Here is a 224,869-nt window from a genome sequence, read left to right as displayed (position 1 = left end):
GCCGGGGAGCGACAGCCACAGCCTGGTCGTCCAGGTAGTCGTTCACCTCGAGGAAGTGCGTGAGTGTTCGCCGCATATCGTCCATGGTCGATCCGTTGGTCGCCCGGGCCGCGAGCTCGAGCCGACCCGCGACGTTCGCGCCACCAGTGAGCTGAGCCACGGTGTGACCGGTCGCCTCAGCGATCGCCACGACCTCCGGCAGCTTCGCCTCGCGAGCGCCCGCGATAATCCGTGAGAGCGTCGACTGCGAGATGCCGGAAGCGTCGGCCAGGCCCCGCTGACTCAGTCCGGCAGCGAGGCGGGCCCCTTCGATGAGATCTCCGACCTCGGTCACCGTTATCACTCCTGAATCATAGCCTCAGCGAGTGATTCACTGTAGTCGAGGTAGCCCATCGAGGCAAGGAGATCCGGGGTCCCAGCGTCACTCGCGCCCCTTACGGAACACGCAGACAGCGCGGGATGTTGTCATGCTGGACGCCCCCGCGCCCTCCACCGATGCCCCCTCGAAAAGGAGCCGCATGACCGACGGCCCGCTCATCGTGCAGAGCGACAAGTCCATCCTGCTGGAGGTGGACCACCCGCGCGCCGACGACGCGCGCCGCGCCATCGCGCCGTTCGCGGAGCTGGAGCGCGCGCCGGAGCACGTGCACACGTACCGCCTGACCAGCCTGGGGCTGTGGAACGCGCGCGCCGCGGGGCACGACGCGGAGCAGGTCGTGAACACGCTCATCGAGTACTCGCGCTACCCGGTGCCGCACGCGCTGCTCATCGACGTGGCCGAGACGATGGGCCGGTACGGCCGCCTGACGCTCGCCACGCACCCCACGCACGGGCTGGTCCTGGAGGCCAGCGACAAGGCCGTGCTCGCCGAGGTGCTCAAGTCCAAGCGCACCGCCGGCCTGGTGGGCGACCGCATCGACGACCAGACCGTCGTCGTGCACCCGTCCGAGCGCGGCCACCTCAAGCAGGTCCTGGTGAAGCTCGGCTGGCCCGCGGAGGACCTCGCCGGGTACGTCGACGGCGAGAAGCACGAGATCGCGCTCTCGCCGACCACGCACCCGCGCACCCCGCACGAGGAGCCGAAGGCCTGGGAGATGCGCCCCTACCAGGCGCAGGCGGTGGACGGGTTCTGGCACGGCGGCTCCGGCGTCGTCGTGCTGCCCTGCGGCGCCGGCAAGACGATCGTCGGCGCGGGCGCGATGGCGAAGTCCGGCACCACCACGCTCATCCTCGTGACCAACACGGTCAGCGCCCGCCAGTGGCGCGACGAGCTGGTGCGCCGCACGACCCTCACCGAGGACGAGATCGGCGAGTACTCCGGCTCCCGCAAGGAGATCAAGCCGGTCACCATCGCCACGTACCAGGTGCTCACCACCAAGCGGAAGGGCGTGTACAGCCACCTCGAGCTGCTCGACGCCCGCGACTGGGGCCTCGTCCTGTACGACGAGGTGCACCTGCTGCCCGCGCCGATCTTCCGCATGACGGCGGACCTGCAGGCCCGCCGCCGCCTCGGCCTCACCGCCACGCTCGTGCGCGAGGACGGCCGCGAGGACGAGGTGTTCAGCCTCATCGGCCCCAAGCGCTACGACGCCCCGTGGAAGGACATCGAGGCGCAGGGCTACATCGCGCCCGCCGACTGTGTCGAGGTGCGCCTCACGCTGCCCGAGCACGAGCGGATGCTGTACGCGACGGCCGAGCCGGAGGACAAGTACCGTCTCGCGGCGTGCGCGCCGGGCAAGAACCGCGTGGTCGAGCGGATCGTGGCGCAGCACCCGGACGACCAGGTGCTCGTCATCGGCCAGTACCTGGACCAGCTCGAGGAGCTCAGCGCGCACCTCGACGCGCCGCTCATCACGGGCGCGACGACGGTCCGCGAGCGCCAGCGCCTGTTCGAGGCGTTCCGCGAGGGCGAGATCACCCGGCTGGTGGTGTCGAAGGTCGCGAACTTCTCCATCGACCTGCCGGAGGCGTCCGTCGCGATCCAGGTGTCCGGGTCGTTCGGGTCGCGGCAGGAGGAGGCGCAGAGGCTGGGGCGCGTCATGCGGCCCAAGGCGGACGGCCGGACGGCGCACTTCTACGCCGTCGTCGCCCGCGACACCGTGGACCAGGACTTCGCCGCCCACCGGCAGCGGTTCCTCGCCGAGCAGGGATACGCGTACCGCATCGTCGACGCGGAGGACCTGGACGCCACGGCGGCGGGCTGAGTCCCGTCCGCGCGGTCCCGCCGTGCGGGCAGGCGCGTGCCGTCGCACCGTGGCCGCATGACCCGATTCGGCTACACCCTGATGACCGAGCAGGCCGGCCCGAAGAGCCTCGTGGAGTACGCGACCGGGGCGGAGCGGGCCGGCTTCGACTTCGAGGTCATGAGCGACCACTACTTCCCGTGGCTGGACGCGCAGGGCCACTCCCCGTACGCGTGGAGCGTGCTGGGGGCGGTGGCGCACGCGACCGAGCGGGTGGGCCTCATGACGTACGTGACCTGCCCGACCCTGCGCTACCACCCGGCCGTCGTGGCGCAGAAGGCGGCGACGGTCGGGCTGCTGTCCGACGGCCGGTTCACCCTCGGCCTCGGGGCCGGCGAGAACCTCAACGAGCACGTCGTCGGGGCCGGCTGGCCCGCCGTCGACGAGCGGCACGAGCTGCTGGCGGAGGCCGTCGAGATCATCTCCGTGCTGTTCAGCGGCGACCTGATCAGCTACCGGGGCGACCACTTCCAGGTCGACTCGGCGCGGCTGTGGGACCTGCCCGACGACCCGGTGGAGATCGGCGTGGCCGTCTCCGGGCGACAGGCGGTGGAGCATCTCGCCCCGCTGGCCGACCATCTCGTGGCGACCGAGCCGAAGGCCGGGCTGATCGAGCGCTGGGACGCCGTGCGCGCCGACGCCGCGCTGCCGCCGTCGCGCAAGATCGGCCAGATGCCGATCTCGTGGGACCCGGACCGCGACGCGGCGGTCGCCCGCGCGCACGAGCAGTTCCGCTGGTTCGGCCTGGGCTGGCCCGTGAACGCCAACCTCCCCACCACGGAGGCGTTCGAGCGGGCGACGGCGTTCGTGCGCCCGGAGGACGTCGCGGCGTCGATCCCCTGCGGGCCGGACCTGGACGCGGTCGTCGAGGCCGCCTCCGCCTACTGGGAGGCGGGGTTCACCGACCTCGCCCTGGTGCAGATCGGCGACGAGCGGCAGGCGCAGTTCCTCGACGAGGCGGCCGGCCCGCTGCTCGAGCGGCTCCGGGACGCCGCGCCGGGCGACACCGGCGCGCGCTGACGGCGGTCGGCGGTCCTCGCGCAGGTGGGCCGCGATTGCGTCGCCTGCCCCGGCGCGACACGATCGGGTCGTGAATCCCCGTCTCGTCCCCGCTGCGGCGCGCCGCGCCGCAGCGGCCGTCGGCACGTGCGTGCTGGCCCTGCTCCTCGCCCTCGCCGGCACCGCCGTCCTCGCGCCCGCCGCCTCCGCCGTCCCGCCCCTGACCGGGCTCGACAGCGAGATCACCGACCCCTCGGGGGTGCTCGACGGCGACGAGGCGCAGGTCCAGGCGTCGCTCGACGCGCTCGCGGACGAGACGCCGTACCAGCTGTTCGTCGTCTACGTCGACTCGTTCGACGGCAGGGACGGCCCCAGCTGGGCGAACGACACCGCCACGAGCGCCGGCCTGGGCGTGAACGACCTGCTGCTCGCCGTCGCCACGCAGGACCGCGCGTACGGGCTGTCGGTGGACAACAACGCCGGGGTCACGGACGCGCAGCTCGACCAGATCGAGGAGGTCGTCGAGGACCACCTGCGCGACGACGACTGGGCCGGCGCGGCGATCGCCGCCGCGGACACGATCCGCACCGGCGGCACGACGTCGTCCGGCGGTTCCGCCTGGGGCGCGGCGGCCGCGGTGGGCGGCGTCGTCGTGGTGGGCGGGGTCGGCGGCTGGCTCTGGGTCCGGTCGCGGCGCCGGAAGCAGCAGGGCGCCGCGCCGGCCGGTCCGGGCGACCTGACCGCCGTGCCGACCGAGGAGCTCGAGCGCCGGGTCGGCACCGCGCTCGTCGAGATCGACGACGCGCTGCGCACGTCGGAGCAGGAGCTCGGCTTCGCGCAGGCGGAGTTCGGGCTGGAGGCCACGCAGGACTTCTCCGCGGCGCTCGAGAGCGCCAAGGCCGACGTCGCCCAGGCCTTCCGGCTGCGCCAGGAGCTCGACGACGACGTGCCCGAGGACGAGGCGCGCCGCCGCCAGCTGCTCGCGGGCGTGCTCGAGCTGACCGAGCACGCCGGGGCGTCGCTGGACGCGCAGACGGACGCGTTCGACGAGCTGCGCGCCCTGCAGCAGCGGGCGCCCGAGCTGCTGGACCAGACCGAGCAGCGCGCCGGCGAGATCGAGGCGCGCGTGGCGGTGGCGCGCGAGACGCTCGCGGGGCTCGCGGCGTCGTATCCCGCGGCGGCGCTGGCGTCGGTCCGCGACAACCCCGACCAAGCCACCGCGCTCGTGGGGCACGCCCGGGACGCCGTGACCGCGGGGCACGCCGCGCTCACCGGCCGCACCCGCGCGGCCGCCGTCGCGCACCTGCGGGCGGCGCAGAACGCGCTCGGCCAGGCCGTCACCCTGCTGGACGCCGTCGACCAGGCGGGCGGTCAGCTGGCCACCGCCGGGGCCGACCTGGACAAGGGGCTCGCGTCGATCGGCCAGGACGTGACGGACGCGGCCCGCCTCGTGCCGGCCGGCGCGCCCGCCGACGGCCCGACCGACCGGGCCGCCGTCGCCGCCGCGCTCGCCGAGGCCGAGGCCGCGATGACCCAGGCCCGCGACGCCCGCTCCGGGGGCGACCCGCTCGCCGCGCTGCACCGACTCACCGCGGCCGAGGCGGCCCTGGACGCCGCCCTCGCCCCGGCGCGCGAGAAGGCGGAGGCGGACGCCCGCGCGCGGGCCCTGCTGCGCGACACGCTCGGCCGGGTGGACTCCCAGGTGCGCGCCACGCAGGACTACGTCGCGACGCGCCGCGGCGCGGTCGGCCCCGAGGCCCGGACGCGGCTGGCCGAGGCCGCGCGGCTCGTCGCGGAGGCCCAGGCCCTCCAGCCGCAGGACCCGGCGGCCGCGCTCGAGCGCGCCCAGCAGGCCGAGCGGTACGCGCAGCAGGCGACGCAGCTCGCGGAGCAGGACACGGCGTCGTGGGGCGCGAACCAGGGCGGGCAGGGCGGCTCGAACGTCGGCGGCATGGTGCTGGGCGGGATCCTGCTCGACTCCGTGCTGCGCGGTTCCGGCGGCGGCATCGGGGGCTTCGGCGGCGGGTACGGCGGCGGGTACGGCGGCAGCCGCCGGCGGGGCTCCGGCGGCGGGTTCGGGGGCGGCTTCGGCGGAGGCCGGGGCGGCGGCGGCTTCGGCGGGGGCGGCCGCAGCGGCGGCGGGCGCGGCGGGAGGTCCCGCGGCGGCCGATTCTGATCCCCGACGGGCGGAACCCGACCCGGGCGGCGCACGTTCTGGCAGGCACGACGACGGCACATCACCTCAGCAGGGGCGACGGAAGGAAGCACGACCATGACGCAGAAGCAGAGCATCCTCGGGCGCATCAGCCAGCTCGCGAAGGCGAACATCAACGCGCTGATCGACCGCGCCGAGGACCCGCAGAAGATGCTGGACCAGCTGGTGCGCGACTACACCAACAACATCGCCGAGGCCGAGCAGGCCATCGCCCAGACCATCGGCAACCTGCGCCTGGCCGAGCAGGACTACAACGAGGACGTCCAGGCCGCCGGCGAGTGGGGCACGAAGGCCCTGGCCGCGTCGCGCAAGGCCGACGAGTACCGCGCCGCCGGCAACACGGCCGACGCGGACAAGTTCGACAACCTCGCCAAGGTGGCGCTGCGCAAGCAGCTCGACGCCGAGTCCGAGGTCAGTACGGCGCAGCCGATGATCGAGCAGCAGCGCGTCACGGTGGAGAAGCTCAAGACCGGGCTCGCCGCCATGAAGGACAAGCTGGGCGAGCTGAAGTCCCGGCGCGACCAGCTCGTCGCCCGGCAGAAGGCGGCGCAGGCGCAGCAGACCGTGCAGGGCGCGATCAGCTCGATCAACGTGCTCGACCCGACCAGCGAGCTGGCCCGCTACGAGGAGACCGTGCGCCGCGAGGAGGCCATGGCGATGGGCCAGGCGGAGGTCGCGGCGGCGTCGCTCGACTCCCAGTTCGCCGAGCTGGAGGCGTCCGACAAGGACATCGAGCTCGAGGCCCGGCTCGCCGCGCTCAAGGCGGGCAACGCGCCGTCGCCGCAGATCTCGCCGGCCACGGAGCAGTGACGGCGCCGGCCCCGTCGACGCTCGCGTCGACGGGGCCGGGCCTGCTCCTGCCGGGACGCGGACGGGTCAGCCCGCCGCGTCGTCTCCCCCGATGACGACGTCGGAGCACAGGTAGTACGACTGGTCGAGGTGGCTCGCCTGCCAGATCGTGTACAGCACGGCGCGACCCTCGCGGCCGGTGAGGTCGACGTCGGTGCGGTACTCCGGGGCGGGCGCGTAGGCGCCGGTCTCGGTGACCAGCTCCAGGTCGTCCCAGCCGAGCTCGTCGGTGGTCGGGTCGAAGCCTTCCTTCGTCACGTAGACGCGTAGGTAGTCCGCGCCGTGCTGGGCGCCGTCGGTCAGGGTGAGCTCGAACTGCTGGGCCACGTCCGTGGTGTGCCAGTCGCCCGGCGTGTCGAGGGCGTCGTACCGGCCGGCCGACGTCCGGCCGCCGGAGCAGAGCTGCCCGTCGGGGATGGCGGCCTCGTGCTCGCCGCCCACGTTCTCGCGGTACAGGCCGTTCCAGTTCCACATGGCGCTCGGGTCCGCCTGCCAGGCGGCCCAGCACATGGGGTCGAGGTCGGCCATCTCGGGGTTCTGGAAGTCGTCTCCCCATCGCTCCCAGCACCCGTAGTTGCGGCTGGGCGGGTCGGTGACGGAGCCGTGCGCCGCGGCCGTGCCGGCCCCGGCGGTGGCGACGGCGGCGACTGCGAGGGGCGCGACGAGCGCGGTGGCGGCGGCCGTCGCGACGCGGCGCCGACGGCCGGTGGTGTGGCTGGTGGTGGTGGTGCGGGACATCGGTGTCCTCCTGTCTCGTGGCTCTTCTTCTCGTCGTTCTTCTCGTCGTTCTTCTCCTGGCTCTCGGTGCCATTCGGTCATCGCCCGGGTGCGCGGTCCACGCCCCGAATCGTTTTGGGGACCGTGCCGATACCCTGAGTGGCATGTCTCCGGCCTTCACCGCCCCGGCCCCCGCGGGCGCGCCCGCCCCCGCCGAGCCCGCGGCCCGCCGCACCTACCTCCTGGTGGACGGCGAGAACATCGACGCCACGCTCGGCATGAACGTGCTGAACCGGCGCCCCAACCCCGAGGAGCGCCCCCGCTGGGACCGCATCTCGACGTTCGCGCAGAAGCTGTGGGACCAGGACGTCGTCCCGCTGTTCTTCCTCAACGCCAGCAGCGGGCAGATGCCGATGGCGTTCGTGCAGGCGCTGCTCGCGATGGGCTACAAGCCGATCCCGCTGGCGTCGTCGGGCACGGAGAAGGTCGTCGACGTCGGTATCCAGCGCACGCTGGAGGCCCTGGCCGACCGCGACGGCGACGTGCTGCTCGCGAGCCACGACGGCGACTTCCTGCCGCAGATCGAGGCGCTGCTCGACGACGATCGGCGCGTGGGGCTGCTGGCCTTCCGCGAGTTCGTCAACGGGCAGTTCGCCCAGCTCTCCGAGCGCGGGCTGCAGATGTTCGACCTGGAGGGCGACGCCGACGCGTTCACCGCCCCGCTGCCGCGCGTCCGGATCATCCCGCTCGACGAGTTCGACCCGCTGCGCTACCTCTGACCTCGTCGCCGGCCGAGCCTGTCGAAACCCGGTGCCTCGGTTTCGACAGGCTCAACCGCCGGAGGCGAGCAGCTCGCGGTACAGCGGGGTCGTGTAGCCGGGCGTGAAGGTGCTGCCGCCCAGCACCGCGCTCAGCCGTGCGGCCTCGGCGGCGACGGCGGCCTCGCCGTCGGCCCCCACGTCCTCGAGCAGCCGCCAGGCGATCTCCCCGTCCGGCCGCACGACCCACAGCCCGACGACCCGCCCCTGCCACCAGACGGTCGCGCCCGCGTTGCCGGCGCTGTCGAAGAGCTGCGACCGGTGCGGGCCCAGGTACCAGTCGCGCGCGGTCCAGCCCATCGTGGTGGGGTCCAGCGTGGGCAGCAGGGCGGCGTGGCCGGCGACGACGTCGTCCAGCGCGGGGTCGAGGTCCGCGTCGAGGTCGGTGGCGCGCAGCATGACGCCGTCGGCGACGACGGTCTCCCCGCCCGGCGGGCCGACCTCCACCTCGACGTCGCGCACGTCGAGGGCGGCGACGGCGCGGCGCGCCTGGCCGAGGTTCCACCCGGTCCACCACCTGAGGTCCGCCACGGTCGCCGGGCCGAAGGCCGCCAGCCACGCGCGGGCGAGCTCGACGCGCGCCGTCTCCTCGTCCATCGCGGGGATCCCGTCGGGGAACCAGTCGCTCATCGGCGACCACACGTGCCGCGGCGACGACCACGCCCCGCGCGGCTCGCCCCGCACGACGGAGCCCTCCGCGGAGAGCAGCGACAGCAGCGGCGACGTCATGGTGCGGCGCACGTCCCACGCCTTGTCGGTGGTGGGCAGGAACGCGGTGCGCAGCAGCGGCGCCGCCCGGGACAGCTCGGCGCCGTCGAGCGGCGCGGCGGCCAGGGCCGCGTGCACCTGCACCTCGGCCGCCGCGAGCAGCGCCTCGGGATCCTCGACGACGGGGTCGGTGGGCAGCGTCGCGAGCTCCTTGAGCAGCCGCGCCCGCAGCCGCGCCGCGACGGGGGCCGACGCCGCCGCGTGCACCACCGGCACCAGGTCGCGCGGCACGACGAACATCGTGCGGCGCATCCCCAGCACCTTGACGAGGCTGCGCCGCGCGAAGAGCGCGTCGCGCACGTCGTCGAGCCCGAGGCCGGGGACCCGCGCGAGGACCGCGAGGTGCACGCTCGGCGCGTCCGTCGCGTGCAGCGCGACCAGCCTCCGGGTGACGTCCTCCGGCGTCGCCGCGGCGGGCTCCCCCGGCCGGTCGACGCCGAGCGCGAGCTGTCGCACGACCAGGCGCCGGCGGCGCTGCTCCCCCGTGATCCGCACCCCGCCATCATGGGCGGGGCCACCCACACGGGCGCGCGTCCGGGGCACCAGTCCCGTCCGAGGGCCTTCCCAGGCAACGCTCAGACCCCGGTCGCACACTGAATCCATGAGCGCACCCGAGGCACGTCTCGTCGTCGTGGACGACGAGCCCAACATCCGCGAGCTGCTGTCCACGTCCCTGCGCTTCGCGGGGTTCGAGGTGCACGCCGCCGGTGACGGGAACGGGGCGCTGCAGCTCGTCCGCGACGTCGAGCCCGACCTCGTCGTGCTCGACGTGATGCTGCCCGACATGGACGGCTTCACCGTGACCCGCCGCATGCGCTCCACCGGCCGGCACACCCCCGTGCTGTTCCTCACCGCCCGCGACGACACGCAGGACAAGGTGCAGGGGCTCACCGTCGGCGGGGACGACTACGTCACCAAGCCGTTCAGCCTAGAGGAGGTCGTGGCCCGCATCCGCGCGGTGCTGCGCCGCACCCACGCGGGCGAGCCCGAGGACGACGCCGTCCTGCGCGTCGGCGACCTCGAGCTCGACGAGGACTCGCACGAGGTGCGCCGCGCCGGGATCGAGATCGACCTCTCCCCCACCGAGTTCAAGCTGCTGCGCTACCTCATGCTCAACGCCGGGCGGGTGCTGTCCAAGGCGCAGATCCTCGACCACGTGTGGCAGTACGACTGGGGCGGCGACGCCAACATCGTCGAGTCGTACATCTCGTACCTGCGCCGCAAGATCGACAACCTCACCGTGACCGGGCCCGACGGCGACGACGTCACGCTGCCCGCGCTCATCCACACGAAGCGCGGCGTCGGCTACCTGCTGCGGGCGCCCCAGGCGCCGCGATGACCGCGCCCACGCCCGGCGGCCCGGGGACGGCGGCGGACGCCGCGCGCCCGGCCGGCACGACGGCGGACGGGCGGGCGCTGCCGGCGGACCCGCGCACCGCCGCGGTGCCGCCGGCGCCGGCCGCGCCGGACGCCGCGGGCCGTCCCCGGCGCTGGGCGTGGCCGGAGCGGCTGCCGCTGCGCACGCGGCTCGTCGCCATCACGGTGCTCGTGCTCGCGGCGGGGCTCATCCTGGCCGCGGTCGTGACGCGCACCGTCGTCTCGGGCTACCTCGTGGCGCAGACGGACCAGCAGCTCACGCAGTCCGCCAAGAGCGTCGGGAACATGGTGCTCAACTCGGCCGGCGACCTGGCGCAGCGCGCCCCGAGCGAGTACGTCGTCGTGCTGCGCGACGTCGACGGCGCCACCTCGCAGCCCACCGTGTGGCCGGCGACCAAGGAGAAGTACGGCATCCCCGACATCCCCGACGAGCCCGTCTCGGCGGTCGTCGACCGCGGGCCCGAGCCGTTCACCGTCGGCTCGATCGGCGGCGAGGAACCCGGGGACTGGCGCGTCGTCGCGCTCCCCTACAGCTCGTCCGGCACCATCCAGGGCGCCGTCTACGTGGGGCTCCCCCTCGCGGAGGTCCAGCACACGGTCGCCTACCTCACGCGGTCGCTGCTGTTCTCGGCGCTCGGCATCGTGATCCTCGGCGGGGCGATCTCGTTCCTGCTGGTGCACCGGTCGCTGCGGCCGCTGCGGCAGATCGAGGCGACGGCGGCGGAGATCGCCGCGGGAGACCTGTCGCAGCGCGTGCCCGAGCGCCCGACGTCGACCGAGGTGGGCTCGCTGTCCGCGTCGCTGAACACGATGCTGGCGCAGATCGAGCGCGCGTTCTCCGCGCAGGAGGAGTCGGAGCGCCGCATGCGGCGTTTCGTCTCGGACGCGAGCCACGAGCTGCGCACCCCGCTGGCCACCGTCAAGGGCTACGGCGAGCTGTACCGGCTGGGGGCGCTCGACACGCCCGCCAAGGTGGACGACACCATGGGGCGCATCGAGGACTCCGCCCGCCGCATGAGCACGCTGGTCAACGACCTGCTGGTGCTCGCCCGGCTCGACGAGGGCCGGCCGATGCGGCGCGAGCCGGTGGACCTGGGCGCGATGGCGCGCGACGCGGCCCAGGACCTGCACGCCCTCGACCCGACGCGCGAGGTCACGGTCACCGGGCTCGCCCCGGGCACGCCCGCGCCGTCCGGCGTCGTCGTGACCGGCGACGCCGACCGCCTGCGCCAGGTGCTCACCAACCTCGTGGGCAACGTGGCCCGGCACACGCCCGCGGGCTCGCCGGCCGAGCTGGCGGTGGGCCGGGCGCCCGACGGCGGCGTGGTCGTCGAGGTGCGCGACCACGGCCCGGGCATCACGCCGGAGCAGGCGGAGCGCGTGTTCGAGCGGTTCTACCGCGCCGACTCGTCGCGGAACCGCGAGTCCGGCGGCTCGGGCCTGGGCATGGCGATCGTCGCGGCGATCGTGGGCTCGCACCAGGGGCACGTGTCGGTCCGCGAGACGCCCGGCGGCGGGATGACGGTGCGAGTTCTTCTCCCGGCGGCGGGCGGCTACGATGGCGCGTCGTCCTCCTCCTGACCGGAGCCTGATCCGGAGACGTGCCAGCACCCCGACCGCGGTGCGATGTCGCCCCACGGTCGTAGTCTGACGAGGAGGGCAGTCCTAGTCCGGCGACCGAAGGTCTGATAGCGATGGGCGTCATGAGCGCCGACGCGCCCCAGTGGTTCCTCTCCGCGTTCGTCCGCACCTGCCACGGTGCGGGTGCCACGGCCGGCGACGCGGAGATCCGGTCCGTCGGGGAGGACCTCATCGACCGGTGGTCCGCCCCGGAGCGGCACTTCCACAACCTGCGCCACCTGGCCGACGTCCTGCACCGCGTGGACGAGCTGTCCCAGGAGACGCACGAGCCCGACCTGGTGCGCCTCGCGGCCTGGTACCACGGCGCCGTGTTCGACGCGACGCGCAAGGTCGCCCAGGCGAACCAGGGCGGGGAGCAGACGACGGTGAGCGCGGACCTGGCGCGCACCCAGCTCACCGATCTCGGCCTGCCCGACGCCGCGGTGCAGCGCGCGGCGCGGCTGGTCGACTCGATCGACCGCCACAAGCCGCTGCCGGACGACGTGGACTCCGCGGTGCTCAACGACGCGGACCTGGCCATGCTGGCCGCCGAGCCGCAGCGCTACAAGCAGTACATGGCGAACGTCCGGGCCGAGTACTCGCACATCCCGCTGCCCGACTACCTCGACGCCCGCATCCGGGTGCTGACGAAGCTCCTGCAGCGCCCGTCGCTGTACTTCAGCCCCATGGGGGCCGCCTGGGAGGAGGCGGCGCGGCAGAACCTCGACGGCGAGCTGCACCGGCTGCTCAAGGAGCGACGCCTCCTCCAGGAGAAGTCCGCCTCCTGACCGGCCACGGGTTCTCCACAGCCTGTGGACGACGGCGCCCACGGGTCCCGCCCGCTCCGTAACGTCGTCGTCGGCAACCCCGCAGGGGGCACGGCGACGAAGGAGGACACGTGCGGTACGAGGTCGACAGCGAGCGGGTCGCGCAGGCGAGCGCAGCGGTGAACGGTTCCGTGGCGGCGATCCGCTCCGAGGTGGGGGCGATGATGCGGCACCTGCAGGACCTGCAGGCCAGCTGGCACGGCGGCGCGGCGACGCAGTTCGCGGGCGTCATGGGCCAGTGGCAGTCCACGCAGACGCAGGTCGAGGCGGCGCTCGACGCCGTGACGGCGGCCCTGTCGTCGGCGTCGCGCACCTACGCGGACGCCGAGGCGCAGGCCACGCGGCTCTTCGCGACCCGCTGAACCCCGCGAGGGGCGTCCCGCGTCGTGCGGGGCGCCCCTCGTCACCGCTCGGGCGTCACCTCCCGGTCTCGGCGCGCTGGGCCGCGAGCGACCACACCTGCTCCAGCGGCGCGAACCCGTCCTGGCCGTCGGCGGTGCGGAACACCTCGACCCAGCGGCCGATCGACGCCTGCCACGCCAGGTTGGCCGGGTCGTCGTCGAGCGCGGCGATCGCCGCGTCGAAGTCGTCGCAGTCGACGACGTGGAAGAGCCGCTCGCCGGAGCGCCAGATCGTCCACCCTCGGATACCCACCCGCGAGAACGCGGCGTCCAGGTCGTCGGGGATGGCGGCGTGCTCGACACGGTAGGCGTCGGCGGCGCCCGGCCGGAGGACCGAGTGCAGGGCGACGATCACGGGGCGTCCACGGGTTCACGGTGCACGACCCGGATCCTCCGGCGACCGACGACGTGTGTCAACCGTCGACGGTCGTGCCCGCACGCACGACGGGCCCCCACCCCGCAGGGTGAGGGCCCGTCGTCGAACCGTCAGGCTCTGGCCGGACTCCGGATCAGAAGTCCATGCCGCCCATGCCACCGTCGCCGGCGGGCGCGGCCGAGGCCGGCTCCGGCTTGTCGGCCACGACGGCCTCGGTGGTGAGGAACAGCGCGGCGATCGACGCGGCGTTCTGCAGCGCGGAGCGCGTGACCTTGACCGGGTCGTTGACGCCCGCGGCCAGCAGGTCCTCGTACACGCCGGTCGCGGCGTTGAGGCCCTCGCCGGCGGGGAGGTTCTTGACCTTCTCCGCCACGACGCCGCCCTCGAGGCCGGCGTTGACCGCGATCTGCTTGAGCGGGGCCGAGACCGATGCGGCGACGATCTGCGCGCCGATCGCCTCGTCGCCCTCGAGCTCCAGCTTCGGGAACGCGACGGCACCGGCCTGGATGAGGGCCACGCCACCACCGGCGACGATGCCCTCCTCGACCGCGGCCTTGGCGTTGCGGACGGCGTCCTCGATGCGGTGCTTGCGCTCCTTGAGCTCCACCTCGGTGGCCGCGCCGGCCTTGATGACGGCGACGCCGCCGGCCAGCTTGGCGAGGCGCTCCTGCAGCTTCTCGCGGTCGTAGTCGGAATCCGACTTCTCGATCTCGCTGCGGATCTGGTTGACGCGGCCCGAGATCAGCTCGGCGTCGCCGGAGCCCTCGACGATGGTGGTCTCGTCCTTGGTCACGACGACCTTGCGGGCCTGGCCGAGCAGGTCGAGCGTCGCGTTCTCCAGCTTGAGGCCGACGGTCTCGGTGATGACCTGGCCGCCGGTGAGGATCGCGATGTCCTGCAGCATGGCCTTGCGGCGGTCGCCGAAGCCCGGGGCCTTGACGGCGACCGACTTGAAGGTGCCGCGGATCTTGTTCAGCACCAGGGTCGCCAGGGCCTCGCCCTCGACGTCCTCGGCGATGATCAGCAGCGAGCGGCCCGACTTCATGACCTGGTCGAGGACCGGGAGCATGTCCTTCACGTTCGAGATCTTCGACTCGACGATGAGGACGTACGGGTCCTCGAGGACGGCCTCCTGGCGCTCCGGGTCCGTCTCGAAGTAGCGGGCGAGGAAGCCCTTGTCGAAGCGCATGCCCTCGGTGAGCTCGAGCTCGAGGCCGAAGGTGTTCGACTCCTCGACGGTGATGACGCCTTCCTTGCCCACCTTGTCGAGGGCCTCGGCGATGAGCTCGCCGATCGCGGGGTCACCGGCGGAGATCGCGGCGGTGGCGGCGATCTGCTCCTTGGTCTCGATGTCGACGGCAGCGTTCAGGAGCTGCTCGGTGACGGCCTCGACAGCCTTCTCGATGCCGCGCTTGACGGCGATCGGGTTGGCGCCGGCGGCGACGACACGCAGGCCCTCCTTGACGAGCGCCTGGGCGAGCACGGTGGCGGTGGTGGTGCCGTCACCCGCGACGTCGTCCGTCTTCTTGGCGACCTCCTTGACGAGCTCCGCGCCGATCTTCTCGTACGGGTCGTCGAGCTCGATCTCCTTGGCGATGGAGACACCGTCGTTGGTGATCGTGGGGGCGCCCCACTTCTTGTCCAGGACGACGTTGCGGCCCTTGGGGCCGAGCGTGACCTTCACGGTGTCGGCGAGCTGGTTGAGCCCGCGCTCCATGCTCCGACGAGCTTCCTCGTCGAACGCGATGATCTTGGCCATGGGGACTGATCCTCCGCTGGTGGCTGAGATGGCCGGCCGATGCCCGCGACGGACGACCCACCCCGCGGCGTTCAGGTCACGCGCACGCGGAGGGTCTCACCGAACGACCCGAATGCTTCACCCGCGGCCCAGGAGAACGCCGTCCCGAGGGGCGGCTGTCACTCGCAGGCCGAGAGTGCTAAGCCATTATTGGCACTCTCGGGTGGCGAGTGCAAGACGTTCGCCGAGGGCGTGCAACGCTCGCCGCGCGGCCCGGGGACGACGAAGGCCGGCACCCGCACGCGTCCCTGCGCGCTGGGTGCCGGCCTTCGCGGCGCGACCTGTGGTGCGACCGAGGTCAGAGGGGGCGGACCTGCTCGGCCTGCGGACCCTTCTGCCCCTGCCCGACCTCGAACTCGACGCCCTGGCCCTCGTCCAGGGTGCGGTACCCGTCGGTCTGGATGGCGCTGTAGTGGACGAACAGGTCCTGCCCGCCCGCGGTCGGGGTGATGAACCCGTACCCCTTCTCCGCGTTGAACCACTTGACGGTGCCCTGGGCCATGTACCTCTCCTTGTGCTACTCGGCCGCAGGGCAGGCACCCCACGGTGAACGGGAGCCTAGTAGCGGCGGTCGCGCCAAGGGAAGCACCGATGTCCGGAATGTCGGCATCCGAGATGCCGGCGTACCGGCGGCGGGTCGACGGTCAGCCCACGGGCGTCTTGAGGACCACCCAGACGGCCTGCTCGCTGGCGGTGACGTCGTCGGACTGCTGCACGTTCGCCGGGTCGACGCCGAGCGCCTCGGCGACGGCGCTGGCGGTGTCCGCGCGGTCCGCGCCGTACAGGACCGTGGTGGCCTCGTACGAGCCCTTCATCTCCTCGGAGGCGTCCTCGGCGGCCACGTCGGTGAATCCCTCGGCCGCCAGCGCACTCTGCCCCGCGGCGGCCTGACCGGTCGCGCTGCCGTCCGTGATGGCGTTGTAGACCGCGACGGCCGCCTCGAGGTTCGCCGCCCCCGGGTCGCCGGGCAGCTCGGTCGCCTCGCCGGAGGCGTCGTCGCTGGGCTCGTCGGAGGGCTCGTCGCTCGCCTCGTCGTCGGCCGGGGCCTCGTCGCCGCCGGCGTCGGCGGAGGCGGAGGCGTCCGGCTCGTCGGCGCCCGCGCCCGCGGACTGCTCGGCCGCGGGGGGCGCGGAGGGCTTGCCGTCGTCGGAGAGGAAGGAGACGATGCCGACGGCGAGGCCGCCGCACACGACGACGATCAGCAGGAACGGCCACACCGAGCTCCACCCGCTGCGCGGCTCGCGATGCACACCGACCGGCGTGCCCTCGGGCCCGCGGACGTCGAACTCGTCGGGCGGGTAGGAGTAATGGCTCTTGCTCACGGCGGACAGGTTAGCCGTTTCGGGCGCCCGCCCGTCCAGGCCGCTCTCAGCAAGCCGCTGGCCTGCCGGTCCACCCAGGTCGCGGGGGCGTCGTCGGGCCCGGTCGTCAGCCCTGCCCGTCGGAGAGGCGCCGCGCCGACCGAGCGCGCTGGCGTGTGGAGCGCATCCGCCGCAGCCGCTTCACGAGCATCGGGTCGTGGGCGAGCGCCGCGGGCGAGTCGATGAGGGCGTTCAGCACCTGGTAGTAGCGCGTGGCGGACAGGCCGAACAGCTCGCGCACCGCCTGCTCCTTCGCCCCGGCGTACTTCCACCACTGCCGCTCGAAGGCGAGGATCTCGCGGTCGCGGTCGGAGAGGTCGCCGTCCGCCGGCGCCGCGGTCGGTGCCGCGGACGACCCGGTCGCCGTCGTGCCCGACGCCTCCGGGTCCGGTTGGACCTGCTGGACCAGGATCTCGCTCATGGCGTCCCAGTATGGCGCGTCCCCGCACCCGTCCCGACGACGTCGCCCCGCGCGCCGCGATCCCGCGACCTGTCAGGACCACGCGAAGGTTCCTGCGCTCGTGGCCCTGACAACTCTGGGGGTGCTGGACTTGTCCGGGCCAGGACCATCGGAACGCGCTCGTGGCCCTGACAGGTCGCCGGGTGGGTGCGCTAGCGTCGCCGCGTGGACACCCCGACGACGACCACCCCCGGCACGACGACGCAGCCACGGCCGCCGCTCGACCAGGTCATGGCGCCCGACTGGGCCGCCGCCCTGGCCCACGTCGAGCCGCAGATCCACGCGATGGGCGACTTCCTGCGCGCCGAGGTCGCCGCGGGCCGCACCTACCTGCCCGACGGTCAGCACATCTTCGCGGCGTTCTCCCGCCCGCTCGCCGACGTGCGCGTGCTCGTCGTCGGGCAGGACCCCTACCCCACGCCCGGGCACCCGATGGGGCTGTCGTTCTCCGTGCAGCCGGACGTCCGTCCGGTCCCCAAGTCGCTCGTGAACATCTACACCGAGCTCGCGGAGGACGTCGGCGTGCCGACGCCGTCGAACGGCGACCTGCGCCCCTGGGCCGACCAGGGCGTCATGCTGCTCAACCGGGTGCTCACCGTGCGGCCCGGCACCCCGGCGTCGCACCGCGGCAAGGGGTGGGAGCAGGTCACCGAGGCCGCGATCAAGGCGCTCGTGGCCCGCGGCGGCCCGCTCGTCGCGATCCTGTGGGGCCGCGACGCCGCGTCGCTGAAGCCGTGGCTCGGCGACGTCCCGACCGTCGAGAGCGCCCATCCCAGCCCGCTGTCCGCGTACCGCGGCTTCTTCGGGTCGCGCCCGTTCTCCCGCGTCAACGCGCTGCTCGAGGCGCAGGGCGGCGCCCCGGTGGACTGGCGCCTCGCCTGACGACGACGCACGACGACGCACGGTCCGACGTCGTCGCCCCGAGCGCCCACCGCGGTGCGAGGAGCACAATGGCGGACGTGACCACGCAGGACTCCACCCCGACCCCTGACGGCACGACCCCCGGCGCCGCCCCCGACTCCGCTCCCCCGTGGGCGCGCTACGTCGCGATCGGCGACTCGTTCACCGAGGGCCTGTGGGACCCGTACCCGTTCGACGACGGCAGCCCGGCCCCCGCCGGTACGGAGTCGGAGGCGAAGCAGCGCGGCTGGGCGGACCGCCTCGCCGACGCGCTCTCCGCCCGCCGCACGGCGACCGGCCTCGCGCCGCTGGAGTATGCGAACCTCGCCATCCGCGGCCGGCTGCTGCGCCACATCCTGGCCGAGCAGGTGGACGTGGCTCTGGCGATGCAGCCGGACCTCGTCTCGTTCGTCGGCGGCGGCAACGACATCCTGCGCCCGCAGGCCGACGTCGACGTGCTGTCGGCGCAGCTCGAGGAAGGCGTCGCGAAGCTGCGGGGCGCGGGCGTGGACGTGCTGCTCGGCACCGGGTTCAAGGCCGGCGGCGGCCTGAGCTGGACCCGCGGCCGCGTGGGCCAGTACAACTCGAACATCTGGTCCATCGCGCACAAGCACGGGGCGCACGTGCTGGACCTGTGGGGCCTCGACCCGCTGTTCGACCTGCGCATGTGGGCCGACGACCGCATCCACCTCACCCCGGAGGGCCACCGCCGCATCGCCGACGCCGCGCTGGTCGGCCTCGGCCTCGAGCCCGACGACGCCGACTATGCCGTCGCGCTCGACCCGCTGCCCCCGCAGGCGTTCGTCGAGCGGGCCCGCGCCAACACGCAGTGGGCGCGCACGCACGTCGTCCCGTGGGTGCAGCGCCGCATCAAGCACACCTCCAGCGGCGACGGCCGCGCACCGAAGTGGGCGGAGCCCGCGAACTGGCCGCCGACCGCCGAGTGAGCCTGTCGAAACCCGACCACCGCTGGTCGAGCCTGTCGAGCCCCCACCGCCGGTTGAGCCTGTCGAAACCCGACCACCGCTGGTTGAGCCTGTCGAAACCCGGCCACCGCTGGTTGAGCCTGTCGAAACCCGGTACCTGGGTCTCGACATGCTCGACCAGCGGTTCGGTGATGGAGCCGCCTGTCGGATTCGAACCGACGACCTTCCGTTTACAAGACGGGAGCTCTACCAGCTGAGCTAAGGCGGCGGGAGCGCGGCACAGCCTACCGGGAGGCCGGAAGGCCGTGCCGCGCCGCGGTGACGAGCGTCAGCTGCCCGCGGCGGCCGTGACGGCCTGCTGCAGCGCGGTCGGGTCGTTCCAGTTCTGCACGACCTTGTCGCCCACCAGGACGTACGGCGTGCCGGTGAAGCCGTCGTCCTTCTGGATCTCCAGCGTGGCCGAGTGGACGAACTGCCCGAAGGTCGTGCGGGCGGTGCCGTCCTCGATCGCCTTCGCCACGTCGGCGGGCGCGCCGGCGTCCTCGGCGTACGACGCGAGCTGCTCGTCCGTGAGGCCCGGCGTGTTCTCCTTCGGCTGGTTGGTGAACAGCGCCGCGTGGAAGGCGGGGAACGCCTCCGGGGCCTTGTCCGCGACGTACGCGGCCGCCGCGCCGGAGCGCGTCGAGTACTCGGTGCCCTGCGAGGCGTTGTCGAGGATCGAGATCGGGTGGTAGACGACCGTCGCGTCGCCGCCCGCGACCATCTGGTCGATGCTGTCGGCGTTGACCTGCTCGAACTGGCCGCACACCGGGCACATGTAGTCGAGGTAGACGTCGATGACGGGGGCGTCGGCGTTCTCGGTGCCGGCCGCGCCGTCCTTGCCGACGGGGATGCCGCCGTCGTCCTGCGCCGTCGACGGCATCGTCACGTCCGCCAGGGGGACGTCGTCGACGTTCTTCTTCGCGCCCTGCTGCAGGATCACCCAGACCACGACGCCGAGGGCGACGAGCGCGACGGCGAGCACCGACAGGGTGATGATCCGGTTGCGCCGGTCGCGCGCCTGTTCCTTCTCGCGCAGCGCCAGCGCCTCGGCACGCGCGGCCTCGCGACGCTGCGCCTTGGTCATGTTCGGGTTGTTCGTCGGCATCGTGTCCTCGAGGATCGCGGGAGGGCGGGGCGGCGCGACAGCGCCGGACGGGGCGTAAGCCTACCCAAGCCGCCTGGGAGGACGCCGGGAGAGCGTCAGAGAATCTGTGGCGGTCCGCTGATCGGCCACCACTCGATCGTGGGGTCGGACAGCACGGGCGCGACGAGGAGCACGGTCAGCACCAGGCAGACGCCGACGACGACGGCGGCGCCGATGCGGCCCGGGGCGATCTTGCCCAGGATGATGCGGCCGCCCTCGCGCGCGGTGCCGCCTGCCGGGCCGAACCACGTGGCCAGGAGCGCGATGATCATCACCCCCGCCAGGACGCCGTTGAACACGATGTCCTCGTTCATCCCGCCCTGGGACCGCGCCTCCAGGTCATCGCGGGGCAGCACGATGAGGTGCCCCGCGCCGAACAGCCACCAGCCGGCCAGCAGCGTCAGCAGCCCGGCGCACGCGCCGACCAGCACGGCGGGGATCGACCCGAGGACCCCGAGGAACGCGTGCCACGGGAACAGCAGCGTGCCGACGAACCCGTCGGAGCGGCGGACGCCCTTGTGCTCGCGGCGGGTGTGCAGCCGGTCGCCGGACGTCGCGACCGCGCGGCACACCAGGACGAGCACGACGAGCGCGCCGAAGCCGATGAGCGGGCGCGTGGCGGCGAGGGCGACCAGCGGCAGCGCGACGGCGACGGCGGTGCCCGTCCGCCGCCGGTGCACCGGGCGCTCGTACGGGCCCGGGGGCTCGGGCGGCAGCTCCTCGACCAGCTGGTCGTAGCCCTTGTAGCGAACGTCGCCGACGGGGATGGCGCGGGTGCCGCCGTCCTGCGCCTGCAGCCGGTCGCGCTCCAGCGCGGTCATCGTCTGCGTGGGGTCGTCGGCGTCGGCCGGCGTGGCGGGCACCGGCGCGGTGGGCCGGTCCGGCGCGACGGGCGGCGGGGGCGGCGGTGTGCCCGGTCCGGTGCCCGGGGCGATGGGGACGGCGCCCGTCGGGGGGTACGACGCCGGGGCCGCGGCGGCGGCGACGACCTGCGTGGGCAGCGCCACGTGCTGCGTCTCGGCGGACTGCGCGATGCGCTGCGTGGCGTCCGGCGAGGCCCAGGGGTCGGGCGCGCCGCCCAGCGCGTCGTCGAGGTCCCGGCGCAGGGCGGTCGCCACCTCGGTGGGCCCCCACCGCCGCGCGGGGTCGGCCTGGAGCGCGCCCGCGAGCGCCCGGGCGGTGCGCGGCGGCAGGCCGACGAGGTCGGGACGCCCCTCCCGGGAGCGGCGCAGCACGAGCTCGGTGGGCCGCACGCCGAACGGGGAGCGGCCGGTGGCGGCGAACGACAGCAGCGCGGCCCAGCTCCACCAGTCGGTCTCCGCGACGGGCGCGCCGCCGTCGAGCAGCTCGGGGGCGATGTAGCCGGGCGTGCCCATGACGAACCCCGCGGACGTGGTCCGGGTGTCGCCCGGGCCCTGCGCGATGCCGAAGTCGATGAGCACCGGCCCCTGCGCGGTGATCATCACGTTGGAGGGCTTGAGGTCGCGGTGCACCACGCCCGCGTCGTGCACGGCCTCGAGGGCGGCGGCGAGCTGGTCGGCGAGGGAGAAGACGTCGGCGGCGTCCAGCGGGCCGCGCTCGTCCACCTCCTCCTCGAGGGTGACGCCGTCCACCAGCTCGGTGACGACGAACGCGTACGGGCCCTCCAGCTCGGCGTCGAGCACCTGCGCGACCGCGGGGTGCCGCAGCCGCTGCAGCGCCGCGGCCTCGCGCCGCAGCCGCTCGCGGCCCGCCGGGTCGGCGTCGACGTGCGCGTGCAGCACCTTGAGCGCCACCCGTCCGCCGCCGCCGTCGACCGCCTCGTAGACGGCGCCCATCGCGCCGCTCCCGAGCGGCCGGACCACGGTGTACCCGCCGACCTCCGCGCCCTCGGCGAGGCCGCCGTCGCGCACGGTCCGGCCCGCGCGCGCCGCGCGACCCTCCTGCGCGGCGCCGTCGTCGTGGCCCGCGCTCTCGTGTCCTGCGCTCTCGCGCGCGGCCGACGGCGGGCCCGGCACCGGGGTCCGCCCCGGGACCTGCATCGCGTCGACCTCGCCCATGGCCCACACCGTAGTCGTCCGGGCCCCCCGCGGCGCGCCGTGCCGCGCGGGTCCGGGGCAGGTCACGGGCAGGTCGCGCGCAGGTTCGCGTCAGGTGCGGGGCAGGTCCGGAGCAGGTCCGGGCCAGGTGGCGGGCAGGTGCGGGACGAGGCCGCCGAGGGTGACGTCCGTCGCCTTCCGGGGCGAGGCCGATGCCGCGTCGGTACCCTGTCCGGGGAGGACGATGTCCTCCGGAGTCCTTGGCGGAGTCCTCACAGCACTCGTGGAGAGAGGTCCCTTGACAGGCAAAGGTTCGTCAAGCAGCCATCGTCGGAAGGGCGACGGGTACGACCTCGTCGTCGTCGCCAACCGGCTCCCCGTCGACTTCACGGTCGACGCCGACGGCGGGGTGGACTGGCACCGCTCCCCCGGCGGCCTCGTGACCGCCCTCGAGCCGGTGATGCGCGAGGCGGACGGCGCGTGGGTCGGCTGGTCCGGCGCGCCCGACCTCGAGCACGAGCCCTTCGAGGCCGACGGCATGCTGCTGGTGCCGGTCGCCCTCAGCCAGGGCGACATCGAGCGGTACTACGAGGGGTTCTCCAACGACACCCTGTGGCCGCTGTACCACGACGTCATCTCGCCTCCGACGTACCACCGGCAGTGGTGGGACGCGTACCGCCGGGTCAACCGCCGCTTCGCCGAGGCCGCGGCCGCGCAGGCGGCCCAGAACGCCGTCGTGTGGGTGCACGACTACCAGCTCCAGCTGGTGCCGAAGATGCTCCGCGAGCTGCGCCCCGACCTGCGGATCGGCTTCTTCGACCACATCCCGTTCCCCGCGGTCGAGCTGTTCCAGCAGCTGCCCTGGCGCACGCAGATCGTGGAAGGCCTGCTCGGCGCCGACCTCATCGGCTTCCAGCGCGGCGGCGACGCCTCCAACTTCGTGCGCTCCGTGCGGCGGCTCACCAAGCACACCACCCGCGGGCCGATCATCACGGTCGCGGAGGAGGACGGCCGCCCCGCGCGGCACGTGCGCGCCGCGGCGTTCCCGATCTCGATCGACTCCCACCACTTCGACGCGCTGGCCCGCGAGCCCGAGGTGCAGGCCCGTGCCAAGGAGATCCGCGCCGACCTCGGCGACCCGAAGATCATGATGCTCGGCGTCGACCGCCTCGACTACACCAAGGGCATCCGGCACCGCATCAAGGCGTACGGCGAGCTGCTGCAGGACGGCCGCCTCGACGTCGAGCACTGCACGCTGGTGCAGGTCGCGAGCCCGAGCCGCGAGAACGTGGGCGCCTACCAGGAGCTGCGCGAGCACGTCGAGGGGCTCGTGGGCCGCATCAACGGCGAGTTCGGCGAGCTCGGTCACTCGGCCATCCACTACCTGCACCACTCCTACCCGCCCGACGAGATGGCCGCGCTCTACCTCGCGGCCGACGTCATGCTCGTGACCTCGCTGCGCGACGGCATGAACCTGGTGGCGAAGGAGTACGTCGCGGCGCGCTCGGACGAGCAGGGGGTGCTCGTGCTCAGCGAGTTCACCGGCGCCGCCGACGAGCTCGCGCCCGGGCCGCTGCTGGTCAACCCGCACGACATCGACGGGATGAAGGACACCATCGTCGCCGCGGCGAACATGCCCCTGCGCGAGCAGCGGCGCCGCATGCGCCGGCTGCGCCGCAAGGTGATGGCCGACGACGTCGCGAAGTGGTCCGAGACGTTCCTCGGCGTGCTGACCGCCATGCCGCCCCGGACGAGCCACGGGTGAACGGGCAGCAGGTGACCGGGCCCGTGCCCGGCGGGGACGAGGCGGCCGCGGCCGCGGTGCTCGCGTTCGCCGGCCCGCCGGACCGGTCGACGCCGCGGGTCGTGCGGCTCGTGGCGCTCGACTTCGACGGGACGCTCGCGCCGCTGGTCGACGACCCGTCCGCCTCGACGATGACGCCGGCCGCGCGCGCGGCCGTGGACCGCCTCGCCGCGCTCGCCGCCCGCCCCTCGCACGACGGCGACGAGCTGCGGCTCGCGCTCGTGTCCGGCCGCAACCTCACCGACCTGGCCGCCCGGTCCGCCGCCCCGGCCGGCACGTACCTGGTCGGGAGCCACGGCGCGGAGACCGGTCGGGTCACCCCGCACGGGGTCGACGCGGTGCCCCTGCGCCTCACGGACGCCCAGGCCGACGCCCTGGAGCGGCTCCGCGAGGGGCTGCAGGACGCCGTCGACGGGCGCCGCGGCGCGTGGGTGCAGGACAAGCCGAGCGCCGCCGTCCTGCACACCCGGCGGTGCGACGCCGACGACGCGCGCGCCGCCGCGGCCGACGCCGACGCGGTGGCGGCCCGCCTCGGCCTGCACGCCATGCACGGCAAGGACGTGGTCGAGATCGCCGTCGTCGCCACGTCCAAGGGCATCGCCGTCGAGCGGCTGCGCGCGGGGCTCGAGGAGGGCGACGAGCGCGCCCGGGCGCTCGTGCTGTACGCCGGCGACGACACCACCGACGAGGCCGCGTTCGAGGTGCTCGGCCCGGACGACCTGGGCGTCAAGGTCGGCCCCGGGCCCACCAGGGCGACCGAGCGCGTGGCGGACGCCGACGCGCTGGCCGCCCTCCTGGAACGCCTCGCGGACGCGCTCGAGCGCTGACGGACAGCCCTTTCCGAGCCTCGGCGAGGCCCTGACCTGGGCTGTGTCAGAACTCACGCCCGGGGCATGTACGATCATCCCGGCGCACCGATCCGAGGCCGTCCGGCCGCGGGTCCCGGAGCACCGGACAACAGAATGTGTCACCGCCGACACGCCAGCGTGAAAGCAACGGCACCCACCCACAACGGATCGTCCGGCACGTACCTGCCGGTGGAGGGACTGCAACCATGGCAACGGTCACTTTCGACCACGCGACGCGCGTCTACCCGGGCACGGAGCGCCCGGCCGTCGACCAGCTCAACCTGCACGTCGAGGACGGCGAGTTCCTCGTCCTCGTCGGCCCCTCGGGCTGCGGAAAGTCCACCTCGCTGCGCATGCTCGCCGGCCTGGAGGACGTGAACGGCGGCAGCATCCTCATCGGCGACCGCGACGTCACGGACGTCCAGCCGAAGGACCGCGACATCGCGATGGTGTTCCAGAACTACGCGCTGTACCCCCACATGTCGGTGGCGGACAACATGGGCTTCGCGCTGAAGATCGCCGGCACCCCCAAGGCCGAGATCCGCCAGCGTGTCGAGGAGGCCGCCAAGATCCTCGACCTCACCGAGTACCTCGACCGCAAGCCGAAGGCGCTCTCCGGTGGTCAGCGCCAGCGCGTCGCCATGGGCCGCGCGATCGTGCGCCAGCCGCAGGTGTTCCTCATGGACGAGCCGCTGTCGAACCTCGACGCCAAGCTCCGCGTCCAGACCCGTACGCAGATCGCGTCGCTGCAGCGCCGCCTCGGCGTCACGACCGTCTACGTGACGCACGACCAGACCGAGGCCCTCACCATGGGCGACCGCATCGCGGTGCTCAAGGGCGGCCTGCTGCAGCAGGTCGGCACGCCGCGCGAGATGTACGACACCCCGGCCAACGTCTTCGTCGCGGGCTTCATCGGCTCGCCGGCCATGAACATCGCCACGTTCAAGGTCGACAACGGCGTGGCCCACGTGGGCGCCGCCCGCGTGCCGCTCGAGCGGTCGACCGTGGAGCAGCTCACGGACGCCGACGGCGGCAAGATCACCATCGGCTTCCGTCCCGAGGCGCTCGACGTGGTCCCGGAGGGCACCGAGAACGCGATGCCCGTGGCCGTCAACCTCGTCGAGGAGCTCGGCTCGGACGCCTTCGTCTACGGCACGCTCGTCGGCCCCGCCGCCGAGGAGGCCGAGGTCCGCTCGGGCGCCGGCGACAACCAGGTGATCGTGCGCATCGACCCGCGCAACGTCCCCATGAAGGGCGACACGATCCACGTGACGATCAAGCCGGGCCAGTCGCACCTCTTCTCGGCCGCGACGGGCAACCGCCTCAACTGAGTCACCGCACCACCGAGGGGCGGGTCCGGCTGCTGCCGGGCCCGCCCCTCGTCGCGTACCCTGACGGGTCGGAGAGCGTTGTGGGTGGGCTCGTGGCCCTCCCACGGCTCGCACGGGGGCCACGAGCCCACCCACAACGTATGGAGCGACGTGGAACAGCTGCAGATCACCTCGGCGACGCCGGACTCCGCGCTGCTCGACCTGCCGTGGCGCACCCCGCTGGCCGACTGGCCGGCGGACGTGCTCGCCGCGCTCCCCCGCGGCATCTCGCGGCACGTGGTGCGCTTCGTCCGCCTCGGCGGGCGGGTGCTCGCGATCAAGGAGATCAGCGAGGCGGTCGCGTTCCGCGAGTACGACCTGCTGCGCCAGCTGCGCAAGCTCGAGATCCCGGCGGTGCGCCCGGTGGGCGTCGTCACGGGCCGCCGGGACGACGACGGCGAGCCGCTCGAGGCGGCGCTCGTCACCGAGCACCTCGCCTTCTCGCTGCCCTACCGGGCCGTGTTCAGCCAGGCCCTGCGCCCCGACACCGCAGCGCGGCTCATCGACGCGCTCGCCGTCCTGCTCGTCCGGGTGCACCTGGTCGGGTTCTACTGGGGCGACGTCTCGCTGTCGAACACGCTGTTCCGGCGCGACGCCCACCAGTTCGCCGCGTACCTCGTGGACGCCGAGACCGGCGACCTGCACCGCGAGCTGTCCCGGGGGCAGCGGGAGTACGACGTCGACCTGGCCCGGACCAACATCATCGGCGAGCTCATGGACCTCGCCGCGGGCGAGCTGCTCGACGAGGAGGTGGACGAGCTCGCCATCGGCGACGCCCTCGTCTCCCGGTACGCGGAGCTGTGGGAGGCGCTCACCGGGGTCGAGTCGTTCGGCTCCGACGAGCGCTGGCGGGTCGCGGCGCGCATCGACCGGCTCAACGACCTGGGCTTCGACGTCGGCGAGCTGTCGATCACCACGGACATCGACGGCACCACGGTGCGCATCCAGCCGCAGGTGGTCGACGCCGGCCACCACTCCCGGCGCCTGTTCCGCCTCACGGGGCTCGACGTCCAGGACAACCAGGCCCGCCGGCTGCTCAACGACCTCGACTCCTACGTGGCCGCCACGGACCGCCAGGAGGACGACCCGCAGATGGTCGCGCACGACTGGTCGCAGAACGTCTTCCAGCCGACCATCCGCGCCGTCCCGCGCGACCTGCGCCGCAAGCTGGAGCCCGCGCAGCTGTTCCACGAGATCCTCGACCACCGCTGGTTCATCTCCGAGCAGGCGGGGCGCGACATCCCCATGCCCGAGGCCACGGTGTCCTACGTGGAGCACGTGCTGCGCCACCGCCGGGACGAGAAGGCGATCCTCGGTCTGCCCCCGGGCGAGCCGGACCGCGAGGGCGACGTCGACATCGTCGACATGGACTCCGGCCCCGACGCCGCCCCGGAGGACGACCACTTCCACCTCTCCACCTGAGCCGAGGTAGTTCGAAGCCCCGCCAGGTAGTTCGAAGCCCCGCGAGGTAGTGGTCTGGACCACTACCTCGCGGGGCTTCGAACTACCTCGGCGTGCGGGCTACTGCTCGGCGGCGGAACGGGCCTGGGCGACCTCGTAGAGCGTGATCCCCGCGGCGACGCCGGCGTTGAGCGACTCGACGTCGGAGGAGATGGGGATGGACGCGACGGCGTCGCACGTCTCGCGCACGAGGCGGGAGAGCCCGTGGCCCTCGGAGCCGACGACGAGCACCAGCGGGTCGGTGGCGAACGCAAGGTCGCGGACGCTGGTGTCGCCGCCGGCGTCCAGCCCGACGACGAACACGCCCGACTTCTTGAGGTCGGCGAGGGTGCGCGACAGGTTGGTCACCTTGGCGACGGGCACGCGGGCCGCCGCGCCGGCGGACACCTTCCACGCGGACGCCGTGACGCCGGCCGAGCGGCGCGACGGGACGACGACGCCGTGCGCGCCGAACGCCCCGGCGGACCGGAGCACGGCGCCCAGGTTGCGGGGGTCCGTCACGCCGTCGAGCGCGACGATCAGCGGGGGCTGCCCCGCCGCCGCGGCGGCGTCGAGCAGGTCCTCGATGTCGGCGTAGTCGTACGGCGGCACCTGCGCGGCGACGCCCTGGTGCACCGAGCCCTCGGTGAGGTGGTCCAGCTCGGTGCGGCTCACCTCGAGCAGCTGCACGGACCGGGTCGAGGCCAGCTCGAGGATCTCGCGCGTGCGGTCGTCGTGGTCGATGCGCGCGGCAAGGTGCACGGCTGTGACCGGCACGTCCGTGCGCAGGGCCTCGAGCACGGCGTTGCGGCCCGCGACCACCTCGGCGCCGCCCGTGGGCCGGCGGGTGCCGCGCACGACACCCTTGCTCGCGCCCTTCTGGGACTGCGCGGCCTGCCGCTTCTCGGCCGCCACCTTGCGCTTGTGCGCCGGGTGGTACGTGCGGTCCTCGGCCTTCGGCGTCGGGCCCTTGCCCTCGAGCGCCTTGCGGCTGTGCCCGCCGGTACCGACCTGCGCGCCCTTCTTGCTGCCGGCCTTGCGGACGGCGCCGGGGCGCCGGGTGTTGCCTGCCATGGTGTCTCTTCTCTCAGCGTCGGTCGAGCCTGTCGAGATCTGGTGTCGACAGCCTCAACCAGCGAATGTCAGTCGGTCAGCGTCCAGCGGGCGCCGTCGGCGGAGTCCTGCACGACGACGCCGGCGGCCGCGAGGCGGTCGCGGATGGCGTCGCTGGTGGCCCAGTCCTTGGCCGCCCGGGCGGCGACGCGTGCGTCGAGCTCCGCGGCGACGAGCGACTCCAGCGCGGTGCGCGCGGTCGAGTCGTCGGCGCCGGAGGCCCACTGCGGGTCGAGGGGGTCGAGGCCCAGGACGTCGAGCATGCCGCGCAGGGCGACGAGCTCGGCGCGCGCCGCGGCGTCGTCGCGCGACGCCAGGGCGCTGTTGCCGGCCCGCAGGTGCTCGTGCACGACGGCGAGCGCGGCGGGCACGTTGAGGTCGTCGTCCATCGCCTCGACGAACCCGGCCGGGAGCTCGGCCTTCGCCACCTCCTCGGCGGGCACCCCGCCGACGCGCTCCGTGGCGCGCTCCACGAAGCCGGACAGGCGCTCCCAGGTGGTCCGCGCCTCGTCGAGGGTGTCGGGCGACCACTCGAGCATCGACCGGTACTGCACGGCCGCGAGCGCGTAGCGGATCACGGGCGCGGGCGCCTGCGCGAGCAGCTCGGTCACGAGGAGCCCGTTGCCGAGCGACTTGCTCATCTTGACGCCCTGCTGCGTCACCCAGGCGCAGTGCATCCACCGCTGCGCGAAGCCGTACCCGGCGGCGCGCGACTGCGCCTGCTCGTTCTCGTGGTGCGGGAACCGCAGGTCGAGGCCGCCGCCGTGGATGTCGAACGTGTCGCCCAGGTAGCGGCGCGCCATGGCGGAGCACTCCAGGTGCCAGCCCGGCCGACCGCGGCCGAACGCCGTTTCCCAGGACGCCGTCTCGGGCTCGCCCGGCTTGGGCGCCTTCCACAGCGCGAAGTCGTGCGGGTCCCGCTTGGCGGACGCGGCGGTGTCGTCCCCGGTCGGCTCGGGGTTGAGGTCCTCGAGCCGCTGCTTCGTCAGCTCGCCGTAGGCGGGCCAGGACCGCACGTCGAACCAGACGTCGCCGGCGCCCGTCGTGTACGCGTGCCCGCGGTCGACGAGGCGCTGCATCAGCTCCGCCATGTCGGGCACGTGGCCGGTGGCGCGCGGCTCGTACGTGGGCGGCAGGACGCCGAGCGCGTCGTAGGCGCGCGTGAACATCCGCTCGTGCGTGGCGGCGTGCGCCCACCACTCGACTCCGGCCGCCGAGGCCTTGGCGAGGATCTTGTCGTCGATGTCGGTGACGTTGCGGATCAGCGTGACCCGCAGCCCCGAACGCTCCAGCCAGCGGCGCAGCACGTCGAACGCGATGACGGGGCGGAGGTGGCCGATGTGGGGCGGGGCCTGCACGGTGGCGCCACACAGGTAGATACCGACCTCACCCGGGTTCAGGGGGACGAAGTCGCGCAGGTCGCGCGTCGCGGTGTCGTACAGGCGCAGGCTCACCGGTCCAGGGTACCGGCCGGCCCCTCAGCCCGAGCCGCACGTCGTCCGAGGCTGCGCCTCAGCCGAAGGTGCGTCCCTCGCCGCGGTAGGTGGGGACCGTCTCGACGACCTCGTCGCCGCGCACCAGGTGGACGGCGTCGAAGCGCTCCATGAGCTCGCCCGCCTTGGCGTGCCGCAGCCAGACGCGGTCCCCGACGGCGAGCGGCGGCGCGCCGCGGCGCCGGCGCAGCGGCGTCATCACCTCGCCGGCACCCTCGGTGCCGGTGAGCGACCAGCCGGGCGTCGCGACCCGCGGCAGCCGCGAGCGCCCCGCGGGGCCGGACGCCACGTACCCGCCGCCGAACGCCGTCGCCCACCCCGCGGCGGGCACCCGCACGACGTCCAGCCCGAAGAAGGCGGAGGGCCGCGGGTCGAAGGCGCGGTAGCCGTCGAACAGCCCGGGCACGAACAGCCCGGAGCCCGCGGTCACCTCGGTGACGGTCGGCCCCGCCGACGACGTCTCGAGCGAGCCCGTGCCGCCGGAGTTCACCAGCTCCACGCCCCGCCCGACGGCGGCGCGCACGGCCTCGACGACGGCCGTTCGGCGGCCGTACAGCTCCGCCACGGACAGCCGCTTGACGACCCGCACGGCGGGGTTGGTGTCCGGCAGGCCGGCCACCTGCGCCTCGTAGAACATGAGCCCGCGCAGGCGGGCGCCGGGCAGCGCCTCGACACGACGCGCGAGGGCGGCGGCGTCCTCCGGGGTGCGCACCGGCGAGCGGCGCGTGCCCAGGTGCAGGTGCAGCGGCCCGGCGTCGAGCCGCAGCGACGCGTCGACGTCCAGGCAGACCGCGACGTCGGGCAGGTCCCCCGTCCCGGCGGGCATGGCCGCGGACCGCAGGGCGGCGTCCAGCAGCGCGAGCTGGGCGGCGTCGTCGACCATGAGCGTGACCTCGCGCCGCGCGCGGACGTCGGCCGCGAGCCGCGCGAGCGCGTCCCGGTCCACGGTGGGGTAGCCGACGAGGACGTCGCGCACCCCCTCCTGCACGAGCCACAGGGCCTCGGCCAGGGAGAACGCCATGACGCCCTGGAACCCGGCGTCGAGCGCGCGGCCGACGAGCGAGCGCACGCGCACCGACTTGCTGGCGACGCGGACGGGCACGCCCCGGGCCCGGCGTCGCAGGTCCGCGGCGTTGGCGTCGAAGGCGTCGAGGTCGACCACGGCCACGGGAGCCGGCAGGTGCGCGGTGGCGCGGGCCAGCCGCTCCGTCTGGGTCATGACCGCACGCTACACCGGCCGCGGGCGTCGTCGGACGGCCCCACCGGGGCGATCTCGCGGGTCGTCCGACGTGCCGCACGATCCACCCGGAGGGGGATCCGCGGCACGCGCCCGCCGTGGCAGAGTGTGCCGCGTGACCTCGAGCACCGTCGCCCGCACACCGGCCTCCACCTCCCCCGACGCCCCGCTGCGCACCTGGGGCGGCACGCACTCGTGGCAGCCCGCGCGCCGCGTCGCGCCGCGCGACGAGGGCGAGTTGGGCGCGGTCGTCGCGGGGGCCGCCACGGACGGGCTGCGGGTGCGCGCGATGGGCGCCGGCCACTCCTTCACCGCCGCGGCGGTGACCGACGGGGTCCACCTGAGCCTGGACCACCTAAGCGGGATCGAGGCGGTGGCGCCGCAGCCCGACGGCACCTCGCTCGTCACGGTGCGGGCCGGCACCCGGCTGCACGACCTCAACCGCCTGCTGGCCGCGCTCGGGCTGGCGATGCGCAACCTCGGCGACATCGACCGGCAGTCGGTCGCGGGGGCGATCTCGACGGGCACGCACGGCACCGGGGCGCGGCTGGGCGGGCTGGCGACTCAGGTGCGCGGCGTCCGCCTGGTCGGGGCCGACGGCGCGGTCCGGTCGGCGTCGGACGCCGCGGCCGACGGCAGCCCCGAGCGGGAGCTGTTCGAGCTGGCCCGGCTCGGCCTCGGCACCGCGGGCGTGCTGTCCGCCGTCACCCTCGAGGTCGTGCCCGCGTTCTGGCTGCGCGCCCAGGAGGAGCCGTGGCCGCTCGACCGCGTGCTGGAGGGCCTCGACGAGTACGTGGACGGCAACGACCACGCGGAGTTCTACTGGTTCCCCGGCACGCGCCGGGCGCTGACGAAGCGCAACAACCGGGCGACGGCGGACGAGGTCGAGGAGTGGGCCGCCGCCCGCGCGGGCACCCGCGGGGCGCTGCGCACGGCCGGCGCCCGAGCGCGCACGCTGCTCGACGAGGAGGTGCTGTCCAACGGCGCCTTCGAGGTGGTGAACCGCGTCGCGTTCGCCGCCCCCGGCCTCGTCCCCCGCCTCAACGCGGTGAGCGCGCGGGCGCTGGGCGCCAAGACGTACCTGGCGCCGTCGGCCGACGTCTTCGTCACCCGCCGCCGCGTGCGGTTCGTCGAGATGGAGTACGCCCTGCCGCGCGCCGCGCTGCGCGGCGTGCTCGACGAGCTCGACGCCTGGCTGCGCGCGTCCGGGGAGCCGGTCCCCTTCCCGGTCGAGGTGCGCTTCGCCGCAGCCGACGACGTCTGGCTCTCGACGGCGCACGGCCGCGAGACCGCGTACGTCGCGGTGCACCAGTACGCGCCCATGCCGTACCAGCGGTACTTCAGCGCGGCCGAGCAGATCTTCGCCGCCGCGGGCGGGCGGCCGCACTGGGGCAAGATGCACACGCGGACGGCAGAGCACCTGGCCGACCACTACCCGCTGGCCGACGTCGCCCGCGTGCGCGCCGCCGTCGACCCCGACGGCGTCTTCCGCAACGACTACACCGACACCGTCCTCGCCGGTTGAGCCTGTCGAAACCCGGTCCCCCGCTGGTTGAGCTTGTCGAAACCTCACCGGGTTTCGACGAGCTCAACCAGCGAGAGGGGTATCGACAGGCTCAACCAGCGGCGGCGGGCAGCCGCACCGTCACGCGCAGGCCGCCGTCGCCCAGCGCGGCGAGCGCCACCGTGCCGTGGTGCGCCTCGGCGATGCTCCGCACGATGGCCAGGCCGAGCCCGACGCCCGCGTGCTCGCCGCGGGTGCGCCCGCCGCCGCGCTGGAAGGGCTCGACGAGGGTCGGCACGACGCGCGGGTCGAGCGGCTCCCCCGTGTTCTCGACCGTGAGCACGACGTCGTCACCGCGGACGCCGGTGTCCACCCGCACCGTGCCGCCCGCCGGCAGGTTGTGCACGATCGCGTTGTGCACGAGGTTCGTGGCGAGCTGCAGCAGCAGCGCGTGCGACCCGAGCGCGGGGGCGGCGCTGCCCCCGACCCGCACGTCGACGGCCCGCGCGTCCGCGAGCGGCAGCAGCGTCTCGGCGGCCTCCTCCGCGAGCAGGGACAGGTCGACGCGCTCCAGGGTGAACGCCCCGCGGTCGGCCCGGCTGAGCAGCAGCAGCGCCTCGGTGAGGTCGATGGCGCGCGCGTTCACGGCGTGCAGGCGGTCGAGCACCTCGGCGGTGTCGCGGTCCGGGTCCTGCCGGGCCACCTCGAGCATCGCCTGCGTGATCGCGAGCGGCGTGCGCAGCTCGTGGGAGGCGTTGGCCGCGAACCGTTGCTGCTCCGCGACCTGCGCCTCCAGCCGCGCCAGCATGGTGTCGAAGGCGTCGGCGAGCTCGCGGAACTCGTCCTGACGCCCCGGCATCCGGACCCGGTGCGAGAGCGACCCGGCCGCCGCCCGGCGGGTGGCGGCGGTGATCCGGTCCAGCGGCGCGAGCATCCGCCCGGCGAGGAACCACCCGCCCACCAGGCCGAACACGAGGAGGAAGGCGAGCGCCCACGCCACCCGGGGCGCGAACGCCCGCTCGAGGTCGGACCGGTTGGGGACGAACTGCCCGGGCCCTGGACGGGACGGCGCGACGTCGACGACCACGGACTCGGGCACGTACCGCAGCAGGAACACCCACACCACCGCGAGCAGCAGGGCGCCGGCCACCATGAGGAAGGCGGCGTAGCTGAGCGTGAGCTTGAGACGGACGCTCGGCCCGGGCGACCTAGCCACGCCGCCCGCCGTCGCGCTCGGGCCCGCCGCCCGCCGGGCCCGTGTCGATCCGGTAGCCCACGCCGGGCACGGTGGCGATCGCCCAGGGCTCGCCGAGCCGCTTGCGCAGGGCCGAGACGGTGATCCGCACGGCGTTGGTGAAGGGGTCGGCGTTCTCGTCCCACGCCCGCTCCAGCAGCTCCTCGGCGCTGACGACGCCGCCCTCGGCGGCGACCAGCACCTCCAGCACCGCGAACTGCTTGCGGGTGAGCGCCACGTAGCGCCCGTCCCGGTAGACCTCGCGGCGGAACGGGTCCACGCGCAGCCCGGCGACCTCGCGCACCGGCGGCCGGCTGTGCGCGCGCCGCCGGTCGAGCGCGCGCAGGCGCAGCACGAGCTCGCGCATCGCGAACGGCTTGGTGAGGTAGTCGTCGGCCCCGAGCTCGAAGCCGGTGGCCTTGTCGTCCAGGCGGTCCGCGGCCGTGAGCATGAGGATCGGCGTGCCGACCCCGGAGGCGACGATGCTCGCGGCCACCTCGTCGCCCGACGGGCCGGGGATGTCGCGGTCGAGCACCGCGATGTCGTACGAGTTCACGCCCAGCAGCTCGAGCGCGGCGTCGCCGTCCCCGGCCACGTCGGCCGCGATCGCCTCGAGGCGCAGCCCGTCGCGGACGGCCTGGGCCAGGTACGGCTCGTCCTCGACGATCAGCACGCGCATGCCCTCGATGCTACGGAGCGGCACCTATCGTCCGCGTATCGAGGACCGCATACGCCCGGGCAACACCGCCCCCGCTCGACTGGAGCCATGCTCCACCACCGACACGACCTCGCCCGGGTGCCGTCGACCGTCCGCCGGTCCAGGGCCCTCACCGCCCTCGTCGCGTTCGTCGCCCTGGCGGCCTGCCTCTCCGCCTGCCAGGCGTCGTCGCCCCCGCCCGCGACGACGACGGTGGCGCCCGCGACGTCTCCCGGGGACCGTCCCGGCGCCGAGGGACGGGGCGCGCGTGAGGGCGAGGCCGCCGGCCACGTCCCCGACGGCACCACCGTGCTCGACGACGACCTCCCCGCGCTGGCGAACCTCGATCCCGCGCTCCTCGCCGCCCTGCAGGCGGCCGCGGCCGACGCCGCGCGGGACGGGGTGACGTTCTTCGTCAACAGCGCCTGGCGCTCGGCCGAGTACCAGGACCAGCTGCTGCGCGAGGCGGTCGCCCAGTACGGCTCGGCCGCCGAGGCGGCCCGCTGGGTGGCCACCGCCGACACGTCGTCGCACGTGTCCGGCGATGCCGTCGACCTGCAGCAGACGGGCGGCAGCCAGTGGGTGGCGGAGCACGGCGCCGCGTACGGGCTGTGCCGGGTCTACGCGAACGAGCCGTGGCACGTCGAGCTGCGCCCGGACGCCGCCGACCGGGGCTGCCCGGAGCCGTACGACGACCCGTCGCAGGACCCGCGGCTGCAGCAGTGAGGGACCGGGTCTCGACAGGCGCGACCAGCGGCGACGCACCGGGCTTCGGCAGGCTCAACCAGCGGCGACGGCGACCACGAGGGCCGTGGCGATCGCCGCCACGCCCTCGCCGCGGCCGGTGAGTCCCAGTCCGTCGGTCGTGGTGGCGCTCAGCGAGACGGGCGCGCCGGCCGCGGCGGTGAGCGCCGCCTCGGCCTCCGCCCGCCGCGGGCCGACCTTGGGCCGGTTGCCGATCACCTGCACCGCGACGTTCCCGATCTCGAAGCCCGCCGCCCGCACGCGCCGGGCGGCCTCCGCGAGCAGGACCGTGCCGGCCGCGCCGGCCCACTCGGGCTCGCTGGTGCCGAAGTGGGTGCCCAGGTCGCCGATGCCCGCGGCGGAGAACAGGGCGTCGGCCGCGGCGTGCGCCGCCACGTCGGCGTCGGAGTGCCCCGCGAGCGGCCGCTCCCCCGGCCAGCGCAGGCCGCCCAGCCACAGCTCGCGGTCGGAGCCCTCGGGGGCGTAGGCGTGCACGTCGACCCCGAGGCCGGTGCGGGGCAGCCCCGGGGGCAGCGCGGTCACGACTCCTCCTCCAGCAGCAGCGAGGCCACCTGCAGGTCGCGCTCCGTGGTGATCTTCATGGCCGCCTCCTCGCCCGTCACGACCCAGGCGGTCTCGCCGAGCGCCTCGACGAGCCCGGCGTCGTCCGTCGCCGCCAGCCCCTCGGCCGCCGCACGGGCCGCGCCCTGGGCGTGCGCGCGCTCCAGGAGCGCGCGGTCGAAGCCCTGCGGCGTCTGCACGGCGCGCAGCAGCGCACGGTCCGGGGTCTCGACGACGCGCTCGACGGTGGGGCCTGTCGACACGCGGTGCGAGGTCTCGACAGGCTCGACCGCCAAGGGCGGCGCGACCCGCTTCACCGTGTCCGTGACGGGCAGCCCGGGGACGACGGCGCCGTGGCCCGCCCGGACGGCGTCGACGACGCGGCGCACGAGGCGCGGCGGCGCGAGCGGGCGCGCGGCGTCGTGCACGAGCACCACGTCGTCGTCCGGACCGGCGAGCGCGAGCCCCGCGGCGACGGACGCCTGCCGGGTGGCGCCGCCCACGACGACGCGGACCGGCACGTCCACGTGCGGGTCCTGCGCGACGACGTCGCGCACCGCCGCGTCGAGCCCGGCGGGGCACGTGACGACCAGCGTGTCGACGACGCCCGAGGCGGCGAGGCGGCGGGCGGCGTGGACCACCAGGGGGAAGCCCGCCAGGGCGACCAGGGCCTTCGGGAGGTCCCGACCGAGGCGGGTGCCCGACCCCGCGGCGGTGAGGATCGCGAGCGTCGTCACGGCGTCACGGTACCGGAACGACGACGGCGACCCGCGGCCTGGGCCGCGGGTCGCCGTCGTGCAGCGCTGGTGACAGGGTGCCTCAGGACGCGAGGACCTCGTCGATGATGGCGCCGGCCTTCTCCTCGTCGACGCCCTCGGCGAGCGCGACCTCCGACTCGAGGATCTGGCGAGCCTTGGCGAGCATGCGCTTCTCGCCGGCCGAGAGGCCACGGTCCGCGTCACGGCGCGACAGGTCGCGCACGACCTCGCCGACCTTGATCACGTCGCCGGACGCGAGCTTCTCGAGGTTCGCCTTGTACCGGCGCGACCAGTTGGTCGGTTCCTCCGTATAGGGCGCGCGCAGCACCTCGAAGACGCGGTCCAGCCCCTGCTGGTCCACCACGTCGCGCACGCCGACGAGGTCGACGTTCTCCGCCGGGACCTCGATCGTCAGGTCGCCCTGGGCAACCTTGAGCTTGAGGTACATCTTCTCCTCGCCACGGATCTTGCGCGTCTTGATCTCCTCGATCAGCGCGGCGCCGTGATGCGGGTAGACAACCGTCTCGCCTACTGTGAACGTCATCTGCAGATGTCCCCTTTCCCAGTCGACGATCTTATCACGGGGACACCGACGCCCTGGGGGCCCTCGCCTCCTCCGCGCCCGTGTGACGCACCCGTTTCCGCAGGTCAGAGGCCTGGAAGCGCGCTCACGACGCCAGCACACGTCGGGCATCGTTAGGATGTCGGCGGGCCCTCTGCAGGCCCGCTCCTCCCGCGCTCGCCGCGGGTGGATCCTGATGTCCCGCGCCCGCGCGGCCTCCCGCGCCCGCGAGCCGACGCCTTCGAAGGAGAGCTCGTGTCCCGCTCCGCCCGCCCCGCACGCCTCGTCGCCGCCGCCAGCGTCATGGCGGGCGCCCTGCTGCTGGCCGCCTGCTCCCCCACGATCACCACCAAGCCCTACGCCCCGTCCGACGGCGCGCGGGTGAACCTCACCGACCAGGTGCGCGGCATCAACCTCATGGTCGTCTCCGAGGGCGAGGGCGAGCCCGGCGCGGTGCTCGGCGCGCTCGCGAACCGCTCGGCCGAGGACGTCGACTTCGTGCTCACCGCCGACGGCGCCGAGCCGATCTCGCTCACCGTGCCCGCCGGCCAGACCGTCTACCTGAGCGCCGACCAGGAGGGCGACCAGGCCGTCGACGCGCAGATCGGCTCGGTGACCACCCACCCGGGCGGCGACCTCGACGCCACGCTCTCCGGCGCCGGCGCGGAGGAGGACTTCTTCCTGCCCGTCATGGACGGCACGCTGCCCGAGTACCAGGCCTGGGTGCCGAGCACCACGGGCGCCTGACCGGCACGACGAAGGGGCGGGCTGCAGCAGCTGCTGCAGCCCGCCCCTTCGTCGTCCGCGCCCGTGGGCGCCGTCAGCGCGGGCCCGCGCCGCGCAGGAACTGGTCGACCGCGGCCTCGACGAGCCCGTCCCGGCGTTCCGCCTCGACGACGCCGCCGTTGATGAACGAGGCGATGCCCTGCAGGGTCGCGAGCAGTACGAGCGCGGTCCGGTCGAGGTCGTCCGTGACCAGGAGACCCTCGTCCCGCCCCTGGACGACCAGCTCCTGCAGCAGGCCGAACGGCTCGGCCGCCGCCGCGAGGATCCGGTCCGCGCCGGGGCGGTGCTTGCCGGCGTACATCACCTCGAGCAGCGAGGCGCTCTCGGTGGCGAACCGCGCGTACGCGTTCGCGGCGGCGTGCAGCCGCGGTTCGAACTCGTCGGCGACCCCGTCAAGGGCGGCGCGCAGCTCCCGGTCGAGGCGGGCGAAGCCGGACTCCGCGAGGGCGTCGAGCAGGGCCTGCCGGTCCACGAAGTGCCGCCGGGGCGCCCCGTGGCTGACGCCGACCTCCCGCGCCAGGTCGCGCAGGGAGAGGCGATCGGGGCCGACCTCCCGCAGCCGCCGCTCGGCGGCGTCCAGCAGCGCCGCCCGCAGGCTGCCGTGGTGGTAGGGGCGCTCGGCGACGGACTCTGGCACCCCGCGAGCCTAGCCCGACGATGTAGCCGTTGACCACTTGGTAGACAGTGGCTACTTTGTAGTCCATGACCACTTTCTCGCTCGCCCAGATCCCCGACCAGACCGGCCGGACGGCCGTCGTCACCGGCGCGACCAGCGGCATCGGCCGGGTCACCGCCCAGGCCCTCGCCACCCGCGGCGCGCGCGTGGTGCTCGCCGTCCGCGACGTCGACAAGGGCCGCGCCGCGGCCGCCGCGATGCCCGGCGACGTCGTCGTCCGCCGCCTCGACCTCGCGGACCTCGCCTCCGTCCGCGCGTTCGCCGCGGACCTCGCCGAGCCGGTCGACCTGCTCGTCAACAACGCCGGCGTGATGGTGCCGCCGCTCACCCGCACCGCGGACGGCTTCGAGCTGCAGCTCGGCACGAACCACCTGGGCCACTTCGCGCTCACCAACCTGCTGCTGCCCCGCGTCCGCGGCCGCGTCGTCACCGTCTCCTCGAGCGCGCACCGGTTCGGCGCGATCGACGTCGACGACCTGAACTGGGAGCGCCGCCGCTACCGCCCGATGGCGGCGTACGGGCAGTCGAAGCTCGCCAACCTGCTGTTCACGGCGGAGCTCCAGCGCCGCCTCGCGGCGGCGGGCTCACCCGTGATCGCCGTCGCCGCCCATCCCGGCATGGCTGCGACCCACCTGCTGAGCGAGCGCCGCGGCGCGGGGCACCTCATGCACCGCGTGTCCGTCCCCTTCGCCCAGCCCGCGGAGGACGGCGCCCTGCCCACCCTGTACGCGGCCGTCGGCGACGTCCCGGGCGACAGCTACGCCGGGCCGAGCGGGTTCCTCGAGGGCCGCGGCGCGCCGACCCTCGTCGGGCGGTCCGCACGGGCCCGGGACGCCGCCGTCGCCCGACGCCTGTGGGACGTCTCCACCTCGCTCACCGGCGTGACGTTCCCGGCGGACCTCGCCGGGGCGGCGCATTGAGCGGGGCGACTCACCCGAAGCGGCCGGACACGTAGTCCTCGGTGGCCTGCTCGGCGGGCGTGGAGAAGATCGTCGAAGTCTCGTTCATCTCGATCAGCCGGCCCGGCTTGCCCGTGCCGGCGATGTTGAAGAACGCCGTGCGGTCGCTGACTCGCGCCGCCTGCTGCATGTTGTGGGTCACGATGACGATCGTGTAGTCCTGCTTCAGCTCGCCGATGAGGTCCTCGATCGCGAGGGTCGAGATCGGGTCGAGCGCGGAGCACGGCTCGTCCATGAGCAGCACCTGCGGCTTCACCGCGATGGCCCGTGCGATGCACAGGCGCTGCTGCTGCCCGCCGGACAGGCCGGAGCCGGGCCGGTCGAGGCGGTCCTTGACCTCGTTCCACAGGTTCGCCCCGCGCAGCGAGGCCTCGACGAGCTCCTCGGCGGCGGACTTGCTGATCCGGCGGTTGTTGAGCTTCACGCCCGCGAGCACGTTGTCGCGGATCGACATCGTGGGGAACGGGTTGGGCCGCTGGAAGACCATCCCCACGTTGCGCCGGACGGCGACCGGGTCGATGTCGTCGCCGTACAGGTCGACGCCCTCCATCGCCACGGTGCCCTCCACGCGGGCGCCGGGGATCACCTCGTGCATCCGGTTGAGCGTGCGCAGGAAGGTCGACTTGCCGCACCCGGACGGGCCGATGAACGCGGTCACCGACTTCGGGTCGATCGTCATCGACACGTCCTGCACGGCGAGGAAGTCGCCGTAGTAGATGTTGAGGTCCTTCACGTCGATGCGCTGTGCCATCGTCTCGTCTCTTTCTCTGTGCTGCGCGGGGGGCTGGCGGGCGGCTGCGGTCAGCGCAGCTTCGGGGAGAACCAGCGGTTCACCAGCCGGCCGATGAGGTTGAGGGCGAGCACCAGGACGATGAGCACGAGCGCCGCGCCCCACGCGTTCTGGATCGCGATGTCGGCCACGCAGGAGGCCGACTCGCCGCCCGGGCAGGTCGCCAGGCCCTGGCTGTACTGGCGGTAGGCGAAGACCGGCAGCGTCATCATCCGGCCCTCGAAGGGGTCGAAGTTGATCGAGTCGGTGACGCCCACGGTGACGAGCAGCGGCGCCGTCTCGCCGATGACGCGGGCGACGGCCAGCAGGATGCCCGTGGTGAGCCCCGCCACGGAGGTGCGCAGCACGACCTTGACGATCGTCAGCCACTTGGGCACGCCCAGCGCGTACGACGCCTCGCGCAGCTCGTGCGGCACCAGCTTGAGCATCTCCTCGCAGGAGCGAACCACGACCGGGATCATCAGCACCGAGAGCGCGACGGCGCCGATGACGCCCATCCGCACGCCCGGGCCGAGGACCAGCGTGAACAGCGAGACCGCGAACAGGCCGGCCACGATCGACGGGATGCCCGTCATGACGTCGACGAAGAACGTGACCGAGCGGGCGAGCGCGCCCTTGCCGTACTCCACGAGGTAGATCGCGGTGAGCAGGCCGATCGGCACCGAGATCACCGTGGCCAGGGCTGTGATGATCAGCGTGCCGGCGATGGCGTGGTAGATGCCACCGCTGGGGTCGCCGCCGAAGATGTTGCGCATCGACAGCGTCAGGAAGTCCATGCTGATGCGGCCGGCGCCGTTGCTCAGCACCGTCCAGATCAGGGAGACGAGCGGCGCCATGGCCACGACGAACGCGGCCCAGACCAGCACCGTCATCGTGCGGTCCTTGCGGCGGCGGGCGCCGTCAGCGCCCGTCAGCGCGGCGCGCGTGCGGGCGGTGGCGTCCTCCGTGGGGCCGGCGGGGTCCGAGAGGGTGGTGGTGCTCATCAGTTGGCCCCCGAGAATTCCTTGCGGCGCGCCACGATCGCGCGCGCGGCCATGTTCACGGCCAGGGTGATGACGAACAGGACGAGGCCGGTCGCGATCAGCGTGTTCACCGCGAGGCCGCTCGCCTCCGGGAAGTCGAGCGCGATGTACGCGGCGATCGTCTGCTGCTGGGCGCTGTCCAGGATCTTGAACGAGTAGAGGAACCCGGGCGACAGGATCATCAGCACGGCCATCGTCTCGCCGAGCGCGCGGCCCAGGCCGAGCATCGCCGCGGAGATCACGCCGGACCGGCCGAACGGCAGGACGGCGGTGCGGACCATCTCCCAGCGGGTGGCGCCGAGCGCCAGTGCCGCCTCCTCGTGGAGCTTCGGCGTCTGCAGGAAGACCTCGCGGGCGACGGCGGTGATGATCGGCAGGATCATCACCGCGAGGACCACGGAGACCGTCGCGAGCACGCGGGACGTGGGCGAGACCGGCCCGGCGAAGAGCGGGAACCACCCGAACCAGGAGCTCAGCCACTCCCAGACCGGCAGCGCTGCCGGCCCGAGCACGTAGATGCCCCACAGGCCGTAGATGACGGACGGGACGGCCGCCAGCAGGTCCACCAGGTAGCCGAGCACCTGGGACAGCCGCGGCGGCGCGTAGTGCGAGATGAACAGCGCGATCCCCATCGCGACCGGCGTCGCGATCGCGAGGGCCAGGGCCGCCGCGAGCAGCGTGCCGAACACCAGCGGCCCGACGTACTCGAGCAGCGACGTGTCCTCGGGGTAGCGCGGCACGGACGCGGCCAGCTCGTCCGAGCCGGCCGTCAGGGCCGGCCAGGCCTGCTGCAGCAGGAACACCGCGACGGCGGCCAGCACCGCCAGGATCAGGACGCCGGCGCCGACGGCGATCCAGCGGAAGGCGCGGTTGAAGCCGCGGTCGGTGGTCCGACGGCGGCGGCGCGGCCTGCCCGGCACCCGCTGCGGGGGCGGGCTGACGGTGGTGGTCACTCGTACTCCTCGTTGTGACGCTGGTTGAGCCTGTCGAAACCGCTGGTTGAGCCTGTCGACACCGGTCACCGGGTCTCGACAGGCTCAACCATCGGGCGGGGTCAGCCGGCCGTGATCGCCTCGATCGACGGCAGCACCGCGTCGCGGATGTCGGCCGACAGCGGGGCGGAGCCCGCGGCGTCGGCGGCCACCTGCTGGCCGTCCTCGCTCACGAGGTAGGACATGTAGCCCTTGACCAGGTCCGCCTGGGCCTGGTCGGCGTAGGTGCCGCAGGCCAGGAGGTAGGAGACCAGGACCACCGGGTAGGTACCGGCGACGTCGCGCTTGAGCTCGATCGAGTACACGCCGTCGGCGGTGCCCTCGGCCCGCGGCGACTGGGCGACGACCTCGGCGGCCGCCTCGGCGCTGTACGGGACGAACTCGTCGCCCACGCCGACCGCCACGGTGCCCAGGTCGGAGATCTGGGAGGCGTCGGCGTAGGTGATGGTGCCCTCGCCGGACTGCGCGGCCGAGACCACGCCGGAGGTGCCCTGCGCCGACTCCTGGCCCTCGATGGGCCAGACGCCCTCGGGCTCGTGGTCCCAGGCGTCCGGGGCGGCCTCGTGCAGGTAGGCCTGGAAGTTCTCGGTGGTGCCCGAGTCGTCCGAGCGGTGCACCACGGTGATCGCGGTGGCGGGCAGCTCGGCGTCGGGGTTGTCGGCGGCGATCGCGTCGTCGTCCCAGGTCTTGATCTTGCCGGAGAAGATGTTCGCGATGACCTCGGGCTTGAGGTTCAGCGACTCGACGCCCTCGAGGTTGAAGGCCACGGCGATCGGGCTGACGTAGCCCGGGAACTCGATGACGCCGCCGTCGCCGCACTGGGCCTCGGCAGCCTTCATCTCGTCCTCGTCGAGGGCGGCGTCGGAGCCGGCGAAGGCGTAGGAGCCGTCCGTGAAGCCGGTGCGGCCGCCGCCGGAGCCGACCGGGTCGTAGTTGACGGTGACGTCGGGGTTGGCCGTCTGGAAGCCGGCCCGCCACGCCTCCTGGGCGGACTCCTGCGAGGAGGCACCGCCGCCGCTGAGCTCGCCCGAGAGGGACGAGCCGCCCTCCTGCGAGCCGCCGGTGGACGCCGCGCCCGGCGCGGCCGGGTCCGAGCCGCACGCGGCGAGGGTCAGGGCCAGCGCGCCGACCGCCACGGCGGATCCAGCACGGGAGAATCGGCTGAGCTTCACGTCTCGTTCCATCCTGTTCACACGGGTGGCGCCGGCGAAGTACCGGCGTTCGTCGGGAACGCTAGGCACGCAAGGTGGCTCGGGACCCAGGAGCAGGTGAACGAGGGGTGAACAGTGCAGGGCGGCTGGACACCACCCGCCGAGGTAGTTCGAGATTCGCCGAGGTAGTTCGAGGGGGCGGCCCGCAATTCTGCGGTCCGCCCCCTCGAACTACCTCGGCGAATCTCGAACTACCTCGGCGATCTAGGCGGGCTCGTCGGCGAGCTTGTAGCCCAGCCCCCGGACGGTGAGCAGGAGCTGCGGGGAGCCTGGGTCCGTCTCGATCTTGGACCGGATGCGCTTCACGTGGACGTCGAGCGTCTTGGTGTCGCCGACGTAGTCCGCGCCCCACACCCGGTCGATGAGCTGCCCGCGGGTGAGCACGCGGCCGGCGTTGCGCAGCAGCAGCTCCAGCAGGTCGAACTCCTTGAGCGGGAGGGACACCGCGTCGCCGCCCACCGTCACCGTGTGCCGCTCCACGTCCATGCGCACCGGGCCGACCTCGAGCACCGGCTCGCCGTCGTCGTCGTGCCCGTTCGACGCCGCCTCCGGCGCCGCCGGCCCGCGCCGGCGCATCACCGCGCGCATGCGCGCCAGCAGCTCGCGGAAGGAGTACGGCTTGGTGACGTAGTCGTCGGCGCCGAGCTCCAGGCCCACGACCTTGTCGATCTCCGAGTCCTTGGCCGTGAGCATGATGACGGGCACGTCGCCGCGCTGCCGCAGCTCCCGGCACACCTCCGTGCCGGACAGGCCGGGCAGCATGAGGTCGAGCAGCACCAGGTCCGCGCCGCCGTCGTCGTAGGCGGCCAGCGCGTCGACCCCGTTCGAGGCCTCCACGACCTCGAAACCCTCGCGGGTGAGCTGATATGTCAGGGGGTCCCGGTAGGACTCCTCGTCCTCGACCACCAGGATGCGCGTCACGCACCTACCTCCTCGTCCGTCGTGCCATGGGTGTGCTGGGTCAGTTCGGGGGCGTGCTCGTCGGCCCGGTCCCGGTCGCCCGGGCCCGGCCGCGGGTCGTCCTGCGGGAGCTCCTGGGGGACGTCGGCGGCGGGGATGCGCAGGGTGAACGTGGACCCCTTGCCGGGCTCCGACCAGATCTGCACGTCGCCGCCGTGGTCGGCCGCGACGTGCTTGACGATGCTCAGGCCGAGCCCGGTGCCGCCCGTGTCGCGCGAGCGCGCGGGGTCCACCCGGTAGAAGCGCTCGAAGACGCGGTCCTGCTCGTCCGCGGCGATGCCCACGCCCTGGTCGACGACGTCGATCTCCACCAGCCCGCGGCGCACGCGCACGCCCACCCCGACGCGGGTGTTCTCCGGCGAGTAGGCGACGGCGTTGTCGAGCAGGTTGCGCACCGCGGTGACCAGCAGGTTGTGGTCGCCGTACACGAGGACGTCGGCCGACCCGCCCACCGTGATCGCGATGTTCTTCGCCTGCGCGGTGGTGCGGGCCCGGTCCACGGCCTCGGCGACGACGTCGCGCACCGGGATGGTCGTGACCTCCTGCAGGGCGCCCGCGACCTGCAGGCGGGAGAGCTCGATGATCTCGTGCACCAGGGCGGACAGGCGCTGCGCCTCCGCCTGCATCCGCTCGGTGAAGCGGCGCACGGCGACCGGGTCGTCGGCGGCGTCCTGCACCGTCTCGGCCAGCAGGGCGAGCGCGCCGACCGGCGTCTTCAGCTCGTGCGAGACGTTGACGACGAAGTCGCGGCGGATCGCCTCCACGCGGCGGGCCTCCGTGCGGTCCTCGGCGAGGACGAGCAGCTTGTCCGGGCCGACGGGCGCCACCCGGACCTGCAGCAGCACCGTGCCCGACCCGATGGGGCCGCGCGGCAGCTCCAGCTCCTTCTCCCGGATCACGCCGTCGCGACGCACCAGCCGCACCAGGTCGACGATCGCCGGGTGCTGCAGCGCGTCGTTGCGCACCACCCCCAGCGCGTACGCCGGCGGGGACGCGCGCACGACGTCGTCGTCCTCGTCCAGGACGACCGCGGCCGACCGCAGCACCGCGAGCACGCGGACGAGCCCCTCGTCCAGCTCGGCGGGGGCCGCCTCGGGCGCCCGGCGCTGGACACGCTCGGAGAAGCGGAAGGCGAGGGTCGCGACCACGCCCACCACGACGCCGAAGATGCCCGCGACGACCGCGGTCACTCCCGAGATGATTCCGTCCACGGCAGCAGCCTAGGTGGCGCGGCCGCGGGAATCCGTCGCGGAGCGGAACTGCTCAGCGAGCCGTCGTCCACTGTTCACCTTCGGCCCGCCGGGAGTTCACCTGGGCGCCCCCGGCGCGTCCACGGGTCGTGTCAGGCTGGCCGCAGACACTTCACCCCGAGAGGACTGCGATGCGAGAGATCTTCGAGGCCGAGCTGCGCCAGGTCGGCGACGACCTCATCGAGATGAGCCGGCTCGTCGAGTCGGCCATCCGGCGCGCGGGCGACGCCCTGCTGGCGGCCGACCACCAGCTCGCGCAGGAGGTCATCGCCTCCGACCACGCGATCGACCGGCTCGAGAGCGAGCTCGACGAGCGCTGCGTGCACCTGCTGGCGCAGCAGCAGCCCGTCGCCACCGACCTGCGGGTCGTCATCTCGGCGCTGCGCATCAGCGCCTCGCTCGAGCGCATGGGCGACCTCGCCCGGCACGTCGCCGAGATCGCCCGCGGCCGCTACCCGGCCCAGGCGGTGCCGGCGCCGGCGCGCGAGACGTTCGTCAAGATGCACGGCGCGGCGGTGCACGTCGCCCAGCGCACGACGGCGCTGCTCGCCACGCGCGACGTCGCGCTCGCCGCCGAGGTGCAGCAGGACGACGACCTGCTCGACGCCCTGCACCAGGACACCTTCGCCGCCACCCTCGACCCCGAGTGGCCCGGCAGCACGCAGGAGACCGTCGACGTCACGCTGCTCGGCCGCTACTACGAGCGGTTCGGCGACCACGGCGTCTCCGTCGCCCGCCGGATCACGTTCCTCGTCACCGGCAACTTCGACGACGAGCACGCGCGCGCCGACGCCTGACGGCTCGTCGGTCGAGCCCGTCGAGACCACGAGCCGGGTCTCGACAGGCTCGACCGGCGGCGCTCAGCCGCCAGCGCGCGTGAGGGCGACCCGCCGCGGCCCGTCCATGAGGACGTCGACGGCGTCCACCCACTGCTCGACGGCGGCGGGCAGGCCGCGCACGTCCGGCCCGGCGGCGTCCCGCAGCAGCTCGGGGACGCCGCGCAGCCCGCGGGACGGGCGGGCGAAGAACGGCTCCGTCGCGAGACCGTCCAGGGCCGGCAGCCCGGCCTCGCGCTGCCGCTCGTGCAGGGCGTCGCACGCGTCGCCGAGGGCGGCGTCGCGCTCCTGCCACGACGGCGCCGCGAGCGCCCGGTCGAGGTGCGGTCCCGCCGTCGTCGACGCGGGCGTGCCGGCGAACGCCGTGCCGAGCCACTTGGGGTAGGGCGGCCAGCGTCGCTCGAGCAGCAGGCCGAGCCGCATCAGCGAGCCGGCCAGGCGCCCGGCGAGCACGCGCGACCCGAGGTCGTCGCCGCGCGCGCCCGTGCGGCCCACGAACGGCAGCTCCTGCCCGACGCGCGCCCACTCGGCAGCGAGCACGTGCAGCCAGAGGTCGTCCGGGTACCAGGCCAGCCGCTGCCGCAGCGCGGTGAGCTCTCCGGGGCCGTCGTGGAAGACGGCGCCGGCGGTCACCTCCAGCACGCTCTGCCCGGTGAGCGACAGCCAGCCCGCGGCGTCGAGGTCGGAAATCGGGTCGAGGCCGAGCCGCGAGCGGGCGAGGCCGCGCGGCGTCGCGACCTCCACGCGGTGCCGCACCACCGGGTCCCACGTGGTGGCGAACCGCACGGGCAGCCCCGCGTGCTCGGCCGGCAGCGCGGCCTCCAGGTGCGCGTCGACGGCCTCGACGTCCGCCTCGTCGACCAGCAACGTGAGCCGCAGCCCCCAGTCGTGGTCGCGCGACGTCTCGTCGTCGAGACCCAGCACGTCGGAGCCGCTGCCCAGGCGCGCCGCGGCATACCGGAGGCCGGGCCGCCACGCCGCCAGCAGGGGGCGGACGACGTCGTCGTGGTAGGCGCGGGCGAGGTCGATGCCGGTGATCACCCGGCCATGCTGCCAGCGGGGACGACGAACCCCCGGCCTCTTGTCGGGACCGGGGGTTCGTCGTCGTCAGCGGGCGGGCGTCACTTGCCCTGGTTCGCGACCGCCGCGATGGCGTCCTTCGCGGCCTCGGGGTCGAGGTACGTGCCGCCCGGGTTGGTGGGCTTCAGCGTCTCCTCGTCCAGCTCGTACACCAGCGGGATGCCGGTGGGGATGTTGAGCCCGGCGATGGTCTGGTCGTCGACGCCGTCGAGGTGCTTGACGATGGCGCGCAGCGAGTTGCCGTGCGCGGCGACGAGGACCGTCTTGCCCGCCTGGAGGTCCGGCACGATCTCGCCGTCCCAGTACGGCAGGGCCCGGGCGAGCACCTGCTTGAGCGCCTCCGCGCGCGGGATGGGCTCGCCGGCGTAGCGCACGTCGGCGTCCTGCGAGAACTCCGAGCCCAGCTCGATCTCGGGCGGCGGCACGTCGTAGGAGCGGCGCCAGAGCATGAACTGCTCCTCGCCGTACTGGTCGCGCACCTGCTTCTTGTCCTTGCCCTGCAGGTCGCCGTAGTGGCGCTCGTTGAGGCGCCAGTTGCGCTTCACCGGGATCCAGTGGCGGTCGGCGGCGTCGAGCGCCAGGTTCGCCGTGTTGATGGCGCGGCGCAGCAGCGACGTGTGCACGACGTCGGGGGCGACGCCCGACTCCTTGAGCAGCTCGCCGCCGCGCTTCGCCTCCGCGGTGCCCTTCTCCGACAGGGGCACGTCGACCCAGCCGGTGAAGAGGTTCTTCGCGTTCCACTCGCTCTCGCCGTGGCGGAGCAGCACGAGGGTGTAGGTCATGGGGACCATCCTGCCTTCTCCCCCGCGCCCGCTGCACCGCGGGCCGGATCCCGGACCGCGGGCGTCCGGATCACCGACCCCACGGCGTCACGCGTCCGCGCGCTCCAGCACGAAGACGGGGATCTCGCGGTCCGTCCGGGTCTGGTAGTCGGCGTAGTCGGGGTAGGCGGCGACGGACCGCTCCCACCACAGCGCCTTCTCGTCGCCCGTGACCTCGCGCGCCACGTACTCGTGCTTCTCCGGGCCGTCCTGCAGCGCCACGCGCGGGTTCGCGACGACGTTGTAGTACCAGACCGGGTGCTTCGGCGCGCCGCCCAGCGAGGCGACGACCGCGTAGTCGCCGTCGTGCTCGACCCGCATCAGCGGCGTCTTGCGGAGCTTGCCTGTCTTGGCGCCGACGGTCGTGAGGATCACGACCGGCATCCCGCGCAGCGTCGTGCCCTTGGTCCCGCCCGAGCTCTCGTACTGCTCGACCTGCCGGGCGGCCTGGGCGGACGGGCTGGGTGCGTACTCTCCGGTGATCGACATGTCTGGTGAAATCCCTCGCCCGGGCGATCCATTCCCGAACTACCTCGCCGAAGCTCGAACTACCTCGCCGGATCCCCGGACTACCTCGCGGGAGCTCGGACTACCTCGGCACGGTGCTTGACTACCTCGGCGAGCGGGAGCGGTGCACCTTCGCCGCCTGAGCGTAGACGTCGAGCATGGCCGCGGCGGCGCGGTCCCAGCTGAACCGCTCGCTGGCGCGGCGGGCGCCGGCGGCGAGGCGGGCGCGCCGCTCGTCGTCGGCGAGCAGGTCGCCGAGCTCGCGCGCCCAGGTCCACGGGCTGTGGTCGGGCACGAGGACGCCGGACGACCCGTCCACCACGACCGTCTGCAGCCCGCCCACCGCGGCGGCGACCACGGGTGTGCCCGCGGCCTGCGCCTCCGCGGCGACCAGGCCGAACGACTCGTTGTGCGACGGCACCGCGACGACGTCCGCCGCGCGCAGGTAGTCGACCAGCTCCTCGCGCGGCACCGGCGGCCGCACGTCGAGGTGGTCGGTGACGCCCACCTGGTGGGCCAGCGCCTCGAGCTCGCGCACCGCCGTCGCGCGGCCGCTGGCCCCGCCCAGCACGACCAGCGTCGGCACGCGCGACCCGCCGCCGTCGCACCACGCGTCGGCCTCCGTGGCGTCGTCGGAGCTGGCGTGGTCGGCCATGACGCCCAGCGCGCGCACCAGCACGTCCGGGCCCTTGAGGAGCTGCACCCGCCCGGCGAACAGCACGATCTTGCGGTCGACCGGCAGGCCGAGGCGCTCGCGCAGGGCGCGTCGCACGTCGCAGGCGTCCTGCCCGGGGCCGGGCTCCAGCGGGCGGAAGACGTCGAGGTCCACGCCCGGCGACACGACGTGCACCCGGTCGGGGTCGGCGCGGTACTCCTGCTCGAGGTCGCGCGCCTCCTCGCGGGTGGAGGCGACGAGGCCGTCGGCGGCCTCGACCACCTGCTCCTCGCCCACGACGCGCCCCACCGGCTCGGGGGTGTCCCCGGGTGCGAGCGCCGCGTTCTTCACGCGCGCCATCGTGTGCATGGTGTGCACGAGCGGGACGTCCCACCGCTCGGCGGCCAGCCAGCCCACCTGCCCCGACAGCCAGTAGTGGCTGTGCACGACGTCGTACCAGTGCGGCGGGCGGTGCGCCTCGGCCCGCAGCACGCCCGCCGTGAACGCGCAGAGCTGGCCGGGCAGGTCGTTCTTGTCCAGCCCCTCGTACGGGCCGGCGGCGACGTGCACCACCCGGATGCCGGGCTCCACGTCGACGCAGCGCGGCTGCGCGGACGTCGTCGCGCGCGTGAAGATCTCGACCTCCGCCCCCCGGCGGGCCAGCGCGCGGGCGAGCTCCATGACGTAGACGTTCATCCCGCCCGCGTCACCGGTGCCGGGCTGGTCGAGGGGCGACGTGTGCACCGACAGCATCGCCACCCGGGGCCCGGGGCGCGTGCCCTCGCCGGGGGTGTCCATCAGGACTCCAGCACGCACGCGGGAGGCGTCGGCAGCGCGTGGCGCGCCACCACCTCGCCCGTGCCCGTCGCGGGGTCGAGGCGCACGGTCGCGAGCTCGCTGCTGTCCTGCAGCGCCACGACGACGGTCTCCGCCTGGTCACCCTCGTCGTCCGACGCCGACAGGACGGCGTGGTGGCGCGGCCACGTGCCCGCGCCCAGCGGGACGTCCGCGAGGTGCTCGAGGACGGGCGCGCCGCCGTCGACCAGCGTCACGCGCAGCACCGCGAGCACGTCCACGCCGCGCAGCCCGACGTGCAGCCGCGCGCCGTCGGCGCTGAGCGTGACGTGCGCGGGGTAGTCCCGGCCGGCCTCGGCCGCCGGGGAGATCGGGACCGCCGCCGCGGGCGTCCAGCCGTCCCCGTCGCGCACCAGCACGTGCGCGCGGGCGTCGAGCTCGCCGACCACCACGAGCGACCCGTCCGGCAGCGCGACCAGGTGCCGCGGCCCGGTGCCGGGGGGCAGGACGGCGGCGACGTCCGCCGGGGCGCCCGCGTCCGCGCCGGCGGCCGGGTAGCGCCGCACGACGTCGGCGCCCAGGTCGCACACCAGCACGTCGTCGCCGGCCGCGGCCACGAAGTGCGCGTGGGGGCCGGCCTGGCGCTCGACGACCGGGCCGCTGCCCACGCCGGGGTGCGCGACGACGCCCTCGGCGGCCAGGTCGCCCGTCGCCGGGTCGACGTCGACGGAGGCGGCGACGCCGTCGCCGTAGTTCGCGACCCACACGGCGTCGCCCAGGGCGAGCACGTGGCACGGGTCGTCGCCCCCGGACGCGAGCGAGCCCGCCGGGGCGAGGTGCACGCCGTCGTCGGACCCCTCGTCGTCCTCGAGGCGGAACGCCGTGAGCGTGCCCGCGGGCGTCTCCCCCACCGCGTACAGCGTGCGCCCCGACGGGTGCAGCGCCAGGAACGAGGGCGACGTGGCGGCCGCCGCCGGCGTCGCCGACTCCACCGCGCCGTCGGGGCCCAGCGCGACCCGCCAGATGCTCTCCCCGCTGCCCGGGGCGGTGCCCGGCTGCGGGTAGGTGCCGACCCAGAGCTGTGCCCGCGCGTCCCGTTCCGTCATGGTCTCAGCCTATGACCGCCCCAGACATGGCAAGAGCCTGTCGAACCCGCACCGTTGGTCGAGCTCGTCGAAACCCTGTGACGGGTTTCGACAAGCTCGACCAGCGATGCCGTGGTTTCGACAGGCTCGACCGACGGATGTGTCAGTGCGCGTCCTCGTAGGCGGTGAGGACCGAGCTGGGGATGCGGCCGCGGTCGCTCACCTTGTGGCCGTTCTCGCGGGCCCACTCGCGGATCTTGGCGAGCTGCGCCCGGTCGGTGCCGGTGCGGCGGGCGGCGCTGCGCGTGCCGCCGAGCCGGGTCGTGGTCTTGCGACCGTGACCGATCCAGGTGGCGAACGCGTCCCGGAGCTCGGCCGCGTGCTTGGACGTCAGGTCGATCTCGTACGAGACACCGTCGAGGGCGAAGGTGACGGTCTCGTCGGCGTCGCCCCCGTCGATGTCGTCGATCAGGACGATCTGCTGCTTCTGAACCACGTGAATACCTTCCGGTCACGAAAACTCGGTCATCGCCGAGAATGCCTCCGACCGGACAAGATTGTCAATCCGATTCCCGCGCGATTCCGAATCCGCGAGAAATAGATCAGCGAGATTCCGTTTCGGCGGCGGCAGCGGCCGCCGCCTCTTCGGTGTCCATCCTCTCGAGCGCGAGCCGCTCGTTCCGGTCCGCGTGCAGGATCTTGCGCATCGCGAGCCAGAACAGCAGGCCCACGCCGACCGACGGGGCGAGCCCGCTCATGATCGCGAGAAAAGTGTCCATGGGATGACTTTCGTTCAGGCCGTCGGCTTGACGAGCGGGAAAAGGATGGTCTCGCGGATCCCGAGACCCGTGAGCGCCATGAGGAGCCGGTCGAGGCCCATGCCCATGCCGCCCGACGGCGGCATGGCGTGCTCCATCGCGGTGAGGAAGTCCTCGTCGAGCGCCATCGCCTCGTCGTCGCCCGCGGCGGCCAGGAGGGCCTGCGCCTCGAAGCGCTGGCGCTGCACGACCGGGTCGACGAGCTCGGAGTAGCCCGTGGCCAGCTCGAAGCCGCGCACGTAGAGGTCCCACTTCTCGACGACGCCGGGCACCGTGCGGTGAGCCCGCACCAGCGGCGACGTCTCGACGGGGAAGTCGCGCACGAACGTCGGCGCGTACAGGCCGTCGCCCACGTGGTGCTCCCACAGCTCCTCGACGAGCTTGCCGTGGTTCAGCTTCTTCGGGTCGATCGAGATCTCGGCCTTCTCGGCGAGCGCGGAAAGGTGCTCCACGGTCGAATCGGGGGTGATCTCCTCGCCGATCGCCTCGGAGAGCGACCCGTACATCGTGATCTGCGCCCATTCGCCGCCGAGGTCGTACTCCTCGCCGTCCGGAAGCGTCACGACGGTGGTGCCGAGAACGTCGAGAGCCGCTTGCTGCACCAGGTCCTGGGTGAGGGCGCCGATCGTGTTGTAGTCGCCGTACGCCTCGTACGACTCGAGCATCGCGAACTCGGGCGAGTGCGTGGAGTCCGCGCCCTCGTTGCGGAAGTTGCGATTGATCTCGAAGACCTTCTCCACGCCGCCCACGACGGCGCGCTTGAGGAAGAGCTCGGGGGCGATACGCAGGAACAGGTCGATGTCGTAGGCGTTCATGTGCGTCTCGAAAGGCCGCGCCGACGCGCCGGACGCGATCGTCTGCAGCATCGGCGTCTCGATCTCGAGGAACCCACGGCGGTGGAAGTTGTCGCGCAGCGAACGGGTGACGCCGGCGCGCGTGCGCACCATCTCCCGGGCCGCGGGACGCGCGATGAGGTCGACGTACCGCTGGCGGACGCGCGCCTCCTCCGACAGGTCCTTGTGCAGCACCGGCAGCGGGCGCAGCGCCTTGGCCGCGAGCTGCCACGAGTCGGCGAACACGCTCAGCTCGCCGCGGCGGGACGCGCCCACCCGGCCGTGCACGAAGAGGTGGTCGCCCAGGTCGACGTCGGTCTTGAAGGCGGCCAGCCGCTCCTCGCCGACCTCCTTGAGGCTGAGCATCGCCTGCAGGCGCCGCCCCTCGCCGTCCTGCAGCGTGACGAAGCACAGCTTGCCCGTGTTGCGCAGGAAGACCACGCGGCCGGCGACGCCGACGACGTCGTCCGTCTCCTGGCCCGCCTCGAGGTGCTCGTACCCGGCCCGCACCTCGGCGATCGAGTGCGTGACCGGCAGGCTCACGGGGTAGGGCTCCACGCCCTGCTCCAGGAGCCGGTCGCGCTTCTCCCGGCGCACGCGCATCTGCTCCGGGAGGTCGTCCGCAGCCTGGGCGGGGTCGACGGCGGGCACGGCGGAGGCGGGGTTCTGCGGGGTGGTCACCCGTCGATTCTACGGGCGACGCACCTCACACCCGCGCGCCGGGGTCGGACGGCGTCGGACCGGTCGGGATGCCGCGGGGGTCACGCGCGCAGGTCGAGCGCGAGGTCGAGGATCGGCGCCGAGTGCGTCAGCGCGCCGACCGACAGGTAGTCGACGCCCGTGCCCGCGACCTCGCGCGCCCGGTCGAGGGTGAGGTTGCCGGTCGCCTCCAGCTCGACGTGCGCGGGCACGCCGTCCCGGCCCTGCCGCCCGCGCACCGCGGCGACGGTCGCGGCGAGGACGGGCGTGGGCATGTTGTCGAGCAGCAGGAAGTCCGCGCCGGCGTCGAGCGCCTCCATCGCCTGGTCGGTGGTGTCGGCCTCGACCTGCACCAGCACGTCGGGGAAGGTGCGGCGGACCGCGTCGATCGCGCCGCGCACCGATCCCGCGGCCACGACGTGGTTGTCCTTCACCATCGCGACGTCGTGCAAGCCCATGCGCTTGTTGGTGCCGCCGCCCGCGCGGACGGCGTACTTCTCCAGGGCGCGCAGGCCCGGCGTCGTCTTGCGGGTGTCGAGCACCTGGGCGCCCGTGCCCGCGAGCTCGCGCGACCAGGCCGCCGTCGCCGTCGCGACGCCCGACGCCCGGGACGCCAGGTTGAGCAGCGTGCGCTCCGCGACGAGCAGCACCTGCACCGACCCGGCGAGGGACGCCAGCACCTGCCCCGCGGCGACCGCGTCGCCGTCCTGCGCGTGGAACGTCACGCTCGGGGCGGGCAGCCCGAGGCGCGCCGCCACCTGGCGCAGCACCTCCGCCACCACGACCAGCCCGGCGACCGTCCCCGCGGACCGGGCCACGAGGTCCGCGGTGCCCGTGGCCGACGCCGGCACCGTGGCCTGCGTCGTGACGTCGCGGCCCGGCGCGGCGCCGAGGTCCTCGTCCAGCGCCGTCTCGACGACGCGGGCCACCCATGCGCCGTCCAGCCCGGGCTCGACGGCGGAGGGGAGGTCGTGCACCGGAAGGTCCGAACCCGAGGTCTGAGGAAGGTCGGTCGCGCTCACGGGGCGCAACGCTACCGCCCGCGAGGTAGTCCGGAACCTGCCGAGGTAGTCCGGAACCTGCCGAGGTAGTCCGTGACACGGAGTCACGAACTACCTCGTGGAGATTCGAACTACCTCGGCAGATCTCGAACTACCTCGCGAGACCCGGAACTACCTCGGCACGGTTGGAACTACCTCGCGAGACCCGGGACTACCTCGCGGGGACGGGGACCACCTCGCGGAGGGCGCCGTCGTCGTCGAGGGCGAGGGTGACGCGGCGCCGCCAGGCCGGGTCGGGCGCGGGGAAGTCGGTGCGGAAGTGGCCGCCGCGCGACTCCTCGCGCAGGGCGGCGGCGTGCACCAGCGCGCTGGCGACCTGGTGCACGGCGGTCGTCTCCCACTCCGCGGCCTGCGGGTCCGCGACGACGTCGGCGGCGCGGTGGGCGTCGGTCCGCACGCCGGCGAGCACACCGGCGGCGCGCTCGAGCGACGCGGCGGACCGCACGGGGCCGGCGCCCTCCGACGTCGCGCGCTGCACGCGCGACCGGGCCGCGGCCGCGACGAGCGCCGTCGGTCCGGGTCGCTCCTCGGGCTCCGGGGCGCGGCGCGGTCCGCCGTCGGCGACCTGCCGCGCGACGTCGCGCGCGGCGCGGTGCGCGAAGACCAGGCCCTCGAGCAGCGAGTTGGACGCGAGCCGGTTGGCGCCGTGCACGCCCGTGCACGCCACCTCCCCGACCGCGTACAGCCCCGGCACCGAGGTGCGGCCGCTCGGGTCGGTCACGACGCCGCCCGAGTGGTAGTGCTGGGCTGGCGCCACCGGCACCGGCTCCTCGGTCCAGTCGATACCCTGCGCCAGCAGGCGGGCCGTGATGGTCGGGAACCGGCGGCGCAGGAAGTCGCCGCCCAGGTGGCGGGCGTCCAGCAGCACGTGGTCGGCGCTCGTGGCGGCCAGCTGCCGCACGATGGCGTGCGCGACGACGTCCCGCGGCGCCAGCTCGGCCAGCTCGTGCTGGCCCGGCATGAAGCGGTAGCCGTCGACGTCGAGCAGCAGCGCGCCCTCGCCGCGCACGGCCTCGCTGATGAGCGGCAGCTGCCCCTTGGCCCCCATGCCCTGCCACAGGACGGTGGGGTGGAACTGGACGAACTCCAGGTCGCCCACGGCGGCCCCCGCACGCAGCGCGGCGGCGATGCCGTCGCCGGTCGCGCCGGGCGGGTTGGTCGACGAGCGGAAGACCTGCCCGATGCCGCCGGTCGCCAGCACCACGGCGGGCGCCAGCGCGGCGCCCACGCCGTCGCGGCTGCCCGCGCCGCGCACGTGCAGGGTGACGCCGGCGACGGGCCTCGACGGGCTCGCCGAGCGATCGGGGTCACCGGGTCGCGACAGGCTCGACCAGCGGGAGTCGGGGTCGGGGGCGCCCGTGAGGACGTCGAGGACCAGCGCGTTCTCGATCACCTCGATGCCCGGGTCGTCGCGCACCGCCTCGATCTGCGCCACCAGCGCGCGGGAGATCTCGGCGCCCGTCGCGTCGCCGCCGGCGTGCACGATCCGGTCGGCGCGGTGCCCGCCCTCCCGGGTGAGCGCGATGCCGCCGTCCGGGCCGACGTCGAACGCCGTGCCGCGGGCCACGAGCTCGCGCACCCGGTCCGGCCCCTCGGTGACGAGGACCCGCACGGCCTCCGGGTCGCTCAGCCCGCCGCCCGCCGCGAGCGTGTCGGTGAGGTGCGCGTCCGGGGTGTCGTCGGGGTGCAGCGCCGCCGCGACGCCGCCCTGCGCCCACACCGTGGAGCCCGACGACAGCGCGCCCTTGGTCACCAGCAGCACCCGCGGCACCCGCGAGCGCAGCTCCAGGGCGGCGGTCAGCCCGGCGATGCCGGAGCCGACGACGATCGCGTCGGCGGACGTCGTCCAGCCGGGGGCGGGGGCGGCGAGCGCGCGGGCCAGCCGCGGCCCGTTCACGAACGAGTCACCGGACGGCCGCGAAGGGCACGCCGCTGGAGGACAGCCCGAAGCCGTCGGGCACCTGGCCCGGGTCGTCGTCGAGCTGGACGATGCGGTTCTCCGGGTCGACGAACACGACGGCGGGCGAGTACGTGCGCGCGTCCGCGTCCGACATCGTGCCGTAGGCGATGACGATGACCGTGTCGCCGGGGTGCACCAGGTGCGCGGCCGCGCCGTTGATGCTCACCTGGCGGCCGCCGCGCTCGCCCGGGATGACGTAGGTCGTGAGGCGGGCGCCGTTGGTGACGTCCACCACGTCGACCTGCTGGCCGGGGTAGAGGTCGGCCGCGTCGAGGAGGTCGGCGTCGATGGTGATCGAGCCGACGTAGTGCAGGTCCGCCTGCGTCACCGTGGCGCGGTGGATCTTGCCGATCATCATCGGCCGCTGCAGGGAGGCGGGGCGGTTCGCGTGCTCAGTCACTGGCGTTCTCCTGTGGGTTCCGCGCCGTCGGCGGGGCTGCCGGCGAGGTCCACGGCCTGGTTGTCGATCAGTCGGGTGGCGCCCGTACGCGCCGCCACGAGGAGGAGGGCGGGGCCGCGGAAGTCCGCGGGCACCGGGTCCACGGTAGTCGGGTCGACGAGTGCGAGGTAATCCACCTCAACGCCCGCCGCCCCGTCCAGGATTCCCGTGGCCGCCTCCAGCACCGCCGTCGCGCCCTCGCCGGCGGCGTCGGCGCCCGCCCGCAGCGCGCGCGACAGGGCCAGGGCGGAGGCGCGCTCGTCGTCCGAGAGGTACGCGTTGCGCGACGACAGCGCGAGCCCGTCCTCGTCCCGCACGATCGGCACGCCGAGCACCTCGACGTCCACGTCCAGGTCGCGCACCATCCGGCGCACCGCGAGCAGCTGCTGGGCGTCCTTCTCCCCGAACAGGGCGACGTCGGGGCGCGTCAGGTGCATGAGCTTGAGCACCACGGTGAGCACGCCGTCGAGGTGCCCGGGGCGCGTCTCGCCCTCCAGCACCTCCCCGATCCGGCCCGCCGAGACCCGCACGATCGGGTCGCCGTCGGGGTAGACGACGTCGGGTGTGGGCGCGAAGACCACGTCCGCGCCGACGCTCGCCAGCTTCGCGACGTCGCCGTCCAGGTCGCGCGGGTAGCGGTCCAGGTCCTCCCCCGCCCCGAACTGCAGCGGGTTCACGAAGATCGTCACGATCACCTGACCGGTGGGGCCGGCGGCCTCGCGGGCCTCCCGCACCAGCTGGAGGTGCCCCTCGTGCAGGGCGCCCATCGTCATGACGACGGCGCGCCGGTCCGTGGGCTCCGGGCCGGACAGCGTCCACGCCGCGAGCGCGTCGTGCAGGTCCGCCCGGGTGCTCACGACGGCGGGCACGTGCGGGGTGGTGGTCATCGGGGCTCCTGCGGGTCGTCGGGGTGGGACGCGGCCGGCGGCGCGAGGGCGTCGAGCAGCTCGCGGGCCGCGCGGTCGTCGATGCGGTGGGCCGCCAGGGCGCGGCTCGTCGCGCCGCGCGCGAGCTCGGTGTACGACGCCGGGACGTCGGTGGCGCCGGTCTCGGCGGCCAGGGCCCGCAGGGCGTCGAGGTGCGTGCGCACCGTGCCGACGTCGCCGCGCGACACCGGGCCGGTGAGGGCCGTGACCGCCCCGGGGCCGTCGGCCACGTCCGCGGCGCGCGTCGCGCCGTCGAGCGCGGCGGACAGGAGCGGCGCCAGCGCCCGGCCCGGCTGCTCGACGCCGGCCGCCGCGAGCGCCTGCGCGGCCTGCGCCACGAGCACCACCAGGTGGTTCGCGCCGTGCGCGAGGGCCGCGTGGTAGAGCCCGCGGGCCTCCTCCGCGACGATCACCGGCTCCCCGCCGACCTCGACGACGAGCGCCTGCCCGATCGGCTGCACGGCCGCCGGCGCGGTGACCGCGAACGTGCACCCCTCCAGCCGGTGCAGGTCCAGGGAGGTGCCCGAGAACGTCATCGCCGGGTGCAGCGCCACCGGGATGGCGCCGGCCTTCCGCGCCGGGTCGAGCACGCCCACGCCGTACCGCCCCGACGTGTGGACCACGAGCTGCCCGGGCTGCCACGCGCCGAGCGCCGCCAGGCCGATCACGACCTCCGCCAGCGCGTCGTCGGGCACCGCGAGCAGCACCATCTCGGCGCGCTCGACGACGTCGGGCACCTCGAGGTGCGGGACGCCGGGCAGCAGCGTCGCGATCCGCTCGCGCGACTCCTCGCTGACCCCGCTCGCGCCCACCACCGTGTGACCCGCCGCGCGCAGCGCGCTGCCCAGCACGGCGCCCACGCGGCCCGCGCCGACGACGCCGACGCCGAGCCGGCCCGGGCGCGCGGACGGCGGGCCGGACGCCGCCGGGCGGCCGTCGTCGGGCGCGCTCATCCTCGTCCCTCCGTCTGCCCCTCCATCTGCCCCTCCATCCAGCGCTCCGGCCCGGCGTGCGCGCGGGCCGCGCGGGCGCGGGTGGACTGCTCGCCGAGCAGGCGCGCGGCCTCGTCCTCGGCGAGGTGGTGGACGGCCGGGCTGATCGGGCCCGGCGTCGAGTGCAGCACGAACGACGCGAGACCGCGCCGGCGCTGCCACGGCCCCTGCTCGATCCCGAGGGACTGGGTGCGCTCGTGCGGCACCACCTCGAGGTGGCGCACGAACCGGCCGCCGCGCGCCAGCAGGGCGCGCCCCGTGACGGCGTACCCGTTGCGGCGCCAGCTCCACGGGTCGAGCAGGCGGGCCCGCCGCGGGCTGGTGACGAACCAGCGGTCGGTGCGGGCGTCGCCGGTGAGGGCCTCGTCGAGCAGCGCCAGCGTGTCGTCGGGGTCGGAGACCTCGAGGTCGGGCAGCACCAGCCACAGGGCGGTGAGCGCCTCCTCGCGGGGCCCGACCGGGAGCAGCACGTGCTGCTGCTCCCCCTCCTGGCCGTCGCCGCCGCCGTACCCGGCCACGTTGACCTTGACGCGCCACCAGTCCGGCCCGCGCCACAGCGGGCCCTGGGTGAGCGACACCGCCTGCACGCGGCCGGGCGGGATGGTCTGCGCGCGCGTCTCCAGCAGGCCGTGCCGCAGCCGGATGCCGTCCGGGGACAGCGCCGCGCGGAACCCGAACTCGCCCGCGAAGCGCTGGAAGATGTACCCGCCGACGCCGAGGATCGCGGGCAGCGACGAGAACAGGATGCTCAGCTCGCGGGTGATGGCGACCGCCACCCCCACGCCGATCAGCACCAGGACCCCGAGCCACACGCCCGGCATCCGCAGCAGCGACAGCAGCAGGCGCGTCGGCGGCACCTCGTACACCTGGCGCTCCGGGGCCTCCGGGACGACGTCGTCGGTGGATCCGCTGGTCGAGCCCGTCGAGACCCGTTCCCCGACGGCCGGGGTCTCGACAGGCTCGACCGGCGCATCGGCCTCGACGGGCTCGACCGACGGGGCAGGCCGGTCGCCGCGGCGGGCGGCCTTGACCCCCGCCGCGCGCGCGAGCAGGTCGGCGCGCAGGCGCTGCGCGTCCGCCTCCTTGAGGAACCCGATGGCCACGCCCGAGTCAGAGCCGCCGGCCACCTCCAGCCGGAGCTCCGCGAGCCCGAACAGCCGCGCGAGCAGCGGCTGGCGCACGTCGATCGCCTGCAGGCGGTCGAGGCGGGCGTGCCGCTGCTGCCGGAACAGGATGCCCTTGCGCAGGTGCACGGCGTCGTCGTCCACGGCGTACGCCGTCATGCGCCACGCCAGCGCCGCGTACCCGAAGATGATGCCGACGAGCACCACCAGCGCGAGCAGCACCACCCACCACAGGCTGCGGATCGAGTCGGCGGCCTTGATCGCGTTCGACACGTCGTCGAGCACCTGCTGGCCGCCGATGACGAGGATCGCCACGACCGCCGCCCAGCCCCGCACGAACGGGGTGACCGGGTGGACGCGGCGCCACTCCTGCTCGCGCCGGGCCGCGACCTGCGGTTCGCCCGTGCCCGCGTCGGCGGCCGCCGTCGGGTCGGGGGTCGGCTCGCTCACAGGCCCGCCAGCCTCGCCTCGCCCCGCGCGGTGAGGCGGTCGCGCAGGCGCTCCGCCTCGTCCGGCACCAGGCCGGGGATGTCGGCGTCGGTGCCCGCCGACGCGGTGTGCAGCTGCACCTTCGCGATCCCGAGCTTGCGGTCCAGCGGGCCGGCCTCGACGTCGACGTACTGCATGCGCCCGTACGGCACGACGACGAGCGTGCGGAACATGATGCCCTTGCGGATCAGGAGGTCGTCGTCGCGCTCCGCGTAGCCGATCGCGCGGACCTGGCGCGGCACGAGCAGCAGCGCCCACACCAGCAGCGCCGCCGGGACCCCGGCCAGCAGCCAGAACCACGGTGAGACGAGGACGGCGAGCACGACGCCGGCGACGATCGGCACGGCCAGGGTCACGGCGGTCGAGATCAGCCGCGCCGGGACGAGCCGCGGCGAGACGCGCTGCCACGCGACGTCCGGCGGGTCGAAGGGACCGGTCGGCCGCGTGGTCGACGGGTCGGCGCCCGCGGGGATGCTGGTCATGGAGCCCATCCTTCCATCCGGGGCCTCACCGGCCACATCGTCCGACCGGCTCTCGCGCGCCGTCCCGCCTCCGCCTTCCGGACGATGTCGCTCACGTGCCGGTCAGATGCCGGTCAGATGCCGGGCGGACGCCGGTCGTCGGTCACGAGGGCAGCGGGTCCGCGTGCTCCTCGGTGTCCCCGCCGTCGGCGTCGTCCGAGGGCGGCAGCTGGCAGAACTTCTCCACCACCAGCCCCACCACGCAGAGGACCACCGCGCACGCCGCGGCGATGCCGGCGGCGACCGCCTGGTCGCGGCGCGCCTCGATCTGCAGCTGCCCCAGGACCACGAGCACGCTCGCGACGTACCGCCCGGCGAGCAGCGCGCCGGTCAGCGCGCCGGCCTTGGCCAGCACGAACGTGCGGGCCGCGCGCAGCGGGTCGAGGTCCGGGCGGTCGCCCTTCTGGTAGGCGCGCACCGCCCAGCCCATCCAGAAGATGACGCCGGCCAGCGCGAGCATCGCGACGTCCTCGACCCACGCGACGCCCGGCAGGTAGACACCGCGCGACTCGAGCAGCCGGAGCAGCCCGGCGCCGCCGACCGCCACCACGGCGGCGACGGCGACGAGCAGGCGGACCGAGGTGCGGCGCATCTCAGCGGCCGTCCTCCCCGAACCGCTCCTGCGGCGCGGTGCGACCGGGCAGCTGGCCCGGGTACGCCTCGGGCTGCGGGGCGAACGGGTCGGGGAAGGCCGGCAGGTCGGCGGCGGGCTCGGGTGCGGGCGGCACCGGCGCGTGCGGCGCCGGGGCCGGGGCCGGCGGGGCGAACGACGACACGGTGGGCGGCGCCGCCGGACCGTCCGGCTCGTCCGACGGGTCGGCGGGCGCGGGGAACGGGCTCGCGGGCGCCGGCGCGTGCGGGTGCTCGGGCGCGTCGCCCACGGGCTCCGCAGGAGCCGGCGCGGGAGACCCCACGGGGGCGAACGGCCGGGGCAGCACCGGCTGGTCCGGGTCCGGCCCGAACGGGTCCGGCACGACGGCACGCGGCTCCGCGGGCGGGTCCTCGCGGCGCGGCTCCGGGACGGTCGGCGGCTCCACCGTCGGCGGCTCGACCACCGGCGGTTCGACCACCGAGGGCTCGGCGACCGGCGGCTCCGCGGCCGGCGGTACCGGCGTGTACGGCTCGACGGCCGGGCTGCCGCCCGACGTCGGCTCGACGGGCTGCGCCGCCGGGTCGTAGGACTCCGGGGCGTAGGGCTCGGACGCGTACACCTCCGGGGCGTACGGCTCCGGGGCGTACGGCTCCGGCGCCGAGGGCTCGGGCGCGTACGCCTCAGGGGCGTAGGCCTCCGGGGCGTAGGCCTCGGGCGCCGCCGACTCCTGCGCGTCGCTGCCGGGCTCGTGGACGGGCTCGTGGACGGGCTCGGCCGGCGCGGACTGCGGCACCGGCGTGGACGGCGCCGGGTCGGCCGCCGCGGCGGAGACCTGGCCGGTGCTCTGCGTGGGCCCGGTCAGCCAGTCGAGCGCGAGCCAGCGGATGCCGCCGCGGTCGGGGGCTGTCACGGCGAGCTGCCCGACCAGGCCGCCGCCGGGGCCGCCGAGCAGCGCGTCCGGCGCGACCTCCGCCCACGGCACCAGCACGAAGGCCCGCTCCTGCGCGCGCGGGTGCGGCAGCTCGAGGTCGGGCGCCGCCGCGACGAGCGACCCGTACTGGACGATGTCGACGTCGAGCGTGCGCGGCCCCCAGCGCTCCTCGCGGACGCGGCCGTGCTGGGCCTCCACCTGCTGCGTGCTGCGCAGCAGGTCGCGCGGCGACAGCGTGGTCCGCACGACCAGGACAGCGTTGAGGTAGTCCGGCTGCTCCGGCCCGCCGACCGCGGCCGTGCGGGCGAGCGGCGAGACCTCCATGACCTGCACGCCCGGCAGGCGGTCGACGTCCGTCACGGCCTGCCGCAGCGTCACCTGTGCGTCGCCGAGGTTCGCGCCCAGCGCCAGCACCGCCTCGACCGGCTCGGCGGGCGTCGTGTCGAGCGGGTCCACCGGGGGCTGCGGCGCGGGGGCCTCGACGGCCTCGACCGCGGCGGCGACCGGCTCGACCGGTGCGGCCGCGGCGACGGGAGCCGGCGGGACCGGTGCGTGGGCCTCGGCGGGCTCGACCGCCGAGACGGGCGGGACCGGTGCGTGGGCCTCGACAGGCTCGACCGCCGAGAGCGCGGCGTCGTCGGGCGCGAAGGCCTCGACCACCGGGGGCCGCGCACGGTCACGACGCACCACGATCGCGACGTCGTCGAACGGGACCGGGATGGGCGCCTGCGGCTTGTGCACCCGCACGTCGACCGCCTGCACGGCCTCGCGGCTGAGCACCGCGGCGGCGATCCGCTCGGCGACGGTCTCCACGAGGTCGGCCGGAGAGCCCGCGAGGACGTCGTGCACGTCCTGCGCCACGTCCGCGTAGCTCACGGTGCGATCGAGGTCGTCCGACGACGCGGCGGCGCGCGTGTCCAGGTGCAGCACGACGTCGGCGCTGAACACCTGGCCGTCGGCGCGCTCGTGGGCGAGCACGCCGTGGTGCCCCGTCGCCGTGACGCCGGCGAGGCGGATCTGGTCGAGCGGCTGTCCGTCCGGTCCCGGTACGGCTGCGGCGAACGTCACGAGAGGCCCTCCTTGGTGGCGGCGGTTCCTGCCCCGCCCACGGCTTCGGTGCGGTGCGCCGGTGCGGTCATCCCGGCATCCTCCACGTCGACGGCCGCCGACGTCCAGGCGTCCGCGACCCGGACGGCGTCCGCGCTGGCGCGGACGGCGTGCACCCGCACGGCCCACGCGCCGGCGGCGGCGGACAGCGCGGAGATCGCGGCGGTGGCGTCGTCGCGCTCGAGCGGCGGCGCGGGCTCGTCGGCGGGCAGGCCGCGCGTGCCCTCGAGCAGGTGCCCCAGGAAGCGTTTGCGCGACGCGCCGACGAGCACCGGCCGGCCGAGGGAGTGCAGGGCGTCGAGGTGCGCGAGGATCGGCCAGTTGAGCACCCCGGCCTTCGAGAAGCCCAGGCCCGGGTCGAGCACGAGCTGCTCCGGGTCCACGCCGACCGCGACCAGCGAGTCCATGCGGGCCGCGAGCTCGTCGCGCACCTCCGCGACGACGTCCTCGTAGACCTCGAGGCTGTCCATGACGTCCGCGTGGCCGCGCCAGTGCATCGCGACGTACGCCACGCCGGTCTCCGCCACGACGTGCCCCATCCGCGGGTCGGCGTAGCTGCCCGAGACGTCGTTGACGATCCGCGCGCCCGCCGCGACGGCGGCCTCGGCGACGGAGGCCCGGGTCGTGTCGACCGACACCACCGCGCCGTGCGCCGCGAGCCGCTCGATGACGGGCACGACGCGGCGCAGCTCCTCCGCCTCGTCGACGCGCGCGGCGCCCGGCCGTGTCGACTCGCCGCCGACGTCCAGGATCTCCGCGCCCTCGGCCAGCAGGTCGAGGCCGTGCCGCACGCCCGCGTCGGCGTCGAACCAGCGGCCCCCGTCGGAGAACGAGTCGGGCGTGATGTTCACGACGCCCATGACGAGGCACCGGCCCACGCCCGACAGCTCCGGGAGCCCGGCGACCACCGCGTCGCGCGGGTGCGCGGTCATGCGCAGGTCACCGCCCCATGACGAGGCTCATAGCCTCGGCGCGGGTGGTGGCCGAGCTCTGCATGATGCCGCGCACCGCCGACGTGACGGTCCGCGACCCGGGCTTGCGCACCCCGCGCATCGACATGCACAGGTGCTCGCACTCCACCACGACGAGGACGCCGCGCGGCTCGAGGATGCGCACCATCGCGTCGGCGACCTGCGTCGTCAGGCGCTCCTGCACCTGCGGGCGCCGGGCGTACACCTCCACGAGCCGCGCGATCTTGGACAGGCCCGTGATCCGCCCGTCCTCGCTGGGGATGTAGCCCACGTGCGCGACGCCGTGGAACGGCACCAGGTGGTGCTCGCACGTCGAGTACACCTCGATGTCCCGCACGAGCACCATCTCCTCGTGCCCGATGTCGAACGTGGTGGTGAGCACGTCCTCGGGCTCCTGGCGCAGCCCGGCGAAGATCTCCTGGTAGGCACGCGCCACCCGGGCGGGCGTGTCCCGCAGGCCCTCGCGGTCCGGGTCCTCCCCCACCGCGAGCAGCAGCTCGCGCACCGCCGCCTCCGCCCGGGCCGCGTCGTACTCAGGCACGTCGGCGGCACGACGCTCCGGCTCGGAGACGGCACGGGTGATCGGAGACTCGCTCATCGGGATCCTTGGGGAGGGGTGACGGTGCTCGGCGACGAGCCTATCCCGCGCGCCGTGCCCGACGTCGGCGCGCGTCGGGGCTCGGCGCTCCCGCCGGTGGTCGGCCGGGGGCGGGTGGCCAGCCACAGCCGTCGCGGCAGCGACACCACGGCTCCGAGGCTGCGCGTCTCGGCGACCGCCCGGCCGAACCGGAAGGACCTCGACCCCCGGACGTCGCGGAGCTCGCCCCTGGTCCGGGCGAGCGCCTCCTGCGTCCTCGCCAGCTGCTGCCGCAGGGCCCGGTCCTGCTTCCGCTCGCGCGCGAGCGCGGCCTCGACGGCGCGGTGGCGCCGCAGCGCCCGGCGTGCGACGGCGTCGAGGATCTCGTGCACGGGCAGGACGGGCAGCCCTTCCAGGGCGGCGAGCCCCACGTGCGGGAAGTGCTCGTGCAGCAGCTCGGCCGTCCGGTCGCCGGCGCGCCGGTGGTCGAGCAGCTTCTTGAGCCGGCCGAGCTCCGTGCCGTTGACCTGGCTGTCGTTGAGACCGTGGCGGAACGCGATCCAGGCCGGGGTCTCCACCTCGTGGAACACCGGCCCGGACGGGGCGTCGTGCCGGCCGAGGTCGAAGACGTTCCGGACGCGCGCGCCGCCGGTCACGACGCCCAGGCCGTACGCGTTCAGCGGGTCCTCCTGCTCGTGCGCCCCGAAGGAGTCGTCGCCCAGGCGGGCCACGACGAACCCCTTGTTCATCGACACGACGGTGCCGTCCGGGACCGTCTCGCAGATCTGCTCGACGCGCTGCAGGAAGTCGACCGACAGCACGTCGTCGTCGTCATAGCGATACGAGAAGAGGCGTCCCCCCGCGGCGACGTCCGCGAGGACCGGGTCGACCCGACCGCCGATGGTGTCGTCGTCCTGGAGCTCCACCACCCGCAGCCGCGGGACGCCGGCGCACAGCTCGGCGAGCCTGCCCCGGTACGGCTGCGGCAGGTCGTGGCTCACGAGCACCAGCCCGTGCGACCGGTCGTCCCGCTCGGCGAGCACCCGGTAGGTGGGCAGGCAGAACGTCTCGAAGGTGGCCAGCTTGGCCCCGAGCCTGCCGGGATCGAAGACGACCCGCTTGGCCTCCTCGAGGGTCAGGTGCGCCGTGGCGTTGAAGTGCCGCAGCGTCGTGGAGGTCACCAGGTTGAACCGCGTGATCCCGACGAACTGCATGCGTGCGCCTCCTCGTGGACGCCTCAGGGACGCGTCGTCACCGGTGGTCGCCCGCCGCCGGGGGCTCGCTGTCCGTCCCGACGCCGGGGCCGGCCTCCTGCAGGTCGCTCTCGTTGCCCACGATGGCGGCCTCGTCCTGCGGCACGACGGGCTGCCCGTTGCCGTTGGAGGCGGCGCGCTCGGCGTCGGTCATGATGGGGCCGCGCGTGTGCACGGTGCGCTGCTCGCTCGACAGCCACACGTCACGCGGGTCGCGCTTCACCACCGGGGCGAACACCTCGGCCAGCTCGTTCTGGTTGAGCGTCTCCTTCTCCAGCAGGCGCAGCACCAGGTCGTCGAGCACGTCGCGGTACTGGGTGAGCACCTGCCACGCCTCGTCGTGCGCCGCCTCGATGAGCTTGCGCACCTCGTGGTCAACCGTGCCGGCGACGGCCTCGGAGTAGTCGCGTGTGTGTCCCATGTCGCGCCCCATGAAGGGCTCGCCCGAGCCGGTGCCGAGCTTGATGGCGCCGACCTTCTCGCTCATGCCGTACTCGGTGACCATCTTGCGGGCGATCGAGCTGGCCTTCTCGATGTCGTTGCTCGCGCCGGTGGTCGGGTCGTGGAAGACGATCTCCTCGGCCACGCGGCCGCCCATCGCGTAGGCGAGCTGGTCGAGCAGCTCGTTGCGGGTGGTGGAGTACTTGTCCTCCATCGGCATCACCATCGTGTAGCCGAGGGCCCGGCCGCGCGGCAGGATCGTCACCTTGGTGACGGGGTCCGTGTACCGCATGGCCGCCGCGACCAGGGCGTGCCCGCCCTCGTGGTACGCGGTGATCTTCTGCTCCTTGACCTGCATCACGCGGGTGCGCTTCTGCGGCCCGGCGATGACGCGGTCGATCGCCTCGTCCAGCGCGCGGTCGTCGATGAGCTGGGCGCCGCTGCGCGCGGTGAGCAGCGCGGCCTCGTTGAGGACGTTCGCCAGGTCGGCGCCGGTGAAGCCCGGGGTCCGCCGCGCGACGACGGCCAGGTCGATGCTCTCGACCATCGGCTTGCCCTGCGCGTGCACCTTGAGGATGTGCTCGCGGCCCTTGAGGTCCGGGGCCTCGACGGCGACCTGCCGGTCGAAGCGGCCCGGGCGCAGCAGCGCCGGGTCGAGGATGTCGGGGCGGTTGGTCGCGGCGATGAGGATGACGTTGGTCTTGACGTCGAAGCCGTCCATCTCGACGAGCATCTGGTTCAGCGTCTGCTCGCGCTCGTCGTGCCCGCCGCCCATGCCGGCGCCGCGGTGGCGGCCGACGGCGTCGATCTCGTCGACGAAGATGATCGCCGGCGAGTTGTTCTTCGCCTGCTCGAACAGGTCGCGCACGCGGGAGGCGCCGACGCCGACGAACATCTCGACGAAGTCCGAGCCGGAGATCGAGTAGAACGGCACCCCGGCCTCGCCGGCGACGGCGCGCGCGAGGAGGGTCTTGCCGGTGCCGGGCGGGCCGTACAGCAGCACGCCCTTGGGGATCTTGGCGCCCACGGCCTGGAACTTCGCCGGGTCCGCGAGGAACTCCTTGATCTCCTGGAGCTCCTCGACCGCCTCGTCCACGCCGGCGACGTCGGCGAACGTCACCTGCGGCATGTCCTTGCTGATGAGCTTGGCCTTGGACTTGCCGAAGCCCATGACGCCGTTGCGCCCGCCGCCCTGCGCCCTCGACAGGATGAACCAGAAGACCACGCCGATGATGAGGAACGGGATGAGGAACCCGAGGATCGAGCTCCAGAAGCTGGGCTGCGGGTTCTCGGAGTCGAAGCCCTTCGGGGGGTCCGCCTTCTCGACGGCCGTCACGACGGCGTCGCCCTGCGGCTGGACGTAGAAGAACTCGACCTTCGTGCCGTGGTCCTGCTCGCTCTCGGTGCCCGCGCCCGTGACGTACTTCTCGCTCAGCTCCAGCTCGACGCGCTGCTCCCCGTCCACGACGAGGGCATGGTCGACCGTGTCGCCGGCGAGCAGCTCGAGCCCCTGGGAGGTCTCGATCCGCGACACCCGCTCGGTGTTGAACGCGCTGAAGGCCAGCGAGACGAGCAGCAGGCCGACCACGATCCAGATGATCGGGCCGCTCAGGATCTTCTTGATGTTCATCGGCGACGGGGACGGCGCCCCGCTTCCCTTCCGTCGGGCAACGTGTGGTTCACGACGCTACACGCCGAGTGTGGACGAACCGTGGGTGTTCGCCCAGGGCGCGACGAGCGTGGTCGGCGGTCCGTCAGCTGTAGACGTGCGGCGCGAGCGTGCCGACGAACGGCAGGTTGCGGTACTTCTCGGCGTAGTCGAGGCCGTAGCCGACGACGAACTCGTTCGGGATGTCGAAGCCGACGTAGCGCACGTCGACGTCCACCTTCGCGGCGTCGGGCTTGCGGAGCATGGTCGCGATCTCCACGGACTCCGGGCCGCGGGAGCGCAGGTTCGCGACGAGCCACGAGAGCGTGAGGCCGGAGTCGATGACGTCCTCGACGATCAGCACGTTGCGGCCGGTGAGGTCGGCGTCGAGGTCCTTGAGGATGCGCACGACGCCGGACGACTTGGTGCCCGAGCCGTACGACGACACCGCCATCCAGTCCATCTGCACGGGGTGGTGCAGGCGTCGCGCGAGGTCGGCCATCACCATGACGGCGCCCTTGAGCACGCCGACCAGCAGCAGGTCCTTGCCCGCGTAGTCGGCGTCGATCTGCGTGGCGATCTCGTCGAGCCTGGTGCCGATCTGCTCCTCGGTGAGCAGGATGTTGGCGAGGTCGCCTGAGACGTCCGACTGGTCCACGGTCACTCCTCGAGGGAACGGGGTTGGGGCTGGGGGGTCGCGGGCCGGGCCGCGCGGGGCACGGTGGGTCGCAGGTAGAGCCTGCCACACGCGCGCGCCCCCCGAGCGTCGCCCGGCAGGTGGACAGGACCCTGCCCACGCCACGAGACGACGAGCGCGTCGAGGGCGTCGACGTGGCGCGCCGTCGTCGCCCCCGCCGCGCAGCCGACGGCCAGCGCCGCCGACCGCAGGGCACGACGGCGCACCGCCGGGGGTGCCACCGCCAGGGTCTCGATCTCGAGCACGAGCTCGTCGCCGCCGGGCGCGGCGGTGGCGGCGGCGAGCAGGTCGTCGGCCAGGGCGTCGAGCGCGTCGGCGTCGTCGCGCAGCTGGTCGGCGGTGCGGGCCAGCGCCTCGACGACGCCCGGACCGAGCGCGTCCTCCAGCGCGGGGACGACGGCGCCGCGCACCCGCGTACGGGCGGGCGCGGCTCCCCCGCCGTCAGCGGGCAGCAGGTTGGTCGGGTCGGTCCAGTAGTCCACGCCGACGGCGGCGCACACGGCCTCGGTCTGCGCGCGGCGCAGGCCGAGGAACGGCCGCCGGTAGGGGCCGCGACGGCGCGGCATCCCCGCCAGCGAGCGCGCCCCGCTCCCCCGTGCCAGACCCAGCAGCACGGACTCCGCCTGGTCGTCGAGGGTGTGGCCGAGCAGGACGGCGGCGGCGCCGGTCTCCTCCGCGGCGGCGTCGAGCGCCGCGTACCGCGCGTCCCGGGCGCCGCCCTCCGGCCCGCCGGCCCCCGGCCCGACGTCCACGCGCACGCTCCGCACCAGCACGGGGTCGAGGCCGAGCTCGCGGCACCGCGCGGCCGCCGTCGCCGCCACGGCGTCGGACCCCGCCTGCATCCCGTGGTCCACGACGACCGCCCCGACCCGCACCGCGAACCCCACCGAGCGCACCGACCGGCCCACGCGCGGCGCCTCGCGGGCCGTCGCGGCGGCGAGCGCCAGGCTGTCCGCGCCGCCCGAGCAGGCGACGAGCACCAGGCCGCCGGGCGAGAGCTCCCCGCTCCACGCGAGGTCGCCGAGCTCCGCGCGCACGGCGGCGCGGGCCGCCGCGAGCGCCGGGTCGACGCGTGCCATCCCGTCCTCGCCCCGTCCCTCAGCCGTGCACGCGGCGCACCCAGGCGCGCGGGTCGGCGATCTCGCGGGCGGACGGCAGGTGACCGGGCTCGGACCAGACGGCGTTGAGCCCGTCACGGCCCACCCGCTCCTCGACGGCGCGCACGAACGCGGCGCCGTCGCGGTACTGCGCGAGCTTGGCGTCCATACCCAGGAGGCGCCGCAGCACGACGTCGAGCGCGGGCGCCCCCTCGCCGTCGCGCCGCTTCTCGAAGCGCGCGCGGATGGTGCGCACGGACCGCACGACGCGCGGCCCGACGGCGTCCATCATCACGTCGGCGTGCCCCTCGAGGAGTGCCATGACGGCGGTGATCTCCTCGAGCTCGCGGCGCTGCTCGGGGCCGAGGATGCCGTCGAGCGGGGTGACGAGCTCGCCGCGCACCGCCCGCAGCACGGTGCGCCCCACCACGGCGGCCTTCTCGCGCAGCGGGGCGCGCGCCATCGCGACCGAGCTGCGGGTGACGCCGCTCATCAGGTCGCCGACGCGCCCCACCAGGTGGCCGGCGAGCCAGGGCGCGGCGGCGAACTGCAGGGCGTGCGTCTGCTCGTGCAGGCACACCCACAGGCGGAAGTCGCGGGGGCGCAGGCCCAGCGCGCGCTCGACCTGCAGCACGTTGGGCGCCACGAGCAGCAGCCGGCCGCCGCCGGGCGCGTGGCCCGCCCCGTACGGGTCGAACTGGCCGAGCACCCGGCCCGACAGCAGCGCGAGCAGCCCCCCGACCTCCGCCGCGCCGGCCAGGCGGGCGGCCGCCGACGTGGGCGGGGCGTCCGCGGCGAGCGCGGCCATCACCGGGTCGGTCATCGCCCGCATCGACTGCGCGTTGGCGCGGGTCCAGCCCGCCCGGTCCACGACGTGCACGTCCCCGAGCACGCCGGCCTCCCGGGCCGTCGCCGGCGTCATGCCCGTGACCTCCAGCACGTGCCCGACGGCGTCGCCGGCCGCGGCGCGCAGCCCGGCGACGAGCGCGTCCAGCTCGTCGCGGGGGGCCGTGCCGCCGGGGCGGGCGAGCCGCGCGGCGATCTGAGCCGCGGCCGTCCAGTCCAGCAGGGGCTCGGCGGCGGGGGCGGGCGTGGTCACGGGACCACCGTAGTCACGAGCACCGTCGGTCGAGGACCTCGTTGGTTGAGCTCGTCGAAACCAGGTCCCAGGTTTCGACAGGCTCAACCAGCGGGGGCCCGGCTCAACCGGCCGGGCGGCAGCCGCAGGCGGCGAGGCTCCCGGCGAAGTCGTCGAAGATCACCCGCGCGCCGTAGGCGCCACCCTCGGGCACCTTGTCCGCGAGCGTGACGAACACGAGGAGCCGGTCGTCGGCCGTGACCACGGTGCCGGCCAGCCCGGTGACCTTCGGCAGGCTCCCCGTCTTGCCGTCGACGTACCCGCGGCCCGGGTTCGACTTGGGGTAGCGGTCGTGCAGGGTGCCGTTCAGGCCCGCGACCGCCAGGCCGTCCGCGACGTCGCGCAGCTCGGGGTGGTCGGGGTCGACGGCGAGGGTCAGCAGCGCGCCGAGCTGGCGCGGCGTGGCCCTCGAGCCGCGGCCGAGCCCGGACAGGTCCACGAGCTTCGCGCCGTCCATGTCGACGCCGAGCTCGGCGACCTGCGCCGTGACGGCGTCGATCGCGGCCGCGGCGGTGCCGGGCTCGCCCGCGTCCAGGGCGACGATCCGCCCCACGACCTCCGTGATGGTGTTGTCCGACCGGCGCAGCATGTCGCCGACGATGTCGCGCAGCGGCGCGGACTCCACCCGGGCGATTTCGTCCGCCGACGACGGCGCCTCCTCTCGGGAGATCTCGCCCCGCACCGTGACGCCGCGCTGCTCCAGCGCCTTCGCGAACGTGCGGGCGGCCGCCAGCGCCGGGTCCTTCTGCCGCGGCGCGTACTCCTCGTCGGTGGTGCGGGCGACGTCGACGGCGAGCGCGGCGACCGGCGCCGTGTAGCCGTCCTTGACGTCCGCGGCGGGCACGGCGGCGGGCACCGCCGGGCCGGAGAACAGGCTGTCGTCGAGGCCGAGCGTCACCGTGTCCTGCCCCGCGTCGACGACCTGCGCGACCACCTGGTCCGCGAGGTCGCCGAGGCCCGCCCGCCCGTTCACCGCGTCGGGGTGCCCGTCCCCCGCCGAGAGCATCATGTCGCCGCCGCCCACGAGCACCAGGTGCGCGTCGCCGTCGAGCACCACGGTGGTCGGCAGCGTCGTGTCGCCGCCCGGGCCGGCGAGCCCCGCCACCGCCGTGAAGAGCTTCTGCGTCGAGGCGGGGATCATCGGCCGGTCGGGGGCGCGGGAGCCGAGCGTCTCGCCCGACGCCGCGTCGACCACGAGCGCACCGACCCGCTTGCCCAGCCGGTCGTCCTTCGCCAGCCCGGTCACGAGCTTGCCGACGGCGGCTTCGGTGGGCAGGGGTGCGTCCGACGGCAGGTCGGGCAGGGAGCGCTCGGGCGTCGGCCCGGTGGTGGCGCCGGGCGCCGAGGGGAAGGGAGCCGCCGGGGCGGGCGGCGGGGCGGTGGTGAGCATGCCCGGGACGACGTCGAGGGCGTCCGCCACGAGATAGCCGCCGAACAGCACGACGACGGTCGTGACGGTGGCGCCGACGCTGGCCCGCCACCCCATGTCGTCCTCCCGCGCCCGTGAGCCGTCGTGAGCCGTCCGTGAGTCGTCGAGTGAGCATCGTCACAGCCCGGACCCCGTGGCGCGCTCCGTGCGTATCCTCCCACGTCCGACCGCCGTCCGGCGCCGCCGCACCGCACCTGGCGGGCCCGGGAGCGCATGGCACACTTTGACAGGGCGTCCGCACCGAGCATGCCCGCACCGAGCATGTCCGAAGCATCTCCCCGAGCACGTCCCGAGCATGGAGGAACAGTGGAGTTCGACGTCACGATCGAGATCCCGAAGGGCCAGCGGAACAAGTACGAGGTCGACCACGAGACCGGTCGCATCCGCCTCGACCGCATGCTCTTCACCTCGACCCGCTACCCGGACGACTACGGGTTCATCGAGGGCACCCTCGGCGAGGACGGCGACCCGCTGGACGCGCTCGTGCTGCTCGAGGAGCCGACGTTCCCCGGCTGCCTGATCCGCTGCCGCGCCCTCGGCATGTTCCGCATGCGCGACGAGGCCGGCGGCGACGACAAGGTGCTCTGCGTGCCCCTGGGCGACCAGCGCGCGGCCTGGCGCCAGGACATCGACGACGTCTCCGACTTCCACCGCCTGGAGATCCAGCACTTCTTCGAGGTCTACAAGGACCTCGAGCCCGGCAAGTCCGTCGAGGGCGCCCACTGGGTGGGCCGCGCCGACGCCGAGGCCGAGATCGAGCGCTCGTTCCAGCGCGCCAAGGACACCGGCTACTACGACGGCCACTGAGCCGAGGCCCCGCACGACGACGGCGCCGCACCCCACCGGGTGCGGCGCCGTCGTCGTCCCGCGACCGGCTCCGCCGCGTCGTCAGCGTGGCGTCCCGGATCGCGCGAAGGGCGTCATGACCTCCTCCAGCCGGGCGGCCTCCGCGACGTCGGCGAACGACGCGACGTCGACCGGGCGACCGCGGTCGATCGCGGTGAGCGGCGCGGCCGGCGGGTCCTCGATCACGCGCAGGACCGGCGGGATCGCGCGGGCCACCGGCTGCGCGGCCAGACCCGCGACGTGCGCGAGGGCGCGGGCGGGCCACGGGAGCCCGGTGGCCGCGGTCCGCGTGAACCCCGGGTGCACGAGCACGTAGCGCGCCCGGCGCGGCGGGGTGGCGTGGGCGTGCGCGACGGCGAGCAGCTCGGCGGCACGGCCGCCCTGCGCGGTGGCCTCGACGACCCGGTAGCCCCGCTCCAGCATGAGGTCGTCCCAGCGCATCCGGCCGTGGACGACACCCACGCCGTTGAGGCTCACGATCACGGGGCGCGCGGCCCGGTCCAGCTGGGCCTCCAGGCCCTCGCCGAGCACCCGGCGCGCCAGGTAGTAGAGGGACAGCGACGCCTCGACACCCTCGGCGGTCACGCGGCGCCGCAGCTGCGGGGCATAGGCCGTGAGGACGAGGGCGTCGACGACATCGTGCCGCTCCTGCAGCCGCGCGACGACCTCCCGGGCACCGGCGGCCGTGGTGAGGTCGCCCGCGACGAAGGTCGCGCGCTCGCGGGCCCCGGCGGCCGCGGCCCGCTCGAGGAAGGCCGCACCCCGGCCCGGGTCCCGCCCGACGACCGTCACGGCGTCCCCCGCGGTCAGTCGCGCCAGCGCGACCCCCAGCCCGAGCCCCGCGGTCCCGCCTGCCACCACCGTCGTCCTGCCCATGCCCGCTCCCTCGGTCCGGCCCGGCACCGTCTGCCCGGCTCGTCGCGGACGACGCTAGGAACCGCCCTCTCGACAAGTCAACGAGTGATGACTTAGCGTCGGTGGCATGGTCGTGCGACGGGACAAGGAGGCCACGCGGGCCCGGCTGCTCGACGCGGCCCGCCGCCGGTTCGCGGAGCACGGGTACGCGGGCACGAGCGTGCGCGCCGTCGCGGGGGACGCCGGCGTCGACGCCGCGCTCGTGTTCCGCTACTTCGGGTCCAAGGACGGGCTCTTCGTCGCGGCCACGGCGGACGAGGACCCCGAACGCCTGCGCGGCCTCCCCCCGGAAGAGTTCGCCGAGCGCCTGCTGTCGATGTTCGCGTACCCGCCCGAGGGCGCCCGGCCCGTCGCGGCGCTGCTGCGCTCCGGGGGCAGGGCCGCGGGCGAGGCCCGCCTGCAGGCCGCGGTCTGCGGCCCGTACCTCGACGACGTGGCCGGCACGCTCGACGGCGAGGACCCCGAGCTGCGCGCCGAGCTGCTCGTCGCGTGGGTGCTCGGTGTCGCGGTGATGCGCGGCCTCGTGCCCGGCACGCTGCTGGGCCGCACCGACCCGGACGCGCTCGCCCGGTACTCCCGCGCCGTCGTCCGCGCCCTCGTCGACGAGCCGGAGGGGGATGCTCGGCGCGGCAGCCCGTGACCGGCGCGGCAGCTCGAGCCGCCGACCCGAGCGGGAGGCGCCGCCGCCACGACGAGCCGTCTACGGTGGGCCCATGCTTGCTGCCGTCATCCACGACGCCCGTGACGTCCGCGCCGAAGAGCGACCGGACCCCCAGATCCTCACCCCCGGCGACGCGGTGGTCCGCGTCGTCGCCGCCTGCGTCTGCGGCTCCGACCTGTGGCCCTACCGCGGCGTCTCCGCCGTGAAGAAGCCGCGCCCCATCGGGCACGAGCTGGTGGGCGTCGTCGAGGAGCTGGGCTCCGACGTCACGTCCGCGCAGGTGGGCGACTTCGTGATCCTGCCGTTCACCATGAGCTGCGGCGAGTGCCAGGCGTGCCGCGCCGGGTACCCCGCGGCGTGCGACCTCGTCACCGGGTTCGGCTCGACCGACCGCTGGGGCAACCCCGTCGACGGCGCCCAGGGCGAGCGCGTGCGCATCCCCCTCGCGCAGCACTCCCTGTTCCCCGTGGGGCGGCGGGAGGCCGAGCTCGAGGCCGCCGGGCTGGTGCCCCACCTGCTCACCCTCGCCGACGTCATGTCCACCGGGTATCACGCCGCGTTCTCCGCCGGCGTCTCCGCGGGCGACACCGTCGTCGTGGTCGGCGACGGCGCCGTGGGGCTGTCCGGCGTCATCGGCGCCCGCCTGCTCGGCGCGGAGCGCGTCATCGCCATGAGCCGCCACGACGACCGGGCTGCGCTGGCCCGCGAGTTCGGCGCCACCGACGTCGTCGCCGAGCGCGGCGAGGAGGGCCTCGCGGCGGTGCGCGACCTGCTCGACGGCGACCTCCCCGACGCCGCGCTGGAGTGCGTCGGCACCGAGCAGTCGATGGACACCGCCCTGAGCGTGGTGCGCGGCGGCGGGCGTGTCGGGTTCGTCGGCGTGCCGCACGGCCCCGACCTGAGCGTGCGGCGCCTGTTCGACCGCAACATCACCATCGGCGGCGGCATGGCGTCCGCCCGGCGCTACATGGAGACGCTGCTGCCGGAGGTCCTGTCCGGAGCGATCGTGCCCGGCAAGGTCTTCGACCTGGAGCTGCCGCTCGCCGACGCCGCCGAGGCCTACGCGGCGATGGACGAGCGCCGCGCCACGAAGGTGCTGCTGCGCCCCTGACGGGAGGCACTCAGGCCTCCGCGAGGCCGGTGCGGTACGCCCAGACGACCACCTGGACGCGGTCGCGCAGGTCGAGCTTGGCGAGGATCCGGCCGACGTACGTCTTGACGGTCGCCTCGGAGACGAAGATCCGCGCGGCGATCTCCGCGTTCGACAGCCCCTCCGCGAGCAGCCGCACGACGGCGAGCTCCCGCTCCGACAGCACGGCGGCCGCGGCCTCGCGGGCGGCGACGTCGGGCAGGCGCGGCACGACCTGCGCCAGCAGCCGCCGCGTGGCGGACGGCGCGACGACGGCGTCGCCCCGGTGGGCGGTGCGGACGGCGGCCAGCAGGTCGTGCGTCGGGGCGTCCTTGAGCAGGAAGCCGCTGGCCCCGGCGCGCAGGGCGCCGTAGACGTACTCGTCGAGGTCGAACGTCGTGAGGACGACGACGCGGCACGGCGGGAGCGAGCCGTCCGCGGCGCCCGCGACGAGCCGCCGGGTGGCCTCGATGCCGTCGAGCACGGGCATCCGCACGTCCATGAGCACGACGTCGGCGCGGTGGCGGCGCTGGGCCTCGACGGCCGCGGCGCCGTTGGCGGCCTCGGCCACGACCTCCAGGTCGGGGGCGGCGTCCACCACCGCCACGGCGCCCGCGCGCACGAGGTCCTGGTCGTCGGCCACCAGCACCCGGATCACGGGGCGTCCCCCTCGGGCGCCGGCGCGGCAGGCAGCGTCGCCACGACCGCCCAGCCGTCGCCGCGGCGCACCTCGAGGCGGCCGCCGACGGCCTCCACGCGCTCGCGCATCCCGCGCAGGCCCATCCCCGCTCCCCCGCGCTCGGTGCCCGGGTGCTCCCCGTTCCCGTGCTCGCTGGCCGCCGGGCCCGTGCCGCCGTCGTCCGCGACCACGACCTCCAGCCCGGCGCCGGCCCAGGTCAGCGCCACCCGCGAGGCGGCGCCCGGCCCGGCGTGCCGCGCGGTGTTGGTCAGCGACTCCTGCACCGCGCGGTACACGGCGAGCTCGGCGGCGGGCCCGAGCGGCAGCGGCTCCCCCGCGACGTGGAGGTCGACCGCGCGACCGGCGGCGCGCACGCGCGCCACGAGGGCGGGCAGGTCGTCCAGGCCCGGGGCGGGCGCTGTCCCTCCGGCGGCGCCGTGCCCCGCGCCGTCGCCCGGTGGGGCTCCGTCCCCCGCGCGCAGCACGTGCAGCAGCCCGCGGAGCTCGCCGGACGCCGACCGGCCCGCCTCCTCGACGGCCGCGAGCGCCTCCTGGGCCCGGTCCGGAGCCGCCTGCCCGAGGCGCGCCTGCGCGACGACCACCGCCAGGGAGTGCGCGACGACGTCGTGCATCTCGCGGGCGATGCGCGCCCGCTCGGCGAGGGCGGCGCGCTCGGCCCGCACGTCCTGCGCCGCGACCGCCGCAGCGCGCCCCTCCTCCGCCGCCCGCCGCGCGGCGTCCTGCGCCCGCCGCAGCAGGCCCGCCGTCCACGACGCCGCGAGCAGCGCGAGCAGCAGCACCCCCAGGAGCCACGGGGCGGGCCCGAAGCCGGACTCCCGGACGGCCGGGTCGCCGGCGTACCGCAGCACCGTGGCGGCCACCCCGACGACGCCGGTCGCCAGCGACAGCCGGGGCCGTGCCGACCACGCCGCGCAGGCGAACACGGAGAGCCAGACCGTCAGCGCCGACGGCAGCAGCAGGAACAGACCGGTCAGGGCGAGCTGCCCCGCGAGCGCCGCGAGCACCAGGAGGTGCGACGCCACCGGTGCCGCGCGACGCCAGGCCAGGGCCCCATGGGCCACGGCCGCGAGCAGGACCAGCGCGGTCGCGGTCGCCGCCGGCAGCGACCGGGACGCGATCATCGCCGTGGCGGGCAGGAGCGCGACGGCGGCGACCGCGGCGAGGACGACGTCGCCGCGGGCGGGCACGGGCATCATGCCGCGCCCACCGCCGCACGCCGGGCGCGACGGCGCGTGCGGGGCGCGTCCTGCGCCTGCAGCGTCGCGGCGAGCAGCGCCACCCCGACGGCGAGCCAGCTGCCGTAGGTCATGGCCACGAGCGCCGTGATGGCGCCGGCGCGGAGGTCGACGGGGCCGTCGCTCAGGCCGAGCAGCTGCCCCAGGGTGCCGAACACCATGAGTGCGCCCATCGTGAGCGCGGCGGTGGAGCCGAGCCAGCCCGCCGCGAGCAGCAGCGGGCGCAGGCGGCCGGAGGCGCGCGGGCCGGTCAGGCCGAGCACGACCAGGGCCCCCGCGGCGAACAGCGCGACCTCCATCCAGGGCACTCCCTCCGTGCTCCCCTCGGGCCGACCGACCGTGCCGCCGAGCCACCAGTAGAGCTTGAGCGACGGGTACGGGACGCACATCGCCAGGGCAAGGTACCGCGGCCACCGGGGCGCGGGCGCGGCGAGCGACCGGGCGGCCCGCGCCGTGTCCGCGGTGGTCAGGACGGTCGTGACCGCCGCGAGCGCCGAGCAGGCGCGGGTGACCATGCCGGGCACGTCGACGTCCGCGAACTCCCCCGCCGGGATGCCCGTGACGGCGAAGAAGGCGCGGAAGCCCTCGAGCGCCAGCCCGCCCGAGCCCCAGAACAGCAGCACCACCCCCGCCCAGCCGAGCAGGACCCCGGCGCGCGGGTGTCGCGCGCCCAGCACCAGCCCGACGAGCGCCACCGCCGCGGCGGCCGGCGTCGCCCAGGGCGGAGCGAAGATGGCCGAGTACCCGGAGGGCGGCGGCGCGAGCAGGTGCAGCAGGCCGGCGAGCAGGGCCGCGGCGCAGGAGACGAGGGCCAGGAGGAGGCGGGTGCGTGAGGTCATGCCCGTCAGCGTCGCGGGCGCCCTGGCCGGCCCGCGTCGCCCGCAGGTCGTGGATCGTCGCGACCCAGGTCCCTCTGTTCGCTGGTCGAGCCTGTCGAGATCCGGTGCCGGGTTTCGACGAGCTCAACCAGCGGGAGAGATCCGGGATCGGGTTTCGACAGGCTCAACCAGCGGGGTGCTCAGGGACGGCCGGCGTACGGCATGACCTCGTCCCAGCGGACGGGGGTCTCGCGCACGGTGAGGCCCGGCCGCGGGGCCTCGACCATCCTCCCGCCGCCGGCGTAGATCGCGACGTGCCGGATGGTCGACGGGTCGGACGTGTCGTTGGCGTAGAAGATCAGGTCGCCGGGGCGCATCGCGTCGTAGGAGACCTTGCCCACGGTGAGGTACTGGGACCGCGACGTGCGCGTGATCCACACGCCCGCCGCCTTCCACGCCCCCGCGGTCAGCCCCGAGCAGTCGTAGCCCGGGTTGCCGTCGCCGCCCCACTGGTAGGCGATGCCGATCTTGGACCGCGCCCACGCGAGCGCCTCGCGCCCCTGGGCCGCGCCGCCCTGGCCGACGCCGCTGACCGGCGGCGGGTCCGGCTTCGGGTCCGGCTTCGGGTCCGGCTTCGGGTCGGGCCTCGGCGCCGGGTCCGGGGCGGGCTCGCGCGTGCGCGTCGGCTGCGGGTCGGGCTCGGCGGCCTGCGCGTCGTCCGCCCGCGCGCCGTCACCCGTGCCGCGCGGCCGCTGCCGCTCGGGCTCGGCGTCGGTCTGAGGGCCCGCGGCGTCCGCGACGTCAGCACGGCCCGTCGTGCCGTCGGTCGTCCCGTCGGACGTGCCCGACGAGCTCCCCGACGTCGTGCCCGACGACGCCGCGTCCTCGGCCCGCTCGCGGGCCGCCGCCTCCCGCGCCGCGGCGGCCTTCTCCTGGCGGTCGGCCTCGCGCTGCCGCTCGAGCTCGACGCTGGTGCTGCGCAGGTCCGCGAGCCGCGTGAAGAGGCGGTCGCGCTCGTCCTCGGCGGCGGCGGTGCGGGCGGTGAGGTCGTCGGCGGCGCGCTGCGCGGCGGCGAAGGCGGCCTCGGCCGCCTCGCTGGCCTCCTGCTGCGCGGCGCGGGCGGCCTGCCAGCGGGCGTCGGCGTTGCGGGCCGCGGAGCGCACGTCCGCCTGCCGGGCGAGCGCGCCTGCCACCTTCCGGTCCACGGCGCGCTGCGCGGAGTCGGTGGACACCACGTCGCCGACGTCGCGCGCGCCGGTCACGACGTCGAGCGGCCCGAGGGCGTTCTCGTGCGCGCGCGCCGTGGTGCGGTACGCCTCGGCGAGCGTCCCGCGGGCGGCCTCCTCGGCCCGCTGGGCGTGGTCGGCCCGCTCACGCGCCTCGGCCGTCTCGCGCTTGGCGGCAGCCAGGGCCTCGCGGGCCTCCGCGTAGTCCTCTGCGGCGGTCTGGACGGCGCCCTCGGCGCGGGAGAGCTCGGCGCGGATCGCGTCCAGCCGCGCCTGCGCCCCGGCGACGTCGAGGGCGGCGGCGTCCGCCGCGGCGTGCGCGGCCGCGACGTCGTCGTCCGACGGCGGGTCCGCCCACGCGGCGCCCCCGGCGACGACGGGCGCACCGGCGAGCAGCGCGACGGCGAGCCACGACGTGGCCCTGGCGGCACGACAGGTGCGAGGCATGTTCTGCTCCTCCCTGGGCAGACGCTCTCCGGGCAACCTCGCCCAGACTCACCCCGGCCGACGGGGAGCGCCACCCGAGAGTGCGATCTCGACGCGCCAGGCAAGGCGACACGCCGTCCATATTCTGGTCCCGAATGACGAGACAGAGGTGTCGCCCGTCGCGCCGCGGGGCTACGGTCGTGCGCATGACCCGTCGAATGTGCCGCTGACCTCCGCGCACGTTCGCCTGCCTGCGGCCGCTCGTCGACCCAGCCATCCGCTCCGCGTGCGCAGCCGACCGCCGCGGCCCGTCCCAGACGCGCAGGCCTCCTGGTTCCCGCCGCGGCCCGATCACCGCCGACCGAGCCCGACCGGCCCCCACACCGAGCACCCAGGAGCACGCCATGACCTCCAGCTGGACCTTCGAGACCCGCCAGATCCACGCCGGCCAGAGCCCCGACCCCACCACCGGGGCCCGCGCGCTGCCGATCTACCAGACCACGTCGTTCGAGTTCCCCAGCGCCGACGTCGCGGCCGACCGCTTCGCGCTCGCCGACCTCGGCCCGATCTACACGCGCATCGGCAACCCCACCCAGGAGGCGGTCGAGACGCGCATCGCCGACCTCGAGGGCGGCGTCGGCGCGCTGCTCGTCGCGTCCGGGCAGGCCGCCGAGACCCTCGCGATCCTCAACGTCGCGCAGGCCGGCGACCACGTCGTCGCCAGCCCCAGCCTCTACGGCGGCACCTACAACCTGCTGCGGCACACGCTGCCGCGGCTGGGCATCGAGACGACGTTCGTCGACGACCCGCACGACCCGGAGTCGTGGCGCGCGGCGGCCCGGCCGACCACCAAGGCCTTCTTCGCCGAGACCATCCCGAACCCGCGCGCCGACGTGCTGGACATCGCCGGCGTGGCGTCGGTCGCCCACGAGGTGGGCGTGCCGCTCATCGTGGACAACACGATCGCCACCCCGTACCTGGTGCGCCCGATCGAGCACGGCGCGGACGTCGTCGTGCACTCGGCCACGAAGTACCTCGGCGGCCACGGCGCGGCCATCGGCGGCGTCATCGTCGACGGCGGCACCTTCGACTACGCCGCCCAGCCCGAGCGCTTCCCCGGCTTCAACCAGCCGGACGAGAGCTACCACGGCCTCGTCTACGCGCGTGACCTCGGCGTGGGCTCCGCACTCGGCGCCAACCTCGCGTTCGTGCTCAAGGCGCGCGTCCAGCTGCTGCGCGACCTGGGCCCCGCCGTCGCGCCGTTCAACGCGTTCCTGCTCGCGCAGGGCCTCGAGACCCTGTCGCTGCGGGTCGAGCGGCACGTGTCCAACGCGCAGCACGTGGCCGAGTGGCTCGAGCAGCGGGACGACGTGCGCCTCGTGCACTACGCCGGCCTGCCGTCGTCGCCGTGGCACGAGAACGCGCGGAAGTACGCGCCGAAGGGCGCCGGCGCCGTGGTCGCCTTCGAGCTCGACGTCGCCGACCCGGAGCTGGCGAACGCCGCCGGCCGCGCGTTCGTCTCGGCGCTGCAGCTGCACTCGCACGTCGCGAACATCGGCGACGTGCGGTCCCTGGTCATCCACCCCGCGTCGACCACGCACTCGCAGCTCACCCCGGAGGCGCAGGCCCAGTCCGGCGTGACGCCGGCGCTGGTCCGGCTCGCGGTCGGGCTCGAGGGGATCCAGGACATCCTCGCGGACCTCGAGCTCGGCTTCGCGGCCGCGGCGGACGTCGTCGCGGGCGCGGCACCGGGCTCGACGGCGGACGACGAGGCCGCCGCGTGACCGCGGTGCCCGGCCCGTCGGCGCGGTGCGGCGGCGGGGTCGCCGCCACCGTGCCGTCGGTCGGCGGTCGCAGCTCGGGCACCGCGCCGCGGGTCCGCCCCACGCCGGTCTCGCGGGCCCAGGCCAAGCCGCCGGTGCCCGCCACCGGGGCGTGGCGCGAGGGCGACCCGGTGGCCAGCAGGAAGTTCGCCGACGTCGGCGCGGTCGAGCTCGAGGCGGGCGGCGTGCTGCCCGACGTGCGCGTGGCCTACGAGACGTGGGGCGAGCTCGCCCCCGACGGCTCCAACGCCGTCCTCGTGCTGCACGCGCTCACCGGCGACGCACACGTCGCGGGCCCCGCGGGGCCGGGCCAGCCGACCGCCGGCTGGTGGGCCGACATGATCGGCCCGGGCGCGCCCATCGACACCGACCGGTACTTCGTCGTCGCGCCCAACGTGCTGGGCGGCTGCCAGGGCACCACCGGCCCGGCGTCCACGGCCCCCGACGGCCGGCCCTGGGGCGGCCGCTTCCCCCGCATCACGACCCGCGACCAGGTGGCCGCGGAGATCGAGCTCGCGCGGCAGCTCGGCGTCGAGCGCTGGTCGCTCGTCGTCGGGGCGTCGATGGGCGGGCTGCGCGTGCTGGAGTGGGCGCTGCTCGGCCCCGAGGCCGGGATCGCGGTGGACGGCATCGCCGCCATCGCGACGACGGCGCAGACGTCGGGCGACCAGATCGCCTGGGCGCACCCGCAGCTCGGCGCGATCCGCGCCGACCCCCGCTGGCGCGGCGGCGACTACTACGACGCCGCCGACGGGGACGGCCCGGACGCCGGGCTCGCCATCGCGCGGCAGATCGCGCACACCACCTACCGGACGGCGGCGGAGCTCGACGTCCGGTTCGGGCGGCTGCCGCAGGGCGGCGAGGACCCGCTCGAGGACGGCCGGTACGCCGTGCAGTCGTACCTCGACCACCACGGCGACAAGCTCGCGCGCCGGTTCGACGCCAACTCCTACCTGGTGCTCACCGAGTCGATGCTGAGCCACGACCTCGGCCGCGACCGCGGCGGGGTCGAGTCGGCGCTGTCACAGATCACGGCGCGCGCGCTGGTCGTGGCGGTGGACTCCGACCGCCTGTTCCCGCCGGAGCAGGCCGGCCGCATCGCGGCGTGGGTGCCCGGCGCGGAGCCGCTGCGGATCGTCACGTCCGACTTCGGCCACGACGGCTTCCTCATCGAGTTCGACCAGCTCGGCCCGATCGTGGCCGACTTCCTCGCCGACGCCCCGCGGGAGGCCGACCGCCGCCGGGACTGAGGCGCGTCAGGCTCCGCGGGCGCCCTTGCCGCCGTCGACGGTGAGGACGGCGCCCGTCGTGTACGAGGACGCCGGGGAGGCCAGCCACACGACGGCGGCGGCGACCTCCTCGGCGCCGCCCAGCCGCCCGAGCGGGGCGGTGGCGCCGACCCGGTCCCGCACGTCGTCGGGCTGCGTGGCGAGCCCGCCGGACTCGATCGAGCCCGGCGCCACCGCGTTGACCCTGATGCCGCGGTCGGCGTGGTCGAGGGCCGCCGTGCGCGTCAGGCCGACGACGCCGTGCTTGGCCGCGACGTAGGCGGCCATCCCCGGCGCGCCGGCCAGCCCGGCCGTGGAGGCGACGTTCACCAGTCGTCCGCCCGCCGGGAGGTGGGCCAGCTCGTGGTGCATCGCGACGAGGGTGCCCCGCAGCGTCACGCCGAGCACCCGGTCCGCGTCCTCGACCGGCAGCGCGCCGAGCGGGGCCGGCCGGTGGGTGGTGCCCGCGTTGTTGACGGCGACCTCCATCCCCTCGCCGGCCGCCAACTCCACGAGCGCGCGCACCGCGTCGTCGTCCGTGACGTCGGTCGGGACCGCCCGGGCCGGCACCCCGGCCGCGTCGAGCTCCGCCTGCAACGCGGCGAGCCGCTCCCCGTCGCGCGCGGCCAGGACGAGGCGGGCGCCCGCCGCCCCGAGGGCGACGGCGACCGCGTGACCGATGCGTCCGTTCGCGCCGACGAGGAGAGCCGTGGCCCCCTCGAGACCGGTCGTGGGACGGCGGCCCTCCGGGTCGGCGCCGCTGTCCGTGCTGAAGGTAGGCATCGCGATCTCCCGTCCGTCAGCACGACGATAGGCCGGGGCGCCGTGCCGTCGTCACCGGGGTCGGCCGCCCGCGGGTGAAGTTGCCGCGGCGGCCGGCACCGCGCTGCGGGTGCGGGCGGCGCTGCCTAGCGTGGTCCTCGGCCGCGGAACCCTGCGGCCCGCCCGCTCCGACGCGACGCTGCTGGAGGCGCCCCATGGTCCGGCTCAACCCGTATCTCAGCTTCAAGAACCAGGCGCGCGAGGCGCTCGAGTTCTACCGGTCGGTGCTCGGCGGCGAGCTCGACATCAGCACGTTCGGCGGGATGCCGGCCGACGCGGGCATGCCGATCGACGAGGCCGACAAGGACCTCGTGATGCACGGCCAGCTCGACACGCCTCACGGGCTCACCCTCATGGCCGCCGACAGCGGCTCGATGATGCCGTACGTCGCCCCCACCCGCGGCGTGACCGTCGCGCTCACCGGCGGGCCGGAGGACTACGACTACGTCGCGGGTGCGTACGCCAAGCTCGCCGAGGGCGGCACCGACGCGATGCCGTTCGACAAGGCACCGTGGGGCGACTTCTACGGCCAGGTGACCGACCGGTACGGCGTCACCTGGATGTTCGACGTCGGCGCGGCCTGACTCTCGCACCACCCCGAGTCAGCCCACCAGGAGGGACTCCCGGCGGGCGGCGAGCGCCGCGAGCTCCGCGTCGGCGGCCGCCGACCGCTCGGCGAGCCGCTGCCGGACGCCGTCGACGGCGCGGACCGCCGCCCCGACGCGGTCGCGCGCCTCGGCGATCCCGTTCCGCACCGACCAGTCCGTGAAGATGTTGTCGAACCAGACGTCGAGCGTGCGGGTGAACCCGTCGACGCCGACCCCGCCGACCCCCTGCTCGCCGAGGTCGCCCAGCTCGACGGCGAGGTGGCGCAGCGCCCCGTCCGCCTCCCGCAACAGCCCGGCGGCACGGTCCATCCGGTCGTGCTTCGCCATGCTCGCGATCATGCCACCGTCGAAGAACGTGTCGTAGGTGGACCAGCCGTCGGCGCTGCGCAGCTCGCCGGCGGCCGCGGCCAGCGCCTGGGCGGCCCGGCCGGCCGCCTCCTGCGCCTGGGCGATCTCGACCTGCTGGGCACGCCAGCCGCCCACCTGCTCGGCCACCGCGGCCAGCTCGGCCGCGGCCGGGCCGCCGGCGCCCCGCACCCACTCCTCCTTGGCGGCGAGCGCCGCCCGCCACCGGGCGTGCACGTCGCCGAGCGCGGCCAGCCCGGCGTCGGCGGCCCGCAGCTCGCGCTCCGCGGCGTCGCGACGGGCCTGCGCCGTCGCGGCCACGTACTCGGCCGCCTGCTGCTCGGCGCGCTCGTCGTCGAGCCGTCGCGTGCGGTCGCCCCGCAGGCCCGCCCACACCCGCGCGAGGCTCAGCGACTCCAGCCGCGCGACGTCCGCCGTCTCGTCCGCGAGCGACGCGCGCGCCGTCGCCAGCGCCTCGTCGGCCGCGGCCAGGTCCTGGCGCGCGCGCTCCCGCCGTGCGGACCGCTGCGCGTGCTCGACGACGGCCGCACGCGCCGCGGCCAGCTCCTCCTCGACCCCACCCACAGTCATGCCGCACAACCTAGCGGGACGGCCAGTAGGTTGGGTCGCATGCTCGCCGCCACCGTCGCCCGCTTCTCGCCCGACTCCCCCCTCGACGGCCTGGAGGTGGGTGAGCGGCCCGAACCGGAGCAGCGGGAGCACTGGACCACCGTCCAGGTGCACGCCGCGTCGCTCAACCACCACGACCTGTGGTCGCTGCGCGGCGTGGGCCTGCGCCCCGAGCAGCTCCCGATGATCCTCGGCACCGACGCCGCCGGCACCACCCCGGACGGCACGCAGGTGCTGGTGCACGGCGTGATCGGCGCCGACGGGCACGGCGTCGGGCCGAACGAGCGGCGCACGCTGCTGTCGGAGCACTACCCCGGCACGCTCGCGGAGCGTGTGTCCGTGCCGATCCACAACCTGGTGCCGATCCCCGACGACCTCCCGTTCGAGGAGGCCGCCTGCCTGCCCACGGCGTGGCTCACCGCCTACCGGATGCTGTTCGGTGCCGCCGGCCTGGCTCCCGGCGACCGGGTGCTCGTGCAGGGCGCGGGCGGCGGCGTCGCCTCGGCGGCGATCGTGCTCGGCGCCGCGGCCGGCCTCGAGGTGACGGCGACGTCCCGCTCCGCCGAGCGCCGGGAGCGCGCCCGGGAGCTGGGCGCCGCGCACGCCGTCGAGACGGGCGCCCGCGTGCCCGACCGCGTGGACGCGGTGATCGAGTCCGTCGGCCAGGCCACCTGGGCGCACTCCGTGCGCTCGGTGCGGCCCGGCGGCACGATCGTCGTCTGCGGCGCGACGTCGGGCGACGCCCCGCCCGCGGAGCTGACCCGCGTCTTCTTCAACGAGATCCGCGTGCAGGGCGTCACGATGGGCTCGCGGGACGACCTGGCCGCCCTCGCCCGGTTCGTCGCCCGCACCGGCGTGCGCCCGGTCATCGACTCCGTGGTGCCGCTCGCGCGCGTGCGCGACGGCCTGGCGCGGCTGGCCGCCGGCGAGCAGACCGGCAAGATCGTCGTCCTGCCCTGACCCGCTGGTCGAGCCTGTCGACACCCCACGACCGCCGGTTGAGCCTGTCGAAACCCGGTCACTGGATTTCGACAGGCTCAATCACCGAGTCCGGGTATCAGGCGAAGCGGTGCCGGTAGGCGTCCAGCAGCGTGGGGCCCTCGGCGCCGAGGCGCCACACGCTCCACCCGTCGGCGGTGGGCGAGCCGGAGGCCGCGGACGCCGCGTGGTCGGGGTGCCAGTACCGGGAGCCGTCGGCGAGCTGGATCGCGCCGTCCTGGTGCAGCACCGCCTCGAAGTGCTGGCGGCGGCGCGGACGGGACCACACGATCGTCGTCGGGTGCACCAGCGTGCGGGCCAGGGCGACGAGGTCCGGGTCCACCTCGTCGTCGCCCGCGGTGACCGGCGGCGCCCACGGACCGGGCTCCGGCTCCGGCGGCACGGGCGACGTCAGCGGGTCGTAGGCGTGCTGGTGCGGCGCGGGCGACCAGCCCGGCTCCAGCGGGTCCGCCGGCGGGGTGCGCAGGCGCGGGGGCTCGAGCGGCGGCACCTGCAGGCGGGGCAGGTCGTCCTCCACGCCGGACCAGCGCGGCTCCGGCACGGGCAGCTCGAACGCCGGGGCCGCGACCTCGGCGAACGCCTGGCCGAGGTCCGGGCTGCCGAGGCCCGGCGCCGGCTCGTCGAGCTCCGGTCGCGACGAGAAGCGGTCCGAGCGCGAGCGGCGGCGCGGGGCGGCGCCCGGGAACGGCGGCCGCTCGCGGGTGATGTCGAGGTCCTCGTCGAGCCCGGCGCCCGCGGCCGGCGCGGGGCTCGGCACGGGCGCCGGGGCCGGCGGGGGCGGCGGGACGGGCGCCGCGGGGACGGGCAGCGGCCCGCCCGGGAGGGCCGCCGCCGACGGGCCCGCCTCATCGGACCGGGGGCGCGCGGCCCGACGTCGGGTCCGCGAGGGCGGTGCAGCGTCCGCCTTGTCGCGGGGTGCCTGCACGGTGGCCGGCATCTTGCCGCCCAGCGCGAGGCCGACGGCGACGCCCTCCGCGAAGGTCTCCGGGTCGACGTCCGCCGGCCGGTCCGCGGCGCGCGGGGGCGCGGCGTCGTCCGTGGCGGCGGCGACGGAGTCACGCGACGGGGCCGGCGCGGCGGGCGCGGACAGGCTCGGCGCCGACGGCGCGGACGCGGGATGGATCACGAGCGGCGAGACGTCCACGAACCGCCGCCCGTCGGCGCTGTGCACGACGCCCATCTTGAGCACCTCGACGGGCATCGTGGGCTGGCGCAGGAAGTCGACGGCGTTGAGGATCTCCTCGCTCGCCTCCTGGCAGATGACGATGAGCCGCGCGCTGCTGCGCCCCGGCTGCGATCGGGTGATGGGCACGCTGTCGTAGAACGCCGCGACGTCGCGGTGGAACGCCGACGGCCCGCCGTGGTACCGCTCGGCCAGGGCGCCGCGCGTCAGCCGGCCGGCGGCGCCGGCGTGGTCGAGCGCGCGGGTGAGGGCGGCGCGGTCGAGGTCGGCGACGAGCTCGACGACGACGGGCGAGCCGGTCGCGTCGAGAGCGAGCAGGTGCGGCTCGTCCGGGCCGGCGCCGGGGCTCACCGGGAAGATCTGCTCGCCGAGCAGACCGTCGATGTGGCTGTCCACCACCCGGTGGGCGGTGGTCCCGACGCCCTGGGCGCTTGCCGCAGGCGACCGGTCGGACTGGACGAGGAGGGGCCTCTGGGCATCGACCTCGAACAGGGGCATGGCACACCACTCCTGGATCGGACCCGACCCGGGCGGCCGGATCCCGGGGCAAGCCTAAGGCCCCCGCCGCGTGGCGTGTACCACAGCGGGCTCCCAGGCGCGCGTCGGCGCGCCAGGCCGCCCGCGGCGGTCTCGCGCGGGGCGCGTCGGGCTACGCGTGCCCGGCGCCGCCGTCGTCGGCGAGCCGCTCCTCGACGCGCGCGACCTTCGCGTCGAGCTGACCCGTGTATCCGGGGCGGATGTCCGCCTTGAGCACCAGCGACACCCGGTGCCCGCCCGCGCCGACCGCTTCCGTGGCGCGCTGGATCACCGGCATCACCTCGTCCCAGTCCCCCTCGATCTCGGTGAACATCGCGGTGGTGCGGGTGGGGAGCCCGGACTCGCGGACGATGCGGACGGCGGCGGCGACGGAGTCCGCCACGGACTCGCCCGCGCCGAGCGGGGCGACGGAGAAAGCGAAGACGGCCATAGCCCCCATCCTCGCCGCTGGTTGAGCCTGTCGAAACCCAGTCGCTGGATTTCGACAAGCTCAATCACCGGGGCCGGAGGACCGTAGGCTCGTCGGGTGAGCACACGCGTCACCCTTCTCGCCGGCGGGGTCGGCGGCGCCCGCCTGGCGCACGGCCTCGCCCTGGCGCTGCCCGACGACGGCGCGCCGACCCCGGACGGCGGCCTGACCGTCGTCGTCAACGTCGGCGACGACACCGAGCGGCACGGGCTGCTGGTCTCCCCCGACCTCGACACGGTCATGTACACGCTCGCCGGGCTGAACGACGAGGCCCGCGGCTGGGGGCTGACCGACGAGACGTACACGACCCTCGACCAGCTGGCCCGGCTCGGCGAGGACACGTGGTTCACGCTGGGCGACCGGGACCTCGCCACCCACGTCGTGCGCACGGCTGCCCTCCGCGAGGGGCGGCCCCTGCACGCGGTGACGGACCGGCTGGCGACGTCGCTGGGCGTGCGGGCGCGGCTCCTGCCGGTGACGGACGACCGGCTGCGCACGCTCGTCGACACGCCGTCCGGCCGGGTCGCGTTCCAGGAGTACTTCGTGCACCGGCAGCACGCCGACGCCGTGCTCGGCATCGCGCTCGACGGCGCCGACGCCGCCCGCCCCGCGCCCGGCGTGCTCGAAGCCGTCGCGGCCGCGGACCTGCTGGTCGTCGCGCCGTCCAACCCGTTCCTGTCGGTGGAACCCGTGCTGGCGGTGCCCGGGGTGCGCGACGCCGTCCTGGCCTCGCCCGCGCGGCGCGTGGCCGTGAGCCCGATCGTGGGCGGGCAGGCGATCAAGGGCCCGGCGGCGCAGATCCTCGAGACGCTCGGGCACGAGGTGTCGGCCCTGGGCATCGCCCGGCTGTACGCGGACCTGGTGGACGTCATGGTGGTGGACGACGCCGACGCCGCCCTCGCCGGGCCGATCCGCGACCTCGGCCTCGACGTCGTCGTCACCGACACGATCATGGGCGGTCCCGCCGGCCGCGAGCGCCTGGCCCGCGACCTGCTCGCCCTCGGATGACGACGCACGCCGGCGGCGCCGTCGCGCTGGTGCCGCTGCGCGACGGCGTCTCGGGCAAGTCGCGGCTGGCGTCGTCGCTCGACCCGGACGCGCGACGCCGGCTGGTCGCGGCGCTGGCGCGGCACGTCGTGGCGGTCCTGCTGGCCTCGGACGGCGTCGAGCGCGTGCTGGTCGTCACCGCCGACGCGCCGTTCGTCGACGAGACCCTCGACCCGCTCCGTCACGGCGGCAGCTCGGGCTCGGCCCGGCAGTTCGAGCTGCCGCGCCGCACACAGACTGCCGCGCCGAGCGTGGGGGTGGTTCCCCAGCCTGCGGACCGGCCGGGCCTGAACGCGGCGCTCGACGTCGGGCGGGAGGCCGCGCTCGAGCGCGGCGCGACGCGGCTGCTCGTCGCGCACGCCGACCTGCCGCTGCTGGCCCCCGACGACGTCGCGGCCCTCCTCGCCGCGGGCGCGCCGGCGCCCGACGACGCGCAGCACCGGCCGCCCGTCGTCGTCGCCACCGACCGGCACCTGGCGGGGACGAACCTGCTGGTGCTGCCCGCGACCGCCGCATTCCGGTTCCGCTTCGGCGAGGCATCGCGGACGGCGCACGTCGCCGAGGCCGAGCGCGCGGGTCTGCGGCCCGTCGTCGTGCGCCGCCCCGGCACCGCCGTCGACCTGGACACCATCGACGACTGGGGCGAGCTGCCGCGTGCCGTCCGCGACCGGCTGCGGCGCGGGCTCGACCTCCCCCTGCCCTGACACCGCTCAGTTCGCCGCGGAGGCTCGGTCCATCCCGGCATGAGCATCGAGCTGATCGAACAGTCCACGCTGCCGGGCGCTGACTTCGAGGGTTACCTGCACGGATCGACCGTGTCGGTGATGTTCGAGCGGTTCGACCGCGACGGCGTCGGTCCCCGCCTGCACCGCCACCCGTACACGGAGACGTTCATCCTCCGCTCGGGGCGCGCGCTGTTCCGGGTGGGCGACGACGAGGTGGTCGCCGTCGGCGGCCAGATCCTCGTCGCCCCCGCCGAGACGCCGCACAAGTTCACCGTGATCGGTCCCGAGGTGTACGAGGCCATGCACGTGCACGCCCACGACCGGTTCGTCACCGAGTGGCTGGAGTGATCCCTGGACCTGGCCGGCACGCCGGTGGCTGACCTGAGCCCGCTGGGCGGTCTGTCCGGCCTGCGCGTGCTTCCCGCCGAGCTCCAGGAGCAGCTCGAGGCACCGCGCCGGGAAGGTCGCCCCTAGGGCCGGTCACCACCGCCGGCCGTGTCCCGCGTCCAGCTCCCGCGGTGCACGACCTCCTCCAGCGGCTTGCGGCGGCGCCGCGTGGGCGACCCCTTCGCCCCGCCGTCCGCGGGGTGCCCGACGGCGACGACGCCGGTCTGGACCCACTCGTCGGGCACGCCGAACGCGTCCCGGAAGGCCGGCATCTCGCCCGCGCAGATGCCGAAGAAGCACGCCCCGAGGCCCTCGTCGACCGCGGTCTGCAGCATGAGCAGCGACGCCATCCCGGCGTCGACGTGCCAGTACGGCACCGGCCAGCGCGCCTCGTCGCGGTCGGTCCAGCCCTTGTCCGGCTCGGCGTACCGCCCCAGGTAGGCGTCGCGCGAGCACAGCGCCACGACCAGCACGGGGGCGGTGCGCATGCCCGCCAGCCAGGCGGACATGTCCCGCTCGGACGACGCCGGGGTGGCCGCCGTCCAGAACCGCTCGCGGTCCTCCGGCTCGGTCAGCACGAGGAACGACCACCCCTGCGAGAACCCCGCGCTCGGCGCCCGGACGGCGTTGCGCACCAGCCTTTCCACCGTCTCGGGGGCCACGGGCTCGTCCGTGAACCGCCGCACCATCCGCCGTCTGCGCACCACGTCCTGGAACTCCACGCGCCCATCCTGCCCCGAACCGGGCGACATCCACTGTTTCCCCGGACAACAGACGGTCGACACCCTCACGACACCCGCGCGCGCTTGCCTTCACCCGGCGGCTCCCGCCGCCCCGAACCGAAGGAGGCCCCCGTGCGCACCACCGCACGCCGCACCACTCTCGCCGCCGCGCTCGTCGGCACGCTCGTCCTGGGCGGCGCCACCAGCTACGCCCTCACCACGGACCTCACCGGCCACGGCGACGCCCGGCGGGTCGACGGCGACCAGACGTCGCAGGTGCGCAAGCAGCTGAAGTCCGGCAAGGCGCAGAACGTCATCCTGCTGATCGGCGACGGCATGGGCGACTCGGAGATCACCGTCGCCCGCAACTACCAGTACGGCGCCGCCGGCGAGCTGCCGGGCATCGACGCCCTGCCGCTCACCGGCCAGTACACGACCTACTCGCTCGACAAGGAGAGCGGCAAGCCCGACTACGTCACCGACTCGGCGGCCTCCGGCTCCGGCTGGGCCACCGGCACCAAGACGTACAACGGCGCCATCTCGGTCGACGTCGACGGCGCCCCGCAGGAGTCGCTGCTCGAGCTGGCCAAGGCGAAGGGCCTGCGCACCGGCAACGTCACGACGGCGGAGATCCAGGACGCGACCCCGGCCGTGCAGATGTCGCACGTCGCCGACCGCGGCTGCGCGTCGCCGAAGCTCATGGCGGACTGCCCCGACGAGGCGGTAGAGAACGGCGGCCCCGGCTCCATCACCGAGCAGGAGATCGCCACCCGGCCCGACGTCGTCCTCGGCGGCGGCGCGAAGCACTTCGCGGACACCGTGACCGCGGGCGAGAACACGGGCAAGACCCTGTTCGACGTCGCGGAGGGCGAGGGCTTCCAGCTGGTCGACGACGCCGCCTCGCTCGACGCCGTGCAGGCGGCCGACCAGGACGCACCGCTGCTCGGCCTGTTCTCCGACAGCACCATGCCCACCGTGTGGACCGGCCCGGCGGCCACCCACGCCGGCGGCGCCGAGGCCCCCGTGACCTGCGAGGACAACCCCGACCACGCCGACAGCGTGCCCACGCTCGAGACCATGACCACCAAGGCCATCGACCTGCTCGACCAGCGCTCCGGTCACGGCAAGGGCAAGGGCCACGGGCACGGGCACGGGAAGGACCAGGGCTTCTTCCTGCAGGTCGAGGGCGCCAGCATCGACAAGCAGGACCACGCCGCGAACCCGTGCGCGCAGATCGGCGAGACGGTCGACTTCGACGCCGCCGTGAAGACCGCGCTCGACTTCGCGAAGAAGGACGGCAACACCCTCGTGCTCGTCTCCGCGGACCACGCGCACTCGAGCCAGATCGTCTCGGCCGGCTCGACCACCCCCGGCCTCACGCGCACCCTCACCACCACCGAGGGCCAGCCGATGACCGTCGCCTACGGCACCGCCGAGGAGGGCGGCTCGCAGGAGCACACCGGCACCCAGGTCCGCGTGGCGGGCTACGGCCCCGGCGCCGCCAACGTCGTCGGGCTCACCGACCAGACGGACCTGTTCTTCACCATCAGCCGCGCGCTGCGCCTCGCTGGTTGAGCCTGTCGAAACCAGTCCTGCCGAGGTAGTTCGCATCTCGCGGGCTCTCGCTGGTTGAGCCTGTCGAAACCCGGTCCAGGGATTTCGACAGGCTCAATCACCGGAGCTTCACAGCACGAGCTCGGGTTGGAGCTTCGTGACCGTCCACACGCGCTGCTTGCGGGCGGCGAGCGTCGTGAGCCCCAGCGCGACGACGAGCACGCCCAGCAGCACGGTGACGTCGCGCGTGACGGTCGCGAGGTTGCCGCCGTACAGCAGCTGCCGCAGGCCCTCCACGGCGTAGGTCATCGGCATGAACTGGTGCATCGCCTTGAGCGGCTGCGGGATGGTCTGCCACGGGAACGTGCCGCCCGCGGTGACGAGCTGCACCAGCATGAGCACCAGCCCCAGGAACTGGCCCGCCGCGCCCAGCCACACGTTGAGCGCCTGCAGCACCGCGACGAACGTGCCCGACACGAGCACCAGGAACAGCGCCGTGAACAGCCCGTAGGACGGCTGGATGTCCAGCGCGAACTTCGTCACCGCGAACATCGCCGCCACCTGCACGACGCCGATCGCCGCCGGCGTGGCCCAGCCGCCCAGCGCCGTCGCGAGCCCCGACCGGCCCGCCGCGAGCGCCCGCGTCGAGAGCGGCCGCACCAGCAGGAACAGCACGTACGCGCCGATCCACGTGGCCAGCGACAGGAAGAACGGCGCGAGGCCGGCGCCGTACGTGCCCGCCGACGACAGGGCGTCGTTGCGCACCTCGAGCGGGTTGCCGATGGTGGACGCGGTGTCCTTGCGCGTCTGGTCGTCGAGGTCCGGGACCTGGCCGAGGCCCTCGGCGAGGCCGTCGCGCAGCTCCTTCGTGCCGCTCTTGAGCTCCCCGGAGCCGTCCGCGAGCTTCGTCGTGCCGGCGGCGAGGTCCGCGGCGCCGTCCGAGACCTGCGCCGTGCCGTCGGCGAGCCGGTGCACGCCGTCGACCAGCGCCGGCGTGGCGTCAGCGAGCTGCCCGGTGCCGTCGGCGAGCCGGTCCGCGCCGTCGGCCGCCGACGCGATGCCAGCGGTGAGCTGCGGCGTCGCGCCCGCCAGGGTGGCGGCGCCGTCGGCCACCTGCTGCGAGCCGTCGGCGAGCGTGTCGAGCTGCTGCGACGCGCCCTCCACCTTCGTCACGGCGGACTGCACGTCCTTGCGCTGGGCATCGAGCGCGCCGTCCACGTCCTGCTGCACCGCGCCGAGCTGCTCGTCGACGCCCGCGCGCACCTCGGCGGTGATCTTCCCCGCGATCTGCTCGCACTGCTCCTGCTGGTCGTCAGGCACGTCGCCGCACACCGCGGCGACCTGCGCGTCGATGCGGTCCCGGAGGTCGCCCTGCGCCCCGGCGAACGCGTCCTTCGCGTCGGAGCGCGCGGTGTCGAGGGTCGGCAGCACCTGCCCGGCCGCGTCGGCGGCCTCGCGGCCGTACTGCGCCACCTGCGCGTTGCCGTCGGCCACCTGCGCCGCGCCGTCGGCGAGCTTCTTCGTCTGCGCGGGCAGGTCCGCGGTCTTGTCCTGCAGCGTCCCGAGGCCCGACGCGAGCTGCCCCGCGCCGTCGTCGAGCTGCCCGACGGCGTCGGCCAGCGTGCCGACCTTGCCGTCCAGGGTGGCCGCGCCGTCCGCGGCCTGCTTCGCCCCGTCGGCCAGCGTGTGCGCGCCGTCGTCCGCGTCGGCGAGGCCGTCGTCGAGCTGCGTGGCGCCGTCGAGCAGCTGCTCCGCGCCGTCCACCGCGTCCGCGAGGTTGGTGTGGATGGACGCGAACCCGCGCAGGAACGTGTCGGCCGCCTCCGTACCGACCTCCTCCGCGATGGAGTCGCGCACCTTCCCCACGATCGTGTCGGAGATCGTGCCTGCCAGGTAGTTGTTCGCGTCGTTCGTGATGAGCGTCAGGCTGGCCTGCTCCGGCTCGAACTCCCCCGCCGACGCCAGGTCGGCGGAGAACGTCGGGCCGATGATGAGCGCGGCGTCGTAGCGGCCGGAGCGCACCCCCGCCTCAGCGTCCGCCTGGGACGTCTCGACCCAGCCGAACCCGCCGTCGTCGAGCAGCTGGTCGGCGACGTCGCGGCCGAAGTCGCGCTCCGTCTTCTCGCCCGTCTCGGCGTCGGTGGTCGTGGTGCCCTCGTCCTGCACGACGACGGCGGCCGGCACCTGCTCGAGGTTGCCGTACGGGTCGTGGTTGGCGAACAGGTACAGCCCCGCGTACAGCGTGGGGATCAGCGCCATCGCGAGGATGGCCAGCTTCGGGAGGCGCCCGGCGGCGAGCCGCTTGAGCTCCGAGAGGGCGAGCCGCACCGCGGTCATCGGGCCTCCTCCTGCGTGTCGTCGGCCGGCGCTGCGACCAGGGTGTCGTGGATCGGGGTGTCTTCGGACTGGTCGACGTCGGGCCGCTCGGCGGGCTGCTCGTCGGGCGGGGTGTCGTCGAGCGGCTCCTCCACCTCCTCCTCGGCGCGGGCCTCCGGCTCCGGGGACGGCTCCAGCTCGTCGGACGGCTCGTCGGCTTCCTGGGTCTCGACATCGCTGGTTGAGCTTGTCGAAACCCCCGTCGCCGAATCGGGGTCCTGGGTCTCGACGGGCTCGACCACCGGAGCAGGCTCGCCCGGCGTCTCGCGCCGCACGACCTGCGGCGGCTCGTGCAGCGTCGCGCCGCGCGCGGGGGGCAGGTCGACGCCCAGGTCACGGGCGGACGACCGCGTGCACTGCACCAGCACGCCGAGCCCCGACGCGGCGAGCGTGCGCGCCGTCTCCCACCAGCCGGAGGCGTCGCCGCCGTGCCGGTCGGGCAGCGTGAGCACGACGAACCGCACGTCCGGGTTCTCGGTGGCCAGCGCCGCGAGCACGGCGGTCCGCACGACGCCGGGCAGCTGGTCCACCCGGAGCCCGCGGTCCTCGGTGAGGCCGCGCGCCTCGAGCCAGCGGGTCACGTCGCCCGGCAGCGACCGGCGGCCGGCGAGGGCGAGGCCCTCAGCGACGACGTCGGCCAGCGTCAGGGCGTCGTCGGGCTCGCTGATGCCCGGCACGTCGACGACGGCGGTGCGGGCGCGCAGCGCGGACGGGCGCACGGTGGCGCCGTCGAGCCGCACCGTGCCGGACGACGGGACGAACCGCCCCGTCGCGACGAGCGCGAGGGCGGTGTGGCCGTGCCCCGGCTCGCCGGCGACGAGCAGGCACTCCCCCGTCGACCAGGCGAGGTCGGTGGCCTCCAGCATCGGGTCCCGACGCCCCTCGACCCGCACCCCGCTCAGCGTGATCTGCACCCTGCTCCCCGTCCCCCGACGCACTGTTGACTTGCGATCAACAACTCTACGGCCGGTGTTGACTGCTGGTCAATAACGCCGTACAACTGTGGCCATGACCTCCGCCACCCCGCGCCCCCGCACGCGCCACGAGCCGTCGGACCGGCGTCGCCAGCTGCTGGCCGCGGCAGTCGCGGAGGCCGAGGCCGCTGGGCTCGACACCCTGACCCCGGCGACGGCGGCCGCCCGCGCCGGAGCGTCCAAGGCGCTCGTCTTCCACTACTTCGGGTCCACGACGGCGCTGCGTCGCACGGTCGCGCTCGAAGCGGTGTCCGACCTGGAGCAGACGCTGCTGGCACCCGACGATCGTCCCCTCGCCGACCGCCCGGCGCACGCGATGTCGCTGTTCCTCGGCTCGGTCACGGCGCACCGGCGCGTCTGGGAGGACATCTGGCGCGGCGCGCTGGCGGGCGACGACGTCACCGAGGACGCGCTCCAGCGTGTGCGGACGGCGCTCGTCGCGCGCATGACGACGACGGCCGGCACCATCGGCTTCACGCCCAGCAGTCGGCTGCAGCTCCTGGCCCGCGGATGGGTCGCGCTCGTCGAGAACGTCACCGCTGCCTGGCTCGGCGGCAGCGCCATCTCGCGCGAAGAGCTCGAGCACCTGCTGCTGGAGTCCCTCGTCGTCCTCGTCCCGGAGCTCCCCGAGCCCGCCCGCTCCGGCGTCCTCGCCCTCGTCCGCCGCCCCGGCCCCGCGAGGTAGTTCTCATCTCCGCGAGGTAGTCCGAACCCTCGCGAGGTAGTTCTCATCCCCGCGAGGTAGTCCGAACCCTGGCGAGGTAGTTCAACTCGGGCCGAGGTAGTTCAGTTCTCCGCGAGGTAGTTCAGTTCATGCCGAGGTAGTGATCCTCTCGCAGGGTCTCGAACTACCTCGCCGAAACTGGAACTACCTCGCGGGAATGTGAACTACCTCGGCAGCTCTCGGACTACCTCGCGGGATTGCGAACTACCTCGCGCAGGATCACAGCCGCTCGGCGATGACCTCCACGAGCGCCTTGCCCTGGGTGCCCTCGAGCTGCACGGCCTGGGTGCGGCAGGAGAAGCCGTCGGCGACGTACTCGGTGCCGGGCGCGGCCTCGCGCAGGGCGGGCAGCAGCGCGTTCTCGGCCACGGCGACGGAGACGTCGTAGTGACCCTTCTGCATGCCGAAGTTGCCGGCCAGGCCGCAGCAGCCCGCGAGGACCTTGATGTCGGCACCCGCGGCGCGCAGCAGCGCCTCGTCGGCGTCGAAGCCCATCACGGAGTGCTGGTGGCAGTGCGGCTGCACGACGGCGGTGAGGTCGGACAGGTCGGGCATCTCCCAGCCGGACCCGACGGCCGGCGCCGTGTCCGGCGACGTGAGCAGCTCCGCCAGGGTGCGCGTGGCGTCCGCGACGGCCTGGGCGCGCGGGTCGTCGGGGAACAGGTCCAGCAGGTCGGAGCGCAGCACCGCGGTGCACGACGGCTCCAGCCCCAGGATCGGGATGCCGTTCACGGCGTACGGGCCGAGCACGGACAGCAGCGACGACAGCCGCCGGCGGGCGCCGTCGAGCTGGCCGGTCGAGATCCAGGTGAGGCCGCAGCACGCCTGCTGGTCGGGCACGACGACGTCGTACCCCGCCTCGGTGAGCACCTTCACGGCGGCCTGCGGCACGGACGGCGCGAGCGCGTCGCTGAACGAGTCCGCCCAGAGCACGACCTTCGGCCGCTCCTCGGCGGGGCGGTCGTGCGGCGTCTTGCCGGCGCCCAGGCCCGGCACGCCGTGCGACGCCCAGCCCCGCTTCCACCAGGTGCGGAACGGGATCTCCGCGAAAGGCGGCACCTGGCGGCGGGTGTCCATGCCGCCCGCCCACAGCACCGCCTTGGCGATCCATGGCACGCCCAGCACCTTGTTGACGAACCGCGGCATGCCGCCCGCGAGCCGCGCCCAGCGAGGCAGCCAGCCCAGCGCGTAGTGGTCCACGGGGCGCAGCTTCCCCTTGTACGTCCGGTGCAGCACCTCGGACTTGTACTGGGCCATGTCGACGCCCGCCGGGCAGTCCGACGAACAGGCCTTGCAGCTCAGGCACAGGTCCAGCGACTCGCGCACCTCCGGCGCGGTGAGCCCGCCCACCAGGGTGCCGTTGACCGCCTCCTGCAGCACGCGCGCCCGCCCGCGGGTGACGTCCTTCTCGTCCTTCGTCGCCTGGTAGCTGGGGCACATGAACCCGCCCGAGGCGTGGTTGTCGGCCCGGCACTTGCCCACGCCGACGCAGCGGTGCACGGCGGTGGTGAGGTCGTGGTGGTCGTGCGCGAACGAGAAGCCGGTGTGCCCGGCCTTCTTCGCGATGCCATGCAGCGGGCCCGAGCCGCCCATGCCCCGCTCCCCCACCGGGACCGTGGAGAGCACGGGCCTGGCGGCGGGACGGCGCAGGTCCGCGTCGACCGCCGCGGGCCGCACCACGACGCCCGGGTTGAGCAGGTCGTCGGGGTCGAACAGCGCCTTGAACCGCTCCATGAGCCGGATCGCCTCCGGCGTGTACATGAGCGGCAGCAGCTCGGACCGGGCACGACCGTCGCCGTGCTCCCCCGACAGCGAGCCGCCGTGGTACGCCACCAGCCGCGCGGCGTCGGTCATGAACGTGCGCAGCACCGAGCCCGACGTCTCCATCGGGATGTCGATGCGCAGGTGCACGCACCCGTCGCCGAAGTGCCCGTACGGCAGCCCGTCGACGCCGTAGCGCTCCATGAGGGCCTCGAGGTCGCGCAGGTAGGCGCCCAGGCGCTCGGGCGGGACGGCGGAGTCCTCCCAGCCCGGCCACGCCTGCTCGCCCGCGGGCGTGCGGCCCGCGAGCCCCGCACCGTCGGCCCGGATCTGCCACATCTTGGTGGCGTCCGGCCCGGCGGGCAGCACCAGCGACGACAGGGCGGACGACGACGTCACGATGGCCTCGGCCCGCGCGCTCGCCTCGTCCTGGCTGGCGCCACCGACCTCGATCATCAGCCAGCCGGCGCCCTCGGGCAGGGCGGGCACGGACGCCTCGCCCTTGGCCTTGCGCACGACGTCGACCAGGCGCGCGTCGAGCCCCTCGATCGCGAGCGGCTTGTGGCCCAGGAGGTGCGGCACGTCGTCGGCCGCCGACGGCATGTCCGGGTAGCCGAGCACGACGAGCGTCGGCGCCGTGGGCACCGGCACCATCCGCAGCGTGGCGCCGAGCACCGTGACCAGCGTGCCCTCGGTGCCCACCAGCGCCTTGGCGAGGTCGGAGCCGTTCTCCGGCAGCAGGTGCTCCAGCGAGTACCCCGACACCTGCCGGCCGAACCGGCCGAACTGCGTGCGGATCAGCGCGAGGTTCTCGCGCACCAGCTCCGCCAGGCCCGGCACGGCCGCGAACGTCGCGTCGCCCCGGCCCGCGGTGAAGCGCCGGCCGCGCCCGTCGACGACGTCGAGCTCCACCACGTTGTCGGCGGTGCGGCCGTAGGCCACGGCGTGCGGGCCGCACGCGTTGTTGCCGATCATCCCGCCGAGCGTCGCGCGGTTCTGGGTGGACGGGTCCGGGCCGAAGCGCAGGCCGTGCGCCGCGCCCGCGCGCTGCAGCGTCGACATCACCGTGCCGGGCTCGACGACCGCCGTCCCCGCCTCCGGGTCGATCGACACCACCTGGTTCAGGTGCCGGGAGAAGTCGAGCACCGCGCCCGTGCCCACCGCGTTGCCGGCCACCGACGTGCCCGCGCCCCGCGCGGTCACCGGGATGGACAGCTCGCGCAGCACCTCGAGGCCGCGCTCCACGTCGCGCGAGCTGCGCGGGAAGGCGACGACGTCGGGCACCACGCGGTAGTTCGACGCGTCGGTGGAGTACTCCGCGCGGCGCCGGGAGGAGGAGTCGACGTCGCCCGCGATGACCGTCCGCAGGGCGGAGACGACGGCCGCGCGGGCCTCGTCCGCCGCCCGCCTGGCCGCGCTCTCCGCCTCGTCACGGGTGGGCGCGACGTCCGCGCCGCCGTCCGGGGTCGGGGCTGTCGGGGTCTGGGCTGGCACGCGCCGATTCTGCCATTCGTCCCCGCGGGCCGCCGACGCGTCCACGCCGACCGCCGCTGGTTGAGCCTGTCGTCACCCCGCCCCGCTGGTTGAGCCTGTCGAAACCCGGCCCCCGCTGGTTGAGCCTGTCGAAACCCGGCCCCCCGCTGGTTGAGCCTGTCGAACCCGGCAACTGGATTTCGACAAGCTCAATCACCAGGCTCGATCACCGGGGGGTCAGCCGCGCTCGGCCCGCTCGCGCGCCGCGCGGACCGCCTCGGCCTCGGCCTTGCGCGCCTCGCGCAGCGCCTTCTCCCGCTCGCGCACCTTCTTCTGCTCCTCGCGCAGCCGGCGCTCGACGTCCTTGCGCTTGCCGGCGGCCTTCTTGACCTTGGGGTCGGAGGCGTACGCGGCCGCGGTCGCGAGGGCGGCGGCCACCTCCGGATCGTCGCCGGTCGAGGGAGCCGGCGTGCGGCCGTCGGGGTGGGCGCCCGCGGCCTCGCGCGACGCGACGTAGGCGCCCACGCCGTCGAGCATGCGCTCCAGGCCCCACGCGACGTCGTCGAGCTCGTCGAGCCCGCCGCCGCTGGGGGGCACGTACGTGCCGCGCTCGACCAGCGGCCGCAGGTACGGGAAGCGCACCTCGTCGACCAGCTGGCGCAGCACGTCCCGGTACACCGAGCCCAGGGCGTCGTCGTCGCCGCCCGCCTCGGCGACGGCGCGTTCCAGGTCGCGCCCGAGGATCGCGGCGTTCCGGACGTACCCCGTCGTGAGCAGGATGGTCGCGATCATCTCGTCGTCGTCCAGCGGGGTGGAGCGCAGGGCGCGCAGCCCGGCGTCGAGGACGCGCAGGTTGGCGGGCGTCACGGGGGCGCCGGTCACGGGGATGTCGAGCACCCAGGTGTGGGCCCGGTAGATGGCGAGCGTGAACAGCACCCACTCGCGCAGCTCGGCCCGCCAGTCCGGCGGCTCGTGGGCGGGCGGGTACTCGACGTCGATGGCGACCTCCTGCATGAGCAGCAGCAGGTCGTCCTTGCTGGTGACGTACCGGTACAGCGACATCGTGGTGAAGCCGAGGCTCTTGGCCACGCGCGCCATCGACACGCCGGCGAGGCCCTCGGCGTCCGCGATCTCGACGGCGGCCTCGACGATGCGCTCGATGCTCAGCTCGCGGCGGGGCACGCGCTCCGGCCGCTCGGCCACGCCCCAGGCCAGCGCGAGGCGCGGCGGCAGCTCCGGCACGTCGGGCCCGGGCGGGTCGGTCTCCGGCAGGTCCGTCTCCGGCGTGTCCGTCATGGGTTCATCATCCCCGACCTCGTCGGTGGTCGAGCCTGTCGAGACCCGGACGCGGGTCTCGACAGGCTCGACCAGCGGCGGCGTGTGCTCAGCGGGCGGTCCGACGGCGGTACAGGACGCCGCCGACGACGACGCTCGCCGCGAGGAAGCCCACCAGCCACACGCACGCCGTGAGGATCGTGCCGCCGTCGGGAGCGCCCGCCAGCAGCCCGCGGACCGACTCGATGATCGGCGTGAACGGCTGGTGCTCCGCGAAGCCGTGCAGCCACTCGGGCATCGTCTCCACCGGCACGAAACCGGAGCTCAGGTAGGGCACGAACAGGAAGATCATGCTCACCGACATCGACGCCTCGACGCTGAGCACGAGCCCGAGCACCACGCTGATCCAGGTGAACGTCACCACCGCGAGCACCGCGAAGGCCACGAACCCCAGCCAGTCTCCGAGGCCGGCGTCCGGGCGGAACCCGTAGGCGAGCGCGACGAGGACCACCACGACCACGGAGGCGAGGTTGCGCACGACGCTCGCGATGACGTGCCCCCACAGGGCCGACGACGAGAAGATGGGCAGCGTCTTGAACCGGTCGATCGTGCCCGTGGTCATGTCCTGGGCGACGCCGGTGGCGGCCGTGGCCGAGTTCATGCCCAGGCACATGATGAGCACGCCGGGCACGACGTAGTCGATGTACTCGCCGCCGGTGCCGCCGGAGATCGCCCCGCCGAAGACGACGACGAACGCCGACATGATGAGCACGGGCAGCGCGAACGCGGTGATGAGGCCGTCGACCGAGCGCAGCGAGCGGCGCGCCTCGCGCCGGGACATCGCGGCGACGTCGCGCAGCGGCGCGCGCGTGGCGCGGACGGGGGCGGGCGCCGTGCGCGGCGCCGGGGCCAGGGTCGTGGTCATCGCAGGGCCTCCTCGGGGGCGGGCTGGTCGGTGGTGTCGGTCGCGCGCTCAGCCGGGGTGCTCCCGGTGAGCGCGAGGAAGACGTCGTCGAGCGTCGGCTTGACCACGCTGACGCCGGCGACGGCCAGGCCACGGGACTCGGACTGGTCCAGGACGTCGCGGATGGCCCGGACGGGCTCGGCGCTCGGGAACGTCAGGGCCAGCGCCTTGAGGTCCTCCTCCGCGGCGTCGAGGCCGGCGACGCCGAGCCCGCGAGCGCCGGCGAGGCTGGCCACGTCGTCGAACGTCACGCGGACGTGGTCGCCGGCGACGAGGGCCTTGAGCTCCTCGGCGGTGCCGCGCGCGGCGATCGCGCCCTCGGCGAGGACGGCGATCGTGTCCGCGAGGCGGTCGGCCTCCTCGAGGTACTGGGTGGTGAGCAGGATGGTGGTCCCGTCGGCCGCCAGCCCGCGCACGACCTCCCAGAGCTGGGAGCGCGACGCCGGGTCGAGGCCGGTGGTGGGCTCGTCGAGCACCAGCACGGTCGGATCGGCGACGAGGCTGATCGCGAGGTCGAGGCGGCGGCGCATGCCGCCGGAGTAGGTGCTCACCTTCCGGCCCGCGGCGTGCGTGAGGTCGAAGCGCTCCAGGAGCTCGCGGGCCCGGCGGCGCACGGCCCGCTTCGGCAGGTGCGCGAGGTCGGCCATCATGACGAGGTTCTCCTCGCCCGTCTGGAACTCGTCGACGCTCGCGTACTGGCCGGTCAGCGCGATGCTGCGCCGCACGGCGGCGGGATCCTTGACGACGTCGGCGCCGGCGATGGTCGCCGTGCCGCCGTCCGGGCGGATCAGGGTGGTGAGGATGTTGACGGTGGTGGTCTTGCCCGCGCCGTTCGGCCCGAGCAGCGCGAAGATCTCGCCGCGTCGGACGGTGAGGTCGACGCCGCGCAGCACGGCGGTGCGCCCGTAGGACTTGCGCAGTCCCCGTACCGCGATCATCGGGTCGTTCATGGCCGTTCCCCTCTGGTCGGTGTGTGTATGACGTACACGAGCGTACGGCATACACACCGTGTTGGCTATACACATCGTGTCTCCCGTACACGGCGGCGCTGCACGCGCGCCGCGGCGCGGGCCCGGCTACGGTCGGAGCGTGCGCGTCGTCGTCGTGGGAGCCAGCGGGAACGTCGGGACGGCCGTGCTGGGAGCACTGGCCCGCGAACCGGCCGTGACCTCGGTCGTCGGCGTCGCCCGCCGGGTGCCGCGCGCCGACGGCAGCAGCACCGTGTCGTTCCCCCACTCCGCCGCCGAGTGGGTCCGCGTCGATCTCACCGACACTGCGGACGCCGTCGTCCGCGGCCTGGACCGGGCCTTCCTCGGGGCCGACGCCGTCATCCATCTCGCCTGGGCGCCGCCTTCGGCGCGCGACTCCGGGCGGGCCCGCCGCCTCAACCTCGACGGCTCGCGCGCCGTCGCCGACGCCGTGGTGCGCGGCGGTGTGCCGCACCTGGTGTTCGGCTCGACCTCCGGCGTCTACTCCCCCGGCCCCGCGGGCGGCCTCGTGCATGAGGACTGGCCGCGGCGCGGCGTGCGCACGTCGTCGTACTCCGTGCAGAAGGCCGTCGTCGAGCGGATGCTCGACGACGTCGCCGCGCGGCACCCGCGGCTGGTCGTGACGCGGGTGCGCCCCGCGCTCATGCTGCACCGCGAGGCGGGCGCCGAGCTCGGTCGCTACTTCCTCGGGCCGCTCGGCACCCGCGCCCTCCGGGTCGCCGCCAAGCGCGCCCCCGAGGGCGCGCTGCTGCCCGCCGTGCCCGCGCTCGACGGGCTCCGCCTGCAGGTCATGCACACCGACGACGCCGCCGACGCGTACCGCGCCGTCGTCGTCGGCCGCCACCCCGGACCGTTCAACCTGGCCCCCGAGGGCTGGCTGACCTCGGCCGACCTGGCCTCGACCCTCTCCGGCGGGCACAGCGTCGCCGTCTCTTCCGACCTGGCCCGGACCGGGCTGTCGGTCGCGTCCCGGCTGCGCCTCGCCCCGATCGACGTGGGCTGGTTCGACATGGCGCGGGCCGACGTCGTCCTGGACGCGACGCGCGCCCGCGAGCTGCTGCACTGGGCGCCCGCGCACGACCCGCGCGACGTGTTGCGCGAGACCGTCGAGGGCGTCATCGCCGGCACCGGCGCCGGCTCACCGCCCCTGCTCGGCTGACCCCTCCGCGCCCGCCGCGGGCGGCGGCCCGCAGCTGCGGACGCGCTCGCCGCACGCCAGCGCCGGGTCGATCGCCCGCACGACGGCGTCGGCGGCCACGCCGAGCGCCTCGAGCTGGCCGTCGTCCAGCGCGTCCACCACCAGCCGGCGCACCTCGGCGACGTGCCCCGGGGCGGCCGCGACGAGCTTGTCCCAGCCCGCGTCGGTGAGCCGGGCCTCCATGCGCCGCCTGCCGTGCGAGCACGCGCTGCGCTCCACCAACCCGGAGCGCTCGAGCCGCCCGACGGCGTGCGACAGGCGCGACAGCGAGCCGCGAGACAGCGCGGCCAGGTCGGACATGCCGAGCGTACGGTCGGGGGCGTCGCCGAGGGCGACCAGCACGTGGTACTCGAACAGGTTGAGCCCGGCGTCGGTGCGCAGCTGCGCGTCGAGCGTGGCGGGCAGGGTCATGAGGAGCGCGACCACCGACGACCAGCTCCGCTGCTGGTCCTCGCTGAGCCAGGCCGGGGCGTCGGTCGGTGCGGACGGCATGCCTCATCGTAGGCCGACTTGAACGATCAAGGCGGGCGCGGCTACGGTCACGTTGAACGTTCAAGACGTCGGCCGTCCCGCCTCGGCAGGGCGACGGACCCGTACGGAGGATTCCCACCGCATGACGCTTCTTCGCCTCGACGCCAGCATCCAGGGCGACCGCTCGGCCAGCTCCGCCCTCGCGGACACCGTGGTCGCCGAGCTCACCACCGCCCGCCCCGACACCACGGTCGTCACGCGGCACCTGGGCCAGGACCCGCTGCCGGCCGACGCCTGGGCGCTGGCGACCTCGGCCGGGTTCGTCGCCGAGGCGGAGCGCTCCGCCGAGCAGCGCGCCGCCCTCGACCTGGCCGCCGCCCTGGCCGACGAGATCCGCGCCGCCGACGCGCTCGTGCTCGCCCTCCCCCTGTACAACTACGGGGTCTCGCAGCACGCGAAGGCGTGGATCGACCTCGTGACCGTCGGCTTCGGCACCGGCGTGCCCGCGCTCGAGGGCAAGCCCACCGTGCTCGTCACCACGCGGGGCGGCGCCTTCGGCGAGGGCACCCCGCGCGAGGGCTGGGACCACAACACCGACTACCTGCGCCGCATCCTCGCCGACCTGTGGCTGGCGGACCTCACCGTCGTCGAGCGCGAGTTCACCCTCGTGGGCGTCAACCCCGCCCTGGACCAGTTCGCCGACCTCGCCGCCGTCATGGCCAAGCAGGCCGAGGAGGACGCCGTCGCGGCCGGTCGGGCCCTCGCCGAGGTAGTCCAGACCCCCGCGAGGTAGTCCGCACAGCCGCGAGGTAGTCCAAGGCCCCGCGAGGTAGTCCGCGTGCGGACTACCTCGCGGGGCCTTGAACTACCTCGCGGTCGTGCTATCTCACCGTCAGCCGGTGAAGGTGACGTCCAGCGTGATCTCGCCGACGCCGGTGAGCGCCTTCGAGACCGGGCAGCCGGCCTTCGCGGCCTCGGCGGCCGCCTTGTAGGCCGCCTCGTCGATGCCGGCCGCGGAGCCGACGACGGTCAGCGCGATCTTCGAGATCTCGAACCCGCCGCCGGCGGCCGGGCTCAGGGTGACGTCGGCGGACACGTCCGTCTTGCCGGGCGTCCCGCCCGCGTTCGCGACCTCCAGCGAGAACGCCATCGCGTAGCAGGACGAGTGCGCCGCCGCGATGAGCTCCTCCGGGCTGGTGACGCCCTCGGCGTCGTCGGCGGCGCGGCGCGGGAACGAGACGTCGAACGCCCCGGCGCCCGAGCTGGCCAGCTCGACCCGGCCGGAGCCCTGCTGGATGTCGCCGTTCCAGGCGGTGCGTGCGGTACGGGTGGACATAGGAGATCTCCTTCGTGCTCCGGGACAGGTCACGACGACCGTAACCCGCACCCGCCCCGGGCGACAGTGACCTCTCAGGTGGTGGCGGTCACGTGCCGTCGGTCGCGCGCCGACATCACCCGCAGATTCATCCCTCCGCCTGCCCCGCGCGGACCTACGGTGCGGACATGACCGTCGACACGGGCGCGGCGCCCGCCGGCACGGACCCCGCGGCGCCGGCGCCCCGACGACGGCGCGCCGCACGCTGGGTGCTGCTCGGCACGCTCGCGGCGGTGCTGGTGGCGGGGGTCTGCGGGGCGCTGCTGGTGCGCGACGCGCTCACCGCCCGCACCGCCCTCACCCGCGCCGCCGAGCAGGTGCCCGTGGTCTCGGAGGAGCTGCGCGCGGGCGCCCGGTCCGAGGCCGACGGCGCCACCCCGGCCACCCTCGCCTCCTCCCCCGCGCTCGCGGAGCTGCGCGCGCAGACCACGGCCGCGCGCGAGGCGACCGACGGCCCCCTGTGGTGGCTCGCCGCCCGCACGCCCGTGATCGGGCCGTCGGCGGGGGCGGCGGCCGACGTCGCCGTCGTGCTCGACGACGTGACCGACGACGTGCTGCCCGCCCTGGCCGGCCTCGCCGACGCCGTGGCCGCCACGGGCCGCACGCCGGACGGCGGGATCGACCTCGCCCCGCTGCGGGCGGCGGCGCCCGGGATGGCGACGGCGCGCGCGTCGGTGGACGCGTCGCTCGCCCGGCTCGACGCCGTCGACCCGGACGACCTGCCGACCCGGCTCGCCGACCCCGTGGCGACGCTGCGCGACCGCGTCGACGAGCTCGCCGGCGCCGTCGCGACGGGCGACCGCGCGGCAGCGCTCGCCCCGGCCATGCTCGGCGCGGACGGGCCGCGCACGTACCTCGTGCTGAGCATGAGCTCCGCCGAGCTGCGGCAGGGCGGCGGCATCCCGGGTGCGCTCATCCTGCTCCGCGTCGACGCCGGCCGCGTCGAGGTGGTGCGCCAGGTCGCGGCGTCGGCCGTCGGGCCGTTCCGCTCGCCCGTGCTCCCCCTGTCCGCCGACGACGAGGCCGCCTCCACCGCACGGCTCGGCAGGTTCGTGCAGGACGTCACCGCCACCCCCGACTTCCCGACGACCGGCGCCCTGGCCGCCGAGATGTGGGCTCGCGCCCAGGGCGAGCAGGTCGACGGCGTCCTGGCCACCGACCCCGTCGCGCTCGCCCGGCTGCTCGCGGAGACCGGCCCCGTGCGCGTGCCCGTGTCACGACCGGTGGCCGCCGCGCTCGGCCGGGACGCCGTGGAGCTGACGGCCGAGAACGCCGTCGACGTGCTGCTGCGGCGTGTCTACGACGTCCTGGACCCCGAGACCGCCGACCTGTTCTACGCCGACGCCGCCGCCGCGGTGCTCGCCCGGGCCACGTCGGACGACGTCTCCCCAGCCGCGCTGCTCGCCGGCCTGCAGCACGCGGCCGGGGAGCACCGGGTACGGGTCTGGTCGGCCGACCCGGCCGAGGAGGCGCGGCTGGAGGGCACGCTGGTCGCCGGGTCGTACGCCGCCGCGCCGCGCGCCGCCGACGCCGTCGGCGTGTTCCTCACCGACCACGTGGCCGGCAAGATGTCCGCCTACCTGGACTCGTCGCTGCGCGTCGTCGCCTCGGAGTGCACCGCCGCCGGCCGGGTGGACACGCTCGAGCTCACGCTGGCGTCGTCGGCCCCCGGCGACGCGGCCACGTCGCTGCCCTGGTACGTCGCCGGGCTCCCGGGGGGAGCCCACCCGCCGGGCACGCTGAGCCTCGGCGTCACGGTGGCGGGGCCGCGCGGCGGTGAGACGCCGCGCGTCGCGCGGGACGGGTCGCCCGTGGGCGGCGCGGCCCGCACCACGCACGGCCGGGCGACGCAGTCGGTCACCGTGGCCCTCGCCCCCGGCGAGAGCACGACGCTCCGCCTCGCGGTGCCGGCGGCGCCGGCGGCGCCGGCGGCGGGCCGGGAGGGCGGCACGCCGCCCGGCCGGCTGGAGGTCTGGTCCACGCCGACGACGACCGCGGGCGGGCTGCTCGACGTCGAGGCCCCGACCTGCGGGTGAAGACCCGCTCCGGCCTGCGGATTCACCCGGGTGAGACGGGGTCCCGCGGGCCCCGGCGCCGCTAGCGTGAGCGCCGAGTCAGCCCCGCGAGCACCGCCCCGAGGAGTCCAGATGGCCCACGCACGCACCGCCGCCCGCGCCGCCGTCGGCCTCCTGGTCACCGGCGCCGCCGCGCTCGCGGCTGCTGCGCCCGCCGTCGCCGACACCGAGCCGAGCCCGAGCAGCAGCCCGAGGAGCACCGAGTACCCGCCGCCCGAGGAGCCGACGCTCACCGCCAAGATCTTCCAGCCCGAGTGCGACGGCGACGTGCCCTACCTGCGCTACGCCGTCACCGCCACGGGGACGCCGAACGACACGGTGACCATCACGTGGCTCAACCCGTCGGGCGCCGACGTCGTGCAGGCGGGCCTGCCGCTGAGCGGCCGGGTGCTGTGGCCTGGCGCGGTGGTGGACGCGTCGGGCGCCCCGCTCGACTGGCCCGGCTGGCGCCTCGAGGACGGCGCCTGGGTGGAGGGCGACGAGTTCGACTGGGTGCGCCCGACCGTGGACGTGAAGCTCCAGGTGAACCCCGAGCTCACCCTCACGGCCGCCTACCCGCCGTCGTCCCCGGGCTGCGCGACCGACCCGCCCGGCACGGTCCCGCCCGACGAGTCCGGCGAGCCCGGTGACCCGACCCCCGGCACGACCGTCCCCGCAGCCGTGCCCATGGACGGCGCGCCGCCCGCGGCCGCGGCGTCGCCGTCGGGCTTCCTGCCGCAGACGGGCGCCGGCGTCGCCGGGCTGGTCGCCGCGGCCGCCGCGCTGGTCGGGGCCGGCGGCGTCGCGGTCGTCGTCGCGCGACGGCGGCGCACCGAGCACTGATCGAGCCGCCTACCGGTGGTCGAGCCTGTCGAGGCCCGGGCCTCGACAGGCTCGACCACCGGTAGTCAGGACGCCGGCCGCAGCGCGACGACGGTCAGCTCGGCGCGCGAGCTGACGCCCACCTTGCGGAACACGCGCCCCAGGTGGACCTCGACGGTGCGCACGGAGACGCAGAGCCGGTCGGCGACCTGCTTGTTCGCCAGCCCGTCGGCCACGAGGCGGGCGACGTCGAGCTCCCGCGCCGTGAGGACGTCCGCCCAGCGCGCCCACACGTCCGCGAGCCCGCCCGGCCCGCCGCGGCACGTCCGCACCGCGCTCACCACGAGCGACGGTGCGGCCGCGGGGCGCGGACGGCGCAGGTCGCTGCAGGCGGCGACGGCCGCGGCCGTCGGGGTCGGGCCGACCGCGCGCAGTCCCGCGGCGAGGGTGTCCGATCCCCCGGCACGGCGCGCCACCTCTCCCGCGAGCCCGCCGACGACGTGCGAGACCGGCAGGCGCCCCGCGGCGTCGTCGAGCACCCTGGCGGCCTGCTCGGCGTCGCCGCCGCGCAGCAGCACCAGCGCCTGCGCCACCCGCAGGTGGGCCTCCGCGAGCGGCGTGAGCCCCTCCGCCCCCGTCCAGGCCGCCGACTCCCGGTGCGGCACCGCCGTGACGACGGCCCGCGCCAGCACCTCGTCGGCGTCGCGGGGGTACCGGTCCAGGCGGGCCAGGGCCTCGACGACGGCGACCAGCACGGCGCGGTCGGCCGCGGTCGCGGCCGCGCGCGCGACCGGCACGACCAGGCGCGCGAGCCGGACGCCGGGCGGGTCCTCGTCGTCGCCGACGTCGCCGTCCCGGTCTCCCACGGCGCCGCCGGTCAGCGCGAGCACCGCGTCGCGGGCCCGCTCGGCGTCCTGCTGCACCGCCGGGACGCCGGTGCTCGCGACGAGCTCGAGCCACCCCGCGGCGTCGTGCAGGTACCCGGCGAGCAGCGCGGCGCGCCCCGCGACGAGGAACGCCCGGGCACGGACGTCGCCCGTGCCGTGGCTGGCCGCCTCGCGCGCGACGGCGTGCGCGGTGTCAGCGCACCCCTGCGCCAGGCGCTGCCGCGCGAGCCGCACCAGTCCGTCGGCCAGCTCCGGGTCGCCGGCGAGGGTGGCGAGCGCCGCGTGCCAGCGCGCCGCGCCGGGCTCGCCGGCCCGCTCCAGCTCCGCCGCCAGGGCGGCGTGCACGGCCGTGCGCTCGGCGAGGTCGGAGTCCTCGTGCACGACGGCGCGCAGCCGCGGGTCCGCGACGCGGAACCGGCCGTCCGCGAGCCGCAGGTGCTCCGCGAGCGGCGGCGCGAGCAGGCGCTCGACAGGCGCGCCGGTGGCGCCGAGCAGGACGTCGACGCGGTCCAGCACGAGCACCCCCGCCGCCAGGAGCACGCGCCGGTCCTCGGCGTCGAGCGCGCCGCCCGACCCGGCCAGCGCCGCGGCTCGCACCGCGGCGGTCACCGGGAGCGGGTCGGGCAGCGCGGCCAACCCGGCGAGCTGGTGCGGGCTGAGCAGGCCCAGGGTCTGGGCGAGGGCCTCGGGGTCGGCGCCGACGAGCTCCGCGACCCGTCGCACGACCTGGGGTGCGACCGGCCTCGCACGGACTCCCGGCGGGTTCTGCCACGGCGCAGCGGCGTCCGGGGTCGAGGTCATCGTCGGCCTCCCGTCTCCGCGCCGGGCCTCGGTGCTCGGCGGTCCGACCCGCCGCCCGTGACCAGCGCGAACACGCAGGTCAGCGATTTGTCAGGTCTCCACCAATATAGTCACCGGGCCGTCGTTGACCAGTGCGACGGCCATGTCCGCCCCGAACCGCCCCGTCGCGACCTCCAGCCCGCGGGCCCGCAGGTCGGCCACGACCGCGTCCACCAGCGGCTCCGCCACCGGGCCGGGCGCGGCCGCGTTCCACGTGGGTCGGCGGCCCTTGCGGGCGTCCCCGTAGAGCGTGAACTGGCTGACCACCAGCACCGGGGCACCCGCGTCGGTCGCCGAGCGCTCGTCGCGCAGGATGCGCAGCTCCGCGATCTTGCGGGCGACGGTCGCCACCTCGGCCGGGCCGTCGTCGTGCGTCACGCCGACGAGCGCGAGCAGGCCCGGACGGTCGATCGACCCCACCACCTCGCCGTCCACCGTGACGGACGCGCTCGACACGCGCTGCAGCACGGCCCTCATGCGACGTCCGCCGCGAACGCGGGCCGCACCGCGCCGACCGGGGCGCCGCCACCCAGCACGGGCGTGACGCCGACGGCGTCGAGCGCCGCGGGGTCCGCCCCGGCGACGCCCGCCGCCCCCGCCGCACGCAGGGCGGCCGCGAGGATGGCCGGCCGGGCCCGGTCGCCGCCGTCGAGGATCTTGAACGCCACGGCCGAGCCGTCGGGCAGGCCCGCCGCGCACACGCCGTCGGCCCCGATCTTGGCGATCGCGCCGGGCACCGCGGTCATGACGAGCGTGTCCTCGCGGCCGCGGCCCGCCACCATCTCCGGGTGCCGCGACATCGCGCGCGCGATCCGCCCGCCGTCGTCGGCCGCGGCACTTCCCGCCGCGGCGAGCCGGCCGAACGACCGTGCCAGGCCGAGCACGGACGTGGAGAACAGCGGCGCGCCGCAGCCGTCGGTGGTGACGTGCGGGTCCGCGTCGCCCGTGAGCTCGACGACGGCGTCGCGCACCGCGCGCTGCAGCGGGTGGTCGACGTCGAGGTAGGTCGCCGTGTCCCACCCGGCGGCGACGCAGGTGGCGAGCATCCCGGCGTGCTTGCCGGAGCAGTTCTGCGCGATCCGCTCAGGACCGCGACCGGCGGCCTGCCAGGCGAGCGCCTCCGTGCGGCCCAGGGGCAGGTCCGGGGTGTTGCGCAGCGCCGACTCGTCGAGGCCCGCGCCGGCGAGGATCTCGCGCACCCCGGCCAGGTGCTCGGGGGCGCCGCTGTGGCTGGCGGCCGCGAGCGCCAGGAGCCGGTCCGGCAGGTCGAGCCCGGAGCGCAGCATCGCCAGCGCCTGCAGCGGCTTGACCGACGAGCGTGGCCAGATCGTCGTCGTCGGGTCGCCGAGCGCGAGCCGCACCCCGCCGTCGGGGCCGAGCACCACGAGGTGCCCCAGGTGCACCGACTCGACGAGGTCGCCACGCACCACCTCGGCCAGGGGCACCGCGCCCCGCGCGACGGGGGCGGGCGCGCTCGTGTCCGGCGCCGTCATGTCACCACCCGCCCGTCGGGCCCTGCGGGCGACGTCCACCGCCCGTGCCGTACGGCTGGATCCGCGGGCGCACGTCCACCCAGTAGATGATCGCGGGAGCCACGGCGATGACGTTGAAGAACGACCCGGCCGTCATGAGCATCGGCGGCAGGCCGAACAGCCCGATGAGGGCGGCGACGCCGAGGATGATCAGCCAGATGTTCTTCTTCAGCTTCCCCTCGGAGACGTAGGCGTTGGCCGGGCGGCGGGCGGCGTCGAGGAACGCGACGAGCTGCACCACGAACACCACGACCGCGAGCACCACGAGCACGATGTACTGGAAGGACCCGAAGGCGGCGGAGATCACCCGCCCGAGCCTACGGGAGGACGCGGAGCCGGCGGGAGCGCGCGGCGCCCGCGACGTGCTCGTCCCACGCCGCGACCACGGTGTCCTCGTGCGCGACGGCGAGCGCGCTCGCCACGTGCAGGGCGTCGGCGCCGCGCAGCGGCACGGGGCAGGACGCCAGGAGCTCGGCCGCGCGCGCGGAGACCTCGGGCGTCACCTCGAGGGTGTGCAGGCCCGCGCTGAGGTCGTCCCAGAGCGCGGCGCCGCGGCGGCGTGCCAGCGGGTCGAGCACGCCGGCCCGCTCCCCGGCGGCGAGCGCGGCCCGCACCTCGGCGTCGGCGATGCGCGACGTGACGGCGACGTCGGCGCGGTTCCACAGCGCGCTCGCCAGCCCGGACCCGGGCTCGTGCACGCACAGCTTCACCAGCGCACTGGCGTCGAAGTAGACGAGGGCCATCCTGCTCCGTTCGTGTCGCCGGTCGCGTCAGCGCCGGATGCGCCGCACCAGGTCGGACATGCGCGATGCCGGTCGCGCCGCCGGCCGAGGTGCGGGCCGCGCGGCGGACCCGGCCTCGCCGTCGTCGGGCACGGCGTGCACCGGCCGCTCGGTGGCGGCGGGCGTGAGCAGGCCGTCGCGCACCAGCCCGGCGACGAGGTCCGCCGTCTGCACCCCCGACAGGCGGGCGACGGGGACCCCGCGATCGGTGATGACGACCTCCTCGCCCGCCCGCGCCTTCTCGATCCACGACTTGAGCTCGGCGCGCAGCGCGCTGACGGAGACCTCCATGACCGACGACCGTACCGTCCCCGCCCGGCGCCGAACAGACGCCGCCCAGGTGGTCCGCATCCTGCCGAGGTAGTCCGAGACGTGCCGAGGTAGTTCGTGCCCCCCGTGTCACGAACTACCTCGGCAGGATCCGGACTACCTCGCGGGCACTCTGACTACCTCGGCATTCAGATGGCGCGGCGGTAGGCGCGGAACGCGAGCGACGCGAGCGCGCCCATCGCCGCGACGGCGGCGGCGAGCAGCCCGAGGTGCAGCCACACGGTGCCGGGGTCGGCGAAGCCCTGCAGCGCCTCGCGCGCGGTGACGACCGCCCAGTCGAACGGGTTGTACCGCGCGACGTCGGCGATCCAGTCCGGCGCGAGCGCCGGGTCCATCACGGCCGACGACAGGAACATCAGCGGGATGGTGAGCAGCTGCGAGACGCCGATGAGCGCCTCCTGCTGCCGGGTGAGCAGCGCGACCGCGCCGGACAGCGCGGCGAACAGGCAGCTCAGCAGCGCCACGGCGACCAGCATGACGAGCACGCCGGCCCCGCCGCCCGGGAACCGCGCCCCGCCCAGCCACGCGACCCCCACGACGACCAGCGCCTGGGCGCACCCGAGCAGCGCGTACCAGGCCATCGTCGCGGACAGCAGCGCGCCCCGGCTGGTCGGCGAGGCGAGGAAGCGGTCCATGACGCCGCGGTCCATGTCCTGCACGAAGGTGGTGCCGGCCCAGGCCGCCCCACCCATCGCCGTCATCATCACGACGCCCGGCGTGAGGTACTCGAGGTAGCTCACGTCGGCGCCGCCGGCGAAGCCGGGAATCTCGATGACGGACCGGAACAGCTGCCCGAACAGCAGCAGCCAGATCATCGGCTGCAGCAGGTTCATCACCATGAACACGGGGATGCGCACGCCCTGCCGGGCCTGCCGGCCCGTGAGGAGGGCGGCCTGCGTCACGGCGCTCATGCCGCCACCCCCTCGGCCTCGGCGCGGCCGGCACCCGACGAGGCCCGGTGGGCCGCCGCCAGGCTGCGGCCGGTGTGCCGCAGGTAGACGTCGTCGAGCGTGGGCCGCGACAGCCCGGCCGCCCGCACGCCGACCCCCGCGGCGTCGAGCGCCGCGAGGAGCGCCGGGAGCGCGGTGGCCCCGGCGTCGGCGCGCGCCCGCAGCGTGCGCCCGTCTGCGGTGACGTCGACGACGCCGGTCACGCGCTCGGCCGCGGCGACCGCGGCCGCCGCGGCGGCGTCGTCGTCGAGCTCGACCGTGACGCCGTCGCCGCGCAGCTCGTCCTTCAGCGCGTCGGGCGTGCCCGCCGTGACGACGCGGCCCCCGTCCACGATGACCACCTGGTCGGCGAGCCGGTCGGCCTCCTCCAGGTAGTGCGTGGTGAGCAGGATGGTCATGCCGTCGCCGGCCGCCATCCGCTCGATCTCGGCCCACATCGCGGCGCGCGCCTCGGGGTCGAGGCCGGTGGTGGGCTCGTCGAGGAACAGCACCTGCGGCCGGTGCACCAGGCCGACGGCGACGTCCAGCTTGCGCGCCATGCCGCCGGACCAGGTCTTCACCAGGCGGTCGGCGGCGTGCGCGACGCCGAAGCGCTCGAGCAGCTCGTCGGCGCGCGCCCGGGCGTCGCGGGCGCCGAGGCCCTGCAGCCTCCCGGCCAGCACGAGGTTCTCCCGGCCCGTGCCCATGGGGTCCGTCACCGGCCGCTGGGCCACGTAGCCGATGGCGCGCCGGACGGCGGCCGGGTCCGCCACGACGTCGTGCCCGGCCACGCGTGCGGTGCCGGAGTCGGGGCGCGACAACGTCGCGAGGATCTTCACCGTGGTGGACTTCCCGGCGCCGTTCGGGCCGAGCAGGCCGAGCACGCTGCCCTGCGCGGCGGACAGGTCCAGGCCGTCGAGCGCGCGCACCGCGCGGGTGCCTCGGGCGACCGCTCGGCCGGAGCCGTACGTCTTGGTCAGGCCGGCGACGTCGATCGCGACGTCCGGCGTGGTGGGGTGTGCGGACATGTCTCCTCCATGCTGGATGGTCCAGCGGTCGAGGGGTCCGGCGCACGCCCTAGGGTGGGAGTGCGTCTCGTGGTGCGGTCGTGCACCGGACCCGAGCCACCGGTCCCGGGCGATGGCAGTCGCCCGGGACCGTTCTCGTGCTACTTCTGCTGCTCGCCCGTCGACGCGAAGAGCATCCGCGCGAGGACGAGCATCATCACCGCGAGGGCGACGACGAAGGTCAGCCAGGACCAGGCCCAGCCGACGGTGAGGCCGAGGACGACGAACACGACGAACGCCGTCAGCCAGATGACCATCGTGTAGACGCCGAACCGCGCGGCGACGGCCGGGTCCTGCTCGAAGCGGTCGTAGTGGTGCCCGGTGGCCTGCGCCCGCGCGACGTCGCGCACCCACGCCTTCTTCCGGTTGGTCTGCGTGACGCCGAGCATCGTGAACAGGACGCCGCCCACGACGAGCGACGCCGCCGCGACGACGTAGATCCACGAGGCGAACACGCCGAGCGGCACGAACACCGCGAGGAGCAGCGCGAGCACCACGAGGCCGGTGGCCAGGTAGTAGAGGCCCGCACGGTTCGCCGGCATCGGGTGGTTCGTCGTCGTCTCCTGCGACAGCGACAGCCCGACGACGAACCCGGCGGCGCTGGACGCCGTCACCAGGAGCACGGCGACCACGTGGCCCGGCAGCGGGACGACGTCGAGCGCCGCGAGCACGCAGAGCGCGACCAGGGCCGCGAACACCAGCGATGCCAGCACGACGCCGAGCACGAAGCGCGGCTTCGGGCGCACACGCTGCTGCTGGGCGACGGCGAACGCCTCCTGCAGCGGGGTGCGCGGCGCGCCGCCGGTCTCGGCCGCGACGTCCGCCTGCGCGTCGGCGACGAGCGCGCGGACGTCGCCGAGCTCGTCGAACGCGCGGCGGGCGGCGACGTCGGACGTCACCCCCTGCGCCTCGAGCTCGGCGGCCCGCGCGGAGAGGTTCGCCCGGATCTCCTCCTTGAGGTCCTGGACCTCGGGGCTCGGCTCGACGCCGGCGAACGCCTCGTCCAGGAGGCGGTGGACGGTGGTCATCGGGGGGTGTCCTTGTCTGTGCTTGTTCCTGTGCCGGTTGCTGTGCCGGTTGCTGTGCCGGTGCTCAGGAGGGAGTCGATGACGTCGCGGGTGGCCACCCACGCGGCGACGTTGCTGCGGAACACGGCCCGCCCGGCGTCCGTGATCCGGTAGTACTTGCGGCGCCCGCCCTGGGACTCGTCGCCCCAGTAGGCCTCGACCAGGCCGTCCTTGGTCAGGCGGCGGTACGTCGCGTAGAGCGTGGCCTCCTTGATCTCGTGCGCGCCGCCCGTGGCGTCGCGGATCGCCTTGTAGATCTCGAAGCCGTAGCGGTCCCCGCGACGCAGCGTCGCGAGCACGATCGTGTCGGTGTGACCACGCAGCAGGTCGGCGGAGAACGCGTCGTCCGCCGGCAAGGGGTCAGCTCGCTGCATCACGACAAGTACTGTATCTCATCAACTACTCGACGACAACGGGTGGTTCCGGGTGCCGACCTCGACCGTCCGTGGCAACGTGCGATCCGGACGGGTTTCGACAGGCTGGTTTCGACAGGCCCCACCACCGGGGCCGGGAGGCACCCATGACCGCACCGAGCGCACCTCCCGCCGAGCCGGAGGCGCTGCCGCAGCGCCGGGTGCTGGCCATCTTCGGCGGGCTCATGCTCGCGATGCTGCTCGCCGCGCTCGACCAGACGATCGTCGCGACGGCGCTGCCCACGATCGTCTCCGACCTCGGCGGCGCGGAGCACCTGTCGTGGGTCGTGACGGCCTACATGCTCGCGAGCACGGCCACCACGGTGCTGTGGGGCAAGCTCGGCGACCTCTACGGACGCAAGGCGCTGTTCATCGCCTGCATCCTCATCTTCCTGGTCGGCTCGATCCTGTCCGGCACGTCCCAGACGATGGGCCAGCTCATCGCGTGGCGCGCCGTGCAGGGTGTGGGCGGCGGTGGCCTCATGGTGCTGTCGCAGGCGATCATCGGCGACGTCGTCCCGCCGCGGGAGCGCGGCAAGTACCAGGGGTTCTTCGGCGCCGTCTTCGGCGTCTCGTCCGTCGCCGGCCCGCTGCTGGGCGGCTTCTTCGTGGACAACCTCGACTGGCGCTGGGTGTTCTACATCAACATCCCCATCGGGATCGTGGCGCTGCTCGTCGTCGCCTCCGTGCTGCCGCACATCGAGGCCGGCAAGAAGCCGCGCATCGACTACGCCGGCATCATCCTGCTCGGCCTCATCTCGACGTCCGTCGTGCTCGTCACCAGCCTCGGCGGCACCACGTGGGAGTGGGCCTCCTGGCCCGTCTACGGGATGGTCGCGGTCGCCGTCGTGTCGCTGATCGCCTTCGTGGTGGTCGAGCAGCGCGCCCCCGAGCCGGTGCTCCCCCTGCACCTGTTCCGCAGCAAGGTGTTCTCCGTGGCCGCCGTCGTCGGGTTCGTCGTCGGGTTCGCCATGTTCGGCGCGATCACCTACCTGCCGCTGTACCTGCAGACGGTCAAGGGCTCCACGCCCACCGAGTCCGGGCTCGAGATGACGCCGATGATGCTCGGCATGCTGCTGACGTCCATCGGGTCCGGGCAGCTCATCTCCCGCACCGGCCGGTACAAGATCTACCCGATCCTCGGGACGGCGATCACGGCCTGCGGGCTCTTCCTGCTGTCCCTCATGGGCCGCGACACGACGACGCTCCAGGCGGGGCTGAGCATGTTCGTGCTCGGCGCGGGGCTGGGCATGGTCACCCAGGTGCTCGTGATCGCGGTGCAGAACGCCGTGAGCTACAAGGACCTCGGCACCGCGACGTCGGGCGCCACGTACTTCCGCACCATCGGGTCCTCGGTGGGGGTCGCCGTCTTCGGCACGATCTTCGCGAACCGGCTCGCCGACGAGCTCGTCGACGGCGTCCCGGCGACGGCGCAGGGCCCGTGCGGGCCCGGGGCGCTGGCCGCGTCGACCCAGCCCCTCGTGCAGTGCCCGCCCGAGGTGCAGGACTGGTTCCTCGACGCCTACGCCGGCGCCCTGCACGTCGTCTTCCTGTGGGCGGTGCCGATCGCCGTGCTCGCCTTCGCGCTCACGTGGCTGCTGCCGGAGGTCGAGCTGCGCACCGCGACGCGCGGCGACGCGGCGTCCACCGCCGGGCAGGCGGCGGGCGAGTCGTTCGCGCTCGGCTCCGCCCGGACGTCCCTCGACGAGCTGCGCCTCATCCTGTGGCGCCGGGTCGGCAAGCTGGACCCGCTCAAGGTCTACGGCACGATCGCGCGCGACGACGACCTCACCGCCGAGGAGGCCTGGATGGTCACGCGCGTCTCCCTCAAGCGCAAGCGTTCCGTGCAGCTCATGGCCGAGCGCACGGAGGTCTCCCCCGAGACCGTCCGGGGGGTCGCGCGGGCGCTGGAGGCCCGCGGCCTCGTCGAGGTGGACGGCGACGCCGTCCTCGCCACGCCCGACGGCGACGCCGCGGCCGAGCGGATCCGCGAGGCGGAGCGGCAGCGGCTGCGGCGGTACGTCGCCGAGTGGCCCGGCGGGGACGAGCCCGAGGTCGACGAGCTGGTGGAGCAGCTCGCGCACCAGCTCCTGGCCGACGACACCGACGTCGTCGAGCACCGGTGACGCCGGCCGCTGAACTACCTCACCGCAGGTTGAACTACCTCGGCACGGGTTGAACTACCTCGGCACGACCTGAACTACCTCGGCACGTCCCGAACTACCTCGGCGCGGGCTGGACTACCTCGCGGGTACCTCTCTGCCGGGTCACATCTCGGGGAGGGAGTCGCGGGCCTCGTCCGGCGACAGGCCGGCGGCCTCGAGCGTGTCGACGACCGGGGAGCGCAGCAGGAGCACCAACGACTGCACCTGCCAGTGCCCCTCCCCGAGCGAGCGCGGGTCGACGTCGTGGGCGACCTCGGCGAGCGCGTCGCGCGCCTGCGCCAGCCCGGTCCCCGACCCCAGCGCCGACGCGAGCAGGCGCACCCCGTGCGCGTACCGGACGACGAGATCGGCCACCGGGTCGACCTCCGGGTCGACCGTCGGGGGCGCGGGCATCCCGCCCGAGAGCGGCACGGCGGCCACCCGGTGGTCCGTGTCGTCCTCCTCGAGCATGCCGAGGGAGCGGAGGGTCGCCGGGACGCGCCGGGCGAGCACGCGCACGCTGCGCATGGCCCGGTCGACGAGGACCGCCTGGGCGGCGAGCCGCGTGATCTCGGCGCGGTGCACCCGGTTGACGCTGACCCGCGCGATCTCGTCCGACTTGGTCGCCACGTCGTGCCAGTCCTCGAGCACCTTCTCGGCGGCGCGCCCGCGCACCAGGGCCGCGGCCAGCTCGTCCGCGTCCCCGTCTCGCAGGCCGCGCGCGACCGACTCCAGGGTGAGCGCCAGCTCGCGCGTCGCCTCCTGGGCGAGGGAACGGATGCGCCGCCGCGGGTCGCCAGGGGTGATCAGCGCGACGAGCAGCGCCACGCCGCCGCCCACCAGCGCGTCCGTCCAGCGGCCCACGGCACCGTTCGTCGCGACGGAGGCCGGCAGGCCCACGACGACGCCGGCCTGCACGCCGGCCTGGATGGTCACGAGCGGGCCCCGGTCGAGGAACCGGGCGAGCGTGGCCGAGATCGCCATCACCAGGGCGATCTGCCACCACCCCGAGCCGATGACGTGCACCATGAGGTCGCCCAGCGCCACGCCGAGGGCCACGCCGACGGCCACCTCGGCCACCTTGCGCAGCTCGCGGTCGAAGCTGAAGCCGAGGCAGACCCAGGCGGCCACGGCGGCGAAGAACGGCTGGGAGTGCCCGAGGACGAAGGTCGCGATGCCGTAGGCGACGCCGGCGGCGAGCGACGCCTGCACCACGGGCCAGAAGGAGACCCGCACCCGCGAGATCCCCTGCCGCACCCGGATGCGGCCGGGCAGGGTGCGCAGGGCGGCGCGGGCCGCCGCGCCGGCGCGGCGGGACACCGCCGCGTCGCCGCGCCCCGCGCCCCCGCCGCTCACGCCGTCTCCGTCGCCCGTCGCCGCACCGCGCGCCTCAGAGCAGGCTCTGCGGGGCGTCCGGTCCGCGCGGCGTGAGGCCGCGGGCCAGCGGCCCGTGCGCCTCGGGCCGGTCGGCCGAGACGCCGTCGCCCGGCACCACGACCTCCTGCGCCGCCGCGACCTGCAGCTCCTGCCCGCCGACGTCGCCGACGACGGTCAGCTCGGCGTCCTCGGGCGCGGAGCGCTTGATCACCGCGAGGGCGACCGGCCCGAGCTCGTGGTGCCGCGCCACCGTGGTCACGGTGCCGACCGCGCGCCCGTCGGCCCCGCCGACGAACACCTGGGCGCCGGCCTCGGGGACCACGTGCTGGGACCCGTCGAGGTGCAGCAGCACCAGGCGCCGGGGCGGGCGGCCCAGGTTGTGCACCCGCGCGACGGTCTCCTGGCCGCGGTAGCAGCCCTTGTGCAGGTGCACGGAGGTGCGCAGCCAGTCGAGCTCGTGCGGCACGCTGCGGTGGTCGACCTCGTGCGCCAGCCGCGGGCGCCACGCCTCGACGCGCAGCGCCTCCGTGGCCCACGTGCCGGCGAGCCGCCACCCGGCGGCCTCGCGCTCGGCGACCGCGGACTCCAGGTCGGCGCGCGGCACCAGGACCAGCCGCCAGGGGCGGTCGAGGCCGGGGTGCTCCGTCTCGGGCGGCCCGTACCGGGTGCCGCCGGCCGCGACGCGCGGCCACGTGTCCCACCAGGTCACCGGCTCGCCCTCGGCACCCTCGGCCGCGACGGGCTCCCCGATCGCGGCGTACTCGGCGGAGAGGTCGTCGATCTCGACCCGCATCATGAACTTCATGCGCTCGAGCCAGGCGGCGAGCGGCGCGGCGTGATCACCCTCGGTCACCAGCCAGGTGGCCTCTCCGTCGTCGACGACGCCGGCGGCGTGCTCGACATGGCCCTGCGGGGACAGCACCAGCAGCTCGGTGGAGGTGCGCGGCGGCAGCGCCTGCACGTCCTGCGAGGTGATCGAGTGCAGCCAGGACAGCCGGTCGGGGCCGGCGACGCGCACGATGCCCAGGTGCGACTGGTCGACGACGGCGCCGCCGCGCACCAGCGCGCGCTGCTCGGCCACCGGGTCGCCGTAGTGCCAGGCCACGCCGGCGTCGGCGCCCGTGGCGGCCACGGCGCCCTGTCGGGCCAGGAGCGGGGAGTCGGCCATCAGGCGACCTCGACCCGGTCCAGCTGCGCGGAGGCGTACGAGCCGAGCGGGTGCCCGAACGCGGCGAGCTCCTCGACCCACATCAGGCGACCCTCCACCAGGCCGTACAGGCGCTTCGCGGCCGTGACCTCGGCGGCGGTCGAGGTGCGGGCCACGAAGTCGGTGGCCAGGTCGATGCGCCCGTTGCCCGCGACGCCGAGGAACAGGGAGAGCCGGCCCGACGCGTCGGTGACGAGCACCTCGAGCGCGTGCCGGTCGTCCTCCAGTCCCTCGGGGCGGTCGCTCGACACGCGCCAGTAGCCGGTCTCCGTCGACCACACGGTGTCGGGCTCGTCGTCGCCCGTGTCGGCGCCCTCGCCGTCGGCGGCGGCCGCGGAGCGCACGCGCAGCGTGGACTCGAAGCGCAGGTACGGCCCGCCGTCGTGGTCGAAGACGAGGTCGTGCACGAACGGCGTCTCGTCGATGCCGGTGTACTCGATCACGCCCTCGCCCCGCCAGCGGCCCACGAGCCACGCGAGCGGGTAGACCTCGGGCGCGAGGCCCTCGGGGAAGGCGAAGGGCATCAGCGCTGGCCCTGGAACAGCTTGTAGACGACGTACCCGGCGAACCAGAGGATCGTGACCGTCACGACGACGAGCAGACCGGTGAACACTGCCTCGAGAGCGTTGATCGACATGCCGCGATCCTACCCAGCCGCACCGGGCCGGTCAGTGTGAGCGGTCGCACGCCGCGCGCGAGGGCGTGCGTGAGTAGTGTCGCCGCCCATGAGCACCTCCACCGCTGCGGCGCCCGCGCGCTCGCTCGTGATCAAGACCACGTCCGGGACGGACCGGGCGGAGGCCGCCAACCAGGCCCTCACCGTCGCGGCGGCCGCCGTCGCCGCCGGCGCCGAGGTGAGCCTGTGGCTCACCGGGGAGGGGGCGTGGTTCGCCGTCCCCGGCCGCGTCGCGGAGCTGGACCTCGAGCACGCGGCGCCGGCCACCGACCTGCTCGACGCCGTCCTCGCGGCCGGCACGGTCACGCTCTGCACGCAGTGCGCCGCCCGTCGCGGCCTCGGGCCCGACGACGTCCTGCCGGGCGTGCGGATCGCCGGGGCCGCCGTCTTCGCCGAGGAGGTGCTGCGGCCGGGCGCCCAGGCGCTCGTCTACTGACGCCACCACCGCCGCCGCGCCCCCTCCTGTGAGGCACACCACCCGGCGCGCGGACGCACTCCCGCCGGGCGCCTCCCGTGCCGTAGATTGAACGTTGAAGCATCCGTCGTCCCGCCACGGAGCATCTCCCCGCAGCCCGCGCCACCGGCGCGCGACCACACACCGACGTCCTGATCCCGGAGAACGCCCCATGACCTCGCCCACCCGGACCTGGAACGACCTCGTCATCCCGGCGGCGGGGACGTACCTCCTCGACGAGGCGCACAAGCGTCTGGGCTTCCTCGCGATGCACATGATGGTCAGCCCGGTGCGCGGGGAGTTCCCGGTCGGCACCGCGACGCTGCACGTCGCCGAGGACCCGCTGCAGTCATCCGTGTCGGCCACGCTGGAGACCGCGACCATCACGACGCACAACCCGGACCGCGACACCCACCTGCGCAGCCCCGACTTCCTCGACGTCGAGAACTACCCGACGATCGAGTTCCGCAGCACCGGGATCGAGTGGCGCACCACCCAGGAGGACCCGATGTTCTCCTGGGCGCGGCTGAAGGGCCGCACGCCCGGCCGCGCGCCCGCCCCGCAGCAGGCCATGCGCACGTCCGCGAAGTTCGTGCTGCACGGCAACCTCACGATCCGCGGCGTCACGCACCCGATCGCGCTGAACGCCGAGTTCGGCGGCGCGCGGCGCGACCCCTTCGGCAACGACATCTTCGGCTTCAACGCCACGGCGGACTTCGAGCGGGAGAAGTACGGGCTCACCTGGAACGTCGCGCTCGAGGCGGGCGGCGTGCTCGTCGCCAAGACGGTGCGCATCGAGCTCGCGGGCGAGGCCATCCGCCAGGCCCCGCCGGAGCCGGCGCCCGCGATCTGAGCCGGGCCCTCAGGTCTGCTACCGGCTCGGCTACGCCAGCACCAGGCGGCCGACGACGAACACCAGGATGCCGCCGACGGCGACCGGTGCCGTGACGGCGGCGAGCACCGCCCGGCGGCCGGTCAGCGCGGGCTGACGCTCGAACAGCAGCCGCAGCACCGCCACCACCAGGCCCGTCACGGCGCCCGCGACCAGCCCGCTCACCGGGTCGATCGACGGCAGCAGCGTCGCCGCGCCGCCCGCGGCCGCGGCGCCCAGCACCACCCCCACGAGCGAGCCCGCCCAGCCACGCGCGACCGGCGTCGCCGACACCGCCGCGGCGACCGCGAGGCCCAGCGCGCTGACGACCACGAGCGACGCGCCCGCCTCGGACCGCCCGGCGGCCACCCAGCCGGAGGCGCACACCGCGACGACGGCCCCGGTCACCGTGCCGCTCACGGACTCCACGAGCCGGGGCCGCCCGCCGCGGCGCAACATCTCCGCGACGAACGCGAGCACCAGCGCCATCGCGAGCACCAGGGGCACGTTGCGCAGCACCGGCTCGCCCTGGGTGGCCCACGCGACGGCGACCGCGCCCAGCCCGGCGAGCGCCACGACGACCGTCGTCCCGCCCTGCGCCGGGAGCCGCAGCAGCGGCGCCCACCCGATCGCGAGGAGCACCACGAGTGCGCCCGCGACCGCGGTCAGGGGCAGGATCCCGTAGTCGTCGAGGGCCGCGGCGGCCGCCACGACGGCGGAGAGGACGGCCGTCCAGACGGCACGGGTGGTCACGGTCACGACGACGAGTGTCGCAGACCGCGCGGCCCCGCCCGCGGTCGCCGACCACCTCACGGACACCTCCGGGCGGTCCCCGTCACAGTCCGGTCGTCGATCGGAAACGCGCCCGCAACACGGTTCGGGGCAGACTGCGGGAACCGGTCGCACGGCCGGGACGGGTGCGGTGTGATCGACACCGCACCGCGGTACGTTGGCGGACGCACCTGTCGGACGCTGTCGAACGGACCGTCCGACGACCGGGAGGAGGTGCCGGTGGCCGAGCTGTTGATCCTCACGCCCGCCTCCGGCGGGTCGGTCGAGGTGCTGCCCGCGCTGGGCCTGCTGAACCACCGGATCCGGGTGCTGCCCATGGAGCCGTCGGCCCTGGTGGACGCCCCCGACTCCGACGTGGTGCTGCTCGACGCGCGCCGGGACCTCGTCGCCGCCCGCACCACGTGCCGGCTCCTGCACGCCACGGGCCTCACCGTGCCGCTCGTGCTCGTGCTCACCGAGGGCGGGCTCACCGTCGTCACGCACGAGTGGGGCGCCGACGACCTGCTGCTCGAGAACGCGTCGCCCGCCGAGGTGGAGGCGCGGCTGCGGCTCGTCGTGGAGCGGTCCGCGCGCGGCCCCGTCGACGACGGTCCGCAGGAGATCGCCGCGGGGGACCTCGCCATCGACGCCGGCGGGTACACCGCCCGCCTGCGCGGACGGCCCATCGACCTCACCTACAAGGAGTTCGAGCTCCTCAAGTACCTGGTGCAGCACCCCGGCCGCGTCTTCACCCGCGCGCAGCTGCTGCAGGAGGTCTGGGGCTACGACTACTACGGCGGCACCCGCACGGTGGACGTCCACGTGCGGCGCCTGCGCGCGAAGCTCGGCCCCGAGCACGAGCAGCTCATCGGCACGGTGCGCAACGTCGGCTACCGGTTCGACCCGCCCAAGGAGCCGCGGCCGACCGAGGGCGAGGACGCCGAAGGCACAGGCGGCGCTGCGGCGTCGGACGGCTCGGGCACGGCCGGGCGGGCCGCTTCCGCCCGCTGAACCACCCGCTGACGCCGCGCCCCGCACGGGCCACGGCCGGCCGCAACGGGTAGGTTCGACCGGTGACCGCGATGTCGGACTCCAGCGACTTCTCCAGCGCCCTGGTCGACGGACCCTGGCGGCACGAGCTCGTGCCCGCGAACGGCGCCCGCTTCCACGTGGCGCTCGCCGGGCCCGACCGGGCCAACGGCGGGCGCAGCCCGCTCGTCGTGCTGCTGCACGGCTTCCCGCAGTTCTGGTGGGCGTGGCGGCACCAGATGGCGCAGCTCGCGGACGCCGGGTACCGGGTGGCCGCGATGGACCTGCGCGGCGTCGGCGCCTCGGACAAGCCGCCGTCCGGCTACGACGTGCCGACCGGCACCCAGGACGTGGCCGGCGTGATCCGTTCGCTCGGCCACGACCGGGCGGTCGTCGTCGGGCACGGCACCGGCGGCGTGACCGCGTGGGCGATGGCCCGGCTCCAGCCCGCCGTGACCACCGCCGTGGCCGCCGTCTCGGCCCCGCACCCCGGCCGCCTGCACGTGTCGGGCCGCCGGCTGCTGACCCCGCTGGCCCGCCGCCTGCTCGCGGCCTACCAGCTGCCCACGCTGCCCGAGCGGCGCCTCGTCGACGGCGACCAGGTGGCGCGCGTGCTGCGCGACGGCGCCGCACGCCCCCTGGGCACGGACGCGTTCGAGCTGTACCGCACCGTGATGCGGATCCCGTTCGCGGCGCACACCGTCATGGAGTCGCTGCGTTGGATGGTCCGCTCGACGCCGCGGCCCGACGGGCGCCGCTACCTCGCCGCGCTGCGCCAGCCGGTCGACGTCCCGGTGCTCCAGGTGCACGGCGAGCTCGACGGCTTCCTGGACCCCCGGGCCGCCCCCGTCGACGGCGCGGCGCTCGCCCGCGACTTCCGCTACGAGACCGTCGACGGCGCCGGGCACTTCCTGCCCGAGGAGGCCCCCGACGAGGTCGGCAAGCTGCTCGTCGACTGGCTGGAGCACGCCGTCGCGCGCCCGGTCGTCGGTTGAGCTTGTCGAAACCCAGTTCGTGGATCTCGACAGGCTCAATCACCGAGGTCGCTGGTTGAGCCTGTCGAACCCCACCACCGCTGGTTGAGCCTGTCGAAACCCGGCTCGCGGATGTCGACAGGCTCGATCACCGAACGGGGCCGGGCTTGACCAGCTTCGCCGCCGCCACCGGGTCCGTCTCCCCGATCCCGAACGACGGGCACCAGCGCGCCACCGGGCACGCCCCGCACGCCGGCCGCCGCGCGTGGCACCGGCGCCGCCCGTGCCACACCAGGTGGTGGCTGAGCATCGTCCAGTCCTTCTTCGGGAACAGGGCGCCGACCTCGTGCTCGACCTTGACCGGGTCCTCCTGGTCGGTCCAGCCGAAGCGCCGCGCCAACCGGCCGAAGTGCGTGTCCACCGTGATGCCGGGAACGCCGAACGCGTTGCCCAGCACGACGTTCGCCGTCTTGCGCCCGACGCCCGGCAGCGTCACCAGGTCCTCGAGGCGGTGCGGGACCTCGCCGTCGAACCGCTCGACGAGCGCCTGCCCCAGCCCGATGATCGAGCGCGTCTTGGCGCGGAAGAAGCCCAGCGGCTTGAACAGCTCCTCCATCTCGGCCGGGTCCGCACCCGCGTACGCGGCGGCGTCCGGGTACCGGGCGAAGATCGCCGGCGTCGTGGCGTTGACCCGCACGTCCGTGGTCTGCGCCGACAGCACCGTCGCCACCAGCAGCTCCAGCGGCGTCGTGAAGTCCAGCTCCGCGCGGGCGTCCGGGTACGTCACCGCCAGCTCGCGGTCGATGCGGCGCGCGCGACGCACCAGCGCGACGCGCGACTCCCCGGTGGGCGTCGCGTCGGCAGTGGTCACGGAGGCTGGCGTCGTCGGCACGTGGCGAGCCTAGCGACGCCCGCCGACACCGCCCCTCGGCGCTTCGTCGCGCCGCGATTTGGTGCGGTGAGGCAGACTGAGAACCGGAACACACCCTCTTGACAACCACTGGACGACCCGACCCACCCGGGAAGGCCGCCCCTGAACCACGTGAGGAATCCTGTGGACGACACCGTCGTGCTCTCCGCCCCTCTCTTCGCGGACATGGAATCCGAGGAGACGAAGGCGCTCTTCGAGTCCATGGTCCCGGTCGAGCTGACCCGCGGGGACGTCCTCTTCCGCGAGGGCGAGCCCGGCGACCGGCTCTACGTCATCGCGCAGGGCAAGATCAAGCTCGGCCGCCGGTCGAGCGACGGCCGCGAGAACCTGCTGTCGATCCTCGGCCCCGGCGAGATGTTCGGCGAGCTGTCCCTGTTCGACCCGGGCCCCCGCACCGCGACGGCCTCGTCCGTGTCCGACGCGCTCGTCTACGAGCTGCGCCACCAGGCCCTCGTGCAGTGGATCGCCGCGCACCCCAGCGTCGCCACGACCCTGCTCGGCGCCCTGGCCCGCCGCCTGCGCCGCACCAACGAGACCCTCGCCGACCTCGTCTTCTCCGACGTCCCCGGCCGTGTCGCCAAGGCCCTCCTGGACCTCTCCGCCCGCTTCGGCGAGCCGAACGACGACGGCATCCGCGTGGCCCACGACCTCACCCAGGAGGAGCTCGCCCAGCTCGTCGGCGCCTCCCGCGAGACGGTCAACAAGGCCCTGGCGGACTTCGCGACCCGCGGTTGGGTGCGTCGCGAGGGGCGCGCGGTCGTCCTCCTCGACATCGACCGGCTGGAGCGCCGGGCTCGCTGACCCCTCGCTGGTTGAGCCTGTCGAAACCTCTCAGGCCGGCCACGGCCGGGCCGAAACCCTCTCGCTGTCGCAGGCGGCAGAGGCGTTCTTCGCGCGGTCGCGTTCACGGGCGCCAGGGCGCCCTCCACTTCGGGACTTCTACGACCGCGCGAAGAACGCCCCTCCCGCCTGCCCTGCTGTCTGCTCGCGGTCCTGACGCTCGACGACGGCGCGACCACCGCTTCCTCGCCGGCCGACGCGCGCCTCGGGGCCCGCTCGTGCCGTCGTGCGGTCACGGAGAGGGCGCGCTCCCTCGTGGTGGGGGATCTGCCGGCGCCGTACCCCGACCGGGGAGCCGCACCCGTCCCCACCTGAAACCGGGGCGGCTGGGGCCGCACATCGCGCGACGCTCCGTGCCCAGCGCCATCGCGCGCGAACGAGGAGACGGCGCGCAAGACGATGCAGGAGCGGGTGGGGACGAGGTCCTTCGCCAGGTCGTAGAAGTCCCGAAGTGGAGGGCCCCCTGGGGCCCGTGAACGCGACCTGGCGAAGGACCTCGTCCCCGCCCGCGTCCGCAACCAAGAGCAGCGGACAGAACCTCAGGAGAGTTCGACGACCAGCTCCACCTCGACGGGCGAGTCCAGCGGAAGCACCGAGACCCCGACAGCAGAACGCGCGTGCACGCCCGCGTCGCCGAAGATGTCGCCGAGCACGGTCGACGCGCCGTTGATCACGCCGGGCTGGCCGGTGAACGACGGGTCGGAGGCGACAAAGCCCGTCACCTTGACGATCCGCGCGCCGTCGAGCGTGCCCACGAGGGAACGGACGGCGGCGAGGGCGTTGAGCGCGCAGGTGCGTGCCAGGTCGGCGGCGGTGTCGGGGGCGACGAGGCCGTCCCCCTCCCCCACCTTGCCGGTCACCGGCAGCGCGCCGTCGACGAAGGGCAGCTGGCCGGCCGTGTAGACGTACTGACCGGAGCGGACGGCGGGGACGTAGGCCGCGACGGGCGCGGCGACGTCTGGCAGGGCGATGCCGAGCTCGGCGAGCCGCGACTCCGGCGTCGCGCCGTTGTCCGTGCCGCCCATCACTGCCCGCCGGAGGGGCGCTTGAGGTAGGCGACCAGGTTGGTGCTGTCGGGGCCGGGGACGACCTGGACGAGCTCCCACCCGTCGGCCCCCCATTGGTCGAGGATCGCCTTGGTGTTGTGGATCAGCAGGGGGATGGTCGCGTACTCCCACGTGGTAGCCATGCCGCGATCGTAACCAGCGACCGCCCCGACCGCCGTCGTCCCGTCGCTCCCACGACCGGTCCACACGATCTGCACAGCGCCGGGCCCGGCTTGGCCGTGCCGCGACAGGGCCAACCCTTACCCTGGTGGGCATGGCCAAATCCGACCCTCGCCGCATCACGCGCACGATGCCGGCGACGCAGCTCGTCGCGCTGCTGCTCGCGTTCGTCCTCGCGGCCGGTGTCGGCGGCGTCCTCGCCGCCGGACTGGTCATCCCGATGGTGGCGGGCGCCAACGCCGCGGCGGACAGCACGGTCGCGATCTACGACGAGGTGCCGGCGGAGCTGGAGCCGCGGCCGATGTCGCAGCAGTCGCGCATCTACGCCTCGGACGGCAAGCTGCTCGCCACGTTCTACGCGCAGAACCGCATCGTGGTGCCGCTGGACGAGATCTCGGAGACCATGCAGCACGCGGTGATCTCCATCGAGGACGAGCGCTTCTACGAGCACGGCGGCATCGACGTGCAGGGCATGACGCGCGCGCTGGCGAACAACGTGGCCGGGCACGCCACGCAGGGTGCGTCGACGCTCACGCAGCAGTACGTGAAGAACATGCTGATCGACCAGGCCCTGCAGGACGGCGACCAGTTCGCCGTCATCCAGGCGAGCGAGGACTCGATCTCCCGCAAGCTCACCGAGGCGAAGATGGCCATCTCCCTCGAGAAGACGATGAGCAAGGACGAGGTGCTGCAGGGCTACCTCAACGCCGCCCAGTTCGGCTCGCGCAGCATCTACGGCGTCGAGGCCGCGGCCCGCTACTACTTCGACAAGCACGCCTCCGACCTGAGCGTCGTCGAGGCCGCCACGATCGCCGGCATCACGAAGTCGCCGAGCCGCTTCGACCCCACGGTGAACCCGAAGGAGGCGAAGGAGCGTCGCGACCTGGTGCTGCAGAACATGTGGAAGCTCGGGTACATCTCCACCGAGGAGCGCGACGAGGCCAAGGCGAAGACGATCAAGGAGACGCTGGACGTCAACCCGACCGAGATCGGGTGCGCCGCCGCCGGCAGCTCCGCGTTCTTCTGCGACTACGTCACCAAGGAGATCGTCAACAACCCGGTGTTCGGCGAGACGAAGTCCGAGCGTCAGCAGCTGCTGTACCGCGGCGGCCTCGAGATCCACACCACGCTGGACCCGAAGAAGCAGAAGGCCGCCGCGCAGGCTGCCAAGGACGCCGTCAACCCGGGTGACTCCAGCGGGCTGCAGTCGGCGATCGCGTCCGTCGAGCCCGGCACCGGCAAGATCCTCGCGATGGCGCAGAACATCCCCTACACCCCGTCCGAGGGCGGCAAGGGGACCACGCGCGTGAACTACGCGGCGGACCCGACGCACGGCGCCTCCGGCGGGTTCCAGGTGGGGTCGAACTTCAAGCCGTTCGTGCTGGCGGAGTGGCTCAAGGAGGGCCACACGCTGAGCGAGCGCGTGAACGCGACCAAGACCGCCCGCTGGCCGCAGGACTTCCAGACCCCCTGCGTCGGCAACCTCGCGGCCGCGAAGCCCTGGGCGCCCGCCAACTCCGAGGGCGTCGAGGTCGGCTACATCTCCGCCCTCGAGGCGACGTACGAGTCCGTCAACACCGCGTACGCGGCGATGGGCTTCCAGCTCAACCTGTGCGACCTGCGCAGCACCGCCTGGGACATGGGCTTCCGCCCGACCCGGTCCGTCCAGGACGGCGGCAAGGTCGTGACCGCCCCGAAGGAGAAGGACATCGACATCCAGGCCCCGATGATCATCGGTACCCAGGAGTCGACGCCGCTCTACCAGGCCGCGGCCTACGCGACCCTCGCCTCGGGCGGCACCTACTGCTCGCCGATCGCCATCACGAGCGTCACCGGCCCGGGCGGCAAGGACTACGACGTCCCGGACGCCAAGTGCAACAAGGACGCGCTCCCGGAGAACGTGGCCAACACCGTGGTGTACGCCATGGAGAAGGTCTTCTCGGGCACGGGTACCGCCCGTGAGCTGGGCGGCCTCTCGGACGGCCGTCCGGTGGCCGGCAAGACCGGTACCTCCCAGCTGTCCGCGCAGACGTGGTTCACCGGGTTCACGCCCAACCTGTCCACCTCCGTGTGGGTGGGCAACGCGGACAAGCCGAACGAGGACCACACCAGCGGCAACGTGGTGAACGGCCAGTACTACCGCATCCTGTACGGCTCGACGATCGCCGCACCCACGTGGAAGCAGTACATGGACCAGGCCGTCAGCGACCTGCCGGTCAAGGACTTCGGCAACGCGGACCCGAAGCTGGTCGGCGTCGGGGCCATCCAGTCCACGCCCGACGACAGCGGCGACGACTCCTCGGCCGACGAGGGCTCCTCCGGCGATTCCTCGGACGACGGCGACAGCGGCAAGAGCGACGAGGGCAACGACCGCGGCGGCAACGGCAAGGGGAACGACAAGGGCAAGGGCCGCGCCGACGCGGAGGCTGCCTGGGACGCCGTCAAGAACGGCGACTGGGACTCGCTCGGCGACGCGTGGGGCGACAACTGACCCCCGGCTGGCAGGTGGCCGGCGGCGTCCTCGCCGCCGGCGTGGCGGGCCTCGGCTACGCCCACCTGGAGACCAAGCTCTTCACGGTGCGCCGGGTCACGGTGCCGGTGCTGCCCGCGGGGCAGCCCGACCTGCGGGTGCTGCACGTGTCCGACCTGCACCTCACGCCGTCGCAGCACCGCAAGATCGCCTGGGTGCAGTCACTGTCCGAGTACGAGCCACACCTCGTGGTGAACACGGGCGACAACCTGGCCCACCGCGACGCGCTCGGGCCGCTGCTGGAGGCGCTCACGCCGCTGCTCACGACGGCGCCCGGCGCGTTCGTCATGGGGTCGAACGACTACTACGCGCCCGTGCCGAAGAACCCGGCGCGGTACCTGAAGCGCGACACCCGGGTGGTGCACACGCGCCCGGCCGAGCTCCCGTCCGAGGAGCTGGCCGGCGCGATGGTCGCCGCCGGCTGGCGGGACCTGAGCAACCGTCGCGACACGGTCGAGGCCGGCGGCCGCCTCCTGTCGCTGGTGGGCGTCGACGACCCGCACCTCGATCGCGACGACTTCCCTGCCCCTCCGCCGCTGGTCGAGCCTGTCGAGACCCGCGACGCCGTGCTGCACCTCGGCGTCACGCACGCCCCGTACCGGCGCGTGCTGGACCGGATGCACGCGGACGGCGCGGACGTGGTCCTGGCCGGTCACACCCACGGCGGGCAGCTGCGCCTGCCCGGGATCGGCGCGCTCGTGACCAACTGCGACATCGACCGCCGGCGCGCCAGCGGCCTGCACGGCTGGCCCGGTCCGCGGCCCGACGAGACGGGCGGCGCGGGCTCCGCGTGGCTGCACGTGTCGGCCGGAGCGGGCACGTCGCCGTACGCCCCGGTGCGGTTCGCGTGCCGCCCCGAGGCGACGTTGCTCACGTTCACCGCCCGGTAGCCGGACCTCGTTTTCGTCCAGGCCCGATCGTCGGCTATTCTGGGCAGGCTTCCGCAGGAGAACGACGTTCTCCGTACGTGGGGCAAGTCCTTCGGGGTGTGGCGCAGCTTGGTAGCGCGCTTCGTTCGGGACGAAGAGGTCGCAGGTTCAAATCCTGTCACCCCGACCACCAGAAAGGCCCCCTGGCCAGCCGAAACGCTGAGACCAGGGGGCCTTTCGCCTTGCCCGGATGGGCTGCCCGCAGTCGCTGAGTGCCAAGGTGAGTGCCTACGTCGCGCCACGTCCACCGCGTCGTCGTCGTTGGCCGGCCGCTGGTGACCTTCGGGCAGAATCCCCACCCCGGCCCCACCCATGGATGGTGGTAGCACCGGCGGATCGTGCCGACGCTGATGAATGTGAACCTTCATAGCTTCCTTGTTCCGTTGATCGGCGTCGTCGCAATCGTGTGGATCATGTACCGGCAGTCGTCCTGGCAGCCGGTCGACCCCGCTCAGATGTGGCGGATGGTGCTCGTCCTGGCGGCGGTCGGCGTCTACCTGCTCGTGAGATCAGATCTGACCGTCACTGGTGCCGACATCGGCGTGGTCGTGATCGAGTTCGTGGTCTCGATCGCTGCAGGCGTGGGGATGGGTGCGATCGCCATGTTCCGTCCCGTCACCGCGGAGACGCAGCAGCAGGTGGCCGCACGAGGCCGTGCACCGCGGGCGCCGATCACCGCGGAGACCCGCACGGGAGCGTGGGGCCTGGTCATATGGCTGGTCCTGATCGTCGTCCGCGTGGGGATCGAGGTGGCCAGCCATCGTGCCGGTCTCGGGCTGGCGTCCGCGACCGGAGTGTTCTTCGTGGTCCTGGCTGCGAACCGAGCGGCACGTCTGGCCGTGCTGACCGCAAGGTACGAACGCATACAGCGGGAGCGTGTGCCTGTGACAATCACTTCATGACCCGACCTCGCGCCACCGCACCGCCGGGCCGCGGAGTGCGGCTGGGTGTGGCAGGTGTCGGCGCGGTACTGGTCGGCGGCGGGCTGATCGGGCGGCTCGCCTCGGATCGCATGCCGGCCGCGGCCGCCGTCGCGCTGATCGGGCTGGTGGCGTGGGTCGTGCGGGCGGCACTCCCCGTCCGCCGGTCGGCTGCCGCGGACGTCCTGCTCGGGATCATGATCGTCTGCGGTTCGGCCGCGGCTGCCGGGACCGACCTCGTGGGCTACGCACCCGCGCTCGTCGGCGTGTCCGTCGTCGTGAGCGACGGCGACCGTCCGCGCGCTCCTTCCGTCGGCGCGGTCCTCGGATCCGCGGTCCTGCTCGCCCTCGGGACGGTACTGAGCCGCCCTCCCCTGGTCACCGCCGTCGCGGCCGTCGCGGCACTGGCGCTGGTGAGCCTGGCCAGCCTCAATCGCCGACGGACGGTCCAGGCCGAGACGGCGCGTCGCGCAGCGCTCGAACAGCTCGTCGTGGCCGAGCAGGAACGTGGCCGCGTCGCCGCGCTCGAGGAGCGGGCACGCCTCGCCCGCGACCTGCACGACGTCCTGGCGCACAGCCTCGGCGGCCTCGTGGTCCAGCTCGGCGCGCTGGAGGCAGAGCTCGACGCGGGCCGCCACGACGCAGCCGCCGAGCGTGCACGTGGAGCACGCGAGCTCGCGACCACCGGGCTCGGTGACGCGCGCCGGGCCGTCGCAGCACTCCGCGTTCAGGGCTCTGACGCCGCTGTCGTCGTCCGCGATCTCGTGGCCCGGCATCGCGACCTCGGTGGAGACGCGATCCTCGACCTCCAGGGGACGAGCACGGCCGAGCCCGACGTGGTCGAGGTGGTGCGCATGGCGTGTCTCGAACTCCTGACGAACGCACGCCGGCACGCCCCCGGCGTCACCACGACCGTCACGCTGGACCAGGACGACGGGATCCGGCTGATCGTCACGACGCCCCGTACCGCGGCCTCGCCGACCTCCCGGGGTGGCGGCCACGGCTTGCGCGGGCTGCGTGAACGGGTCGAGTCCGTGGGAGGCACGGTGCGGGTCACCGAGGGCGACCCCTTCACGGTGACCGTCGAGGTCCTCCAGTGATCCGCATCCTGGTCGCGGACGACCAGGCGATCATCCGCGACGGCCTCGTGACGATGCTCGACCTGCTGCCAGACATCGAGGTCGTGGGCGAGGCCGCCGACGGTGCTGCAGCCGTCGAGTCGGCCACCCGCCATCGTCCCGACGTGGTCCTGATGGACCTGCGGATGCCAGGTGTCGGCGGGACCCGCGCCACCGCCATGATCACCGCCGCGCTCCCGTCCTGCGCAGTGCTCGTGCTGACCACCTATGCCGACGACAGCTCGATCAGCGGTGCGCTGGCCGCCGGCGCACGCGGCTACCTGACCAAGGATGCGACGCGGGACGAGCTCGCCGCGGCGATCCGCTCCGCCGCCGCCGGTCAGGTCACGTTCGCCCGCGAGGTCGGTGAACGACTTGCTCGGCAGTTCGCCCCCACACGGACGACTCGCGAGCGCTTCCCGGACCTGACGCCACGCGAGGCCGAAGTGCTCGAGCACGTCGCGGCCGGGCGCAACAACACGCAGATCGCCTCGACCCTCTACCTGTCGGTCGCCACGGTGAAGTCCTACACCAACGACATCTACGCCAAGCTCGGGGCGCGCGACCGTGCCCACGCCATCGCGATCTACCACGGAGACGCCTGAACGTCGCCCCGTCGCCGAACGAGCCCACAGAACTGCACACCTCGACCGTGACCCCATGCTCGGACGTCGTCACGAGGATCGCGAAGGCGTCGGGCGTGGCCTGGACCGGATGCCCGCGGATCGTGCGGCGCGTGGTCGTGGACGTGACCTTGACCCATGACGGCGCCCACGACGCTTCCGAAGTCGCTCACCACTCCGTCGATGTAGGCCGACACCCAGCCACGATCCAGTGCGGGGATTCGCAGCTCAGCGACCGCCCCCTGGCCCCGGCAGCCGTTCGGGGCGCAGAGGTCGCAGGTTCAGATCCTGTCACCCTGGCCAACAGAAGGGCGCTCTGACCAGCGAAGGCGCTGGCCGGAAACCTTTCGTCATGCACGGCCCCGTACGCGACGGCGGCGGTTCACGCCGGAGGTGCCGCCTGCGGACGACGCAGCACGGCGCCGACCACCGCGCACAGCGCGCCGGGCACGAAGAACAGGCCGACGGACAACCCGCCGAGCATGACGTAGACGACGAGACAGGTCGCCGAGAGCACCGACAGCACGGTCCATGCCCGGCCGCGGGCCGCCAGGGGCAGCACGGCGAGCAGGACCGGGGCGACGACCCCGGCGATGTACGGCATGTCCCCGGCGGCGAGCAGCGACGTCGCCGGCTCGCAGGTGTCCCACTCCGAGACGAGCTCGCCCGTCGACGAGTACGTCGCTCCCCCGGAGCACTCGGACTGCGGCTGGTAGATCGGCGCCGTGAGCAGGTAGCCGGCGGCCGCCACGACCAGGCCGAGCGCGACAACCTGCCACGCCCGCTTCGTGCCCCACCACCCGGTGCGGCTCATGGTGACCTCGCGGTTCCGTCGTCGGCGACCGTCCCTCCTGACCATACACACGTATGACTGGCGAGGTACTCTGGCGCCGTGACCCAGGACCGCGCCGAGGGCACCCGCCGGCGCCTGCTCGACGCCACCGTCGCCGCCCTGCGCGCCCACGGGACGGCCGGGCTGACCTCCCGGGAGATCACCCGCGCCGCCGGGGTGAACCTGCAGGCCATCACCTACCACTTCGGGTCCAAGGACGAGCTGGTCGCGCAGGCCCTGACGGGGCTGGTGACCGAGCGGATCGCGCCCGTCCGCGCGGCCCTCGACACCGACGGCGACCCGGCGGAGCGGCTGTTCGCCGCGCTCCGCACCATCGGCGGGGCGTTCGCCGTCGCCCGCGACGACCTGGCCGCCTACGCGAGCGCGGTGGCCGCGTCGTCGTCCAACCCGACCCTGGCCGCCGCGCTGCGCGACCTGCACGCCGAGCTCGTGGACTACCTCGCCACGCTCATGGCCCAGATGCAGGCGGACGGCTACATCCAGGCCTGGGTGCGACCGCGCGCGATGGCCGAGGTGCTCGTCTCGATCGGCGACGGCGTCGCGATGCAGGCCCACTACGGCGAGCCCGACGTCGACGGCGTGCTCGACCAGGTCGCGCTCCTCCTCCTGGCCGCGCGCGACCAGAGGTCGCGGGTCTGGCCGGCGGCCGCGCGGGCGCTCCTCAAGCAGGCACGGAAGGGATGACGATGCGCACACGTGCGGTGGTCGCCGGCTGGAACGGGTTCATCGGGCACCGGCTGGTGGCCGACCTGGCCGAGCGGGGGTACGACGTCGCCCGCGTGGGGCGCTCGGGGCCCGACGCGCGCTGGGGCGACCCCGCCGCCCTGGCCGGCGCCGTCGACGGCGCCGAGCTGGTGGTGAACCTCGCGGGCAAGAGCGTCGGCTGCCGGTACACCGAGGCGAACCGCGACGAGATCCTGCGCTCGCGCGTCGAGACCACGCGCGCGCTGCGCGAGGCGATCGGCGCGGCCTCGGCGCCGCCACGGCTGTGGCTCAACGCCAGCACCGCCACCATCTACCGGTACGCGACCGACCGCCCGCAGACCGAGTCCGACGGCGAGCTCGGCACCGGCTTCTCGGTGGACGTCGCCCGCAGCTGGGAGCGCGAGCTGTTCGCCGGCGACCTGCCGGGCACCCGCCGGGTCGCGCTGCGCATGGCGATCGTGCTCGGCGGGCCGGCGTCCGACCTGCTGGCCCGGATCGCGCGGCTCGGGGTGGGCGGGCCGCAGCTCGACGGCTGGTGGTTCCCGCACCGCCGCTACCGGGGCATCGGCGACGAGCCGACGGGTGGCCCGGTGCCGGTCCACCGCTCGGGCGGTCGGCAGAAGTTCTCCTGGATCCACGTCGACGACGTGCTCGCCGCGATCCGGTTCGTCGAGGCGCACGACGAGCTCGCCGGGCCGGTCAACCTGTCCTCGCCGTATCCCAGCGACAACCGCACCCTCATGGCCGAGCTGCGCCGCGCCGTCGGCATGCCGGTGGGCGTGCCCACCCCGCGCTGGCTGCTCGAGCCCGCGCTCTGGGCGCTCCGCAACGAGTCCGAGCTGGTGCTCAAGAGCCGCTGGGTGCTCCCGGAGCGGCTGACCGCCGCCGGCTTCGACTTCGCGTGGCCGCAGATGGGGCCCGCGATCGACGACGCCGTCACCCGGCGCTGACACGGCACCGATGCGTCCGGGCGGAGGGTCGCCAGCATCCCGGAACTGTGGCACCGTCGGCCACGGCAGCCCTCGTCACCGCCGGTCAGGAGTCACCATGCCCGCGTCGTCCACCGCACCCGTCCTCGTCGTCGGCGGAGGCCTGGCCGCCGCCCGGGCCGTCGAGGCCGTGCGCGAGCAGGACCCCGACGTCGACGTCGTCGTCGTCACCAACGAGGGGCACCGGCCCTACGAGCGCCCGCCGCTGTCGAAGGACTACCTGCGCGGGCAGGCGGAGCCCGACGTCATCTACCCGCTGCGGGCCGGGTGGTGGGACGACCACGCCATCGACCTGCGCACCCTGACCACCGTCGTCGACCTGGCGCCGGCCGACCACGAGGTGACGTTCGCCGACGGTTCCACGCTCGGCTACTCGACGCTGCTGCTCGCGACCGGCTCCACGCCGCGTGCGCTCCAGGTGCCGGGGCGCAGCCTCATCGGCGTGCACACGCTGCGGACGGTCGACGACGCCGACCTGCTCGCGGGCTGGCTGCTGCCCGCGTCGCTCGAGGGCGAGGGCAAGATCGTCGTCGTCGGCGACGGCTGGATCGGCACCGAGGTGGCGGCGTCCGCGCGGATGCTCGGCCTGGACGTCTGCCTCGTCGGCCAGACCGAGCACCCCCTGCAGGCCCCGCTCGGCCCGGAGCTCGGCGCCCTGTACGGAAAGGTGCACGACGAGCGCGGCGTCGTCCGCCACCGCGGCGACGTCGTCGCGTTCACCGGGGAGTCGGGCCGGGTGAACGGCGTCGAGCTGGCCGACGGCACGCACCTCGAGGCCGACCTCGTGGTGATGGGCGTGGGCGTGACGCCCAACGTCGGCATCGCGTCGGCCGCGGGGATCGAGCTGCGCTCGCGCGACCTCGGCGGCGGGATCGCCGTGGACGGCACGCTGCGCACCTCCGCCCCCGACGTCTTCGCCGCCGGCGACATCGCCTCCGTCCCTTCCCCGCACTACGGCCGCCCGCTGCGCGTGGAGCACTGGGCGGTGGCGCAGGACACGGGTTCCCACGCCGGCCGTGCGATGCTCGGCGACGAGGCCACCTACGACGTCCTCCCCTACTTCTTCAGCGACCAGTACGACGTCGGCATGGAGTACAAGGGGTTCGTCGACCCGCGTGCCGGCGACACCGAGGTGGTGATCAGCGGCTCGGTCGACGACCGCGAGCTCATCGCCTTCTGGGTGCGCGACGGCGAGGTGCAGGCCGGCATGGCCGTCAACGTGTGGGACCGCATGGACGACGTCGAGGAGCTCATCCGCTCGGGCCGGCAGGTCCCCCGCGCCGAGCTGGAGGCGTTCACGGGCTGACCGTCGCCGGCCCGACGGCGGGGCGGCCCAGGGCGCGCACCCGCCAGCCGGCGGCGGCCCAGCGGTCGGCATCGAGCGCGTTGCGGCCGTCGACGACGACGCGGCGTGCAGGCTCGAGGGCCGCCGGGTCGAGGGCGCGGAACTCCTCCCACTCGGTGAGGTGCAGCACCAGGTCGGCGCCCGTGACGGCGTCCTCGACGGTGTCCGCGTAGCCCAGGGTGGGGAAGGTGCGGGCCGCCGTGGCGTTGGCGCGCGGGTCGTGCACGCGCACGTGCGCGCCCTGCAGCTGCAGCTGGGCGGCGACGTTGAGCGCGGGCGAGTCGCGCACGTCGTCGGTCCCGGGCTTGAACGCCGCGCCCAGGACGGCGATGCGCCGCCCGAGCACGCTGCCGCCGCACTCGTCGACGGCCAGCGCGACGGTGCGCGACCGGCGCCGCATGTTGATGGTGTCGACCTCGCGCAGGAACGTCAGGGCCTCGTCGACCCCGAGCTCGCCCGCCCGCGCCATCAGCGCGCGGATGTCCTTGGGCAGGCAGCCGCCGCCGAAGCCGAGCCCCGCGGACAGGAACTGGTGCCCGATGCGGGCGTCGTGCCCGATCGCGTCGGTCAGCGCGACGACGTCGCCGCCCGCCGCGTCGCACAGCTCGGCGATCGCGTTGGCGAACGAGATCTTCGTGGCGAGGAACGCGTTCGCGGCCACCTTGACCAGCTCGGACGTGGCCAGGTCGGTGACGAGGAAGGGCACCCCGGCGTCGACCACCGGCGCGTACAGCTCGCGCAGCGCCTTCTCGTGCCGCGGGTCGGTGACGCCGACGACGATCCGGTCGGGGCGCAGCGTGTCCTCGACGGCACGTCCCTCGCGCAGGAACTCCGGGTTCCACGCGACGCCGACCTCGACGCCGGCGGGCGCGAGACGGTCCGTGAGGGCCTGCAGGCCGGCGGCCGTGCCGACCGGCACGGTGGACTTGCCGACGAGCAGCGCGTCGCCGCGCAGGTGCGGCACGAGCGTGGCCACGGCGGCCTCGACGTGGCTCGTGTCCGCCGCCATCGAGTCGCGGCGCTGCGGCGTCCCGACGCACACGAAGTGCAGGTCGGCGAACGCCGCCGCGTCCGCGGGGTCGGTCGTGAACCGCAGCCGCCCGGTGGCGGTGTGCCGCTCGACGAGCTCCGCCAGCCCGGGCTCGTAGAACGGCAGCCGCCCCGCGGCCAGGTCGGCGATCTTGGCCGGGTCGGTGTCCAGGCCGAGCACGTCGTAGCCCAGCTCGGCCAGGCACGCGGCGTGCGTGGCGCCCAGGTAGCCCGTGCCGATCACGGTGACGCGGGTGGGCTCCGGCGAGACGTCGGTGGGGACGGTGGCTGCGGCGGTGGTCGTGGTGGCGTGCGTCATCGGTCCTCCAGGGTGAGCAGGGCGGGCTCGGACGGCAGGGGCCGCTCGAGGTCGGTCAGGAGCGCGCCGGGCACGTCGCCGGGCGCGGGTCGGAAGGCGTACACCGCGGCGAGGCGCGCCCGGGCGGCGACGGCCCACGCGCGCAGCGCGGCCGGGTCGGCCGCGGTGTCGGCCGCGGTGCCGTCAGCGTCGTATCCGCGAAGGACGGCACGGGCGGTGCGGGCAGCGCTCTCGGGCGGGCAGACGCCCTGGTGGGCGCGCAGCTCGAGGTGCACGAGCAGGTTCGCCAGGTCGAGCGCCGGGTGCGCGAGGGCGGCGAGGTCCAGGTCGAGCAGGCCCACCTGGACGCGGTCGCCGACGGAGTCGACCAGCAGCTGCTTGTCGTGCAGGTCGCGGTGCGTGAGCACCGGATCCGCCGCCGGCGCGGCGTCGAGCGCGACACGCACCCGCCGGACGACGGCGTCCGCGTCCGCCGCCGTCGTCGCGCCGTGGGCGGCGGCCAGCCGCCACCAGCGGGCGACGACCGCGACCTCGGCGTCGGCGTCGTGCTCGGCGACGTCGGGCGACGGCGCGCCCTGCACCCTCCGCAGCCCGCGGCCGACCGCCCGTGCCGCGGCGTCGAGCACGGCGTCCGGCGTGGTGGGGTCGCGCAGCAGCTCGTGCAGCGTGCGCCCGGGCAGCGGAGCGGTGGTCACGAACCCGTCGCCGCGGTCCACGACCTCCGGGGTGGCGAACGCCGCCGGGGGCACGGCGACGTCTGCGGGCTCGTGGCCCGGGCGCGTCACCTTCGTGTACGTCCCGGACGGGTCGCGCACCACGCCGCGCCGGCCCGAACGGTGGGCGACGAGGGACGCGCCGCCGCGAACGCGGGCGCCCAGGCCGGGCAGGCACGGGTCCGCGCCGTCGGGCTGCAGCACGAGGGCGCCGCCGGCGACCGGCACGGGTCCGCGCGCGTGCGCGGGGTCCCCGTCCGTGCGCGCCCCTGCCCCGCGGGCGGGCGGGGCGGCCGGCCCGGCGTCCCAACGCCCGGCGAGCACGGCGCCGCCACGGTCCGTGCCGACGACGAGCAGGCGGTCGGCCGACCGCGGCAGCACCGCGCGCAGGGTGTGGCCCTCCGCCGCGAGCGCGTCGGCCAGCGCCTCGGCGACCGGCGCCGTGCGGATCCAGGGCGCGCGCCCGGCGGCCTCCGCCGCCGCACGTTCCGGCCGGGCGAGCCACCCCTGCCACCGTCCGGACCGGTCCCCTGCGCGCGCCCCGCCGCGTCGGCCGGCCGTGATCACGGCGCCCAGCGCGCCGCCGCGGCCGCCCTCGAGGTCGTCGGCGAGCGCGCGGAGCGCGGCGGAGGTTGCCGCCCAGCCGTCCTCCAGCCGCCGGAACGGCTCGGTGGCGCGACGCCGCAGGTGCTCGGCGACGGCGGCGAGCAGCTCCGGCTCCCCGACCGTGCCACCGCCCGCCGCGTAGCCGTCGAGGACGGCGGCGAGCCGCTCCGCCGCGACGTCGGCGTCGGCGTGCGCCCGCACGAGCGCGGCGGCGAACGATCCGAGGTCCTCGGCCGGCCGGCCCCAGCGGGCGGCATCCGCGTCGACGAGGCACAGCTCGCCGGCCGGCGTGCGCACCAGCTGGTCGAGGGACAGGTCGCCGTGCAGCGGGACGGCGCCGTCCGGGCGCGGGGGCAGGTCTGTCCCGGCCGGCCGGGCGCCGTGCAGCGCGGCGGCGAGGGCGCCGACCTCGCGGAGCGCGGCGTCGTCGAGCGAGCCGGCGTCGTCGAGCGAGCCGGCGTCGTCGAGCGAGCCGGCGTCGTCGAGCCGGTCGAGCGGCTCGCCGGGCACCCAGTCCGTGACGAGCACGCCGCGGTCGGCGTCGACGGCGCGCAGCCTCGGCGCCCGCAGCGCGGCGGCGGCTGCCGCCGCGCCCAGCAGCGCGTACCCCCGGGCGGCGCGCGCGACGGCGTCGGGCCGCACCAGCCGCACCACCGCCTCGCCGCCCGGGCCGGCGGCGTGCAGCACCGCGCGACGCTCGGGGTTGTGGCGCAGCAGCCGCCACCCCGCCGGCCGCCCGACGGCGTCCGCCGCGAGCGCCGCGACGTCGCGCGTCCCGGGGAGCTGCCGGTCGGCGCACCAGTCGGTGACGACCAGCGCGGCGTCCGGGTCAAGCAGCAGCACCTCGTCGGGGCGGCGCGGGTCGAGGCCCTTGGCCAGCTTGGTGCGGGCATGGCCGGCGTAGGCACGCACGAGGACGTCGCGCGGGCCGGCGTCCCCGGCGGCCCACCGGCATGCCAGCACGACGCTCGTGCCCGGCTTGTACCGCAGGTACGGCCGCGTGACCCGTCCCGGCACGCCCATGGCGGCTGCGAGGCGCGCGGCCAGGCGATCGAGGTCGAGGACGTCGCCCAGGGCGGGAATCGCGGGGTCGGCGGCGGCGACGTCCCGCAGGGTCAGGGGGCGGGCGCGGTCGAGCATCAGGTCAGGCGCCACGGGACGCCACCTCCTCCGGGGTCAGCGGCGACGCGGGTGTCGCCGGCAGGTCGGGGCCGTCGCCGAGGACGGCGGCGGGCGGGCCGGATGCGACGACGCGGCCGCCGTCGAGCCGCACCACGCGCTCGCAGTCGCGGGCCGCGTCCAGGTCGTGCGTGATGACGAACGTGGTGCGCCCCCGGGTGAGCCGTCCGAGGGCGTCGACGACCTCGTGCTCGGTCTGCTCGTCCAGGCCGGTGAGAGCCTCGTCGAGCACGACGACCGGCGCGTCGAGCATCGCGGCGCGCGCGATGGCGATCCGCTGCCGCTGGCCGCCGGAGAGGGTGCCGCCCCGCTCCCCCACGACCGTGTCGTAGCCGTCCGGCAGCGCGAGGACGAAGTCGTGCGCCCCGGCCACGCGGGCGGCGCGCTCGACCTGCTCGTCGGTGGCGCCGGGCACCGCGGCGGTGATGTTCTCGCGGACGGTGCCGTGGAACAGCACGCTCTCCTGCAGCACGACGGCGACGGACCGCCGCACGCTGTCCAGCGTGAGGTTCCGCAGGTCGTGCCCGTCGATCCGGACCACGCCCGCGTCGGGGTCGCGCAGGCGCGAGATCAGGGAGACCAGGCTCGACTTCCCGGCCCCGGACGCGCCCACGACCGCGACCCGCTCCCCCGGCCGCACCGCCAGGTCGAGCCCGCGCAGGACGGGGTGCCCGGGCACGTAGGAGAACCAGACGCCCTCGAACCGCACGTCGCCCAGGGCCCGGCCGATCGGCCGCGCCCAGCTCGCGTCGGTCACCTCGGGGCGGGACTCGAGCACCTCGACGACGCGCTCCCCCGACGCCCCGGCCTGCGCGATGCGGCCGGTGTACTTCGCGATGTCGCGCATCGGCTTGAAGGCCGCCTTGAGGTAGGTGAGGAACACGGTGAGCTCGCCGGGCGTCAGCGCGCCGTCGAGCACCCGCTGCGCGCCGACGAACAGCACGACGGCGGTCGCGACGCCCACGAGCACGTCGGTGGAGCGCTCCAGCCCGGCCGACAGCCGCTTGGCCCGGACGCCCTCGCGCAGCGACGACGAGTTCGACCGCGCGAAGCGGCCGCCCATCCGGTCCTCGAGCGCGTACGCCTGCACGACCTGCACCGCGCCCAGCGTCTCCGTCGCGAGCGACGCGAGCTGGCCCTCGGCCTTGCGCTGGTCGCGCGAGACCTTCCGGATGGTGCGGGACAGGCGGGCGCTGGTGAGCAGGAAGACCGGCAGCACCACCACCATGACCAGCGCCAGCAGCGGGTCGAGCACCGCGACGACGACCACCATGCCGACGAGCGTCACGACGTTGCCGATCATCGGCAGCATCGCCGTCACCGACACCTCCTTGAGGCGGGTGACGTCGCTGGTGAGGCGGGTGACCAGGTCGCCCGTCGTCGACCCGTCGTGGAAGCGCAGCGACAGCCGCTGCAGGTGCGCGAACACGTCGGCGCGCACCCCCGTGAGCACCCGGTTGCCCGCCAGGGAGAAGCAGACCGTGGACGCGTACGCCGCACCCGCCCGCAGCAGCACGATCACGAGCAGCGACCCCGCCGCGAGCAGGATGAGCGCGGGCAGGTTCGCGGGTTCCGGCCCGGCCGCCGTCGAGCCCGTGGCGGCGACGATGCCGTCCACCACGTACTTCAGCGGCCACGGCTCCAGCAGCCGCATCCCCACCTCGGCGAGCATCGCCAGGCTGCCCAGCACGAACAACCGGCGCTCCGGGCGCACGTGGTGGCGCAGGTGCGGCCAGAACCGCCGGAACGAGCGGCCCGCCTCCCGCATCGTGCGCGGCTTGTACCGGTTCGCGGTGCCGACGCCGGCGGCGGCGGTGTCAGCCATGACGACCACCGCCGGTGGTTGAACTTGTCGAAACCCGGTCCTCGCTGGTTGAGCCCGTCGAAACCCGGGTCTCGTTGGTTGAGCCTGTCGAAACCCGGTTCGTAGGTTCGGCCACCGGGGTGTCGACAGGCTCCGCCCACGGGACGCCCGCGAACCCGAGGGCCCGGCGCACGACGACGGACCAGTCGTGCCGCTCCACGGCGACCTCCCGGGCCCGCGCGCCGAGCGTGGCGCGACGGTCGGCGTCGTGCGCGAGGGCGACGAGAGCGTCGGCGAGCGCGTCGGCGTCGCCAGGCGGCACGAGCACCCCGGCGTCGCCGTGCTCCAACGTGTCGGGCAGCTCCCCGACCGCGCTCGCGACGACCGGCAGCCCGGCGGCGAGGTACTCGTACACCTTGAGCGGCGAGAAGTAGAAGTCGTCGAGCGGCGGATAGGGCGCGACGGCGACGTCCGCGTCGTGCAGATGCCGGACGACGTCGGCGGGCCGCACCGCTCCGGTGGCGCGCACCGCGCCCTCGACGCCGCGCTCGTGCGCGAGGGCGAGGACGTCGCCGCGGCCGGGCCCGTCGCCGACCAGCAACAGCCGGGCCCCGGGGACGCGCGCACGCAGCCCTGCGAAGGCGTCGACCAGCACGTCGAGCCCGTGCCAAGGCTTCAGAGTTCCGACGAACAGCACGGTGAACGCCGGCGCGACCTGACGGACTCTTCGCGCGGACGTATCCCTCCCGAAGTGGAGGGCGCCCTGGCGCCCGTGAACGCGTCCGCGCGAAGAGTCCGTCAGGTCGCGCCGGCCCCCGCACCGGTCCGCCGCCGGAACGATCCGCCCCGTGTCCACGCCGTTCGACAGCACGTGCACCTTCTCCGGGTGCCCGCCCGCGCGGTCGGCCGCCCAGGCCGCGACGGGCCCGCTGACGGCCACGACGGCGGTGGCGGCGCCGATGGCCGCGCGGGCGCAGCGCTCGGCGCCGGCTTCGTCGACCAGCTCGCGGTGGGTGCGCTGCTCGACCACGAGCGGTGCGTTCACCTCGAGCACGCTGGGCACCCCGGCGTCGCTCGCCCAGGCCGTCGCGGCAGTGCCCCAGAGGGAGTAGCGCTCGTACAGGAGGTCGAGGCCCCCGCCGGCGGCGATCCCCGCAAGGACGCCGTCCACCTGGGCGTCGGCCTCTCGCAGCGCGACCTCGCGCTCCGCCGTCGACCCGGTGGGCGCTACCGCGACCTCGTGCACGACGACGTCCGCCAGGTCGGCGGGCGTGTCCCCGCCGGGGCGCGTCGTGACGACGTGCACCTCCGCGCCGCCGCGCACCAGCTCGCGCAGCACGGCCTGCACGTGCACGGACGAGCCCTTGCGGCCGAACACCGGGACACCCGGGTCGGAGCTCACGTACGCGACCCTCATGCCGCCCTCCCCTCAGCGGCGGGGGCCGCCGCGGTCTCCAGCACGTCCAGCAGGCGCCGGGACGTGCCCACGACGTCGAACTCCGCCTCGATCAGGGCGCGCGCGCCGTCGGCGAGGCGGGCGGCCTCCCGCTCGTCGTCGAGCAGCCCGGCGATCGCGGCGGCGAGGGCGGTGACGTCGCCGGGCGGCACGAGCCGGCCCGTCCCGCCGTCGCGCACCGCCTCGGGGATGCCGGTGACCGGCGTCGACACGACGGGCGTGCCGAGGGCCATCGCCTCCAGCAGCACGGTGGGCAGGCCGTCGCGGTTGCCGTCGGCGCCGAGCACGCACGGCGCGGCGAAGACGGCGGCGCGCGCGACGACGTCGCGCACCCGGTCCTGCGGGAGCGGGCCGTGGAAGGTGACGTGCCCGTCCAGTCCCAGCACCGTCGTGCGGTCGCGCAGCTCGGCCTCCTGCGGTCCGGACCCGACGAGGTCGAGGTGCACGTCGCGGCCGTCCGCGACGAGGAGCGCCAGCGCGTCGAGGAGGTCGCCGAAGCCCTTCTTCTCCACGAGGCGCCCGACGGCGCACACGCGCCCGGGCCGCCGCGACGCCGTCGCGCGGGCGTACTCGTCGAGGTCGAGCCCGTTGTACACACGCACGACGGCGTCCGCGGCGGCCCCGTAGGTGTCGCGCAGGTGGCGCAGGTTGTGGTCGCTCACCGTGACGACCGCGCGGGCGTCGGCGAGCTTGACCCGCAGGTCGGCGGGGTCCACCGACTCGTGGAAGATGTCCTTGGCGTGCGCGGTGAACGTGTACCCGATGCCGAGCACGGCGGCCGCGAGCCGCGCGACCGTCGTCGCGACCGAGCCGAAGTGCGCGTGCAGGTGGGTCAGGCCGGCGTCGTGCGCGGCCGTCGCCACCCACAGCGCCTGCACGGCGTCCTCCGGATCGGCGGCGAGCAGGTCCGCGAGCACGGCGGCGGGCAGGGCGCGCAGGTCGAGGCGGTCGTGGGCCCGCGCGAGCGCCGACCAGGCGTCCGCCGCGCGGGCGGCGCGGGGCACGAACCGCACCGGCGCGGCGACGTCGGCCAGCGCGGCGTGGAACCGGGTGTCGACGGGGGCGCGCAGCGAGAAGATCTCGATCTCCACGCCGCGGCGCTCCAGGCCGCGCACCTCGTTGACGATGAACGTCTCCGAGAAGCGCGGGTACATCTTGGTCACGTAGCCGACCCGCGGGGCTGGCCCGGTGGTCCCGAGGGTCGGGCCGGTCGTCAGGGCGGTGATGTCATGCCGTGGCACGGTGCTCCTCCTCCTGCTGGTCCTGCGGGTGCGGGGTGGCGGTCGCGGACCGGGCGACGAGCCCGTCCATGAGCCGGTCGACGAGCTCTGGCACGCGCGACAGCCCGTCGAGGTCGGCGTCGACCTCAGGGCGGCGAGGCGCGTCGCCCGCGGCGGTGCGGGCGAGCCAGGCGCCGACGCGCTCGGGGGTGATCGCGCCGACGAGGACGTCGAGCAGCCCGAGGTCGGCGAGCCGGCAGGCCCGCACGAGCTGCTCGGCGCGGGGGTGCGTGCGCGGCACGACGAGGCCGGGCCGGCCGGACGCCAGCAGCTCGCACACGGAGTTGTAGCCGCCCATGGTCACGACGGCGGCCGCACCCTCGACGAGCGGGACGACGTCGCGCACGAACGCGTGCACCTCGAGGTCGTCGCGTCCGGCGGCGACGGCGTGCAGCCGGTCGCGCGTCGCCCCCGGCAGGTAGGGCCCGGTGACGAGCACCCCCCGGTGGCCCGCGGGCAGCGTCGCGGCGGCGAACGCCTCGGCGAGCTCCGCGCCGTCCTGCCCGCCGCCCACCAGGCAGAGGGCGTAGGGCACGCCGGCCTCGGCGGGGGCCGGCGCCGTGGCGCGACCGCGACCGAGGTATCCGGTGGAGGTCGTGGACGCGCGACCGCGACCGAGGTATCCGGTAAACACCGTCCTCGCGGCGACGTGCTCCGGCAGGGCGTACTCGGTCAGCGGGTCGTAGACCCGCGCGTCGCCGTACACCCACACCTCGTCGAAGAACTGCTCGATGACGGAGGTGCTGCGCTGCTCGCGCCACTCGCGGACGGCGACCTCGGGCGTGTCGAGCACGTCGCGCAGGCCGAGCACGCACGCCGTGCCGCCCTCGGCCCGCAGCCGCCGCAGCGCGGGCAGCAGCTCGCCGCCGACGCCGAGCGGCACCTTGTCCACCACCAGCACGTCGGGCCGGAACGCGGCGAGCGCGCCGTCGAGCACGCCCGCGCGGACGTGGACGACGTCGTCGAGCGTGCCGCCCCAGGTGCGCGGGCCGTAACCGCGGTCCGGGTCCTTGCCGACGCGCGGCAGCGTCACGACCTCCGTGCGCTCCGGCAGCGGCAGGCTGGTCGCCTCCCGCGCGCCGGAGAGGAGCAGGACGTCGGTGTCCGGGTCGGCGTCCACCACGGCGCGCGCCAGCAGCGACGTGCGCCGCACGTGGCCGAGGCCCTGCGTGTCGTGGGAGTAGAACGCGACCCGGCGCCGGGGCGGGAGCTCGGGGTCGACCGCTGATATCTGTCGCACCCTGGCAACCCTGCGGAGGTTGCCTGAGTCACGGATGAGGCGACCATGAGGGGGTTCTCATCCGGAACCGCGCAGCATCTGCACAGAGCACGCCCAGGTCCGCCGCTCACCCGCCCCCGGGGTCTGGCACGCTCCCGTCGTGACCCGACGACGCACGTCCGTGCTGGTGAGCGCCCTGATCGTGGCCGCCGCGCTCGCGACCCTCGTCGTCGCCTGGCGCCCCTGGGACCCGGTGCCCGACGCGCTGCGCGCGGCCGCCCGCCAGGCCGCCGCCGTCCCCGGCGTCGTCTCCGCGGAGGTCTCCGGCTACGAGGTGACCCTGCGCGACGCGAAGGACGGCGACGTCGCGCGGGCCACGTTCGACGTCGTGCTCGACGACGGGCTCTCCCCCGAGTCGGCGAGCGCCGCGGCGTCACGGGCGGACCGCGCCGTCGCGGCGGCGCGGGTCGACAGCGTGCGCACGCTGTCCCGCACCACGACGGTCCGGGCCGGCGAGCCACGGACCGTGCACGGCGTCGAGGTGTACCCGCTGACCGCGTCGGTAGGCGAGGACGGCGACGCGACCGCGGTCGCGGACGCCTTCGTGCTGTGGCGGGCGGGCGCCGAGCGGGTCAGCGGTCCCAGCGCCGACGCGCCGGACGGTGCCGCGCTCGTCCGGCTCGCGCGGACCGCGGCCGACCACGAGATCGCGGCCTCCCTGCGCACGGCCGACGGCGCCCTGCAGTACGACACGTCCGGCCGGGTGCCCGACCCGGCAGTCGCGCGGCTCGCCGCCGAGACGGCCGCGCGTCCGGGCGTCGCGTCGGTCTCCGTCAGCGCGCAGGTCCCGGACGGCGTGGTCGTGGCCGACGGCGTCGTCCTGGGCCTCGACGTCCATCTGACCGGGCCGGCGACGTCGACCGAGGCGGACGCGCTGACCCGCTGGCTGGACGACCCGCGGCGCACCGCCGCCGGCGCGCCCCTCGCGTACACCCTGTGGGAGCCCGGCTACGGGTCGAGCGTCGCCGGCTGGGTCGCGGGGACGGCGCCGCCCGCGCCAGAGGAGCACACGGTGCCGCTGCCCGTCGGCGCCGACCCGTGGCCGGAGGACGACGACGCCCCCGCGTGCGGCGGCAAGGACCTGCGTCTGACGCTCGGCGCGCCGGACGCCGCGGCCGGCAGCCGGTACCTGGCCGTGCGGGCCGAGAACGTGTCGGGGCGGCCGTGCGCCCTGGACGGCGTGCCCGAGCTCGCGTTCCGGAACGCCGACGGCGAGCCGCAGCACGACGTCACGGTGGAGCCGTCGGCACCCGGCGTCGTGCCGGGCCGCGTCGTGGTGCCCGCCGGCGACACGGCGCTGGCCACGGTGCAGTGGCAGGCCATGTCGACGGCCAACGACCCCGACGTCACCACGACCGTCGACGTCGTCCCCGTTCCCGGCGCTGGCACCGTCTCCCTGACACCGGAGTACCCCGGGCTGGACGTGCTCGACGGCGCCGAGGTGCGCGTCGGCCCGTGGGTCCAGGCGGCGGAGGGATGGTCGTGAGCACCGCCGGCCAGGTCACCTCGCGCAGAGCCCCTCGACCTGGCTGCGGAACTCGGCGGAGTCGCCGTCGGCCCCGCTGATCCAGAGGCTCCTGCGGAAGTCGATCGCCGTGTCCCGCGCGATCCCGAGCGACCGGACCTGCACCGGCGCCTGGCTCACGCCGACGCGGGCGCCCGGCCCGACGGGGACCCCGTCGTCCACAGGGGAGAGGATCCACAACGCGGCCTCGCTCCCCGGAGGGATGACGACCCGCGCCGCGGTCTCCGCCTCGGGCGGCGGCCCGTCGGAGGGATCGTGGAACGTGAACCCGTCCTCGGGCCCGACGACGCGGCGGTCGAACCGGAAGGCCTCCGGCCGCAGGCTCGTCACCTCGACCGGCCACCGGGAGTCGCTGCGGACCGTCAGCATGGCGACGACCTCCTCGTCCCGGGCGAAGAGCGCCCAGAGGTCGTCGTCGGGGAAGGCGCACTCGTCCGGGTGGCCGGTGCTCCCCGACTCGAACGACCCCGGCTGCACCTCGGCGGTCGCCGACAGCGCCCACCACCCGGCGCCGGCTGCGACCAGCAGGGTCAGCGCGCCGGCGACGAGCCGGGTCGAACGGTGCCTCACCGCGCTCCCGTGCACCACCGACGGAGCTTGGACACGTCCTGGACCGAGTCGAGGACCCGGACCCCGTCCACGGCACCGCGCCAGGTGCCTCCCCCGACGGTGAGGTGCCCCGCGGGGGCGCTGGTCAGGGGCGGCGCTGCCGCGAGGCCCGTCCAGGCGATGTCGCCCCAGCCCTCGAGCGGGCACGTCCACAGCTCCACGGTGCCGCTCCCCGCGCTGCGCATCCCGACCAGGAAGGTCCAGCTCCCGGGCACGGGAGCGACGTCGGAGACCGCGGTCGCGGCGGTCGTGCCGTCGCCCGATCCCACGGAGAACGCCCAGCACGTGCCCGTCTGCGAGGCGCAGGAGTCGTCCGCCACCGTGCCCAGCGCGAAGCCCGTGCGCCCCTCCCCGCCCTGCGCGACCACGGTCGCGGCGGCGCCGTCGGCGTCCGGCCGGACGAACGCCGCCACCGTGACGTTGCCCGTCGGGTCGACGACGGTCCCGTCCGTGGCTGCGACGTCGGTCTCCGCATCGAAGACCAGGGCGCCGTCGTCCGGCATCCCCCACGGGCCGGGCGTCCACAGGTCGTCGCCCGACAGGGTGAGCGCATGGTCGCTCGTGAGGGTGTTGGCCGCCGTCGTCCCCGAGAGCTCGTCGAACCACCACGTGCCACCGCGGGCCACGGGGTACGCGACGACGAACCGGTACGTGCGGACCGGGCCCACGTTCCCGGCGCCGTCCACGGCCTGGGCGTGCAGGACGGTCGACCCGGCCGACTGCGGCGTGAGCTCCACGACCTCCCCGGGCCGTGCCTGATCCGTCAGGGCGCCACCCAGGAACGAGTAGCGCACGTACGCCACGTCGTCCGAGCCGGTCACGGTGAACCGGAACCCGCCCGTCACCCCGACACCGCCTGCGGCCTGGTCCTCGAGATAGACGGCCGGGTAGCCCTCGACGGGGCTGACGACGACCTCGCCGGGCGCTGTCACGTCGACGGTCAGCTCGCAGCCGACCGGCGCGGTGAGCCCGCCGCCCGGGCGCACCGCCTGCGCGGACCAGGCGTACGTGCCGCCCTCTGCGAGCACCCCCGCCGGCACGCGCACGGTGTGCGTCGACCCCGACGCCAGTCTGGACGTGGGGGCGGAGCGCCACAGCTCGTCCCCGGTCGAGAGGTCCCGGACGGCGAACACCGCGCTCATCGACGTCGGGAACGGCGTCCGCTCGTTGGAGAGTTCGGCGGCCAGGGTCGGGGTCGTCGTACGGACCGCCGGGCGGTCGTCGCCCACGATGCAGCGCGTCTCCGGGTTCCTGGTCCCGAGGGCGACGACGACGTCCGTCGCCCGCAGCTCGACGGTGAGGGTGGCGTCGGGGCCGAAGGCCGCGCGTCCGCACCTCCGGCAGTCCTCGTCCGCCGCGGCGAGACCGAAGGCGAGCGGGCGCCCGGCCTGCACGGCCTGGCCGACGGCCCGGGTGACGTCGACCGCGACGCGGCGGTCACCGCCGCACCCGGCGTCGGCAAGGCCCGCGCCCGTGTCGCGCCATGCCGACGCGGAACCGGCCCAGGTCGTCCGCCGGGTGACCTCCGGGACGGCATGCACCCGTACGTCGCGGACCCCGCACCGCTGGTCCCGGCCCACGGGCACCGAGAGGGTCGCGGACACCAGCACCCCGTCGGCGAGAGCCGCCGGGTCACCGACGTCGCCGAAGTCGTAGGCCACCCGCTGCACGCCGCGGGCGGGGCAGCCCCTGCCGCCCTCGCCCGTGCACCGGCCGACGAACCGGTCCCCGTCGAAGGAGAAGCCCGCCGTGCTCGCCGGGGCGCCGCTGCGCAGCGCCGTCCGTGCGCGGGGCCCGGACTCGAGCACCACCGCATCGCCCTGCGCGACCGTCGAGCCGGCGACCGGCACGTCGCCGGCGGGCGGCGACGCTGCTGCCGTCGAGAGCCCCCCGGTCACCAGCAGGCCCGCCAGGGCCAGCGCGGCAAGCAGCCGACGTCGAACCACGTTGTCCACCGTTCGTCGTACCAGGCGCCCCGGGCCGGACCGCCACGACCCGCCCATCCCGGACAAGTCCGACGAGAACCTAGCGGGTCCGGTCGCCCGGGCGAACACCCCGGCCGAGATTTCACCCACCCGGCAGGGCTCGGCCGGCTCGCTTCGGCGGCCGGCCGGCTGGCACCACGGACCAGGCCCGCCACGAGCGTCCCTGTCGGTAGGAGTCCGCGGGTGATTCCTGACCGACAGGGACGGTCGCGGTGACGGTAGCGGCCGTCAGGCGTCGCGCCGCGCGCGGACGGCGGCGGCCAGCGTGCCGAGCAGGTCGGCCGTGGTGTCCCAGTCCAGGCACGAGTCGGTGACGGACTGGCCGTAGACGAGCCCGTCAAGCGGGCCGGGCTTCTGGGCGCCCGCGACGAGGAAGCTCTCCATCATCAGCCCGGTGACGTCGCGGTCGCCGTCGGCCAGGCGCGCGGCGAGCTCGCGCACCACCTCGGCCTGGCGCACGTGGTCCTTGCCGGAGTTGCCGTGCGACGCGTCCACGACGACGCCCGCCTCCACGGCCCCGCCGAGGCCGGACGTGCGCGCCACCGCCAGGGCTTCCGTCACGTCCTTCGCGGAGTAGTTCGGGCCGCCCCGCCCGCCGCGCAGGATGACGTGGCAGTCCGGGTTGCCGGTCGTCTCGACGGCGGCCGCCCGCCCCTGCGCGTCCGCCCCGAAGAAGGTGTGCTCGCTCGCCGCCGTGATGCAGCCGTCGACGGCGATCTGCACGTCGCCGTCGGTCGCGTTCTTGAAGCCGACCGGCATCGACAGGCCCGACGCGAGCTGCCGGTGCACCTGCGACTCCGCGTTGCGCGCCCCGATCGCGCCCCACGTCACCGCGTCGGCGATGTACTGCGGGCTGGTGGGCTCCAGGAACTCGCACGCGGCGGGCACACCCGCGTCGAGCACGCCCAGCAGCACCTCGCGCGCCAGGCGGAGACCGTGGTGCACGTCGTGCGAGCCGTCCAGGTGCGGGTCGTTGATGAGGCCCTTCCAGCCCACCGTGGTGCGCGGCTTCTCGAAGTACACGCGCATCACGACGACCAGGTCGTCGGACAGCTCCCGCGCCACCGGCGCCAGCCGGCGGGCGTAGTCGAGCGCGGCCGCCGGGTCGTGCACCGAGCAGGGGCCGACGATGACGAGCAGCCGGTCGTCCTCGCCGCGCAGGACGTCGCGCACCTCGCGGCGGGACGTCGTGACGAGGTCGCTGCGCGGGGTGCCGAGCGGCAGCTCCGCCCGCATGACGCCGGGCGCGGGCAGCGGGTCGAGCGCGCGGACCCGCAGGTCGGAGGTCTCTGCCATCAGGTCAGTATGCGGCCGGCCGGGTTCGGACGGCGCAGGGCGGGCGGTGCGGTCGGTGGTGGCGCTGGTGGCGGTGCTCATCGCGGGCTCCTGGAGTGTCGGCGGCGGGGCGGTCGGGCGGAGGCTCGGCGTCGTCGTCGAACCGTGGTCAAGTGCCCGACCGGAGCGGCCCGTCTGACGACGAAGGGCCCGGACGCACGATGCGTCCCAGGCCCTGTGCTGGCTCCGGTGGAGGTGGTGTCGGTCAGGCGTCAGCCCGCCGAGCCCCTACCGGAGCCGGCGTAAAGCGCCAATACCAACGGATGTCCACGGCGACGACGGTACGTCGGCTTCCCGCTCACGTCCACCCCGTCCAGCATCCGGTCCGCTGGCGCGACATCCGGCGCGCGAGCATCCGGCGCCGTCCCTAGCGTCGAGGCGTCGAGCCGGTCGAGCACGGAGGAGGACGACGATGCAGAGCCTGGAGGGCAAGGTCGCGCTGGTCACGGGCGCGGGGTCGGGTATCGGGCGCGCCACGGCGGCGCTGCTCGCCCGCGAGGGGGCCACCGTGGTCCCGCTCGGGCACAGCCAGGAGAGCGCCGACGACGTCGCCGACGAGATCCGCCGCGGCGGCGGCGCCGCGCTCCCCGTCTCGGCGGACGTCGCGGACGCCGGTGCCGTGCGCGAGGCGGTCGGCCGGGTCGAGCGGGAGCTCGGGCGGCTCGACGTCGTCGTCGCCAACGCCGGCGTCAACGGCGTCTGGGCCCCGCTCGACGAGCTGGCGCCGCAGGAGTGGTCCGACACGATCGCCACGAACCTCACCGGCACGTTCCACACGGTGCGGTTCGCGGTGCCGCTGCTCGTGCGGCAGGGCGGCGCGGTGGTCGTGGTCTCGTCGATCAACGGCACCCGCACGTTCAGCAACTCCGGAGCCTCGGCCTATGCGACCAGCAAAGCCGGCCAGGTCGCCTTCGCGCGGATGGCCGCCGTCGAGCTCGGACCGCGCGGCGTGCGGGTCAACTCCGTGTGCCCGGGCGCCATCGACACCGAGATCGACGACAACACCGAGCAGCGCCGCACCGACGACCTCGGCGTGCCCGCGGAGTTCCCCGAGGGGCAGATCCCGCTCACGGGCGAGCAGCCGGGGGTGGCGGCACAGGTGGCGGCGACCATCGCCTACCTCGTGTCCGACGCGGCCGACCACGTCACGGGCACCGAGGTGTTCGTCGACGGGGGCCAGTCGCTCGTCGCCTGACGGCCGGCTCCGGACCGCCGTAGTCTCGACGGCATGCCCGTGCCCGACTTCGTCGCCGCCCTGCGCTCCCACCTCGGCCACGACCTGCTGTGGCTGCCGGGCGTGTCCGCCGTCGTGCTCGACGACGACGGCCGGCTGCTGCTCGGCCGGCGCTCCGACAACGGCCTGTGGGCGGTGGTGTCCGGCATCCTCGAGCCGGGCGAGGACCCCGCCGTCGGGCTGGCCCGCGAGGTGCTCGAGGAGACGGGGGTCGACGTCGTGGTCGACGCGCTGGTCGCCGTGACGGTCACGCCGCCCGTCGAGTACCCGAACGGCGACCGCTCCCAGTACCTCGACCTGTGCTTCCTGTGCCGGCCCGCGAGCCCGGGGTCCGCCGCCCGGGCGCACGTCGCCGACGACGAGTCCACCGACGTCGCCTGGTTCGCCCCCGACGACGTGCCCGCGGACCTCGCCCCCTCGTCCGCGGAGCGCGTCGGCCACGCCCTCGGCTGGCTGGCCACCGGCTCGGGGGCACCGCACTTCGTGCGCTGACCGTCCGAGAGGAGAACCTCGTGCCGACCCCCGCCACGCCGTCCACCCCCGAGGAGCTGTTCGCGCACTCCCCCGCGGGCCTGGCGATCTGCCGGAGGTTCGCGGACGTCGTCGCCGAGGTCGCGGGCGACGACGTCGAGACGCGCACCACCAGGACGCAGGTCGCGTTCCGCCGCCGCCGCGGCTTCGCGTTCGTGTGGCCGCCGTGGGTGGGGCTGCGCGACCACGTCGACGTGCCCGCCGTCGTCTCGTTCGTCCTCGAGCGCGAGGTGAGCTCCCCGCGCGTGAAGCAGGTCGTGCACCCGACGTCGGGCACGTGGACGCACCACGTGGAGGTGCACGACCCGGGCGAGCTCGACGACGAGATCGCCGCCTGGGCGCGCGAGGCGTACGACGCCGCGGGCTGAGGACGACCCGCCCGGTGGGCGACCGTGCCCTGTTCGTCGCGCGGGTGAAACCTGAAGGTGGTTATGTGTGCCCCGCCACAGTTTGCTCGGGCGCACCGACGCGCCCCGGCACGACGGTGCCCGGCCCACCACGGCCGGGTCGCTCCGACACCCCTGGAGGAAAAACCGTGAGAGCACGCACCACGAGCGCGTTCGGCGCAGCGGGAGCCCTGCTGACCGCCGCCGTCCTCGCCCCCGGCATCGCCGCGTCGGCGTCCTCGGCGCCCGCGGCCGACGCCCCACCGTCCGACCCCGCGGCGCACGTCAAGGAGGACGACCGGCCCGACCCGCTGGCCGAGAAGCGCACCGCGCTCAAGCAGGAAGCCGTCGACCGCGTCGCCATGGGCGACGCCACCGTGCAGACGCTGGGCAAGGGCGCCCACACGTCGAAGTCGGTGAAGGTCGGCAAGAACCAGTGGGTCGAGTACGAGACCGAGCAGACGGCGCAGCTGCTGACGTTCCTGGTCCAGTTCGGCGACAAGGCCGACCCTGAGGGACGGTTCCCCGACGCGCCCGCCGGGCCGGTCCGCAACGAGATCCCCGAGCCCACGCGCAGCGACAACTCCACCTACTGGGAGCCCGACTTCTCCCAGGAGCACTACGAGGAGATGTTCTTCACCGGGCTGGAGGACCAGAACGGGGAGTCGTTCGCCGGCGTCTACGACGAGATGTCGTCGGGGCGCTTCGACCTGCAGGGCGACGTGTCCGACTGGGTGACCGTCCCCTACAACTCGGCGTCGTACGGGCAGACCGAGTCGAACAAGGACATGACGCGGTTCGTGCAGGACTCCGCCGACGCCTGGTACGCCGATCAGGTCGCGCAGGGCAAGACGGCCGCGGAGATCGACGAGTACCTGAAGTCGTTCGACGTCTGGGACCGCTACGACGCGGACGGCGACGGCATCTTCGACGAGCCCGACGGCTACATCGACCACTTCCAGGCGATCCACGCGGGCGAGGGCGAGGAGGCCGGCGCCCCGGAGTCGGCCATCTGGTCGCACCGCTGGGCGGTCAACCCGCTCGGCGCCGACGGCCCGACGGGCTACGAGAAGGTCGGCGGCATCAAGATCGGCGACTCGGACGTCTGGATCCGCGACTACACGACGGAGCCGGAGAACGGCGGGCTCGGCGTCTTCGCGCACGAGTTCGGCCACGACCTCGGGCTGCCGGACTACTACGACACGGAGGGCGGCGAGAACGGCACCGCCTTCTGGAACCTCATGAGCGCCGGCTCGTGGCTCGGCCACGGCGACGGCACCATCGGCACGACGCCGAACCACATGGGCGCCACCGAGAAGATGTTCCTCGGCTGGCTCGACTACACCACGGTCGACCAGGGCGAGCGCGCCACGGTCAAGCTCGGCCCGTCGTACCACGCGACGACGAAGCCGCAGGCGGTCGTGGTCAACCTGCCCGACGGGGTCAAGGACGTCGACCTCGGCGTCGACCCGCACGACGGGCAGTTCGCCTACTCCGGCACCGGCAGCAACGCGAACTACACGCTCACGTCGCCGTCGTTCACCGTGCCCGACGGGGCGGCGCTGACCGCCAAGGTCCAGTACGACATCGAGGCGGGCTACGACCACGCGTTCGTCGACGTCTCCACCGACGGTGGGTCCAGCTGGACGTCCCTGACGACCAACCTCTCGGACGCCGACGCGAAGGGCGGAATCTCCGGGGACTCCGGCAAGAAGTGGGTGGACCTCACCGCCGACCTCGCCGACCTCGCCGGCCAGGACGCCCAGCTCCGGTTCCGCTACCAGAGCGACGGCGGCCTCAACCGCCCGGGCTTCATGGTGGACGACGTGGCCGTGGGCGACGCGCTGACCGAGGACTTCACCGACGGGTTCGAGGGCTGGACGAACGACGGCTTCCACGTCATCGGCGCGGACGGCACGTACGAGGTGGAGTACTCGCACTACTACGTGGCCGAGAACCGGCAGTACGCCGGCTACGACAGGACCCTGAAGACCGGGCCGTACAACTTCGGCTGGACCGCGTCGAAGCCGAACACCGTGGAGCACTTCCCCTACCAGGACGGCCTGCTGGTCTGGTACGCGAACAGCTTCTACGGCGACAACAACACGTCGCAGCACCCGGGCGGCGGGCAGGCCCTGCCGGTCGACGCGAACGCGCAGGCCCTGCGGTGGTCGGACGGCACGGTCGCCCGCAACCGCATCCAGGCGTTCGACGCGACGTTCGGCCTCGGCAAGTCCGACGCGTTCACCCTGCACCGGGAGACCGAGGCGGGCATGACGACGCTGCGCACCTGGAAGGAGAAGGCGGAGAACGTCTTCGACGACACCGACCCGAACGCCTACTACGACGAGACGAACCCCGGCGGTTCGGTCGTCGTCGGCGGCACGGGCACGAAGATCAAGGTCAAGGCCGTCAACGGCAAGAACGGTGTGATGACGGTGGACGTCACCACGCCGCGCACGAAGGGCTGATCCACCCCTCGCTGGTTGAGCCTGTCGACACCGGGTTTCGACAGGCTCAACCAGCGAACAGCGTCAGCGGGCGTAGCGGGACACGAAGTTCTGCAGGATCTTCATCGGCTCGGTGACGCGGTGCTCGCGGGAGCGCGCGACGATGCGCCTCCCCTCCTCGGGCGGGAAGTACCCGTAGGTCCGGTAGACCTCCACCCGCTGCTCGATGCCGGCCAGGTCCAGCTCGGGGTGGAACTGGGTGGCGTAGAGGTTCCGGCGCACGCGGAACATCTGCACGGGGGCGTCGGCGGAGCGGGCGAGCAGGGTGGCCGACGGCGGCAGCTCGCGCACCGCCTCCTTGTGCCCCAGGTAGGCGGTGAAGCGCGGGGAGACGCCGGCGAGCAGCGGGTCCGCGAGGCCCTCGGGGGTCAGCTCGATCTCGGCCGGCCCGACCGGCTCGGCGTACGTGCGGTCGACGACGCCGCCCTGGTGGGTGCCGAGCGTGCCGACGCCGTAGCAGGCGCCGAGGAACGGGAAGTCGCGCTCCACGAGGTCGTCGAGCAGGGCGGCCATCTCCCGCTCCACGCGGTGCTGCACGGCCGACTTCTCGTCGTCGGGGTCGCTCGAGTTGAACGGTCCGCCGCCGACGATGACGCCGGACAGCTCGTCCGGGTCGACGCGCGGCATGGGCTCGCGCTCCAGGCGCACCCGCCGCAGGGACGCCGGCGCCAGCCCGGAGTAGCGCAGCACCGCCGCGTACTCGCCGTCGGCCGCGACGTCCTCCGCGCGGGTCCCGAGGAACAGGAACGGCCTCACGGGTGCAGGCTAGACGCCCCCTGCGCCGCACGCCGGTCGTCGGTCGTCACCGGACGGCGCGCCCAGTACGACGCCAGGATCGACCCGGAGACGTTGTGCCACACCGAGAACAGCGCCGCGGGCAGCGCGGCCGCCGGGCTGAAGTACGTCGTGGCGAGGCTGGCCGCCAGGCCGGAGTTCTGCATCCCCACCTCGACGCTCACCGCCCGGCGGGCGGGCTCGTCGAACCGGACGGCGGCGGCCGCGCCGTACCCGAGCAGCAGCCCGGCGCAGTTGTGCACGACGACGGCGAGGGCGACCAGCAGGCCCGTGCTCCGGACGGCGTCGGCGTTGGCCCCGACGATCCCGGCCACGACCACGACGATCCCGAGCACCGACACCAGCGGCAGGTACGGCAGCAGGTAGCGCTCGACGATCCGCCCCGCGAACGTGCGCACCAGGAGCCCGGCGATCACGGGGAACAGCACCACCTGGGCGATCGACGACACGAGGTCGCCGTAGGTGACGTCCAGGTCGGTGCCCGCCAGCCAGAGCACGAGGGCCGGGGTGAGCAGCGGGGCCAGGAGCGTCGAGACCGTCGTGAGCGCGACCGACAGGGCGGTGTCGCCCTTGGCGAGGTAGACGATGACGTTCGACGCCGTGCCGCCCGGCGCGGAGCCGACGAGGATCATGCCGATCATCGCCTCGCCCTCGAGCCCGAACAGGTGCCCGATCGCCCACGCCAGCAGGGGCATGATCGTGAACTGGGCGACCACGCCGATGACGACGGCCACGGGGCGCTTCGCGACGAGCGCGAAGTCCTGACCCGTCAGGGTCAGCCCCATGCCGAACATGATGATGCCGAGCAGCAGCGGCACGTGGGCCGCCAGCGGGGCGAACGTGTCCGGGGCGGCGAGCCCGGCGACCGCGCCGAGCAGGACGAGCACGGCGAACCACTGACCCACGAGCTCTGCAACTCTGCGCATGACCCGGCACGATACCGAACCGCTGGTCGAGCCTGTCGAGACCCGGTGACCGGGTTTCGACAGGCTCGACCAGCGCCGGTCACGTCCAGCGGAACAGCCGCGCCGCGAGCGGCAGCAGCACCACGGTCCACGCCACCATGACGATGCACTGCAGCAGCGGGAACCCGTCCCCGAACCAGCCGGTGTCCATGGCCTGCGCCGCGGCGCCCATCGGGGTGAACTGGCCGACCTGCCGGATGGCGTCCGGCATGATCGGGCCGGGCGTCCACAGCCCCGACAGGAACAGCAGCGGGAAGTAGACCAGCGACCCGACCGCGTTGGCGGTCGAGGGCTTGTTCACCACGGCGGACAGGAGCATGCCGAGGGAGAACATCGACAGCATCCCCAGCGCGAACGCGAGGACGACGACCCCGAGCTGGGTAGGGCGCACGACGCCGAACGCGAGCTGCGCCACGACGAGGGCGAGAGCGACCCCGACGAGCGTCGTCACGACGTTGATGACCAGGTGCACGACGATGAGGCTCTGCGGACGCATCGGCGTCGTGGACAGCCGCTGCAGCACCCCCTTGTCGCGGAAGGTCGCGAACGTGACGGGCAGCGACATCACGGCGAGCGTGCCGACCGCCATGGCGAGCACCGTGGGCAGGTAGGTCGCGATCGGCGTCACGCCGTACCAGATCGAGTCCGGCGGGGCGTCGGTGATCGGCTCCCGCATCCCGGGGATGGCGAACCCGACGCCGAGCAGGATGATCGACGGAAAGAGGATCCCGAAGAACACGGACCCGAAGTCGCGCAGCCACACGCGGCTCTCGATGCGCAACAGCGGCCCGAACCCGCGCCAGCGGCGGGTCGTCCGCGCGGGGCTGGTGGCGACGGCGGTGGTCATGACCGGGCTCCTTCGGTGACGGGGGTGGACGGGGACTCGGGGTCGTAGGTGCGACCGGTGACGGCAAGGAACACGTCCTCGAGCGACCGGGAGACGGTGCGGACGTCGTCGGGCACGAGGTCGGCGGCGGCGAGCGCCGGGACCAGCGAGAACAGCACCCGGCGGGTGCCCGTGACCGCGAGCTCGACGTCGGACCCGTCGACGGCCGCGACGCCCTCGACCTCGGCGTCCCGGTCGGCGAGGACGGCGAGCTCACGACGCCCGCGCTCCACGTCCTGGGGCGCGAACCTCACGACCACGCTGCGGCCACCCTCCAGGCCGTCGATGAGCGCGGCGGGAGTGCCCTCGGCGACGACGCGCCCGGCGTCGATGACGACGAGCCGGTCGCAGAGCCGCTCGGCCTCCTCCATGAAGTGCGTGACCAGCAGGATCGTCACGCCGGTGGCGCGCACCCGCTCGACGAGCTCCCAGGTGGCGCGCCGCGCCTGCGGGTCGAGCCCGGTGGTGAGCTCGTCGAGGATGGCGACCTCCGGGCTGCCGACCAGCGCGAGCGCGATGGACAGCCGCTGCTTCTGGCCGCCGGAGAGCTTCGCGAACTGCTTGTCGGCGTGCTCGGTGAGGTCGAGCAGGTCGAGGAGCTCGTCCGGGTCGGCGGGGTGCTCGTAGAACCCGGCGAACAGCCGCAGCGCCTCCCCCACGGTGATCTTGTCGTGCAGCGTCGCCTCCTGGAGCTGGACACCCAGGATGTCCCTGACGGCGCCGGGGTTGCGCTGCGTGTCGATGCCGCGCACCCGCACGGCGCCGCCGTCGGCGGTGCGCAGGCCGGCGAGCGTCTCGACGGTCGTGGTCTTCCCGGCTCCGTTGGGGCCGAGGATGCCGAAGATCTCGCCGGGCTGGACGGCGAACGACACGTCGTCCACCGCGACCTTCGGTCCGTACGTCTTGCGGAGGTTCGTCACCTCCACGATGGGAGCGGCCATGGCGGGCCTCCTTCCTGATCGGTGGGTCTGCTTCGGATGTTCTGGTGGGTAGGGAGCCGGCGGTTCCGGCACCCGGACACCGCCCGGGTCGAGGGCGGGGCGGACGGGCGGGGCCAGGGACGAGGTCAGGGGCGCAGCGGGACGTCGCGCAGCATCCGGTGCGCGACGGCCGCAGCGAGCGCGGCCGCCGCGGCCCCGCCGACGACGGTGAGGACGGCGCCGAGGGCGACGTGGTCGTAGCCGCCGCGCAGCGGGATGCCGAAGATGCCGGTCCGGGTCACCAGGTCGACGAGGGCGCAGGGAACGAGCAGCGGCACCACGAGCAACGTGCCGCGCCACGCCCCGAGCCGCCGGTACCCGGCGCCCACCGCCACCCCGACGAGCAGGTACGTCACGACGACGAACGTCTCGCCCACCACCGTGACGCCGACCCCCACGGGGGTGTCGAGGCCGAGCGGTGTGGCCGAGCCCTGCCACGGGCGGTCGAGCGACGTGTAGAGGCGCTCCTCGGCGAGGGTGAGCAGGACGACCAGCACCCCGAACCCGACCCCGACGAGGGCGCCGGCCCGGGCGCCGCCGCCGAGGAACGACCGCCGGGTGCCGCCGGCCGAGAGGTGCACCGTGAGCAGGCCCGCGGTCAGGACGATGCCGATCGCGAACGGGACCCAGCGCGCGGGGTCGCCCGCCGCGTCGTAGGTGAGCCCGTCGGCCTCGCCGCCCCAGCGCTCGACGGCGAGCGGCAGGGCGAGGACCAGCGCGGCCCAGCAGCCCCAGAACCAGGTGCCCCCCACCGTCAGGGTGCGGACGAACCGGTTCCGGGCGGCGGCGGTCGCGGCCGCGGCCGGTGCGCGCCGCGCCGGAGCGCGCCGCGCCGGAGCGGCGGTCGTCGTGGACGTCGTCATGGCATTCACCTCGTGGGCCTGAGTCGAAGGTCGCGCAGCTGCAGGTGCACCGCACCGACGGCCAGCGCCAGGACTGCCGCGCCCGCGACGAGGCCCACTGCGGGCGCCGTGGTCCCGATGTCGCCGGCCACGCCCGCGAGGATCGCCTCGCCGGCCCCTGTCCGGGAGGTGACGTCGGCAAGGAAGAGCAGCAGCAGCGCGGGGACGACCAGCAAGGTGCCCCGCCACAGACCGTGCGACTGGTACCCGGCCACGACGGCGACGCCTCCCAGCAGATAGATCGCGGAGACGAGCGCCTCCGACACGGCCGTCACGACCGCCCAGCCGCCGTCGAACGACGCGAGGCCGATGCCGACCGGCTCCCAGCCCCAGCCGACCGCCCCGAACACGGCCCGCTCCACGACCAGCACCACGACGAACGCGATGCCGTTGGCGACGCCCGCGACGCCGGACGCGCGCAGCGTCCCGCTCCGCAGCGCCCGGCGCGTGCCGCCCGCGGCGAGGTGCGTGACCACGGTCATGACGGTGAGGACGGCTCCCATGCTGAAGACGTACCAGCGGGCGGAGAACTCGAGCCCGGTCGCGACGCCGCCGTCCATGACCCCGCCGAAGGCGTGGACGACCAGGGGCACCGCCACGGTGATGAGCAGGAAGACGCCCCAGTACCAGGAGCCGATGATGAGCGTGCCGCCCGCGAAGGTCCGCGTGACGTGGCGGACCGCGCGGTGGTGGGCGTCGGCGGCGAACGCGTCCCGGTCGGGCCAGGTGGCGACGGTCATCGTCCCGCTCCCTCGTCCGGGCCGGCGTCCGGCCGCTGGGTGAGGCGGACGAAGAGGTCCTGCAGCGGGAGGACGCCCATCTCGACGCCGGCCGCCCGGGCCTCGGCGGCCTCGCCGTCGCGCGGTGCGCCCTCAAGCGTGACCTGGGCCGTGGCGCCGAGCTGCTGGCGGTGCAGCACCCGCCGGCCTGCGGTCAGCCGTTCGACGGCGGCGGTGGGGCCGGTGAGGCTGAAGCCGCGCGACTGCATCTCCTCCGCGGTCTCGGCGAGCAGCACCCGGCCGCGGTCGAGCACGATCACGTCCTCGAAGAGCCGCGCGACCTCCTCGACCAGGTGGCTGGACAGCAGGATGGTGCGCGGGTGCTCGGCGTAGTCGGCGAGGATCTCGTCGTAGAACGCGTACCGCGTGGGGGCGTCCATTCCGAGGTAGACCTCGTCGAAGATCGTGAGCGGCGCCCGGGCCGCCAGGCCGATGGTGGCCCCGACCGCGGAGCGCTTGCCCCGGGAGAGGGCGGCGGGCTTCTTGCGAGGGTTCACCTCGAAGGAGTCCAGCAGCCTCTCGGCGAGGTCGGCGTCCCAGTTCGGGCGCAGCGCGGCGTAGTACTTCAGCGACTCGGAGACCTTCTCGTCGTCCTGCAGGTCGCCGCTCTCGCGCACGAGCTGCACGTTGGCGGTGACCCACGGGTTCTCCCACGGGTCCTCCATCAGGCCGTCAGGCCCGACGCGCACCGAGCCGCGGGTGGGGCGCGTGAACGCCGCGAGCAGGGAGAGCAGAGTCGACTTTCCGGCCCCGTTGCGACCCAGCACGCCGGTGATGACGCCGGGCCGGACGGTCAGGCCCACGTCGTCCAACGCCGTCGTGGCGTCGTCCTTGATGGTGGTGCCCTCGGCCGTCATGCGGCGCTGCTTGCCGAACCGGACGACGACGTCGTCGAGGCGTGCGCCGAAGGGTGCGGGGGTCATGACTCCTCCGTGGTGGTCGTGGGGCCGTGCTTGTGGTGGCCGTTGCCGCCGAGCACGTAGGCGACGAGCTCGTCGGTGGGGATGCCGAGCAGGTCGGCCTGCGCGAGCGCCGGGCCGAGGACGTCGTCGAAGTACGCCTTGCGGTGCTGCTCCAGCAGCCGCTCGCGCGCCCCGGGGGCGACGAACATCCCGAGGCCGCGGCGCTTGTACAGGACGCCCTCGTCCACCAGCCCCGTGAACGCCTTGGCGGCGGTGGCGGGGTTGATGCGGAACGTCGTGGCGAACTGAGTGGTCGACATGACCTGCTCCTCCTCCGCGAGCTCACCGGCGAGCACCTGCGCGCGGATCATCTGGGCGATCTGCACGTAGATGGGTTCAGGACCGTCGAACACGCGGGCCTCCTCACGGCAGGTTCAGTAGTTCTGGGGTTCATTACTCGACTAATGAACCACGGACCCACCTCCGCGCGCAACCCCTCAGGGCGAGGTAGTCCAGATCTCCGCGAGGTAGTTCAGCCCGCGGCGAGGTAGTTCAGCCCGTGCCGAGGTAGTCCCGGGCGTGCCGAGGTAGTTCAGAACTCCGCGAGGTAGTTCAGAGCCTGGCGAGGTAGTTCCGGACGGGAGGCTGCCGGCCTCAGGCCTGCATGGCCGCGCGCCGCATCGCCCGCGCCGTCCACCGCCCGCGCTCGTGCGCGACCTCGATGGGGTGCTCGAACGCCTCGGTCACGGTCTCGGTGGTGAGCACCTCGTCCACGGGCCCAGCCGCGACGACGGCGCCGTGGGCGAGGACGACGACGTGCGTCGTCGACGGCGGCAGCTCCTCGAGGTGGTGCGTGACCAGCACGGTCGTCAGCTCGGGGCGACGCACAGCGAGGTCGTCGAGCGTCTCGAGGAACTGCTCGCGGGCGGCGACGTCGAGGCCGGTGGTGGGCTCGTCGAGCAGCACGAGGTCGGGCTCGGCGACGAGCGCGCGGGCGATCAGCGCCCGCCCGCGCTCCCCCTGGGACAGCACGGGCCACGCGGCGTCACGACGCGCCGTCATCCCCACGTCGTGGAGCAGTCCGTGCGCCGTGGCGACCTGCACCTCGGTCGGCTGCCAGCGCGGCGGCAGGTCCGTCGTCCCGGTGATACCGGTGAGGACCACCTGCGTCACGGTCAGGTCGGAACGCAGCGGGTGCCGCGGGTTGACGTGGCCGATCCGGCGGCGCAGCGCCTGCAGCTCGACCCGCCCGAGCCGGTGGCCGAGCACGTCGACGGTGCCCGACGTCGGGTGCGCGACCGCGCCGCAGAAGCCGAGCACGGTGCTCTTGCCCGCCCCGTTCGGCCCCAGCATCGCCCAGCGCTCCCCCGCGCGGACGGTGAGGTCGACCCCGTGCAGGATCTCCGTGCCGTTGCGGCGGAACGTCACGCCGCGCAGGTCCAGGACGGCGTCGGTCATCGCAGCGTCTCCTTCAGTCCGAGCAGGTGGGCACGGCTGCGCGACGACGCCGCCGCCGCGTCCCGATGGGCGACGGCGTCGGCCAGGCCGACGTGCGCCTCGTGGTCGGCGTCGTCGTCGAGCGCCTCGCCGACCGCGCGGCGCCAGCGCAGCAGCTCGACCATGGCCTCCCGCACGCGCGCGGTGAACCCGTCGAACAGCTCGGCGAGGAGGGGGTTGTGCGCGGCAGCGACGACGGCACGATGGAACCGCAGGTCGGCGTCGACGTGGGACTCGACGTCGACGTACTCGGCGCCCCGCTCGGCGAGGGCCCGCCGGATGGCTCGCAGGTCGGCCGGGGTACGTCGCTCGGCGGCCAGGCCGGCGGCCTCCGTCTCGACCGCCACCCGCGCCTCGATGACGGCGACGACGTCGACGCGCCGCAGCACGTCGTCCCAGTCCTCACGGACGTCGAGCGCGGTGACGAAGACCCCCACACCCTGCCGTGACGAGAGCACCCCGCGACCGGCGAGCTGACGGATCGCCTCGCGCACCGTGGACCGCCCGACGGCGAGCTGCCGGGCCAGCGTGGTCTCCCCCGGCAGCTTCGCCCCGAGCGGCCACTCCCCCGACCGCACCCGCTCCAGCAGCAGCTCGGCCCCCTGGTCGGCGAGCCCCCGTCGCACCACCTGCGTCATCCCGCTCCTCCTGCTTGTCAGACAAGCAGAGGATACGGGACGACCTGGTCAGCCGATCGCGCGACGACGCAGTCGACGCCGGCGGGCCGCCTGGTGCGCCTCGCGGAGCAGGCCGACGACCGCGTCGGTCGTGCGCTCGCCCGGGTTCACCACGCACACCCACCCCAGGTCCCCGTACAGCGGGTGCGGCAGGAACGTGTCCGGGACGACGGCGTCCTCGGGGCCGCGGTCCGCCACGAGCTCCCGCAGCCGGTCGCGCCCCACGTGCACGTTGACCCGCCATCGGCCCGGCCGGTCGAGGTCGCAGGATGTGTCGTCCGGATAGTTCTTCGTGACGACGGTGCCGTACGGCTGCACGGTCGTGGGCACCACGCCGTCGGGCGCGTCGTAGAAGAACGCGTCGCCCCACGCGATCTCGGGCGCCCCGTCCCCGGGACGCGGCTCCAGGACGAGCACCCCGTCGAACGACCGCACGGCCTCGATGATCCGGTCCATACTCGTGTCGTTGCTCATGGTTCAAGCGTGACCTTCAAGTGCTTCTGTGGGGTGTGAGATGGACCGTCCGCTGCGGACCGCCGACGTCGCACGCACCACCGGATACTCCGTTCAGCAGGTGCGCGACCTCGAACGGCTCGGCGTCGTCCCGCCCGTCGCCCGCGGGCCGAACGGGTACCGCGCCTACAGCCCGCGCCATGTCACCGCTGTCCGCGCCTACCGCGGCCTCGCCGCCGCCGTCGGACCCGTCGTCGCGCGACGCACCATGGCCACCCTCCAGGGTGCTCCCCTCGCCGACGCCGCGGCAGCGCTGACCGACCTGCACGCGCAACTCGCCAAGGAGCGCACCGAAACCCTCCAGGCGCTCGCCGCGCTCGACGCGATCCGGGCGGAGCCCGCCGCCTCCTCCCCCGGCAGCGTCCTGACGATCACCGAGCTCGGCGACGCGCTCGGCGTCCGCACCTCCACGCTGCGCCACTGGGAGTCCGAGGGGCTGCTGGAGCCGGAGCGGGTCGGGTCCGTGCGCGCCCGCGTCTACGACCGGCCCGCCGTCGCCGCCGCACGGGTGGTCGCGGCGCTCCGGGCGGCGGGCTACGGCATCCCCGCGCTGCACGACGTCGTCGCCGCGATGCGCGGGCTCGGCGACACCGCGGACGCCGAGGCCGCGCTCCGGGAGCGGCTCGACCGGATCGCGACCCGGTCCGGGGCGCTGCTGCGCGCCGGCGCCGACCTGGCCGCGGTCCTGGACGACGCGGGACGGGACGGATGACATGACGAGGGGCCGTGGTGAGCGGTGCTCACCACGGCCCCTCGAACTACCTCGCCGAGCTTCGAACTACCTCGCCCGGATCGGAACTACCTCGGCAGCTCTCGGACTACCTCGGCACGATCCGGACTACCTCGCGAGGAAGTGAACTACCTCGTCAGGCCGGGGTCGCCTCGGCGCCCTCGGCCGCGTCGACGTCGTCGAGCGCGTCGAGCTCGGCCAGGTCGGCGGCGACGATCTCCGCGATCTGCACGGCGTTGAGCGCCGCGCCCTTGCGCAGGTTGTCGTTGGACACGAACAGCACCAGCCCGCGCCCGCCGGGCACGGACTGGTCGGTGCGGATGCGCCCGACGAACGACGGGTCGGCGCCGGCCGCCTGCAGGGGCGTCGGGACGTCCGCGAGCTCGACGCCGGGCGCCGCGGCCAGCAGCTCGCGCGCCCGCTCGGGCGTGATCGCGGCGCCGAACTCGGCGTGGATCGCCAGCGAGTGACCGGAGAACACCGGCACGCGCACGCACGTCCCCGCGACGGCCAGGTCGGGCAGGCCGAGGATCTTGCGGGACTCGTTGCGGAGCTTCTGCTCCTCGTCCGTCTCGCCGGAGCCGTCGTCCACGAGGTTCCCGGCCAGCGGCAGCACGTCGAACGCGATGGGCGCCACGTACTTCTCCGGCTCGGGGAAGGAGACCGCCGCGCCGGAGTGCGCCAGCCCCTCGAGGTCGCCGGCGACGGCAGCGCGCGCCTGGTCGGCGAGCTCCTTGACCCCGCCCAGGCCCGACCCGGACACCGCCTGGTAGGTCGCGACGCGCAGCCGCTCCAGCCCGGCCTCGTCGGCCAGCGGCTTGAGCACCGGCATCGCGGCCATCGTGGTGCAGTTCGGGTTGGCGACGATCCCCTTGACCGCGTCGCCGATCGCCTCCGGGTTCACCTCGGAGACGACGAGCGGCACCTCCGGGTCGAGCCGCCAGGCGGACGAGTTGTCGATCACGACGGCGCCCGCCTCGGCGAACCGGGGCGCGTGCTCGCGCGACGTGCCGCCGCCCGCGGAGAAGATCGCGACGTCGACGTCCGCCAGGTCGTCGGTGGCCGTGGCCGCGACGTCCTCGACGACGACGTCCACGCCCTCGAACGGCAGCGTGCTGCCCGCCGAGCGCGCCGAGGCGAAGAACCGCAGCTCCTTGACCGGGAAGGCGCGCTCCGCGAGGAGGCGGCGCAGGACGCCGCCGACCTGGCCGGTGGCGCCCACGACGGCGACGTTCACGCCGGTGGTGTTGATCTGGACCATCAGCGCGTCACCGTCCCGTGCCGGCGTAGACGACGGCCTCGCCGTCGGCGGAATCCAGGTCGAACGCGGTGTGGATGGCGCGCACGGCGTCGTCCAGGGCGTCCTCCCGGGTGACCACCGAGATGCGGATCTCCGAGGTGGAGATCATCTCGATGTTGATGCCGGCGTCGCGCAGGGCGCCGAACAGGCGGGCCGAGACGCCGGGGTGCGACTTCATGCCCGCGCCCACCAGCGACAGCTTGCCGATCTGGTCGTCGTACTGCAGCGACGCGAAGCCGAGCTCGTCCTGCAGCGCATTGAGGGCGGCGAGCGTCGTCGGGCTGTCGGCGTGCGGCAGCGTGAACGAGATGTCCGTCAGCCCGGTGTGGGCGGCCGAGACGTTCTGCACGATCATGTCGATGTTCGCGCCCGCGCCGGCCACGACCTCGAAGATGCGGGCGGCGGTGCCGGGCTTGTCCGGCACGCCGACGACGGTGATCTTGGCCTCGCTGCGGTCGTGCGCGACGCCGGAGATGATCGGGGCTTCCATCGGGGCTTCCTCCTGCTCGCCCTCCGGGGCGTTCGGGTCGATCGCGTCGCCGTGCGTGCCGGTGACGAGGGTGCCGGTCGTGTTGCTGAACGAGCTGCGCACGTGCACGGGCACGTCGTAGCGGCGCGCGTACTCCACGGCACGCAGGGCCAGGACCTTCGCGCCGGACGCCGCGAGCTCGAGCATCTCCTCGTAGGTGACGCGGTCGATCTTGCGGGCGCTCGGGACGATGCGCGGGTCGGCGGTGAACACGCCGTCGACGTCGGTGTAGATCTCGCAGACGTCGGCCTCGAGGCCGGCCGCGAGCGCGACCGCCGTCGTGTCCGAGCCGCCACGGCCCAGCGTGGTGACGTCGTTCGAGGAGCTGACGCCCTGGAAGCCCGCGACGATCGCGACCTGCCCCTTCTCGAGCGTCTCGCGGATGCGGTGGGGCACCACGTCCACGAGCCGTGCGCGGCCGTGGACGGCGTCGGTGATGAGGCCGGCCTGCTGGCCGGTGAAGGACTTCGCCTTGACCCCGAGGTTGGTGATCGCCATCGCGAGCAGGGACATCGAGATGCGCTCACCGGAGGTGAGGAGGATGTCGAGCTCGCGCTGCGGGGGCAGCGGGGTGATCTGCCCGGCCAGGTCGAGGAGCTCGTCGGTGGTGTCGCCCATGGCGCTCACCACGACGACGACGTCGTTCCCCGCTCGCTTGGCCGCTGCGATCCGCTTCGCCACACGCTTGATGCTGTGGGCGTCGGAGACGGATGATCCGCCGTATTTCTGCACGACAAGTGCCATGTCACAACCTTCTGCTGGCCGGCCTCCGTCTCTCTCAACGGTCCGCCGGGGCTTGTGCTTGCCCGTCGATGGTAGTCGGTGACCGGACCCTGGACGACAGACGTCTCGCGATGCGGCAGGCGTCGGGACGCGCGACGTCCCGGCCCGGCCTATGTTTGCCGAGGATCACGATCACCCGTCGCGCCGCGCGAGGAGACCGACCGATGACCGCTCACCGCTGGACAGCCGCCACCGCCACCGCCGTGGTCCTCGCGCTCGTCGCCGCCGCGGCTCCCGCGGCCGGCGCGTCGCCGCACCCTCCGGCGCGGCCCGCCACGCCGGCCGCGGCCAGTCCCCCGAGCGACGACGCGTCCGCCGTCGAGGCGACCGTCGAGGCGACCCCGGCAGAGGCTCCCGACGGCGCCACCGCCCGCGCCCTGCGCTCGGACCCGGCCCATGCCGCGACCGGCGGCGACGTCGTGGTCGCCGCCTCCGACGTCAGCGGGTTCGCGACCGTCGGCGTCACCTGGGCCGGCCCCGCCGACGCCGACCTGACCATCAGGGCCCGCACCTCCGCCGACGGCGGGGACACCTGGTCGGGCTGGACCCCGATGGAGGTCGAGGCGCCCGATCCGGACGCGACCGATGGCGGGTCCGCTCCCCTCGCCGTCGGCGACGTGGACCGGGTCGAGGTGACGGTCGAGGACGTGGCCGCCGAGCAGGTGCGCGACGTCGAGCTGGTCACGATCGACCCGGGCGAGGGCGCGGTGGACCACGCCGCCTCGGACACGGCCTCGGACGGGGCGCTCGAGACCGGCCTCGCCCCCTTCGGCAAGGGCGTCGGCGGCGTCGTGCGGGTCCCGGGCGCCGTGGCGACCGGCGACCAGCACGACGGCCCCGCCATCCGCTCCCGCGCCGACTGGGGCGCCGACGAGTCCCTCATGACGTGGACGCCGAAGCAGGGCCAGGTCAAGGGCGCCGTGATCCACCACACCGCCGGGACCAACGGCTACACGTCCTCGCAGGTGCCGGCGATCATCCGCGGCATCTACACGTACCACGCGAAGACCCGCGGCTGGGGCGACATCGGATACAACTTCCTCGTCGACAAGTGGGGCCGCGTCTGGGAGGGGCGCACCGGCGGCGTGGAGCTCGAGATCGTCGGCGCGCACGCCGTGGGCGTGAACGACGAGACCGTCGGCGTGTCGGTCCTCGGCAACTACGACCAGGCCACCGTCACCGACGCGGCGATCCGCGGCGTCATCGACCTGCTGGCCTGGAAGCTCTCCCTGCACGGCGTGCCCGCCCGCGGGTACACGACCCTCGACGGCGCGCACGAGGCCAGGATCTCCGGGCATCGCGACGTCGGCAGCACCGCCTGCCCGGGCACCTCGATCTACCGCCGCCTGACCGAGATCCGCGCCAAGGTCGAGGCCGGCCAGGCCCGGTGGCGGCACCTGTGGAAGGCGAGCACCGGCTACCTCGTCGAGTACCGGCCCCGCGTCTCGAGCGGCGAGGTCTGGTTCGTCTCCGGCAGCACCCGCCACCTCGTCACCAGCACCCGGGCCCGCGCGGCGCTGGCGAAGCGCCTCGGCCGGGCCTCGTACGCGAGCCACACCTTCCTCACGAGCCTGACGCGCGGCACCGACTTCGACTCCCGCTGGGCCCGCGTGCCGTCCGGCCGCTACGTCATGCTCGACACGAACGGCGACCTCATGTGGGCGACCTCCTGCACCACCGTCAGGCACTGGGGCGGCGACTGCAGCGACCCCCGGATCCCCGACCGGGCGAAGAACGCCTTCGACGTCGAGCCCATCTCGTACTTCGCCAGGTCAGAGCACACGGGCTACCTCTACCGGATCTACGACGGCCGGAGAGAGCGGGTCTACACCCGGGACGCCTGGTGGCGGCTCACCCGCGCGCTCGGGTGGAGCGAGCTGCGGGACGTGAAGGTCACCTCCGCGCTGCTGAACGAGTTCCCCGCGGGGCCCTCGCACCGCTAGGTCCCGGCGTCAGGCCCTCACGACGTCGAGCCGTCGCGGCCGTCAGGCCCCGTGCACGGTGAGGACGTAGCCCTCGGGGCCGACGAAGGAGAACGTCGGGCCGAAGGGCGAGTCGGTGACGGGCGTGAGCACGGCGACACCGGCGGCGACCAGGCTCTCGTGCAGGGCGACGGCGTCGGCCGTCGCGAACCAGAGCGCGACGCCGAGGCCCGGCCGGCCGGCGTCGAGGTCGGTGCCGGGCAGCGGCTCGCGGACGGCGAACGGCACGGGCTCGGTCGCGAAGACGACGGCGCCGGGCGGGGAGGCCGGGCTGCGGCGCAGCCCGAGGCGCTCCTCGAAGAAGGCGGCGGCGGCGCCGACGTCACGGACCTGCAGGGCCAGGAAGTCGGGGCCGGACACGGTGGCGGGCGAGCTGGTGGTCATGATGCTCCTCGATCGAATGTCAGGTTGTTGACATAGACGACGCTACGACCGCGCCCACCATGTGTCAACATGTTGACATGTCGTCCTCGAAGGCCACCCCTCCGCACCCCGCCGCCGACGTCACCGAGCACGTCGGCTACCGCCTCAAGCGCGCGCACTCCGCGCTGCGCGGCGCCCTCGACGCCGCGCTGCGCGAGCACGGCATGAGCGTGCCGCAGTACTCGTGCCTCGAGGTGCTCGCGCTGCGTCCGGGGCTGTCGAACGCCGAGCTCGCGCGCGCCACCTTCGTCACGCGGCAGTCCATGAACCTCGTGCTGCGGGGCCTCCAGGAGGCCGGCCTCGCGACCCGCCCGGACGTGGTCGACCACGGCCGGGCCCGGCCGGTGCGGCTCACCGACGCCGGCGAGCGCCGGCTGAGGTCGGCGCAGGAGTCCGTGTACGCCGTCGAGGCACGCATGGTCGCGGGCGTCCCCGCGGGGCGGCTGGCCGCGCTGCTGGAGGACCTCGACGCGATCGTCGACGCCCTCGACGGGTGAGGGCGGCGGCCTCAGCCGGCCCAGTCGTGCCAGACGTCGTAGCCCAGCTTCACGATGAGCGCGCCCACCACGACGACGAAGATGACGCGCACGAAGGCGCTGCCCTTGGCCACCGCCATGCGAGCGCCGACGTAGGCACCCACCAGGTTGGCCGCGCCGATCATCAGCCCGAGCCCCCACAGGACCGCGCCGTGCGGCACGAAGAACAGCAGCGCGCCGAGGTTGGTGGCGAAGTTCGTGATCTTCGCCAGGGCCGACGCCGGCAGGAAGGCGTAGCCCAGCACGCTCACCAGCGCGATGACGAGGAACGTGCCGGTGCCCGGGCCGAGCAGGCCGTCGTAGGCGCCGATGACGAGGCCGATGCCCGCGGCCGTCCAGCGGTGCCGGTTGCCCTCCCAGCGCAGGTTGTCGTGCGCGCCCAGCTTCGGCTTGAGCACCGTGTACGTGGCCACGCCGATCAGCACGACGAGGATGATCGGCTTGAACAGGTCGGCCGGGATGCGGCTGGCCAGCGCGGCGCCGCCGAACGCCCCGACCAGCGCGGCGATCGCCATCGGGCCCGCCGTCGTGAGGTCCGGGCCCACCCGCCGGTAGTACGTGACGGCGCTGGTGGACGTGCCCATGATCGAGCCCAGCTTGTTGGTGGCCAGCGCCTGCACCGGCGAGATGCCGGGCACCAGCAGCAGCGCGGGGAGCTGGATCAGGCCGCCGCCGCCCACGACGGCGTCGACCCAGCCGGCGGTGAGCCCGGCGAGCACGAGCAGCACGATGGTGAGGGTGTCGAGGTCGGGCACGCGGGGAATCCTCGCACGGCCGACGCCCGGTGGTTGAGCCTGCCGAAACCCGGGCCACGGGTCTCGACAGGCTCGACCACCGGGAGCTCAGGAGTGCAGCGCGTCGTACTCCGCCTCCGCGGCGACGTCGTCCGCGACGTCGAGGCGCAGGTGCGCCAGCACGCCCTGGAGCACGCGCAGCGCCGACGACGCCCGCTCCCCCCACGACGAGAGGTAGCTGAACTGCCACCACCACAGGCCCTCGAGCTCGTGCCCGTCGTCGAAGTGCTGCAGGCCCTTGGCGATCTCCTCGGCGACGCACGCGAGGTCGCCGGACAGGGTGGCGGGCGCGACGTCGGCGGAGAGGGCCGGGTCGGACACCTCGACGTAGTCGTCGAAGCCGTCGAACATCTTCGCGAGCGCGTCGCGCAGCGGGTCGACGTCGGTCTCGGGGCCGGCGTCGGGCTCGAACCGCTCGGTGGGGACCACGTCGACGATCGCGGCGAGCCGCGCCCCGGCGGACAGCAGGTCGGACGTCGCGAGGATGAGCAGGGAGATCTCCGCGCCGGGGGCCGCGCCGGACGCGACCTGCGTCGTCGTCGACAGGAACACGCGCGCCTGCGCGGACATCTGCTCGGCGACGTCCCGGAACTCGGAGCCTGCCTCGATCTCTCCCACGGTGCTGTCCCCTCCCGCCGCGGTGACGGCTTCGGTGCTGCCGGTCGGTGCCCGTCGCGGGCGTCTCGGCAGGTCAGCCGCCGACGACCCGCCGGCCCTCGAACGCGCGCCCGAGGGTCACCTCGTCCGCGTACTCCAAGTCTCCCCCGACGGGCAGTCCCGACGCGAGGCGGGAGACGGTGACGCCCATGGGGGCGATGAGCCGCGACAGGTACGTGGCCGTCGCCTCGCCCTCGATGTTCGGGTCGGTGGCGAGGATGACCTCCGTGACCGCGCCGTCCGCCAGGCGCGTCATGAGCTGGCTGATGCGCAGGTCGTCGGGCCCGACGTTCTCGATCGGGTTGATGGCGCCGCCGAGCACGTGGTACCTGCCGCGGAACTCGCGGGTGCGCTCGATCGCGACGACGTCCTTGGGCTCCTCGACCACGCAGATCACGTCGTCGGAGCGGCGCGGGTCCGCGCAGATGCGGCACGTCGGAGACTCCGCGACGTTGCCGCACGTCTCGCAGAACTGCACTCGCGCCTTGACCTCGAGGAGCGCGTCGGCGAGCCGGCGCACGTCCGCGGTGTCCGTCGCCAGCAGGTGGAACGCGATCCGCTGCGCGCTCTTGGGCCCGACGCCGGGAAGGCGGCCGAGCTCGTCGATCAGGTCCTGGACTGCGCCCTCGTACACAAGGGATCAGCCTACGTCCCGCCACCGTCGGTCGAGCCTGTCGAGACCACGACCGGGTCTCGACAGGCTCGACCAGCGGGCCCGGGTCTCGACCGGCTCACCCGGCGGTTCAGACCCATCCCTGGGCGCGCGCGAGCCGCGCCGCCTCGTGCCGGTTGGTCACGCCGAGCTTGGCCACCGCCGACGACAGGTAGTTGCGCACCGTCCCGGGGGCGAGCGCCGCGCGCTCGGCGATCTCCTCGACGGGCGCGCCGTCCGCCGCGAGCTCGAGCACGTCCGCCTCCCGGGCGGTGAGCGGCGAGTCGCCGGCGGAGATGGCGTCGGCGGCGAGCTCGGGGTCGACGTACCGGCCGCCGTCGGCCACCTGCCGCACGGCGGCGGCCAGCACGGCGGCCGACGCCGTCTTCGGGAGGAAGCCGCGCACGCCGGCCGCGAGCGCCTTCTTGAGGTGCCCGGGCCGGCCGTGGCTGGTGACGATGACGACCCCGCACCCCGGCACGGCCGGCCGCACCCGCTCGGCGACCTCGATGCCGTCGATCCCGGGCATCTGCAGGTCGAGCACCGCGACGTCCGGCCGGTGCCGCTCGATCGTGGCGACGGCCTCCGGCCCGCTGCCGGCCACCGCGACGACCTCGAGGTCGGCCTCGAGGTCGAGCAGCTGGGCGACCGCGTCGCGGATCAGGGTCTCGTCGTCGGCGAGCACGACGCGGATCATGCGGCGGCCTCCCTGGTCGGGGCATGGGGGTTCTCGGGAGCGGGCCGGGGCGCCGGCACGCGGGCGGTGAGGACGAACCGGTCACCGCGGGCCTCGGCGTCGAGCGCCCCGCCGACGGCGGCCAGGCGTTCGCGCAGCCCGACGAGACCGGCGCCCCCGCCGTCGGCGCCCGCGGCGGCGCGGACGCCGTCGTTCGTGACGGTGAGCGCCAGCTCCCGCGCGCCGCCGCCCGCGCCCGTGCGGAGATCGGCGAGGTCGATGCGCGCCTCGCGGGCGTCGGAGTGCCGCACGATGTTGGTGACCCCCTCGCGCACCACCCAGGCGAGCGCCTCGACCTGCGGCGCCGCGAGGTCGGGCACGTCGCCGACCACCCGCACCGTCACGCCGGCGGCGCGCAGCACCGACCGGGCGCCCTCGAGCTCGGTGGCCAGGTCCGCGCCGCGGTAGCCGGCGACGACGCCGCGCACCTCGCGCAGCGACTCCTGCGCGAGCGCGCGCACCTCGTCCATCTGGTCGGCGCCGCGCGGGTCGCCGCGGCGGGCGAGAGCGGCGGCCAGGTCGGACTTCACCGCGACGGCGGACAGGGCCCGCCCGACGACGTCGTGCATGTCCCGCGCGATGCGCAGCCGCTCCTCCGCGACCGCGAGCCGCGCCGCGACCTGACGCGCCGCGTCGAGCTCACGCACCACCTCCAGGACCCACATGGACAGCCGCACCGAACCGGCCCAGAACAGGACGAAGACGTAGGTCATGACGCCCACGACGACGGTCCCGGCGACGCCGTCGCCACCGGCCAGCCGCACGGCGACGACGACGAGCGGCACCGCCAGCCCCACCAGCAGCACCCTCCGGGACCGGACTCGGATCGCGAGCGCACCCACCGTGCCCGCACCGCACACGGCGAGCATCACGGTGCGCGGGTCGCCGAGGATCCCGCGGCCGGCGGGCTCCGGCAGGATCGCCGTCGCCGCCACCGCGACCGCCGCCGTCGCCAGCAGCAGGGCGACCACGACCGGGCGGGGTCGCCGCCCCGTGACGAACGGCCGGTCGAACCCCGCGTGCACGGTCGCGAGACAGAGACCGGTGTGCGCCAGGCCGAGGGTGACGAGGAGCGTGCCCTGGGCGGAGCCCGGCATCGGCGCCTCGGTGGCTGCGAGCGCCCCCACCGCATAGGCGTAGAAGAACGGCTCGAGGAAGACGACCAGGTACAGGGTGAAGCGGGTGTACGTCTCGACGCCGCGCGCGCCGCCGCTGCGTGGCACGGCGGGCTGGCTGACGGTCGTCACGGTGTCAGCCTGCCACGGCCCACCCCTGCGACGCCGTGCCGCGGGGGTGGGCCGTGGGTCGGTCACCGGCGCGGCTCCCAGCGCATCCACCGCCGGGCGGCGAGCACGCCCAGGGCGGTCCAGGCGGCGAGCACGGCCACGGGGACGGCGGCGGCGCCGAACGTCTCGGCGAAGGTCAGCACCTGCCCGTCGCCGTCGATCCCGCCGGCCCCGAGCAGCATGAGGTCCGTGATCGGGCGCAGCGGCGTGAACGTGCCGATCGTGTCGAGCACGCCGTTGCCGGCGCCGGGCCCGCCGAAGAGGCCGGCGAACGGGATCGCGACGATGAGCAGCGGCAGCGTGGTGAGCTGCGCGGACTCCACGGTGCGGGACAGACCGGACGTCGCGGCGGCCAGCAGGGTGAGCATCGCGGCCCCGCCGAGCACGGCCACGAGCATCAGCAGCGGGTTGGTGAACGCGGGCGGCTCCAGGAACACCGACACCGCCACGATCCCCAGCACCGTCTGCGCCAGCGCCACCACGACCGCCGGCACCGCGGTGCCGACCAGGATCTCCGCCCGGGAGCACTCCCCCACCAGGTAGCGCTTGAGCACGAGCTCCTCGCGGCGGGCCACGAACGCGACCGTGAGGTTGTAGTAGACGACGAACGCGAGCGCCATGAACGTCAGCAGGTTCAGCAGCACCGCGCCGCCCGCCCCCGACGCGTCGTCGCCGAGGTTGCCGACCGCGGCGAACAGCCCTACCGACAGCGGCGGCAGCGCCAGCGCGTTGAACAGTGCGGTCCGGTTGCGCACCAGCAGGAGCAGCTCCGCGCGGGCGAGGGCGGCGACGCGGCGGGCGCTGCCGCGCGCGTCGGTCGCGGCGGGCCGGCCGGTGGGAGTGGTCGTGGTGGTCATGCCGCTGCCTCCGTGTCGGTCGTGCGGTGCGCGTCGGGCGTGTCCGCGGCGTCGTCGAGGGCGAGGAACGCCTGCTCGAGCGACGCCGCACGGGCGTCGAGGTCGTCGAGCCGCAGGCGGCGGGCGTCGGCCCACTGCAGCAGGGTGAGCAGGTCGTCCTGCAGGCGCGTGGTGCGCACGTGCAGGCGGCCGGTGCGGTCGACCTCGGGCGCGCCGACGACGCCGGCCAGCGCGGGCAGGTCCGCCACGGCGGGCGTGACGGCGCGGCCGCCCTCGTTGCGCACCACCATCTCGACGCGGGCCGGCTCGGCGGCGACGACGTCGGCCACCGACCCCGTCCGCACCACCCGGCCGGCCTGCATGATCGCGATGCGGTCGGCGAGCTGCTCCGCCTCCTCCAGGTAGTGCGTGGTGAGGAGCACGGTGGTGCCGGCGTCGAGCATGCCCTGGACCAGCGACCACGTGGCGCGTCGGCTCTCCGGGTCGAGGCCGGTCGTGGGCTCGTCGAGGAAGAGGAGCTCGGGGTCGCCCATCGTCGCGAGGGCCAGGTCGAGGCGGCGCTTCTCCCCGCCCGACAGGCTGGCGACGCGCACGTCGGCGCGGTGATCCAGCCCGACGGCGCCGAGGACGTCGGCCACCGGGCGTGGGCGGGACAGCGTGCCCGCCCAGGTGCGCGCCGTCTCGGCGACCGTGAGGTCACCGGAGAACCCCGCGCTCTGCAGCATGATCCCCAGCGAGCCGACGACGTGCCGCCGCTCCCGGTACGGGTCACGACCGAGCACGCGGACCGTGCCCCCGGAGGCCGGCGCGAGCCCTTCGACGAGCTCGACGAACGACGTCTTGCCCGCCCCGTTGGTGCCGAGCAGGGCGACGAGCTCCCCGCGATGGACGTCGAGGTCGACCCCGCGGACGGCTTCGAACGTGCCGTACCGGCGGCGTGCCCCGCGGACGTGGACGATGGGTTCCGCAGTCATGCCTCCACCCTCGCCGCGGGGTGTCGTCGCAGGTAGTGCCGCCCGTCACCGGCTTCCGTGACGCGCGCACGGGTCGGTCGTGACATCCGTCATGCCGCGCCGTGCTGCGGCAGGATGCTCGCATGGACGGGTCCGCTTCCGAGGTCGTGGCGCTGTACGACGAGGCGGGCCGCCCGTGCGGCACCGCGCCCCGGTCGAGGGTGCGCGCGGAGAACCTGCGACACGCGGCCACCGCCGTCGTGGTGCGCAACCGCGCCGGGGACGTCTACGTGCACCGCCGCACCGAGACCAAGGACCTGTACCCCGGCCGGTACGACTTCTGCGCGGGCGGCGTGCTGCGCGCCGGCGAGGAGCCGCTCGAGTCCGCGGGCCGCGAGCTGGCCGAGGAGCTCGGCGTCACCGGGGTCGAGCTGGTGCCGCTCGGCGCCGTCGACTACGCCGACGACCGCACGCGGATGCGCGAGTTCCTCTACGAGTGCACCTACGACGGGCCCGTCACCTGGCAGCCGGAGGAGGTCGCGTGGGGCGCGTGGGTGGCGCCCGCCCGCTTCCTGCGGATGCTCGACGAGCTGCCCTTCATGCCCGACTCCGTGGCCAACCTCGCCGGCTGGCTCGACGACCTGCGCGCCGCCCTGCCGAGGTAGTTCCAGACTCCGCGAGGTAGTTCGCACAACCGCGCGAACTACCTCGGCACGGATCGAACTACCTCGCGGTGGCTTGGCCTACCTCGCGGCGAGCGGGTCAGGCGAACGACGAGGTCAGCAGCGAGGAGAGGGCGAACCCGACGAACGCCAGGAAGAAGCCTCCGACGACGATCGCGAGCACCGGTACGAACACCCCGCGCCAGTCGTTGGTCACCACCGGCGGGACGGTGTCGTCCAGAGGGTCGTACCAGACCTTCAGCCTGGTCCCGGGCAGCGGGGGCCCGTCCGTCCCGGTCTCCCCCACGACGGTGCGCTCCACCCCGTGGCGATCGGTGAACGCCACCTTCGGGTGCCCGCGCGAGTGCTGCCCGCTGCCACGCCACACGACGTCGACGACCTCGCCGGTCACCGTCGTGCCGCGGTACTCCCGCAGGCGCGCGTGCCGCACCCGCCGCACGAGCTTCGTGGCGCCGTAGGCGACGAGACCGCCGCCGGCGAGCAGGAAGCCCGCCATCAGCAGGACCCCGACGAGCACCCCGCCGTTCATCCGGCGAGGTCCGCCATGAGGTCGGCGGACAGCGGCGCCAGGGGGTGCGGCGCGACCGGTGCGGCCGGGTCGACCCACACGTGCTCCGCGAGCTCGGCGCGCGTCTCGACGTCGAACCCGGCGGGCAGCGCGACGGCGAAGACGTGCGCGTCGACCACGTGGTCCGGCTCGTTGGCGGCGACGGCGGCCCGCCTGCCGAGCGGGCGGACGGCGGCCGGGTCGACGACCAGCCCGATCTCCTCGGCACACTCGCGCACGAGCGCGGCCACCGGGTCCTCGCCGGGCTCGATCTTGCCGCCCACCTGCATGAAGGCCGTCGTGTCGCGCTTGCGCACGAGCAGCGCGCGGCCGTCGTCGCGCACGATGACGGCCGCGACGATGTGGAGCGTCGTGACGCCCTGTGCCGTGGTCTCGCCGGTCATGTCAGGGCTGCTCCGCGATCTCGTCGATGACCTTGCCGTCCAGCACCTGCACGACGAGCGGCACACCCATCAGCCCCGACGACGCGATGTCGGGGTCGTCGGCGGACGGCTCGTCGTCCACCGGGCCGCCACCGGACGACGGCGCCCAGGACGACCGGCTCTCGGACTGCTGGGCCTCGCGCACCCGGCGCTCGGCGGCCTGCCGGGGGGTCTCGCGAGCAGGCGGAGCCGCCGGCGCGGACGCCGATGGTCCGACAGAGGCGGGCGCGCTCGACGCCGGCGCGCTCGGCGGCACCTCCGGCTGGGGCCGCGGCGGCGCGGCAGGCCGGCCGGCCGGAGCCGCGGCGGGCTCCTCGAACGGCGGCTCGGGCTCGTCGTCGGGCGGGGGCTCGTGCAGGGAGACGCCGGCGAGCCAGGCGGCGTCCGCCTCGTCGACCGAGGCGGCCTGCCTCGCCTGCTGCTGCGGCGGGGCCTCCTGCGTCGCGCGCGGAGCGGACGGCGAGGGCCGATCGACGACGGCGACGGCGGCGCCCTGGCGCCGCTCGCTCGCCGCGACCGTGGTGGCGGACGGGCGCGGGCCGGCTCCCCCGCCGCCGGTGGCGCCACCGCTCCCACCGCCGGAGCACCCCTCGCCGGGCGGGGGGACGTCGGGCCACCCGGAGCTGTCAGGCTCCTCGGCGGCGTCCGCGCCCGGGTTGGACGGGGCCGGAGAGCTGCCGCCCTCCCGCGCACGCGGCCCGTTCTCGTCCTCGACGATCTCGACCTGCACCGCGATGCCGAGCGCCTGGTAGACGGCGTCCGAGATAGTCTCCGGCCGCCCGCGGCGCGCCAGCCCGAGGACGGCAGGCGCGAACCCAAGGCGCAGCACGTCGCCCTCGAGGGTCAGCACCTGGGCGTTCTCGCCCAGGAACGCGGCGGCCTGCGGGCTCTGGATGGCGCCCAGGACCTCGCGCCAGCGACGCCGGACCACCTCGGTGGTGACCGCGCTCACGGGAGCGGACGGCGCGGGCTCGGGCTCTGGCTCGACGGCCGGCTCGGCTTCGGCCGGCTCGGCCACCACAGGCTCGGGCTCGGGTTCCGCGGGCGGAGCAGCCTCGACAGGCTCGGCCACCGACGGCTCGGGCTCGGCGGGCGCCGTGGCCTCGACGGGCTCGACCGCCACGGGCCCAGGCTCGACCGCCACGGGCGCGGGGCCCGCGGACGGCGTCTCGACGGGCTCGCCCACCGCGGGCTCGGGCTCGGGTTCGGGCTCTGCCGGGCTGTCGGGCTCGGCGGCCGGACGCCGGCTCGCCTGCAGGGCGGCGCGCGCGGCGGCGGCACCGCTCAGCCCCCCGCCCCCGCCGGCGGGCGACGGCGGAGCAGGCGTCGGCGCGGCGTCGCCGTCCGCCTGCGGAGCGGCCGGAGCGGGCGTGCCGCCCGCCGCGATCCTGCCCCGCTCGAGGCGGTCGATGCGCGCGGCGAGACCCTCCACGCCGTCGTCGGCGCCGGGGAGCAGCAGGCGCGCGCAGAGCAGCTCGAGGTGCAGCCGCGGCGACGTCGCGCCCGTCATCTCGGTGAGCGCGGCGTTGACGAGGTCGGCCGCCCGCGACAGCTCGGACACGCCGAGGCGCCCCGCCTGGACGCGCATCCGCTCGAGCTGGTCGGCGGGCAGCCCGCGCAGCACCGCCTCGGCGGCGTCGCCGGAGACGGCGATGACGATGAGGTCGCGCAGGCGCTCCAGCACGTCCTCGACGAAGCGCCGCGGCTCGTGGCCCGTGGCGATGACCTGGTCGACGACGCGGAAGATCGAGGCGCCGTCGCCCGCCGCGAGGGCGTCGACGACGTCGTCCAGCAGGGTGGCGTGCGTGAAGCCGAGCAGGCCGACGGCCGTGTCGTACTCGACGACCCCGTCCGTGGCGCCCGCGATGAGCTGGTCGAGCACGGACAGCGAGTCACGCACGGAGCCGCCGCCGGCGCGCGTCACCAGCGGCACGACGCCGCCGCCCAGCTCGATCCCCTCGGCCGCGGTGAGCTGCTCGAGGTACGGGCCCAGCACGTCCGGCGGCACGAGCCGGAACGGGTAGTGGTGCGTGCGCGACCGGATGGTGCCGATCACCTTGTCCGGCTCCGTCGTCGCGAAGACGAACTTCACGTGCGGCGGCGGCTCCTCGACGATCTTCAGCAGGGCGTTGAAGCCCTGCGGCGTCACCATGTGCGCCTCGTCGAGGATGAAGATCTTGTACCGGTCGCGGGCGGGCGCGAACGTGGCGCGCTCGCGCAGGTCGCGGGCGTCGTCGACGCCGTTGTGGCTGGCCGCGTCGATCTCGACGACGTCGAGCGAGCCGGGGCCGCCGCGCGCCAGCTCGACGCACGACGGGCACTCGCCGCAGGGCGTGTCGATCGGGTTCTCGGGCGTGTTGCGCGCGCAGTTCAGCGTCCGGGCGAGGATGCGGGCCGACGTCGTCTTGCCGCAGCCGCGTGGCCCGGAGAACAGGTACGCGTGGTTGACGCGCCCGCTGCGCAGGGCCTGCATGAGCGGTGCGGTGACGTGCTCCTGGCCGATCACCTCGGCGAACGTCTCGGGCCGGTAGCGGCGATACAGGGCTGTCGTCACCCGGCCAACCCTAGACGCCGCAGCCGACACCGACGAGGCCGCTGCTCAGGCGGTGGACGACGGGCGTCAGTGCGTCGTGACGGGGCTGGTGTAGAGGCTCGGCACGCAGCCGAGCTCGCCCGGCTCGAGCAGGATCCGGTCGAAGTCCGAGAACCGCCACGGCGGCGCGCCGTCAGGCCGGACCCCCACGACGCAGTCGCGGGTCCCCGGCGCGCCGACGGCCACGACCAGGTCGCGCTCCTCGCGCTCGGCACGCACGGTGAGCGGCTCCGAGAAGTGCTCGCCCAGCGCCGCCTCCGCGTCGGCCGCGGACGCCCCCTCAGCCAGCGCGTTGAGCGCCTGCAGCACCGTGCTCTCGGCGTACGGGCCGAGAGACGGCACCGGGACCGGCTCGACGGACAGCCTCGGCTCGCCGCACTCGAGCTGCTCCCGGTCCGCGAGCCGCCGGTCGACGCGTACGGTCAGGCGCCAGCACGACTCCGCCGTGCCCGCCGAGCGCGACCGCCCGAACACGGTCGCCTTCGATTCGGCGGGCACCTCCGCGCGGACCACGACGTCGACCGACGTCGGGTCACGGCCCCACCCGACCGGCGCGACGACGTACTCGGCGTCGCGCACGTCGTCGGGCAGGCGCACGTGGTCGGGGATCCAGGCCGCGACCCGTTCGGGGTCGCTCGTGGCACCGGTCGGGTCGCGCAGATCGTTGACGTCGTCGGCGAGGCCTTCGACGATCCGGTTCAGGTGGTCCTGGGCGACCCGCTCCCCGTCGATCGGGCGGGTCGCCGCCCAGAGGACCACGACGGGCACGGCGAGGACCAGCACGACGATCCCGGCGACGATGCTCAGCACCACCACACCGGCCCGGTCCCACCGGGAGCGCACGCCGTCGTCGTCAGGCACGGGCCGATTGTTGCGGGCCACGCGCACGTCGCGCCAGCCCCGGGGTCGACGTCAGCGGTGCAGCACCTTGCGCGCCAGGAGGTTCCCGAGCCACTGCACGACCTGCACGATGACGATGATCACGGCGACGGTGACCAGCACGACCATCCAGTTGTAGCGCTGGTACCCGTACCGCAGGGCGAAGTCACCGAGCCCGCCGCCGCCGATGAGGCCGGCGATCGCGGACATGTCGAGCACCGCGATGAACAGGAACGTGTAGCCGAGGATCAGCGGCGCGAGGGCCTCGGGGACCAGCACGGTGGTGATGATGCGCCACGACGAGGCCCCCATCGCGCGCGCCGCCTCGACGACGCCGGGGTCGATCCCGACCAGGTTCTGCTCCACGATCCGCGACGTGCCGAACGCCGTCATGACCGACAGCGGGAAGATGAACGCCTCGGTGCCCAGCGTCGTGCCGACGACCTGCAGCGTCACCGGGCCCAGCAGGGTCACGAAGATGATGAACGGGATCGGCCGCACGATGTTGACGACCACGTTGAGGACGCCGAACACCGCCTTGTTCGCCAGCAGGTTGCCCGGCCGCGTCACGTAGAGCGCGAGCCCCAGCGCCAGGCCGGCGATGCCGCCCGTGAGCATCGCGATGGTGACCATCTGCAGGGTCTGGCCGAACGCCTCCCACAGCAGCGGCCACAGGGTGGACCAGTCGCGGTTCATCAGGCGCCTCCGAAGTTGCCCAGGTTGCCGTGCCGCAGGACGGCGTCGCGGGCGGCGCCGTACGGGTCGCCGAGGTCGTCGCCGGGATCAGGTTGCTCGCCCTGCGGGTCGCGCTCGGCCCGGACGGCGCGCGGGTCGTCGACCGGCCGCGCGGCGGTGCCGAGGTCGACGACGTCGGCGTGCTCGCGCAGCGCGGCGAGGAAGGTGGCGATGCGGTCGTCGGGGGCGACGAGCTCCAGGGTGATCGACCCGAACGGCCGCTGGCCCACCTCGCTGATGCCGCCGAAGACGACGGAGCCGTCCACCTCGTGCTCGCGCAGCAGGCGGAACAGCTCGGTGCCGGAGCTCGCGCCCTCCCGCACGCCGACGGTGACGAGGCGGCCGGGGTGGCGCTCGCGCAGCCGGGCGAGCGCGTCGGGAGAGGGCCGGTCGTGCATCGACGTGCCGACGAACCGCTGGGCGGCGTCGGCGCTGGGTGCGGAGAAGACGTCGTACACGTCGCCGACCTCGACCACCTTGCCGTGCTCCATGACGGCGACGCGGTCGCACAGGGAGCGCACGACGTCCATCTCGTGGGTGATGACGACGATGGTGAGGCCGAGCTCCGCATTGACGCGGCGCAGCAGGGACAGCACGTCGCGGGTGGTCTCGGGGTCGAGGGCGGACGTCGCCTCGTCGGCGAGCAGGATGGTGGGCGACGTCGCGAGGGCTCGGGCGATGCCCACGCGCTGCTTCTGCCCGCCGGAGAGCTGGCGCGGATACGCGCGCGCCTTGTCGGACAGCCCCACGAACTCGAGCAGCTCGGCCACGCGGGCCGCCCGCTTCTCCTTGGGCCAGCGCGCCACCTTGAGCGGGTAGGCGACGTTGCCCGCGACGGTGCGCGAGCTCAGCAGGTTGAACTGCTGGAAGATCATGCCGATGCGCGCGCGGATCCCGCGGACCTTGCGCTCCGGCAGCCCGGTGAGGTCGGTGCCCTCGACGAGCACGGTGCCCGCCGTGGCGGTCTCCAGCGCGTTGACGAGCCGCACCAGCGTGGACTTGCCCGCGCCGGAGTAGCCGATGACGCCGAAGATCTCCCCCGCGCGGACCGTGAGCGACACGTCGTCGACGGCGTGCACGGCGCGGTCCCCCTCGCCGAACGTCTTCGACACCCCACGCAGCTCGATCGCCGGCGTCCCGGGGGCGGGCCCGGCCGTGTTGTCGCTCACCTGTTCGTCCTCACTGTGCGCTCGGGTGTCCATCGTGCCCAGCACGACGGCCGGGGCGCGCGGGCTGGCCCGCGCGCCCCGGCCGTCGTCGGGTCAGGAGGCGTTGCGGATGTCGTCCTCGAGGCCGGACAGGATCTCCTGCAGCTCCTCGGGCGAGTTGTCCTTGATGACGGCGGTGTCGCCGGAGGCCTTCTGCTCGGCCGCGACGACCTCGTCGGAGTGGGAGATCTCGGCCAGCTTCTTCAGGTCGGGATCGTCGGCGTCCTCGGCGCGCGTCACCCACACGTTGATGTAGGGGGCGGCGGCGTCCGAGTCGGGGTCGTCCTGGAACAGCGCGCTGGCCGGGTCGAGGCCGGCGTCCTCGAGGTAGTCGTTGTTGACGATCGACGCGTCCACCGACGGAAGCTGGATCGGCGTCTGCTCCGCCGACACCGGGGTGACCTTCACCTTCGAGCTGGGCAGCACGTCGGCCTCGGTGGAGACGGCGCTGCCGCCGTCCTTGAGCTCGATGAGGCCGGCCTCCTGCAGCACGAGGAGCGCGCGGGCCAGGTTGGTCGGGTCGTTGGGCACGGCGACCTCGCCGCCCGCCGGGATCTCCTCCAGCGTCTTGTGCTTCTGGGAGTACAGGCCCAGCGGGTAGACGGCGGTGGCGCCGATCGGCGTCAGGTCGTCGTCGGCGTCGACGTTGTAGCCGGCGAGGAACTGCAGGTGCTGGAACTGGTTCGCGTCCAGCTCCCCCTGCGAGAGGGACGGGTTGGCCTGCGTGTAGTCCTGCAGGTCGACGAGCTCGACGTCGAGGCCCTCCTCCTTGGCCTTGTCGGTGAACACGGCCCACTTGTCGTCGGAGGCGCCGACGACGCCGACGCGGAGCTTCCCGTCGCCCTCGGCGTTGTCGGAGCCGCCGCCGCAGGCGGACAGGGTGAAGGTGGCGGCCGCGGCGATCGCGGTGACGGCGAGGAGGCGGGAGCGGGTGCTACGGGACACGGGTGGGTCCTTCCGGGCGGGCGCCGGGTACGGCGCCGATCAGGGTGGGGTGGATCAGAAGGTGCGGCGGCCACGGCCATCAGCTCGAGGCGGCATGAGGAACGGGTCCCCGGCGGGAGCCGGAGGGCGACGACGACGTCGTCGGGCGCGATGCCGGTGAGGCGTCAGCCGAGCCGGCACATTCGGCAGGTGGCCGTGCGGTCCGTCGGCATCGCGGGGCGGCACATCTCGCCGCGACGGCGGGAGCGCGCGGTCGAGGTGGCTGCGGGTGCGATGCGGGACATGGCATCAGGGTGACCACCCGCGGCCCCGTTCACCAAGCCGGCGCCCGGGAAATCTCACGCAGCGGACAGATCTTCGTCCGCATCATGGATTCTGTGACCCGAGGCACTCTCGCGACGCTGCGAGGTGCGGGTCGGGACGTGAAGGACCCCCCGCACACCCACCAGAGCTCACTTACCCTTGCTGCCTTCCGGCCCTGGGGGAGTTCGGCGAGATGGTGCCGCACGAGGGGTCTGCCCGACAGCCTAACCGAGACCCGCCCCCGTCCCGAAACCGGCGGCAGGAACAGGGCAGGGTCAGGACGGAGACCGCCGTCACCCCCGCAGGATTCGGAGCCACGGCAGGGTGTCGGCTATTCTTCTGGGGCTGCCCGCGCAGGATGCGGGCCGGCAGCCAGGAGGATTCGCCTAGCGGCCTATGGCGCACGCTTGGAAAGCGTGTTGGGTTCACGCCCTCGGGGGTTCGAATCCCCCATCCTCCGCCGACCGACGGGGCCCGCACCACACGGTGCGGGCCCCGTCGTCGTCTCCAACCCGGTGGTCGAGCCTGTCGAGACCCCGTCCAGGTTTCGACAGGCTCAACCACCCAGGGCGACGATGGGCGCATGGACCGCACGTTCGACGAGCTCGTCGCCGAGGCCGACGCCGCACCGATGTCCGGCTGGGACTTCTCCTGGCTCGAGGGCCGGGCCACGGAGGAGCGGCCCAGCTGGCGCTACTCGCGGCTGCTGCACGACCGGCTCGGCACGATCGACGCCGCGCTCGACCTGCAGACCGGCGGCGGCGAGGTGCTCGCGGCCGCGCCGACGCTCCCCCGGCTCCTGGTGGCGACGGAGGGCTGGCCGCCGAACGTCGCCGCCGCGTCGGCCCGCCTGCACCCCCGGGGCGTCGCCGTCGTCGCGCACGACGACTCTCCGACGGCCGGGGCGCCCGACGGCGCACCGCTCCCCTTCGCCGACGGCGCGTTCGACCTCGTCACGAGCCGGCACCCCGTCGTCCCGCGGTGGGCGGAGATCGCCCGCGTGCTGCGGCCGGGCGGCACGTACCTGGCGCAGCACGTCGGCCCCGCGAGCGTCTTCGAGCTCGTCGAGTTCTTCCTCGGCCCGCAGCCGGAGGAGGTGCGACGTGGCCGCGACCCGGAGGACGAGGTGGCCGCCGCCCGCGCGGCCGGGCTGGAGCTGGTCGACCTGCGGGCGGAGCGGCTGCGGATCGAGTTCCGCGACGTCGGCGCCGTCGTCTGGTTCCTGCGGAAGGTGGTGTGGATGGTGCCCGGGTTCACCGTCGACGCCTACCGGACCGAGCTGCGCGACCTCCACGACCGCATCCGGGCCGACGGCCCGTTCGTCGCGCACTCCGCGCGCCACCTGGTGGAGTTGCGCCGGCCCCGGTGAGCGGCGTCGTGACGGGATCGTGACGACATCGTGTCCGTATCGCGAGGCAACGAGACGGCTGGCCACGGGCCCGCCCCTACGATGGCAGCCATGATCTTCAAGGCCGTGGGGGACGGCCGTCCCTACCCCGACCACGGGCACGTCACCGCCAAGGACTGGGTGGACGTGCCGCCGCGCCAGGTGCGCCTCGACGAGCTCGTCACCACCAAGCGCACGCTCGACCTCGACCACCTGCTCGCCGAGGACTCGACGTTCTTTGGCGACCTCTTCGCCCACGTCGTCGAGTACCAGGGCGTGCTGTACCTGGAGGACGGGCTGCACCGCGCCGTGCGCGCCGCCCTCCAGCAGCGGCCGGTGCTTCACGCCCGGGTCCTCGTGCTCCGGTGAGTCCCGCCACGACCGGCGGCGCTCCCGCGAACGTTCCCTCGAACTCGGGTAGTTTCTTCGCGTGACATCACCTGCCCCTGACCCGGTCCGCGAGACGCGCCGCAAGCGCGAGCACGAGCGGCAGGCCGTGGTCTTCGGGCTCATCATCGCCGTCCTGCTCATCGCGGGCCTCGCCGCCGCCGCGATGTACTCGGGCGCGTTCAGCTCGCCGTTCTCCCGGCCCATCTACACCCCCGCCGCCGAGGCGCCGGAGCCCGAGCCCTGCCTGCCGCAGGTCAAGGGCCAGCCCGACGGCGCTCTCCCGGTGCCGTACTCGGACATCCAGGTGCGGGTCTACAACGCCGCCGACGGCAGCGAACCGCTCGCGGGCGCGAACGAGGACGTGCTGTCCGAGCGCGGCTTCGACGTCATCGACACCGGGGACTGGCTGGAGAAGCTCGGGCAGTCCGAGGTGCGGACCGGCACCAAGGGCATCACCCGCGCCTACACCCTCGCGGCCCAGTACCCCGACGTCCGCGTCGTCCTCGACGACCGCAAGGGCGCCAAGATCGACCTGCTGGTGGGCGAGCAGTACAGCCCGCCGCTCAGCGAGGACCGCGTGCTCCTGGACGCCGAGACGCCGATGCAGGACGCGGAGGGCTGCCTGCCCGTCGACGAGATCACGCCGATCCCGCAGGTGGTCCAGTCCGCGAAGTAGGCGTCAGTCGGTCGCCTCGGCCGCCGCGGGCGCCGACGCCGGGGACGCCGGCTCCTGACCGGTGCCGCGCCACCGCGCGATCGCCCGCATGCCGTGGTAGATCACCAGCGCGGACGCGGTGCCGAGCGCGATGCCCTCGAAGGTGAGGTCGCCGGCGGAGAACGTGAAGTTCGCGATGCCGATGATCAGCGGGACGGCGGCCGTGGTGAGGTTGACCGGGTTGCCGAAGTCGACCTTGCCCTGCACCCAGATGCGGGCGCCGAGGATGCCGATCATGCCGTAGAGCATCGTCGTCGCGCCGCCGAGCACGCCCGCCGGGATGGTCGCGATGAGCTCGCCGAACTTCGGCGACATCGACAGCAGCAGCGCCGTCGCGGCGGCCACCCAGTACGCGGCCGTCGAGTACACGCGGGTCGCCGCCATGACGCCGATGTTCTCCGCGTACGTCGTGGTGCCCGAGCCGCCGCCGACCCCGGCGAGGGTGGTCGCGAGGCCGTCGCTGAACAGGGCCCGGCCCGCGACGTCGTCGAGGTTCTTGCCGGTCATCGCCGCCACCGACTTCACGTGCCCCACGTTCTCCGCGATCAGCACGAGAACCACCGGCACGAACAGCCCCAGCACCGCCGGCTCGAACGACGGGGTGATGAAGTGCGGGAAGCCGAACCAGTCGGCCTTCCGGACCGCATCGAAGTCCACCTGGCCCTGGAGCAGCGCGGCGGCGTAGCCGATCACGACGCCGACCAGGATCGACAGGCGGCCGATGATGCCCTTGAACAGCACCGTGACGAGGATGATCGCCACCAGCGTGATCGTCGCCGTGAGCGGCGCGGCGCGGAACCCGCTGTCGCACGCCTGCACGATCTCGCCGTCGACCACCGACTCCGTGCAGGTGCCCCAGGCCGCCGGCGCCAGGTTGAGGCCGATGAGCGCGACGATCGTGCCCGTCACGACCGGCGGCATCACGACGTCGATCCACCGGGCCCCGGCGAAGTGCACCACCGCGCCGATCGCCGCCAGCACGAGGCCGGTGACGAGGATCCCGCCCACCGCGACGGACTCCCCGTGGGACGCCGTCGCCGCGGTGATGGGCGCGATGAAGGCGAAGCTGGAGCCCAGGTAGCTGGGCAGGCGGTTCCGCGTGATCAGCAGGAACAGCGCCGTGCCGATCGCCGAGAAGAACAGGGTGGTCGCGGGCGAGAAGCCCGTGAGCAGCGGCACGATGAACGTGGAGCCGAACATGGCCACCACGTGCTGCATGCCGATGCCGATGGTGCGCGGCCAGCTGAGCCGCTCGTCGGGGGCGACGACGTCACCCGGGCCGACGTGCCTGCCGTCGCCGTGCGTGGTCCAGCCGAGACTCATGGTGCTCCGTCCGTCGGGCCCGCGCGCGGGCCGGGGTGCTCACCGCTGTCGCTCGCCCGTGAACGTCCGGTGAAGATTGCCGCCGCACAGCGTACTGGCCCGACGCCGAGGTAGTTCATCTCTCGCCGAGGTAGTTCCCACCACGGCGAGGTAGTTCATGACATTGCGTCATGAACTACCTCGGCGAGAGATGAACTACCTCGGCGGGAGGCGGTGGCCCACCAGCGCGAGGTTCTGGATGGTGGCGAGGCTGCACTGGGCGGCGTCGTTGGTCGACAGCGTCCGCGCCTCGTCGATCCGCACCAGGGTCTCGGGGGGCAGCACCGGCACGGGGTGGAATGCCTCCTCGCCCATGAACTCGCCGCCGCGGAAGTAGGCGCGCCACGCGACGTCGGCCAGACCGTCGTCGCCCAGCCGGTGCGCCGCATACGCGGCGAGGCGCGAGTGCGCCTGCTCGAGGTTCGTGCCCGACGGCGCGACGCCGAGCTCGGCCTCCTGCTCGGCCGGGGTGGCGAGGTAGAGGCGGCAGTACTGCAGCCACGCCTCGCGGAATCCCGGCGCGTCGACGAGGCCGGCGTCGACCAGCGACACGAGCTCCGAGCAGATCTCCACGAGCCCGAAGACGGCGGACAGGTGCGAGACGGTCACCCGGTCGCGGTCGGTGGCGAACCGGCCCGTGTCCAGGTCGTACAGGGCCTCCCCGGTGAAGAAGCCGTGCCGCAGCGCGCCGATGTCCGTCATCGTGCCGACCAGGCGGTCGCGCGACCGCTCGTTCCCGGTGATCTCCCAGTCCGCGAGCCAGGTGGCGGCCAGGGCGCTCCAGTCGGTGCCGAGCCCGACGGCGAGCGCGTCGCGGCGCGGCCGGTAGGTGGCGGCGTCGGGCCGCACCTTGCGCGTCGGGTCGAGGCCGAGGAAGTTCCGGTCGGAGTCGCGCAGCTCGAGCATGAGGTCGCGCGTGTGCTCGTCGCCCGTGAGGAAGTAGTGCGGCCGCCGGTACGCCGGCGTCGAGATGCGCACCTGCTTGGCGCTGCACCCCCAGTGCTGCACGTTGTGCCGGCTGCCCAGCCCCTGCCACGGGCCGGAGTGGTACACGTCCACGTCGCCCGTGTGCCGGGTCATGCGCTCGGCGAGCCGGAACACGTCGGCCCGGCCGGTGCGCAGGAACGACGTCCACAGCCACAGGTCCGGCGACAGCTCGGAGTTGTCCCAGGCGTAGCCGCCCACGTCGTAGCGCCACACGTGCCGGTCGGGGTCGTAGGCGTGCATCACGTCGCCGTAGTTCCAGAACCCGTACCAGGACCGCTGGTCCACCTGGCCGACGTAGAAGTCGAGCATCGTGGCGAGCCGGTCCTCGAGCGCCGCCCGCTCGGGGGTGCCGCGGTCCACGAGGTCCCAGTCGCCGAGGACGGCCGCGTCGTGCAGCGCCTCGGGGGTGGGCACCAGCTGCGGCCGGACGGCGGTGCCCGCGGCGAGGCGGGCCAGCGCGTCGGCGTCGGGGGTCGCCGCGAACGCGGTGACGGTGAGCTCGTGCGTGCGGCCGATGCCGTGCGCGTTCCCGAAGCCCGGCTCGTAGTCCTCGTACGTGATCTCGAGGGCGTCGAGCTGGTCGTCGTACGTGTCCTGGCCGAGGCCGTCGTGGTAGAAGCGCAGGTCCATCGGCGCGGCGTCGGGCGACCAGAGCCATGTCGTGAGGGAGCCGACGGCGGACGTCGCGCGCTCGACGTCGATCCCCGTGGGGTGCGACTGCCAGAACCCCGTCAGCCCGACGGCGAGCCCGCCGGTCGTGTCGCCCAAGTAGCCCAGCCCCTCGGAGCGGGTGCCCTGCGCGACGTCGATCCACGGCCGGTCGGGCGCGGTGCGCTTGTGCACGGTGAAGCCGTTCGCGGAGAGCTGGCGCAGCGACCACGCCTCCCAGGTCGGCACCCACCGCAGCCGGCCGGAGACGCGCTCGTCCCACTCGGCGAGCGGGGGTGTCGCACGGCCCGCCACCTGGGCCGCGCGCACCGCCTCCCCCGGGTCACGACGCAGCCCGGTCACGCCCTGCACCGCCTCGCGCACCAGTCCGCCGTCGGCGCCGGCCAGGCGCACGTGCCGGTCGTACGGCGCGGCACGGAGGGGGACGTCGAAGCGCAGGCCGAGCGACGAGAGGAAGTCGCGCTCCGGGTCGCCGTCCCACACGAACGAGTGCACCAGCCGGAACGTCGGCGCCCCGGCGGCCAGCACCAGGCGCAGCGTGAACGGCAGCCAGGCGGGGGCGCCGTCCTCGTGCGCCCGGTCCACGTCGCGGTGCTCCCCCGACACCCGCACGACCGCCCGCACGGGCCCCGCCTGCTCCACGACGACGTCGCGCACCACACCCACGGACTCGCGCCGCGCCCGGTGGTCGGGCTCCGGCCGGTCCTGCCGGCTGGACACCAGCCGCCCGGCGCGCGCCACCTCCACGTCACCCACCCGCACCGACCGCACGACGTCGGGCCCGGACCGGCCCACGACCACCGTGCACGCGCCCGTGTCCACGACCACCTCGTCGGCGTGCTCGACGACGGTCACCCCGCCGCTGGTCGAGCCCGTCGAGACCACGTCCTGGGTTTCGACAGGCTCAACCACCTGGGAGGAGGAGACCACCCGGTACGACGCGCTGGGCGGCGTCGCCGCCCCGAGCGCGACGCCGGACCACTTCACGCTGCCGTCGGGCCACGTGGCGAGCGGCCAGGTCTGCGCCGGGACGGCGCGGCCCCAGGCGTCGACGACGGCGAGCGCGGCGGCATCGCGCACCGTGCCCGGGCGGAACGGGACGCCGCAGGTGACGCCGCCGACCGTGAGGTCCGGCGCGACGTCGTCCAGCCAGCGCAGCGGCACGTCGACGGAGACGGGGCGCGAGGCCTCGACGGCAGGGGTCTCGACGGCAGGGGTCTCGACAGGCTCGACCAGCGATGCGGGGATCATGACAGCGGGGTCACCTCGAGGTTGCGGTAGTGGGCGACGAGCGGGGCCATCTGCCGGAAGCCGATCCGGCCGGCCCTCAGGGGCGCGTCGTCGTGGAACGTGAAGAGGGTGAGGTCGTCGATCGCGAAGGCGACGTCCGCGCCGCGCTTGGCGACGCGCACGCGGTAGTGGCCGTCGGCGTCCTCAGGGCCGGGCAGCGGGTCGGCGCCCTGCGCGACGAGCCGGAAGCCGGGGCTCTTGCGCAGGTTGCAGGTGCGGAACCGCCTCTCGGCGGCCCACTTGCGGCGCAGGTAGGACACGTGGAGCGTCGAGACGTCGCCGGAGTGGTACTGCGGGTAGTAGCCGGTCCGCTCCGCCAGGGACGGGTCGAAGAGGTCCCGCCCCTCGGTGCCGGTCGCGGCGAAGAACAGCATGGCCAGGCCGTCGCCGGCCAGCGGCCGGACCTCCCAGGAGATCTCGACGTCCGCCGCGAAGACCTCTGGGCACCAGTAGGTGAAGTGCGCGTGGTCGCCGCGGCCGTCGGCCACGAGCGCGGCCTCGTCGGCCGTGCTGCTCAGCACGACGCCGTCGTCCTCGTGCCGGGCGCCCACGGGGCCCTCGGCGACCCAGTCGGCGAGGTCCTCGGGCGACGCCAGCGCGTTGCGGTAGACGCCGGTGACGGTGGGCGGCGCGACCGTCACGGCTGCATCACCCACGCGCCCAGCGGCGCCTCGGCGTCGTGCACGCCGTCGAGCGCCGCCAGCGCCTCGCCGACGTACCGCGCGACCGCGCGGGCCCCCGCCGTCGTGAAGTGGGTGTTGTCCCGGCCGAGCGCGTCGTCCACGGGCAGCCCGGCCTCCGCCGCGGCGCCGTGCGGGAAGAGCGTGGCCGACGCCGCCTCCCCCAGCCAGGTGTACAGCCAGCGCGTGAAGACGGTGAGGTCGACGACCGGCACGTCGAGCTCGTGGCCCAGGGCGCGCACCGCGGCCGGGTACGGCCCGTGCGACCAGCGCAGCGCGCCGTCGTCGTCGAACAGCCGGCGCTCCACGCTGGTGGTGAGCACCGGGCGCGCGCCGTTCGCGCGCGCCTCGGCGACGAACCGTGCGAGCCGGTCGGTGTACCCGCCCTCGGCGGCGAGCTCGGCCGGCTCCTTCTGGTCGTTGTGCCCGAACCCGAGCACCACGGTGTCCCCGGGCCGCAGCTCGGCGAGCACGCCGTCCCAGCGCCCCTCGGCGCGGAACGACGCCGTCGTGGCGCCGCCGATCGCATGGTTGCGCACGACGTCGTCGGTGAACGCGGCGAGCTCGTCGCCCCAGCCGAGCAGCGGGATCTCGGCGTGCCCGGAGGTCTCGCCGTGGTCCGTGGGGGCGACGGTCGAGTCGCCCGCGAGGTGGATCGTCATGTCAGCCCTTCACGCTCCCGATGAGCATTCCCTTGGCGAAGTGCTTCTGGAGGAACGGGTAGGCCAGGAGCACGGGGATGGTGGCCACGATGACCACCGCGAACTTGATGCCCTGCGCGGGCGGGGGCAGCTCGGTGCCCATGTCCTGCGCGGACATCGAGGCCGAGGCGGTGACCTGGCGCAGGAACATCTGCAGGGTCCACATGTCCTGGTCGCCCAGGTACAGCAGCGGGGACATGTAGTCGTTCCAGATGCCGACGGCGTAGAACAGCGCGAACGTCGCCAGCACCGGCTTGGACAGGGGGAGGACGACGTGCCGCAGGATCTGCAGCTCGTGCGCGCCGTCGATCTTCGCGGACTCCTCCAGCTCCTGCGGCAGCTGCTGGAAGAAGTTCTTGATGATGATGAGGCTGAACGGGTTGATCGCCATCGGCAGGATCAGCGCCCAGTACGTGTCGAGCAGGCCGAGCTGCTTGACCACCAGGAACGTGGGGATCATGCCCGCGGAGAACACCATGGTGAACACGACGACGGTCATGATGGTGCGCCGCCCGGGCAGGTCGACCTTCGACAGCGGGTAGGCCATCAGGGCCGTGAGGGCGAGCTGGATCAGCGTGCCGACCAGCGTCACCACGACGGTCGTGACGAACGCCCGCACGAACGCGGACGACGACAGGATCGACGCGTACGAGTCGGTGGTGAACTCGTGCGGCCACAGGAAGAACGGCCGCGTCGTGATCTCGAGCTCGGTGGCGAACGACCCCGCCAGCACGTACAGGAACGGCAGCAGCGCGAGCAGCCCGACGGCGACCAGGAGGACGACGTTGACGACGTCGAACGCCCGGCCGGCGCGGGTGTTGAACCGCTGGTGCTGGGTGGAGGGCTTGGACGCGCGCCGCGCCGGGCGGGCCGGCGTGGGTGTGGGCGCGGGCACGGCGGACAGCTGTGTGGCCATCAGAAGATCCCCTGCTGGTTGAAGCGCTTGGCGAGCCAGTTGGTGCCGAAGATCAGCACCAGCCCGACGATCGCCTTCGACAGTCCCACCGCGGTGGAGTAGGAGTACGCGCCCTGCTGGATGCCGGTGAAGTACACGTACGTGTCGAACACGTCCGCGACCGTGCGGTTGAGCGCGTTGGACATCAGGTAGATCTGCTCGAACCCGGTGTTGAGGATCTCCCCGGTCTGCAGGATGAGCATCACGATGATCGTGGGCCGGATCGCCGGGAGCGTGATGTGCCAGGTGCGCTGCCAGCGGCCCGCGCCGTCGATCACGGCGGCCTCGTACTGCTCCTGGTCCACGCTGGCCAGCGCGGCGAGGAAGATGATCGTGCCCCACCCGGTGGACTTCCAGATGGTCTGCAGCAGGATCAGCGGTCGGAACCAGTCCGGGTCGGCCAGGTAGTTCGTCTCGGTGCCCGTGAGCCCGTCGAGGAAGCTCGACAGCGGGCCGGTACCGATCGCGAACAGCAGCGCGGTCAGCGACACCACCACGGTCCAGGACAGGAAGTGCGGGATGTACACCAGGGTCTGCACCGTGCGCTTGAGCACCGACAGCCGCACCTCGTTGAGCAGCAGCGCCAGCACGATCGTCAGCGGGAACGCCACGAACAGGCTCAGCGCCGCCAGGATCAGGGTGTTGCCCAGCAGCCGCGGGAAGTCGGGGTTGGAGAAGAACTCGGCGAAGTGCTCCCAGCCCACCCACTCGCTGCCCTGGATGCCCAGGAACGGCACGTAGTTCTTGAACGCGATCTGCGCGCCCCACATCGGCCAGATGCGGAACAGCAGGAAGTACAGGATGCCCGGCAGCAGCATCACCAGCAGCCACCGGAAGCGCACCACGCGCGCCCACCTGCGGCGCGGTCGCGGGGCCACGGGCGGGGCGGCCGGGGCGGGAGCGCCGGCCTGCTCGACGTCGACGACAGCAGTCATCGCAGCCTCCATCTCGGACGGGGCGCGGGGCCGGCCACCGTGGGCGGCCCCGCGCCGGAGGGTGATCAGCCGAGCTGGCCGTAGAGCTCGTTCATCTCGGCCGTGACCGCGTCACCGCCGCTGGACTTCCACTGCGCGATCGCGGCGTCGAGGCCGGACTCGTCGATCTGCCCGCTGATGTACTGGATGCGAGCGTCGGCGATGACCTGGTCGAGCTGCACGCCGTTGGACATGTACGTCTTCGACACGAGCGCGGCGCCCGGGTTGAAGACCGCCTTCTTCAGGTCCTTGGCCTGCAGGTCGGCGCGCTCCTTCTCGAGCTCGGCGTCGTACTCGGTCTCCGGCTTGGGCTTGTACGCCTCGAAGCCGCCGACGTTGGTGCCGATCTGGGCCCAGGAGCCGCTGACCACGTCGGTGAAGTCCTGCTTCGACTTGTCGAAGACGGCGTGGTCGCCGTCGACGGTGAAGTTGTCGCCCTCGATGCCGTTGTTCTCGAGGATCTGCGCGTCCTTCGAGCTCAGCTTGTCGAGCGCGGTGAGCACCTGCTTGAGCTGGTCCTCGGTCTGCACCGACGCCTTCGGGATCGCGAGGAAGCCGCTGTAGCCCGGCGTCGGGAGCGCGAAGTCGCCGTTCGGGCCGGCGATGTTGCCGACCAGCGCGACCTTCTGGTCGTAGGTCTTCGGGTCCTGCTCCTTGAAGAGCTCCGCGAGCTGCGACGCCCGCGACTGGACGTCGATGATGATGCCGCCCTTGCCGTTGACGAACGGCTCGTTCCACCCGGTGGTGCCGTCCATCGTGGCGTAGTCCTTGTTGACGTAGCCGCTCTGGATGAGCTCCTTCTCGTAGTCGAGCGCCTGCTTCCACTCCGGCGTGGTGAACGACGGGACGAGCTTGCCGCCCTCGTCCTTCCACACGTTGCCCGCGCCGAACCACGTCTCGATGGCGTCGTAGGGGCTGCCCGTGCCGATCGACGCGCCCCAGGCGGGGATGATCATCCCGTAGGTGTCGTCCTTGCCGTTGCCGTCGGGGTCGTCCTCGGTGAAGGCCTTCGCGACCTTCATGAGCTCGTCGGTGTTCGTCGGCTCGTCGAGGCCGAGGTTCTTCAGCCAGTCCTTGCGGATGGTGATGGAGGTGCGCACCACGTCGCGGGCCCGGTAGACGCCGAAGACCTTCCCGTTGACGCTCGACGCCTGCTGGACGTCGGGGTTCTCCGTGACGAGGTTCGGGTAGTCGCCCGAGGCCAGGTAGTCCGTGAGGTCCCAGAAGCCGCCGGCCTCCGCCGTCTGCACGAAGCCCTGCGACTTCTGCTGGATCACCATGACGTCGGGGATGTCGTCGCCGGCGAGCACCACGTTGGTCCGGTCGCCGTACTCGGCGTTCGGCACCCACTGCATGTCGAGGTCCAGGCCGGCGATCTTCGAGAGTTCGGTGCCCACCTTGTCGTCCGCCTCGGGCGGGGTCGCGGAGAGGTACGGCGCCATGATCGACAGCGAGTCGAGCGCCTCGCCGCCACCGCCACCGCCGCCGTCGCCGGAGCCGCCGCTGCTGCAGGCGGCGAGCGCGAGGCTCCCCACCGCGAGCAGGGCCAGAGGGGCCAGCCGTCGTGTGCGCATGGTGTTCCTTTCGTCGGAGTGCACGTCGTCGTTCACTCGTCGAGGGGGTCGGTGGCCGCCGGCCGGTCGCCGAGGTGGCGGTCGTTGGCGGCGTAGAAGGACAGGCAGAGGGCCGTGCACAGGTAGACCCACGCGCCGACCGAGACGACGGGCAGGAGTCCGGGCACGAACGCGGTGACGACGCCGACCAGCGCCGTCGTCGCCGCGAGCAGGAGGGGCGCTCCGGGGAAGCGCAGCAGGAACGCCCAGGCGAGGCGCGCGACGTCGCGGCGGCGCAGGTCGTAGTGGGCGTCCATGGTCAGCGCGAGCAGCAGGTGCACCACGCCGAGGCCGGCGACGACGCCGAGCGCCACGCGCAGCGCCGTCGGGGCGTCGTCGAGCGCGAGGAGACTGGTGCCGGTGAGGACCGCCGCCGCCAGGCCCGGCGCCGCGACGAGGTTGGCGCGGCCGAACCCGGACACCCACGTGCGGACGAACACCCGGGCCGCGCGCTGCGCGTCACCGCGCAGCCGCGTGCGGCTGACGGTCGCGGCGGCGGCGAGCGCCGGCGCGACGCCGAGCACCACTCCCCCGGCGAGCGTCCCCGCGAGCACCAGGAGGTTGACCAGGCCGAGGAAGGCCAGCGTGTCGACCCAGCCGAACCAGCGCTCGAGCCGCATCCCGCCGTCGGCGGGTGCCACGGCGCCGGCGTCCGCCCGCGCGGCGTGATCGTGTGCCATGGCCCGGTCCCATCTCCGTCGATGCCCGGGCGTCGTCGGCCCGGTCAGCCTCCGGATCGGCGGCGTCACCGATCCGGCGCGGGAAAGCGATTGCCCGCGTTGAATGGATTCACCGTAGGGCTCACGGCTGCCTCCGTCAACAGGCTGTCTTCATCGTTGTGCCGAGGTAGTCGAGACCGTGCCGAGGTAGTTCAGAACCTGCCGAGGTAGTTCACAGCGCGGCGAGGTAGTTCAAGGCACGGCGAGGTAGTTCAAGGCACGGCGAGGTAGTTCAAGGCACGGCGAGGTAGTTCAAGGCAGCGCGAGGTAGTCCGGCCGCGAACTACCTCGGCACGGCTCGAACTACCTCGCGCTGGCTTGAACTACCTCGCCGTGCTTCGAACTACCTCGCGGGGTCCGGAACTACCTCGCGGGGTCCGGAACTACCTCGCGGGGTCCGGAACTACCTCGCGGGGTCCGGAACTACCTCGCGGGGTCCGGAACTACCTCGCGGGGTCCGGAACTCCCTCGGCAGGGCCGGAACTACCTCGCCGGGCTTTGAACTACCTCGGCGGGGAGGTCAGAGCTGCGTCGCGACCTCGCGCGCCACGAGGTCCAGGTGGTCGAGGTCGTGCAGGTCGAGCGTCTGCAGGTACACGCGCTGGATCCCCTGGTCGCGGAGGGACCCCAGCAGGTCGACGGCCTCGGAGACGGTGCCGGCGACGCCGTGCTCGCGCAGCTCGGCGGGTTCCCGGCCGATCGCCGCGGCGCGGCGCGCGAACTCGGCCTCGTCCTTGCCGACGGCGAGCACCAGCGCGACGGACTGCACGATCGAGTCGGGGGTGCGGCCGGCCTCGGCCAGCGCCTCGTTGATCACGCCGATGCGCGGGCCGACCGTGTCCAGCTCGGGGAACGCCTGGTTGTACTCGTCGCCGAACCGCGCGGCGAGGGCCGGGGTCCGCTTGGGGCCGCCGCCCCCGACGATCACGGGGATCTTCGCCTGGGCGGGCTTGGGCAGCGCCGGCGAGTCGACGAGCGTGTAGTGCTCGCCGTCGAACGAGAACGACTCGCCGACGGGCGTGCCCCACAGGCCGGTGAGGATCTCCAGCTGCTCCTCGAGGAGCCCGAACCGCCTGGCCGGGAACGGGATGCCGTACGCCTCGTGCTCGCGGGCGAACCACCCGGCACCGAGCCCGATCTCGACGCGGCCGCCGGACATCTGGTCGACCTGCGCCACCTGGATCGCGAGCACGCCGGGGTGGCGGAACGTGGCCGACGTGACGAGGGTGCCCAGGCGCACGGTCGACGTGTCGCGGGCCAGCCCGGCGAGCGTCGTCCACGCGTCGGTGGGGCCGGGCAGGCCGTCGCCGCCCATCGTCAGGTAGTGGTCGGAGCGGAAGAACGCGCTGAAGCCGAGGTCCTCGGTCGCCTTCGCGACGGCGAGCAGGTCGTCGTACGACGCACCCTGCTGGGGCTCGGTGAAGACACGCAGGTCGAGGGTCATGGTTCGCCTCTCGGGACGGAACGGTGCAGGGGCAGACGAAGGCGGGTCAGTCGAAGGCGGGGTCGCTGGTCCGCGACCGCTTCAGCTCGAAGAACTCGGGGAACGACGCGAGCGCGACCGCCCCGTCGAAGATCCGCAGCGCGTCCTCGCCGCGCGGGATGCGCGTGAGCACCGGGCCGAAGAACGCGACGCCGTCGACGTGGATCGTGGGAGTGCCGACGTCCTCGCCCACCGGCGTCATGCCGGCCTCGTGGGAGGCCGCGAGGGCGGCGTCGTAGGCGTCGGACGACGCGGCGTCTGCCAGCGACGCGGGCAGGCCGGCCTCGGCGAGCGCCTCGACGGCGACGGCGTCGTAGTCCTTCCGCCCGCCCGGGTGGATGCGCGTGCCGGCGGCGGTGTAGAAGGCGCTGAAGGCCTCCGGACCGTGCTCCGTCTGCACCGCGGCGGCGACCCGCCCGATGCCGCGCGAGGAGTCGATCTTGGCGCGGTAGTCGGCGGGGAGGTCGCGACCGGCGTTGAGCAGGTACAGGCTCATCAGCCGGAACGTGAGCCGCACGTCCCGGTGCTCCGCCACCTCCAGCGCCCAGCGCGACGTGATCCAGGCGAACGGACACAGCGGGTCGACGTAGACGTCCACGACGGGGACGGTCGCGGTGGTGGTCGAGGTCTCAGGCGCGGTGGCGGTCCCGGAAGTCACGACCGCCACCTTACCCACGCCCCGGGCACGTGTTCGCGGCGGCCGCGACGGGTAGCCTCGCAGCGTGCGCAAGGTGCGGTGGGCGAGCGTGTGGACGGTCTTCGGCGCGTGCGTCGTCGCGCTCGCGATGCTGTGGGTGGTGCTGCGCGGCAGGGTCTGGGCCTGGATCCCGTTCGTCATCGCCGCCGGGGTCGCGGTGCGCGAGATCCGGTATCTGCAACGCTCGCGCGGGCCCCGCGAGGCGGGGTTCGACGAGCGGCGGCGCACCGGCCCGGAGGACGACCGCGGCCGACGACGAGCCCGCCGCTCGGAGTAGCCTCCCAGGCATGACCGCCGTCCGGACGCACACCCACGCCCAGGCCGTCGATGCCGCGATCGACCTCTTCTCCCGGCAGGGCTACGAGCAGACCACCGTTGAGGAGATCGCCGACGCCGCGCGCGTCAGCCGTGCCACGTTCTTCCGCCGCTTCCGCTCGAAGGAGGACGTGGTCTTCGCCGACCACGAGCTGCTCCTCGAGGAGGTCGTGGTGATGCTCGCGGAGACGCGGCCCGAGGCGCGCGCGAGCGAGGAGTCCGGCCGCGCGCCCGAGCGGGCGTGGGACCCGGCCACCGACCCGTACCTCGAGGTGTGCCGCGCCGCGCGACTTGTCTTCGACCACCACGTGGGACAGCGCGAGACGTCGATCGCCCGGCACCAGCTGCTGCAGCAGGTGCCCGCGCTGCGCGACCGCGAGCTCGTCACGACCCACCGCTACGAGCGCGCCTTCACCGCCTACCTGCGCGACACCCTCCCGCCCGACCGCTCCATGACGACGATGTCGATCGCGTTCGCCGCGTCCGTCGTCGCGGTGCACAACGCGATCCTGCGCCGCTGGCTGCGCAACCCCCACCTCGACCTGCGGCCCGAGCTCGAGGAGGCGTTCGCCGACCTCCGCCGCGCCGCCATGGCGCCCTTCCCGCTCCCCGACAGCGACCCCGGGACGACCGCACCGTCCCCCGCGCCCGACGACGGCGACCAGGGCCGGACGGTCACGTCGGGCGGCGACGGCAAGCGCGTCGTCGTCACCGTGCTGGAGCCCGGCGCGGGTCCGGACGACGTGGCGCGCGCCGTCCGCGACGCGCTGGCCTGAGGGTCTCGACGGATCGACCGACGGGAATGCGCCTGTGGCATCCTGAGTTGTGCAGGACGCCGACGGGACCTCCGCCGGCGAAAGACACGCACGTACGTGCTCCGGGGTCGGTGAAATTCCGAGCCGGCGGTGACAGCCCGCGACCCGGTCTCCTCTTCCGCAAGCAGAGCGAGACCGGCTGACCTGGTGAGATTCCAGGGCCGACGGTCAAAGTCCGGATGGGAGGAAGCACGTGCGGCACGCGCCCGACAGGGCGGGTGCCGCCGGGCGTCGTGTCGCCGGCGACGGCCCTCGGGCCCGACGTCGGCGAGCGCCGACCCTCACCCCGGACGCCGCACCACGGACCGGGGAGAGTGAACGATGGACGCGATCGATGCGTTCTTCAACGCCACGCTGACCATCGGCGACCAGCACATGTCCTGGCGCGAGATCGTCGGCAACGGCTTCGGGCTGGCCTCCGCGCTCGGCGGGATGCGCCGCAAGGTGTGGGCGTGGCCCGTCGGCATCGTCGGGAACCTGCTGCTGTTCACCGTGTTCATGGGGTCCTGGTTCGGCGACACCAGCCGCGCGGACATGCTCGGCCAGGCCGGCCGCCAGGTGATGTTCCTGATCGTGTCGGTCTACGGCTGGGTGCAGTGGCGCCGGACGCAGCGCGCCGACCTCGAGGTGCGCGCAGACGGGAGGATCCCCGCCGACGGCGGCTCGGCCGTGCACCCGCAGTGGGCGTCGTGGCGCGCGCGGGTCGGCATCGTGGTCGTGATGGTGGGCGGCACGCTGCTGCTCACGCCGCTGTTCCGCGCGCTCGGCTCCTACGAGCCCGTCTGGTCCGACGCGTGGATCTTCATGGGCTCCCTCGTCGCCACGTACGGCATGGCCAAGGGCTGGGTCGAGTTCTGGCTCGTGTGGGTGGCGGTCGACGTCGTCGGGGTCCCGCTGCTCTGGTCGGCCGGGTACTACGCGACGGCGCTGATGTACGTGTTCTACGGCGCCTTCACGCTCACCGGGTTCTTCGTCTGGTGGCGCATCCACCGCCGCGAGCAGGCCACGACGACGGCCGCCGTCCCCCGGTGACGTCACCGGGGGACGGCGGCGGGCACGTCGACGCCGTCAGCCCCTGTCGTGCCGGACGAGGACGTCCTCGACGTGGGTCCGCTTGGACCGGGGCACCAGGACCTCCTGGTCGTAGTGCCCGACGGCGACGAACGAGATGAAGACCTCGTTGTCGGGGACGTCGATGATCTTGCGGATCGCGGCGTCCTTCGCGCTCCCCATCGCGGTGTTCAGGGAGCACGACCCGAGGCCCACCTGGGTCAGGCCGAGGAGCAGCGACATCATGAACAGCCCGCCGTCGACGAACGGCTGGTTGCGCTCCGGGGCGAAGAGGAAGGCGTCGAGGTCGGCCGTGACGAGCAGGAGCCGCGGGGGCATCGCGTAGCCGCTGAAGCCCCCCTGGATGTCCAGCACCGACTTGATGACGTCCGGGTCCTCGAACTGGTGCACGCGGGCGGCCTGGCGGTTGCACACCGACGGCGACTGCATCGCGATCTGCACCGCCCTGGCGACCTCCGCGTCGCTGACGGGCTCGCTGGTGAACTCCCGGACGCTGCGCCGCCCGTAGACGACGTCGAGGAAGCTGCGCTCGTCGTCCTCGGTCTCCAGGACGATCTCGCGGGTCCGCCCGGCGGGCAGGACGCCGCCCTCGGTGTGCGTGCAGTTGTCGATGAGGTCCTGCGACGCCCCCGAGAAGAGCTGGCGGAAGGCGGAGACGTCGGACTTCAGCGCCACATGCCGCTCGAAGTAGGTCTTCATCACGGCCGCGGAGGACTGCAGGTACGGGTCCTCGGTGCTGCGCCCGGCCGACAGCCAGGCGTTCATCTCCTTGGCGAGGCCGGGGACCGCGATCTTGCCGAAGCCCGCGCGGAAGTTGCTCCGGCTCAGGCCCTTCTCGATCGCGTGCGCGTGGAAGATCATCCGCGCGCGGGCACCGGCGACGTGGTCGCCCTGGCCCCCCTGGTGCGCGCGCTGGTACGAGCGCACGTGCCGCTCCTGGTCCGCGAGCGCCAGGGCCCGCGCCTGCTTGGCGAACCCGCCCTGGGCCGGCGCCTTGCCCGGCACCTTGCGCCGGGCCGACGCCGCGACGGAGGCGGGGATCTCCTGGACGGTGATGCTCCGGACCTCGGCGCCCGCCTGGCGCCCGGTGAAGTGCAGCGCCCCGAGCATGATCTGGCTGAGGCCCGGGTCGGAGACGCGGAACGTGATCGTGTCCTGACGCGCCTTGCCCGACTCCTGCCCGACGGCGACCCCGCCGGTGACCTGGAACACCGCGGTCTCGGGGTTGCGCAGGTGCAGGTTGACGGTCGCGGCGTCGGTCCGGGGCGTCCAGTCGATCGTCAGCTGGTACGCCGACCCGGGGGTCAGCGCCTCCGGCAGGTCGGCCCACACGAAGTTGCCGCGCGCCGCGCCGTCGCGCGCGACCTTGAGGCGGGTGCCGCCCCGCTTGCGCGAGACCCGCCAGGCCCGGGTGTTCGCCGTGAACTCGGGACCGTCCAGCCGGAACCTCTGGAAGGGCCGGATCGCGGCGGTGCCCGTCGAGGCGGGGTCGAGCGCGGCCTTCAGCCACTCCCGGGACGACGCGCGGCCGGTCTCGATGTAGTCGCGGGCCTTCGTGAAGTCGATCTCCCGGGTGACGTACACGTTCTCGGCGATCGTCTCGGTGGTGTCGCTCTCGAGCACGCGACGCTGGTCGCCGAAGCCGAGCGACGCCAGCAGGTTCTTGAAGCGGTCGGCCCCGCGCTTGGTGTTGTAGATCGACGAGAAGGGCTTCTCGAAGATCGCCGCGAACGCCGTGCCGTGGAAGCTGTCGGTGATCACGTAGCCGGCGTCGCGGTAGGTGCGCAGGAAGTTCTCCGGGGCGTCCTCGGCCATGATCTCGGCACGGGGCTCGTCCGCGAACAGGGCCGTCACGGCCTCCCGCCCCTCGTCGGGGTTGGGGATGACCACGATCTTCTCGAACCCGAGCTTGTCCGCGACCGCCTGGGCGACGGCCTTCTTCTGCGGGTTGGGGTCGAGGAAGAAGACCGCCAGGTACTCGCCCGCGGGCGCCACGGTCGCGGAGTCCGCGAGCTCGCTGTAGTGCTCCTGCGGCAGCAGGAACACCGGGTCCACCACCAGCGTCGCCTTGGCACCGAAGACGTCCCGCGCCGTGTCGATCGCGTACTCCTCGCGCACGGAGATCGCGGTGAACTGCTGCAGGTGGGGCGCGTGCTTCGCGACGAACGGCAGCTTGAACTTGTCGGTCCCGCGGTTGCCGAACGACGTGCCGTAGGCCACCCGGGAGTTCTTCCCGTCGACGAAGTCGAGGAACAGGTCGTCGTTGACGCGACCGATCAGCGGGTTCCACAGCTGGTCGCTGCCGACGACGAAGGTGCGTGCGACGTCGTTCAGGCGGGGCAGCTGCGAGAAGTGCTCCTGGTCGGTGTGCTCGTACCCGACGCGCCGGGCGAAGTCCATCGAGACGATGTCGGTGGGCCACTGCACCCGGTAGCCGTTGTAGCCGAGCGGCTCGTGCACCATGAGGACCGAGTGGCCGAGGCTCTCGACGGCCCGGTTGAGGCCGTAGTACGTCAGGATCGAACCGTAGTTCTTGCCGTACCACCAGCCCAGGATGGCGACGTCGTACGTCTTCTTCGGATCGGTCATGCGCTCTGTCCCTGCCTACTCAAGATTGCTGCGAAAACACTGGTGATGTGCGGGCCGAACCGGCTCAGGCGTCCTCGCGGGCGGTGTTCGCCCCGAACGTCGCGCCCCACACCTCGACCGAGGTGAACGACGGCATGGCCTGCCGGTACTGCCGGCTCAGGGGCCCCCACTGGGTGCGCAGCTGCCGGTGCAGCCGCACGGTGCGGACCAGGTAGGCGCGGAACTTCTTCGGGTCGCGCACGTACATCGAGGCGCCGGTGCCGTCGGCCGAGGTGACGACGGCGGAGTCGAGGTGCGACAGGCGCCACCACTTGGCGGCGCTCGTCGACACCCGCTCCTCCGGCACCTTGAGGGCCTCGGGCCGCACGGAGCGCAGCTGCTTCGCCATCCCGGTCAGCGCCGAGACGAGGGCCTTGCCCTTCCCGGCGGGGGCCGACGGCATCGTGCCCTTGGGTGCGGGGCGGTGGTGCCTGGTGAGCGGGAACGCGCCGGGCGTCCGCTCCACCACCGCGTCGGAGAACTTCGCGCGCAGCGCCCGCACCTCGGGCAGCGTCTTGCCGATCGTCGCGTGCAGGTGGTGGGGCCCCTCGAGCAGGTCCTCGAGCGCCTTGAGCCGCAGCTCGACGGCCGAGTACTGCAGCTGCAGCAGGTGCTTGATGTCGCCGATGAGGCTCGCGCGCGGGAGCTCGCCGCCCCTGCGGTAGGGCGAGTGCAGCATGGCCGCGAGCCACCGGTTGCGCTGGTGGTAGTACGCCTGCCAGTCGATCGCGTCGTCCTTGTCGACCCACGGCACGTGCCACACCGCGGCGCCGGGCAGGGAGACCGTCGGGATGCCCTTGTCCGCGGCGCGCAGGCTGTACTCGGCGTCGTCCCACTTGATGAACACGGGCAGCGAGAGGCCGACCGAGCGCAGGGCCTCGACCGGGATCAGGGACATCCACCACCCGTTGTAGTCGACGTCCACGCGCTGGTGCAGCCACGGGGTCGTGCGCAACGGGTGCAGCGAGAAGTCGTGGTGGTCGAACGTGTTCTCGATCTTGCCCCACCAGAACTTGTAGCGGTTGACCCGTTCGCCGAAGGCGTGCAGGCACGACTTCTCGTGCATCGAGAACATGTGCCCGCCCACGATCGTGGGGATGCGGGCGAAGTCGCCGAACGCGACCGCGCGCGCGACGCCCTCGGGCTCCGAGACGACGTCGTCGTCGAGCAGCAGCACGTAGTCGGACTCGCCGGCGCGCAGCGTCTCCGCCATGCCGCGCGAGAACCCGCCGGAGCCGCCCAGGTTCCCCTGGCGCACGACCGAGAGCCGTCCGCCCAGCCCGGCCTCGGCGGCCGCGAAGTCGGGCTCGTCCTGGACGAGCTGGGTGCCCTGGTCGACCACGTAGACCCGGTCGATCAGGTCCTTGAGCCCGTCGTCCGCGCCGAGCGTGTGCAGCTGGGCCACGCAGTAGTCGGGCCGGTTGAAGGTGGTGATGGCGATCGAGGCGGTGCCGTCCTTGCGCGCGTGCGAGCTGGCGACGCTCCACTCCGCCGACTGGAGGGTCACCGCGCCGTCGGAGGCGTACAGGTCGAACCAGTACCAGCCGCCGTCGCCGAAGGGCACGAGCGTCAGGTCGACGTCGACGACGCCGTCCGCGCTGTGGATCAGCCGCACCCGCTGGGGGTTGCCCCGCGCGTTCGACTTGTACACCGCGACCGTCGCCCCGCCGGACAGCCGGATGCTGAGGCGCACCTCGGAGACGTCGGTCCAGCGGCGCCAGTACCCGGCGGGGAACGCGCTGAAGTAGGCGCCGAACGAGGCCTCGCTCCCGGAGTCGAGGCGCATCGACCGGCGCCCCAGGATCTCCGCCCCGGCCTCGGTGGGCGGGACGGCCGGGTGCGCCTCCCCGACGGCGCGCGCCATCGTGAAGTCCACGTACAGCGGCAGGGTGTCGGGGTCGGCGTCGGGCGGCAGGACGATCCGGTGCACGACGCGGCGTGACACCTCGGCGTCCGAGGCTGCTTCGAGCTCTTCCATGATGGTCATGCGGCACCTCCGAACGTGGCGTCGAGCTTGTTGTCGACCATCGAGAGCGCGGACCCGATCGCCATGTGCATGTCGAGGTACTGGTAGGTGCCCAGTCGGCCTCCGAAGAACACGTTCTTCTCTCCCTCCATGAGCTTGCGGTAGATCTGCAGCCGCTCGCGGTCAGCAGGAGTGTTGACGGGGTAGTACGGCTCGTCCCCGCGCTCGGCGAAGCGGGAGTACTCCCGCACGATCACCGTCTTGTCGCGCTGGTAGTCCCGCTCGGGGTGGAAGTGGCGGAACTCGAGGATGCGCGTGTACGGCACGTCCAGGTCGGCGTAGTTCATCACCGGGGCGCCCTGGAAGTCGTGGACCGGAAGCACCTCCTGCTCGAAGTCCAGGGTGCGCCACGAGAGCTCGCCCTCGTAGAAGTCGAAATAGCGGTCGACCGGGCCGGTGTAGATGACGGGCACCTGGCCGACGGTCGCGTCCTTGTTCACCGGCTGCGCGGCGTCGAAGAAGTCCGTGTCGAGCCGCACCTCGATGCGCGGGTGGTCGGCCATCCGCTCGAGCCAGGCGGTGTAGCCGTCCACCGGCAGGCCCTCGTACGTGTCGTTGAAGTAGCGGTTGTCGTACGTGTAGCGCACGGGGAGCCGCTTGATGATCGACGCCGGGAGGTCCCTGGGGTCGGTCTGCCACTGCTTGGCGGTGTAGTCCCGGATGAACGCCTCGTACAGCGGCCGGCCGATGAGCGACACGCCCTGTTCGTCGAGGTTCTCGGGGTCCTTGCCGGCGAGCTCCCCCGCGTGCTCGGCGATGAGCTCGCGGGCCGCGTCGGGGCCGTGGGCCGAGCGGAAGAACTGGTTGATCGTGCCCAGGTTGATCGGCATCGGATACACCTCGCCGCGATGCGTCGTGTACACGCGATGCACGTAGTCGGTGAATGCCGTGAATCGGGTGACGTAGTCCCACACCCGTTCGTTCGAGGTGTGGAAGAGGTGCGCTCCGTACTGGTGGACCTCGATGCCGGTCTCGGGCTCGGCGGCGCTGTAGGCGTTGCCGCCGACGTGGTGGCGCCGGTCGATCACGAGCACGTTCACGCCGTACTGTTCGGCGAGCCTCTCGGCAACGGTCAGGCCGAAAAATCCGGAGCCCACCACGACAGCGTCCGTCATCAGACGTTTCCCCTCGAATCAGTGCAGTTCACAGTGCTCCCCAAGGCGGGGTGACGGGAATCGGACGAATGGCGGGCGGACATCGTGAGTGCCGACATCTGCATGAGGACCCCCAATTCCGTACCGAGCCTGCGATCTTCCGAGATCTGCCGTCTGCACCGAACGTTGGCATGGCCGGTAGGAGGACTGACGAATCTCAGGGAAACGCCGGACGAACGTCAGGCGAACGGAACGTCCGCTCTCGCCCTTGGACGCTCGGCGGTCCGTCGGCGATCATCGACCGGTGATCATCGCCGAGGACCTGCTCCTGCTCGCCTACGACGACGAGAGCGGCAAGCCGACCGGGGACCACGCGCAGCTGGACTACCGGCTCGCGGGCGCGCTGCTGGTCCAGCTCGCCGTGGAGGGCCGCGTGGACGTGGCGCAGACCGACCTGGTGCGGCCCGACGGGTCACGTGTCAAGGCCGGCCGCGCCGTCGTGCGGGACGGCTCGCCCACCGGACATCCGGCGCTCGACCGCGCGCTCGCGGTCGTCGCGGAGAAGCCGCGCACGCCGAAGGACCTCGTCGTCCCGCTGTCGAAGGGCCTCCGCGACGCGCTCCTGGCGGGGCTCGCCGGGCGCGGCGTGCTGCGACGGGAGTCCGGGAAGGTGCTCGGGATCTTTCCCACGACGTCGTGGCCCACGGCGGACGCCACCCACGAGCAGCGGCTGCGGGCGCTGTGCCGGGAGGTGCTCCTCGGGTCCCGCGTCCCGGACGACCGCACCGCCGCGCTGATCGCCGTCGCGCACGGCTCCGGCCTGGTCCGCGGGCTCGTGGCGAAGGGCGACCGGGCGCGGGCCGAGGCGCGGGCGAAGGAGCTCGCCGAGCAGAGCTGGGCGAGCGAGGCCGTGCGCAAGGCCGTCGACGAGATGGTCGCGGCCGTCGTCCTGACAGCCGTGATCATCCCCGCCACCACCGCCACGATGATGACGAGCTGACCCGGCCGCGGATCACGCTCGTCCGGCAGGCGCCGGGAACGACGACGGGGCTCGCGCGTCGCGCGAGCCCCGTCGAGAGCCGGGTGTCAGGCGAAGGCCGAGACCCCGGTGATGTCACGACCGACGATGAGCGCCTGCATCGACTCGGTGCCCTCGTAGGTGTGCAGCGCCTCGAGGTCGGCGAAGTGCCGCGCGACGCGGTTGGCGAGGAGGATGCCGTTGCCGCCGAGCATGTCGCGGGCGATCGACGCGACCTCGCGGGCCTGGCGCGTCGTCGTGTACTTGGCGAGCGACGCCTGCTCGCCGGTGAGCGTGCCGGCGTCGGCCAGGCGGGTGATCTGCGCGACCAGCAGCTGCATCTGCGTGACGAGCGAGAGCATGCGGGTGAGCCGCTCCTGCACCATCTGGTTCTTGGCCAGCGGCCGGCCGAACTGGATGCGCTGCGTCGCGTACGCCGCGGCCGCCTCGTAGCAGGCGACGGCGTGCCCGACGGCGGACCAGGCGACGGCGAGGCGCGTGGCGAACAGGACGGCGGCGGTCGCCTTGAACGACGTCGCGCCGGGCAGCGCGGCGCTCGCCGGGACGAACACGTCGTCGAGCACGATGTGCGCCTGCCAGATGGCACGCAGCGACACCTTGCCCTCGATGGTCGTGGCGGTGTAGCCGGGCGCGTCCTGCGGGACGATGAAGCCGTGCACCTGGTTGTCGCCGTCGTCCCCGACGAGCCGGGCCCAGACGACCGTGATGTCGCCGCAGGAGCCGAAGCCGATCCACTTCTTCTCGCCGTCGATGACGTAGCCCTCGACGCCGTCGCGCGTCTCCTTGCGGGCCGCGGTCTCGAGCGAGACGGAGTCCGAGCCGTGGGTGGGCTCCGTGAGCGCGAACGCGCCGAGGATCTCGCCGCGCGCCATCGGCTCGGCGTAGGTCGCGACCTGCTCGGGAGAGCCGTGCATGACGATCGAGCGCAGCGCCAGCCCGCCCTGGACGCCGCAGATCGTGGCGACGGAGCCGTCGCCGCGCGACATCTCCATGCTGGCCAGGCCCTCGGCCATGAACGAGATCTTCGGGCGGCCGTCGACGTCGACGCCGTCGCGCAGGAAGTCGCGCTCGGCGAGCTTCTTCACGAGGTCGAACGGCACCTCGGCGCGCTCCCAGTAGCCGTCGATGACGGGGAGGACCTCGTCCTGGACGAACTCGCGGACGGCGAGCTGGTGGGCGCGCGCCTCGGGGGCGACGTCGGCGAAGGCGCCCACGTAGTCGAGGTCCAGCGGCTGCGAGACGTCGTAGTCGGGGGCGGTCACGCCGGGCATGACTGGGGCGGTGCGGGTCATCGACGACCTCTCTCTGCGCGGGGGTCCGTTCCGGGCCCGGTGAGGAGTGCGGACCGGCGCCGTCGCGAGGCTGGTGGTGGACGACGCCGGTCTCCCCTCATCGTCACCCGCGACGGCGTCTCACGTCAAGCGATACTCGGTCTCACCCCCTTGTGGCGAGGTAGTTCTCAACCCGGCGAGGTAGTCCGAATCTCCGCGGGGTAGTCCGAATCCTCGTGAAGTAGTTCGGGACTCGGCGAGGTAGTTCCAGGCTCGGCGAGGTAGTTCGGGCTCGGGCCAGACTGTGGGCATGGCGACCACGAGCGCAGGGCTGCTGCTGTACCGGACGACGTCCGACGGCGGGATCGAGGTACTGCTCGGACACATGGGCGGCCCGTTCTGGGCACGCAAGGACGCCGGCGCGTGGTCCGTCCTCAAGGGCGAGCTCGACCCGGACGAGGAGCCGCACGCGGCCGCCCTGCGCGAGGCCGCCGAGGAGCTGGGCCTGCCCCTGCCCGCGCCGTCGTCCCCGGACGTCGACCTGGGCGAGGTGCGGCAGAAGTCCGGCAAGCGCGTCCTGGCCTGGGCGCGCGAGTGGCCGCCGCCCGGCCCGGACCTGGACCAGGTGCGCAGCAACACGGTCGAGATCGAGTGGCCGCCGCGGTCCGGGCGGCGGATGGAGGTCCCGGAGATCGACCGGGCCGCCTGGTTCGCGCCCGACGACGCACGGCGCGTCGTCGTCAGTGCCCAGGCCGCGTTCGTCGACCGCCTGGAGGCCGCGCTCGGCCGCTGACCGGAACTACCTCGCGAGGATTCGAACTACCTCGCGGATCCCCGAACTACCTCGCGAGGATTCGAACTACCTCGCGGATCCCGGAAATACCTCGCGGGAATCTGAACTACCTCGGCGTCAGACGGTGAACGTCAGCCACAGCAGGGCGAGGTTCAGCGCCACGATGACGGCGGCCACGGCCCACGCCGCGACCTGGGTGGCGAGGCCGTTGCGGAACCCGCCGAGCAGGCCGGCGTCGCGGGTGATCCGCACCAGCGGGATCATCGCGAAGGGGATGCCGAAGCTGAGCACCACCTGGCTCACCACCAGCAGCCAGGTGGGCGAGACGCCGGTCGCGAGCAGCACGATCGCGGGCACCAGGGTGACCAGCCGCCGGGCGAGCAGCGAGACGCGCACGTGCAGCAGGCCGGACATGATCTCCGCGCCCGCGTAGGCGCCGACCGACGTCGACGCCAGCCCCGACGCGAGCAGCCCGACGCCGAACAGCACCGCGACCGCGGGCCCGAGCGACGACTCGATGGCGGCGTGCGCACCCTCGATCGAGTCGGTGCCGGTGCGGCCGGGCAGGTTCGCCGCGGCGAGCAGCAGCATCGCGATGTTCACGCTGCCGGCCAGCACCAGTGCGGAGACGACGTCCCAGCGCGTGGCGGTCAGCAGGCGACGGACCACCGGCGGCGACGGCGGAGCGGGGACGGCGACGTCGTCGTCCGCCACCGCGTCGTCGCGCGCCTCGGCCCCGGCGGCCAGGGCCTGCCGCCGCTCGACGCGGGCGTCGTGCCGCACCCGGTCGCGGGCGAGCGACGAGTGCAGATAGATCGCGTGGGGCATGACCGTGGCGCCGAGCATCGAGGCGGCGAGCAGCACCGACTCCGGGCCGTCGAGCCGCGGCACGAGCCCGCCGAGCACCGCCCCCAGGTCGGGCGGCGCGAAGAACAGGCCCGCGCAGAACCCCACCGTGAGGACGGCGAGCATCGACGTCACGACCGTCTCGAAGACGCGCTGGCCGCGGCGCTGCTGCACGGTGAGCACCAGCATCGACACGACGCCGGTGATGAGGCCGCCCAGCACCAGCGGGACACCGAACAGCAGGTGCAGGGCGATGGCGCCGCCGATCACCTCGGCGACGTCGGTGGCCATCGCGACCACCTCGGCCTGGACCCAGTAGGCGATCCGGCCGCGGCGGGAGAGCCGCTCGCCGAGCACCTCGGGCAGCGAGCGCCCGGTGACCACGCCGAGCTTGGCGGAGAGGTACTGCACCAGCACGGCCATGACGTTCGCGACGACCAGCACCCACACGAGCAGGTACCCGAACCGAGCCCCAGCCGTGAGGTTGGCGGCGACGTTGCCCGGGTCCACGTAGGCGATGGCCGCGACGAACGCCGGGCCGAGCAGGGTCACCAGCCGCGCCTGACGGCGCGCCGTCACCGGCCGCTGACCGCCCCGCTCCGCCGTCGCCTCGCGCGTCGTCCTCGCCACGCCCCGCCTCCCTCGCTCTCGAACTACCTCGCCACTGGCCGAACTACCTCGCGGCCGGATGAACTACCTCGCCGTGGGCTGAACTACCTCGGCACGAGGGGAACTACCTCGGCGGTCGGCGGCCGGCCCCATCGTTTTTCGGATACCCGAAATCTTAGACGTCCATGACCGTATCGCGCACCCCCGCGAACGTCCCGGGGCGGTGCCGAGGTCGGTCTGTCACCATGTCGGGCGTGCCATCCACGCAGACCTCCGCCGCGCGGAGCGCCTCCGGTCCCCTCGGCGTCGCGCTGCGGTCCCGGTGGCTGCTGGCGCTCGGCTTCGTCGCCGTGCACGCCTGGGTGGTGGGGCAGGCCATCTCCTGGGGCTACACGATCTACGGCGACGTCACGCTCTACGAGTGGTGGGCCCGGCACGGGCTCGACACGGGGCAGTGGCCGGTCCTCGACTACGACTGGGTGTACCCCGCGGGGGCGCTGGTGCCCGTCACCCTGCCTGCGCTCGTCACGGGCGGTCTGCTGGGGTACGAGATCGTCTGGACGGCGATGGTCGTGGCCCTGAACGCCGTCGCGACAGTCGTGCTGGTGCGCTCCGCGCCGCGCGGGGTGCTCGGCGCCTGGTGGTGGCTCGCGTTCCTGCTCGCCCTCGGGCCGATCTTCCTCGGCCGCCTGGACGGCGTCGTCGCGCCGCTCATCCTCATCGCGCTGACCGTCGCGGCACGACGCCCGACGCTCGCGGCGGCGGTCGCCACGGCGGGCGCGTGGATCAAGATCGCCCCCGGGGCGGTGGTCGTGGCACTCGCCGCGACACGCGCCCGCTGGCGCGACCTGCTGCGGCAGGTGGTGGTCCCCGGCGCGGTGGTGAGCGTCGTCGTGGTGGGCCTGGCCCTGGCGGGTGGCGCCGACCAGCGCGCGTTCAGCGTGTTCGGGCAGCAGGAGGCGCGCACGCTGCAGGCGGAGTCGGTGTTCGCCACCTGGTTCAGCGTGGCGCGGCTGTGGGACCCGTCGGTGCGGATCGACTACAACGACGTGATCTTCACCTACGAGGTGCAGGGCGACGCCGCCCGCCAGGTCGCGTCCCTGCTCGACTGGCTGCTGCCCGTCGCGGTGCTGCTGATCGCGGCCCTCACCTGGTGGACGGCGCGACGACGCCCCGACCACGCGGGCGACGTGCTGCTGCTCAGCACGGCCGCCCTTCTCCTGGCGCTCATCGTGTTCAACAAGGTCGGGTCGCCCCAGTTCGTCGCGTGGATCGGGCCGCCCCTGGCCGCCGCGGTCGCCCTGGCCGGGCCGGGCACGCGGCGGCTGTGGGGGCCGCCCGCGGTCGGAGTGCTGCTGGCCGCGCTCGGCACGCAGATCGTCTACCCGGTGGCGTACGGCGAGTTCCTCGGCGGTCAGCCTGCGATGGTCGTCGTCGAGGGGCTGCGGAACCTGGCGCTCGTCGTGCTGCTCGTCGGCGCGGTGTGGCGGATCGTGCAGCTCGGCCGGGACGGCGTGCGGCACCCCACAGGCGACGACGCCCCCGCCTGAGCGGGCGCATCCAGGCAGGCGTTCACCGGCGGGTCGGCGCCCGTTCACCCCGGGCTCCCCCGGCGGCCATCCGTCCTCCCTACGGTCACCCCGACGGCGCGCTCGGCGCGCGCCCCGGCACCGGAGGCCCCCTTGCGCACACCGCTCCCCCGCACCCCGATCTTCAGCACCCCGCGATTCACGTCCACCCCGCGGCGCGCCGTCGTCGCCGGCTGCGCCACCGCCCTCGCCGTCGCGCTGGCGGTGCCCGTCGCGCTCACCGCGTCGGCGCACCGCGACGTGACACCGGGCACCGGAGTCGTCTCCGATCCCGTCGAGCTCTCGGCCGACGACGCGCGGCTCGCCCTCTCGCCCCTCGGCGCGTACGCCACCGGCACCTTCGACGAGTCGGCGGCGGAGATCGTCGCGTACCACGCGCGCTCGGAGCGCCTCTTCTCGGTGAACGCGCAGGCGGGCGAGGTGACCGTGCTCGACGTCGCGCGCCCGTCGTCGCCCCGCAAGCTGTTCGCTCTCGAGACGACGGGCGTGCGCGCTGCGGACGGCTCGAGGGTTCCCGAGGGCGCCGTGGCGAACTCGGTCGCGGTGCGCCCCGACGGCCTCGGCGTCGTCGCCGTGGAGTCGCCCGACAAGGTCTCCGACGGCTGGCTGGTGCTCTTCGACGCCGCCGGCGACGGCGAGGCGCTCGGCGCGTGGCGCGTGGGCGCGCTGCCCGACATGGTCACGATCACGCCCGACGGCCGCAGCGCCGTCGTCGCGAACGAGGGCGAGCCGGCGGACGACTTCTCCGTCGACCCCGAGGGCTCGGTGTCCGTCGTCGACCTGCCCCGCCGGCTCACCGGCAAGCACGCCGGCGCCGTCGCGCAGGACGCCGTGCGCACCGCGACCTTCCACGCCTTCGAGGGCGACGCCCTGCCCGACGGCGTGCGCGTCTTCGGGCCGGACGTGGCCGGCCCGGACGGGTCGCTCGCCCACCGCGTCTCCCGCAACCTCGAGCCGGAGTACGTGACGGTCTCGAAGGACTCCCGCACCGCCTACGTGGCGCTGCAGGAGGCGAACGCCGTCGCCGAGGTCGACCTGCGGCGCGCCCGCACCACCGACCTGTGGTCGCTGGGCAGCAAGGACCACTCCCTGCCCGGGCAGGGCATCGACCCCTCCGACAAGGACGACGAGGCGGCCGTCCGCGAGGTCCCCGTCCGGGGCCTGTACATGCCGGACGGGATCGCGTCGTACACGTCCCGCGGGCGGACCTACCTCGTCACCGCGAACGAGGGCGACGCCCGCGAGTGGGGCGACTACGCCGAGCCCGCGCGCGTCAAGGACCTGGGCGACGACGGCCTCGCGCCCGTGTGCGACGACTCCCCCGCGGCGGCGCTGCTCGACGACGCCGACCTCGGCCGGCTGAACGTCAGCACGGCCTCCGGCCTGCGCGCCGACGGCTCCTGCTACGAGGAGCTGTACGCGTTCGGCGGCCGGTCGTTCTCCGTGTGGACCACCGACGGCGAGCTCGTCTTCGACTCCGGCGACGCGTTCGAGCGCGTGACCGCCGAGGTCCTCGGCGACGCGTTCAACACCAACCACACCGAGACGAAGGGCGACGGCCGCAGCGACGACAAGGGCCCCGAGCCGGAGAACCTCACGATCGGCGAGGTCTCGGGCCGCACGTACGCCTTCGTCGGCCTGGAGCGCGCGGGCGGCGTGATGGTCTACGACATCACCCGACCCGAGCGCTCCAGGTTCGTCACGTACGTCTCGAACCGCGACTACTCGGTGTCCGCCGAGGACGCGATCGACGACGGCGCCGACCCCGCCGACGTGCTCGCCGGAGCCGGCGACCTGGGGCCCGAGGGGCTGACGTTCGTCCCGGCGAAGGACTCGCCGACGCACCGGCCGCTGCTCGCCGTCGCCAACGAGGTGTCCGGCACGACGACGCTGTTCGACGTCTCTGCTGGTTGAGCTCGTCGAAACCCCGAACCGGGTCTCGACGAGCTCGACCGACGGACGCTGGTCGAGGCCGGTCGCGTCAGACGACGACGCCGGCGGCCGGCCCCGGGTCCTCCTGCTCGGTCACCGGCACGGGGTTCGCGAGGAACTCGCGGACCTGGTCAGCCGTCGGGAAGGTCGTCATCCCGGAGCCCGAGAACCAGTGGACGAGCCACGTCGCCAGGTCGCGCACCGGCACGTTGAGCTGGTTGGACGCGGTCCGCAGGTGCTCGAAGGCCTCCTCGCCGTCGACCCCGAACGAGACCATGAGCACGCCCTTCGCCTGCTCGATGGCGGCCCGGCGCTTCGCGGACGCCTGGATCGACGCCGTCGCCTCCCGCTGGGCGATCTCCCGGTTCGCCTCGGTCACGTCGATGAAGTACCCGAACAGCTCGGTGACCTCCCCCGTGTCCGGGTCGCGGCGGCCCTGCCCGGTGACGGCGAGGGTGCGGGTGCCCCCGTGCGCGTCCCTGATGCGGTGCACCGAGCTGAAGGCCTCGCCCGTGGCGGCCGCCTTCTTGAGGGCGTGGTCCACCCGGTCGCGATCCTCCGGGTGCTTGTGAGAGAGCATGAGCTCGGTCGTCGGGACGACCTCGCCGGGACGGAATCCGTGCATCTCGAAGACCTCGTCGGACCAGGCCCAGCGTCCCGTCGACAGGTCCAACCGATAGCGACCGACCGGGGGTTGTGTCCCGGGCGCGAGCGCTGCCTCGAGCGACTGGTCCACGACACCGTTCTCGTCCACGGAGCGTTCCTCCTTCACAAACAGCGCAGCAGCCAGAGTCGGACACCCTAAGACTGGACCGGCGACGACCCTTCCGCCACCCCCTGTCGACGGCACGCTCACGGTGACCCGTGACCCGCCGTGGCGCCGCTCCGGGCGGCCGTCGCCACCGCGCGCCAGAGCCCCACGACGGCCAGCGCCGCGAGCGCGACGCCGCTCGCCGCGTACAGGACCGACGGGACGGCGGAGTGGGCCTCGCCCGTGATGTCGAACGTGTCGGCCAGGTCCATCCCCATGTCGAACGCGGCCCAGAAGTAGGCCGGAGCGCCCAGGGCGAGCACGGCGAGCTGGAGCGCCAGCGCGGTGGCGGGGGCCACCCGTCGACGGATCGCGACGGCGCCGGCCGCGACCGACAGGGCGACGCCCAGCGCCGCCCAACCGACCAGGAACGGCACCTTGCCCGCCACCGACACCCCGGCCGCGGCCAGCTCGGCGGAGATCTGTGCGGACGTCATGCCGGGCATCGCCGCCAGCGGCTCCAGCACCAGGATCGTCAGCACCATGACCGTCGCGTAGCAGGCCACCAGCACCGGCCCGACCGGCAGCCACCACGTGCCCCACCGTGTCCAGGCGGCGTCGTGCGACCGTGGTGCCGGGACGAGCGGGGACGCTGGCGTCATGGCCAGGAGAGTACGTGCTTGCTCCGCGGCGGACGTCACCGTTCGCCGTCGAGCACCAGCTCGTCGAGCGCACGACGCAGCGCGTCCGTGTCCGGGCCGGGCACGCAGGCCGGGATCCGCAGGAAGTCCTCGAGGTCGGCGCGGGTGAAATCGGTGAGCAGGTCCGCCCGCCCGTCACGGATGGACTCGACGACCGTGGGCCCGTGGACGAAGACGGGGTCGGTGAGCCGGAGCCCGCCGTCGGCCGCCTGGAGGATGTTGCCGGGACGGATGTCCGCGCCGCCCCACAGCCGGTAGCGGGCAGCGCCGTCGGCGAGGAGCCCCTCGATCCGACGACGCAGGTCGACGACGTCGGGGTGGTCGGCGAGGGCGCCGCTCGCGCCGCCGGGCGGCGTCGGGTCGCCGGGCGGCGTCGGGTCGGACCCGCTCGGGATGCCGAGGGACGCCACGAGGTCTCGGGCGCGGCCCTCGTCCGCCGGGTGCAGTCGCTCCATGACGACGACGTAGCCGCGGTGGCGGAGCGGCACGACGTCGTCCACCCGCACCAGGAACGGGTTGGGCGGCCCGGCGAGGCAGGCGTCGGCGAACAGCCGGAACGCCGGGTCGAACGGCGTGACGCGTGCGGCGAGCGTGTCGTCCGGGGACGCGAGCACCCGGGCCCAGTCGCCGGTGCCCACCTCCTGCCAGCCCGCGGACTCGAGGGCGGCGCGTGCGTCGTCGGCGGTGGTGTCGGGGGCGAGCGTCGGGAGCACGCCTCAGCATCGCCCGTGCCCCGCCGCCCCGTCAGGTTCTTTCCGCCGGGGGCGTGGCGGCGGGAGTAGCGTCGTCGACGTGTCCGCACCGTCGCCGGCGAGCCCTCCCGCGCACCTCTGGGGCGCCGAGGACGCTGCGCTGCGGAGCATGCGGCGAGCGGCCCTGGCGTCCGCGGGCGTCGCCGCGGTCGTGACGGCCGATACCGTCTGGCGTGCGCTCGACCCGACCTGGCCGGTCCTCCTGGGCTACTCGCTCCTGATCTGGGCGGTGCCGCCCGCGCTGGTCACGCTCGTGATCACGTTCGTCGTCACGCTCGCCTCCGACGTCGAGCTTCCGATGTGGAGCACCGCCGGCTTCGCGGCCCTCGCGACCGGCGGGTGGATGGGCTGGGCCCTCGGTCCGGCGAACGGCGGGGTCGCTTACGGCGTCGTCATCGCGGCGGGCGTCCTCGGCGTCGGGCTGGTCCTCGGCTCGCCCCGCCGCCTGCGGGCACGAGTCCTCCTCGCGTCGCTGGTCGCGGCAGTCACGGCTCTGCTCGCGTTCCTCTGCTTCGCAACGCTGTAGTGCGAGCCGCTCAGCGCGGTGCGAGGACCTCGAGCAGCAGCACGACGACGGTGGCGGCCGCCGCGAACGAGACCACCAGCAGCGGCGCCCTGCGCCCCCGCACCAGCCCGCGCACCTCCGCGACGACGACCCACACGAACAGCACCGCCGACAGCAGCCGGAACAGCGCGGGCAGGACCTCCGGCGACTCGACGATCGTCTGGACGTGCCGCCACCACGTGGTCACGAACAGCCCGGCGAGGCCCGCCTGGATGAGCGCGACGCCGACGACCGCGGCCGCGCGCAGCGGGTCGGGTCCCTGCTCGTGCGGGTGTCCGTCGTGGTGCGTCGTCATGCGGTGGAGGTCTCCTGGTGAGGGGTTCAACGGGGTCGGTCGACCGGTGCCCGGCCGCCGCAGGCCAAGGTACAGCCCGCGCCCCTCAGGCCAGCTTCCGCCACGTCCCCTCGGACACGACCTCGACGACGCCGTCGTCCACGGCGAAGGCCGTCTCGTCGTCCACCGCGTACGCCGGCCCGCCGAGCCGTGCCGCCCACCGCTCGGCCGCGCCCTCCGTGTTGTCCGGCAGGTCGGGGTGGCCGAGGTGGGGGAACATCGAGAAGTCGACGACACCGAGCATGGCGACGTCTCCGCCGTCGGGCGGCGTCCACCCGACAAACTCTTCCCCGATCTCGAGCGTCATGACCATGCTGCCGCCGCTCATCCCGACCCAGACGGTGTCGTCCAGCGACGGCAGCAGGTTCGCCAGGCCGGAGCAGCGCATCCAGTGGGCGAGGTATCCGGCGTCGCCGCCCGCGGCCAACAGGACGTCGGTCTCCCGGACCAGCGGCACCCAGCGCTCCTCGGGGATGCTCGACAGCGCGGTCAGCTCGAGCACGCCGACGGACTTCCAGCCGAGGCCCGTCATGTGGTCCGTGGTCCCGGCGATGAAGTTCCAGGCGTTCCGCCCCGGGCCGACCCACGGGTGCCCGTACAGCGC

Annotated in this window: 213 protein-coding genes, 3 tRNA genes, 1 other RNA gene and 1 riboswitch (2 of these 218 only partly in view); of the genes, 72 read left to right on the top strand and 145 right to left on the bottom strand. The window is 74.3% G+C overall.

Going from position 1 to position 224,869, the window contains the following annotated elements; translation table 11 throughout:
• Window positions 1–334, bottom strand: the 5' portion of a protein-coding gene (locus tag AAG589_RS12120; protein WP_430567503.1) for a helix-turn-helix domain-containing protein. The gene continues 32 nt to the left of window position 1, outside the view; the window shows 334 of its 366 coding nt (coding positions 1–334); its start codon is at window positions 332–334; its stop codon lies beyond the left edge, outside the window.
• A 184-nt stretch (window positions 335–518) separates the two neighbouring features.
• On the opposite strand from AAG589_RS12120, the gene AAG589_RS12115 reads away from it, so the two are divergent.
• The 4 genes from AAG589_RS12115 (at window position 519) to AAG589_RS12100 (ending at window position 6,267) form a co-directional block, all read left to right on the top strand.
• The gene (locus tag AAG589_RS12115; RefSeq protein ID WP_430567502.1) at window positions 519–2,204 is read left to right on the top strand and encodes a DNA repair helicase XPB; all 1,686 of its coding nucleotides are present in this window, start codon (window positions 519–521) and stop codon (window positions 2,202–2,204) included.
• A 57-nt stretch (window positions 2,205–2,261) separates the two neighbouring features.
• Window positions 2,262–3,263: a TIGR03557 family F420-dependent LLM class oxidoreductase gene (locus tag AAG589_RS12110; RefSeq protein WP_430567501.1), complete on the top strand. Its 1,002-nt coding sequence runs from the start codon at window positions 2,262–2,264 to the stop codon at window positions 3,261–3,263.
• 70 nt (window positions 3,264–3,333) lie between these two features.
• Complete coding sequence (locus AAG589_RS12105) at window positions 3,334–5,418, top strand: TPM domain-containing protein (protein WP_430567500.1); 2,085 nt, start codon at window positions 3,334–3,336, stop codon at window positions 5,416–5,418.
• 96 nt (window positions 5,419–5,514) lie between these two features.
• Window positions 5,515–6,267 carry a PspA/IM30 family protein gene (locus AAG589_RS12100; protein WP_430567499.1) on the top strand — a complete coding sequence of 251 codons (753 nt, stop codon included), beginning with the start codon at window positions 5,515–5,517 and terminating at the stop codon, window positions 6,265–6,267.
• Window positions 6,268–6,333: 66 nt separating this feature from the next.
• Here the strand turns inward: AAG589_RS12100 and AAG589_RS12095 are convergent, their stop codons facing one another.
• Window positions 6,334–7,044, bottom strand: coding sequence for a lytic polysaccharide monooxygenase auxiliary activity family 9 protein (locus AAG589_RS12095; protein WP_430567498.1), 711 nt, complete (start codon window positions 7,042–7,044; stop codon window positions 6,334–6,336).
• A 143-nt stretch (window positions 7,045–7,187) separates the two neighbouring features.
• Here AAG589_RS12095 and AAG589_RS12090 point away from each other — a divergent pair, with 143 nt between their 5' ends.
• Window positions 7,188–7,802 (top strand): NYN domain-containing protein, encoded by a 615-nt coding sequence (locus tag AAG589_RS12090; protein ID WP_430567497.1) that lies wholly within the window; start codon window positions 7,188–7,190, stop codon window positions 7,800–7,802.
• 51 nt (window positions 7,803–7,853) lie between these two features.
• On the opposite strand, the gene AAG589_RS12085 is transcribed toward AAG589_RS12090, so the two are convergent.
• A complete protein-coding gene (locus AAG589_RS12085) occupies window positions 7,854–9,104 on the bottom strand; it encodes a winged helix DNA-binding domain-containing protein (protein WP_430567496.1) in 1,251 nt (416 codons plus the stop codon).
• A 106-nt stretch (window positions 9,105–9,210) separates the two neighbouring features.
• Between AAG589_RS12085 and AAG589_RS12080 the strand changes: the two genes are divergently transcribed.
• The 4 genes from AAG589_RS12080 (at window position 9,211) to AAG589_RS12065 (ending at window position 12,795) form a co-directional block, all read left to right on the top strand.
• The gene (locus AAG589_RS12080; protein ID WP_430567495.1) at window positions 9,211–9,948 is read left to right on the top strand and encodes a response regulator transcription factor; all 738 of its coding nucleotides are present in this window, start codon (window positions 9,211–9,213) and stop codon (window positions 9,946–9,948) included.
• Window positions 9,945–11,567 carry a sensor histidine kinase gene (locus tag AAG589_RS12075; protein ID WP_430567494.1) on the top strand — a complete coding sequence of 541 codons (1,623 nt, stop codon included), beginning with the start codon at window positions 9,945–9,947 and terminating at the stop codon, window positions 11,565–11,567. Before AAG589_RS12080 ends, AAG589_RS12075 begins: the two co-directional genes overlap by 4 nt.
• A gap of 122 nt (window positions 11,568–11,689) precedes the next feature.
• The gene (locus AAG589_RS12070) at window positions 11,690–12,394 is read left to right on the top strand and encodes an HD domain-containing protein (protein ID WP_430567493.1); all 705 of its coding nucleotides are present in this window, start codon (window positions 11,690–11,692) and stop codon (window positions 12,392–12,394) included.
• Between the two features lie 110 nt (window positions 12,395–12,504).
• Entirely contained in the window at window positions 12,505–12,795 is a 291-nt protein-coding gene (locus tag AAG589_RS12065) for a WXG100 family type VII secretion target (protein WP_430567492.1), read from the top strand.
• Between the two features lie 55 nt (window positions 12,796–12,850).
• Here AAG589_RS12065 and AAG589_RS12060 read toward each other — a convergent pair whose 3' ends face one another.
• The 5 genes from AAG589_RS12060 to AAG589_RS12040 all read right to left on the bottom strand — a co-directional run bounded on the left by AAG589_RS12060 (window position 12,851) and on the right by AAG589_RS12040 (window position 16,790).
• Window positions 12,851–13,189, bottom strand: a complete 339-nt coding sequence (locus AAG589_RS12060; RefSeq protein ID WP_430567491.1) for an L-rhamnose mutarotase — start codon at window positions 13,187–13,189, stop codon at window positions 12,851–12,853.
• A gap of 154 nt (window positions 13,190–13,343) precedes the next feature.
• Window positions 13,344–14,969 (bottom strand): chaperonin GroEL, encoded by a 1,626-nt coding sequence (gene groL / locus AAG589_RS12055; protein ID WP_430567490.1) that lies wholly within the window; start codon window positions 14,967–14,969, stop codon window positions 13,344–13,346.
• A 337-nt stretch (window positions 14,970–15,306) separates the two neighbouring features.
• Complete coding sequence (locus tag AAG589_RS12050; RefSeq protein ID WP_416344544.1) at window positions 15,307–15,510, bottom strand: cold-shock protein; 204 nt, start codon at window positions 15,508–15,510, stop codon at window positions 15,307–15,309.
• 142 nt (window positions 15,511–15,652) lie between these two features.
• The gene (locus AAG589_RS12045; RefSeq protein ID WP_430567489.1) at window positions 15,653–16,330 is read right to left on the bottom strand and encodes a LytR C-terminal domain-containing protein; all 678 of its coding nucleotides are present in this window, start codon (window positions 16,328–16,330) and stop codon (window positions 15,653–15,655) included.
• Window positions 16,331–16,436: 106 nt separating this feature from the next.
• Window positions 16,437–16,790: a DUF3263 domain-containing protein gene (locus AAG589_RS12040; RefSeq protein WP_430567488.1), complete on the bottom strand. Its 354-nt coding sequence runs from the start codon at window positions 16,788–16,790 to the stop codon at window positions 16,437–16,439.
• Between the two features lie 270 nt (window positions 16,791–17,060).
• Between AAG589_RS12040 and AAG589_RS12035 the strand changes: the two genes are divergently transcribed.
• Together AAG589_RS12035 and AAG589_RS12030 are read left to right on the top strand one after the other, a co-directional pair.
• Complete coding sequence (locus AAG589_RS12035) at window positions 17,061–17,711, top strand: uracil-DNA glycosylase (protein ID WP_430568019.1); 651 nt, start codon at window positions 17,061–17,063, stop codon at window positions 17,709–17,711.
• Between the two features lie 68 nt (window positions 17,712–17,779).
• On the top strand, window positions 17,780–18,676 hold the full coding sequence (locus AAG589_RS12030; RefSeq protein WP_446719733.1) for an SGNH/GDSL hydrolase family protein: 897 nt from the start codon (window positions 17,780–17,782) through the stop codon (window positions 18,674–18,676).
• A gap of 171 nt (window positions 18,677–18,847) precedes the next feature.
• Here the strand turns inward: AAG589_RS12030 and AAG589_RS12025 are convergent.
• From AAG589_RS12025 to AAG589_RS12015, 3 genes are all read right to left on the bottom strand, one after another.
• Window positions 18,848–18,923: transfer RNA gene (locus AAG589_RS12025), tRNA-Thr, on the bottom strand.
• A 60-nt stretch (window positions 18,924–18,983) separates the two neighbouring features.
• Window positions 18,984–19,802, bottom strand: coding sequence for a DsbA family protein (locus AAG589_RS12020; RefSeq protein ID WP_430567486.1), 819 nt, complete (start codon window positions 19,800–19,802; stop codon window positions 18,984–18,986).
• A gap of 95 nt (window positions 19,803–19,897) precedes the next feature.
• Entirely contained in the window at window positions 19,898–21,880 is a 1,983-nt protein-coding gene (locus AAG589_RS12015) for a serine/threonine-protein kinase (RefSeq protein ID WP_430567485.1), read from the bottom strand.
• A gap of 223 nt (window positions 21,881–22,103) precedes the next feature.
• Here AAG589_RS12015 and AAG589_RS12010 point away from each other — a divergent pair, with 223 nt between their 5' ends.
• From AAG589_RS12010 to AAG589_RS11995, 4 genes are all read left to right on the top strand, one after another.
• Window positions 22,104–23,624 carry an alpha,alpha-trehalose-phosphate synthase (UDP-forming) gene (locus AAG589_RS12010; protein ID WP_446719732.1) on the top strand — a complete coding sequence of 507 codons (1,521 nt, stop codon included), beginning with the start codon at window positions 22,104–22,106 and terminating at the stop codon, window positions 23,622–23,624.
• The gene (gene otsB / locus AAG589_RS12005) at window positions 23,621–24,490 is read left to right on the top strand and encodes a trehalose-phosphatase (RefSeq protein ID WP_430567483.1); all 870 of its coding nucleotides are present in this window, start codon (window positions 23,621–23,623) and stop codon (window positions 24,488–24,490) included. The genes AAG589_RS12010 and otsB overlap by 4 nt, the downstream gene beginning before the upstream one ends.
• Before the next feature lie 227 nt (window positions 24,491–24,717).
• Window positions 24,718–25,842 carry an ABC transporter ATP-binding protein gene (locus AAG589_RS12000; RefSeq protein WP_430567482.1) on the top strand — a complete coding sequence of 375 codons (1,125 nt, stop codon included), beginning with the start codon at window positions 24,718–24,720 and terminating at the stop codon, window positions 25,840–25,842.
• Between the two features lie 150 nt (window positions 25,843–25,992).
• Window positions 25,993–27,303 (top strand): DUF4032 domain-containing protein, encoded by a 1,311-nt coding sequence (locus AAG589_RS11995; RefSeq protein ID WP_430567481.1) that lies wholly within the window; start codon window positions 25,993–25,995, stop codon window positions 27,301–27,303.
• A 99-nt stretch (window positions 27,304–27,402) separates the two neighbouring features.
• Here the strand turns inward: AAG589_RS11995 and rlmB are convergent, their stop codons facing one another.
• The 3 genes from rlmB to AAG589_RS11980 all read right to left on the bottom strand — a co-directional run bounded on the left by rlmB (window position 27,403) and on the right by AAG589_RS11980 (window position 31,146).
• The gene (rlmB, locus tag AAG589_RS11990) at window positions 27,403–28,395 is read right to left on the bottom strand and encodes a 23S rRNA (guanosine(2251)-2'-O)-methyltransferase RlmB (RefSeq protein ID WP_430567480.1); all 993 of its coding nucleotides are present in this window, start codon (window positions 28,393–28,395) and stop codon (window positions 27,403–27,405) included.
• Between the two features lie 68 nt (window positions 28,396–28,463).
• Entirely contained in the window at window positions 28,464–29,888 is a 1,425-nt protein-coding gene (gene cysS, locus AAG589_RS11985) for a cysteine--tRNA ligase (RefSeq protein ID WP_430567479.1), read from the bottom strand.
• 58 nt (window positions 29,889–29,946) lie between these two features.
• Window positions 29,947–31,146, bottom strand: a complete 1,200-nt coding sequence (locus tag AAG589_RS11980; RefSeq protein WP_430567478.1) for an alanine racemase — start codon at window positions 31,144–31,146, stop codon at window positions 29,947–29,949.
• Between the two features lie 187 nt (window positions 31,147–31,333).
• Between AAG589_RS11980 and AAG589_RS11975 the strand changes: the two genes are divergently transcribed.
• The gene (locus AAG589_RS11975; RefSeq protein ID WP_446719744.1) at window positions 31,334–32,689 is read left to right on the top strand and encodes a D-arabinono-1,4-lactone oxidase; all 1,356 of its coding nucleotides are present in this window, start codon (window positions 31,334–31,336) and stop codon (window positions 32,687–32,689) included.
• A 91-nt stretch (window positions 32,690–32,780) separates the two neighbouring features.
• Here the strand turns inward: AAG589_RS11975 and AAG589_RS11970 are convergent, their stop codons facing one another.
• Window positions 32,781–33,884, bottom strand: coding sequence for a sensor histidine kinase (locus tag AAG589_RS11970; protein WP_430567476.1), 1,104 nt, complete (start codon window positions 33,882–33,884; stop codon window positions 32,781–32,783).
• Entirely contained in the window at window positions 33,877–34,581 is a 705-nt protein-coding gene (locus AAG589_RS11965; RefSeq protein WP_430567475.1) for a response regulator transcription factor, read from the bottom strand. The genes AAG589_RS11970 and AAG589_RS11965 overlap by 8 nt, the downstream gene beginning before the upstream one ends.
• Before the next feature lie 87 nt (window positions 34,582–34,668).
• Between AAG589_RS11965 and AAG589_RS11960 the strand changes: the two genes are divergently transcribed.
• Window positions 34,669–35,325 carry a D-alanyl-D-alanine carboxypeptidase family protein gene (locus AAG589_RS11960; protein WP_430567474.1) on the top strand — a complete coding sequence of 219 codons (657 nt, stop codon included), beginning with the start codon at window positions 34,669–34,671 and terminating at the stop codon, window positions 35,323–35,325.
• A 54-nt stretch (window positions 35,326–35,379) separates the two neighbouring features.
• On the opposite strand, the gene ispF is transcribed toward AAG589_RS11960, so the two are convergent.
• The 3 genes from ispF to AAG589_RS11945 all read right to left on the bottom strand — a co-directional run bounded on the left by ispF (window position 35,380) and on the right by AAG589_RS11945 (window position 37,206).
• On the bottom strand, window positions 35,380–35,877 hold the full coding sequence (gene ispF / locus AAG589_RS11955) for a 2-C-methyl-D-erythritol 2,4-cyclodiphosphate synthase (protein WP_430568018.1): 498 nt from the start codon (window positions 35,875–35,877) through the stop codon (window positions 35,380–35,382).
• 5 nt (window positions 35,878–35,882) lie between these two features.
• Complete coding sequence (gene ispD, locus AAG589_RS11950; protein WP_430567473.1) at window positions 35,883–36,641, bottom strand: 2-C-methyl-D-erythritol 4-phosphate cytidylyltransferase; 759 nt, start codon at window positions 36,639–36,641, stop codon at window positions 35,883–35,885.
• Window positions 36,642–36,723: 82 nt separating this feature from the next.
• Window positions 36,724–37,206, bottom strand: coding sequence for a CarD family transcriptional regulator (locus AAG589_RS11945; protein WP_079570762.1), 483 nt, complete (start codon window positions 37,204–37,206; stop codon window positions 36,724–36,726).
• A gap of 273 nt (window positions 37,207–37,479) precedes the next feature.
• Here AAG589_RS11945 and AAG589_RS11940 point away from each other — a divergent pair, with 273 nt between their 5' ends.
• Window positions 37,480–37,971 (top strand): hypothetical protein, encoded by a 492-nt coding sequence (locus AAG589_RS11940; RefSeq protein ID WP_430567472.1) that lies wholly within the window; start codon window positions 37,480–37,482, stop codon window positions 37,969–37,971.
• A 73-nt stretch (window positions 37,972–38,044) separates the two neighbouring features.
• On the opposite strand, the gene AAG589_RS11935 is transcribed toward AAG589_RS11940, so the two are convergent.
• Window positions 38,045–38,647 (bottom strand): TetR/AcrR family transcriptional regulator, encoded by a 603-nt coding sequence (locus AAG589_RS11935; protein WP_430567471.1) that lies wholly within the window; start codon window positions 38,645–38,647, stop codon window positions 38,045–38,047.
• Window positions 38,648–38,712: 65 nt separating this feature from the next.
• Between AAG589_RS11935 and AAG589_RS11930 the strand changes: the two genes are divergently transcribed.
• Window positions 38,713–39,606, top strand: a complete 894-nt coding sequence (locus AAG589_RS11930) for an oxidoreductase (RefSeq protein WP_430567470.1) — start codon at window positions 38,713–38,715, stop codon at window positions 39,604–39,606.
• A gap of 10 nt (window positions 39,607–39,616) precedes the next feature.
• On the opposite strand, the gene pstB is transcribed toward AAG589_RS11930, so the two are convergent.
• The 6 genes from pstB to AAG589_RS11900 all read right to left on the bottom strand — a co-directional run bounded on the left by pstB (window position 39,617) and on the right by AAG589_RS11900 (window position 45,831).
• A complete protein-coding gene (gene pstB / locus AAG589_RS11925; RefSeq protein WP_430567469.1) occupies window positions 39,617–40,396 on the bottom strand; it encodes a phosphate ABC transporter ATP-binding protein PstB in 780 nt (259 codons plus the stop codon).
• Window positions 40,397–40,446: 50 nt separating this feature from the next.
• Window positions 40,447–41,418 (bottom strand): phosphate ABC transporter permease PstA, encoded by a 972-nt coding sequence (gene pstA, locus AAG589_RS11920; RefSeq protein WP_430567468.1) that lies wholly within the window; start codon window positions 41,416–41,418, stop codon window positions 40,447–40,449.
• The gene (gene pstC, locus AAG589_RS11915; RefSeq protein WP_430567467.1) at window positions 41,418–42,410 is read right to left on the bottom strand and encodes a phosphate ABC transporter permease subunit PstC; all 993 of its coding nucleotides are present in this window, start codon (window positions 42,408–42,410) and stop codon (window positions 41,418–41,420) included. Before pstC ends, pstA begins: the two co-directional genes overlap by 1 nt.
• Before the next feature lie 101 nt (window positions 42,411–42,511).
• Window positions 42,512–43,621 carry a phosphate ABC transporter substrate-binding protein PstS gene (locus tag AAG589_RS11910; RefSeq protein WP_430567466.1) on the bottom strand — a complete coding sequence of 370 codons (1,110 nt, stop codon included), beginning with the start codon at window positions 43,619–43,621 and terminating at the stop codon, window positions 42,512–42,514.
• A gap of 243 nt (window positions 43,622–43,864) precedes the next feature.
• A complete protein-coding gene (locus tag AAG589_RS11905) occupies window positions 43,865–44,581 on the bottom strand; it encodes a response regulator transcription factor (protein ID WP_430567465.1) in 717 nt (238 codons plus the stop codon).
• Window positions 44,578–45,831: a sensor histidine kinase gene (locus AAG589_RS11900; RefSeq protein WP_430567464.1), complete on the bottom strand. Its 1,254-nt coding sequence runs from the start codon at window positions 45,829–45,831 to the stop codon at window positions 44,578–44,580. The genes AAG589_RS11905 and AAG589_RS11900 overlap by 4 nt, the downstream gene beginning before the upstream one ends.
• 170 nt (window positions 45,832–46,001) lie before the next feature.
• Between AAG589_RS11900 and phoU the strand changes: the two genes are divergently transcribed.
• Window positions 46,002–46,667 carry a phosphate signaling complex protein PhoU gene (phoU, locus tag AAG589_RS11895; RefSeq protein ID WP_430567463.1) on the top strand — a complete coding sequence of 222 codons (666 nt, stop codon included), beginning with the start codon at window positions 46,002–46,004 and terminating at the stop codon, window positions 46,665–46,667.
• Window positions 46,668–46,730: 63 nt separating this feature from the next.
• Here phoU and AAG589_RS11890 read toward each other — a convergent pair whose 3' ends face one another.
• The 25 genes from AAG589_RS11890 to dacB all read right to left on the bottom strand — a co-directional run bounded on the left by AAG589_RS11890 (window position 46,731) and on the right by dacB (window position 73,449).
• The gene (locus tag AAG589_RS11890) at window positions 46,731–47,747 is read right to left on the bottom strand and encodes a DUF4037 domain-containing protein (RefSeq protein ID WP_430567462.1); all 1,017 of its coding nucleotides are present in this window, start codon (window positions 47,745–47,747) and stop codon (window positions 46,731–46,733) included.
• An 80-nt stretch (window positions 47,748–47,827) separates the two neighbouring features.
• Window positions 47,828–48,568 carry a phosphoglyceromutase gene (locus tag AAG589_RS11885; protein WP_430567461.1) on the bottom strand — a complete coding sequence of 247 codons (741 nt, stop codon included), beginning with the start codon at window positions 48,566–48,568 and terminating at the stop codon, window positions 47,828–47,830.
• A gap of 87 nt (window positions 48,569–48,655) precedes the next feature.
• Window positions 48,656–49,096 carry a nitroreductase family deazaflavin-dependent oxidoreductase gene (locus AAG589_RS11880; RefSeq protein ID WP_430567460.1) on the bottom strand — a complete coding sequence of 147 codons (441 nt, stop codon included), beginning with the start codon at window positions 49,094–49,096 and terminating at the stop codon, window positions 48,656–48,658.
• 121 nt (window positions 49,097–49,217) lie between these two features.
• A complete protein-coding gene (gene mshA, locus AAG589_RS11875; RefSeq protein ID WP_430567459.1) occupies window positions 49,218–50,567 on the bottom strand; it encodes a D-inositol-3-phosphate glycosyltransferase in 1,350 nt (449 codons plus the stop codon).
• Entirely contained in the window at window positions 50,567–51,670 is a 1,104-nt protein-coding gene (locus AAG589_RS11870; RefSeq protein ID WP_430567458.1) for a lactonase family protein, read from the bottom strand. The genes mshA and AAG589_RS11870 overlap by 1 nt, the downstream gene beginning before the upstream one ends.
• A gap of 142 nt (window positions 51,671–51,812) precedes the next feature.
• Window positions 51,813–52,145, bottom strand: a complete 333-nt coding sequence (locus tag AAG589_RS11865; protein WP_430567457.1) for a histone-like nucleoid-structuring protein Lsr2 — start codon at window positions 52,143–52,145, stop codon at window positions 51,813–51,815.
• Window positions 52,146–52,251: 106 nt separating this feature from the next.
• Window positions 52,252–52,428 (bottom strand): hypothetical protein, encoded by a 177-nt coding sequence (locus AAG589_RS11860; RefSeq protein WP_430567456.1) that lies wholly within the window; start codon window positions 52,426–52,428, stop codon window positions 52,252–52,254.
• A 14-nt stretch (window positions 52,429–52,442) separates the two neighbouring features.
• The gene (gene lysS, locus AAG589_RS11855; protein ID WP_446719731.1) at window positions 52,443–53,981 is read right to left on the bottom strand and encodes a lysine--tRNA ligase; all 1,539 of its coding nucleotides are present in this window, start codon (window positions 53,979–53,981) and stop codon (window positions 52,443–52,445) included.
• Between the two features lie 80 nt (window positions 53,982–54,061).
• Window positions 54,062–54,976: a carboxylating nicotinate-nucleotide diphosphorylase gene (nadC, locus tag AAG589_RS11850; RefSeq protein ID WP_430567455.1), complete on the bottom strand. Its 915-nt coding sequence runs from the start codon at window positions 54,974–54,976 to the stop codon at window positions 54,062–54,064.
• Between the two features lie 235 nt (window positions 54,977–55,211).
• A complete protein-coding gene (locus tag AAG589_RS11845) occupies window positions 55,212–56,957 on the bottom strand; it encodes an L-aspartate oxidase (protein WP_430567454.1) in 1,746 nt (581 codons plus the stop codon).
• Between the two features lie 7 nt (window positions 56,958–56,964).
• Window positions 56,965–57,378: an aspartate 1-decarboxylase gene (panD, locus tag AAG589_RS11840; protein WP_430568016.1), complete on the bottom strand. Its 414-nt coding sequence runs from the start codon at window positions 57,376–57,378 to the stop codon at window positions 56,965–56,967.
• Window positions 57,379–57,416: 38 nt separating this feature from the next.
• Window positions 57,417–58,346, bottom strand: a complete 930-nt coding sequence (panC, locus tag AAG589_RS11835; protein ID WP_430567453.1) for a pantoate--beta-alanine ligase — start codon at window positions 58,344–58,346, stop codon at window positions 57,417–57,419.
• Window positions 58,343–59,338, bottom strand: coding sequence for a Rossmann-like and DUF2520 domain-containing protein (locus AAG589_RS11830; protein WP_430567452.1), 996 nt, complete (start codon window positions 59,336–59,338; stop codon window positions 58,343–58,345). Before AAG589_RS11830 ends, panC begins: the two co-directional genes overlap by 4 nt.
• The gene (locus tag AAG589_RS11825; protein WP_430567451.1) at window positions 59,335–60,951 is read right to left on the bottom strand and encodes a PH domain-containing protein; all 1,617 of its coding nucleotides are present in this window, start codon (window positions 60,949–60,951) and stop codon (window positions 59,335–59,337) included. Before AAG589_RS11825 ends, AAG589_RS11830 begins: the two co-directional genes overlap by 4 nt.
• Entirely contained in the window at window positions 60,948–61,472 is a 525-nt protein-coding gene (locus AAG589_RS11820) for a PH domain-containing protein (RefSeq protein ID WP_430567450.1), read from the bottom strand. Before AAG589_RS11820 ends, AAG589_RS11825 begins: the two co-directional genes overlap by 4 nt.
• A 142-nt stretch (window positions 61,473–61,614) precedes the next feature.
• Window positions 61,615–62,103 carry a DUF3180 domain-containing protein gene (locus AAG589_RS11815; RefSeq protein ID WP_430567449.1) on the bottom strand — a complete coding sequence of 163 codons (489 nt, stop codon included), beginning with the start codon at window positions 62,101–62,103 and terminating at the stop codon, window positions 61,615–61,617.
• Between the two features lies 1 nt (window position 62,104).
• Window positions 62,105–64,102 carry a 2-amino-4-hydroxy-6-hydroxymethyldihydropteridine diphosphokinase gene (gene folK / locus AAG589_RS11810; protein ID WP_430567448.1) on the bottom strand — a complete coding sequence of 666 codons (1,998 nt, stop codon included), beginning with the start codon at window positions 64,100–64,102 and terminating at the stop codon, window positions 62,105–62,107.
• Entirely contained in the window at window positions 64,099–65,073 is a 975-nt protein-coding gene (folP, locus tag AAG589_RS11805; protein WP_430567447.1) for a dihydropteroate synthase, read from the bottom strand. The genes folK and folP overlap by 4 nt, the downstream gene beginning before the upstream one ends.
• Before the next feature lie 7 nt (window positions 65,074–65,080).
• A complete protein-coding gene (gene folE / locus AAG589_RS11800) occupies window positions 65,081–65,710 on the bottom strand; it encodes a GTP cyclohydrolase I FolE (protein ID WP_430567446.1) in 630 nt (209 codons plus the stop codon).
• Window positions 65,707–66,903 carry a glycosyltransferase gene (locus AAG589_RS11795; RefSeq protein ID WP_430567445.1) on the bottom strand — a complete coding sequence of 399 codons (1,197 nt, stop codon included), beginning with the start codon at window positions 66,901–66,903 and terminating at the stop codon, window positions 65,707–65,709. Before AAG589_RS11795 ends, folE begins: the two co-directional genes overlap by 4 nt.
• A 37-nt stretch (window positions 66,904–66,940) precedes the next feature.
• A complete protein-coding gene (gene ftsH / locus AAG589_RS11790) occupies window positions 66,941–69,013 on the bottom strand; it encodes an ATP-dependent zinc metalloprotease FtsH (RefSeq protein ID WP_430567444.1) in 2,073 nt (690 codons plus the stop codon).
• Between the two features lie 124 nt (window positions 69,014–69,137).
• Window positions 69,138–69,689, bottom strand: coding sequence for a hypoxanthine phosphoribosyltransferase (hpt, locus tag AAG589_RS11785; protein WP_430567443.1), 552 nt, complete (start codon window positions 69,687–69,689; stop codon window positions 69,138–69,140).
• 2 nt (window positions 69,690–69,691) lie between these two features.
• Window positions 69,692–70,807, bottom strand: coding sequence for a tRNA lysidine(34) synthetase TilS (gene tilS / locus AAG589_RS11780; protein WP_430567442.1), 1,116 nt, complete (start codon window positions 70,805–70,807; stop codon window positions 69,692–69,694).
• A 19-nt stretch (window positions 70,808–70,826) separates the two neighbouring features.
• Window positions 70,827–71,924, bottom strand: a complete 1,098-nt coding sequence (locus AAG589_RS11775) for a zinc-dependent metalloprotease (RefSeq protein WP_430567441.1) — start codon at window positions 71,922–71,924, stop codon at window positions 70,827–70,829.
• Window positions 71,925–72,027: 103 nt separating this feature from the next.
• Window positions 72,028–73,449, bottom strand: coding sequence for a D-alanyl-D-alanine carboxypeptidase/D-alanyl-D-alanine endopeptidase (gene dacB, locus AAG589_RS11770; protein WP_430567440.1), 1,422 nt, complete (start codon window positions 73,447–73,449; stop codon window positions 72,028–72,030).
• 249 nt (window positions 73,450–73,698) lie between these two features.
• Between dacB and AAG589_RS11765 the strand changes: the two genes are divergently transcribed.
• Window positions 73,699–74,199 carry an inorganic diphosphatase gene (locus AAG589_RS11765; protein ID WP_416344998.1) on the top strand — a complete coding sequence of 167 codons (501 nt, stop codon included), beginning with the start codon at window positions 73,699–73,701 and terminating at the stop codon, window positions 74,197–74,199.
• 81 nt (window positions 74,200–74,280) lie between these two features.
• On the opposite strand, the gene AAG589_RS11760 is transcribed toward AAG589_RS11765, so the two are convergent.
• Window positions 74,281–75,114 (bottom strand): SDR family NAD(P)-dependent oxidoreductase, encoded by an 834-nt coding sequence (locus AAG589_RS11760; protein WP_430567439.1) that lies wholly within the window; start codon window positions 75,112–75,114, stop codon window positions 74,281–74,283.
• Between the two features lie 106 nt (window positions 75,115–75,220).
• Between AAG589_RS11760 and AAG589_RS11755 the strand changes: the two genes are divergently transcribed.
• The gene (locus AAG589_RS11755; protein WP_430567438.1) at window positions 75,221–75,793 is read left to right on the top strand and encodes a TetR/AcrR family transcriptional regulator; all 573 of its coding nucleotides are present in this window, start codon (window positions 75,221–75,223) and stop codon (window positions 75,791–75,793) included.
• A 73-nt stretch (window positions 75,794–75,866) separates the two neighbouring features.
• Window positions 75,867–76,925 (top strand): zinc-binding dehydrogenase, encoded by a 1,059-nt coding sequence (locus AAG589_RS11750; RefSeq protein ID WP_430567437.1) that lies wholly within the window; start codon window positions 75,867–75,869, stop codon window positions 76,923–76,925.
• A 10-nt stretch (window positions 76,926–76,935) separates the two neighbouring features.
• Here the strand turns inward: AAG589_RS11750 and AAG589_RS11745 are convergent, their stop codons facing one another.
• The 4 genes from AAG589_RS11745 to AAG589_RS11730 form a co-directional block, all read right to left on the bottom strand.
• Window positions 76,936–77,601, bottom strand: coding sequence for a response regulator transcription factor (locus tag AAG589_RS11745; protein ID WP_430567436.1), 666 nt, complete (start codon window positions 77,599–77,601; stop codon window positions 76,936–76,938).
• Window positions 77,598–78,839 carry a sensor histidine kinase gene (locus tag AAG589_RS11740; protein ID WP_430567435.1) on the bottom strand — a complete coding sequence of 414 codons (1,242 nt, stop codon included), beginning with the start codon at window positions 78,837–78,839 and terminating at the stop codon, window positions 77,598–77,600. Before AAG589_RS11740 ends, AAG589_RS11745 begins: the two co-directional genes overlap by 4 nt.
• A complete protein-coding gene (locus tag AAG589_RS11735) occupies window positions 78,836–79,717 on the bottom strand; it encodes a hypothetical protein (RefSeq protein WP_430567434.1) in 882 nt (293 codons plus the stop codon). Before AAG589_RS11735 ends, AAG589_RS11740 begins: the two co-directional genes overlap by 4 nt.
• Before the next feature lie 179 nt (window positions 79,718–79,896).
• Entirely contained in the window at window positions 79,897–81,369 is a 1,473-nt protein-coding gene (locus AAG589_RS11730) for a C40 family peptidase (RefSeq protein ID WP_430567433.1), read from the bottom strand.
• Between the two features lie 329 nt (window positions 81,370–81,698).
• Here AAG589_RS11730 and AAG589_RS11725 point away from each other — a divergent pair, with 329 nt between their 5' ends.
• Both AAG589_RS11725 and metX read left to right on the top strand, forming a co-directional pair.
• On the top strand, window positions 81,699–83,132 hold the full coding sequence (locus AAG589_RS11725) for a bifunctional o-acetylhomoserine/o-acetylserine sulfhydrylase (protein WP_430568015.1): 1,434 nt from the start codon (window positions 81,699–81,701) through the stop codon (window positions 83,130–83,132).
• A complete protein-coding gene (gene metX, locus AAG589_RS11720; protein WP_446719730.1) occupies window positions 83,129–84,421 on the top strand; it encodes a homoserine O-acetyltransferase MetX in 1,293 nt (430 codons plus the stop codon). The genes AAG589_RS11725 and metX overlap by 4 nt, the downstream gene beginning before the upstream one ends.
• Before the next feature lie 6 nt (window positions 84,422–84,427).
• Here metX and AAG589_RS11715 read toward each other — a convergent pair whose 3' ends face one another.
• Complete coding sequence (locus tag AAG589_RS11715; RefSeq protein WP_430567432.1) at window positions 84,428–85,222, bottom strand: SDR family NAD(P)-dependent oxidoreductase; 795 nt, start codon at window positions 85,220–85,222, stop codon at window positions 84,428–84,430.
• 194 nt (window positions 85,223–85,416) lie between these two features.
• On the opposite strand from AAG589_RS11715, the gene AAG589_RS11710 reads away from it, so the two are divergent.
• Complete coding sequence (locus AAG589_RS11710) at window positions 85,417–85,845, top strand: VOC family protein (protein ID WP_430567431.1); 429 nt, start codon at window positions 85,417–85,419, stop codon at window positions 85,843–85,845.
• An 18-nt stretch (window positions 85,846–85,863) separates the two neighbouring features.
• On the opposite strand, the gene AAG589_RS11705 is transcribed toward AAG589_RS11710, so the two are convergent.
• Window positions 85,864–86,805 carry a hypothetical protein gene (locus AAG589_RS11705; protein ID WP_430567430.1) on the bottom strand — a complete coding sequence of 314 codons (942 nt, stop codon included), beginning with the start codon at window positions 86,803–86,805 and terminating at the stop codon, window positions 85,864–85,866.
• Between the two features lie 39 nt (window positions 86,806–86,844).
• Here AAG589_RS11705 and AAG589_RS11700 point away from each other — a divergent pair, with 39 nt between their 5' ends.
• Entirely contained in the window at window positions 86,845–87,804 is a 960-nt protein-coding gene (locus AAG589_RS11700) for a zinc-binding dehydrogenase (RefSeq protein WP_430567429.1), read from the top strand.
• A 97-nt stretch (window positions 87,805–87,901) separates the two neighbouring features.
• On the opposite strand, the gene AAG589_RS11695 is transcribed toward AAG589_RS11700, so the two are convergent.
• A complete protein-coding gene (locus tag AAG589_RS11695; RefSeq protein WP_430567428.1) occupies window positions 87,902–89,524 on the bottom strand; it encodes a restriction system modified-DNA reader domain-containing protein in 1,623 nt (540 codons plus the stop codon).
• A gap of 151 nt (window positions 89,525–89,675) precedes the next feature.
• Window positions 89,676–89,993: an MTH1187 family thiamine-binding protein gene (locus AAG589_RS11690; protein ID WP_416345011.1), complete on the bottom strand. Its 318-nt coding sequence runs from the start codon at window positions 89,991–89,993 to the stop codon at window positions 89,676–89,678.
• A gap of 96 nt (window positions 89,994–90,089) precedes the next feature.
• Between AAG589_RS11690 and cofD the strand changes: the two genes are divergently transcribed.
• The 3 genes from cofD to AAG589_RS11675 are packed head-to-tail and all read left to right on the top strand — an operon-like array spanning window position 90,090 to window position 92,152.
• Complete coding sequence (cofD, locus tag AAG589_RS11685; protein ID WP_430567427.1) at window positions 90,090–91,040, top strand: 2-phospho-L-lactate transferase; 951 nt, start codon at window positions 90,090–90,092, stop codon at window positions 91,038–91,040.
• Window positions 91,037–91,783 (top strand): 2-phospho-L-lactate guanylyltransferase, encoded by a 747-nt coding sequence (gene cofC, locus AAG589_RS11680; RefSeq protein ID WP_430567426.1) that lies wholly within the window; start codon window positions 91,037–91,039, stop codon window positions 91,781–91,783. The genes cofD and cofC overlap by 4 nt, the downstream gene beginning before the upstream one ends.
• A 39-nt stretch (window positions 91,784–91,822) precedes the next feature.
• Window positions 91,823–92,152, top strand: a complete 330-nt coding sequence (locus AAG589_RS11675) for a cupin domain-containing protein (protein WP_430567425.1) — start codon at window positions 91,823–91,825, stop codon at window positions 92,150–92,152.
• 122 nt (window positions 92,153–92,274) lie between these two features.
• Here the strand turns inward: AAG589_RS11675 and AAG589_RS11670 are convergent, their stop codons facing one another.
• On the bottom strand, window positions 92,275–92,913 hold the full coding sequence (locus AAG589_RS11670; protein WP_430567424.1) for a nitroreductase family protein: 639 nt from the start codon (window positions 92,911–92,913) through the stop codon (window positions 92,275–92,277).
• A 132-nt stretch (window positions 92,914–93,045) separates the two neighbouring features.
• Between AAG589_RS11670 and phoA the strand changes: the two genes are divergently transcribed.
• Complete coding sequence (phoA, locus tag AAG589_RS11665) at window positions 93,046–94,488, top strand: alkaline phosphatase (RefSeq protein ID WP_430567423.1); 1,443 nt, start codon at window positions 93,046–93,048, stop codon at window positions 94,486–94,488.
• 108 nt (window positions 94,489–94,596) lie between these two features.
• On the opposite strand, the gene AAG589_RS11660 is transcribed toward phoA, so the two are convergent.
• Window positions 94,597–96,804: a YhgE/Pip domain-containing protein gene (locus AAG589_RS11660; protein WP_430567422.1), complete on the bottom strand. Its 2,208-nt coding sequence runs from the start codon at window positions 96,802–96,804 to the stop codon at window positions 94,597–94,599.
• On the bottom strand, window positions 96,801–97,757 hold the full coding sequence (locus tag AAG589_RS11655; RefSeq protein ID WP_430567421.1) for a hypothetical protein: 957 nt from the start codon (window positions 97,755–97,757) through the stop codon (window positions 96,801–96,803). The genes AAG589_RS11660 and AAG589_RS11655 overlap by 4 nt, the downstream gene beginning before the upstream one ends.
• A 94-nt stretch (window positions 97,758–97,851) precedes the next feature.
• Here AAG589_RS11655 and AAG589_RS11650 point away from each other — a divergent pair, with 94 nt between their 5' ends.
• Entirely contained in the window at window positions 97,852–98,502 is a 651-nt protein-coding gene (locus AAG589_RS11650; RefSeq protein WP_430567420.1) for a TetR family transcriptional regulator, read from the top strand.
• A 258-nt stretch (window positions 98,503–98,760) separates the two neighbouring features.
• On the opposite strand, the gene AAG589_RS11645 is transcribed toward AAG589_RS11650, so the two are convergent.
• The 4 genes from AAG589_RS11645 to AAG589_RS11630 form a co-directional block, all read right to left on the bottom strand.
• Window positions 98,761–101,796: an FAD-binding and (Fe-S)-binding domain-containing protein gene (locus AAG589_RS11645; protein ID WP_446719729.1), complete on the bottom strand. Its 3,036-nt coding sequence runs from the start codon at window positions 101,794–101,796 to the stop codon at window positions 98,761–98,763.
• 216 nt (window positions 101,797–102,012) lie between these two features.
• Entirely contained in the window at window positions 102,013–103,071 is a 1,059-nt protein-coding gene (locus AAG589_RS11640) for a TetR/AcrR family transcriptional regulator (protein ID WP_430567419.1), read from the bottom strand.
• Between the two features lie 88 nt (window positions 103,072–103,159).
• Complete coding sequence (locus tag AAG589_RS11635) at window positions 103,160–103,975, bottom strand: ABC transporter permease (RefSeq protein WP_430567418.1); 816 nt, start codon at window positions 103,973–103,975, stop codon at window positions 103,160–103,162.
• Window positions 103,972–104,964, bottom strand: a complete 993-nt coding sequence (locus AAG589_RS11630) for an ATP-binding cassette domain-containing protein (protein WP_430567417.1) — start codon at window positions 104,962–104,964, stop codon at window positions 103,972–103,974. The genes AAG589_RS11635 and AAG589_RS11630 overlap by 4 nt, the downstream gene beginning before the upstream one ends.
• A 139-nt stretch (window positions 104,965–105,103) precedes the next feature.
• Between AAG589_RS11630 and AAG589_RS11625 the strand changes: the two genes are divergently transcribed.
• Window positions 105,104–106,162 (top strand): NAD-dependent epimerase/dehydratase family protein, encoded by a 1,059-nt coding sequence (locus AAG589_RS11625; protein ID WP_430567416.1) that lies wholly within the window; start codon window positions 105,104–105,106, stop codon window positions 106,160–106,162.
• Here the strand turns inward: AAG589_RS11625 and AAG589_RS11620 are convergent.
• Window positions 106,142–106,693, bottom strand: a complete 552-nt coding sequence (locus tag AAG589_RS11620) for a MarR family winged helix-turn-helix transcriptional regulator (RefSeq protein WP_430567415.1) — start codon at window positions 106,691–106,693, stop codon at window positions 106,142–106,144. The genes AAG589_RS11625 and AAG589_RS11620 overlap by 21 nt on opposite strands.
• 121 nt (window positions 106,694–106,814) lie before the next feature.
• Here AAG589_RS11620 and AAG589_RS11615 point away from each other — a divergent pair, with 121 nt between their 5' ends.
• Window positions 106,815–107,465, top strand: coding sequence for an FMN-dependent NADH-azoreductase (locus AAG589_RS11615; protein ID WP_430567414.1), 651 nt, complete (start codon window positions 106,815–106,817; stop codon window positions 107,463–107,465).
• 99 nt (window positions 107,466–107,564) lie between these two features.
• Here AAG589_RS11615 and AAG589_RS11610 read toward each other — a convergent pair whose 3' ends face one another.
• Window positions 107,565–108,008 carry an OsmC family peroxiredoxin gene (locus tag AAG589_RS11610; protein WP_430567413.1) on the bottom strand — a complete coding sequence of 148 codons (444 nt, stop codon included), beginning with the start codon at window positions 108,006–108,008 and terminating at the stop codon, window positions 107,565–107,567.
• A gap of 167 nt (window positions 108,009–108,175) precedes the next feature.
• Here AAG589_RS11610 and AAG589_RS11605 point away from each other — a divergent pair, with 167 nt between their 5' ends.
• Entirely contained in the window at window positions 108,176–110,083 is a 1,908-nt protein-coding gene (locus AAG589_RS11605; RefSeq protein WP_430567412.1) for a DUF4012 domain-containing protein, read from the top strand.
• A 111-nt stretch (window positions 110,084–110,194) separates the two neighbouring features.
• Window positions 110,195–110,944: an LPXTG cell wall anchor domain-containing protein gene (locus AAG589_RS11600; protein WP_430567411.1), complete on the top strand. Its 750-nt coding sequence runs from the start codon at window positions 110,195–110,197 to the stop codon at window positions 110,942–110,944.
• A 65-nt stretch (window positions 110,945–111,009) separates the two neighbouring features.
• Here the strand turns inward: AAG589_RS11600 and AAG589_RS11595 are convergent, their stop codons facing one another.
• The 10 genes from AAG589_RS11595 to AAG589_RS11550 all read right to left on the bottom strand — a co-directional run bounded on the left by AAG589_RS11595 (window position 111,010) and on the right by AAG589_RS11550 (window position 118,731).
• The gene (locus AAG589_RS11595) at window positions 111,010–112,611 is read right to left on the bottom strand and encodes a helix-turn-helix transcriptional regulator (RefSeq protein WP_430567410.1); all 1,602 of its coding nucleotides are present in this window, start codon (window positions 112,609–112,611) and stop codon (window positions 111,010–111,012) included.
• A gap of 90 nt (window positions 112,612–112,701) precedes the next feature.
• Window positions 112,702–113,127 (bottom strand): D-aminoacyl-tRNA deacylase, encoded by a 426-nt coding sequence (gene dtd, locus AAG589_RS11590; RefSeq protein WP_430567409.1) that lies wholly within the window; start codon window positions 113,125–113,127, stop codon window positions 112,702–112,704.
• Window positions 113,124–114,143 (bottom strand): asparaginase, encoded by a 1,020-nt coding sequence (locus AAG589_RS11585; RefSeq protein WP_430567408.1) that lies wholly within the window; start codon window positions 114,141–114,143, stop codon window positions 113,124–113,126. The genes dtd and AAG589_RS11585 overlap by 4 nt, the downstream gene beginning before the upstream one ends.
• A 1-nt stretch (window position 114,144) precedes the next feature.
• Complete coding sequence (locus tag AAG589_RS11580; RefSeq protein ID WP_430567407.1) at window positions 114,145–114,489, bottom strand: DUF2516 family protein; 345 nt, start codon at window positions 114,487–114,489, stop codon at window positions 114,145–114,147.
• Between the two features lie 10 nt (window positions 114,490–114,499).
• On the bottom strand, window positions 114,500–114,925 hold the full coding sequence (locus AAG589_RS11575) for a type II toxin-antitoxin system VapC family toxin (protein ID WP_430567406.1): 426 nt from the start codon (window positions 114,923–114,925) through the stop codon (window positions 114,500–114,502).
• 27 nt (window positions 114,926–114,952) lie between these two features.
• Complete coding sequence (locus tag AAG589_RS11570) at window positions 114,953–115,255, bottom strand: type II toxin-antitoxin system Phd/YefM family antitoxin (RefSeq protein WP_430567405.1); 303 nt, start codon at window positions 115,253–115,255, stop codon at window positions 114,953–114,955.
• A gap of 167 nt (window positions 115,256–115,422) precedes the next feature.
• Window positions 115,423–116,205, bottom strand: coding sequence for an ABC transporter permease (locus AAG589_RS11565; protein ID WP_430567404.1), 783 nt, complete (start codon window positions 116,203–116,205; stop codon window positions 115,423–115,425).
• Window positions 116,202–117,251, bottom strand: coding sequence for an ABC transporter ATP-binding protein (locus tag AAG589_RS11560; protein ID WP_430567403.1), 1,050 nt, complete (start codon window positions 117,249–117,251; stop codon window positions 116,202–116,204). The genes AAG589_RS11565 and AAG589_RS11560 overlap by 4 nt, the downstream gene beginning before the upstream one ends.
• A 140-nt stretch (window positions 117,252–117,391) precedes the next feature.
• Complete coding sequence (locus AAG589_RS11555; RefSeq protein WP_430567402.1) at window positions 117,392–118,318, bottom strand: permease prefix domain 1-containing protein; 927 nt, start codon at window positions 118,316–118,318, stop codon at window positions 117,392–117,394.
• Complete coding sequence (locus AAG589_RS11550; protein WP_430568012.1) at window positions 118,315–118,731, bottom strand: PadR family transcriptional regulator; 417 nt, start codon at window positions 118,729–118,731, stop codon at window positions 118,315–118,317. The genes AAG589_RS11555 and AAG589_RS11550 overlap by 4 nt, the downstream gene beginning before the upstream one ends.
• A 146-nt stretch (window positions 118,732–118,877) precedes the next feature.
• Between AAG589_RS11550 and AAG589_RS11545 the strand changes: the two genes are divergently transcribed.
• A complete protein-coding gene (locus AAG589_RS11545) occupies window positions 118,878–120,896 on the top strand; it encodes a DHA2 family efflux MFS transporter permease subunit (RefSeq protein ID WP_430567401.1) in 2,019 nt (672 codons plus the stop codon).
• A 141-nt stretch (window positions 120,897–121,037) separates the two neighbouring features.
• Here AAG589_RS11545 and AAG589_RS11540 read toward each other — a convergent pair whose 3' ends face one another.
• The 3 genes from AAG589_RS11540 to AAG589_RS11530 are packed head-to-tail and all read right to left on the bottom strand — an operon-like array spanning window position 121,038 to window position 124,022.
• The gene (locus AAG589_RS11540) at window positions 121,038–122,270 is read right to left on the bottom strand and encodes an FUSC family protein (protein ID WP_430567400.1); all 1,233 of its coding nucleotides are present in this window, start codon (window positions 122,268–122,270) and stop codon (window positions 121,038–121,040) included.
• Window positions 122,271–122,304: 34 nt separating this feature from the next.
• Entirely contained in the window at window positions 122,305–123,459 is a 1,155-nt protein-coding gene (gene ygfZ, locus AAG589_RS11535) for a CAF17-like 4Fe-4S cluster assembly/insertion protein YgfZ (protein WP_430567399.1), read from the bottom strand.
• On the bottom strand, window positions 123,459–124,022 hold the full coding sequence (locus tag AAG589_RS11530) for an FABP family protein (RefSeq protein ID WP_430567398.1): 564 nt from the start codon (window positions 124,020–124,022) through the stop codon (window positions 123,459–123,461). Before AAG589_RS11530 ends, ygfZ begins: the two co-directional genes overlap by 1 nt.
• Before the next feature lie 201 nt (window positions 124,023–124,223).
• Here AAG589_RS11530 and AAG589_RS11525 point away from each other — a divergent pair, with 201 nt between their 5' ends.
• On the top strand, window positions 124,224–124,610 hold the full coding sequence (locus AAG589_RS11525; RefSeq protein ID WP_430567397.1) for a DsrE family protein: 387 nt from the start codon (window positions 124,224–124,226) through the stop codon (window positions 124,608–124,610).
• Between the two features lie 190 nt (window positions 124,611–124,800).
• Entirely contained in the window at window positions 124,801–125,481 is a 681-nt protein-coding gene (locus tag AAG589_RS11520; protein WP_430567396.1) for a YceI family protein, read from the top strand.
• A gap of 30 nt (window positions 125,482–125,511) precedes the next feature.
• On the opposite strand, the gene AAG589_RS11515 is transcribed toward AAG589_RS11520, so the two are convergent.
• Window positions 125,512–126,258, bottom strand: coding sequence for a hypothetical protein (locus AAG589_RS11515; protein ID WP_430567395.1), 747 nt, complete (start codon window positions 126,256–126,258; stop codon window positions 125,512–125,514).
• 252 nt (window positions 126,259–126,510) lie between these two features.
• On the opposite strand from AAG589_RS11515, the gene AAG589_RS11510 reads away from it, so the two are divergent.
• Together AAG589_RS11510 and AAG589_RS11505 are read left to right on the top strand one after the other, a co-directional pair.
• Window positions 126,511–127,281, top strand: a complete 771-nt coding sequence (locus tag AAG589_RS11510) for a winged helix-turn-helix transcriptional regulator (protein WP_430567394.1) — start codon at window positions 126,511–126,513, stop codon at window positions 127,279–127,281.
• Window positions 127,282–127,352: 71 nt separating this feature from the next.
• The gene (locus AAG589_RS11505) at window positions 127,353–128,294 is read left to right on the top strand and encodes an alpha/beta fold hydrolase (protein WP_430568011.1); all 942 of its coding nucleotides are present in this window, start codon (window positions 127,353–127,355) and stop codon (window positions 128,292–128,294) included.
• A 127-nt stretch (window positions 128,295–128,421) separates the two neighbouring features.
• Here AAG589_RS11505 and nth read toward each other — a convergent pair whose 3' ends face one another.
• Window positions 128,422–129,165, bottom strand: a complete 744-nt coding sequence (nth, locus tag AAG589_RS11500) for an endonuclease III (RefSeq protein ID WP_430567393.1) — start codon at window positions 129,163–129,165, stop codon at window positions 128,422–128,424.
• A 162-nt stretch (window positions 129,166–129,327) separates the two neighbouring features.
• On the opposite strand from nth, the gene AAG589_RS11495 reads away from it, so the two are divergent.
• Entirely contained in the window at window positions 129,328–130,005 is a 678-nt protein-coding gene (locus AAG589_RS11495; RefSeq protein ID WP_416345052.1) for a Crp/Fnr family transcriptional regulator, read from the top strand.
• Between the two features lie 578 nt (window positions 130,006–130,583).
• Here AAG589_RS11495 and AAG589_RS11490 read toward each other — a convergent pair.
• Both AAG589_RS11490 and AAG589_RS11485 read right to left on the bottom strand, forming a co-directional pair.
• Complete coding sequence (locus tag AAG589_RS11490) at window positions 130,584–131,069, bottom strand: RidA family protein (protein ID WP_430567392.1); 486 nt, start codon at window positions 131,067–131,069, stop codon at window positions 130,584–130,586.
• Window positions 131,069–131,233, bottom strand: a complete 165-nt coding sequence (locus AAG589_RS11485) for a DUF4177 domain-containing protein (RefSeq protein ID WP_139820690.1) — start codon at window positions 131,231–131,233, stop codon at window positions 131,069–131,071. The genes AAG589_RS11490 and AAG589_RS11485 overlap by 1 nt, the downstream gene beginning before the upstream one ends.
• Before the next feature lie 131 nt (window positions 131,234–131,364).
• On the opposite strand from AAG589_RS11485, the gene AAG589_RS11480 reads away from it, so the two are divergent.
• The 6 genes from AAG589_RS11480 to AAG589_RS11455 all read left to right on the top strand — a co-directional run bounded on the left by AAG589_RS11480 (window position 131,365) and on the right by AAG589_RS11455 (window position 137,372).
• Entirely contained in the window at window positions 131,365–133,761 is a 2,397-nt protein-coding gene (locus tag AAG589_RS11480; RefSeq protein ID WP_430567391.1) for a transglycosylase domain-containing protein, read from the top strand.
• Window positions 133,746–134,690 (top strand): metallophosphoesterase, encoded by a 945-nt coding sequence (locus AAG589_RS11475; RefSeq protein ID WP_430567390.1) that lies wholly within the window; start codon window positions 133,746–133,748, stop codon window positions 134,688–134,690. The genes AAG589_RS11480 and AAG589_RS11475 overlap by 16 nt, the downstream gene beginning before the upstream one ends.
• A gap of 92 nt (window positions 134,691–134,782) precedes the next feature.
• Window positions 134,783–134,859, top strand: a tRNA-Pro gene (locus AAG589_RS11470).
• Window positions 134,860–135,067: 208 nt separating this feature from the next.
• On the top strand, window positions 135,068–135,631 hold the full coding sequence (locus AAG589_RS11465) for a hypothetical protein (RefSeq protein ID WP_430567389.1): 564 nt from the start codon (window positions 135,068–135,070) through the stop codon (window positions 135,629–135,631).
• Window positions 135,628–136,749, top strand: coding sequence for a sensor histidine kinase (locus tag AAG589_RS11460; protein WP_430567388.1), 1,122 nt, complete (start codon window positions 135,628–135,630; stop codon window positions 136,747–136,749). Before AAG589_RS11465 ends, AAG589_RS11460 begins: the two co-directional genes overlap by 4 nt.
• Complete coding sequence (locus AAG589_RS11455) at window positions 136,746–137,372, top strand: response regulator transcription factor (RefSeq protein WP_430567387.1); 627 nt, start codon at window positions 136,746–136,748, stop codon at window positions 137,370–137,372. The genes AAG589_RS11460 and AAG589_RS11455 overlap by 4 nt, the downstream gene beginning before the upstream one ends.
• A gap of 400 nt (window positions 137,373–137,772) precedes the next feature.
• On the opposite strand, the gene AAG589_RS11450 is transcribed toward AAG589_RS11455, so the two are convergent.
• Entirely contained in the window at window positions 137,773–138,204 is a 432-nt protein-coding gene (locus AAG589_RS11450) for a hypothetical protein (RefSeq protein ID WP_430567386.1), read from the bottom strand.
• A gap of 78 nt (window positions 138,205–138,282) precedes the next feature.
• Between AAG589_RS11450 and AAG589_RS11445 the strand changes: the two genes are divergently transcribed.
• The 3 genes from AAG589_RS11445 to AAG589_RS11435 all read left to right on the top strand — a co-directional run bounded on the left by AAG589_RS11445 (window position 138,283) and on the right by AAG589_RS11435 (window position 141,243).
• A complete protein-coding gene (locus AAG589_RS11445) occupies window positions 138,283–138,927 on the top strand; it encodes a TetR/AcrR family transcriptional regulator (protein WP_430567385.1) in 645 nt (214 codons plus the stop codon).
• Window positions 138,928–138,929: 2 nt separating this feature from the next.
• A complete protein-coding gene (locus AAG589_RS11440) occupies window positions 138,930–139,898 on the top strand; it encodes an epimerase (protein WP_430567384.1) in 969 nt (322 codons plus the stop codon).
• 97 nt (window positions 139,899–139,995) lie between these two features.
• The gene (locus AAG589_RS11435; RefSeq protein ID WP_430567383.1) at window positions 139,996–141,243 is read left to right on the top strand and encodes an NAD(P)/FAD-dependent oxidoreductase; all 1,248 of its coding nucleotides are present in this window, start codon (window positions 139,996–139,998) and stop codon (window positions 141,241–141,243) included.
• On the opposite strand, the gene AAG589_RS11430 is transcribed toward AAG589_RS11435, so the two are convergent.
• Genes AAG589_RS11430 through AAG589_RS11405 form a run of 6 tightly spaced genes read right to left on the bottom strand, consistent with a single transcriptional unit; the run spans window position 141,233 to window position 150,908 of the window.
• Window positions 141,233–142,630, bottom strand: coding sequence for a UDP-glucose dehydrogenase family protein (locus AAG589_RS11430; RefSeq protein ID WP_430567382.1), 1,398 nt, complete (start codon window positions 142,628–142,630; stop codon window positions 141,233–141,235). The two genes, AAG589_RS11435 and AAG589_RS11430, sit on opposite strands and share 11 nt — an antisense overlap.
• On the bottom strand, window positions 142,627–145,104 hold the full coding sequence (locus AAG589_RS11425; RefSeq protein ID WP_430567381.1) for a hypothetical protein: 2,478 nt from the start codon (window positions 145,102–145,104) through the stop codon (window positions 142,627–142,629). Before AAG589_RS11425 ends, AAG589_RS11430 begins: the two co-directional genes overlap by 4 nt.
• The gene (locus AAG589_RS11420) at window positions 145,094–146,953 is read right to left on the bottom strand and encodes an ABC transporter ATP-binding protein (RefSeq protein ID WP_430567380.1); all 1,860 of its coding nucleotides are present in this window, start codon (window positions 146,951–146,953) and stop codon (window positions 145,094–145,096) included. Before AAG589_RS11420 ends, AAG589_RS11425 begins: the two co-directional genes overlap by 11 nt.
• Window positions 146,946–148,349 carry a glycosyltransferase family 4 protein gene (locus tag AAG589_RS11415; protein ID WP_430567379.1) on the bottom strand — a complete coding sequence of 468 codons (1,404 nt, stop codon included), beginning with the start codon at window positions 148,347–148,349 and terminating at the stop codon, window positions 146,946–146,948. Before AAG589_RS11415 ends, AAG589_RS11420 begins: the two co-directional genes overlap by 8 nt.
• Window positions 148,346–149,629, bottom strand: coding sequence for a glycosyltransferase family 4 protein (locus tag AAG589_RS11410; RefSeq protein WP_430567378.1), 1,284 nt, complete (start codon window positions 149,627–149,629; stop codon window positions 148,346–148,348). The genes AAG589_RS11415 and AAG589_RS11410 overlap by 4 nt, the downstream gene beginning before the upstream one ends.
• Entirely contained in the window at window positions 149,616–150,908 is a 1,293-nt protein-coding gene (locus AAG589_RS11405; RefSeq protein WP_430567377.1) for a glycosyltransferase family protein, read from the bottom strand. Before AAG589_RS11405 ends, AAG589_RS11410 begins: the two co-directional genes overlap by 14 nt.
• Before the next feature lie 139 nt (window positions 150,909–151,047).
• On the opposite strand from AAG589_RS11405, the gene AAG589_RS11400 reads away from it, so the two are divergent.
• On the top strand, window positions 151,048–152,433 hold the full coding sequence (locus AAG589_RS11400; RefSeq protein WP_430567376.1) for a DUF4232 domain-containing protein: 1,386 nt from the start codon (window positions 151,048–151,050) through the stop codon (window positions 152,431–152,433).
• 15 nt (window positions 152,434–152,448) lie between these two features.
• Here AAG589_RS11400 and AAG589_RS11395 read toward each other — a convergent pair whose 3' ends face one another.
• The 3 genes from AAG589_RS11395 to AAG589_RS11385 form a co-directional block, all read right to left on the bottom strand.
• Window positions 152,449–153,042 (bottom strand): hypothetical protein, encoded by a 594-nt coding sequence (locus tag AAG589_RS11395; protein ID WP_430567375.1) that lies wholly within the window; start codon window positions 153,040–153,042, stop codon window positions 152,449–152,451.
• Window positions 153,039–155,027: a LamG-like jellyroll fold domain-containing protein gene (locus AAG589_RS11390; protein WP_430567374.1), complete on the bottom strand. Its 1,989-nt coding sequence runs from the start codon at window positions 155,025–155,027 to the stop codon at window positions 153,039–153,041. Before AAG589_RS11390 ends, AAG589_RS11395 begins: the two co-directional genes overlap by 4 nt.
• 267 nt (window positions 155,028–155,294) lie before the next feature.
• On the bottom strand, window positions 155,295–156,362 hold the full coding sequence (locus tag AAG589_RS11385; protein ID WP_430567373.1) for a 3-deoxy-7-phosphoheptulonate synthase: 1,068 nt from the start codon (window positions 156,360–156,362) through the stop codon (window positions 155,295–155,297).
• A gap of 451 nt (window positions 156,363–156,813) precedes the next feature.
• Between AAG589_RS11385 and AAG589_RS11380 the strand changes: the two genes are divergently transcribed.
• The 4 genes from AAG589_RS11380 to AAG589_RS11365 all read left to right on the top strand — a co-directional run bounded on the left by AAG589_RS11380 (window position 156,814) and on the right by AAG589_RS11365 (window position 161,023).
• Window positions 156,814–157,596, top strand: coding sequence for an SDR family oxidoreductase (locus AAG589_RS11380; RefSeq protein WP_430567372.1), 783 nt, complete (start codon window positions 156,814–156,816; stop codon window positions 157,594–157,596).
• Window positions 157,597–157,629: 33 nt separating this feature from the next.
• Window positions 157,630–158,127, top strand: coding sequence for an NUDIX hydrolase (locus AAG589_RS11375; RefSeq protein WP_430567371.1), 498 nt, complete (start codon window positions 157,630–157,632; stop codon window positions 158,125–158,127).
• Between the two features lie 20 nt (window positions 158,128–158,147).
• Window positions 158,148–158,534: a DUF5655 domain-containing protein gene (locus AAG589_RS11370; RefSeq protein ID WP_430567370.1), complete on the top strand. Its 387-nt coding sequence runs from the start codon at window positions 158,148–158,150 to the stop codon at window positions 158,532–158,534.
• A gap of 167 nt (window positions 158,535–158,701) precedes the next feature.
• Complete coding sequence (locus tag AAG589_RS11365; protein ID WP_430567369.1) at window positions 158,702–161,023, top strand: immune inhibitor A domain-containing protein; 2,322 nt, start codon at window positions 158,702–158,704, stop codon at window positions 161,021–161,023.
• Window positions 161,024–161,086: 63 nt separating this feature from the next.
• Here the strand turns inward: AAG589_RS11365 and AAG589_RS11360 are convergent, their stop codons facing one another.
• The 11 genes from AAG589_RS11360 to AAG589_RS11310 form a co-directional block, all read right to left on the bottom strand.
• A complete protein-coding gene (locus AAG589_RS11360) occupies window positions 161,087–161,818 on the bottom strand; it encodes a glutamine amidotransferase (protein WP_430567368.1) in 732 nt (243 codons plus the stop codon).
• Window positions 161,815–162,783: a bile acid:sodium symporter family protein gene (locus tag AAG589_RS11355; RefSeq protein ID WP_430567367.1), complete on the bottom strand. Its 969-nt coding sequence runs from the start codon at window positions 162,781–162,783 to the stop codon at window positions 161,815–161,817. The genes AAG589_RS11360 and AAG589_RS11355 overlap by 4 nt, the downstream gene beginning before the upstream one ends.
• A gap of 79 nt (window positions 162,784–162,862) precedes the next feature.
• Window positions 162,863–163,669 (bottom strand): ABC transporter permease, encoded by an 807-nt coding sequence (locus tag AAG589_RS11350; protein ID WP_430567366.1) that lies wholly within the window; start codon window positions 163,667–163,669, stop codon window positions 162,863–162,865.
• Window positions 163,666–164,649 (bottom strand): ABC transporter ATP-binding protein, encoded by a 984-nt coding sequence (locus AAG589_RS11345; protein WP_430567365.1) that lies wholly within the window; start codon window positions 164,647–164,649, stop codon window positions 163,666–163,668. Before AAG589_RS11345 ends, AAG589_RS11350 begins: the two co-directional genes overlap by 4 nt.
• A 125-nt stretch (window positions 164,650–164,774) precedes the next feature.
• Window positions 164,775–165,551, bottom strand: coding sequence for a hypothetical protein (locus AAG589_RS11340; RefSeq protein WP_430567364.1), 777 nt, complete (start codon window positions 165,549–165,551; stop codon window positions 164,775–164,777).
• A 5-nt stretch (window positions 165,552–165,556) separates the two neighbouring features.
• Window positions 165,557–166,330, bottom strand: coding sequence for a hypothetical protein (locus AAG589_RS11335; RefSeq protein WP_430567363.1), 774 nt, complete (start codon window positions 166,328–166,330; stop codon window positions 165,557–165,559).
• On the bottom strand, window positions 166,327–167,292 hold the full coding sequence (locus tag AAG589_RS11330; RefSeq protein WP_430567362.1) for an ABC transporter ATP-binding protein: 966 nt from the start codon (window positions 167,290–167,292) through the stop codon (window positions 166,327–166,329). Before AAG589_RS11330 ends, AAG589_RS11335 begins: the two co-directional genes overlap by 4 nt.
• Window positions 167,289–167,684 (bottom strand): GntR family transcriptional regulator, encoded by a 396-nt coding sequence (locus tag AAG589_RS11325; protein WP_430567361.1) that lies wholly within the window; start codon window positions 167,682–167,684, stop codon window positions 167,289–167,291. The genes AAG589_RS11330 and AAG589_RS11325 overlap by 4 nt, the downstream gene beginning before the upstream one ends.
• Window positions 167,685–167,925: 241 nt before the next feature.
• On the bottom strand, window positions 167,926–168,729 hold the full coding sequence (locus tag AAG589_RS11320) for an ABC transporter ATP-binding protein (RefSeq protein ID WP_430567360.1): 804 nt from the start codon (window positions 168,727–168,729) through the stop codon (window positions 167,926–167,928).
• A complete protein-coding gene (locus tag AAG589_RS11315; RefSeq protein WP_430567359.1) occupies window positions 168,726–169,406 on the bottom strand; it encodes a FadR/GntR family transcriptional regulator in 681 nt (226 codons plus the stop codon). Before AAG589_RS11315 ends, AAG589_RS11320 begins: the two co-directional genes overlap by 4 nt.
• 48 nt (window positions 169,407–169,454) lie before the next feature.
• Window positions 169,455–169,919, bottom strand: a complete 465-nt coding sequence (locus AAG589_RS11310; protein WP_430567358.1) for a DUF6194 family protein — start codon at window positions 169,917–169,919, stop codon at window positions 169,455–169,457.
• A 40-nt stretch (window positions 169,920–169,959) separates the two neighbouring features.
• Here AAG589_RS11310 and AAG589_RS11305 point away from each other — a divergent pair, with 40 nt between their 5' ends.
• Window positions 169,960–170,670, top strand: a complete 711-nt coding sequence (locus tag AAG589_RS11305) for a MerR family transcriptional regulator (RefSeq protein ID WP_430567357.1) — start codon at window positions 169,960–169,962, stop codon at window positions 170,668–170,670.
• A gap of 154 nt (window positions 170,671–170,824) precedes the next feature.
• Here the strand turns inward: AAG589_RS11305 and AAG589_RS11300 are convergent, their stop codons facing one another.
• Entirely contained in the window at window positions 170,825–171,949 is a 1,125-nt protein-coding gene (locus tag AAG589_RS11300) for an aspartate-semialdehyde dehydrogenase (RefSeq protein ID WP_430567356.1), read from the bottom strand.
• Window positions 171,950–171,956: 7 nt separating this feature from the next.
• Window positions 171,957–173,261 carry an aspartate kinase gene (locus tag AAG589_RS11295; protein ID WP_430567355.1) on the bottom strand — a complete coding sequence of 435 codons (1,305 nt, stop codon included), beginning with the start codon at window positions 173,259–173,261 and terminating at the stop codon, window positions 171,957–171,959.
• Between the two features lie 203 nt (window positions 173,262–173,464).
• On the opposite strand from AAG589_RS11295, the gene AAG589_RS11290 reads away from it, so the two are divergent.
• Entirely contained in the window at window positions 173,465–175,243 is a 1,779-nt protein-coding gene (locus tag AAG589_RS11290; protein ID WP_430567354.1) for a peptidoglycan recognition protein family protein, read from the top strand.
• 42 nt (window positions 175,244–175,285) lie between these two features.
• On the opposite strand, the gene AAG589_RS11285 is transcribed toward AAG589_RS11290, so the two are convergent.
• A complete protein-coding gene (locus AAG589_RS11285; RefSeq protein ID WP_430567353.1) occupies window positions 175,286–175,666 on the bottom strand; it encodes a VOC family protein in 381 nt (126 codons plus the stop codon).
• A 77-nt stretch (window positions 175,667–175,743) separates the two neighbouring features.
• Here AAG589_RS11285 and AAG589_RS11280 point away from each other — a divergent pair, with 77 nt between their 5' ends.
• On the top strand, window positions 175,744–176,202 hold the full coding sequence (locus AAG589_RS11280; protein ID WP_430567352.1) for a MarR family winged helix-turn-helix transcriptional regulator: 459 nt from the start codon (window positions 175,744–175,746) through the stop codon (window positions 176,200–176,202).
• Window positions 176,203–176,213: 11 nt separating this feature from the next.
• Here the strand turns inward: AAG589_RS11280 and AAG589_RS11275 are convergent, their stop codons facing one another.
• The 7 genes from AAG589_RS11275 to AAG589_RS11245 all read right to left on the bottom strand — a co-directional run bounded on the left by AAG589_RS11275 (window position 176,214) and on the right by AAG589_RS11245 (window position 182,197).
• On the bottom strand, window positions 176,214–176,996 hold the full coding sequence (locus tag AAG589_RS11275; RefSeq protein ID WP_430567351.1) for a TSUP family transporter: 783 nt from the start codon (window positions 176,994–176,996) through the stop codon (window positions 176,214–176,216).
• An 87-nt stretch (window positions 176,997–177,083) separates the two neighbouring features.
• Window positions 177,084–177,653: a DUF5063 domain-containing protein gene (locus tag AAG589_RS11270; RefSeq protein WP_430567350.1), complete on the bottom strand. Its 570-nt coding sequence runs from the start codon at window positions 177,651–177,653 to the stop codon at window positions 177,084–177,086.
• A gap of 73 nt (window positions 177,654–177,726) precedes the next feature.
• Window positions 177,727–178,326, bottom strand: coding sequence for a recombination mediator RecR (gene recR, locus AAG589_RS11265; RefSeq protein WP_430567349.1), 600 nt, complete (start codon window positions 178,324–178,326; stop codon window positions 177,727–177,729).
• Between the two features lie 109 nt (window positions 178,327–178,435).
• Window positions 178,436–179,041, bottom strand: a complete 606-nt coding sequence (locus AAG589_RS11260; RefSeq protein WP_430567348.1) for a response regulator transcription factor — start codon at window positions 179,039–179,041, stop codon at window positions 178,436–178,438.
• Window positions 179,038–180,327 carry a sensor histidine kinase gene (locus AAG589_RS11255; RefSeq protein WP_430567347.1) on the bottom strand — a complete coding sequence of 430 codons (1,290 nt, stop codon included), beginning with the start codon at window positions 180,325–180,327 and terminating at the stop codon, window positions 179,038–179,040. Before AAG589_RS11255 ends, AAG589_RS11260 begins: the two co-directional genes overlap by 4 nt.
• 62 nt (window positions 180,328–180,389) lie before the next feature.
• On the bottom strand, window positions 180,390–181,223 hold the full coding sequence (locus AAG589_RS11250) for an ABC transporter permease (protein ID WP_430567346.1): 834 nt from the start codon (window positions 181,221–181,223) through the stop codon (window positions 180,390–180,392).
• Window positions 181,220–182,197, bottom strand: coding sequence for an ABC transporter ATP-binding protein (locus AAG589_RS11245; RefSeq protein ID WP_430567345.1), 978 nt, complete (start codon window positions 182,195–182,197; stop codon window positions 181,220–181,222). The genes AAG589_RS11250 and AAG589_RS11245 overlap by 4 nt, the downstream gene beginning before the upstream one ends.
• A gap of 122 nt (window positions 182,198–182,319) precedes the next feature.
• Here AAG589_RS11245 and AAG589_RS11240 point away from each other — a divergent pair, with 122 nt between their 5' ends.
• Window positions 182,320–182,841 (top strand): NUDIX hydrolase, encoded by a 522-nt coding sequence (locus AAG589_RS11240; RefSeq protein ID WP_430567344.1) that lies wholly within the window; start codon window positions 182,320–182,322, stop codon window positions 182,839–182,841.
• Between the two features lie 97 nt (window positions 182,842–182,938).
• Here the strand turns inward: AAG589_RS11240 and AAG589_RS11235 are convergent, their stop codons facing one another.
• The 8 genes from AAG589_RS11235 to ffs form a co-directional block, all read right to left on the bottom strand.
• Window positions 182,939–183,376, bottom strand: a complete 438-nt coding sequence (locus tag AAG589_RS11235; protein ID WP_430567343.1) for a DUF3592 domain-containing protein — start codon at window positions 183,374–183,376, stop codon at window positions 182,939–182,941.
• 8 nt (window positions 183,377–183,384) lie between these two features.
• Window positions 183,385–183,810 (bottom strand): NUDIX hydrolase, encoded by a 426-nt coding sequence (locus AAG589_RS11230; protein ID WP_430567342.1) that lies wholly within the window; start codon window positions 183,808–183,810, stop codon window positions 183,385–183,387.
• A gap of 1 nt (window position 183,811) precedes the next feature.
• A complete protein-coding gene (locus AAG589_RS11225) occupies window positions 183,812–186,403 on the bottom strand; it encodes a DNA polymerase III subunit gamma and tau (RefSeq protein ID WP_430567341.1) in 2,592 nt (863 codons plus the stop codon).
• Window positions 186,404–186,469: 66 nt separating this feature from the next.
• On the bottom strand, window positions 186,470–187,303 hold the full coding sequence (locus AAG589_RS11220) for a hypothetical protein (RefSeq protein WP_430567340.1): 834 nt from the start codon (window positions 187,301–187,303) through the stop codon (window positions 186,470–186,472).
• Between the two features lie 51 nt (window positions 187,304–187,354).
• Window positions 187,355–188,017, bottom strand: a complete 663-nt coding sequence (locus AAG589_RS11215; protein ID WP_430567339.1) for a methionine ABC transporter permease — start codon at window positions 188,015–188,017, stop codon at window positions 187,355–187,357.
• The gene (locus tag AAG589_RS11210) at window positions 188,017–189,225 is read right to left on the bottom strand and encodes a methionine ABC transporter ATP-binding protein (RefSeq protein ID WP_430567338.1); all 1,209 of its coding nucleotides are present in this window, start codon (window positions 189,223–189,225) and stop codon (window positions 188,017–188,019) included. Before AAG589_RS11210 ends, AAG589_RS11215 begins: the two co-directional genes overlap by 1 nt.
• A gap of 93 nt (window positions 189,226–189,318) precedes the next feature.
• Window positions 189,319–190,209, bottom strand: coding sequence for a MetQ/NlpA family ABC transporter substrate-binding protein (locus AAG589_RS11205; protein ID WP_430567337.1), 891 nt, complete (start codon window positions 190,207–190,209; stop codon window positions 189,319–189,321).
• 422 nt (window positions 190,210–190,631) lie between these two features.
• An RNA gene (gene ffs, locus AAG589_RS11200) (signal recognition particle sRNA small type) lies at window positions 190,632–190,728 on the bottom strand.
• 159 nt (window positions 190,729–190,887) lie between these two features.
• On the opposite strand from ffs, the gene AAG589_RS11195 reads away from it, so the two are divergent.
• The 4 genes from AAG589_RS11195 (at window position 190,888) to AAG589_RS11180 (ending at window position 192,965) form a co-directional block, all read left to right on the top strand.
• Window positions 190,888–190,972: transfer RNA gene (locus tag AAG589_RS11195), tRNA-Ser, on the top strand.
• A 123-nt stretch (window positions 190,973–191,095) separates the two neighbouring features.
• A complete protein-coding gene (locus AAG589_RS11190; RefSeq protein ID WP_430567336.1) occupies window positions 191,096–191,881 on the top strand; it encodes a class I SAM-dependent methyltransferase in 786 nt (261 codons plus the stop codon).
• A gap of 90 nt (window positions 191,882–191,971) precedes the next feature.
• Window positions 191,972–192,268, top strand: a complete 297-nt coding sequence (locus AAG589_RS11185; protein WP_380320948.1) for a type II toxin-antitoxin system VapB family antitoxin — start codon at window positions 191,972–191,974, stop codon at window positions 192,266–192,268.
• Between the two features lie 61 nt (window positions 192,269–192,329).
• Window positions 192,330–192,965 carry a LytR C-terminal domain-containing protein gene (locus tag AAG589_RS11180; protein WP_430567335.1) on the top strand — a complete coding sequence of 212 codons (636 nt, stop codon included), beginning with the start codon at window positions 192,330–192,332 and terminating at the stop codon, window positions 192,963–192,965.
• Window positions 192,966–192,968: 3 nt separating this feature from the next.
• Here AAG589_RS11180 and AAG589_RS11175 read toward each other — a convergent pair whose 3' ends face one another.
• The 10 genes from AAG589_RS11175 to AAG589_RS11130 form a co-directional block, all read right to left on the bottom strand.
• A complete protein-coding gene (locus tag AAG589_RS11175) occupies window positions 192,969–194,327 on the bottom strand; it encodes a uracil-xanthine permease family protein (RefSeq protein ID WP_430567334.1) in 1,359 nt (452 codons plus the stop codon).
• A 195-nt stretch (window positions 194,328–194,522) separates the two neighbouring features.
• A complete protein-coding gene (locus tag AAG589_RS11170) occupies window positions 194,523–197,273 on the bottom strand; it encodes an exo-rhamnogalacturonan lyase family protein (RefSeq protein ID WP_430567333.1) in 2,751 nt (916 codons plus the stop codon).
• Window positions 197,270–197,953: a DUF1961 family protein gene (locus tag AAG589_RS11165; RefSeq protein ID WP_430567332.1), complete on the bottom strand. Its 684-nt coding sequence runs from the start codon at window positions 197,951–197,953 to the stop codon at window positions 197,270–197,272. The genes AAG589_RS11170 and AAG589_RS11165 overlap by 4 nt, the downstream gene beginning before the upstream one ends.
• Window positions 197,950–198,654, bottom strand: coding sequence for a rhamnogalacturonan acetylesterase (locus AAG589_RS11160; RefSeq protein ID WP_430567331.1), 705 nt, complete (start codon window positions 198,652–198,654; stop codon window positions 197,950–197,952). The genes AAG589_RS11165 and AAG589_RS11160 overlap by 4 nt, the downstream gene beginning before the upstream one ends.
• A 1-nt stretch (window position 198,655) precedes the next feature.
• Entirely contained in the window at window positions 198,656–199,609 is a 954-nt protein-coding gene (locus AAG589_RS11155) for a carbohydrate ABC transporter permease (RefSeq protein WP_430567330.1), read from the bottom strand.
• A complete protein-coding gene (locus AAG589_RS11150; protein ID WP_430567329.1) occupies window positions 199,609–200,583 on the bottom strand; it encodes an ABC transporter permease in 975 nt (324 codons plus the stop codon). The genes AAG589_RS11155 and AAG589_RS11150 overlap by 1 nt, the downstream gene beginning before the upstream one ends.
• A gap of 65 nt (window positions 200,584–200,648) precedes the next feature.
• Window positions 200,649–202,196 carry an extracellular solute-binding protein gene (locus AAG589_RS11145; protein ID WP_430567328.1) on the bottom strand — a complete coding sequence of 516 codons (1,548 nt, stop codon included), beginning with the start codon at window positions 202,194–202,196 and terminating at the stop codon, window positions 200,649–200,651.
• 32 nt (window positions 202,197–202,228) lie between these two features.
• Window positions 202,229–202,915 (bottom strand): YesL family protein, encoded by a 687-nt coding sequence (locus tag AAG589_RS11140; protein ID WP_430567327.1) that lies wholly within the window; start codon window positions 202,913–202,915, stop codon window positions 202,229–202,231.
• A 559-nt stretch (window positions 202,916–203,474) separates the two neighbouring features.
• Complete coding sequence (locus tag AAG589_RS11135) at window positions 203,475–204,398, bottom strand: LLM class F420-dependent oxidoreductase (protein ID WP_430567326.1); 924 nt, start codon at window positions 204,396–204,398, stop codon at window positions 203,475–203,477.
• 46 nt (window positions 204,399–204,444) lie between these two features.
• Window positions 204,445–205,095: a mycothiol-dependent nitroreductase Rv2466c family protein gene (locus tag AAG589_RS11130; protein ID WP_430567325.1), complete on the bottom strand. Its 651-nt coding sequence runs from the start codon at window positions 205,093–205,095 to the stop codon at window positions 204,445–204,447.
• A 64-nt stretch (window positions 205,096–205,159) separates the two neighbouring features.
• Here AAG589_RS11130 and AAG589_RS11125 point away from each other — a divergent pair, with 64 nt between their 5' ends.
• From AAG589_RS11125 to pnuC, 3 genes are all read left to right on the top strand, one after another.
• Window positions 205,160–205,411 (top strand): hypothetical protein, encoded by a 252-nt coding sequence (locus AAG589_RS11125; protein WP_430567324.1) that lies wholly within the window; start codon window positions 205,160–205,162, stop codon window positions 205,409–205,411.
• Window positions 205,412–205,421: 10 nt separating this feature from the next.
• On the top strand, window positions 205,422–206,225 hold the full coding sequence (locus AAG589_RS11120) for a TetR/AcrR family transcriptional regulator (protein ID WP_430567323.1): 804 nt from the start codon (window positions 205,422–205,424) through the stop codon (window positions 206,223–206,225).
• 92 nt (window positions 206,226–206,317) lie between these two features.
• Window positions 206,318–206,461, top strand: a riboswitch (FMN riboswitch).
• Window positions 206,462–206,585: 124 nt separating this feature from the next.
• Window positions 206,586–207,296 carry a nicotinamide riboside transporter PnuC gene (gene pnuC, locus AAG589_RS11115; RefSeq protein WP_430567322.1) on the top strand — a complete coding sequence of 237 codons (711 nt, stop codon included), beginning with the start codon at window positions 206,586–206,588 and terminating at the stop codon, window positions 207,294–207,296.
• A gap of 36 nt (window positions 207,297–207,332) precedes the next feature.
• Here pnuC and AAG589_RS11110 read toward each other — a convergent pair whose 3' ends face one another.
• From AAG589_RS11110 to glf, 3 genes are all read right to left on the bottom strand, one after another.
• Entirely contained in the window at window positions 207,333–209,924 is a 2,592-nt protein-coding gene (locus tag AAG589_RS11110) for a polysaccharide pyruvyl transferase family protein (RefSeq protein ID WP_430567321.1), read from the bottom strand.
• Window positions 209,925–209,988: 64 nt separating this feature from the next.
• A complete protein-coding gene (locus tag AAG589_RS11105; RefSeq protein WP_430567320.1) occupies window positions 209,989–211,950 on the bottom strand; it encodes a glycosyltransferase in 1,962 nt (653 codons plus the stop codon).
• Window positions 211,947–213,107 (bottom strand): UDP-galactopyranose mutase, encoded by a 1,161-nt coding sequence (gene glf, locus AAG589_RS11100; protein ID WP_430568010.1) that lies wholly within the window; start codon window positions 213,105–213,107, stop codon window positions 211,947–211,949. The genes AAG589_RS11105 and glf overlap by 4 nt, the downstream gene beginning before the upstream one ends.
• 280 nt (window positions 213,108–213,387) lie before the next feature.
• Between glf and AAG589_RS11095 the strand changes: the two genes are divergently transcribed.
• Entirely contained in the window at window positions 213,388–214,083 is a 696-nt protein-coding gene (locus tag AAG589_RS11095) for a GOLPH3/VPS74 family protein (protein WP_430567319.1), read from the top strand.
• An 86-nt stretch (window positions 214,084–214,169) separates the two neighbouring features.
• Here the strand turns inward: AAG589_RS11095 and AAG589_RS11090 are convergent, their stop codons facing one another.
• Window positions 214,170–215,414 (bottom strand): acyl-CoA dehydrogenase family protein, encoded by a 1,245-nt coding sequence (locus AAG589_RS11090; protein WP_430567318.1) that lies wholly within the window; start codon window positions 215,412–215,414, stop codon window positions 214,170–214,172.
• 289 nt (window positions 215,415–215,703) lie between these two features.
• Between AAG589_RS11090 and AAG589_RS11085 the strand changes: the two genes are divergently transcribed.
• Window positions 215,704–216,186, top strand: coding sequence for an NUDIX domain-containing protein (locus AAG589_RS11085; protein WP_430567317.1), 483 nt, complete (start codon window positions 215,704–215,706; stop codon window positions 216,184–216,186).
• A 117-nt stretch (window positions 216,187–216,303) separates the two neighbouring features.
• On the opposite strand, the gene AAG589_RS11080 is transcribed toward AAG589_RS11085, so the two are convergent.
• Entirely contained in the window at window positions 216,304–217,611 is a 1,308-nt protein-coding gene (locus AAG589_RS11080; protein ID WP_430568009.1) for an Nramp family divalent metal transporter, read from the bottom strand.
• Window positions 217,612–217,886: 275 nt separating this feature from the next.
• On the opposite strand from AAG589_RS11080, the gene AAG589_RS11075 reads away from it, so the two are divergent.
• Window positions 217,887–219,191, top strand: a complete 1,305-nt coding sequence (locus AAG589_RS11075) for a glycosyltransferase 87 family protein (RefSeq protein ID WP_446719728.1) — start codon at window positions 217,887–217,889, stop codon at window positions 219,189–219,191.
• Between the two features lie 132 nt (window positions 219,192–219,323).
• The gene (locus tag AAG589_RS11070; protein ID WP_446719727.1) at window positions 219,324–221,144 is read left to right on the top strand and encodes a choice-of-anchor I family protein; all 1,821 of its coding nucleotides are present in this window, start codon (window positions 219,324–219,326) and stop codon (window positions 221,142–221,144) included.
• A gap of 67 nt (window positions 221,145–221,211) precedes the next feature.
• Here AAG589_RS11070 and AAG589_RS11065 read toward each other — a convergent pair whose 3' ends face one another.
• The 3 genes from AAG589_RS11065 to AAG589_RS11055 form a co-directional block, all read right to left on the bottom strand.
• Window positions 221,212–221,916, bottom strand: coding sequence for a PAS and ANTAR domain-containing protein (locus AAG589_RS11065; RefSeq protein ID WP_430567315.1), 705 nt, complete (start codon window positions 221,914–221,916; stop codon window positions 221,212–221,214).
• Between the two features lie 98 nt (window positions 221,917–222,014).
• A complete protein-coding gene (locus tag AAG589_RS11060; RefSeq protein ID WP_430567314.1) occupies window positions 222,015–222,575 on the bottom strand; it encodes a hypothetical protein in 561 nt (186 codons plus the stop codon).
• Between the two features lie 35 nt (window positions 222,576–222,610).
• Window positions 222,611–223,327, bottom strand: coding sequence for a hypothetical protein (locus AAG589_RS11055; RefSeq protein ID WP_430567313.1), 717 nt, complete (start codon window positions 223,325–223,327; stop codon window positions 222,611–222,613).
• 79 nt (window positions 223,328–223,406) lie between these two features.
• Here AAG589_RS11055 and AAG589_RS11050 point away from each other — a divergent pair, with 79 nt between their 5' ends.
• The gene (locus tag AAG589_RS11050) at window positions 223,407–223,892 is read left to right on the top strand and encodes a hypothetical protein (RefSeq protein WP_430567312.1); all 486 of its coding nucleotides are present in this window, start codon (window positions 223,407–223,409) and stop codon (window positions 223,890–223,892) included.
• A 10-nt stretch (window positions 223,893–223,902) separates the two neighbouring features.
• On the opposite strand, the gene AAG589_RS11045 is transcribed toward AAG589_RS11050, so the two are convergent.
• Both AAG589_RS11045 and AAG589_RS11040 read right to left on the bottom strand, forming a co-directional pair.
• Complete coding sequence (locus AAG589_RS11045; RefSeq protein ID WP_430567311.1) at window positions 223,903–224,226, bottom strand: hypothetical protein; 324 nt, start codon at window positions 224,224–224,226, stop codon at window positions 223,903–223,905.
• 85 nt (window positions 224,227–224,311) lie between these two features.
• On the bottom strand, window positions 224,312–224,869 hold the 3' portion of the coding sequence (locus tag AAG589_RS11040; RefSeq protein ID WP_430567310.1) for a Type 1 glutamine amidotransferase-like domain-containing protein. 111 nt of this gene lie beyond the right edge of the window; only the last 558 of its 669 coding nucleotides appear in the window; the start codon falls outside the window, past its right edge — the gene reads right to left on this strand; the stop codon is at window positions 224,312–224,314.

Source organism: Isoptericola sp. F-RaC21 (assembly GCF_038593535.1).
In the GTDB taxonomy this organism is placed as follows: Bacteria; Actinomycetota; Actinomycetes; order Actinomycetales; family Cellulomonadaceae; genus Isoptericola.
This window is presented reverse-complemented; position numbering and strand designations above follow the sequence as displayed.

Bases quoted from the DNA above. Each gene is read 5' to 3' on its own strand.
- AAG589_RS12115 (WP_430567502.1), top strand. From the start codon at position 519: ATGACCGACGGCCCGCTCATCGTGCAGAGCGACAAGTCCATCCTGCTG.
- AAG589_RS12110 (WP_430567501.1), top strand. From the start codon at position 2,262: ATGACCCGATTCGGCTACACCCTGATGACCGAGCAGGCCGGCCCGAAG.
- AAG589_RS12100 (WP_430567499.1), top strand. From the start codon at position 5,515: ATGACGCAGAAGCAGAGCATCCTCGGGCGCATCAGCCAGCTCGCGAAG.
- AAG589_RS12095 (WP_430567498.1), bottom strand. From the start codon at position 7,044: ATGTCCCGCACCACCACCACCAGCCACACCACCGGCCGTCGGCGCCGC.
- AAG589_RS12090 (WP_430567497.1), top strand. From the start codon at position 7,188: ATGTCTCCGGCCTTCACCGCCCCGGCCCCCGCGGGCGCGCCCGCCCCC.
- AAG589_RS12080 (WP_430567495.1), top strand. From the start codon at position 9,211: ATGAGCGCACCCGAGGCACGTCTCGTCGTCGTGGACGACGAGCCCAAC.
- AAG589_RS12075 (WP_430567494.1), top strand. From the start codon at position 9,945: ATGACCGCGCCCACGCCCGGCGGCCCGGGGACGGCGGCGGACGCCGCG.
- AAG589_RS12070 (WP_430567493.1), top strand. From the start codon at position 11,690: ATGAGCGCCGACGCGCCCCAGTGGTTCCTCTCCGCGTTCGTCCGCACC.
- groL (WP_430567490.1), bottom strand. From the start codon at position 14,969: ATGGCCAAGATCATCGCGTTCGACGAGGAAGCTCGTCGGAGCATGGAG.
- AAG589_RS12050 (WP_416344544.1), bottom strand. From the start codon at position 15,510: ATGGCCCAGGGCACCGTCAAGTGGTTCAACGCGGAGAAGGGGTACGGG.
- AAG589_RS12040 (WP_430567488.1), bottom strand. From the start codon at position 16,790: ATGAGCGAGATCCTGGTCCAGCAGGTCCAACCGGACCCGGAGGCGTCG.
- AAG589_RS12035 (WP_430568019.1), top strand. From the start codon at position 17,061: ATGGCGCCCGACTGGGCCGCCGCCCTGGCCCACGTCGAGCCGCAGATC.
- AAG589_RS12030 (WP_446719733.1), top strand. From the start codon at position 17,780: ATGGCGGACGTGACCACGCAGGACTCCACCCCGACCCCTGACGGCACG.
- AAG589_RS12020 (WP_430567486.1), bottom strand. From the start codon at position 19,802: ATGCCGACGAACAACCCGAACATGACCAAGGCGCAGCGTCGCGAGGCC.
- AAG589_RS12015 (WP_430567485.1), bottom strand. From the start codon at position 21,880: ATGGGCGAGGTCGACGCGATGCAGGTCCCGGGGCGGACCCCGGTGCCG.
- AAG589_RS12010 (WP_446719732.1), top strand. From the start codon at position 22,104: ATGTCCTCCGGAGTCCTTGGCGGAGTCCTCACAGCACTCGTGGAGAGA.
- AAG589_RS12000 (WP_430567482.1), top strand. From the start codon at position 24,718: ATGGCAACGGTCACTTTCGACCACGCGACGCGCGTCTACCCGGGCACG.
- rlmB (WP_430567480.1), bottom strand. From the start codon at position 28,395: ATGGCAGGCAACACCCGGCGCCCCGGCGCCGTCCGCAAGGCCGGCAGC.
- AAG589_RS11980 (WP_430567478.1), bottom strand. From the start codon at position 31,146: ATGACCCAGACGGAGCGGCTGGCCCGCGCCACCGCGCACCTGCCGGCT.
- AAG589_RS11965 (WP_430567475.1), bottom strand. From the start codon at position 34,581: ATGCGCGTGCTGATCGTCGAGGACGAGCCGTACCTGGCCCAGGCCGTC.
- AAG589_RS11960 (WP_430567474.1), top strand. From the start codon at position 34,669: ATGCTCCACCACCGACACGACCTCGCCCGGGTGCCGTCGACCGTCCGC.
- AAG589_RS11945 (WP_079570762.1), bottom strand. From the start codon at position 37,206: ATGACGTTCACAGTAGGCGAGACGGTTGTCTACCCGCATCACGGCGCC.
- AAG589_RS11930 (WP_430567470.1), top strand. From the start codon at position 38,713: ATGACCACTTTCTCGCTCGCCCAGATCCCCGACCAGACCGGCCGGACG.
- pstB (WP_430567469.1), bottom strand. From the start codon at position 40,396: ATGGCACAGCGCATCGACGTGAAGGACCTCAACATCTACTACGGCGAC.
- pstA (WP_430567468.1), bottom strand. From the start codon at position 41,418: ATGAGCACCACCACCCTCTCGGACCCCGCCGGCCCCACGGAGGACGCC.
- phoU (WP_430567463.1), top strand. From the start codon at position 46,002: ATGCGAGAGATCTTCGAGGCCGAGCTGCGCCAGGTCGGCGACGACCTC.
- AAG589_RS11885 (WP_430567461.1), bottom strand. From the start codon at position 48,568: ATGACCTACACCCTCGTGCTGCTCCGCCACGGCGAGAGCGAGTGGAAC.
- AAG589_RS11880 (WP_430567460.1), bottom strand. From the start codon at position 49,096: ATGTCGATCACCGGAGAGTACGCACCCAGCCCGTCCGCCCAGGCCGCC.
- mshA (WP_430567459.1), bottom strand. From the start codon at position 50,567: ATGGACACCCCCGGCGAGGGCACGCGCCCCGGGCCCCGGGTGGCGATG.
- AAG589_RS11870 (WP_430567458.1), bottom strand. From the start codon at position 51,670: ATGACGGAACGGGACGCGCGGGCACAGCTCTGGGTCGGCACCTACCCG.
- AAG589_RS11860 (WP_430567456.1), bottom strand. From the start codon at position 52,428: ATGGACACTTTTCTCGCGATCATGAGCGGGCTCGCCCCGTCGGTCGGC.
- panD (WP_430568016.1), bottom strand. From the start codon at position 57,378: ATGATGATCGGCAAGATCCACCGCGCCACGGTGACGCAGGCGGACCTG.
- panC (WP_430567453.1), bottom strand. From the start codon at position 58,346: ATGACCACCACCCCGCACGTGCCCGCCGTCGTGAGCACCCGGGCGGAC.
- AAG589_RS11830 (WP_430567452.1), bottom strand. From the start codon at position 59,338: ATGAGCGCGCCCGACGACGGCCGCCCGGCGGCGTCCGGCCCGCCGTCC.
- AAG589_RS11820 (WP_430567450.1), bottom strand. From the start codon at position 61,472: ATGACCAGCATCCCCGCGGGCGCCGACCCGTCGACCACGCGGCCGACC.
- AAG589_RS11815 (WP_430567449.1), bottom strand. From the start codon at position 62,103: ATGCGCCGCACCTCGGTCCGCCTGCTCGTCGCCGTCGCCGCCGTGGTG.
- folP (WP_430567447.1), bottom strand. From the start codon at position 65,073: ATGACCGCGCACCCGCGCGACGCGGTGGTCGCCGGGCTCCCGGAGCTG.
- folE (WP_430567446.1), bottom strand. From the start codon at position 65,710: ATGAGCGAGTCTCCGATCACCCGTGCCGTCTCCGAGCCGGAGCGTCGT.
- AAG589_RS11795 (WP_430567445.1), bottom strand. From the start codon at position 66,903: ATGCAGTTCGTCGGGATCACGCGGTTCAACCTGGTGACCTCCACGACG.
- ftsH (WP_430567444.1), bottom strand. From the start codon at position 69,013: ATGAACATCAAGAAGATCCTGAGCGGCCCGATCATCTGGATCGTGGTC.
- tilS (WP_430567442.1), bottom strand. From the start codon at position 70,807: ATGGCACGCGTCGACCCGGCGCTCGCGGCGGCCCGCGCCGCCGTGCGC.
- dacB (WP_430567440.1), bottom strand. From the start codon at position 73,449: ATGGGGTGGCGGGCCAGCGTCGGCGCCACCGTCACGACCGTCGTCGTG.
- AAG589_RS11760 (WP_430567439.1), bottom strand. From the start codon at position 75,114: ATGGGCAGGACGACGGTGGTGGCAGGCGGGACCGCGGGGCTCGGGCTG.
- AAG589_RS11755 (WP_430567438.1), top strand. From the start codon at position 75,221: ATGGTCGTGCGACGGGACAAGGAGGCCACGCGGGCCCGGCTGCTCGAC.
- AAG589_RS11750 (WP_430567437.1), top strand. From the start codon at position 75,867: ATGCTTGCTGCCGTCATCCACGACGCCCGTGACGTCCGCGCCGAAGAG.
- AAG589_RS11740 (WP_430567435.1), bottom strand. From the start codon at position 78,839: ATGATGCCCGTGCCCGCCCGCGGCGACGTCGTCCTCGCCGCGGTCGCC.
- AAG589_RS11735 (WP_430567434.1), bottom strand. From the start codon at position 79,717: ATGACCTCACGCACCCGCCTCCTCCTGGCCCTCGTCTCCTGCGCCGCG.
- AAG589_RS11730 (WP_430567433.1), bottom strand. From the start codon at position 81,369: ATGCCTCGCACCTGTCGTGCCGCCAGGGCCACGTCGTGGCTCGCCGTC.
- AAG589_RS11715 (WP_430567432.1), bottom strand. From the start codon at position 85,222: ATGCCTACCTTCAGCACGGACAGCGGCGCCGACCCGGAGGGCCGCCGT.
- AAG589_RS11710 (WP_430567431.1), top strand. From the start codon at position 85,417: ATGGTCCGGCTCAACCCGTATCTCAGCTTCAAGAACCAGGCGCGCGAG.
- AAG589_RS11705 (WP_430567430.1), bottom strand. From the start codon at position 86,805: ATGACTGTGGGTGGGGTCGAGGAGGAGCTGGCCGCGGCGCGTGCGGCC.
- AAG589_RS11700 (WP_430567429.1), top strand. From the start codon at position 86,845: ATGCTCGCCGCCACCGTCGCCCGCTTCTCGCCCGACTCCCCCCTCGAC.
- AAG589_RS11695 (WP_430567428.1), bottom strand. From the start codon at position 89,524: ATGCCCCTGTTCGAGGTCGATGCCCAGAGGCCCCTCCTCGTCCAGTCC.
- AAG589_RS11690 (WP_416345011.1), bottom strand. From the start codon at position 89,993: ATGGCCGTCTTCGCTTTCTCCGTCGCCCCGCTCGGCGCGGGCGAGTCC.
- cofC (WP_430567426.1), top strand. From the start codon at position 91,037: ATGACGACGCACGCCGGCGGCGCCGTCGCGCTGGTGCCGCTGCGCGAC.
- AAG589_RS11675 (WP_430567425.1), top strand. From the start codon at position 91,823: ATGAGCATCGAGCTGATCGAACAGTCCACGCTGCCGGGCGCTGACTTC.
- AAG589_RS11660 (WP_430567422.1), bottom strand. From the start codon at position 96,804: ATGACCGCGGTGCGGCTCGCCCTCTCGGAGCTCAAGCGGCTCGCCGCC.
- AAG589_RS11650 (WP_430567420.1), top strand. From the start codon at position 97,852: ATGACCTCCGCCACCCCGCGCCCCCGCACGCGCCACGAGCCGTCGGAC.
- AAG589_RS11640 (WP_430567419.1), bottom strand. From the start codon at position 103,071: ATGACGGACACGCCGGAGACGGACCTGCCGGAGACCGACCCGCCCGGG.
- AAG589_RS11635 (WP_430567418.1), bottom strand. From the start codon at position 103,975: ATGACCACGACCCTGGCCCCGGCGCCGCGCACGGCGCCCGCCCCCGTC.
- AAG589_RS11630 (WP_430567417.1), bottom strand. From the start codon at position 104,964: ATGAACGACCCGATGATCGCGGTACGGGGACTGCGCAAGTCCTACGGG.
- AAG589_RS11620 (WP_430567415.1), bottom strand. From the start codon at position 106,693: ATGCCGTCCGCACCGACCGACGCCCCGGCCTGGCTCAGCGAGGACCAG.
- AAG589_RS11615 (WP_430567414.1), top strand. From the start codon at position 106,815: ATGACGCTTCTTCGCCTCGACGCCAGCATCCAGGGCGACCGCTCGGCC.
- AAG589_RS11610 (WP_430567413.1), bottom strand. From the start codon at position 108,008: ATGTCCACCCGTACCGCACGCACCGCCTGGAACGGCGACATCCAGCAG.
- AAG589_RS11605 (WP_430567412.1), top strand. From the start codon at position 108,176: ATGACCGTCGACACGGGCGCGGCGCCCGCCGGCACGGACCCCGCGGCG.
- AAG589_RS11600 (WP_430567411.1), top strand. From the start codon at position 110,195: ATGGCCCACGCACGCACCGCCGCCCGCGCCGCCGTCGGCCTCCTGGTC.
- AAG589_RS11595 (WP_430567410.1), bottom strand. From the start codon at position 112,611: ATGACCTCGACCCCGGACGCCGCTGCGCCGTGGCAGAACCCGCCGGGA.
- dtd (WP_430567409.1), bottom strand. From the start codon at position 113,127: ATGAGGGCCGTGCTGCAGCGCGTGTCGAGCGCGTCCGTCACGGTGGAC.
- AAG589_RS11585 (WP_430567408.1), bottom strand. From the start codon at position 114,143: ATGACGGCGCCGGACACGAGCGCGCCCGCCCCCGTCGCGCGGGGCGCG.
- AAG589_RS11575 (WP_430567406.1), bottom strand. From the start codon at position 114,925: ATGGCCCTCGTCTACTTCGACGCCAGTGCGCTGGTGAAGCTGTGCGTG.
- AAG589_RS11570 (WP_430567405.1), bottom strand. From the start codon at position 115,255: ATGGAGGTCTCCGTCAGCGCGCTGCGCGCCGAGCTCAAGTCGTGGATC.
- AAG589_RS11565 (WP_430567404.1), bottom strand. From the start codon at position 116,205: ATGAGCGCCGTGACGCAGGCCGCCCTCCTCACGGGCCGGCAGGCCCGG.
- AAG589_RS11560 (WP_430567403.1), bottom strand. From the start codon at position 117,251: ATGTCCGCACACCCCACCACGCCGGACGTCGCGATCGACGTCGCCGGC.
- AAG589_RS11555 (WP_430567402.1), bottom strand. From the start codon at position 118,318: ATGACCACCGTCCACCGCCTCCTGGACGAGGCGTTCGCCGGCGTCGAG.
- AAG589_RS11550 (WP_430568012.1), bottom strand. From the start codon at position 118,731: ATGCAGCGAGCTGACCCCTTGCCGGCGGACGACGCGTTCTCCGCCGAC.
- AAG589_RS11545 (WP_430567401.1), top strand. From the start codon at position 118,878: ATGACCGCACCGAGCGCACCTCCCGCCGAGCCGGAGGCGCTGCCGCAG.
- ygfZ (WP_430567399.1), bottom strand. From the start codon at position 123,459: ATGGCCGACTCCCCGCTCCTGGCCCGACAGGGCGCCGTGGCCGCCACG.
- AAG589_RS11530 (WP_430567398.1), bottom strand. From the start codon at position 124,022: ATGCCCTTCGCCTTCCCCGAGGGCCTCGCGCCCGAGGTCTACCCGCTC.
- AAG589_RS11525 (WP_430567397.1), top strand. From the start codon at position 124,224: ATGAGCACCTCCACCGCTGCGGCGCCCGCGCGCTCGCTCGTGATCAAG.
- AAG589_RS11520 (WP_430567396.1), top strand. From the start codon at position 124,801: ATGACCTCGCCCACCCGGACCTGGAACGACCTCGTCATCCCGGCGGCG.
- AAG589_RS11505 (WP_430568011.1), top strand. From the start codon at position 127,353: ATGTCGGACTCCAGCGACTTCTCCAGCGCCCTGGTCGACGGACCCTGG.
- AAG589_RS11490 (WP_430567392.1), bottom strand. From the start codon at position 131,069: ATGGGCGGCACGGACAACGGCGCGACGCCGGAGTCGCGGCTCGCCGAG.
- AAG589_RS11485 (WP_139820690.1), bottom strand. From the start codon at position 131,233: ATGGCTACCACGTGGGAGTACGCGACCATCCCCCTGCTGATCCACAAC.
- AAG589_RS11480 (WP_430567391.1), top strand. From the start codon at position 131,365: ATGGCCAAATCCGACCCTCGCCGCATCACGCGCACGATGCCGGCGACG.
- AAG589_RS11460 (WP_430567388.1), top strand. From the start codon at position 135,628: ATGACCCGACCTCGCGCCACCGCACCGCCGGGCCGCGGAGTGCGGCTG.
- AAG589_RS11450 (WP_430567386.1), bottom strand. From the start codon at position 138,204: ATGAGCCGCACCGGGTGGTGGGGCACGAAGCGGGCGTGGCAGGTTGTC.
- AAG589_RS11440 (WP_430567384.1), top strand. From the start codon at position 138,930: ATGCGCACACGTGCGGTGGTCGCCGGCTGGAACGGGTTCATCGGGCAC.
- AAG589_RS11435 (WP_430567383.1), top strand. From the start codon at position 139,996: ATGCCCGCGTCGTCCACCGCACCCGTCCTCGTCGTCGGCGGAGGCCTG.
- AAG589_RS11430 (WP_430567382.1), bottom strand. From the start codon at position 142,630: ATGACGCACGCCACCACGACCACCGCCGCAGCCACCGTCCCCACCGAC.
- AAG589_RS11420 (WP_430567380.1), bottom strand. From the start codon at position 146,953: ATGGCTGACACCGCCGCCGCCGGCGTCGGCACCGCGAACCGGTACAAG.
- AAG589_RS11415 (WP_430567379.1), bottom strand. From the start codon at position 148,349: ATGAGGGTCGCGTACGTGAGCTCCGACCCGGGTGTCCCGGTGTTCGGC.
- AAG589_RS11385 (WP_430567373.1), bottom strand. From the start codon at position 156,362: ATGGCAGAGACCTCCGACCTGCGGGTCCGCGCGCTCGACCCGCTGCCC.
- AAG589_RS11380 (WP_430567372.1), top strand. From the start codon at position 156,814: ATGCAGAGCCTGGAGGGCAAGGTCGCGCTGGTCACGGGCGCGGGGTCG.
- AAG589_RS11375 (WP_430567371.1), top strand. From the start codon at position 157,630: ATGCCCGTGCCCGACTTCGTCGCCGCCCTGCGCTCCCACCTCGGCCAC.
- AAG589_RS11355 (WP_430567367.1), bottom strand. From the start codon at position 162,783: ATGCGCAGAGTTGCAGAGCTCGTGGGTCAGTGGTTCGCCGTGCTCGTC.
- AAG589_RS11350 (WP_430567366.1), bottom strand. From the start codon at position 163,669: ATGACCACCGCCGTCGCCACCAGCCCCGCGCGGACGACCCGCCGCTGG.
- AAG589_RS11345 (WP_430567365.1), bottom strand. From the start codon at position 164,649: ATGGCCGCTCCCATCGTGGAGGTGACGAACCTCCGCAAGACGTACGGA.
- AAG589_RS11340 (WP_430567364.1), bottom strand. From the start codon at position 165,551: ATGACGACGTCCACGACGACCGCCGCTCCGGCGCGGCGCGCTCCGGCG.
- AAG589_RS11335 (WP_430567363.1), bottom strand. From the start codon at position 166,330: ATGACCGTCGCCACCTGGCCCGACCGGGACGCGTTCGCCGCCGACGCC.
- AAG589_RS11330 (WP_430567362.1), bottom strand. From the start codon at position 167,292: ATGACCCCCGCACCCTTCGGCGCACGCCTCGACGACGTCGTCGTCCGG.
- AAG589_RS11320 (WP_430567360.1), bottom strand. From the start codon at position 168,729: ATGACCGACGCCGTCCTGGACCTGCGCGGCGTGACGTTCCGCCGCAAC.
- AAG589_RS11315 (WP_430567359.1), bottom strand. From the start codon at position 169,406: ATGACGCAGGTGGTGCGACGGGGGCTCGCCGACCAGGGGGCCGAGCTG.
- AAG589_RS11310 (WP_430567358.1), bottom strand. From the start codon at position 169,919: ATGAGCAACGACACGAGTATGGACCGGATCATCGAGGCCGTGCGGTCG.
- AAG589_RS11305 (WP_430567357.1), top strand. From the start codon at position 169,960: ATGGACCGTCCGCTGCGGACCGCCGACGTCGCACGCACCACCGGATAC.
- AAG589_RS11300 (WP_430567356.1), bottom strand. From the start codon at position 171,949: ATGGTCCAGATCAACACCACCGGCGTGAACGTCGCCGTCGTGGGCGCC.
- AAG589_RS11295 (WP_430567355.1), bottom strand. From the start codon at position 173,261: ATGGCACTTGTCGTGCAGAAATACGGCGGATCATCCGTCTCCGACGCC.
- AAG589_RS11290 (WP_430567354.1), top strand. From the start codon at position 173,465: ATGACCGCTCACCGCTGGACAGCCGCCACCGCCACCGCCGTGGTCCTC.
- AAG589_RS11285 (WP_430567353.1), bottom strand. From the start codon at position 175,666: ATGACCACCAGCTCGCCCGCCACCGTGTCCGGCCCCGACTTCCTGGCC.
- AAG589_RS11280 (WP_430567352.1), top strand. From the start codon at position 175,744: ATGTCGTCCTCGAAGGCCACCCCTCCGCACCCCGCCGCCGACGTCACC.
- AAG589_RS11260 (WP_430567348.1), bottom strand. From the start codon at position 179,041: ATGATCCGCGTCGTGCTCGCCGACGACGAGACCCTGATCCGCGACGCG.
- AAG589_RS11250 (WP_430567346.1), bottom strand. From the start codon at position 181,223: ATGACCACCACGACCACTCCCACCGGCCGGCCCGCCGCGACCGACGCG.
- AAG589_RS11245 (WP_430567345.1), bottom strand. From the start codon at position 182,197: ATGACTGCGGAACCCATCGTCCACGTCCGCGGGGCACGCCGCCGGTAC.
- AAG589_RS11240 (WP_430567344.1), top strand. From the start codon at position 182,320: ATGGACGGGTCCGCTTCCGAGGTCGTGGCGCTGTACGACGAGGCGGGC.
- AAG589_RS11230 (WP_430567342.1), bottom strand. From the start codon at position 183,810: ATGACCGGCGAGACCACGGCACAGGGCGTCACGACGCTCCACATCGTC.
- AAG589_RS11215 (WP_430567339.1), bottom strand. From the start codon at position 188,017: ATGAACCGCGACTGGTCCACCCTGTGGCCGCTGCTGTGGGAGGCGTTC.
- AAG589_RS11190 (WP_430567336.1), top strand. From the start codon at position 191,096: ATGGACCGCACGTTCGACGAGCTCGTCGCCGAGGCCGACGCCGCACCG.
- AAG589_RS11185 (WP_380320948.1), top strand. From the start codon at position 191,972: ATGATCTTCAAGGCCGTGGGGGACGGCCGTCCCTACCCCGACCACGGG.
- AAG589_RS11175 (WP_430567334.1), bottom strand. From the start codon at position 194,327: ATGAGTCTCGGCTGGACCACGCACGGCGACGGCAGGCACGTCGGCCCG.
- AAG589_RS11170 (WP_430567333.1), bottom strand. From the start codon at position 197,273: ATGATCCCCGCATCGCTGGTCGAGCCTGTCGAGACCCCTGCCGTCGAG.
- AAG589_RS11160 (WP_430567331.1), bottom strand. From the start codon at position 198,654: ATGACGATCCACCTCGCGGGCGACTCGACCGTCGCCCCCACGGACCAC.
- AAG589_RS11155 (WP_430567330.1), bottom strand. From the start codon at position 199,609: ATGGCCACACAGCTGTCCGCCGTGCCCGCGCCCACACCCACGCCGGCC.
- AAG589_RS11150 (WP_430567329.1), bottom strand. From the start codon at position 200,583: ATGACTGCTGTCGTCGACGTCGAGCAGGCCGGCGCTCCCGCCCCGGCC.
- AAG589_RS11145 (WP_430567328.1), bottom strand. From the start codon at position 202,196: ATGCGCACACGACGGCTGGCCCCTCTGGCCCTGCTCGCGGTGGGGAGC.
- AAG589_RS11140 (WP_430567327.1), bottom strand. From the start codon at position 202,915: ATGGCACACGATCACGCCGCGCGGGCGGACGCCGGCGCCGTGGCACCC.
- AAG589_RS11135 (WP_430567326.1), bottom strand. From the start codon at position 204,398: ATGACCCTCGACCTGCGTGTCTTCACCGAGCCCCAGCAGGGTGCGTCG.
- AAG589_RS11120 (WP_430567323.1), top strand. From the start codon at position 205,422: ATGACCGCCGTCCGGACGCACACCCACGCCCAGGCCGTCGATGCCGCG.
- pnuC (WP_430567322.1), top strand. From the start codon at position 206,586: ATGGACGCGATCGATGCGTTCTTCAACGCCACGCTGACCATCGGCGAC.
- AAG589_RS11110 (WP_430567321.1), bottom strand. From the start codon at position 209,924: ATGACCGATCCGAAGAAGACGTACGACGTCGCCATCCTGGGCTGGTGG.
- AAG589_RS11105 (WP_430567320.1), bottom strand. From the start codon at position 211,950: ATGACCATCATGGAAGAGCTCGAAGCAGCCTCGGACGCCGAGGTGTCA.
- AAG589_RS11090 (WP_430567318.1), bottom strand. From the start codon at position 215,414: ATGACCCGCACCGCCCCAGTCATGCCCGGCGTGACCGCCCCCGACTAC.
- AAG589_RS11085 (WP_430567317.1), top strand. From the start codon at position 215,704: ATGGCGACCACGAGCGCAGGGCTGCTGCTGTACCGGACGACGTCCGAC.
- AAG589_RS11075 (WP_446719728.1), top strand. From the start codon at position 217,887: ATGTCGGGCGTGCCATCCACGCAGACCTCCGCCGCGCGGAGCGCCTCC.
- AAG589_RS11060 (WP_430567314.1), bottom strand. From the start codon at position 222,575: ATGACGCCAGCGTCCCCGCTCGTCCCGGCACCACGGTCGCACGACGCC.
- AAG589_RS11045 (WP_430567311.1), bottom strand. From the start codon at position 224,226: ATGACGACGCACCACGACGGACACCCGCACGAGCAGGGACCCGACCCG.